Origin of the sequence: Sulfitobacter sabulilitoris, assembly GCF_005887615.1 — a bacterium.
GTDB lineage: Bacteria > Pseudomonadota > Alphaproteobacteria > Rhodobacterales > Rhodobacteraceae > Sulfitobacter_E > Sulfitobacter_E sabulilitoris.
Genome location: NZ_VANS01000004.1, coordinates 113,914 through 338,508, shown reverse-complemented (window position 1 = coordinate 338,508; position 224,595 = coordinate 113,914). Strand labels below are relative to the sequence as shown.

Here is a 224,595-nt window from a genome sequence, read left to right as displayed (position 1 = left end):
AGCGGGGCCAGGGGCGTCGGGCACCACGCCGATCCCGTCGGCCCGCGCCCCGGGCACCCAGCCGACCGTCTGCCAGTGGCTGCGCAGCGTCAGCCCGGTGACACCGTTCAGCACGACCACCTCCGGCGCGGCGCCGCCGGGTTCTGCCGGGCTCAACACCGGCCAGATCTGGCGCGACAGGGTGCGCGCGACGGGATCGTGACGCCAGATTGCCCGGTGCAGACCCAGCCCACCCATCGGGGGCAACACCGGCTGCCCCGCGAGCGACAGGCCGATTTCGCGCCCCCGCGGCCCCAGGTCCAGCGCCCCCCGCGGCGGCCCGTCGGGCGGGTAGAACAGCATCGGCACCATGGCGCCCAGGTCGGCCCGCAACAAGCTCAGCGCCAGCCCCAGCTCGGCGCTCTCCGCGTCCAGCGCAACCAGCCTGTCACGGCTGCGCAGGCTGCCCGTGAGGGCCTGCACCCCCATGATAGCCACCAGCGCGAAAACCGCCATCGCCACCACAAGTTCGATCAGGGTCAGGCCCGCATCGCGCGGGCGGGAGCGCGGGGTCATCGGCCGCTCCCCTGCGGCGGCAGCACCGTGACGAGGGTCGCGCCCGGGCCCGTATCGGCGCGCACGACGATTTGCACTTCGACCAGGCCGGCGGCGGTATCGCGGCGCAGATGCGTCACCCGGTAGCTTTGCAGCCCCATGACGACCCGGTCCGGCAATCCGCCCGCCGCCGGCCCGAAAAGCCGCAACTCCTCGGCCCGGTTCTGCGCCACCAGCTGCGCCATCAGTCGCGGCGTCGCACCGCCCAGCACCAGCCGCGACTGATCCATCGCGCGCAGCGCGGCCAGCGTGCCGATGCTCAGCACCGCGATCGCCACAACCAGTTCCAGCAGTGTCAGCCCGGCGGTGCCGTCGCCCCGCACTATTCCGCGTCGCATCTGAGCCCCGTCCAGCCGTCGCTGCCACAGCGCAGGGAACGGCGCGACGGGTCACGCCCCCGCGCCGCGAACTGAATCGAAAAAGCCGAGGTCTGACCATTGGGCAGGAACACGATGTCGGGCATCAGCCGGTCGCCGGGCACAGGGACCGCGTGCCGGAACGCCACGCGGTCGCGCCAGCGCCGAAGGGTCGGCGCGCTCTGCCAGCCATCTGCACCGCGTACCGCGGTCCGGGTGCCGCCCTGCTCCACCCTCAGGCCACGCCAGTTCTGGCCCTGCACCGCAAGGCGCCGGTTGGCGTCGTACAAGGCCCGGAACGTCGCCGCGTCGCCGGAGGCCCCGCCGCCGACCCGACCGACCGCAAGCAATGCGCCGACCGAAAGCACCGACAGAATCGCGATGACGATCACCAGTTCGATCAGCGTGAACCCCGACTGGCCGCCCTGGGCCGTAGCCTGCCCCCGCACGGTTATTCCAGCATCCATGTCCCGATATCCGCGTCGGCCCCGGCCCCGCCCGGCACGGCGTCCGCGCCATAACTGAAGATATCGAAATCGCCATGCACGCCGGGTTGCAGGTAGTGATAGGGCTGGCCCCACGGATCGTTGGGCAGGCGGTCCATGTACCCTGTCCAGTTCGGCAGGGCGGCCCCTCCGGCAGGGGCGGTGACCAGCGCAGCCAGCCCCTGATCGGTCGTCGGATAGCGGAAGTTGTCCAGCCGGTAGAGGTTGACCGCGCTCGAGATCGCGGCGAGGTCGGTCTGCGCACGGGCCACGCGGGCCTGATCGGGCCGGTCGATCACCCGTGGCACGATGACCAACGCCAGGATCGACAGGATCACCACGACCACCATCAGCTCCAACAGCGAAAACCCGGCCTCGCGATGACGCTGCGGGCGGGCGACGCGCAGAGTGGGCGGGGCGCTGGGGGCGGTCGCATCGGTCCGGGCGGAGGCGGGTCTGGTCATGGCGGCAAAAGATCCTTGGAACTGCGACCACGATAGGCAGGGCACAGCGGAGTGACAATTGCCAATCGCGCGCCCCACCGTTCCGCCACGCCACCGCCCGCGTGACAATGGACAAGCCGGGGGCGGCTGCCTATCACTCGGATCCATGCCCAGTGAGATCGCCCTTGCCGTATTGCTGCTGCTCTGCGCCCCGGCGGTCGGGTCGTTTCTGGGCGTGGTGATCGACCGTGTGCCGCGCGGCGAAGACGTCGTGGCCCGGCGGTCCGCCTGTCGCGCCTGCGCCCGGCCCCTGGCCCCGCGCGACCTTGTACCGGTGCTGTCCTTTGTCGCCAGGCGCGGTCGCTGCGCAAGCTGTGGCGCGGCAATTCCGCCCTGGCTTCTTTATACCGAACTGGCGGCGACCGGGGCCGCCCTTGTGGCCCTCGCCGCGGGGGGTGGACCGCTGCAGGTGTTGCTGAACGCCGGGCTGTTGTGGCTGCTGCTGGCGCTGGCGGTCAGCGATCTGCAATGGTTGCGCCTGCCCGATGTGCTGGTGGCGTCGCTCGGGCTGCTGGTCGCGGCGCATGTCATCCTGTTTGCCGATCCCGGCGCGGCGGTCTTGGGCGCGGCACTCGGGGCCGGAAGCTTCTGGGGGCTGCGTGCGGGCTACCGCAGGCTGCGCGGTCGCGAGGGGCTGGGATTGGGAGACGTGAAACTCATGGCGCCGCTGGGCGCGCTGACGGGCCCGTGGGATCTGCCGCTGATGGTCCTGCTGGCCGCGCTTGTCGCGCTGGCCGCCGCGCTGATCCTGGGCGCGCGCGCCGGCCACACGCTCGACGCCGCGCAGCCGCTGCCCTTTGGCGCGCCGCTCTGCGCGGCGACGGCGCTGGTGCATCTCTTCTGGGTGGGCGCGATTTGATACTCGCCTCATGTGGCAAAGCCCGCTAGGCTTTGGCACAGGCCGCCACCGGCCTTTTTTGTCGTTCGTCCTGATTGGTCCTGAAAAGCTTGCACCGTATGATGTTTCCACCGCGCCTGCCGATCCTCGCCCCGACCCGCGCCGCGCTTGCGATCGTCATCGCCATGCTGCCGATCTGGACCCATGCACAAGACAGCGCCGGCCCGCTGCCCGACATGACGTCGATCGAACAAGCCTGGGAGCGCGGCGATTATGTCACCGTACGCGATGGCCTGCGCCAGCTGGCCCAGGATACCGGAACCCCACTGGCGCAGTACCGCTATGGGCAGGTGCTGCTGGAAGGGCGTGGCGGCCCGCGCGATCTGGCGGGCGCGATCACATGGCTGCAACGCGCGGTGGACCAGACCCATCCGCAGGCGGCCACGATGCTGGCGCGGATCTACCTGACGGGCTACGAAGAGGCGCCGCGCGATCCGGCGCGGGCCGCGTCGCTGCTGGCGCGCGCCGCCACACGCGGCGATGCGCAGGCGCAATATTACCTGGGCTTGCTGACCCTGAACGGCGATGGCGTCGCGCGCGACCCGCAAGCCGCCTTCAACTGGTTCCTCGCCGCCGCCGAGCAGGAGCATACCCAGGCCCAGTTCGAACTGGCCCGTGCCTACCGCACCGGGACCGGCGTCACGGCGGACCCGGCGGCGATGCAGCGCTGGCTGACCGCCGCGGCCGAGGCCGGCCACACCGAAGCGCAATATACACTTGCCCGCGCCCTTGACACCGGCACTGATGCGGCGCCGGACCGGGCACGGGCCCTGCGCTGGTATCGCCGCGCCGCCGAAGGCGGATTGCCGATCGCGCAGCGCCTGTTGGGCATGGCCTACCTGACCGGCGATGGCGTCGTGCAAGACAGCGCGGAGGCGCTGCGCTGGCTGCTGCAGGCGGCGGAGGCCGGCGATCCCGGCGCGCTGAACAATCTCGGCCACGCCTTTGCAACCGGTCAAGGCGTGGACCGCGACGATGCCCGCGCCGCGCTTTGGTACGAGCGCGCCGCTGGCGCAGGGGTGGCCCGCGCCATGACGGTGATGGGCCGTTTCCATGAGACCGGGCGCGGCGTCGCCAGGGACATGGACCGCGCCGTCGCGTTCTACAGGCAGGCCGCGGAGCAGGGCGACCCACGCGCCAGCGAACGGCTGGGATCGCTGGCCGCCAGCCAGGCGCTGGAGGGGCGCGTCGCACCGCAGTTGACGGTGCCCTGGGTCCTGGCCGCGGCCCGTGCCGGAGACAGCGCCGCCCTGTCGCTGCTCGAAGCGCAGGCCGAGGATGGGCTGCGGGCCGCGCAGACCGGGTTGGGCGCGCTGCTGATCGAGGACGATACCCGCCATGCGCAGGGCATCGCGCTGCTGACCCGCGCGGCCACAGCCGGTGCCACCGACGCGCAGGCCGCGCTTGGGCAGGTATATGTCACCGGCGCCGCCGGGGTTGCGCAGGATTACGTCACCGCGCATGGCTGGCTGAACCTGGCCGCCGCGGGCGGAAGCCAAAGCGCGGCGGACACCCGCGACCTGATCGCGTCGCTGATGACGCCGGGGCAGATCGCCGATGCGCAGGCGATGGCCCGCGCGCTTTATGCGGCGCAAGCGGCACAGACACCGCGGACACCGCAGACCGTGACCGTCACCGAATGAGGGCCGCGATGCTGAATGCCGGGCTGGCACGCGCCCGTGCCTTGGCCCTGACCTTGCTGATCACCCTGCCCGCCCCGGCCGGCCTGGCGCAGGTGGTGGAGGCCGCGCCGCTGGACGACCTGATCGCCGCGGCCACGGCGGGCGGTCCGCTGGCGCAGCGCAAACTGGGGCAGCGCTACCATGACGGCGACGGCGTCTTGCAGAACTTTGCCACGGCGGCGCAGTGGTTCGGACGCGCCGCAGAGGCCGGCGATGCCGAAGCTCAGAACAGGTTGGGCCGCTATTATCACTCCGGTCTCGGATATGAACACGACCCCGATCGCGCGCGTCATTGGCTGGAGGCCGCCGCGGCACAGGGCGACCCGGACCATATCTTCGACCTCGCGGCAGTGCTGGAGCCGTCGGATCCCGAACAGGCCGCCGCGTTGTATGCGCAAGCCGCCGACGCCGGCCATATGGATGCCGCCGTCAGCCTGGGCGTGCTGTTCCAGAACGGCAACGGCGTGACACAGGACACCGCGCGCGCCCTTCAGCTCTACGAGGCTCCGGCTGCTGTCGGGCACCCGCGCGCGCAAAACAACCTCGGGCTGCTCTACGTCCGCGGCACCGGCGCGCCGCAGGATTACGACCGCGCGGCCAAGCTGTTTGCCGCCGCGGCGGATCAGGGGCTTGGCACGGCCATGACCAACCTTGGCGTGATGTATGAAAACGGATTTGGCGTGCCCCAGAGCGACGACGAAGCCGCGCGCCTTTATCGGATGGCGGGGGAACTGGAACGGACAGAGGCCGACGCGGCGCAGGCCTTTGTCTATGATGCCCGCTTGCAACCGCTGGATCCCGGCATGCTGTCCGGTGTGGCGCGGATGGCGCGGACAGGCGACCCGGTGGCCCAATTTCAACTTGGCTGGGCGCTGGTCAGTGCCGAGGCCCCGCAGCCGCCCCATTGGGCACAGGCCGCGCGTCTTTTCCAGGCGGCAGCCGATCGTGGCCATGCACCGTCGATGACCAACCTCGGGCTGCTCTACGTGCGCGGGCTGGGCGTTCCGCAGGACTATGTTCTGGGTCAGATGTGGCTGGTTCTGGCGGCCACGGCCGGCCTGCCGGACGCGACCCTGAGCAGCAGCGCCCTGCGCCGCAAAATGACCCCGGAGCAGATCAACGAGGCCCAGTCACGCGCCACTCAGGCCTGGCAAAAGGCGCAAGAGGACGCGATTGTTTTCGATATTCGTTAATAATCTGCTTAGCGATTTTCGAAAAATGTAGTAATAGCGGAAGTGCATTGGCAATTTTTTGACGCAATCTTGCGCGTCCGTTCGGGTACGCCCATGCCGTTATCAGCAAGCAGGGGGTTCCATGCCGTTTCAATTCAAACCGTTGGCTGTGACCTTGTTGTTGTCCGTGGTAACCGCATCCGGCGCTCTGGCCGCCGACCCCGTGCAACAACACAATTCCAACGCCATCTGGTTCGAAAACTGGATCGGGCTGAGCAATGCGACCCTGGTCGTGGCCGCGCCCAACGGCAAGATCACCGACATTCACGCGCCCACGGGCACACCTGTGTTCGAACTCGACCGCGCCGATGCGCTGGACGGCATTTATCGCTATGAGTTGCGCGCGGCGACCGAAGAGCAAAGCAAGATCGTCAACCAGATCGACAACGGCCGCGGCGACGACGCGCGCGATACCGCAGCGGTGCCTTTCTATGCATCGGGGTATTTCGAAGTGTCGCGCGGAGCGATCATCACGCCGGACGACATCAAAGAAGACAACGGCTGAACCCCGGCCAACGGGGTCATATTTCAAAGGGAGAGTGCGACATGGCACATTATTTTAGACTTTCATCCGCAGCAAAGGTGCTTGGCACCACGGCCCTTGGCCTGATGGGTACATTGGCGCAGGCCGATCAGCAAATTCTCGACGACCTGATCGTCGATGGCAGCGCTTGTATCGGACAGGATTGCGTGAACGGCGAAAGCTTTGGCTTCGACACCCTGAGGCTCAAGGAAAACAACTTGCGCATCAAGGCGCAGGATACATCCAGTACCGGCAGCTTTCCGACCAATGACTGGCAGTTGACCTTCAACGACAGCTCGAACGGCGGGCAAAACAAGTTCTCGATCGACGATATTGATGGCGGCAGGACGCCCTTCACCATCGAAGCGAGCGCACCCAGCAATTCGCTCTATGTCGAAGACTCGGGGCAAATTGGCCTTGGCACCAGCAATCCGGTGGTCGAAGCGCATATCGTCGACGGCGACAGTCCGACCATCCGTCTTGAGCAGGATGGCTCCTCCGGCTTTACGCCGCAGACCTGGGACATCGCCGGCAATGAAACCAACTTTTTTGTCCGCGATGTAACCAACGGATCCAGGTTGCCGTTCAAGATCAAGCCAAGCGCGCCGACCAACAGCCTTTTCGTGAATACGAACGGTGACATCGGGTTCGGAACACAAAGCCCGCAGGCCTCTGTCCACCTGGCTTCGACCGATGGCACGGCACAGATGAGGCTTTCTGAAAACAGCGCGACACAGCAAAAACGTGTGATGCTGAAAATGGAGAATAAGGGCGATCCGGCGATCGAGATGGGGAACTCGGCCTTTCCTACGATCCTATGGGAAATGCGCGCTGGCCAGCGTTTCATCATCGACGACAGCCTGAATTCGAGCACGTCCAATTTTCCGTTCGACCTGTCGGCAAATGGCGATCTGATCCTGTCGGGGTCCTTGACCACGGGCGGCAGCGGCGCCTGTTCCAGCACGCCATGCGACGCGGTGTTCGATCCGGAGGTCTATACCGTACCGTCCATTGCCGAACACGCCAAAGAGATGTGGCAGAACAAGCATCTGCCCGCCGTTGGACCGACCCTGGTCGGCGATCCGATCAACATGACCGAAAAGATGCTGCGCATGCTCAACGAACTGGAACATGCACATATCTATATCGAGCAGTTGCACGGGCGAGTGGAAACTCTGGAAACCGCGCTCAATCTGGAGTGACCGAAACCTGATCGACGCGCCAGAGCGGATCTGCGACCAAATGAAATGCCCTTGATCCCGCTTGTGTTTTCTGGCGGGATACAAGGTGTACTTGTCACTTCAGGGATCGCGTCCAATGCTCGCAACCGGATCTGTTCGGCGTTCAAGTGATCATCGGCTGGATGCGCCGGTGATTTTCGTCGGCCGCGGCGGGAGCGGGACTCGACTGGTCAGCAAGATCGCGATGGATGCCGGGGTCTTTCTGGGCACCGATATCAACCCGACCAACGATTCAATGGAGTGGCGCGACCCGATATACGAGATCGCGTTGGAAAAAATGGCGACGGGCGCGCCGATCGACACGCGGCAGGCCGAAGACGTAGAAAGCACACTGCGGGACTGCGCCCGCGCCATCCTGGACCGGGCCGGCGGACAGGTTGGCGCGCATTGGGGCTGGAAGCTGCCCGAGACGATGTTCATCCTGCCGGAGGTGCTGCACGCCTTTCCAAACGCGCGGGTCGTTCATCTCCTGCGGCATCCGGTCACCTGTTGTCTGCGCAACCGGCACGTGACCTCGGACCCACGCCATCGCGTCGGGGCGATGGTGCTCAAGGCCGCCTACCACGCGCTGAACATCGCGCCCGGGGACTACGACTGCGACGAAGCCACGCTCGACAATGCCGTGTCGTGGGCCTACCAGGTCGGGGCGGTTGCCCGCCTGACGCGCGATCCCGACATCGCCGGTCGTGTGCTTTCCGTCTGCTACGAGGATATTTTCGATGATTGGTCAGGGTTTGCGTTCAGGCTGTCGGGCTTCATCGGCGTTGGACAAGAGCAGTTGATCCGGCCCATCCTGGACCCCGCGCGCCGCCGGGCCTTCGACGATGACGACCCCCGCATCGCGCCGGTCTGGTCATTGTGCAAGGACATCGCCCAAGGCTTCGGCTACGCCCTGGAAACCGGCGCAAAGGCTCCATCGCACCGAAGCCTTTTCAATGCATGACGTACCACTGCTTCAGAAGTTTTGAGCCCCCATGCACCTGAATGTCCAGTCGACACGTCTGTTTCCAAAGAACCTCGGTGCCGACGCCTACGTCCTGACCGGCATCGCCGCGCGCTGCGACTGGGTGTTTCTAAGCGATACGGCGCAACCGCAAACGCATCTTGTGCGCCGGGTCGAAACGCGGGCACCCAGGCATGTCTACTTGTCCCTGAGATCGCCGGCGGTCGCGCTCAAGGGGTTCGTCGAACAGGTACTTCCACTGCTCGAGGACAGCTTCGTTCTGGTCAGCGGTTCGGAAGACGTCACGCTGCCCAACCAGATCGACGCACGCTGGAACAGCTTTGCGGACACCTGTCCGGGCGCCGTTGACGCCATTCTAGCGGCACCGGGCCTGACGCACTGGTTCGTCGAAAATCTCGACGATGCCACGAATTCGAAGATGTCTCCCTTGCCGCTGGGGATGGTCTTTCCTGATCCCGAAGCCACCGACTGGATCGCGATTCCGCCTCATATACCGTTCAGCGAACGGCCCATCAGGGTTCTGTGCGGGCATCGGGTTCGAAGCGGGGCGCAGTGGGACGCCCGAAAGCGGATCACGCAAACCGCGCGAGAGCACTGGGCGGATTGGTGCACTGTCTTGGAAGAAGAAGTCACCGAGGCCGATTTCCTCGCCCTGATGCAAGACCACGCCTTTGTCATCTGTGCCGAAGGCGGTGGGCTCGATCCCTCTCCGAAAGCGTGGCAAACACTTCTGCATGGATCAGCGCCGATCATAAGGTCGAGCCCGACCGCAAGTGCCTACGCGGACCTGCCCGTTGCCTTTGTGCCCGACTGGAGGCCGGAAGACCTCACCCGGCGGAAGCTCGCGGACTGGCACTCGGCGCTCGCATCGCGTTTCGACGCGCCCGAGGCCAGGACGCAAATTCATGCTCGGCTCGGCATCGAATACTGGTGGGCCAAGATCCAGGAAAGGGCGCGCCCTTGACCAAGTTCATCATCCCCCCCTTTCAGAAACGCTTTTTCCTCGCACTGCTGCTCATCGTCGTTCTGGCCTACCTGTTCTGGACCGGGTCGCGCTATCCCAGCCTCGATGAAAAAGCGGTCATGTCCGGCGCGATCCAGCTTGAGGATTCGCTGAGCTTCGAGGCGAAATTCGCGGTCGATGCCGGCATGGGTCTGGCCGAGCGGATCTTCTGGACCACGCTCAACTGGATCGACACCAACCTCAAGGGCATGACCTTTGGCGTGCTGTTTGCCGCCGCATTCCTGACCGCGCTGTCCTATCTGCGCACCAAAAGCTTTCGCGGGGGGTTTTCCAACGCGCTGCTGGGGATGGTGATCGGCACGCCGCTGGGTGTCTGCGTCAACTGCGCCGCACCGATCGCGCGCGGCATGTACACTGGCGGATTGCGCGCCGAAACCACGCTGGCGGCGATGATCGCCTCGCCTACGCTCAATGTCGTCGTCCTGACGATGCTGTTTTCGCTGCTGCCGGTCTACATGGCGCTGACCAAGATCGCGTTCAGCCTTGTGGTGATCCTGCTGGCGGTGCCGCTGATCTGCCGGACTCTGCCGCGGCGCGAAATCGCACCCGGCCCCGCGATCACCTTGCCGACGCAGGACTGGACCCTAGGCGCGGCGCTGACCCAAAGCGCGCCGGCGGCCGATGACGCGCGCCCCGAACACGTGGTCAAAGCCGCACGGGCGGTGATCGGCAGCTACCTGCGAAACCTGTGGTACATTCTGCGCATGACGGTGCCGCTGATGCTGCTTGCGGGGCTCCTTGGCGCGACGGCCGCCACGCTGCTGCCGCAGGGCCTGATCCTCGGGCTGGAATTCTCGCTGCTGGCGCTGCTGGCCATCGCCGTGGTCGGGCTGTTCCTGCCGGTGCCCATCGCCTTTGACGTGGTCGTGACCGGCGCATTGCTCACGGCGGGCCTTGAACAGGGCTATGTGATGGCGCTGCTGTTCACCCTCGGCAGCTTCAGCGTCTACTCGTTCTTCATCGTTGCACAGGCCATGGGCGGGCGCGCGGCCTGGATGATGGCCGGCGCGGTGCTGGCGCTCGGTGTTGTCGCGGGACTGGGCGCGCAGGGCTATCACACCTGGCAGAGCGACCGGGCGCTGAGGATGCTCTTGGGCGATGCACGGCCCTCCGCCCACATGCCCTGGGCGGCGCAGGCCGCCACCACGACCGCCGATCCCGAACCGCAGATCACCGTCACCGCCACCCCCTTTGCCGCACGATCGCCTGCCGATGCCACCCCCTTCACCCGGATCGAAGCGCTTCAGGTTGGCATCGACAAACCTTTGGAGTTTTCCTTTGCCGACATGTGGCCGCCGTTCTGGGAAGGCCGCAGCCTCGCTTCGGGCGACATCGACCGTGACGGCGACCTCGACCTCGTCGTCGCCTCGACCGAAGCGGGTCTGTATCTTTACGAAAACGACGGCACGGGCCAATTTTCCCGCGTCGCGCTTGATCTTGGCCCCTTGACCCGACTGCCGGTGTTCAACGCGGTGCTGGCCGATGTCGACAATGACGGCTGGCGCGATCTGATCCTTGCCACGTACCGCGAAGGCAATTTCGTCTGGCGCAACCGCTTGGGCCAATTCGCGGGCGCGCCGACCCGCATTGCCATGCCGGACGATCATGTGCTCAGCCTCGCGCTCAGTCTCGCGGATGCGGACCGCGACGGCGATCTGGATCTCGCCTTGGGAAACTGGGCCGCTGGCTGGTATCGCCGTGTCCCCGGCGAGGAAAGCCGCAACGCGATCCTGTGGAACGACGCCGCCAGCGGGGGCGGCACATTCGGCACGCGCACCACCGCCCTGCCCGGCATCCCCGGCGAGACCCTGTCGATCCTGTTTTCGGACATCGATGGCAACGGCACCGCCGATCTGCTGGTCGGCAACGATTTCGAGGTCCCGGACTATGTCTACTTGGGCGATGGTGCGGGCGGGTTCACCGCCATCACCCATGCCGACGCGCGCCTGCCCCACACCACGACGACCACCATGTCGATCAAGACCGCGGACCTGCTGAACGACGGCACGCCCGACCTGTACTTCGCGCAGATTGCCGGGCGATCTTCGGGCGTGTCCGATACGCTCAAGATGCAACCGCTGTCGCACTATTGCGACGCGATCGCCGACGCGCAGGCCAAGGCCACCTGCGCCGCCAACATGGACATCAAGCGCTGGTACAAATCCGGCAACCAGTTCGACCCGACCTACGCCGGCAAGTGTCAGACCCTGGCGGGCCGGGCGCAGGCCGAATGCAAGGCGATGCTGGTCAAGGATCTGGCGATCCAGCGCAACGATGCGGCGATTTGCAAGCTGATCCCCCTGGGCGAGCCGCGTGCCCGCAGCTATTGCGACCTGCACTTCCTGCCCGCGCGCCCGATCACCGCCGCCGAGAGCGACGCCGCCGTACCGCAGATCCTGCGGTCCAACGTGCTGTTGGAGCGGGAGGGCGACGGCGACAGCTACACCGACACGGCCGAGGCCCGCGGGCTTGAGGTCGGCGGCTGGAGCTGGGACACCAAGATCGCGGATTTCGACAATGACGGCTGGCAGGACGTCTATATCGTCAACGGCACCTGGGTCCCGAACGAGGTTTCGCCCTCGAACCTGTTTTTTCATAACAATGGCGATGGCACCTTCACCGAGGCCTCCGGCCCCTTCGGGCTTGAGGATTACCTGATGACGGCCGCCGCCACCGCCTTTGACATCGACAACGACGGCGATCTGGACATGGTCACCCATCCGGTCAACGGGCCGCTTGTGCTGTTTCGGAACGCGGGCCAGACAGGTGGGGCCATCGCCTTTGAATTGCGCGACCACGTCGGCAACCGCGACGGGATCGGCGCACACCTGCGGCTTGCCGACGACAGTCCGCGCATCCAGTCCCGCGAAATCGTGCTTGGCGGCGGGTTCATGTCGTTTGACGCGCCGCGCGTGCATTTCGGGCTGGGGGATCAAGACGCCGCAACCCGGGCCGAGATCACCTGGCCCGACGGCCAGACCACGGTGATCGAGGGTCCGTTGCAGGCAGGGGCGCTTTACACGGTCACGCGGCGCTGACCCGCGACTGCCGGGCGTCGATGGCTGTGGTGCATCGCGCGGCTGCGCGCATGGCTGCGGTCGGATGCGATCCTATGGTGAGCGGAATGGGCCGGCGACGGCAGGTCGTCGTCGGCCCTGTTGCCGGGGCTGCGTCACTCGGCAATGCGCCGCAGCAGGCTTTCGCGCGACACCTGGCCCACGGGTGCGCCGTTCTCCTCGACCAGCAGCGCGTCGTTTGACTGTATCTGCTGCAGGATGTCGCGGACCGGGGTTTCCACGTCGATGGCGGGGCCGGCACAGTTGCCCTGCTCCATGACATCGCGCGCCGTCAGCACGCCCAGAGGGTTCATATGCGCCACGAATTCCGCGACATATTCATTCGCGGGATGTGTGAAGATGTCGCGCGGGGTGCCGCATTGAACGATCCGCCCGCCTTCCATGATGGCGATGCGGTTGCCGATCTTGAAAGCCTCGTCGAGATCGTGACTGACAAAGATGATCGTGCGGTTGCGCTTGGCCTGCAGATCAAGAAGCTCGTCCTGCAAGCGGCTGCGGATCAGCGGGTCCAGCGCCGAAAACGGCTCGTCCATCAAAAGGATCGGCGCGTCGGTGGCAAAGGCGCGCGCAAGGCCGACACGCTGCTGCATCCCGCCCGACAACTCGCCCACAAGCGCATCGGCGCGATCGGCCAGCCCGACAAGCGCGAGTTCCTCATCCACACGGGCGATGCGGTGCCGGGCCGGCATGCCGCCCAGTTCAAGCCCCAGCCCCACGTTGTCGCGCACCGTGCGCCACGGCAGCAACCCGAATTGCTGAAACACCATCGCCACGTGGCTGAGCCGGATGGCGCGCAGGGTCTTGGCGTTGGCCTGCGTGACCGAGACCATCCCGTCGGGGCCCTTGATCCGCACATCGCCCCGAACCACCGGGTTCAGCCCGTTGACCGCGCGCAGCAGCGTCGACTTGCCCGATCCCGACAGCCCCATGAGAACAAGGATCTCACCCTCTTCCACCGTCAGCGAGCAGTTGTGCACGCCCAGCACCTGCCCTGTCGCCTCGTTGATCTCGGGACGGTTCTGGCCCGCGTCCATCAGCGGCAGCGCCGCTTGCGGCTTTTGGCCGAAGACGATGGATACGTTATCGAAAACGACCGCGCTCATGTCCGGTTCACCCGCAACATCCGGTCAAGGATGATGGCCACCACCACGATCACCAGCCCGCTTTCAAAACCCAGCCCCTTGTCCACGCGGTTCAGCGCGTTGACCACCGGCTTGCCAAGACCGTTGGCGCCCACAAGCGCCGAAATCACGACCATCGACAGCGACAGCATGATCGTCTGGTTCAGACCCGCCATGATCTGCGGAAAGGCAGAAGGCAGTTCGACTTTCCAAAGCAATTGCCGCTTTGTGGCGCCAAAGGCCTCGGCCGCCTCGACCAGCGCGGTGGGTGTGTTCGACACGCCCAGATGCGTCAGGCGAATGGGCGCGGGCAGCACGAAGATGACGGTCGCGACCAGCCCCGGCACCTCGCCAAGACCGAAAAACACGATGGCGGGGATCAGATAGACGAAGGTCGGCAGCGTCTGCATGATGTCGAGGATCGGGAGGACCCAGGCATAAAGCCGGGGCCGGTGCGCCATCGCGATACCGATGGGCACGCCCGCAGCCATGCACACCATGCAGGCCGACAGGACCAGCGTCAGCGTCTCGATCGTTTCTTCCCAGTAATCCTGATTGAGGATGAACAGGAACCCGAGCGCGACCAGAAGACAGATCTTCCAGTTTTTCTGCAGCATCCACGTCACGCCGACGAAACCGAGGATCAGCAGGAGGGCCGGGATCGTCTCGAAGGTCCAGAGGATTCCGTCGGTCATCGCCTCGAGCAGATAGGCCAGCCCGTCAAAGAACCAAACCATGTTCCGTTCCAGCCAGTCAAAGACCAGTTCGGCCCCGTCGTCGATCGGAAATTTATAGTCCTTGAGCCATTCGAGGCGCAAAAAAGGCTCCATGTTGCCCGGCCTTCCGTTCAAGCCCGCAATCGGCCATCCGCCATGCGCGCTGTGTCAATTCAAACGCAGGCCCCGCCCGGTCGGCGGGACCTGCATGCAGGCGGGGTCAAAGACCCAAGGAGGCTTTCACCGCGGCGGGCGCGTCGCCGCCGTCCTTTGTGGTCACACCGTCGAGCCAGCCCATGATCGCATCGGGATTGGCCGAAAGCCACGCGGTTGCCGCGTCGCGCGGGTCGGCGCCGTCGTTCAGGATGGCGCCCATGATCTCGTTTTCCATCGACAGCGAAAATTCGAGGTTCTGAAGCAGTTTGCCCACGTTGGGGCATTCCTCGACGTAGCCGGCCGTGACATTGGTCGCCACTTCCGCGCCGCCCAGGTTCGGACCGAACCAGTCGTCGCCCCCCTCGAGGTAGGTCATGTCGAACTTGGCGTTCATCGGGTGCGGCTCCCAGCCAAGGAACACGATGGGCTGGTCGCGCTTGCTCAGGCGATCCACCTGCGCCAGCATCCCCTGTTCGGAGCTTTCGACCAGCTCGAAGCCCGACAGGCCGAAGGCGTCGGCGTCGATCATGTCCTGGATCAGGCGGTTGCCGTCGTTGCCCGCTTCTATGCCGAAGATCTGACCGTCAAGCGCCTCCGCGTTCGCGGCGATCGCCTCGAAGCTGTCGAGGCCAAGCGCCGCTCCGGCCGCGTTGGTGGCCAGCGTGTACTTGGCGCCCGTCAGGTTGGTGCGCACGGTCTCGACGGTGCCGGCCTCGCGGTAGGGGGCGATGTCGGCCTCCATCGTCGGCATCCAGTTGCCGAGGAAGACATCGACGTTGCCCTCGGCCAGCGAAATGTAGGTGACGGGAACAGACAGCACTTCCACTTCCGTCTCATAGCCCAGCGCCTCGAGGACAACGGTCGTCGCCGCCGTCGTCGCGGTGATGTCGGTCCAGCCCACGTCGGAGAAGGTGACCTTGTCACAATCGGCAAAGGCGGCGCCCGCCGACAGCATGGCCAGCACGGACAGGGTATTTCGAAGGTACATTGGTGTTCTCCCGTTTTCGTTGCACGTTTTTTCAAGTGTTTCCGATAGCGGCCGTCGTGATCGACCTCTCTTGGGTCAGTATCACAACAGTTGCGGGGCAATGCCACCAAGAAACCTTGCCACGAGTGTATACGATGCGCGGCCCGCGTAAATCCACGTTTCAAACGGCGCGTGGCCCTGTGCACGGTTTTCACATCCGCGACGGCGGTCCGGCCACGCCGCCGACCCGCCAGCCCCTGCCCCGCGGTCGGCCCGCCTGCCGGAACACTGCGCCAGACTGTCGCGATCTCGGGATCGTGAGGTGCAGGTTGCGGTCCGCTGACTACCTCACCCCCAGACGAAATCAAATAACGGAGAAATCACAATGCGTAAGATTTTGCTGGCATCCACCCTGCTGATCGGGTCCTCCTTCGCGGCGCTGGCCGACACGATCGAGATCGAGATGCTCAACAAGAACGAAGCGGGCGACCGGATGGTGTTCGGTCAGGAACTGATCCGCGCCGAAGTCGGCGATGTCATCCGGTTCGTGCCCACGGACAAGTCGCACAATGCGCAGTCCGTCAAAGGCGCGCTGCCCGACGGGCAGGAGGCGTTCAAGGGCAAGATGAACGCCGCCGTGGAATACACGGTCACCGAACCCGGACTGACCGCCGTGGTGTGCCTGCCGCACCAGGCGCTCGGGATGGTCGCGCTGGTGGTTGTCGGTGATGACCTCGGCAACGCGGACGCGATCCTCGATGCCCGTGTTCCGGGCAAGGGCAAGGACAAGCTCGAAGCCCTGATCGAAGAGGCACGGACCACCGCGCCCGCCGCCGAGCAGCCCGCAGACCAGAGCAGCTAAGACCTGCCCGTGACCAAGGGGCGAGCCGCCGTCGCCAGACGCCCCGCACGGGCGCCGCTGCATGGCGACGGCGTTGCAAGAATTCGCCGCCCTCAACACTTCCAATCGGACAAACGCCTGCCCTGTCGCAAGCGCCGATTGTCCGCAAGCGCGCAGTCCCCGTCTACCCGGTGTCTGGTTGTTTCGACCCTGATCGGATGATCGGGGGTCGATTGTGCGCGCCGCAGTTCCGATATAGCGTTCATCAGGCTAACAGGATCCTCCATGACAGTGACGGCCCTTACCCATTCTGCGCTGCGTGACGTGCAGCGTGCCGCAGGCGCGGCGCGTATCATCAAGGGTGCGGACGATGTGGCGCGCATGGCTCAGGCGGCCGGGGCTACGGTGCGGTGCGTGACCTGCACGCGGGCCTCGTCATGACCGGCGCGACGCAAGGCGACCAATGGGTAGATCGGTTTCCCGGCCTCGCCCGGCTGGAGACCGCCACCAAGCAACTGCTTTTCGACCGCAGCACTATCGTGAACGTGCCCAGCGGCGTGACGATCTTCGGTCCGGGCAAGTCGCCTGAAAACATGCTCTTTCTGCTGGACGGCACGGTCCGGGTGCAGCAGGTGTCCAACTCCGGGCGGGAAATCGTGCTCTACCGCATCCACGCCGGTCAAAGCTGCGTGCTGACCACCGCCTGCCTTCTGGCCTATGAGGACTACGCCGCCGAAGGCATTGCCGAGACAGACGTGCGCGCCGCCGCCGTGCCGCGCACCGTATTCGACGATCTGGTGGCGCAGTCGAAATCCTTTCGCGACTTTGTCTTTGCAGCGTTCTCAAAACGGATCACCGACCTGTTCCTGATGATCGACGAAGTCGCGTTTCAACGGATCGACGTGCGTCTGGCCGACAAGCTGATCAAGCTGTCGGACGATCGCAACACGGTCGCCACCACGCATCAGAAGCTGTCGCTCGAACTGGGCACCGCGCGCGAGGTGATCTCGCGCCAATTGCAGGAATTCCAGCGGCGCGGCTGGATCGAACAGGCGCGCGGGTGCATCCATCTGCTCGACCCTGCAAAGCTGGAAATCCTTGCCGCGAACGGATCGTGACAGGCGCCCCCGTCGGGAATACGTGACAGGGCCCTGACACCTGGCCTGCGCGCGCCCTCCGCGGGCGGGGGCGGACAGAGCCGTCTCAACCGCCGCTGTCTTGGCCCGCGTACGCCGCGAAGGTCAGACACACGCACAGTCCGGGTGCGGCATCGGTCAGCGACAGGTCCGCGTCATGCAGCCGCGCGACCACCGATACGAAGCTCAGCCCAAGACCATTGCCGGGGGTTCGGCGGCTGCGATCCAGACGGTAGAGACGTTGCAGCACCTTGTTGCGGTCGGCCGCGGGAATGCCGGGGCCTGTGTCGCGCACGCAAAGCACCACAGAACCGGATGCCGCCGTCAGCGACAGGTGAATGTTAGTTCCCGGCGGCGTGTGGCGCAACGCGTTTTCGATCAGGTTGGCCAACAGTTGCATCAGCAGATCGCGGTCCCCCGTGACGGTCGCTGGCACGGCCCCGGCGGGCCCCAGATCGATGTGCAGGCCGTGACCGCTGTCGCTGGCGGTCGGCTCGTACAGTTCGGCACATCTTGACGCCACGTCGCGCAGGTCGAGCGGGGCAAAGCGCGCCGCCGGCGATCCGGTTTCGATCTGCGCGATCTGCAACAGCGACCGAAATACCGACGCCACGCCCTCCAGCTCCGTGCGGGCCTTGTCGATGCGGCTGCCGACCGCGGGCGCGAGGGTCTTGCTGCGCGACAGGTCGTCCAGATGCACGGCGACGCGCTGGATCGGGGTCTTGAGGTCGTGCGCGATGTCCGACGAGACCTGCTTGATCGCCGCGACCGACCGTTCCTGCGCCTGCGCCATCTGGTCGATCTTGCCGCCGATCTGCGCCAGGTCGTCGGACCATCCCACGACCGGTCCGACCCGCGCGGCCAGGTCGCCGGTGGTCAGCCGGTCCAGCGCGCGGCTGACCACGCGAACATGCGTCGCGCCGCGCCGCGCAAGGTAGAGCCCGCCCGACAAAGCGATCAGCACCGTCGGCAAAAGGCTAAGGGCGAGGATATTCAGGAACACGCCGCGCAGGGCGTCGATCTCGGCCCGGCTGCGCGCGATGGTCAGTTGCCCGCCGAATTCGGACGAGGTGAGCGCAAGATAGGCCCCCCCTGTCCGCGCTTCCGTCTGGTCGGGCGTCACGATGCGGTAGCCGTCGCTGTCGCGGGCGATGACCGCGTTGCCGTAATGCCGCCGGTTGGGCGCGAAATAGCTCAGCACCATGCGGTCGGGGTCGGTTTCGCGCGCCTCGGCCTTGACCAGCGCCGCAAGGGCGGCGGCATTCGGCGCCGCACGAAAGCCTGCCATGTCCTGTTTCAGATCATCGCGCAACGCCTGATCGAAAGACGCCTGCGTGACGACATACGTGGCCGCAAGGCTGATCAGGCTGACGGTCGTGAACAAGGCGACCAGTCCCAGCGTCAGACGCAGCGGCATGGACCGCAGGACGCCGCCGCCCCGCCTCATGCGTCGATCCTGTAGCCCGCGCCACGCACCGTCTTGATCAGATCGCCGTCAAAGGGTTTGTCGACCTTGGCGCGCAGCCGGCTGATATGCGTCTCGACCACGTTGGTCATTGGATCGAAGCTGATGCCCCAGACGTCCTCCAGCAGCATGGTCCGGGTCTGGACCCGCCCCTTGCGGCGCAACAGATGTTCGAGGATCGCGAACTCGCGCGGCAAAAGGTCGATGTCTCGGCCCTCGCGGGTGACGCGGCGCGCCAGCAGATCCATTTCGAGCGCGCCCGCCCGCAGCACCGTCTCCTGCTCGGCGGGGGGCTGACGGCGACCCAGCGCGGCAACCCGCGCCGACAACTCGCCAAAGGCGAAAGGTTTGACAAGGTAGTCGTCGCCCCCCGCGTTCAGCCCGCCGATCCGGTCCTCGACCGACCCCAGCGAAGTCAGAAACAGCACCGGCGTCTGGTTGCCCGCGCCGCGCAGCGCCTTGACCAGGCTCAGACCATCCAGACCCGGCATCATCCGGTCCACGATCAGCACGTCGTACTGTCCCGAGGTCGCCTGGATCAGACCGTCCTTGCCGTCGGCCACAAGATCGACGGCATTGCCTTCCTCACGCAGGCCGCGCGCGATGTAATCGCCTGTGGTGGGGTCGTCTTCGACTACGAGCAGTTTCATCGGTGCGGTCCTGATCGGGCGGTTCGGCGCGGTTGGGTCATAGGTGTGCCCGCACACGCTCTTGCGCAAGGGCATCACGGTCCGGCGCATTGCCTATCGCCGCCGTATGGGCCACCGTCCAGCCCCGCCTGCGAACCTTACATAATTGTATAGCCGCCGTGACGCCCCTGTGAGGGCCGTGCCCCATATACCTGCCATCGCAATCCACAAACCCGCATGGAGCATGCAACATGACACACAGTCTTTCCAAAACCTCCCGCGCCGCGGCGCTGGCGCTGGCCGCGGCCCTCGGCACCACCGGCCTGACCGCGATGGCCCCCACCGCGGCACTGGCCGTTCCGGCGGGCGGCTATGCCGATCTGGTCGAGCAGGTTTCGCCCAGCGTCGTGTTCATCGAGGTCACGGCCAAGGCATCGCCCGCCGATTTCGAACGCCGGTTACCCAAGGGCATGCCCGACGCGCTGAAGCGCCAGTTTCGCGACATGATGCCCGACGGCCAGCAGGGCGCGCCGCGTCAGGGCCTGGGATCCGGCTTCATCGTGTCGCCCGACGGGCGGATCGTGACCAATTCCCACGTCGTGGACGGCGCGCAGACCGTCACGGTCAAGCTGGCCGACGGGCGCAGCTTTGACGCCTCGGTCGTGGGCAGTGACCCGATGACCGATATCGCCCTGCTCAAGATCGACGCGGATGTCGATCTGCCTGCCGTGCGCTTCGGCTCCTCCGCCGGCCTTCGCGTCGGCGACGAGGTCGTGGCCGTGGGCAACCCCTTCGGCCTGGGCGGCACGGTGACATCGGGCATCGTGTCGGCCATGTCGCGCAACATCAACGCGGGTCCCTACGACGACTTCATCCAGACAGATGCCGCGATCAACCGGGGCAACTCCGGCGGGCCGCTCTTCAACAACGCGGGCGAGGTGATCGGCGTGAACACCGCGATCATTTCTCCCGGCGGGGGATCGGTCGGAATCGGCTTTGCCGTGCCATCCGATCTGGTGCAGACCATCGTCGCGGATCTTGGCGACGACGGCACCATCACCCGTGGCTGGCTGGGCGTGCAGATCAAGCCGATGTCGCAGGACATCGCCGACGTGCTAGGCTATGACGCTCCCAAGGGGGCCATGATCGAGGCAGTGACACAAGACAGCCCCGCCGACCGGGCCGGCCTTCAAACCGGCGACATCGTGCTGAAATTCGGCAAGACCGAAATCACCGAGCTGCGCGACCTGACGCTGGCCGTGGCCGGAACCGCACCCGATGAAACCGCATCCGTCGAGGTTCTGCGCAAGGGCGAGACCGTCACGATCGACGTGACCGTGGGTGCCCTGGCCGCGCAGGACGCCTGAGCCTGCACACCGCCAAAGGCCGCCGCACCGTGGCGGCGGCCGCCCCGCCACGGGCCCATGCGGCGCGCCGGGGCAGGGCGTTTTGCGGCGCGGTCGCGCCCCGATTGCTGGCCCGCCGCCATTCCGCTTGCCATCTGGCGCGCGGACCATACGATAGCGCGCACACCGTGACAGGACCGAATGCGCCCCATGATCGAGCTATCGCCCCCCATGCCCGACGATCCCCCGCAGCAGACCGTGGTCGAGATGATCCGCGCCGCCGCAGGACGCACACCCGACCGGGACGCGATCGTTTGCGGCGATCAAAGGCTGAGCTGGGCCCGGTTCGACGCGCGCCTCAACCGGGTGGCCAATGCGCTGCTGGGTCTGGGCGTGACACGCGGCGACCGGGTCGCGGTGCTCTCGCCCAACAGCATCGCCTACGCCGAGGTGTTTCTTGGCACGTTGCGCGCAGGTGCATGCATCACGCCGCTCTCGACGATGGCCTCGCCCGAGGCGCTGCACAAGATGCTGCTGGACTGCGGCGCCAAGGCGCTGTTCCTGGCGCAGGATCATGCGCATCTCGCCGCCCCCTTCCTGGACCGGCTTGATCTGCACAGGGTCGCGTTCGATTTCACGCAGCCCGGATTTGCCGATTACGCGACACTGACCGACACCGCCGATGACACCGACCCGATGATCGGCATAGACATGGCGGACGCCGCGAACCTGATCTATTCCTCGGGCACCACGGGCACGCCCAAGGGAATCGTCCACGCCCATGCGATGCGCGCCGCGCAGATGGACCGGGTGGCGGCCAACGGCTATGACGGCGACGCGCGCACGTTGTTGTCCACGCCGCTGTATTCCAACACCACGATCGTCGCCTTCCTGCCGACGCTGGTGGGCGGATCGACCGTGCACCTGATGCCAAGGTTCGACGCCCGCCGGTATCTTGAAATCGCGCAGGCCGAGCGGATCACCCACACGATGCTGGTGCCGGTGCAGTACAAGCGCATCATGGAGGTGCCCGATTTCGACGGCTTCGATCTGTCCGCGATGCGGATGAAATTCTCCACCTCCGCGCCGCTCAGGGCGGATGTCAAGGCGGACGTGCTGGCACGGTTTCCCGGCAAGCTGGTGGAATACTACGGCCTGACCGAAGGCGGCGGCGTCACCGTTCTGGTGGCCGACGACCACCCCGACAAGCTGCATACCGTGGGCACGCCCGCACCGGGCTGCACGATCAAGCTGATCGACGGCAACGGTGCGGAAGTCGCACAGGGCGAGGTCGGCGAGATTTGCGGCCGCAGCCCGACGATGATGGCGGGGTATTTCGGGCGCGACGACCTGACCGCCGATTCCATCTGGCGCGACGCGGGCGGGCTGGCCTATTTCCGGTCGGGCGACATGGGCCGCTTCGACGACGACGGATTCCTGATCCTGTCGGACCGCAAGAAGGACATGATCATTTCCGGCGGGCTCAACATCTATGCCAACGATCTTGAACTGGCGTTGCTGGAGGATGCGGACGTGACCGACGCCGCCGTGATCGGTATCCCGTCCGACGATTGGGGCGAGACGCCGCTGGGCCTCGTGGTGCTGCGCGCGGGCGCGACCCGCGATGGCGCCGCGATCCGCGACGCCGCCAACGCGCGGTTGGGCAAGAGCCAGCGGCTTGCAGGGGTCGAGGTGCGCGATGTGCTGCCGCGCAGTTCCATCGGCAAGATCCTCAAGCGAGAGCTGCGCGCGCCCTATTGGGACAAGGCCGAGGCATGAGCGATCTACCTGTGATCGGGATCGTCGGCGGCGGGCTTATCGGGATGAGCTGGGCCGCGCTGGCGCTGGCCTGCGGGGCCGAGGTGATCGTGGTGGACCCACGACCCGAGGCCGAGGCCGAGACCCGCGATTTCATCGCCGCCGCATGGCAGCACCTGCGCGCACTGGACATCGCCACCGGCGGCACCCCGCCCCGGGCCCGTGTGACCGCCGACATGTCGGCACTGGCGGACGCGGGCTTCGTGCAGGAATGCGGCCCCGACCGGATCGGGGTCAAGCATGACATCGTCGCCCGGATCGAGGCCGCGGTGGGCGCGCAGGTCGTCATCGCGTCCAGCACCTCATCGCTGATGGCCAGCGACATACAGGCCCGGGCGCGTCATCCCGACCGGATCCTCGTGGGCCATCCGATGAACCCTCCGCATCTGGTGCCGATGGTCGAACTGGTCGCCGGGCGCGCCACGTCGCAGGCGGCGATGGATACGGCGGAACAGATGTATCTGGCGCTGCACCGCGTGCCCATCCGGGTGAAAAAGGAACTGCCGGGCCATCTGGCCAACCGCCTGACCGCGGCCCTCTACCGCGAGGCGGTGCACATCGCCGCGGAGGGTATTGCCGATGTCGCGGACATCGACCGCGCCATCGCCTATGGCCCCGGAATGCGGTGGGCCTTGATGGGGCCGCATCTGATCTATCACCTGGGTGGCGGCGCGGGCGGCTATCGCCACTACCTCGATCACCTCGGCCCCACGCAAGAGGCGCGCTGGAAGGCGCTCGGCACCCCGAGCCTGAGCCCGCAGGTGCGCGAAACACTGGTTGCGGGGGTCGAGGCGGAACTGGCACAGACCGACAAGACGACGCTGACCGCCCGGCGCGACGACGCGCTGGTGGCCCTGGCGAAACTGAAACAGACCTACGGCTTCTGAGCCGCCTCAATCACAAGGGAACCACGATGGCAGAAGATCACGCAGCACCGGCCGGCACGGACGAGATGAACGGCGCGGAAAGCCTCGTGCGCACGCTGCTGGGCAGCGGGGTGGACACCTGCTTTACCAATCCCGGCACCTCCGAGATGCATTTCGTCGCGGCACTGGACCATGTGCCGGGCATGCGGTCGATCCTGACGCTGTTCGAAGGCGTGGCAACGGGGGCGGCGGATGGCTATTACCGGATGGCGGGGCGGCCGGCCTCGACGCTGCTGCACCTTGGCCCGGGGCTGGCAAACGGGCTGGCCAACCTGCACAACGCCAAAAAGGGCGGCTCTGGCGTGGTCAACATCGTCGGCGAACACGCACCCAGCCATATCGCGCTCGATGCCCCGCTGACCTCGGACATCGAAGGGATCGCGGGCCCGGTCTCGCATTGGGTCAAGACCTCGCACGCGGCCCGGACCGTGGGCGCGGATGCGGCGCAGGCCGTGCAGGCCGCGCGCACCGCACCGGGGCAGATCGCCACGCTGATCCTGCCCAGCGAAACGGCCTGGACACAGGGCGGCGCGGTCGCCTTTGCCGAAGCGCCGCCTGCCCCGGCCATGCCCGACGCTGACGCCCTGGCCAAGGCGGCAGAGGCGCTCGACGGTCCCGGCAGCCTGCTGTTGCTGGGCGGCGGTGCGCTGACGGCGGAAAACCTCGAGACCGCCGGGCGCATCGCGGCGCGGACCGGCTGCGCGATTCTGTCGGAATGGTCCAATGCGCGGATGGAGCGGGGCGCGGGCCGGGTCTTCGTGGGGCGCGTGCCCTATCCGATCGACATCGCGATCAAGGTACTGGAGGCATTCGACCGCATCGTGCTGGTCGGCGCGCGGGCGCCCATCGGGTTCTTCGCCTATCCCGGCAAACCCGCAGTGCTGACCCGCGACGATGCGCGGATCGTGCCGCTGGCCGGTGCGGGCGACGACCTGACGGCGACGCTCGATACGCTGTGCGGACGGCTGGGCGCGACCGATACGCCGCCGGCCCACGTCGCCGAACGCAATGCGCCCGCAACCCCCACCGGCCCGGCCGATGCCGATACGATCGCCGCCGTTCTGGGCCAGATGATCCCCGAAAACGCCATCGTGGTCGATGAAAGCATCACCACCGGGCGCGCCTTTGGCCCGGCGACGGCAGGGGCCGCGCCGCACACCTGGCTCAACAATTGCGGCGGCTCCATCGGGTACAGCCTGCCCGCCGCGGTGGGGGCCGCCGTGGCCTGCCCCGACCGCCCGGTGCTGGCGCTGACCGGCGATGGCAGCGCGATGTACACGGTGCAGGCGATCTGGACGATGGCCCGCGAGGCGCTGAATATCACGATGGTGATCTTCGCCAACCGCAGCTACCAGATCCTGCGCGGTGAATTGACCAACGTGGGCGTCGGCAACGCGGGCCCGCGCGCCATCGACATGCTGTCGCTCGACCGTCCGGCGATCAACTGGGTCGACATGGCCCGGTCGATGGGCGCCGAGGCCAGCGCGGTCAGCACCGCCGAGGCGCTGAGCGAGGCGCTGGCCGCCGGTTTCGCCACGCCGGGGCCGGTCCTGATCGAAGTGGAGATGTAGGCAGGCAATGGACATCGACCACCTGAAGACGTGGGTCGGCAAAGCCCGGACGGTGCGGGAACGCATCGCCCCCTTCCCCGCCAATGCGCTGGCCGCGACGCTGGATCGCGACGATCCGGCCTATGCCGACGGCTCGGTGCTGCCGCCGCTTTGGCACTGGCTGCATTTCCTGCCCGTCTTCAAGCTTGCGGACGCGGGATACGACGGCCACGCCGCGCTGGGGGGCTTCCTGCCGCCTGTGCCGCTGCCCCGGCGGATGTGGGCGGGCAGCCGGCTGACATGGTCGGCGCCGATGCGGATCGGGCGGGACCTGCGCAAGACATCCACGGTCATGTCGGTGGATCACAAGGACGGGCGCAGCGGCGCACTGGTCTTCGTCACCGTGCGGCACGAGGTCTTTGACGGCGACGTGAAGGGCATCGAGGAGGAGCACGACATCGTGTACCGCGCGCTGCCCGCAGCGGACGCGCCCGCGCCGACGCCACCCCGCGCGCCCGACCATGCCGCCTTTTCGCGCAGCGTCACCCCTGACCCGGTGCTGCTGTTTCGCTACTCGGCGCTAACGTTCAATGGCCACCGCATCCACTACGACCAGCCCTTCTGCACCGGCACCGAGGGCTACGAGGGGCTGGTCGTGCATGGCCCGCTTCTGGCGACGCTCATGCTGGACCTACTGCGCCGCGAGCATCCGGGCGCGGGGATCGAAGGGTTCGACTTCCGCGCGGTCGCCCCGGTCTTTGACACGCATGAGTTCTCGGTGCAGGGCGCGCCGCGCGGCGATGGCAGGACATTCGATCTCTGGGTGCGCCGGCACGACGGCGCGCTGGCGATGCAGGCCACCGCCACGACCGACGGTCGCGGCGCATGACCGCCCCGCGCCCCCTGGACGGGATCACGGTGATCGCGCTGGAACATGCCATCGCGGCCCCCTTCGCCACCCGTCAACTGGCCGATCTGGGCGCGCGGGTGATCAAGGTCGAACGCCCCGGCACCGGCGATTTCGCGCGCGGCTATGACGACCGGGTGCAGGGCCTCGCATCGCATTTCGTCTGGACCAACCGCAGCAAGGAAAGCCTGACGCTCGACCTCAAGCACGCGGACGGACGTGCCGTTCTGCAAAAGCTGTTGGACCGGGCGGATGTGCTTGTGCAGAACCTCGCGCCGGGGGCCGCCGCGCGCATGGGCCTCGGGCACGAGGCGCTGGCGCCCGATCACCCCCGGCTGATCGTGTGCAACATCTCAGGCTACGGCACCGGCGGGCCGGATCAGGATCGAAAGGCCTATGACCTGCTGATCCAGTCCGAGGCGGGGTTCCTGTCGGTCACCGGCAGCCCCGATGCGCCCGCCAAGGCCGGGATTTCCGTCGCCGACATCGCCGCCGGGATGTACGCCTATTCCAATATCCTCGCCGCCCTGATCCAGCGCGGCCAGACCGGACGCGGCACGAACATCGACGTCTCGATGCTCGAGGCGATGGCCGAATGGATGGGTTACCCGATGTATTACGCCTATGATGGCGCGCCGCCGCCCGCGCGCGCGGCCGCGGCCCATGCCACGATCTGCCCCTATGGCCCCTACCGGGCGGGCGACGGGCAGGACGTGATGCTGGGCTTGCAGAACGATCGCGAATGGGTGGCCTTCTGCGCCACGGTCCTGCGGCAGCCGCAGCTTTCGAACGATCCGCGCTTCGATACGAATGCCCGGCGCGCGGCCAACGCGGCGGCGCTGCGGACACAGATCGAAGGCGCATTCGCCTCGCTGAGTGCCGCCGAGGTGATCGCGAGGCTGGATGCGGCGGGCATCGCCAACGCGCGGATGAACGACATGGCCGGTCTTTGGGCGCATCCGCAATTGCGGGCCCGCGACCGCTGGCGCGAGGTTCAAAGCGCCGCCGGATCGTTTCAGGCGCTGCTGCCGCCCGGCGGACTGGGCGACACCGAGCCGCGCATGGACGCGGTGCCGTCGCTGGGACAGCACACGCAGGCGATCCTGTCCGAACTGGGATACGCGCCCGACGCGATAGCGGCGCTGCAACAGGCGGGCGCGGTCTGATGTCGCTCAGATCAGGCGAACAAGCGTGTAGCCGGCAGCCACGATGTGCAGCAGCGTCACCCCCACCGACAGCCCGTGCAACCGCCTGAAGCGGCCGGTCTCGCCGCGATCGGTCGCGGCATTGATCGCGGGCATCAGGCCCTGCCGTGCCCAGACCGTCGTTCCCGCGATGGCCGCGAGCAGCAGCGCGCCCGACAGATCGTGCCAGAGCAACAGCAGCGCACCCAAGGCCGACGCGCCGATGACGAACAGATAGAAATGCGGAAAGGACGCCCGGATCACCTTGCGGGCCTCCGCGACAGGCAGCGTTTTGAACAGTGCCGCGGCAAAGCCGAACGCGAACAGGGTCATGCCGCCGAACAGCAGGGCGGTGACCAGCAGGCCGAGGGTCAGCGTCATGCGGCGGGCCCTTTCACGGCGGTGCCCATGTAGAGCACGGTCTGCAACGGCAACTGCCCAAAGGTCAGGTCCAGACGCCGGTCGATGCCGCGCGGCCCCAGACCGGTAAAGCGGCCCGGCACCAATCCGGCGGTGCGCATGGCGGCGCGCAGTTCCGCCGGCTTGATGAACATCGCCGGATCATGCGTGCCCTTGGGCAATAGCCGCAGAAAATCCTCGGCCACGGTGATGGTCGCGAGGCGGGCGATGGGGTTGCGGTTGATCGTGTCGAACAGCAACGTGCCGTCCGGGCGCAGGACGCGCGCGATCTCGGCCATCACGCGATCCAGATCCTGCACGTGTTCCAGCACATCGACACAGACCACCGCGTCGAACGCGCCGTCGTCATAGGGCAGTTCCTCGCCCCTACCGACGTCATAGCGAATGCTCAGGTCATTGTGTGTCGCGTGCCGGCGGGCGGCGTCGATCGCCTGCCGCGCGGGATCTATGCCGGTCACCTGCGCGCCGCGCCTCGCCAGCGCTTCGGCCATGAAACCGCCCGCACAGCCCAGATCGAGAACCCCGCACCCCGCCCAGTCGATATGCCGGTCGAACCACGACAGCCGCCCCGGCACGAGGTTTTTCAACGTTCGCACCCATCGCAGATCGTCCGACCACCACTGCGCGGCGACGTCGTCGTAGATATCCAGGTTGTTGCGGCTTGGCTGGGCCATCGGGGTGTGCTCCGCTGTTGGGTTGGAGTGGCACTTAGGCCGCGGCGGGCGGCGGACCAGCGATCAATCGGTGACCGGCCTGTCGGCGTTGTAGCGCTTGAGGTTCCGCTGCAACGTTCGGCGGTGCATGTTGAGCAACCGCGCGGCCTGCGACACATTCTCGCCCACCTCCTGAAAGACGTGCTCGATGTGCTGGCGGCGCGCGTCATCGGGCAGGATGGGATCCTCGGGTGGCGCCGGGCGCTGGCCATCCGGTGCCTCGAGCGCCGCGATGATTTCATCCGCCGCCGCCGGTTTGGCAAGGTAATCGACCGCACCCAGCTTGACGGCGGCCACCGCGGTAGGCGTATCGCCGTACCCGGTCAGGATCAGGGCCCGCGCGTCGGGCCTGCGCAGGCGCAGCGCCTCGACGATATCAAGGCCGCTGCCATCGCCCAGCCGCAGATCGATCACGGCATAATCCGGCGCATCGCCCGCGATCGCCCGCTCCGCATCGGCCACCGATGCGACGGCGCGCACGTCAAAGCCACGCTTGGTCATCGCCCTGTCCAATCGGTCGCGGAACGTGTCGTCGTCCTCTGCGATCAGGACGGTGGGTTGCGTGTCGAAATCGGTCATTCGTGTACTCCTTTGTCCTTTAAACGCACCAGCCGCCGCTTTGGACCCATCGCGCGTCAATCGGTCGCTGGTGCGGCGGGGCATGGCAACCGCGCGGGCACGGCCTAGATCAGGCCTAAGCATCCGAAGGCCAGACCCATGACCAAACCCCCGTTCGAACAACGCGGCCTGCCCGTGCCACGCGGTCGCCTGTCGCGGCTGGCGCGCTTTGGCGGCCTGACGGGGCGTGTGCTGGGGACGATGGCGGTCAGCGGCGGGCGGCAGATCGCCAGCGGCCAGCGCCCCGATCTGGGCCGCCTGCTGCTGACGCCGGGCAACGCGGCGCGGATCACGAACGAACTGGCCCAGATGCGCGGCGCGGCGATGAAAGTGGGCCAGTTGATTTCGATGGAGGCGGGCGATCTGGTGCCGCCTGACGTCGCGGAGATGCTGGCGCACCTGCGGTCGGATGCGCATTTCATGCCGCCAAAGCAACTCAAGACGACCCTGGTGCACGCCTGGGGCCCGGATTTCATGCAACGGTTCGAACGGTTCGATGTCCGCCCGATCGCCGCCGCGTCCATCGGGCAGGTGCACCGCGCCACCACGGCAGAGGGTCAGGACCTCGCGATCAAGGTGCAGTATCCCGGAGTGCGGCGCAGCATCGACAGCGATCTGCGCAACGTGGGCGCGCTGCTGCGCATGTCGGGCATGGTGCCGCGCGGGCTGGATATCGGCCCCCTGCTGGACGAAGCGCGCCGACAATTGCACGAGGAGGCGGATTACGACCGCGAGGGGCAGGCGCTGGCCCGTTTTGGCGGCTTGCTGTCGGACGCGCCCGATTACCACGTGCCTCGCCTGCACGCCGGTCTGACCACGCGCGACGTGCTGGCGATGTCCTTCGCCAGGGGAACGCCGATCGAAGAGTTGCACACCGCCCCCCAGCAGGTGCGCGACCGCGCCGTGCGGCTGCTGATCGACCTGGTGTTGCGCGAACTCTTCGAATTTCACCTGATGCAGACGGACCCGAATTTCGCCAACTACCGCTATGACGCGCAGACCGGCAAGGTCGTGCTGCTGGATTTCGGGGCGACCCGCGCGTTCGGCCCGCAGATGGCCGCGCAGTACCGCACCCTGATGCGGGCGGGCGTCGCAGGCGATCGCCAGGCGGTGCGCGCGGCGGCCCTCGACATCGGCTTTATCACCACCGACACCCGTCGCGACCATGCCGAGACGATGCTGGACATGTTCGACATGGCGATGGAGCCGCTGCGCAAGCCGACCGCCTTTGATTTCGGCGCAAGCAATCTGGCGGCCCGGCTGCGCGATCGCGGCCTTGCCTTTGGGATGGAGCGGGAGTTCGACACCGTGCCGCCGATGAATACGCTTTTCCTGCAGCGCAAGATCGCGGGGATGTACCTGCTGGCAAGCCGGTTGCGCGCCCGTGTGGCCATCGCCCCGCTGATCGCCCCTTGGATGTAGCCGCCGGCGCGCGGCCTACACGGGGTTCATCACGTTCATCAAGGCGGCCTGCGTGCGGTCACCGTCTATCGTCATGACCGGACCCACCGGCACCGCGCTGAGCATGCCCAGCCGTGTCATCCAGCGGCTGAAAACCGCGGGCACGATGCCGATGACATGGGTCGCACCCAACTCGCGTCCCGCCGCGGCCATCTGCTGCAACAGGATCGTCTGGATCCGCATCCGGCGATTGGACGCGACCACCGGCGTCAGGAACAGCCGCGTCGCCTCCCAGATTTCCTTTTTCACTGGTGCCTCGAAAAACAGCACGTCGCGGGGGATGTCGGGCAACATGCCAAGCTGCGCGTCGCGGATCATGTAGCTGTGCATGCCGATCTGCGCCGTCGTCGGGGTCAGGCGCACACCGGCCAGAATTTCGCCGAATTCGTGAATGATGATCCAGCGCGCAAGCGGCGTGTCGTATTGATCGAATTCCATACCGTCCGCAGAGGGCAGATCCCAGCCCTTGTTGACAACGAACGTCTCGTGGCGGGCGCGCAGGAAACTGACAAGCAGTTCCCCGAAAAGATGCATGTTGGTGAAAGAAACGGTCGTCGCGCGCACATGGGCATCAAGGTGCGCGGTATCTTTTTTCGGTTGCACGGCAGGCGCAATTGTGCGGAATTGTTCGGCAGGGCCATCGGCGGCTGAACCGAGATTTTCTTGCGGCACGAGTTCAGGAAACACGCTTTCCTTTCCGCTCAACCGCTCTGAACCCTCATGTAAACCCATACTCAATTCCGTCTTTTTCTTTTTCTTTAACTTTTACCGAACCACAAGTTGCATCGTTTGGCCATAGTTCTGCCGTGTTAACCTGCGATTAAGTTGCCTGAACGTGTCTCATAGGACGTTTTCCGGCGCACGAGCCGGCAGGGCGTAATCCAGGGCACACATGGGATTGATAAGACCCTGGCAACCAAATGGGCCTTAAAACGAACGACCGAAGGTCACAGAAAGCTGTTCCATCATTCTATGGAACCCGGAGAACACGGCATATGCTAGACAGCACATTCAAAGGGATGTTTTCGCCCCCAACGCAAAACACCTTCATGCTGATTCGCAAGATGCGCGATTATTCGCGCGTCGGAATGCGGCTTTTCTGGCAGCGCCAGATCAGCTTTGCCGCGTCGATCATCCTGGCGGGGTTCTACTTTGAACTCTGGATTTCCCTGACCACGGCAGCACTTATCATCCTGTCGGAAACCTACGACTACATGCTGTTCACGCAGATCCGACGTTGGGTCGGGCGCGATGCACGTCAGGCCAAGCGCTTTCTCTACCGGATCTACATCGGCACCGTACTCAGTGCTGCGGTGATCAGTTTCTTTACGCTCAGCATTGCGCTGGAGCAGGGACCGAGCACGCATTTCATGCCGTTGTTCTTCCTGTTTTCCGCCGCGCTATTCGCCGCGATGAACAACCATCACCTGCTGTCGGTGCTCACCCTGCGCCTGTCGATTTACGGTGTGACGTTCCTGTTCATTCCGATCTACGACATCGTCAGCACCGGCGCCCCGATGTCATCCCCGCTTTGGGTGCAGTTTTTCACCAGCCTTTTCGTGCTGTATTTCATCATCGACTGCTCGCGGGTCTTCATGAACATGTACCAAAGCAACCTGCGTCATATCGATACGATCAAGGCAGAGCACGAAAAGACCAAGGCCGCCTACAAGGTCAAGAGCGAATTCTTGTCGACCGTCAGCCACGAATTGCGCACGCCGCTGACATCCATCAAGGGCTCGCTCGATCTTGCCAATTCGGGGGCTCTTGGCGATGTGCCGCCAAAGGTAAAGGCCGTCTTGACCATCGCACAACGCAACAGCACGCGTCTGACCCAACTGATCAATGAAATTCTCGATCTGCAAAAAGCGGAGTCGGGCAAGATGGAATTCAAGTTCAAGCCCGTCGAAATCGGTTCGATGGTGGAACAGGCCATCGAAATGAACCGCCCGTTCGCCGACCGCTGCAACGTGACCATCGAAAGCGAAATTCCGGCCGGCCGCGTGTTCGTCAACGGCGATCAGAGCAGGTTGGAACAGGTGATGACCAATCTGCTGTCCAATGCCGCCAAGTTTTCCAACGACGGCGGGCGCGTGATCGTGCGGGTGGATGCACAGGAGACCAAGGTGCGCATTCACGTCATCGACGAGGGCATCGGCCTGTCCGAAGCGTCCCGTGTCAAGGTCTTCGATCAGTTCAGCCAACTGGATTCCACCGATCAGCGCATCAAGGGCGGCACCGGCCTGGGCATGAACATCTCCAAGAGCATCATAGAGGCCCACGGCGCGACGATCGACTACACCAAGAACAAGGGGGCCGGCACCACGTTCTTTGTCGAACTGGACAGGATTTCCGTACCCGGAAAGCTGGCCGGCGGGCTGGCGAACCTGGCCGGTTTCGCCGGACAGCCCGCGACCGAAGCGTCGGAGGACGACGACGCCGACGACGACGCAAGCGTGGAGACACGCCGCGCATCGTGACGCGATGCGCGGGGCGCGCCCATGTGGCCCATGCTCGGCGGCGGTTCAGCCGATCTCAAGAAGGTGAAGCAGGCGGCGTTCGCTGGCGCGTAGTCCGCGCTGATCGGGCGCATCCACGTGCAGGGGGTCCTGCCCCGCCAGATCGATGATGCGCGGATGAATGTAGCTGTTGCGCGCCACGGTCGCTGTGTTGTGCAACCGCGCCGCGGCGGCTTCGGCCATCGCCTTGATCGTCGCGTCTCCGGCCTCGGCGACCTCGAATGCGGCCAGCGTTCCGGCCCATGTGCGAAAGGTCTTGGCGCTGATGTCCTCAAGGCCCGCCGCCTCGGACAGATAAGCATTCAGCGCGGTTGAATTCAGCGCGTGGCTGTCCCCGTTTGCATCGACCCAGGCCAGCAGCTCCGCCCCCGGCAGGTCGTTGATCCGGCCCAGTGCCTGCGCCAGCTTCTTGTCGGTCAGGTGCTTGCGCACGCGCTTGCCGCCCTTGGCGGTATAGGAGAGACGGATCTTGTTGTCGTCCAGCGCCAGATGCTTGCGGCGCAGGGTCAGCGCGCCGTAGCTGCCGTTCTCGCGGGTATAATCGGCGCTGCCGACACGCACGGACAGGCGGTCGATCATGGCGACCGCACTGGCCAGCGCAAAGGCCTTGTCGCCCGGCTCCTCGTTCAGATCACGGGTCACGCGGCGGCGGATACGGGGCAGACAGTGTCCGAAGGGGACCAGCCCCTCGAACTTGGTCCGTGCCTGCGCCTCCGCCCAGTCGGCATGATACCGGTACTGTTTGCGCCGGCGCGCGTCGCGCCCGGTCGCCTGCAGGTGCCCGTTGGGCAGCGGGCACATCCACACGTCGTCATAGGCGGGCGGCACCGCCAGCGCCTCGAGCCGCCGCCGTTCGGCCCCGCGTGCGATCGTCGTGCCGTCGGGGGCGACATAGGTAAAGCCGCGCCCGCGCCGATGGCGTTGAATGCCCGGCTTGTCATCCGCGTAATAGACCAGATCGGCGACCGCGGTGGACATATCAGGCGCGTGTCACTTCCGAAGCCAGCTTGAGCACCTCGTCGCCGTCCTCCTGCTCGATCAGCAGCGCGGGATCATCGTCAGACCCGTCGCGCGTGACCTCGGTGCCCTTGATCGTGCGGGTGACATTGCGGGAATAGATTTTCCGCACGGTCCCTGTGCCGGTGCCCTCGCCCCAGTTCCATTTCACGGTGTCGCCTGTGTCATAGCTGGCCATCTGTCTGCGCTGTCCCCGGTGAGATGTTTGTCGCGGAAGGAACCGCGCACATCCGCATCCGGTTCCCCCTTTTCTTCCCCGGCCCCCCGCGACATTATCGCGCGGGTCAGCGCACCGTCGAAAGCCCTCCGTCATGAACATCCTTTTCATCATGTACGACCAATTGCGGTTCGATTATCTCGGCTGCGCGGGGCATCCGCATCTGGACACGCCCAATTTTGACCGGGTGGCGGCGATGGGGGTGCGGTTCACCAACGCCTATGCGCAATCCACGATCTGCGGCGCCAGCCGGATGAGCTTTTACACCGGGCGCTACGTGCACAGCCACGGCGCGGCGTGGAACGGTTTTCCGCTGCGGGTGGGCGAGATGACGATGGGTGACCACCTGCGCGCCAGCGGCATGGACTGCTGGTTGATCGGCAAGACCCACATGAAGGCCGATACCGAAGGCATGGCGCGGCTGGGCCTCGCACCCGACAGCGTGATCGGCGCGCGGCAGGCGGAATGCGGCTTTGACATCTGGGCGCGCGATGACGGGCTCTGGGCCTATGGCCCGGATGGGTATTACGACCAGCACCGCTCGCCCTACAACGCCTACCTGGCATCGCGCGGCTACGACGGCGAAAACCCCTGGGCCGATTATGCCAATGCCGCCGAGGGCGAAGACGGCCAGATCGCGTCGGGCTGGATGTTCGACAACGCCGACAAGCCCGCCAACATCCGCGAAGAGGACAGCGAAACCCCCTGGCTCACCTCCGAGGCGCTGCGGTTTCTGCAACAGGCCAAGGGCCCCTGGTGCGCGCACGTCAGCTATATCAAGCCGCACTGGCCCTATATCGTGCCGGCGCCCTATCATGCGATGTACGGGCCGCTGCACGTGTTGCCGCCGATGCGCGACGCCGTCGAACAGGACGCCCCCCACCCCGTTTTCGGCGCCTATATGCGCGGCAAGATCGCCGCCGCCTTTCAACGCGACGACGTGCGCGCCAAGGTCATTCCGGCCTACATGGGCCTGATCCGGCAATGCGACGACCAGCTTGGGCGCATCCTCGACCATCTGGAGGCGACGGGCGAGATCAAGGACACGATGATCGTGCTGACCTCGGACCACGGCGATTACCTTGGCGATCACTGGATGGGCGAGAAAGAGCTGTTTCACGAGCCCTCGGTGAAGATCCCGATGATCGTGCATGACCCGCGCCCGGCGGCGGATGCGACCCGCGGCAGCACCTGCGACGCGCTGGTGGAGGCGATCGACCTGGTGCCCACCTTCGTCGAAGCCGCCGGCGGCACGGTTGCGGATCATATCCTCGAGGGGCGGTCGCTGGCGCCCTGGCTGCGCGGCGAGACGCCGGATTGGCGCGCTGTCGCGATTTCCGAGTATGACTATTCGGGCACGCCGCATTGCGCCGCCCTGGGGCTGACGCCGCGCGATGCCCGGTTGTTCATGGTCTGTGACGGGCGGTTCAAACTGATGCATGCCGAAGGCGGCTTTCGCCCGATGCTGTTCGATCTGGCGAACGACCGCCACGAATTTCACGATCTGGCCAAGGGCGACGCGCATGACGCCGAGATTGCGCGGCTCTACGATCACCTTGCGGTCTGGGGGCGGCGCATGTCGCAAAGGGTGACGAAATCGGATGCGCAGATCGTCGCGGCGCGCGGGTCGTCGCTGCGCCGGGGGATCCTACCGTTTCTGGTGGATGGCTCCGAGGTGCCGGAGGCGTTGACCGAACGCTACCGCGGCCCGGTCCGCCAGCATCACGCCAAGGGCGACGAGTGAGCGGCTAGACCCGCCAGTCCAGCACGCGCCGTTCGACCCAGCCGATCACCGTGCTGACCAGCACGCCCAGCACCGACAAAATCACGACCCCGGCGAACAGCCTCTCCAGGTCATAGAGCGAACCGGCCTCGAGGATATAAGCGCCGACACCGTATTGCGCGCCCAGCATCTCGGCGGCCACCAGCAGGATGATCGCAATCGCCAGCGAGATGCGCAGCCCCGACAGGATGCCGGGCATCGCGCCGGGAAGAACGATCTTGCGCACGATGCTGAACCACGAAAGGCCAAAGCTTTGGCCCATGCGGATCAGCGTGCGGTCCACGTTGTCCACCGCCGCAAAGGTCGCCACGACCGTGGGGGTGAAGGTGCCGAACGCGATCAGCGCGTATTTGCTGGCCTCGTCGATGCCGAACCAGATTACGAACAACGGCAGCAACGCGATCTTGGGGATCGGAAAGATCGCGGCAACCAGCGGCACCAGACCGGCGCGGACATAGGAAAACAGCCCGATCAGCACGCCGACGCTGATCCCCACCGTGGCGCCGATGGCCGCCCCCACCAACAGCCGTGTCAGCGACGGGATCAGATGTTTGAACAGCGCCCCCGAGACGTAGAGTTCCTGAAACGTCAGCAGCACATCCGACGGGCGCGGCAGCGTCAGGGGCGAAATGAAGCCGGTGCGTGTGCCCCATTCGGCCAGCAGCAGCAAAAGCACAAACACCACGGCCCCCATCCATCGGTGCGAGACGGGCGCGAAACCGCCGCCGCGAAACCCGACCGGGCGGATCCGGGCGGTGTCGTGCTGCGCCGGCGTCGTGGTCAGGGGGACATCAGACATTCAAAAGCTCCGCATCGGCAGCTTCCGCCTCGGCCCGCATCAGGCCCCACAGGTGCTGTTGATGCGCGTCCAGATCGGCATCGCCATGACGGCGGTCGGCCAGCGGCTTGTCGAGGTGCACGACCTCGCTTATCCGGCCGGGGCGGCGTGACAGCACGACGATGCGGTGGCCAAGCCGCACCGCTTCGGCAAGGTTGTGAGTGACATAGACGGCGGTGAAGGGCGTGCGCGTCCACAGCGAAATCAGATCGTCCATCAACAGCTCGCGCGTCTGGCTGTCCAATGCGCTCAGCGGTTCGTCCATCAGCATCACGGCGGGGTTGACCGCCAGGGCACGCGCGATGGCCACCCGCTGCTTCATCCCTCCCGACAATTGTTTCGGCAGGGCACGCGCGAAATCGCGCAGCTTGGTTCGTGCCAGCACGTCGTCGATGATCGCACGCGCATCGCGCCCCTTGATGCCGTGATCCTCCAGCACCAGCGATACGTTGCCTTCGACCGTGCGCCACGGCAACAACGCGAAATCCTGAAAGATATAGGTCAGCGGATTGAGGCACCCGGCTGGCGGCTCGCCCATTTGCAGCACCTCGCCCAGCGCCGGGCGTTCCAGCCCACCCATGAAACGCAACAGCGTGGACTTCCCGCAACCGGAGGGGCCGACGATACAAACGATCTTTCCTGAGGGAATATGAAGGTCGATTCCCTGCAAAACCTCAGTCTTGCCGTAGGAATGACTTACGCCCACCAGTTGAATATCCATCTGTGCGCCCTTCCCGTCAGATCAGGGCCGGTCCGCGGCATCGCGCACCGGCCCTGCGCATGTCAGCTGCCGATGGTGTCGACGTAGGACGCATCGACCAGCGTGTCCATCGTGATGGACGCATCGACCAGCCCTTCGGACTGGAACCACTCGAGCTGATCGCGCACCGACGCGACATTCAACGCGGCCCCTTCGTTGAGCCGCATGGTGCCATTGATGATCGAGGGGGCCGCCTTGTCGCGCGGACGGTCTGTATAGACGTACTTGTGGATCAGATCGACCATCTCGTCGACGCCCGCATCGCCGCCCGCCTTGTCGATCATCGCGGCGTTGTAATCGGCCACGCCCTTGGAATACGCGGCCAGGTAGGCGGCGGTCATGTTCCGCTCGTCCGCGGCGTTGCTGGCCGAGGTAAAGACGGTGGTGACCTGATAGTCGGGCAAATAGGTGGATACATCGCCGATGATATGCACCGCCCCCGACCCCGCCAACGGCTTGGCGATATGCGGCACGATCGACCATGCGTCGATCTGGCCCGACTTCAGCGCGCCGATGATCGCGCCCACTTTTTGCAGCGGCTTGAAAGTCAGGCCGATGCCTTCGGCCTGCGCCATCTTGGAGCCCATGTAGTGGAACGACGATCCGGCCGTCGTCATGCCATAGCTCTTGCCGTCCAGCATCGCGGGCGCGGTGATGCCCGCCTGGAACGCCGCGTCGGACACGAGGAACTTCTGACCGTCGATTCCCGGCTCCTCGCTCAACGCGCCGCCGATCACCTTGATCGCGCCCTTGTCCGCAAGCGACACGAGCCCGCCCGAAATGGCCGTCACGGCATAGTCCACGTCGCCACTGGCAATCGCGACCGCCATCGGCTGCGCCGCGTCGAAGAACCGGATTTCCACATCCAGCCCGGCATCGGCGAAGTAGTTGCGTTCGAAGGCGATGAAGGTGCCGGAGTGGCTGGTGAAGCGCAGCGCCCCCAGCACGAGTTTGCGGCCTTGCGCGATCGCGGGTGCGGCCAGACCTACGGCGGTCGCGGCCCCCATGGTGGCAAGCGCCTGACGTCGGTTGAAATGTGTCATCTGATCCTCCCTGAATTCTGTCGAAAGAGTGGGCCTCGGCCCCCGGCAAAGTCAAGCGCCGCCGAGCGGCCGCTTTCCGGGCGACGCGCCGCCCGTGCCCGGGATCGGCCACGCACCGACGCCGGTTGCGCCATGCCGGCGGCGGCGGCGGCGGCGCTGGCGTTTTGCAATCCACTATGGCAACGCTAGCCGGATGAAGTTTTTCTCCGCCAGATCGCGCCCCGTTCACTTTGGCCCCTACCCGCTGGAGCGGTTGCGGCGATGCGACGGCGCCCCGTCCGAGCGTCTTTGCGACCCGGTGGTATCGTTCGATCACGGCGACAGGCCGCAGAGCATCGTCAACGCCATGCGCCCTTTTCAGGCGATGATGGACGCGCTGCGCGACGGGCAGGCAAACCCGGTACACGCCGATATTCCCGCCGATCCGCAGAACCGCAGCGCGCATCTGAAGGCCTTTGGATATTTCAACGACGCGTCGATGGTGGGTGTGTGCGGCCTGCCCGACAGCGCGCGGCGCGAGCGGGCGCGCGACAACCCCGACACGCGGTCTCTGGTGCACGATCTGCAACGGCGCCAGACCAGCACGCTGGCCGCCGGGGTGGACGTGATCATGGACAACCTGCGCCGTGGCACCGCCGCGCCGCTGGCGGAGTTCGGCGGCCACAGCCATGCCATCGTGATCCTTGTGGCCTATCCCCGCGACCCGCGCGTGGATGAACCGGGCAGCCCCTGGATCATGGATGCGCAGGCCCAGCGCGCCGCGCTGCGCAGCAGCGAAACCGCCACCGTTCTGGCCGATTACATCCGCCTGCTGGGCTATGGCGCGCGGGCCCACTCAGCCACCGCCAGCGACGTGCACCTGGCAGAACTGGCGGTGGCGGCCGGGCTTGCATGGGCGCAGGACGGCGCGGCGGTTGCGCCCTGGATCGGGCCGCGCTTTGGCCTCTCGGTCGTGACGACGGATCTGGCGCTGGCCCCCGACCGCCCGCTGGCTCCGCGCGCGGATCAACCCGCCGGGGCGCTGCATGGCCCCGTCTGGGCGCTTGGCCTGCACGGCGGGCTGTCAGCCCGGACGCATGACCCCTATGCCCGGCGCGATTTCGCCGCGGGGGCGCATCCGTTCGAGCGGCTGACCCGACGCGACACCCCCACCACCCACATCGACGAGCCGAACATCCCCCGCATTCCCAAACGCACGGACATGTTCGCCCGCGGACAGTTCGGCGACATGGGCCCAAGGGTGCAAAAGGCGATGACCGGCGGGCACCATATCGCCAAATCGGCGCCCGCCGCCGCGCAAAGACGCCTGTTGGGCGCATTGATCCTGCTGCAGGACGGTCCGGTGGCCGACAGACCCTCGGGCGGCGAGGATCCGGCCCTGAACGCCGCCGCGCTCAAGGCCGCGAGCTATTTCCTCGGGGCTGACGCCGCCGGCCTGTCGCGCTGCCCCGACTGGGCGTGGTACAGCCATGACGCCACCGGCACCCCCATTGATCCGCCGCATGACCAGGCGCTCAGCATGATCATCGACCAGGGTTTTGACACGATGGAAGGCGCATCGGGCGACGACTGGATCAGCGTCGCGCAATCGATGCGCGCCTACCTGCGGTTTTCCATCCTGGGCGGGGTGATCGCCGCACATCTGCGCCACCTCGGTCATCCGGCCAAGGCGCATACGGTGATGGATGGCGATGTGTTGCAGCCGCCGCTGCTGCTGCTCACCGGACTGGGCGAGGTCAGCCGCATCGGCGAGGTGATCCTCAATCCCTATCTGGGGCCTCGCCTGAAATCCGGCGTCGTCACCACCACGATGCCCGTGGCGCACGACCGGCCCATCGACTTTGGCCTGCAACGGTTCTGCGAATCCTGCAACAAATGCGCACGCGAATGCCCGTCGGGCGCGATCACGGCAGGGCCCAAGCGCATGTTCAACGGCTACGAGATCTGGAAATCCGACAGCCAGAAATGCGCCACCTACCGGATCACCAACCAGGGCGGGTCGATGTGCGGGCGCTGCATGAAGACCTGCCCCTGGAACCTCGAGGGGCTCTTTGCCGAAGCCCCCTTCCGCTGGGCCGCCATGACGGTGCCACGCGCGGCGCCCCTGCTGGCGCGGCTTGACGACGCGGCGGGGCGCGGGGCGCTCAACCCGGTCAAGAAATGGTGGTGGGACCTCGAACTGGCGCTCGATGGCGGCTACGGGGCCCCGGCAGCGCCGCCCAACCTGCGCAACCTGCAACCTGACCTCGCCCTGCGCGCGGAGGATCAGACGCTCGCCGTCTATCCCGCGCCGCTGGCCCCGCACCCCTGGCCCTTTCCCGATCCGATGAACCGCGAGGCAGGGATCGTCGCCCATGCCGCATTGGTCTCGGCCGAGGATCACAAGGCGCGGCTGGCGCGGGGCGAGGTCGCGCATCTGCATCTCTATGATCCGGCCGGGGACTCTCCGGTCCTCGACATGGTGGTCGATACTGCGTCCGATCTGGGGGGCGGGGTGATGATGTACGACCTTTGCGCGCGAACGGGCGGCGATCTGCCGGCATGGTCGGCGGGGGCGCATCTGGACCTGGTGGTCGCGCCCGAATACCTGCGTCCCTATTCGCTGATGGGTGACCCGGCGGACCGCAGCCGCTACCGTATCGCCGTCCTGCGCGAGGACGCCGGCCGCGGCGGATCGGCGCTCGTGCACCGCATCTTCGCGCCCGGTCGACGGGTATTCGTGTCGCAGCCCGAAAATCATTTTCCGCTCGCCGAAGACGCGCCCCACAGCCTGCTGATGGGCGGCGGGATCGGCGTCACGCCGATGATCGCCTTCGCGCACCGCCTGCACGGGCTGGGCCGGCCCTTCGACCTGCATTACTCCTGCTCCACGACGGCGCGGGTCGCGTTTGCCGACCTTCTGGCCGATCTGCCATGGTCCGACCGCGTGCACCTGCATATCTCCGACGGCGGCACCCGTGCCGATCTGCCCCGGATCATGGCACGCGCGCCATTGGGCAGCCATGTCTACACCTGCGGGCCCGATGGCTACATGACGGCCGTCGCCGACGCCGCCCGCGCCGCCCAGATCCCCCGGGATGCGCTGCACCTTGAATATTTCTCGGTCCCCGACACGCCCACGCGGGTCAATCACCCGTTCACGCTGCGCCTTGCATCGGGTCGCGATATTCCGGTGCGCGCTGACCAGTCCGCCAGCGACGCGCTTGTCGATGCCGGCATCTCGGTCGACATCAAATGCAACGATGGCCTGTGCGGCGTCTGCCGGTGCGGCTTGCGCGCCGGCACGGTGGAGCATCGCGATTTCGTGCTCTCCTGCGCGCAACGCGACACGCAGATCATCCTCTGCCAGTCACGCGCGGCTGACCCCGAGGGCGTGATCGAGATCGATCTATAGTGGCGCCATATGGCTTCTTCTGGCCGCAAATACCTCCGCCGGAGGCTCCCGCCCCTTGCCACCGGCGCACCGGCCCCGATATAGCGCTTGGCATCCCGCCACCTGCCCCGAAAGGCCCCTGACCCATGTCCTTTGACCGCACCCTAAAGATCGCGCCCTCCATCCTGTCCGCCGATTTCGCCAATTTCGGCGCGGAATGCGAGGCGATCGAGGCGCAGGGCGCGGATTGGGTCCATGTCGATGTGATGGACGGGCAGTTCGTGCCCAACATCACCTTCGGCCCCGCGACCTGCGCGGCGATCCGTCCGCATATCAGGGGGATCATGGACGTGCACCTGATGATCACCCCGGTCGATCCCTTCGTCGACGCCTTCGCCCAGGCCGGGGCCGACGTGATCACCGCCCACGTCGAGGCCGGTCCGCACATTCACCGCACGCTGCAGGCCATTCGCGGCGCGGGCGCCAAGGCGGGCGTGGCGCTCAATCCCGGCACACCCGCCTCGGCGGTCGAATACCTGCTGGACATGGTCGATCTGGTCTGCGTGATGACGGTCAACCCCGGCTTCGGCGGACAGAAGTTCATCCACAGCCAGATCGACAAGGTTCGCCAGTTGCGCGCCATGATCGGCGACAGGCCGGTGCATATTGAAATCGACGGCGGGGTGGACCCGGTCACCGCGCCGCTGGTGGCGCAGGCGGGGGCGGATGTTCTGGTTGCGGGGTCCGCCGTGTTCCGCGGCGGGTCGGTCGGCCAGCCGCAGGTCTATGGCGACAACATCAAGGCCATCCGCGCGGCGGCAACCGGCACCTACGTCTAGGGCGCCGACGCCTGGGCGCCCGTCGATCAGTCGAGCTGATCGGCGAACGCCTCGAGCAGGCGGTGCTTGAGGATCTTGCCGGTGGGCGCCGCGGGCAGGCTGGTGCCCAGGTAGATCCGGCTGGGCCGCTTGTAGCCCGCCAGCCGTTCGCCCACGAAAGCCTTGAGGTCGGCGGGATCGACCGTGTCGCCCTCGGCCACCTGAACAAAGGCCAGCACCTGTTCGTCGCCATCCTTCATGCGGCCGATCACGGCCGACTGGATCACCTGCGGGTGATCGTTCAGCGCCGCCTCGACTTCGGGCGGATAGACGTTGAAGCCGCCGTGAATGATCAATTCCTTGGACCGGCCAAGGATATGCAGATGGCCCTGCGCGTCGATCTTGCCCAGATCGCCGGTGCGCATCCAGCCCTCGGCGTCCAGCACCTTGGCGGTTTCCTCCGGGTTGCGGTAATAGCCCTTCATCACATGCGCGCCGCGTGTCATCACCTCGCCCGAGCCGTCGCCGCCGCCCTCGACGGTGTCGTCGATCTTGATTTCGACGCCGGGCAGGACCGGGCCCACGGAAATGTCGGCGCTTCCCATCGGGTTGCGTGTGGCGCAGACGCCGGCGGTGCTTTCGGTCATGCCGTAGCCGTTTTGCAGCGCGACGCCGTAAAAGGCTTCCGCCTTGCGCTTCCACGCCGGATCAAGCGGGGCAGCCCCCGACGACACGTAGCGCAGCTTGTCCGAGCCAAGCTGGGTGTGGCCCTGTTCCTTGGTGTATTGCATCAGCAGCGCGTGCATTTGCGGCACGGCCGACAACAGCGTCACACCGCCCTGAAGCGCTTCGTAAAGCTTGGCCGCGGAAAACCGCGCCTCAAGCTGCACGGCGGCACCCGCATAGGTCGCCGCCGTCACCACAGAGGCAAGGCCGAACACATGCGTGATCGGCAGCACGCCATACACCAGATCGTCGGGCGTCATGTCGCGCAGCGTGGCCGAGGCCATGCCGCCAAAGCGCACGTTGTCATGGGTCAGCATCACGCCCTTGGGGTCGCCGGTCGTTCCGGTGGTATACAGCAGCACGGCCACGTCGCCCAGATCGGGGTCGGGGTTGCTGTCGAAGGGCCGGGCCAGATGCAAGCGGCCAAAGCTCCCGGCGATCTCCGTCGCGCCCATCCGCTCGGCGTGGGTGGCGGCATCCCGTGACGCCTCGCAGGTCATGAGCGCGGCGGCGGGCCTTGCGTGATCGAGGATGCGTTTGACTTCCGCCTCGGTCTGGCGGGCGTTCACCGGTATGATCGTGGCCCCCAGCTTCCACGCCGCAAACAGCGCGGCCACGGCGGGCGCGCAGTTTTCCGACAGCATGAGCACCCGGTCGCCGGGCACGACGCCCGCGTCCTTCAGCCGGGCGGCGAGGTCGGTGCTTGCGCGGTCGGCCTCGGCAAAGCTCCAGCGGGTGCCGATGCTGTCGGTCAGCGCCAGCGCATCGGGGCGCGACCCCACCTGATGCGCCAGAAAATCCTGAATATGTGCCATGTGATGGCTCCTCCCATATGCCCGCGATGCCGCTCTCCCGATGCGGTGGCGCGGGGGTATTTCGAATTACGTGCCGAAGCTCGGCTTGCGTTTCTCAAGGAACGCCGCGATGCCCTCGGCGGCCTCGTCCGCGCCTGCGGCGTGGGCCATCGCGTCGCGTTCCGCATCCAATTGCGCGGCGTCCGTGGTTTCATAGGCGTCCGCGACAAGCCGGCGGATCACGCCCTGCGCGTTGCGCGGCCCGGCAGCCAGCGCATCGGCCAGCGCCATCGCGCCGGCCATCGCCCCGCCTTGGGCCGTGACCTCGTTGATGGCGCCCAGTTCGGCCATGCGGTCGGCGGTGACCGGACGCGCCAGAAGACACATCTCCATCGCGAGGGGGCGCGGCAGCATCCGCGCAAGCGACGCGGTCAGCCCGCCGTCGGGCACCAGCCCGGCCTTGACGTAGGCGGCCGTGAATTTCGCCCCCGCCGCCGCGACGATCAGGTCGCAGGCCAGCGCCAGCGACGCGCCCGCACCCGCCGCGCCACCCTCGACGGCAGCGATCAGCGGCACCGGGCAGGCGCGCATGGCGCGCAGCAGGTCGTGCAGGCCATCGACCCTGTCGCGGCGCTCGGGCTCGGGCAGGCTGCGCCGTTCGATCAGCACGTTCAGATCACCGCCCGCACAGAAAAAGTCGCCCTCCGACGTCAGGATCACGGCACGGATGCGCGGATCGCGGGCCTGCTCCATCGCTTGCGCGATGCACGCGTAAAGCTCTGGCGTCAGCGCGCCGCGCCGCGCAGCATTGCCGTTCCAGACGATCAGCCGGTCGCCCCGGTCCTCGATGCGTGCCTTGGTCATGTCAATCGCTCCTGCGGAACCCGTTTGAAAACGCCGGTGGAGGACGCGATCAGCCGCCCGTCCTCGTCCACCAGATCGGCGCTGATATACAGAATGCTGCGCCCGCCGCCGGTGACGCGCCCGGTGGCCGTCACGCGTGTGCCCTGTTTGACCGGGGCGATGAACTGCGTGGTCAGCGAGATGGTCAGGAACGGCGCGCGCCCCGTCGCATCGACGGTCAGCGACCCGGTGGTGCCGCTGGCATTGTCCAGAATGGCGCTGGCGATGCCGCCATGCAATACGCCATGCCGGTTGGTATGCTGCGGCCCGATATCGAGCCAGCAGCGGCCCGATCCGTCCGGGTCGCTGACATCGACGACATAGCCGATCAATGTCTGCGTTCCGGTTTCGTCGCGGATCAGGCCGCTGTCGTCGTCATCACGCTGCGGAGAGGGCAATGAAACGCTCCAGATGGTGATCGGTATCGCCCAGACGGTGGTCGGCCATGACGATGCGCTTGGCGATATGGGCAAGTTCGTATTCCTGCGTCATCGCGATGCCGCCGTGCATCTGGATGCTGTCCTCGGCCACCAGTCGGCCGGTGCGGCCCATCAGGTTCTTGGCCGCCGACACATTGCTTTCGCGGCTCTTGCGGTCGTCGGCCAGATGGCCCGCCGCGAGGATCACCGACGACCGGGCCTGCTCCATCTCGATCAGCAGGTCGGACATGCGGTGCGCCAGCGCCTGGAAGCTGCCGATGGGGCGGCCGAACTGCTTGCGGGTGCCCAGATATTCGCGTGTCAGATGCGTCGCGGTTTCCATCGCGCCAAGCGTTTCGGCACAGATCGCCACGTTGGCCGCGGCGACGCGTTCCTCGATCGCATCGAATGCCTTGCCCGCGTCGCCCAAACGGGCGCTGGCCGGCACGGTCACATCGTCCAGCGTCACTTCGGCGGCGCGGCCACCGGCCAGCAATGCGTAGCCCTGCATGCTGACGCCCTTGGCGTCGGCCGGCACGAGGAACAGCGAAATGCCATCGGTGTCGTATGCGTCGCCGCTTTCGCGCGCGGACACCACCAGCATCCCGGCGGCCTCGGCGTTGACCACCACGGCCTTGCGCCCATTGAGGACGATGCTGTCGCCATCGGCCTTGGCCGTCGTCTCGACCCGGTTGAGGTCATAGCGGCTGGCGGGTTCGCCATGCGCGAAGGCAAGGTGCAGCGCACCGCCGATGACCTCTTCGACATGCGCCTGCTGGTCGTCGTTGCCCAGCGCCGCGATCAGGCCACCGCCCAAAACGGCGGTATCGAGGAAAGGCTCGACCACACCGGCGCGGCCCAGTTCCTCGAACACCACGGCGATGTCGAAACCGGCGCCGCCAAAGCCGCCCTGCTCTTCGGTGAACAGCGCGCCGATGACGCCCAGTTCAGCCAGTTCCTCCCAGATCTTCGCGGACATGCCGCTGTCGCTCTCGAGGATTTCGTTGCGCACCGGCGTCGTGTAGCGGTCGCGCAGAAAGCGCCGCAGGCTGTCCTGCAGCATCTGGCGTTCTTCGGTCAGGTCGAAATTCATTGGGCACCTCCCAGCATCGTCTTGGCAATGATCTGGCGCTGAATCTCGTTCGAGCCGCCAAAGATCGAAAGCTTGCGGTTGTTGAAATATTGCGCGGCCACGGGGCCTGCGGCATGGGGATCGGGCAGCGCCACGTTGGCGCCCTCCACCGCTTCGGAGGCGAAGGGCATCGCATAGACCCCCGCCGCGCGCCGCGCCAGATCGTTGATTTCCTGCCGGATGATCGTGCCCTTGACCTTGAGCATCGAGGATTCGACGCCCGGCGCCTGCCCCGATGCCGCCTTGGAAACAATGCGCAGGTTGGTGGTCGACATCGCCATCAGGTCGATCTCGACCTGGGCCACGCGGGCGGCGAAATGCGGGTTTTCGATCAGCGGCTTGCCACCGGCCATCTCGGCCTTGGCGATACGCTTGACCGCCGCCAGACCGGCTTGGGAAAAGCCGACGCCGGCGATGTTGGTGCGCTCATGCGTCAGCAGGTACTTGGCATAGGTCCAGCCCTTGTTTTCCTCGCCCACGAGGTTTTCGACCGGCACCTTGACGTCCGAAAACCAGACCTCGTTCACCTCGACGCCGCCATCGAGCAACACGATCGGGCGCACTTCGATGCCGGGCGTGTCCATGTCGATCAGCAGGAACGAAATGCCCTCCTGCTGCTTGGCCTTCTTGTCGGTGCGCACCAGGCAGAAAATCATGTTGGCGTGCTGGCCCAGCGTCGTCCAGGTCTTCTGACCGTTGACGATATAATGGTCGCCATCGCGCACGGCCTCGGTCTTGAGCGAGGCAAGATCAGATCCGGCACCCGGCTCGGAATAGCCCTGGCACCACCAGTCTTCGCCCGACAGGATACGCGGCAGCCAATAGTCCTTTTGCTCCTTGGAACCGAATTTCTGCAACACCGGCCCCAGCATCGACAATCCGAAGGGCACGATGCGCGGGGCATTGTAGGCCGCCATTTCCTCTTCGAAGATGTGGCGCTGCACGGCGTCCCATTCGGCGCCGCCATATTCGCGGGGCCAGTTCGGCGCGAGCCAACCCTGCTCGTTGAGGATGGCATGCCACTGCTCGTGGTCGTCCTTGGTCAGCTCTTCGCCGCGGCGCATCTTGTCGGCCAGCGCCTCGGGCAGCTTTTCATCGAGAAAGGCGCGGACTTCTTCGCGAAAGGCGCGTTCTTCGTCACTATAGCTCAGGTCCATATCGGTGTCTCCCGGTTCAGTAGATTTCAAAAAGGCCGGCGGCACCCATGCCCCCGCCAATACACATTGTCACCACGCCCAGCTTGGCGCCGCGGCGCTTGCCTTCACGCAGAAGGTGGCCCGTCATGCGGGCGCCGGTCATGCCAAAGGGGTGGCCGATGGCAATGGATCCGCCATTGACGTTAAACTTGTCGTGGTCGATGCCAAGACGGTCGCGACAATATAGCGCCTGGCTGGCAAAGGCCTCGTTCAACTCCCACAGGTCGATGTCGTCGACGCTCAGACCGTGGCGTTCCAGAAGGCGCGGCACCGCGAACACGGGCCCGATGCCCATTTCGTCAGGCTCGCATCCGGCAACCGCAAAACCCTTGAACGCGCCCATCGGTTCCAGACCGCGACGCTCTGCCTCGGTGGCGTCCATCAGCACCACGGCGGCGGCGCCATCGCTCAGCTGGCTGGCGTTGCCGGCGGTGACATGGCCGCCTTCGCGCACCGGGGTCAGCCCCCCCAGCCCCTCGAGCGTGGTCTGCGGTCGGTTGCATTCGTCGCGGTCCACCGTGACCTCGTGCATCGACACGACCGTGGTTTCGCGGTCCTGCACGGCCATGGTGGCCTGCATCGGAACGATTTCATCGTCAAAGACACCGTTCTTCTGGGCCGCCGCAATCAACTGCTGGCTGCGCAGGCTGTATTCGTCTTGTTCCTCGCGGGTCACGCCATAGCGTTCGGCGACGATGTCCGCCGTCTCGATCATGGTCATGTAGACCGCGGGCTTGTTTTCGGCGATCCAGGCTTCGGGCGTGGGTTTGGTGGTGGGCTGCACCATGCTGATGCTTTCCACCCCGCCCGCGACCATCGGCCCGGTGCCTTCGGCGACGATGGCATTGGCGGCCATCGCGATGGTCTGCAACCCGCTCGAGCAATAGCGATTGACGGTCACACCCGACGCGGTGATCGGCAGGCCCGCGCGCAGGGCGATCTGGCGCGCGATGTTCTGGCCTGTGGCGGCTTCGGGAAAGCCGCAGCCGATCATGCAATCCTCGATCGCTTTGCCCTCGATGCCCGCGCGGGCGATCGCGTGTTGCACCGCGTGCCCGCCCATCGTGGCACCGTGGGTCTGGTTGAACGACCCGCGAAAGGACTTGGCCAGCCCGGTGCGGGCGGCCGATACGATGACCGCCTGTCTCATTTGCCGGCCTCCTTGTTCAGATCGTCAAAGCTGCGCCCCTCGGCCACGAGCTGCTTGAGGAGCGGCGCGGGCGCCCAGAAATAATCGTCTTCCTCGGCGTAGCGCTCGATGTCCTTGAGCAGTTCGGGCAAGCCCGTCAGATCGGCCCATTTGAGCGGTCCACCGCGATAGCGCGGGAAGCCATAGCCAAAGAGCAGCGTCATATCCACGTCGAGCGGACGGCGCGCGATGCCCTCGCCCACGACCTTGGCAGCCTCGTTGACCATGGCGGCCATGTAACGGCGCACGATCTGCTCGTCGGTGAATTCCTTGGGCGTGATGCCCTTCTCGGCGCGCTCGGCCTCGATCAGGTCCATCACCTCGGGGTTGGGCGTGCCGCCGCGCTGGCCCGTTTCGTAGATGTAGAATCCCTTGCCGGTCTTCTGGCCGAAATGCCCCGCCTCGCACAGGCGATCGGGGTATTCGCCGACCCGTTCGCGCGGATCACGCGTCGGCGCCAGACGTTTGCGCATGGCCCAGCCGATATCGAGCCCGGCAAGGTCGGCCACGGCATAGGGCCCCATCGCAAAACCGAAGTCGGTCAGCGCCTTGTCGATCTGGAAGGGCGACGCGCCGTCGAGGATCATGTGATCCGCCGCCGTGCGGTAGGTGGACAGGATGCGGTTGCCGATGAACCCGTCGCAGACGCCCGCGCGCACCGCGACCTTGCCCAGCATCTTGCCCAGCGCAAAGCCGGTGGCCGTGACATCCTTGGCGGTCTTGTCGGCGACGACGACCTCGAGCAGTTTCATCACATGCGCGGGCGAAAAGAAGTGCAGGCCGATCACGTCCTCGGGGCGATTGGTGATCGCCGCGATTTCGTTGACGTCCAGATACGAGGTGTTGGTCGCCAGAACCGCGCCGGGTTTGCATACGGCGTCAAGCTGGGTAAAGACCTTCTTCTTGACCTCCATCTCCTCGAACACCGCCTCGATCACAAGGTCGGCGTCCTTCAGCGCGTCGTAATCCGTGGCCACGACCAGCGCATCGTTCAGCATCGCGTCGTGCTTGTCCTGGCTGATCTTGCCCCGCTTCAGCGCGCCCGAGAGGTTGCCCGCGATGCGGCCCCGGGCGGCTTCTGCCGCGTCGTCCGTCATTTCCAGCAGTGTGACCCTGAGCCCCGAAAGCAGCGCCGCCGTGGCGATGCCCGCGCCCATCGTGCCGCCGCCGATCACGCCGATGGCCTTCAGATCGCGCGGCTCCACGCCCTTCAACTCGGGCAGGTTGCTGACCGCACGCTCCGAAAAGAAGGCGTGGATCATGCCTTCGCGCTGGTCGGTCTTCATCAGGTCGGAAAACATCTTGCGCTCGGCCTTCAGACCCTCGTCGAAGGGCATCTCGACGCTGGCCTGCACGGCGCGCACCGCTTGCGCGGGCGACAATTGGCCCCGGCCCTTTTTCAGCACCGCCGCATAGGCCGCATCCCAGTCGATCGGCGCGGGCGCGGGCAGTTCGCTGACCGGACGACGCGCGGCGCCAGCGGCCAGCAGCCCTTCGGCATAGGCGATGCCCACGGCTTGCGGGTCGCCCTCCTCGACCTTGTCGAGCAGGCCCATCGCAGCGGCTTCGGCGGCCTTGATGTGGCGACCGGTCGTGATGATGTCGATGGCGTTTTCCACGCCCGCAACGCGCGGCAGGCGCTGGGTTCCGCCGGCACCGGGGATCAGGCCCAGGTGCACCTCGGGCAACCCGACGCGCGACGACGGTTGCGCGATGCGGTAGTGCGCCGACAGCGCAACCTCGAGCCCGCCACCGAGCGACACACCATGCATCGATGCCACCACAAGCAGCGGCGATGCCTCGATCCGGTTGCACAGGTCCGGCAGATGCGGCTCCAGCGGGGTCTTGCCGAATTCGGTGATGTCGGCACCGGCGATGAACGCCCGGCCGTCACCCACGATGACGACCGCGCGCACGCCCTCGTCGGCCTCGGCGCGATCCATGTTGGCGGCAAGCCCTTCGCGCACGGCATGGCCCAGCGCGTTGACGGGCGGGTTCTGGATGCGCAGCACGGCCACGTCGCCGTGGCGGCTATATGCAATCTTGTCGGTCATATCGTATCTCTCCCATTCGTATTTCGGTGCACATCAGCCGCGCCGCGCAAGAGCGGGCACATGGCCGGTGCGGTTTTCAAGGTCGCGGACCAGGTCGCGCAGCGCCGGGCCCACTTCGTCCAGCATCCGCGCATCGGGCAGCGTGTCGGGCAGCGCCCCGCAGGAAAACGCCACCGCCTCGCCGAATTCGCTGGCGAAATAGGGCACGCTGACCGCGTTGACGGTACGGGCGTACCGCGTCGGCTGCGGCGCGATGGTAAATCCCTGCGCCAGCAGTTGCGCATAGCCGTCCTGCCGGAACGCGCGCAGGTCGTGGTCGGGTGCGAGTTGCTCGAACCGGTCGTCGGACAGGGCCGCCAGCATCGCCTGTCCGGAACTGGATCCGAAAACCGGAATGCGGTGCCCCGGCTCCAGCCAGATCGACGGCTGGCTGTCGGGCCGCCATGTCTTGACCAGCATCATCCGGTCGCCATCGCGCACCGCGATCAGCGCCAGTGTCCCGGTCGCATCGGCCAGATCCTGCATCGCGTCCGACGCGAGGTCCACGAAAGACACCGACACGGCCGCCACCGAGCCCATCGCGATGGCCGACGGCCCGAGGCGGAAGCGGTCGTTGCGGCTGCCGTGGCTGAGGTATCCCAATTCGCACAGCGTGTAGGTCAGGCGCGACACCGTGGGTTTCGGCAGCCCGGTACGCTCTGCGATCTGGGCATGGCTCAGGCCGCCGTCGCTGGCGCGGAACACGCTCAGCACATTGAGCCCCCGCGCGAGAGTGTTGGCGAACTTCCGGTCTGAGCTTTGCTGGTTCATCGCGCCCCCATCGGAATGAGCAGCGATAGCATCGGGAAAGACATGATCAGGATCAGCACGATGATATCGACGCTGAGGAACCGCGTGATGCCGGCAAAGATCTTGTCGATGGGCGCCTCTTTGCCCACCACGTTGGCGATGACAAAGACATTGAGGCCAACGGGCGGCGTGATCAGGCCGATCTCGAGCAGCTTGATCACCACGACGCCGAACCAGATCAGGTTGAGGTCATAGCTTTCCACCAGCGGGATCATCAGTGGCAGCGTCAGCACCATGATCCCGATGGGATCGAGGAACATGCCCAGCAGCAGATAGATGATCGCGATGGCGATCATCAGCACGATCAGCGACAGGTTGGCATCGGTCACCATCTGCACGATGTCGCCCGCCACGCCGGTCAGCGCGATGAAGGCCACGAAAATCTTGGCGCCAGCCGCGATGAAGAAGATCGCGGCAGTCTGGACGCAGGTTTCAAGGACGGAGTCCCAAAGCCCCCTGAGCGTCAGGGTGCGTTGCACGAAACCGATCAGAACGGCGGCAGAGACGCAGACCGCGGCGGCTTCGGTCGCGGTAAAGATGCCGCCGTAGATGCCGCCGATGATGACAACGAACAGCAGCACCGCCGGCCAGGCGGCAATCGCCGCCTGCATCCGCTCGGCCGAGGAATACCGCTTGTCCGTGTTCGGCGCGACAGCGGGGTCCTTCCAGACCCAGACCGCGATCACCAGGATGAATCCCGCCAGGGTCAGCAGACCCGGCAGGATGCCCGCCAGAAACAGCGATGAAATGGAGGTCTCGGTAAAGATGCCGTAGATGATGAACAGAACCGACGGCGGAATGAGCGACCCCAGCGTGCCACCGGCGGCGACAGAGGCGGTGGCAAGGCGCGGGTCATACCCCATGCGCAGCATTTCCGGGGTACAGATGCGGCCCATCGTCGAGGCACAGGCGATGGAGCTGCCGGTGATCGCCGAAAAGCCGCCACAGCCCATGACAGACGCCATCGCGACACCGCCCGGCAGGCGCGTCAGCCAGACCTTGGCCGCGTCATAGATCCGGGTGGTGATGTTGGCCCGGTAGGCGATGTGCCCCAGCGCCACGAACAGCGGGATCATCGACAGGTCGTAGGAGTGGATGAGGTCGAAGGAATTCGAGAACACCATCGAGGTCGTGGCGCGGATCGCACGTTCGGGCATGAAGGTGCCGGTGCGGAACGCGAAAATGAAGAAGGTGGCTATGGTCGCCACGGCGGCCAGGGCAAAGGCGATGGGCACCCGCATGGCCAGCAGAAAAAGAACCGCCCCGAAGGCGATGAATCCAATCGTTGATGCGTCCATTAGTCAAATCCACCTGCAGTCATTTCATGGTCCTGCTCGTCCGACACTTCGCCGCCGCGCAGGATGGTGCGGGTGTCGCGGACCACCAGTTCGGCCAACCGCAGCCAGCAGGCCACGATGCCGATGACGAACAAGAGCCGTCCGGGCCATTTCGGCAGGTTCAGATCGCCGTAGAAAAAGCTGCCCGATTCAACGACGTCGATGAATTCGCGCCAACCAGCGTAGATCAGAGGAGCAAGCGCAATGAGGCCCATGAAGGACCCCAGAACGATCAGCCCGGACCGCAGGCGCGGTCCGAACCTGTCAGAGATGAAGGCGACACAGACATGTGCCCTTGCGGCGGTGGCGGCGGCCAATGGCAGCAGGATCGCCGCCACCATCAGTTCGCGCACCATCGTCACGCTGTCCGGTACGGCAGTCCCGAAGACTGCGCGCGCCGTGACGTTGGCGGTGATGACGATCCCCAGAAGGATGACCGCGATCGCGCCCAACCCCAACAGGATTCGTTCCAGTTTCACCTGCATGTCCGTGCCTCCCTCAAAGCTCTGAACGGTCTTGTGTCGTGACAGTCGCGCTTAGTTCGTCGTGCGCTCCCAGGGGTAGCCCTTGGTGTCACGCTCTTCGGTGTATTTCGCGATCAGCGCCTGGTACTGCTCCAGCAGCTCAGGCCCGGGCAGACCGACGGTCTGTGCCGTCTCGGCCCATTGACCGACGAACTTCTGACCCTTCTCGACCAGCTTGGCACGCTCTTCCGCAGGCAGTTCGATCACTTCGACACCGGCCTCCTTCATCGACGCGATCGCCTTATCGTTGGCCGCGTTGATCATCCGACCGAATTCGTCCGCCATATCGGCACCGGTCTGGTTCACGATTGCTTTTTGCTCATCGCTCAGGCTGTCGTAGGTGAACTCGTTCATGAAGATGCCAAGCCCGCCGACCTGACCCCAGTTGAGGATCGTGTAGCTGTCCATGACTTCCGCCTGCTTGAGCGCCGCGACGGCATAGCTGTAGCCCTGGCTGCAATCGATCAGGCCGGTATCGAGGCCCTGGTAGGCATCATAGATCGACATGTTGACCATGTTCGCGTCCATCTCGCCAAAGACCTTGCCGTAAGCGCCCACGCCGCGCACCTTGAGGCCCGCGATGTCGTCGGCCGTGCGGATCGCCGCGCCCTTGCAGCCGATGTTCACCTGGCTGGTGGTCCAGGTGCCGATATAGACCAGACCCTGTTCCTTGAGCTGTGCCTGGATCTCCGGGCTGGAGCGCATCAGATCGTCCGTGGCGCGCATTCCCACCCATGCATCAGGGTTGTTCAGCGGCAGGTCGGCGATGCCGTAGCCCACCATTTCCTGCGGATAGTACACCGCGATCACGGAGCCCATGTCGGCCACGCCGTCGCCGATGGATTGCACGGCCGCGTTCGCCTTGAAGAGCGCGCCGCCCCACTGGATGTCGACCTTGATGTCGCCATCCGACCGTTCGGTCAACTGGTCGGCAAACCACTGCAACGCATCGGCGCGGGCGCCACGGTTGGGGCCTGCTTCGCCGTGAATCAGAACTGTCTCTGCCGCGGCAACGGTGCCCGACATGGCCACGGCCAAGGCAAGCGAAATCTGTTTGAATAGTGTCATGCTATCCCTCCCAAGATAAGTTGTTTCATCATGTGAAACTCTGTTCCACAAATTACCAGCGGACCGTAGGGGTTTCCATGACGCCACGCAAGCCATTCCTACCCAATCCTACGCAGATCGGGCTTAAACCGGCGACGCCAAAGGATTTTTCACCGCCGATAAATAAAGCACCTGTCGGGAATCGCCCCATCCGGCAAGGCCAGCTCGGTCAACGAGTCGAAATACATCCGGTCGCTGGCCACCATGATGCCACCCGGCGCCAGCAGCGGTTCGACCAGCGGGGAAATGGCGCGTGCGAAGGCATCGTTCTTTTTCGGATCGTGCCCGCCCAGATCGGCATGGACCAGGGCCGCGGTGGGGCCGAAACGACCCAGCGCCGCGGGCAGAGTATCGAACACGTCGCCCAGCAGAAGACGGTCGTCGGGCGGGGTGCTGGAGGGGTGCGAGGCCACGGCGCGTTCGAACACGTAGATGTCACGCTCCGGCATGATCTCGCGCATGTGATCATAGGTCCGGCCATTGCCCAGGCCCAGTTCGAACACCGGGCCGGGCACGTCCGCGATCAGCGCGGCGGCATGGTCGAGACAGGCCCGTTGTGACACCATGCGGGCAATAAAATGGTCCAGTCGGCTCATCGGTCGGTCTCCTGTGTGCGGCAGCGTTGGGCATAGTGATGCCACTTGCCGGGCCAAATGAACAGCGCGTTCACAACTGGCGGATGCCGCTGGACGCGGGGGGCGAAATGGCGTTGACTGTCCGGGTCGGGCACCGACCGCGCTGGCATCCGCAACTTTGGCACAAAGGCGTTTCATGACCCCCCTGCTTGATATTCAGGACCTAAGCATCGGCTTTGGCACGCAGGGCCCGGTCGTCGATGGCGTCAGCTTTCAGGTCATGCCGGGGCAAACCTGTGCGCTGGTCGGCGAAAGTGGATCGGGCAAGACACTGACCTGTCGGTCGGTGCTGCGCATCCTGCCGGACACGGCACAGGTGCGTTCGGGCAGCATACGGTTCGGTCCGGGCGACACGGGCCAGGATCTGCTCATGCTCAGTGCGCGATCGATGCGCGCCGTGCGGGGCGACCGGATCTCGATGATCTTCCAGGAGCCGATGCGGTCCCTCTCGCCGCTGCACCGGCTTGGCGACCAGGTGGCCGAGGTGCTGCGCCTGCACCGCCGGATGCGGCCGCCCGCCGCGCGCCAGGCCGTTCTCGAAACCTTCGAACGGGTCGGTTTTGCCGATCCGATGCGCGCGTTTCGCGCCTATCCGTTCGAGATGTCCGGCGGGATGCGCCAGCGCGCTATGATCGCGATGGCGATGGTGGCCAAGCCCGATCTGCTGATCGCGGACGAACCGACGACCGCGCTGGATGTCACCACGCAGGCGCAGGTGCTGGGCCTGATCAAGGACCTGCAGCAAGAGACCGGCATGGCCGTGATCCTGGTGACGCATGATCTGGGCGTGGTGGCCAACATGGCCGAAACCGTGGTGGTGATGAACAAGGGCCGCGTGATGGAGCAAGGGCCCGCCGCCGCCGTGCTGGGCGCGCCCGCGCATGGCTACACCGCCAAGCTCTTTGCCGCGGCGCCGATGATCCCCCAGGTGGCGGCGCCGGCACGCGCGCCGACGCATTCCGATCTCATCCTCGACCTGCGGGGCGTGTCCAAGACCTACTCGGTGCGGGCGGGCGGCTGGAAGAAACCCTTGCAGGTCACGGCCTGTCGCGACGTCGATCTGGCCTTGCCGCGGGGCAAGACGCTGGCGGTCGTGGGCGAAAGCGGTTCGGGCAAGACCACCTGCGCGCGCATCGCCCTGGGCGCCGAGATGCCCGATCCCGGCGGCACGGTGCACTTCTGCCCGGGACAGGGCATGGAGCAGATCCACGTGCACGACATGACCCGCGCACAGCGCACCGCGTTTCAGCGGCAGGCGCAGATGGTGTTCCAGGATCCCTATTCGTCGCTGTCGCCGCGGATGCGCGTGCAAGAGGCACTGACCGAGCCGATGGAGATTCACGGCATCGGCACGCGCGCCCAACGTCGCGACAAGGCCGCTGAAGTGCTGCGCTGGGTCGGCCTGTCGCCCGATATGCTGGGGCGGTTTCCGCACGCGTTTTCCGGCGGGCAGCGGCAGCGCCTGTCGATAGCCCGCGCGCTGACGCTCGATCCGGTGCTTTTGGTCTGTGACGAACCGACTTCGGCGCTGGACGTGTCGGTGCAGGACCAGATCCTGACCCTTCTTGAGGATATCCGCGACCGCGCTGGCCTGTCGTACCTCTTCATCAGTCACGACCTGGCCGTGGTGGCGCGGATCGCGGACGAGGTCGCGGTGATGCGGCAGGGCGTGGTGGTCGAGCAGGCCCCGCCGGACACGCTGTTCTACAACCCCCGCCACCCCTACACCAAGGCGCTGATCGCGGCGCAGCCCGAACCGGACGTGACACGGCCCATCGACCTGGGGCTCGTGGCGCGTGGCGCGGGCACCCCCGACACCTGGCCCGAACCCTACCGCTTCGAAGGGTCGGTCGCGCCCGACCTGATGGAACTTGACCCCGGCCACCTGGTGCGGTGCCATGCGTAGGCTGGTCGCCCTCGCCCTCTGTGCGCTGCTGGCGCTGCCCGCGTCGGCGCAACCGATGGCCCCGGCGATCTCCGAGACCAGCTTTTGGGCGATGGAGGTGCTGAACGGCGATCTGCCGTCGATCGAACGGCGCATCCCGATGGATCCGTTGATCGTCGACCTGCCCGCCAAGGGCCGCAGCTATGGCACACAGGGCGGCACGCTGCGCACAATGGTCTCGCGCTCCAAGGACGTGCGGCAGATGGTTGTCTATGGTTATGCGCGGCTGGTGGGCTACGATCACAACTATGACCTGGTTCCCGACATCCTGCGCGCCGTGGACGAGGTCGAGGGCCGCAAGTTCACCCTGCACCTGCGCCGCGGGCATCGCTGGTCCGATGGCGCGCCGTTCACCTCGGCGGATTTCGAATACTGGTGGCGCCATGTCGCCCTGAACGAGGAGCTGAGCCCGACCGGTCCGCCGGAATTCATGCGCGTCGACGGGACGCTGGCCGACATCCGCTTTCCGGATCCCTACAGGGTCGTGATCGAATGGCCGGCGCCGAACCCGCAGTTCCTGCAGGTACTGGCGCAGGCCAGCCCGCCCTTCATCTATCGCCCCTCGCATTACCTCAAACAGTATCACGTCGAATTCGCCGACCCTGACGAACTGGCCGCGCACATCCGCGCCGCGCGCGTGCGCGGGTGGGCCGCGCTGCACAACAAGGTCGACAACATGTACAAGTTCGACAATCCCGCGCTGCCGACCCTGCAACCGTGGATCAAGGCGACGCCGGGCGACGGATCGCGCCAGTTGTTCGTGCGCAACCCCTATTATCACCGCATCGACGGCCGTGGCGTTCAACTGCCTTATATCGACGTGGTGGAAATGACGGTCGTGGGCGCCGGGCTGATCGCGGCCAAGGCCAACGCGGGCGAGGCGGACCTGCAGGCGCGCGGCATCGACTTTCGCGACATCTCGATCCTCAAGAAGGGCGAAACCGACGGCGGCAACTATCATACGCTGCTCTGGGCCAATGGGGCCGCCAGCCAGATCGCGATCTATCCCAACCTCAACTTCGCCGATCCGGTCTGGCGCGACGTGATCCGCGACGTGCGCTTTCGCCGCGCGCTCAGCCTGGGCATTGACCGGCGGATGATCAACCGCGCGCTTTATTTCGGGCTGGCCACCGAAGGCGGGATGACCGCGCTGCCGCAAAGCCCGCTGTATGACCTCACGCAGCTTTATTCCTGGGCGATCTATTATCCGGCCAAGGCGAATGCGCTGCTTGACGAAATGGGCCTGACCGCGCGCACACCCGCCGGCATCCGCAAGCTGCCCGACGGGCGGCCGATGGAATTCGTGGTCGAAACCGCCGGCGAGCGGCAGGAGGTGGAGAACGCGCTGGCCATCATCACCGACACATGGCGCGACATCGGCATCAAGCTGGTGATGCGCCCGCTTGACCGCGACATCCTGCGCAACCGGGTTTATGCCGGCGTGACGATGGCCGCGACGTGGTATGGCTGGGATAACGGGTTGCCCGGGCCCCAGACCCCGCCCGACTACCTTGCGCCCACCCAGCAGGAGTTCTTCGCCTGGCCCATGTGGGGGCAGTATTATCAGACCGGCGGTGCCGCGGGGCAGCCGCCGAACATGCCCGAACCTCAGCGGCTGATGGAGCTTTTGAACGCCTGGAACCATTCGGCCACCGATGCCGAGCGCAGGGCGATCTGGCACGAAATGCTGGAAATCCACGCCGATCAGCAATACGGCATCGGCATCTTGGCGGAAGCGCCGCAGCCGGTGGTCGTCAACAACGCCCTGCGCAACGTGCCCGAGCAGGCGAAATGGGCCTGGGACCCCGGCGCGCATTTCGGAGTGCACCGCATCGACGAATTCTATTTCCAAGACCCGCTTCAGCAGGTGACGCAATGATGTTCCTGCGCTACGCGGTCTACCGATTTGTGACCATGCTGCTGACGCTTGTGGTCGTGTCCGTCATGGTCTTTGTGATCATCAACCTGCCGCCGGGCGATTACCTGTCCAACCAGATCGCCGAACTGCGCGCCACCGGACAGGCCGAGGGCGTGGCCAAGGCCGAATTTCTGCGCACCGAATACGCGCTCGACCGGCCCTTGTGGGAACAATACCTGATCTGGGCCGGGTTCGCGCCGGGCCCGCAGGGGTTTTCGGGGCTGATCCAGGGCAATTTCGGTTGGTCCTTCGAATTCGACCGGCCGGTCGGTGAAATCGTCGGCGATGCGCTATGGCTGACGGTTCTGGTCAATCTGGCCGCGGTGCTGTTCGTCTATGTCGTGGCGCTTCCCCTCGGGGTCGTGGCCGCCGCCCGGTCAGAAACCTGGGTGGATTATTCCGCCGCCTTCGTCGGGTATCTCGGCCTTGCCACGCCGAACTTCCTGCTTGCGCTGATCCTGTTCTACTATGGGCACAAGTATTTCGATCTGCCCATCGGCGGCCTGATGGACCCGATCTACGAGGGCGAGCCGATGTCATGGCCCAAGGTGAAATCCATCCTCATCCACATGATCGTGCCGACCTTCGTGATCGGCACGTCGGGTGCCGCCGCGATGATGCAGCGGCTGCGCGCCAACATGCTCGACGAGCTTAGCAAACCCTATGTCGAAACCGCCCGCGCCAAGGGCCTCGCACCCGCGAAACTGCTGGCGAAATATCCGTTGCGCATGGCCTTCAACCCCTTTGTGGCCGATATCGGCAACCTGCTGCCCGCGATGGTGTCGGGGTCGGTGCTGGTGTCGGTGGTTCTGGGCCTGCAGACGATCGGGCCGTTCCTGCTGGCCGCGCTCAAGTCGCAGGATCAGTTTCTGGCGGGCTTCGTGCTGATGTTCGTGGCGCTGCTGACGCTGATCGGCACGATGATTTCCGACATGCTGCTGGTGCTTTTGGATCCGCGCATCAGGTACGGGGCGCGCGGCCAATGACGTGGTTACCCGATGGTCGTTATGTCGACGACGCCCCCTACATCGACACCACCGACCTGAGCGCGCCCGAACGGCAGGAATTCGACGCGCCAAGCTGGGTTTTGATCTGGCGGCGGTTCAAGCGGCACCGGCTGGGGCTGATCGCGGGGCTGTTCTTGCTGATCTGTTACCTCATTCTGCCGATCGCGGGCTTCATTGCGCCCTACACCCCGAACGAGCGCAGTGCGGAATACCTCTATTCGCCGCCGCAGGAGATCAACCTGTGGCACGAGGGGCGCTTTGTCGGGCCCTTCGTCTATCCGACGACGGCGACCGCCGATCTGGTCAACTACCGCTGGACCTACGAAACCGACACGACGCGCCCGATGCCGCTGGAATTCTTTTGCGAGGGCGGCACCTACAACCTGTTCGGGTTCATCCCGTCCGACACGCACCTTGTCTGCGCGCCACCGGGGGCCACGATCTTTCTGTGGGGCTCCGACCGGCTTGGCCGCGACGTGTTCAGCCGCATCCTCTATGGCGCGCAACTGTCGCTGACCGTGGGCCTGATCGGGATCACCGTCAGCTTCGTCCTGGGCATCTTCTTCGGCTCCATCGCCGGGTATTTCGGCGGCAAGACCGACTGGGCAATCAACCGCGTGATCGAAATTCTGCGCAGCCTGCCCGAGCTGCCGCTGTGGCTGGCGCTATCGGCCGCGGTGCCGTCGAACTGGGGGCCGGTTTCGGTGTTCTTCATCATCTCGATCATCCTCGGCATTCTCGACTGGCCGGGGCTGGCACGCGCGGTCCGGTCGAAATTCCTGTCCCTGCGCGAAGAGGAATACGTGCGCGCCGCCGAGATGATGGGCGCACGGCCCGCGCGCGTGATCCGGCGGCACCTGCTGCCCAATTTCATGTCGCACCTGATCGCCAGCGCCACCCTGTCGATCCCGGCGATGATCCTGGGCGAAACCGCGTTGTCGTTCCTGGGGCTTGGCCTGCGGGCACCCGCCGTCAGCTGGGGCGTCATGCTCAACGACGCGCAGAACCTCGCCTCCATCGAAATCTACCCCTGGACGGCGATCCCGATGCTGCCGATCATCATCGTCGTGCTGGCGTTCAACTTTCTGGGCGACGGGCTGCGCGCCTCGCTCGATCCTTACAAGAGCTGACCTTGCAAAAGCCCAAGCATGGGCCGTCAAAGCGGCCCTGAACCGCCTTTTTGTCGCCAGAATGTGCTGCTAGCCCGGTTGAAAAGGGTTGTGAGGCACCATCATGCAAGACGCATTGCATTTCCTGCGCGAGTTCGCGGATTTCCTGTTCAACTGGAATTCCCGGCTGGCGCTGCTGTATCTTGGCGGCACGGTCGTGCTGGCGTTTTTCATCTGGCAGGCGCGGGGCCGGCCACAAAGGTTCCTGACGTGGCTGCTGCCGCGCGAGGTTTACCTGCACAAGTCCAACCTGGTGGATGCCAAGATCTTCGCCCTGAACACGCTGCTGACGATGGGCGGCGCGTTCACCGCCATCGCGGCCACGCCCGCCGTGACGCATGCGGTTCTGACCGCGCTGTCAGGCGATGCCACCCCGCCTGCGGCCGGTGACGTGACATGGGCCACGGCCGCGCTCGCCACGCTGATCATCATCCTGACGCTGGACTTCTGCGTGTACTGGACCCACCGGCTGCACCACGAGACGAGCATCCTGTGGCCCTTTCATTCGGTGCACCATTCCGCCGAGGTGATGACCCCGCTGACCGTACAGCGCAAACACCCGATGTATATCGTGATCGGGATCGTGATCCGCGGCGTGATCCTGGGGTCGGTGCAGGGCGTGATGCTGTATCTGTTTGTCGGCCAGGTCGATATCCTGACCATCGGCAGCGTGAATGCCGGCTATTTCGCCTTCAACATGCTTGGGTCGAACCTGCGTCACAGCCACATCTGGCTGAGCTACGGGCGGGTGGCCGAACATATCCTGATTTCGCCCGCGCAGCACCATATCCACCATTCCAAGGACAGGCAGCACCACAACAAGAACTACGGCGAGGTCTTCGCGATCTGGGACCTGATGTTCGGCACGCTCTATGTCCCGCGCAACCATGAGGACATCACATTCGGCCTGGCCGACGAGACCGGCGCGCTGATCGAGCAGCCGCACCCGACGCTGCGCGCGGCGCTGCTGCATCCCTTCGTCGAAAGCTGGCAGGCGCTGTGGGCCGGCACCTCGCGCGATCCGGCGCGCCAGACAAAGGCACAGGCCACGGACGGGCCGGTCGCCCAATGAACCGCGGACTGTCGTTGTGGCTGGACGTGCTGCGCGTGGGCGCGACGCTGGTCGTTGTGCTGTCGCATTTCGCATACCCCCGCTTTACGCGCGGCGACTATTTGGTGATCCGCGATCTGAACCTGGGCAGCGACGCGGTTGTCCTCTTCTTTGTCGTTTCGGGCTTTGTCATTGCCTATGCGGCGCAGCGCGATGGCGCGCCGGGGACCTACGGTTTCAATCGGCTGACGCGGCTTTGGTCGGTGCTGATTCCCGCGATCGTGCTGACCTTCGCATTCGACCGGATCGGCGCATCGATCGACCCGTCGACGTATTATGCCCCCTTCTATCAGCCGATGGGCCTGTGGGACATGATCCTGCGCGGGGTCAGTTTCAGCAACGAATGGACAAGCGCCGGACGCGTGCGCCTTGGCACCAACGGCCCACTGTGGTCGCTCAGCTACGAAGCGGCGTATTACATGCTCTTCGGGGTCGCGGTGTTCCTGCGGGGGCCGCGCAAATGGGCCTTACTGATTGCGGGCGCGCTGCTGGTGGGGCCACGGGTGCTGCTGTTGATGCCTGCATGGCTGATGGGCGCGTGGCTGTGGCGACACCTGTCGCGCCCCGAGGGCGATGTCGCGCACCAGGGCGGCTGGCGCCTCGCGCTGGGGGGGCCTGCTCTCTATCTGGCGTGCCTTGCGGCCGGGCTGCCCGACCTGCTGCGCGTGTTGACCGCGCAGGGTATGGCGGCGGCGCACATCGACGGCATGCTGGGCTTTTCCGACGAATTCCTGTGGAACGCACTGATCGGCGTGTTCGCGGTGGTGCATCTTCTGGGCATGTCGCGCCTGCTGGGAAACCTGCGCGGCGACCTGCCCGCGCTGCGCTGGCTCGCCGGGGCCAGCTTTTCGGTCTATGTCACCCATTATCCCGCGCTGCACCTCTTGGACGCGATCCTGCCGGAGACGGCGTTGGCCCGCGATGCGCAGCTATTGCTGGGGTCGCTTGCCATCGGCCTGATCTTTGCGCAAATCTTCGAACGCCGGATCGGGCCGCTCCGCGCGGGCTTGCGGCGGATATGGCCCGCGCGGGCAAACCCCACTGCGATGACCGCGCGGTAGCCGCTTAGCGGTCGTCGCCGCCGGCGTTTTCCGGCCCTTCGAGCATCTCTTCCTCGATCGACGCCTGTGCCGCGGCGGTGACGGCATTGCGCTCTTCCTCGCTCAGGTCCTCTACCTTGCCGTCGGCCAGCCGCACCGTGACCTCGCGATGCGCGAACCGGATGCCTTCGCGCTCGAACAGGGCGCGGATTTCCTCGTAGACCTTCTTGCGCACCAGCCATTGATCGCCGGGCTTGGTCATGAATTTCACCCGGATGATCATCGCGCTGTCCTGCATTTCGATCACGCCCTGCGATTTCAGCGGCTGGATGAAATTGTCACCGATCACCGGATCGTCCAACAGCGCGATGCCCAGCTTCTTGATCAGCTTGCGCACCTTTTCCACGTCGGTGTCATAGGTCACGCGCAGGGGCAGCTTCATGATCACCCAATCGCGCGAATAGTTGGTCATCACCTGGATCTCGCCAAAGGGGATGGTGTGCAGCGCGCCCAGGTGGTGACGCAACTGGAACGACCGGACGCTGATCTTTTCAACCGTGCCTTTGACACCGCCCACATCCAGGTATTCGCCCTTGCGAAACGCATCGTCGAACAAAAAGAAACCGCCCGAAAAGATGTCGCGCACCAGCGCCTGACTGCCGAAGCCCACGGCGACCCCGATCACGCCCGCACCGGCGAACAAGGGGCCCACGTTGATACCGACCTCGAGCAGGATGATCAGCACGATCGTGACCAGCACAAGGATCAGGATGAAGTTGCGAAACAGCGGCAGCAGGGTCGCCAGCCGGCTGGCGCTGGAGGCGGCGCTGCCCTCGTCCCCCAGTTCGGCCTCGTCCTCCTCGTCACCCTGTTCCTCCGCGATCTTGCCGTCGATCCAGATGCGAAAGGCGTGATAGACGATATAGCCGATGAAGATGATGACCATCACGTCCAGCAACCGGTCGGCAAAGGATTCCACCATGCGCGCGCTGTTGTTGTCCCAGATGAAAAAGAAGGCATAGGTGCCCGCGACAAAGGCAAGGATCGCCGCGACCCGGCGCGCCAGCGCCTCGAAGGTGGTCAGGCTTTGACGCGGCTTCATCGCGGCGCGGGCCTCTGCTTCGGCCGCGGTCAGATCGGCGTCGGCATCGGCCTCGGCGGCGGCAGGGGCGTCGTCGCCGCCATCCGAGCTTTCATCGGCGTTCATCTGCCGCATCAGGCGCGCACGTTCGAAACTGCGTTCGATGACGTAGTTGATGATGCCGTAGACAACGATGATCGACATGGTGATGCCGTAGGCGCCCGCGATCAGGGGGATCGAACTGGGGTTGCCCAGCACCAGATCGTAGGTCAGCTCGAACCACGCGAAGATCACGTAGAGGATCACGACCGGGGCCCATATGTTGGACAGGACACGCGCGATCCAGCTGACCTCGGTCACGGGTTTGCCGCCGCGGATGGCGTTGGTGATGGCGCGCCGGTTGACCAGCACCATCAGGATATTCACCAGCACGATCAGGGCCGACAAGAGCGAGGACAGGAACGCGTAGACATCGTAGTTCAGGCCCAGTTCCCCGATCCAGATGCCGAACAGGATCGCGCAGATGTCGAAGGTGGCCAGGATCCACAGCCAGTTGTGCAGGCGTTTCGCATCGCGGTTGCTGAGGACCGGAATGCGGTATTGCTCCATGTAGGGGCTGAGCACCATGCGCCACACGCCCGCCGTAATGCGGCTGAAGAAGTAGGCGGCATTGACGATGGCGACCGTGAATTGCATCGCCGTGTCCTCGAGCGGGCCGAAGATCAGAGTGCCCAGAACATAGGCCACGACCATCGACACCAGGATGCCGATCACGCCCATGAAGAACCGGAACACCAGCCACGGCATCTTTTCCCGATACCCTTGGGGGTTCGACATCGTGCGCGCCACGACGAACCTTTTGGCCATGCGCTTGCCGTAGATCTGCGCCTCAACGACCATGCCGACGCCAAACAGCGCCAGCGAGATCAGCATCGCCTTGACGAAGGCAAAGATCGTGCCGTCGGGGCTTGCCGCCCGCAGGATATAGATCACCTCGTTGAAGGCATTGGGCAGTTGCAGGATCCGCTCGATCAAAGCGGCGCGGAATTGCAGCAGCTTGTCCTGACGCGCCATCAGGTGACTGCTTTCGGGGCCATCGGAATCCACGAAGGCCCCGGTCTGCGCCTGCGTGCCGGCACCCGACAGCATGTTGCCCTGCGTGTCGATCACGACCACGCCGACACCGTTTTCCCGCGCCTGGCGCATGATCTCTTCGACGCGGGCCGCCTCCGCGTCCGCTTCGGTCGCGGTGGCGGATGCACCGGGGGCAAACAGCGACCCAAGCGATTGCGCGCCGGCCCGGTCGGGGGCCGCGATGATCGCCACAAGACATGCCACAAGGCCAAGGGTCAAAAGGATCAAACGCATCTTGGCAAAGGCTCCGCGGCTGGGGATGTCCGACCGGAACGCTACGACAGCCCGGTGTGCATTGCAATTGCACAGAAATTTGGGCAAAGGCAGCAGGGTACGGCCTTTTGCAAGCCGATACATTTTGTGCCATAGCGTTTACAGTGTACGAATTGGGCCCGCGCCTGCCATCACGACCCCGAGGACCAGCCCATGCCAATGCCCCCGTCGCGCGACAGGATTATCGTTTTCAGGATGGCATTTGTCAGTTCGCCCACGGCATTCCGCTTTATACTCGCCCCCACAGCCGGAGCATTTCACGCAACGGATACCGCGGTGGCGCGACGAGTTGCCAGGCCGCGGTCTTTGGGCGTATCGGGCAGCGATCTGAGGCTCTGACATGCGACAACAAACGGATATCACGCGCCGCGACATGCCAGCCGCGACCCGCGCCGACACAGCGGGCCGCAGCCTGTCCGCGCCGGAACGGTCACGCCGGATCGTGCTTTACAGCCATGACACCTTCGGGTTGGGGCACCTGCGGCGCAGCCGCGCGCTGGCCTCTGCGCTGACCGCCTCGGACCCGACGGCATCGGCCATCATCCTGACCGGATCGCCGGTCGCGGGGCGATTCACCTTTCCCGAACGGGTGGACCACATGCGCCTGCCGGGCGTGACCAAGCTGCCGGACGGCACCTATGTCAGCCAGACGCTGGGCCTTGATATCGACGAGACCACGGCGATGCGCGCAGGGCTGATCCGGTCGGCGGTCGAGCAATACGACCCCGACCTTCTGATCGTGGACAAGGAACCCACCGGGTTTCGCGGCGAATTGCTGCCGACGCTGGATGCGCTGCGCACCCGCGGCAGGACGCGTTGCGTTCTGGGGCTTCGGGATGTGCTCGACCAACCGGAGGTTCTGGCCGCCGAATGGGCGCGCAAGGGCGCGATCGAGGCGACGGAGCAATTCTACGATGAAATCTGGGTTTACGGGTTGAAACGCTTTTACGACCCCACGCGCGGTCTGCTCTTGTCGGATGCCACGCGCGCGCGGATGCACTGGACGGGGTATCTGCGGCGCGAAGTGACCGATGCCGCCCCGGCGCCCACCACGCCCTATGTCCTGATCACGCCCGGTGGGGGCGGCGACGGCCAGGCGATGGTGAACCTGGTGCTGTCCGCCTATGAACAGGCGGCGACCGATCTGCCGGACGCGGTGCTGGTCTATGGTCCGTTCCTGTCGGGCGAGGTGCGCGCCAGGTTCGACGCGCGGGTCGCCCGGCTTGGCGGGCGGGTCACGGCCACGGGGTTCGACAGCCGGATCGAGGCGCTGTTCGCCGGCGCATTGGGCGTCGTGTCGATGGGCGGTTACAACACGTTCTGCGAGGTCTTGTCGTTCGACAAGCCCGCCGTGATCGTACCGCGCACCGTGCCCCGGCTGGAGCAATGGATCCGGGCCGCCCGCGCCGAGGAGATGGGCCTTGTGAGGATGCTCGAGGAGACCCGCGACGGCATGACGCCGCAAGCGATGATCGACGCGATCCGCGCCCTGCCGCAGCAGCCCAAACCGTCGCAGGCGGGCTCTGACGGGTTGTTGGACGGGTTGGATTACGTGGTCGCGCGGGCGGGCCTTTTGATGGCACGTCAGGAGGCGGAATGACCGCAACCGACCCGACGCTGGCGGTGGTGGTCAAGGGTTGGCCGCGCCTGTCGGAAACCTTTATCGCGCAAGAGCTGGTCGCGCTGGAAGAGGCCGGCCTGCGGTTCGACATATGGTCGCTGCGCCACCCCACCGACACCAAGACGCATCCGCTGCACGACCGCCTGCGCGCCAACCTGCGCTATCTGCCCGAATACCTGCGCGACGAGCCCCGCCGCGTGGCGCGGGCAATGGGGGCTGCCGCCGACCTGCCGGGGTTCGACGCCGCCGCCGCCATCTATGCCGCCGATCTGGCGCGCGACGACACGCCCAACCGGCGCCGGCGCTGGGGGCAGGCCTGCGTCATGGCACAGGAATTGCCGCCGGGCACGCGAGGGATCTATGCGCATTTCCTGCACACGCCCGCGTCCGTCGCGCGGTATGCCGCGATCCTGCGCGGGCTGCCGTGGTCCTATTCGGCCCATGCCAAGGATATCTGGACCTCGCCGGAGTGGGAACTGCGCGAAAAGCTGTCGGCCGACACGCATGGCGCGACCTTCGGCGCGACCTGCACCGGGTTCGGGGCGGCGCATCTGCGCAAGCTGGCGGGCGACGGCGACCGGGTCGACCTGATCTATCACGGGCTTGACCTTGACCGGTTTCCGCCGCCGCCCGACCGCGCGGCGCGCGCGCCCGGTGCGCCCCTGCGCCTGATGTCGGTGGGGCGACTCGTGGAAAAGAAGGGGTTTGACCGGCTGATCGCCGCGCTGGCCCTGCTGCCGGCTGATCTGGACTGGCATTTCACCCACATCGGCGGTGGCGCGCTGGATGCGCAGATGCGCGGCCTCGCGGCGGAGCATGGCGTCGCGGACCGGATCGCATGGCAGGGGGCCTGCGATCAGCCACAGGTCATCGCCGCGATGCGCGCCGCCGACCTGTTCGTGCTGCCCAGCCGGGTGGCCCGCGACGGTGACCGCGACGGCCTGCCCAACGTGCTGATGGAAGCGGCGAGCCAGAAGCTTCCGATCCTTTCGACGCCGGTATCCGCCATTCCCGAATTCATCGACAGCGGCGTGCATGGCCTGCTCAGCGACGACGCGCCGGAGGCGCTGGCCGCCGCCATCCGCCGGTTTGCCGCCGATCCCGCGATCGGCCCCGCGATGGCGGAGGCGGCCTATGACCGGCTGCGCGCCGACTTCATGATGGCGCCGGGCATTGCCCGCCTGCACCGCCGGCTGCGCGACCTGCTGGAGCGCGCGCCATGACCCGACTGGCGTTCTATGCCCCGATGAAACCGCCCTGCCACCCGACCCCGTCAGGCGACCGCGCAATGGCGCGCGCCTTGATGCAGGCGCTCAAGCTGGGGGGCGCGCGGGTCGACCTGGCCTCTGACGTGCGGATCTATGACGGGCACGGCGACACGGCGATACAGGACCGGCTGGCCGCCGCCGCGCGCCAGGAGGTCGCCCGGCTGAGCGCCGAGGGTCGGGTGGCGGGCTGGCAGGCCTGGATCAGCTATCACAACTACTACAAGGCCCCCGACCTGATCGGTCCGCCGGTCGCCCGGGCGCTGAACATCCCCTATCTGCTGGTCGAGGCGACCCGCGCCGGCAAACGGCTGAGCGGCCCCTGGGACCGCTTTGCGCGCGCGGCCGAGGATGCCTGCGATGCCGCCAGGGCGATCTGCTATGTCACGCAACACGACGCCGTGGCCCTGCGGGATCGCGCGCCCGACGGGCAAGAGCTGGTCCATCTGCGGCCTTTCCTGCCCCGTGCGGACCTGCCTGCGGCCTCTGACGGGTCCGGCCCTATGCTGAGCGTCGGCATGATGCGTTCCGCGGACAAGCTGGCGTCGTATCGCCTGATCGCCGACACGCTGGCACTGCTGGACAACCGCGACTGGCGGCTGGATATCGCGGGCGGCGGCCAGCACCGCGCGGCGGTGGAGGACATGATGGCGCCATTCGGGGCGCGGGTGCGCCTGCTGGGGGTGCTTGACGCCGACGCCCTGCAGGCGCGCTACCGGCACGCGCGCCTGCTGCTCTGGCCCGGCGTGAACGAAGCCTTCGGCCTGAGCTATCTCGAGGCGCAGGCGCATGGGCTGCCGGTCGTGGCACAGGACCGCCCCGGTGTGCGCGACGTTCTGGCCCCGGCGGCGCATCCCACCCCGGCGGCCGGCGCGCCGGCGCTGGCCGCACGCATCGCGGCGCTGCTTGACCGTCCCGCGGATCGGGCCGCGGAGGCGGACGCCGCGCGCGACCATGTCGCCAAGCACCACCTGATGCCCGCGGCCAGCTGGACGTTGCACCAATGTCTGCGCCGGGTGCTGGCATGATCCGGCTGGCACTGCTGCGCCACGGTCCGACCGCGTGGAACCGCGCGGGCCGGATTCAGGGCCGCACCGACATGCCGTTGGACCCGGAGGCCGCGGCGGACCTGCAGGCGCTGCGCCTGCCTGCGGAGTGGCATGATGCCGACCTGTGGGCCAGCCCCATGCAACGCGCGGCCCAGACCGCCGCCCACCTGACCGGTCGCGCCGCGCGCTGCGAACCGGCACTGATGGAAATGAACTGGGGCGACTGGGAAGGGTTGCACGGCGCCGACCTGCGCGCCGACCCGCTCAGCGGCTACCGCGACATCGAACACTGGGGCTGGGGCTATAGCCCGCCGGGCGGTGAAAGCCCCGCCGATCTGCGGGCGCGGCTGGTGCCCTGGGCCTGCGGATTGACACGCGACAGCGTTGCGATCTGCCACATCGGCGTGATGCGGGTCTTGTTGGCGCATGCGACAGGCTGGGGCTTTGACGGCCCCGCGCCGTTCCGGATCAAGCGCAACAGGCTATATGTCATCACCCTGTCGGACCGGGGGTGGACCGCCCTGCCCGAGCCGATCCGGCTGGAGGCCCGTCCGCCATGCGCGTGATGATCGTGGTCACGCATCTGTTGGGCACCGGGCATCTGTCGCGGGCGCTGACCCTTGGCCGCGCCTTTGCGGCGGCGGGCGATGCGGTGACGGTGGTGTCGGGTGGGGGGCCCGTGCCGCATCTGGATGCAACCGGCATCCGGCTGGTTCAGCTTGCGCCGCTGCGCTCGGACGGGGTCGATTTCGCGCGTCTGCTGGATGCGGCGGGCGACCCGGCGGATGCGGGTACGATGGCCGCGCGGCGCGAACAGCTGCTCGGGGCGTTCAAGGCGACCGCGCCCGATCTGCTGATCACGGAGCTTTTTCCCTTTGGCCGCCGCATCTTGCGGGATGAATTCACCGACCTGCTTGAGGTCGCCAGCGCGCAGCGCCCCCGCCCGGCCATCTGTGCGTCGGTACGCGACATCCTGGCTCCGCCGTCAAAGCCCGCCAAGGCGCGACTGGCCGACGATCTTGTGGCCCGGTTCTACGATGCCGTTCTGGTGCATTCCGATCCCGCCATTACCCCGCTTGAGGCAAGCTGGCCGGTGTCGCCGGCGCTGGCGGGCAAGCTGCGCTATACCGGGTTCGTCGCACCACCCGCCGCCGCGCGCGACGATCGGTGCCTTGGCGCCGGCGAAGTTCTGGTTACCGCGGGTGGCGGCGATGTGGGGGCCCATATCTTTGACGCCGCGTTGCAGGCCGCCGTTCAACGGCCCGACATCCGCTGGCGCCTGCTGATCGGCGGGGCCGACGCCGCCAAGACGGCCGCCCGCCGCCGGACTTCGGCACCGGCCAACGCATTGATCGAACCCGCGCGGCCGGAGTTTCGCCAGATGCTGCACCACGCCGCGGTTTCGGTGTCGATGTGCGGCTACAACACGGCGCTGGATGTGTTGCAGGCGGGCACACCCGCGCTTTTCATTCCCTTTGACGCGGGCGACGAGGTCGAACAGGGGCTGCGCGCCGATGCGATGTCGCGCCTGCCCGGCATCCTGCACCTGCCTGCCGCCGAGCTGACCGCCTTCAGCCTTTTGCATGGCGTGGAACGGCTGCTGCTCAGCCCCCGGCAAAGCCCGCCTGCCAAGGGCTTTGACGGCGCCGCGCAGACGGTGCGGATTGCGCGCGATCTGCTGGCGGCCCTGCGATGACGCCCGACTGGCCCCTCCTGCGCGCGGAGCTTGCGCTTTGGCGGGCCGACGGGCGCGCGCTGCCGCTATGGTGGCGCGACGATGACGCCGTGTCGCACACGCCCGCGCTGGATCGCTTGGCGCGGGTATCGCGGGACCTGGCGCTGCCCGTCCATATCGCCGTGATCCCCGAACCGGCCAGTGCAGGGTTGGCGGACGCGGTTGCGGCAGAGCCCGGTCTGATCCCGCTTGTGCACGGCTGGGCGCATCGCAACCACGCGGACAAGGGCGACAAGAAAGCGGAATTCGGGGCACCCAGACCGGGTGCTGCAAAGGCGTTGGGGCGGGGGCGTGTTCGGTTGCAGAGCCTTTTCGGCGCGCGGCTGGTGCCGGTGTTCGTGCCGCCCTGGAACCGGATCGACGCGCGGTATCTGCCGGCACTGGTGGCCGCAGGATACGGTGGGGTGTCGACCTTTGCACCGCGCGGCGCGGAATGGCCCGTGCCGGGGCTTGCGCAGATCAACACCCATCTGGACCCGATCGATTGGCGCGGCACGCGCGGGCTGGTCGAGGCCGATGTTCTGATCGCTCGGCTGGTGGCGATTCTCGCCGATCGTCGGACAGGAAAAACCGATGCAAAAGAACCGCTTGGCTACCTGACTCACCATCTTGTTCATGACGCGGCGCTTTGGGAGTTCTCTCGCGCGCTGCTGTCCGAGCTTTTGAGTGGCGGCGCTTTGCCGGTGCAATTGCCGGAGGTTCTGGAATTACCCGCGCCGCCCGTGCTATGACGCCCCTGACCCACTTCCCCGAGGACCCTTCCGCCATGCTCCGACTTGCCCTGATGATCGCCGCCCTTGTCACCGTGTCCGCCTGTGAAACCGCCAAGGGCGTCGGGCGCGACGTTGAAAAGGCCGGTCGCGGGATCCAGCGCGCGTTCTGAGACCGCGCCGCTTGGTCGCAGGGCGGAACCCGGAGCCCGGTCCGCGCGTTGATACCCCAACTTGAAAAGGGGTAAAATCCAATGTTTACAATACGCAACATCGTTGCTGCCGTGATTGCTGGCGTCGTTGGCACGATCGCCAATTCGCTGGTGGTGTCCGGCCTGACGGGCGCGCCGCTCTGGGGTCTGATCCTGAGCTTTGGGCGCGAGGCGGTAGCCATAGCGGTGGCGCTGCTGCTCATTCCGATCTTCCTGCGGATGCGCCGCTGGCAGCCTTGGGTCGTCGGCATCGCGGTGCTGACGGTGGTGCCTTCGCTGCTGGCCAAGACGGTGTTCGGCGTGGCCGCGCCCTGGGGCGTCGTGCTGGGCGTGAATGCCGTTTACGCGGTGGCCGCGACGGTGGTGTTCGCGCTGATCGTGCGGGGCAAGATGGTGGTCGAAAGCGCCTGAGAGAACAGGGCGCGCGCCGGGTTAACCATGCCTTTGGCGCGCGGCCCCAAGGTGGGATCGGGACAGATCGCACCGGAGATGTGTACAGATACGACGCGCCCCGTCGGGGACGCCGACGCGCATCTGTACAAACCGCCGCGACATCTGTGCCGTTGGAGCCCGAGCGCGGAGATGCGACGATATGTTACCCCAAATTCATGCGATATCTTTTTCCCACTTCCGCGCCCACGCGGCGGCGGAACTGCGTTTCGTGACCCACACCGGCGGCAACCTGTGGCTGACCCGGCACCGCAAACCGGTCTGCGCCGTCATCTCGATGAAGGATGCGCATGTGCTGGCGGCGGTCCAGGGACGCGACCTGCACGAGCTTTTGCACCGTCTGCAGGTGGATGCTGACCGCCTGCGCGCGGCGAAGGACGTGGAGGCGCAATACGAGCGGGTCGAGATCGCGGGAAAGGCGTGGGAGTACCCGTCGTCGCGGTGAGGGGTGACGGGCAGCTTGCAATCCGCGATGCACGCCGCGCATCGCGCCTGAACCGAAGGCAGCGCGACACGCGCCCGCGTCACGCCGCAGGCGGGGCTTCGGCACGACTTGGGCGGTTCGGGCGCGGCGCAATCCTGACGGGAATGTGCATGCCATGTTGACCGGGGTGGGAAGGCGCAATGCGCTGCCGCCCGACGTTTTCCACATCAGCCCGAATTTTTAATATCAGTTCGAAATGAACAGCCTCAGTTGTCCATCTTCAGTGCGGAAATGAAGGCTTCCTGCGGGATATCCACCTTCCCGAACTGGCGCATCTTCTTTTTGCCCGCCTTCTGCTTGTCCAGCAGCTTGCGTTTGCGCGTGGCGTCGCCGCCGTAGCATTTGGCGGTCACGTCCTTGCGCATGGCGCTGAGCGTTTCACGGGCGATGACCTTGCCGCCGATGGCCGCCTGGATCGGGATCTTGAACATATGGCGCGGGATCAGGTCTTTCAGCTTTTCGACCATGGCGCGGCCGCGCGCTTCGGCCCGGTCGCGGTGAACCATCGTCGAAAGGGCATCGACCGGTTCGTCGTTGACCAGCACCTGCATCTTGACCAGCGCGTCGGTGCGATAGCCGAGCATCTGGTAATCGAAGGACGCGTAGCCCTTTGTCACCGATTTCAGGCGGTCGTAGAAATCGAACACGACCTCGTTGAGCGGCAGGTCATAGACCACCATCGCCCGCGCGCCGGCATAGGTCAGGTCGAGCTGGATGCCGCGCCGGTCCTGGCAGAGCTTGAGCACGTCGCCCAGGAAGTCGTCGGGCACGAGGATGGTGGCCTTGATCCGCGGCTCCTCCACGTGGTCCACCAGCGTCAGATCGGGCATGTCGGCGGGGTTGTGCAGGTCCTGCATCGTGCCGTCGCGCATGTGGATATGATAGATCACGCTCGGCGCGGTGGTGATCAGGTCGATGTCGTACTCGCGCTCGATCCGGTCGCGGATCACTTCGAGGTGCAAGAGCCCCAGGAAGCCGCAGCGAAAGCCGAAGCCCAAGGCGGCGCTGGTTTCCATCTCGAAGGAGAAGGAGGCATCGTTGAGGGCGAGTTTCTCGATGCTGTCGCGCAGGTCCTCGAATTCGGCCGCATCGACGGGGAACAGGCCGCAGAAGACGACCGGCTGCGCAGGCTTGAAGCCCGGAAGCGCCTTGTCGCAGCCTTTCTTTTCGTGGGTGATCGTGTCGCCGACGCGGGTGTCCCGGACCTGCTTGATCGACGCGGTGAGAAAGCCGATTTCGCCCGGGCCGAGTTCGTCGATTTCGGTCATTGCGGGGCGGAACACGCCGATGCGGTCGACGTGGTGGACCGACCCGTTCTGCATCATGCGGATGCGGTCGCCCTTTTTCAGCTTGCCGTTCATGATGCGGACAAGGACGATCACGCCGAGATAGCTGTCGTACCACGAATCCACCAGCATCGCCTTGAGCGGCGCGTCGATGTCGCCCTTGGGCGCGGGCAGGTGCTGGACGATGGCTTCGAGGGTCTCATGGATGCCGACGCCGGTCTTGGCGCTGACGCGGATGGCGCCGGAGGCGTCGATGCCGATCACGTCCTCGATCTGTTCGGCGACGCGGTCGCAATCGGCGGCGGGCAGGTCGATCTTGTTGAGCACCGGCACGATCTCGTGGTCGGCCTCGATCGCGTGATAGACGTTGGCGAGCGTCTGCGCCTCGACGCCCTGGGTGCTGTCCACGACCAGCAGCGACCCTTCGACCGCGCGCATGGAGCGTGACACCTCGTAGGCGAAATCGACGTGGCCGGGGGTGTCGATGAGGTTGAGAACGTAGTCCTCGCCGTTGTCGGCGGTATAGTTGATGCGCACGGTCTGCGCCTTGATGGTGATGCCGCGTTCGCGTTCGATATCCATGCTGTCGAGCATCTGCTCTTTCATATCGCGATCCGCCACGGTGTTCGTGGACTGGATCAGGCGATCTGCCAGCGTGGATTTACCGTGGTCGATATGCGCCACGATGGAGAAATTGCGGATGTGTGAAAGCGGTGTCATATTGCGCATATGCTGCGCTTTGGGCGTGTGGTCAAGGTGGGGAATGCTGTGCGGGACGCGACATATCGCGTGCGCGGCGCCACGATCACAGCGGCGGCGTGGTCTGCGTGCAAGGGCGCGGATGGCACCGCCCGCAACGGTGGCCGCCCGCGATGCCGCCGCGGCCGGGCGGCATCGCGCAAACCCTTTGATTTACTGAGGGTTGATCGAAAAAATGGTGCTGAAATGCGTGATTTCGCGCGTTGGTGGCCTAGGTCGAGGCGCAGGTCGGCTGCTTGCGGCCGGCGAAATGAACTCGAACCGAAAGGTTTATGAATATGACTACTCCCCTTTTCGCCCGCCTGGTCGGGTCCGCCGTCGGCACCGCGCTGCTGGCTCTGCCCGGCGCGGCGCTGGCCCAGAGCGGCGGCACACCGGACGTCACCGCTTACGGGCATCTGAATTTCGGCGTCTTCAGTGTCGATGACGGAACCAACGACGACACCTACCTGACCGACAACGACGCCTCCAACAGCCGCGTGGGATTGATCTACGAGACCGGGCTGAGCAACGGCGGGCGCTTCAAGTTTCATTTCGAGACCGGCCTTGGGATCAACGGATCGGCGGCGGTCACACCGCTGGACAACGATCTTGACCTTGAATGGCGGCGGACCGAATTGCGCAAGTTCGAGGTGGTTTACACCACCCCCCGCATCGGTACGTTTTCCTTTGGTCAGGGCAGCAGCGCCACGGACGGCGTGAACGAGGCGGATTTGTCGGGCACGTTCCTGACCAACTATTCCAGCATCGGCGACGTCGCCTTTGGCGTGGAATTCCGCGATGCGGCGGGGATCGGATCGGGGCAAAGCGTGGGCGACACGTTCAATTCGTTCGACGGGTCGCGGCGGTTCCGGGTGCGCTATGATTCGCCCACGTACAACGGCTTTGGGCTGTCGGCTTCGGCGGGCGAGGAAATTCTGCGCCGTGGCGACGACCGCGCGTTCTATGACATCGCGCTGAACTACGACATGGATTACGGCGCGGTGACGGTGGCCAGCCGCATCGGCTATCAATGGATCGACAGCGACGAGGAGCTGCTGACCGGGTCGGTGGCCCTGCTGCACGAACCGACCGGCCTGAACGCGACCTTCGCCACCGGGCGGCAGCAGGTGGGCGAGGCCGATTACGCCTACCTCAAGCTGGGGATGACGCGCGACCTGATCGCGGCGGGCAAGACGTCCATCGCGGTCGATCTCTACGAGGGCGACGACATTGGCTTTGCCGGGTCGTCCTCAACGGCGGTCGGTTTCGGCGTGGTGCAAAAGCTCGACGCGTATGACACCGAAGTGTACGCGGGCTATCGTACCTACGATCTGGACGGTACGGCAACGCCGGTCGAGGATATCGACGTGGCCTTTGTCGGGGCGCGCTGGAAATTCTGATCGCGGCCAAGGATTTTTGCGGCCCCTGCCCCGCCGTTCGGGGTGGGGGCCGATTGCATTTCGTGATTTGCCCCGCCGGACATTCTGCGGCATAAATGGCCTCACGGCAGCAACGACGCGGATCAAAAGGGGGTCTACCCCGCCCCGCGCGCATGAAAATGAGGCTTATCGGGATGACACGTTTGATTTTGGCCCTCGGGGCCTGCGGTGTTCTGGCCGCCTGCGGCGGCGGAACACGCTATTCCAGCTACAATGCACAAGGCACGGTCGTTCCGGTTCTGTTTGCCACGGGACCGATTGCGACGGCCTGCATGGCCGACAACCGCAAGGCGGCCAGCCGAGCGCGCTGCGGCTGCGTTCAGGCGGTGGCGGATCGGGCGCTGTCAGGCCCGGACCAGCGGCGCGGCGCGCGGTATTTCGAGGATCCGGGCAAGTTGCAGGAGGTCCGCCAATCCAGCAATGCCGCGAACGAGCGGTTCTGGCTGGCGTGGAAGGCCTTTGGCAACCAGGCCGCCAACCTGTGTCGCGCCACCTGACGGTGAAATGGCCCCGCCGACGCGGACCGGGGCCCGCAACATCCGGCCAAACGAGGTTGAACGCGGTTTGACCGCCGCCGCCGCGGTGCGGGTCGCCCCTGCCCCCAAACGGAAAGACATCGCCGCGGCTACTGCACCTTGGTGGGTTGGCCAAAGCGGTCCTGCAACCGCTCGACGATCTGGTCGCGCGCCTTGCGGTAGCCGGCCAGCTTGACCTCGCGGGTGTCGCCAAGGCCGGTGGGATCGATGATGGGCCAGTATTCGACGTCCAGGTGGTAGAATTTCGTCAGCTCCAGCGCGCGATCGCGGCTGGCGGGGCTGAGCGCGATGACAAGATCGAACGAGCTGAGGTCGTCGCCCCAGTTTTCCATCTCGTCGAAGCTGCGACTGCGGTGACGCGACAGTTCCACGTCCATTTCCTGGCACACGGCGATGGAGAAGCCGTCGATCTCGAGATCGTTCATCACGCCCACCGATTGCACATAGGTGTCGGTGCCGTAGAATTTCTTCATGATGCCCTCGGCCATGGGCGACCGAACCGCATTGTGGTCGCAACAGAACAAGACCGATTGTGGCAGCTTACCGGTCATTTATCCGCCATAGTGCAGCACGCAGATCAGGGTAAAGAGCCGGCGGGCGGTATCCACATCCACTTCGGCCTTGCCCGACAGGCGTTCCTGAAGCACCCGGCTGCCTTCGTTGTGGATGCCGCGGCGGGCCATGTCGATCGTCTCGATCTGCGAGGGGGGAAGCGTCTTGACCGCGTCGAAATAGCTTTCGCAGATCTGGAAGTAATCCTTGACCACTTGCCGGAAGGGCCCCAGCGACAGGTGAAATTCCGCTGCCTTTTCATCGGCTTCGGTGTTCACGTCAAAGACCAGGCGCTTGTCGCGGATGGACAGGCCGACGTGATAGGGGCCTTCGGGCACGGCGCGGTCGTCGCGCGGCGGCAGCACGAATGTGTTGTCTTCCAGCAGGTCGAACATGGCGACCTTGCGTTCCTGTTCGATTTCGGGCGTGGGGGCCGGAAGGCCCGCGTCATCGAGGGCGATATAAGTGATGCGGGACATGGGACAGGCTACTCGCGGCGCGGACAAGGGATGCGCCTGCTTAGCCCAGCGCACGCGCTTGGGCAACCGCGGACGCGGCGGCCCCCTGCCCCTGCGCGCGCGCCGGGCGTCATCCGTTCAGCTTGCGCAGCCGCGCCGTGACCGACAGGCCGTGCGCTTGCAGGCTTTCCGAGGCGGCAAGCCGTTCGGCGGAGGGGCCGACGGCGCGCAGGGCCTCGGGCGTCATGCGCGCCAGCGTCGTGCGTTTCACGAAGTCCATCACCGACAGGCCCGACGAGAACCGCGCCGACCGCGCGGTGGGCAAGACGTGGTTCGGGCCGCCGATGTAGTCGCCGATCGCCTCGGGCGTCCATTGGCCAAGGAAAATCGCGCCGGCGTGGGTGATTTGCGCGCTCAGGGCATCGGCGTCTGCGACGCACAGTTCGAGGTGTTCGGGGGCGATGCGATTGGACAGGGCGGCGGCGGTGTCGAGGTCCGGGACGGTGATGATCGCCCCGAAGTCACGCCAGCTGGCCCCCGCGATGGCGCGGCGTTCCAGGGTTTGCAGGTGGCGGTCCACCGCGTCGCTGACCGCCTGGCCAAAGGCGGGATCCGTGGTGATCAAGATCGATTGCGCGCTTTCGTCATGCTCGGCCTGGCTGAGCAGGTCCAGCGCGATGAAATCGGGATCGTTGTCGCCATCCGCGATCACCAGGATTTCCGACGGCCCCGCGATCATGTCGATGCCGACGCGCCCGAACACCCGCCGTTTGGCCGCCGCGACGAAGGCATTGCCGGGGCCGGTGATCTTGTCGACGGGGGCGATGGTGTCGGTGCCGTAGGCCAGCGCCGCGATCGCCTGCGCGCCGCCGATGCGGTAGACCTCGTCCACGCCGGCGATCCGGGCCGCGGCCAGCACCAGCGGGTTGAGCACGCCGTCGGGCGTGGGCACGGTGATCGCCAGCCGCGCAACGCCCGCGACCTTGGCCGGGATGGCGTTCATCAGCACCGAGGAGGGATAGCTGGCCAGCCCGCCCGGCACGTAGAGCCCGGCCGCCGACACCGGCGTCCAGCGCCAGCCGAGCGTCGCGCCCGCGTCGTCGGTCCAGCTTGCATCCTGCGGCATCTGGCGTTCGTGGTAGGCGCGGATGCGCGCGGCGGCCAGTTCGAGGGCGGCGCGGTCCTCGGGCGAGACCTGCGTGACGGCCTGCGCGATTTCGGCGTCGGTGATCCGCAGCGTGCCGGGCGTCAGCGTGATGCGGTCGAAGCGGGCCGTCAGGTCGATCACAGCCGCGTCGCCACGGCTGCGGACATCGGCGATGATGTCGCCGACGATCTGGTCCACGTCCGGGCTGTCCTCGCGCTTGGCGGTCAGCAGGGCGGCAAAGGCGGCTTCGAAATCGGCGGCGGTGGCATCGAGGAAAACAGGCATAAGGGTCCGGTCCGGCAGGGCGCGCCGGAGGAGGGATCATGCCTCCGGCGGGAATTGGTCTGGTGGGAGAAAGATCAGTCGGGATGGCCCGGCGTCTTGCCCGAAGGAGCCAGATAGGGCTTGGTCACGTCTTTCAAGGTGGCCTCTATCGCCTCGACTTCGAGGCGGATCGCGCCGTCGCCCGCAAGGGTCAGCAGGATATGGCCGGCGGGGGCGTCGGTTTCCTGAAAGGTGACCGACAGAAGCGACAGCACGGTATCGGCGTCGCGGCGGTCGATGCCGCTGGTGGCGACGCGCTGCACGGTGTCGAAGGCCAGCACCGACTGCACCCGCTCGGGGCTGGCGCGGCGCGCCGGGCCATCCTCCCAACGGAAGCGGTTGAGCAAGAGGGCGAAGCGGCCCCGCCCCGCGTCCCATTTCATTTCGGTGGCCGGAAACACCGCGTCCTGCGTCAGCGAGGACATCACCGCCAGATCCTCGGCATCGAGCGCGCCAAGGTGCAGCGGCGCTTCGCGGGCGTCTTCGAAGCGGGCGTCTTGGGTCATTCGGTCACCCGTTCGATCTGGGCGCCGACGCCGCGCAGCTTGGCCACGACGTGTTCGTAGCCGCGGTCGAGGTGATAGACACGGCTGACGCGCGTTTCGCCCATCGCGGCCAGCCCGGCAAGGATCAGCGAGACGGAGGCGCGCAGATCGGTCGCCATCACCGGCGCCCCCTTGAGCCTGTCCACGCCGGTGACCTTGGCATGCCCGCCGTGCACCTCGATTCTGGCGCCCATGCGGATCAGTTCGGGCGCATGCATGAAGCGGTTCTCGAAAATCTTTTCCTCCAGCACCGAAGTGCCCTCGGCGGTGCACAGCAGCGCCATCATCTGCGCCTGCAGGTCGGTGGGAAAGCCGGGGAAGGGTTCGGTCACCACATCGACGGCCTTGATGTGGTCGCCACGGCGCCTAACCTTGAGACCGGTGTCGGTCTGGGTCACGTCCACGCCCGCGGCGTCTAGCTTCTCGCAGAAGGCGGCGACCAGATCCAGCCGGCCGCCCAGCAGCTCCACCTCGCCGCCGCAGATCGCGGGGGCCAGCATATAAGTGCCCAGCTCGATCCTGTCGGTGACCACCGGATGCGTCGCGCCATTCAGGCGGTCGACCCCCTGGATCGTGATGGTCGAGGTGCCGTCGCCGTCGATCTGGGCGCCCATCGCGCGCAGACATTTCGCAAGGTCCACGATTTCCGGTTCGCGCGCGGCGTTGTTCAGCACGGTCGTGCCCTTGGCCAGCGTCGCCGCCATCAGCGCGTTTTCCGTGGCCCCGACGGAGGCAAATTCGAAATCCACCGTGCCGCCCCTGAGCCCCTTTTTCGCGGTGGCGTGGACGTAGCCGTCACGCAGGTCCAGTTCCGCGCCCATCGCCTCGAGCGCCTTGAGGTGCAGATCGACGGGCCGCGCGCCGATGGCACAGCCGCCCGGAAGCGACACCACGGCATGCCCGTCGCGCGCCAGCATCGGACCCAGCACGAGAATGGACGCGCGCATCTTGCGGACGATGTCGTAATCGGCGGTGTGGTTGTTGATGTCATGGCTCGACATCGCGATCACCTTGCCGCCCGCGAGGCTGGTGACTTCGGCGCCCAGCGACTGCAACAACTCGGTCATGGTGCGGATATCGCTGAGACGCGGCGCATTGGTCAGCGTCAGCGGTTCCTCGCTGAGCAGGGTGGCGGGCATCAGCGTGAGGCAGGCGTTCTTGGCGCCAGCGATCGGAATTTGCCCGGAGAGAGGGCCATTCCCCCGCACGATAATCGAATCCATCAGTCGTGTTCCTTGTCCTGCCCCTGATCGGGAGCGGTGCCTGTGGGTTGCCCGTCCTTCGGCGCGCGATTCCTGCTTTGGGCCTTGCGCCGTGCCAGATTGGCCTTGAGCGCGGCCTTGAGCCGGTCATCGCGAGAAGCGCCCGGTTTCGCGGGCGGCGTGGATGCGGATTTGTCTGCCATGCCGACGGTCTAACGCAAGGCGAAAGAGGCGTCCAGATTGGGCTTGCACCATAATGCGATTGCGTCTAATCAGCCGCGCACGGACGCTGCTGTAGCTCAGAGGTAGAGCACTCCCTTGGTAAGGGAGAGGTCGAGAGTTCAATTCTCTCCAGCAGCACCAGCCGGACCACATCCTCAAACGGTGACGGCGCCAACCGGTTCGGTGGCCACGGGTAACGCCGCGAGCGGGGTGCCGGGGCGGTGATCACGGCTCTTTTTATTGCTTTTGCTCCGGCATTTTCGTATTCAGGTTCTGGCGGATCCATGCCGGTGACGGGGGGTTAGACCTTCGTCTCATAGACATCCGGTCCGCCGGGCGGAATACTCTGCCCTATGAATTCACCTGGTCAGGGAGGACCGAATTAATGGCTTGGACGAAACCAGTGATCCGCGAAATCGAGTGCGGCATGGAAATCAACATGTATGGGCCGGAAGGCGAAGAAGACGCCGGCGGCGTATTGTTCTGAAGACAGTGTGCGTGCGGGATCTGACTTGAGTTTCCGCGCGCATATCCTTGGGGCGGCTGCCGGTGGCGGACTGCCCCAGTGGAATTGCGGTTGCGAAAACTGCAAACTTGCGCGGGCGGGAGCCATTCCGCCACAGACGCAATCGTCGGTCGCGTTCAGCGCGAACGGCTCGGATTGGGCGATCCTGAACGCCTCCCCCGACATTCGCACGCAGATGGCGCAAGCGGTCGCGTTGCACCCAACCGACCTGCGACGTTCGCCGGTGCGGTCAGTTTTGTTGACCAATGGCGACATAGATCATGTGGCGGGCCTGCTGACGCTGCGAGAACAGCAGCCTTTCACGGTGTTTGCCACCGCCGAGATCCACGGCATTCTTGCGGCCAACCCGATCTTCAACGCGCTGGACCCCAAATTCGTGCAGCGCGCGACCATCGCCCTCAATCAGCCGGTCGAGATCGCGCCGGGCCTGACGGCGACGCTGTTCACCGTGCCGGGCAAGGTGCCGCTGTATCTGGAAGGGGACGAGGTGCAGACGGATCTGGAGGGGGAACAGACCGTCGGCGTCGCACTGGAGGCGGGCGGCAAGCGGGCGTTCTACATTCCCGGATGCGCAGCTTTCCGCGACGATCTGCGCGCGCGGCTTGACGGGGCGGACCTGGTGTTTTTCGACGGCACGTTGTGGCAGGATGACGAGATGGTACTGGCGGGGCTGAGCCAGAAGACCGGGCGGCGCATGGGGCATATGTCGATGTCCGGCGCGGATGGGTCGATGGCGGCCTTCGACGGAATGGATATTGCGCGCAAGGTCTATGTGCATATGAACAACACCAACCCCGTGCTGCGCCCCGGATCGCGCCAGCGCGCGGAGGCGGAAGCCGCGGGCTGGATCATCGCGCAAGACGGAATGGAGATCGAATCATGACCGCGACGCCTGCGGAGTTCGAGGCCCGTCTGCGCCAGATCGGCGCCGAGCGGTATCACGACAAGCACCCGTTTCATCATCTGCTGCACTCCGGCGGGTGCACACCCGACCAGGTGCGGGCCTGGGTCATCAACCGGTTTTATTACCAGGCCAGCATCCCGATGAAGGACGCCGCCTTTATGAGCCGGGTCGAGGATCCAGCGCTGCGCCGCGCGTGGCGCTCGCGGATCGAGGACCACGACGGGACCGACGCGAATGAAGGCGGCATCGCCCGCTGGCTTCGGCTTGCCGATGCGGTCGGGCTTGACCGCGACTATGTCGCGAGCAAGCGCGGAGTGCTGCCCGCGACGCGCTTTGCGGTGGATGCCTATGTGCGGTTCGTGCGCGACAAGACCCTGCTGGAGGCCGTGGCCGCATCCCTGACGGAGCTGTTCGCGCCCAAGATCCATGCGGCCCGCATCGAAGGGCTGCTGGCGAACTACGATTTCGCCGACGACAGCAGCTTGTCCTATTTCCGCAACCGCCTGAACGAGGCGCCCAAGGATGTGGCCTTTGGGCTGGCCTGGGTGCTGGACCATGCGGATACGGCCGAAAAGCAGGATGCCGCCGCGGCGGCGCTGGTGTTCAAGACCGATGTGCTCTGGTCACAGCTGGACGCGCTGCATGCCGCCTATGTCACGCCCGCGCGCATTCCGCCCGGCGCCTGGCAGCCCGACACCCACCTGATCGCCGCCCGGTCACGGGCATCGTGATGGCGCAGGTTGGCATCGCACCCTCCGACGTCCCCGTGATCCCGCGGGGTGTGCGGCTGCATTTCGATAAGGTGCGCGATCTGTGGGTCCTGCTGGCGCCGGAGCGGACGATCAACCTCGATCCCGTCGGGCTGGCCATCCTGCGCGAGATCGACGGCACCGCGACGCTGGACGCGATCACGGAGGTGCTGGCGGCGAAATACGACGCCCCTGCCCCGCAGATCACGGCGGATGTGCGTGACTTTCTGGCCGGGCTGATGGAGCGCCGTATTCTGGAGGTGCGCACATGACCGTGCCTGCGCCCATCGCGATGCTGGCGGAACTGACGCACCGCTGCCCGTTGTCGTGCCCCTATTGTTCAAACCCGATCGAACTGGCGCAGAAGGACCGCGAGTTGCCGACCGAAACGTGGGCGGACGTGTTCCGGCAGGCCGCCGATCTGGGCGTGCTGCAATTGCATCTGTCGGGCGGCGAGCCGGCGGCGCGGCGCGATCTGGCCGACCTGGTGCGCGCGGCTCGCGAAGCGGGGCTTTATACCAACCTCATCACATCGGCCATCGGGTTGACGGAACGGCGGCTGAAGGAGCTTGACGAGGCCGGGCTGGATCACGTGCAATTGTCGCTGCAGGGCACCGACGCCGCGATGGCGGACCGGATCGGCGGCTACAAGGGCGGCTTTGCGCGCAAGATGCAGGCCGCCGGCTGGATCGTCGATGTCGGCTTTCCGCTGACGCTGAATGCGGTCGTACACCGTCAGAACCTGCATCAGCTGCCCCGCGCGATCGAAATGGCGGTCGAGATGAAGGCGCGGCGGATCGAGGTCGCGATCGTGCAGTTCCACGGCTGGGCGCTCAAGAACCGCGCGGCGATGATGCCCACCCGCGAGCAGGCCGAGGAGGCCAGCCGGATCGTGGCGCAGGCGCGTGCGGATTTGAAAGGCAAGCTGGTGATCGACTATGTGCCCGCCGATTATCACAGCGATTACCCCAAGAGGTGCATGGGCGGATGGGGCACCACCGGGCTCAATGTCACGCCGGATGGGTCGGTCCTGCCGTGTCATGCCGCCGAGACGATCACGGGGCTGTCGTTCGACAACGTGCGCGACAGGCCGCTGGTCGATATCTGGTACAAGGGCGCGGCGTTCAATGCCTATCGCGGCGAGGACTGGATGCAGGAGCCGTGCCGGTCGTGCGATCGCCGCAAGCTGGATTTCGGCGGATGCCGCTGCCAGGCGATGGCCATCGCGAACGACCCGAACGCCACCGACCCGGTGTGCATCAAATCCCCCCTGCACGACCGGATGCGCGCCCTGGCCGATGGGTTTTCGCATGACGACGACGCCGAATTGACCTATCGCGCGGGGCCTTGATCGGGCGGGCCGGCCGGCCCGTCAGCGCCCGACATCGGCAAGGAACCGGTGCAGCTTTTCGCGGTCTATCGGTTTGGTCAGCAGCGTGATGCCCGCGTCGTTGCAGGCCTGACGCAGGTCCGCCCCGCGGTCGGCCGAAATCAGGCGCACGGGGACATTCCCCAGATCGCCCCGGATACGGTGCAACAGCTCGATCCCCGAAAGCCCCTGGCCCAACTGGTAGTCCAGCACCAGTGCATCGGGTGTCAGTTGAATGTCCGACAACAGTTGCAGCGCGTCTTCGCCGTTGGCGGCGTGGATCACGTGGGCCTCCCAGCTTTCGATCATCATGATGAGCGCATTGGCAAGCTGGGGATCGTTTTCCACAAGCAGGACCACCAGCCCCTTCTTGATGGCGGTCCCGTCGGCCGCGGCGCGGCCTGCCGCCTTTGATGCGACCTCGTGGGCCTGCCGGATTGGCACGTCGAAGGAAAAACAGCTTCCCTTGCCCGGTTCCGACCGCAGGCGCAGCGGGTGGTCCAGGCTTTTGCAGGCCCGCTCGACGATCGCCAGCCCAAGACCCAGCCCGGCCTGCGACGTCGTTTTGCCGAGCCGTTTGAATTCCTGGAACACGATTTCCTGATCCGCGGCGGCGATCCCGCAGCCGGTGTCCCAGACCTCGACCCGCGCCCGGTCACCGATGCGGCGCACACCGACCAGCACGCCCCCGCTGTCGGTGTAGCGGATCGCGTTGGTGACGAGGTTCTGGACGATCCGCCGCAGAAATCCCGGATCGCTGTGCACCGTCAGCGGGCAATCGCGGATCCGCAAATCCAGCCCCTTGGACAGGGCGACCGGCGTCAGTTCGTCGCGCAGGGGGCGCAGGATCGCCGACATGCGCACCGGCTTGACGTCAAAGACCGCGTGGTTGGCGTCCAGCTTGGAGATGTCCAACAGCGCCTCGATGATGTCCTCGACACTGGACAGGGCGGATTCCGCCTTGTCGACGATCTGCCGCAGATCGGGGCCGTCGAGCTGTTCGGCCAGCGACGAGACAAAGAGCTTGGCCGCCGACAGCGGTTGCAGCAGGTCGTGGCTTGCGGCGGCGACAAACCGCGATTTGCTGGCATTGGCGCGCCGTGCCTCGGACAGCGCGATGCCAAGCTCCTGGGTGCGGTACTGCACCCGGCGTTCGAGCCTTTCGTTCATGTCTGCCAGCGCGCGGGCGGATTCGCGTTCGGCGGTGACATCGGTAAAGCTTATGACGAAGCCGCGATCCGGCATTTCCTGACCGAACACGCTCAGGAAGCGGTTGCCCGAGCGGGTCACCTCGAAGTTTATCGGCGACCGGCCCGCGCCCTGGTTGGCCCACCGCCTGAGCATTTCGGCGTCGAACCCGACCGAGAAATCAAGCTCGCTTTCCAGTCCGTCCAGAAGCGCCAGAAAGCTGAGGCCCTTGGCCGAATGCTGCGGCGGCAGTTCCAGCAGCCGGTCCATCCGCTTGTTCCAGCCCACGAGGTTTCTTTCGTGATTGAAGATGCACACCCCCTGGTCGAGGTGATCGAGCGTCGCCTGCAGGATCTGTGCCTGCTGGTCGCGCATCCGGTCGCGTTCCTGACGTTCCAGGCGGATGATTTCGGTCACATCGGTTTGCAGGATGACGGTGCCGCCGTTCGCGGTGCGGTGCTCGCTGACTTGCAGCCAGCGATCCTGCGACAGGCTGACGTTGAAGACGACGTAATCCTCGCGGTGGCGGTCATATCGGATGTCGGACCACGATTTCGGGGTCACGCCATGCGGCAGCGCCAGGTAGCGGCTTTGCGAGACCGCGGTCACGTAATCCTCGAACGGCATACCTTCGTGCAGCTTGTCGGGCACGTCGCGCAGATACCGGCAGAACCGCGAGTTGGTCAGAACCAGCCGGTCGTCCTTGTCAAACAGCGCAAAGCCTTCGTTGATCGTCTCGATGGCCTCGCTCAGGTTGTCCTGAGCGGTCGCGGTTTCGCGGTTCGCCGCTTCGAGCTGGGCATTGGATTCCTGTAGCAGATCGAGAGTGCGTTCCAGGTCGATGGTGCGCTCGCGGACCTGAACCTCCAGCAAGGCGGCGCGTTCGAACTGCGCATAGGAGATACCGGATTGATCGTTTTTCTGTTCGACCTTGCGCATCAGCGCCTGCGCGATCTGCAACAGCTTCGCGTTTTGCCGTTCGATCGTGTCGGATGGGTTGATCAGGGACACTGGGTCTAATCCTCGGGTTCGTCCGCGTAGATGGCCACGCCGGTCATGGTATGATTGACGTGCAGCGTGCCGATCTGTTCGCCGTAGGTGGAAAACCCGGTCACGCGGTGGTCACGCAGAATCTGTGAAATCCGGTGCGTCAACTGGGTCTGCTCGGCCTCGATGCGCCGCAGGATGCAATCGCAGCCCAGAATATCAGCCGGCCGGCCGCCGCGCCCCAGGTCCTGAAGCTTGCGTTCGAGATGGGCGGCCATGTTGTCGGGGCGCGCCACGGTCAGGACCATCCCCTCGTCGATGGCGGAGAAAAAGACCAGTTCGCCATTGTCGTTGACCTGCTGGATCGCGCGCACGTGGTGGGTGCCGCCGAACCGCACGACCACCGGATGAGAGGCAAAAGTGAACTGGTCAAGCTGCTCGGGGTCCTTGCCGACGATCCGGGCATATTCGCGGGCGGCGGGTTCCGCGTTGATCGACTTCACGATCCGGCGCGCCGGGTCGGCTTCGGTCACGACCATCTGCGCGTCGGTCGGCACCAGGTGATCGATGCTGAAGACGCGTGTGCGGTAATCGGTCAGCACGAGGGTCAGCACGGCCGCGTCGTTGCGCACGCGACCATTGAGCGACACCAGCGTGCGTTCGAACGTCGTGCCGTCGCCGGCGGAGCCGCCGAACAACGGCAGATCCCGCAGCGCCGGTGCGATGGCCGCCGTCAGGGTATCCTCGCGCAGCGACAGGCCGTCCACGACCAGAAACGCAAAGCCCTGCTGCATCCGGGGGTTCGCGTCGCGCATCGCCACCTGGCTGAGCGCGATCCGGTCCACCAGGACCTGCGAGCTTTCGTTCTTGAGATCCTCGATCAGAATCGACGTGCTGACGAAATGCGCGGCGGGAAACCCGATGCCCACGATCAGGCCGTTCTCGTAGCCCGACATCCCGATTTCACCGGCGGTGGTGCAGGCCACCACATCCGTGCCGGCAAACTGCTCTTGCGCCTCTGCGATGGTCTTGTCGAAATCCGCCTCCGCCGACACGAAAAGCGCCACCAGAGCGAGGGGCTCGGTCGCGATCTGGGCTTTCAGGTCTTCAATCGGGTTTTCCGCGGTATGGGCGACCTGGCCCCGGCGCAAGGCCGACACCGGAGTGCCGACAGCACCCGCTCCGAGTGGCATGCGTACTTGTGCCAAAGTTCAAACTCCCCTGGCAGACAAGATACGTAACTTAGTCTTCGCTTGGCAATACGCTCGAGAACTTCGCGTCATGCGCAACCAGCACCGCCTGTGTTCGGCTTTGGACACCCAGCTTGCGCATGATCGCCGTCACATGCGCCTTGACCGTGGTCTCGGCGATCGACAGGTCGAAGGCGATCTGCTTGTTCAGCTTGCCTTCGCAGATCAGTTGCAGGATCCGCGCTTGCTGATTGGTCAGCGACGACAGGCGCGTCAGCGTATCGTCGGCCTCGTCATCGTCGTCGCCGTCCTCGACAAACCCCGTGGGCTTGAAGATGCCGCCGGCCTTGATCTGGCACAGCGCATCCTTGAAGACCGAGCGGCGGCTGTGTTTGGGGACGAACCCGGAGGCCCCCGCGACGATGGCCCTGTTGATGATGGCGTTATCGGTCATCGACGATACGATCATCACATGCGATCCCGCCGCTTGCCGTTTGAGACGGATCAACCCGTCAAGGCCGCTGACGTCCGGCAGATTGAGATCCAGCAGGATCAGTTCGGGCGGCGGCGCGCCCTCGAGCACGGTAAAGGCGCTTTCGAGGCAATCAGCGGTTTCGACCCTGGCGAAATCGCCGACCGACCGCAGCGTGAGTTCGAGGGCGTCGCAAAAGAGCGGATGGTCATCGACGATCAGCGCCCAGTTTCCTGATCGTGCGGCGGATAGCGTTTCCGAAGGAAGTGGTTCATGCGGCATCATAATTCGATACTACCCCGCGCGGGCCTTTCTGTCTCTTGCCGAAAAGTCCTATAGCCCAAAAAAAAAATGCGCCCCCCGCGAGGAGAGCGCATTCCGATGTCATGATCCGTGGCGTATCAGTTGGACGCAAGCTGCTGCGGCAGGCGGAAGGTCCAGAGCATGCCACCCTGGTTGAGGTAGCTCACCTTCTTGGCCACTTCGCCGCCCCAGAGCGGAACCGCGCCGCCCCAGCCGGAGATCACCGTCACGTACTGCTCGCCGTCCTGTTCCCAGGTGATCGGCTGGCCGACGATGCCGGAGCCGGTCTGGAACGACCACAGTTCTTCGCCGGTTTCGTCATCAAAGGCGATGAACTTGCCCTCGGGCGTTCCGGTGAACACAAGGCCGCCGGCGGTGGTCATCACGCCACCCCAAAGCGGGCTGTCGTTCTTGAATTCCCACTTGATGTCACCGGTGTCGGGGTCGATCGCCTTGAGGCTGCCGATGTGGTCTTCGTAGTTCGGCTTGATGGTAAAGCCGGACCCGAGGTAGGCCGCGCCCTTCTTGTAGGTGATCGGCTCGTTCCAGATATCCATGCCCCATTCGTTGGAGGGCACGTAGAACAGGCCGGTCTTGGGCGAATGCGCCATCGGCATCCAGTTCTTGCCGCCGAGGAAGGACGGCGACGAGAAGACGACCTCGCCCTTGTTGCCGTCGGCCGCCGCGGCGGGGTCGCCGGGGCGGTTGTCCTCGTTGAAGATCGGGCGGCCGTTCTCGTCGATACCGCTGGCCCAGGTGATGTCCTTGACGAAGGGTGTCGCGCTGACGAACTTGCCGTCCTCGCGGTTCAGGACGTAGAAAAAGCCGTTCCGGTCCGCGGTGGCGAAGCGCTTGTTGCCCGCGCGGTCCTCGTAGGCCACGACCTCGTTCACACCGTCATAGTCCCAGCCTTCGCGCGGCGTGGTCTGGAAGTGCCATTTGATCTCGCCCGTGGCGGGATCGATGCCCAGGCGCGAGGCGGCATAGAGGTTGTCGCCCTTGTTGCCTTCGGTCGGCGTGCCTGCGTCGCGCAGGTGGCTGTTCCACGGGGCCGGGTTGCCGGTGCCGAAGACCAGCGTATCGGTGTCTGCGTCATACGAGCCGCCGAGCCATGTGGCCCCGCCGCCGGTCTTCCACATATCGCCCGGCCATGTCGCGTTCAGCGTGCCGGTCATGGTCGATTCGTTGCCGTTGAGCGTGCCCATGTGGCCTTCGATCACGGGACGGGTCCAGACCATCTCGCCGGTTTCGGCGTCGCGTGCCTGCACTTCGCCGACGATGCCGAATTCACCACCCGAATTGCCGGTGATGATCAGCCCGTTCACGATCAGCGGCGCGGCGGTATAGCTGTAGCCGGCCTTGTAGTCGGCGATCTTCTTGTTCCAGACCACGTCGCCCGTCTTGGCGTTCAGCGCGACCATGCGCGCATCGAGCGTGCCGAAATAGATGTTGTCGCCATAGATCGCGGCGCCGCGGTTGACCACGTCACAGCAGGGCAGGATGCCTTCGGGCAGGCGCGCGTCGTACTGCCAAAGCTCTGCGCCGGTCTTTACGTCGATTGCGTAGATCCGCGAATAGGACCCGGTGATGTACATGACGCCGTCATGCACGATCGGCTGGGTCTCCTGGCCGCGCTGCTTCTCGCCTCCCAACGAGAACGCCCATGCGGGCAGCAGGTTGTCCACGTTCTCCTTGTTGAGAAGCTCCAGCGGCGAATACCGCTGCAGGTGGCGGCCCATGCCGTTGGTCAGCACGTCTTTGGTCGATGCGGTGTCATTGGCGAGATCCGCCTCGGTGACCTGCGCATATGCAAGACTTGCAGTCATCATGGATGCTGTCAAAGCCAAGATGAATTTGTTCATTCTGTGTCCTCCCTGGTTATGTCGATGAAGGTCGCGCAACGACGACGGCGCCAACCAACTCGACGGCAGTATTCGCGCAATCCCGGCAAGCGGCTATTGAACATTGGTCGTATGCCGTGAGGGAGACACGATCGGCACGACCAAAGTCGCGATGCCCCGCGTCCGGCAAACCGCTAGGCTGGCGCGGAGGGAGGCGCGCATGAACGTGAAATTCAGTCAGCTTGCGGTTCTTGCGGCTCTGGCCGGGCCGCTTTCGGCGGCCGAACGGCGGCATGCCTACCTGGAAGACGGCAGCGGCGCGCGGATCGAAATCGCCACCATCGACATCGCCTCCGACGGCGCCTATGCCGTCACGATGACCGAGCGGGCGTTCAGCGATCATTTCCTGTCGATGCGACCGTTCAAATGCGTCGAAGGGCCGGAAAAGACGTGGTGCCACGTGCCCTACCCCTACACGATCCGGCGCGATATCTCGACCGATCTGACCGATCTGGAGTATGATTTCCTGTTCGTCTGGAAGGGCAAGGGAGATTACGGGATCAATATGTGGAACGGCGTCTATTACCGGATGGCGCGGTCGGGCGACGCGCTGCGCGGGGTCCTGCACGAACTGGACATGGATCTGCTGGCATCGCCCCCCGCCGCGGACGACCTGCGCCCGCTTGGCCCGCAGGACATCGTCGAAAGCGATCCCGACAGCCATTGGCTGCCACGGCTGATCATCGAATAGGCCGGATCGGTCGAGCCAACCGGCAGGGTCGCCGCGCGCGGGCGGTGGCACAGGCCTGTCACCTGCGGGCGGACGGGCCGCTGCGGATCGCGGGCGGCGCAGATCAGAACAGCGGGGCGTATTTCCAGTTGTCGGCGTCCGGCGTGACCGCGTCCAGATCGTAGTCCGCGCCCTGCAGTTGCCGGGCGATTTCCAGCCCCGCGCTGGCCGCGTCATCGACATAGCGGCGGCCAAGCGCCTTGTCCTGCGCGACGCCGTGGCCGCGCATCAGGTCCATGCCGTAGTTGAACTTGCCGACCGGATCGCCCGCCTCGGCCGCGCGCCGGTCCCATTCCGCCGCGGCGTCGGGGTTGTATTCGCCGCCCAGTCCGTTGTTGTCGAGCTGGCTCATCCAGGTCATCGCGCCGGTATAGCCGTCGCGCGCGCAGGCTTCGAAGATGGCGCGGGCCGTGGCGTGATCGCCGGATTTCGTCATCATGTAGCCGCTGGCGCAGAGCGTCATGTCCGTCTCGCCGCGGCGGATCTTGTCGATCTGCGATTGCCAGGTCAGTTCGTCGGGGTTGAGCGTGCCCAAGGCGCCGGTGTCTTCGGCGGCGGTGGCGGCGGGCAGGACAAGAAGGGTGAGGGCATATGCAATATGTTTCATGCACCAGACGCTAGCACATCGCGCCGCGCTGTGCAGTCCTTCCATGGTCGTAGAAAATGTCAGCGTCTACGACCTATCTGGCCACGTGCCGGATCGTACCCCCAGATCGCGCAGGCCGAAAAGATCGCCGCCGCCAGCAGCGTCCAGCCCAGCGCCGGCAGGTTGACCTCGCCATAGAGCGCGAAGCGGATCAGTTCGACCGCATGGGTGAACGGATTGACCGCGCAGATCGTGTAAAGCAGCTCGGAGCTTTCGGCCATCTTCCACAAGGGATAGAGCGCCGAGGACAGGAAAAACATCGGGAAGATGACGAAGTTCATCACCCCTGCGAAATTCTCCAACTGCTTGATGAAGCTGGACAGCAACAGCCCCAGCGCACCCAGCATCACGCCTGCCAGCGTCAGGGCGGGCAGCACCGCCAGATACCCCCAAGGCGGGGCCACAACACCGAAACCGGCCGCGATCGCCAGAAAGGCGTAGGCTTGCAGGATCGAGATCGCCGTGGAGCCCAAAAGCTTGCACAGCAGCAGCCACCAGCGCGGCAGCGGGCTGGTCAGCAAAAGCTTCATCGACCCCATTTCGCGGTCATAGACGAGGCTGAGCGAGGATTGCATGCCGTTGAACAGCAAGATCATGCCGCACAGGCCGGGCACGATATAGGTCTCGTAGGTGATATAGGTCTGGTAGGGCGGGATGATGCTGATCCCGAGGGCCGCGCGAAAGCCCGCCGCGAACACCAGCAGCCAGACCAGCGGGCGCACCAGCGCCGCGATGAAACGCTCGCGCTGGTGCACAAAGCGCAGCGCCTCGCGCAGAACGATGGCGCGCAACGATGTGAGATAGGGCGTCACGCGGCCTCGTGCCCGGTCATCGACAGGAACCGATCGGCCAGCGGCAGATCGCCCGCGATCGCGGCCGCGGTGCCCTGCGCCAGCACGCGCGCCCGGTGCAGCACCACCAGTTGATCGTCGGCGCGGACCTCGTCGGTGAGATGGGTCGCCCACAGCACGCTGATCCCCTCTTGGGCCAGATCATGCACATGCGCGGTGATGGCCTGCCGCGCGGCGGCATCCAGCCCGACCGTCGGTTCGTCCAGCAGCAGCACCGACGGCGCGTGCAGCAGGGCGCGGGCGATTTCCGCCCGGCGGCGGTGACCGCCATTGAGCGTGCGCGCCTTCTCGCCCGCGCGTTCCAGCATGTCGAGCCGGTCCAGCGCGGTGTCGATCCGTGTCGCCGCCAGCTTGCCCGACAGGCCGTGCAGAGCGGCGAAATAGGCCAGGTTCTGGCGAACCGTCAGATCCAGATCCAGCGTGGTCTGCTGAAAGACGATGCCAAGATGCGCCAGCGCCTGCCGCGGCTGGCCGGCAAGGTCGAAGCCCGCGATCTCGATCCGGCCCCGGGGCGCCACGAAGAGCCGCGTCAGCAGGTTGAACAGCGTCGATTTCCCCGCCCCGTTCGGCCCCAGAAGCGCGCAGAACCGGCCCGGCGCCACCGCAAGGCTCACATCTTCAAGCGCTGTCTTGGCGCCGTAGCTATAGCTGAGGTTCGCGATGGCAAGGCCGCTCATTCGATGCTGATTTCGATCCGCTGCGTTTCCCCGGTGGAGCCCGGAATATGCATGTCATAGCGCCCCGGCTTGATCGCGACAAAGCCTATTTCCATCGTGCCCGCCTCGTCGAATTCCACGCTGTCGAGGCCAAGCGGTCGGATTTCCAGCCCTTCGATCACGATCTCGTCGATCCAGATCGCGCGGAAGAATTCCGGCCCGACGAGGGCCAGTTCCTGGCTGCCGTCGGCGGTGATCTCGACCTCGTAATAGGTGCCGGATTTCAGGGTCCAGGGGCCGTCGCTGATGGGGGCGCCGGCGGACAGGGTGATGGGGGGCAGATCCTGCTTGTTCTTGCCGGACAGCAGGCCGGCCATGCCAAAGCCCTGTGCAAGGGCCGGCCCGACGGCCAGCGGAAACACGGAAAGGACGAGGGCAGTCGAGAGGGCCTTGCGTATCACGGGACTATATTCCTTTTGTGGTGTCGGCCTGGGGCTCAGGGGCGATACGCCGCGCCCCAGGGAAAGCGCCCGACCTTGATGGATTTGATCGCCCGGCGCTTGGCCACGTCGATCACGGTCACGTCGCCCGACACGCCGTTGGTGGTGAACAGGCGCGAATGGTCGCCGTTGAATGCCATGTGCCAGACCCGCCTGCCGACCAGGATGTACTCCTCGACCTGATAGGTGTCGGCATTGACGACGGCAACGTGGTTGGAAGGGCCGAGCGCGACGAAAACGGTCCGTCCGTCGGGCGTGAATTCGAAGCCGACGGGCTGCACGCGGTCGGGGTGCACGCCCTTGACCTCGAACACGATCTTGGCGATTTCGGCCTGCGTCGCGGTATCGAACACGGTGACGGTTCCGCCGATTTCCGAGCTGACCCACAATTCCTTGTCCGCCTTGGTGAATTCGGCGTGGCGCGGGCGGCTGTCCACCAGCGTGTTGGCAAACAGCGCATTGGTCGCGGTGTCGATCCAATGCGCCATGTTGGTCGTCTCGGAGGTGGTGATGACGATCTTTCCGTCGGCGGAGACCGCCATGCCCTCCGGCTCCACGCCGACGTCGATCTGGGCCACGACCTTGCGCGTCTCGACATCCACCACGGTGGTGATCGCGTCATCCTCGTTGGCGATATAGAGGTGCCGGTCGTCGGGGTGCAGGACGAATTGTTCGGGGTCCTCGCCCGACGGCAGGTTATAAAGGATCTCGCCGGTCGCGGGGTCCATCACCTGCACCGCGTCGCTGTCGGAGGCGCAGATGTAGACCCGCGAATAGTCGTGCGAGAACGTGATGCCGCGGGGCCGTTCGCCGGTGGGATACGTGCGCACGACCTCAAGCGTGTCGGTGTCGATCACGCTCAGGGTGTCGTCCTTTTCATTGGTCACCCAGATCTCTCCGGCCTGGGCGGCAGGGGCCAGCATCACGAGAGCCAGTATCGCATTCAGTCGCATCACTCGAAGTCCTTGCAGCGGCTTTCCGGGCGATCGAGGCCCAGTGTGTCCAGTTCATTGGTCTGGTGCAGAAACCCCTCAAGCGGGGCTTGCGCCACGAGCGCACGGGGATGCGCGAGGGAGATGGGCTGGCGCAGCTGGCCATTCCACGCGCGATAGGTCAGCGGCCGCCCCTTGAAGCCCGCCAGTTCGAAGGCCTCCGACAGGATATAGCCGCGCAGGGAGGGCGCATCGACGGCATTTGTGCGCGTCACCGCCTCGCCCAGCGTGCGCACGGCCGCCCATGCCGCATAGTCGCGCGACTGCATGGCGCGTCCGTGCCGGTCGGTGAAGCGGCCTTGCAACTGCGCGGCGCCCCATTGCTCGATCACCGGCGACCAGGTCAGCGCGGCCAGCCCTTCGGACCCGACGACAGGGCGCGCCGCCCAGGTGTTGTACAACAGGTAGCGCCCGAAATCGCCCAGTTCGTCCGCGACGATCAGCGCGTCGTAATCGCCGAAGCCCTGCGTGAACAGCGGCACTTCCTGCGATGCGTTCCGGCGCATGTCGGCGTCGAAGACCCACGGCTTTTCCGCCGACAGCGTCAGGCCGAATTTCGTCAGCGAGCGGCGCATCGCGGCGGCATAGGCCAGATCCTGCGGATGCGTGCCCGTCACCATCACCAGATCGGTCCAGCGCTTTTGCACCAGGACCTGCGCCAGCGCGTCGGTGCGCATCGCGTCCGATGGCAGCGCATGTAGCAGGTTGGCGCGGCAGTCGCCGTCGCGCAACGCGGTGTCGCCCGCAGCGACGTTGAACACGACCGCGCCCTGCGCCTGCGGCAGGTCGGCGATCGCCAACATGACATCGGCGGCGGCATCGACGATCAGGAACGGCGTCTGCGCCAGCAGTCGGGACGCGCCCGCAAGCGGGTCCTCGCTCGGCGCGACGGTCGCCTCGGTCAGAGTGTATCCATGCCCCAGGAACCGCCCCGTGGTGATATTGTCGTCAAGCCCCGTCCGTGCCCCGGCCAGCCCGATGTCATCCGGCACGGCATCGAGGTTCGACAGGGTCGGCGGGCGCGGCTGCTCGACCCGCAGGTACGCTATGGTCAGCGCGACATCGGCCCAGGCGTACTGAAAGCAGGCCATCTGCATGACAACGCAGGTCGCCAGAAACTTCGCCATGTGATGCACCTGCCGGATCTCCTTTCGCTCACCCTAGCGTCGGCCCCAACCCAGCCGAATAGGACTTTGGTCGCTATCGCCGGGCACCCGCAACCAAGGTCTTATATCGCCGGACCGGGGCCGGGTGTTACCTAGCAGAAAATCATGACGATCAGGGAGCAAGACATGACACGCGATACGACCAGACGGGCCTTGGGCAAACTCACGCTCAGCGGAGCGATTTTTGCAGGGACAGTCGGCGCCGCGCTGGCCGCCGGGCTGCCACTGGGCATTTCGACGGTCGATACCGGCAATCTGCCGCCCACCGGCGACGAATGGCTGACCGAAAACCCCTACCGCGCGGAGGCCGCCGGAGAGGCGGTTTGGCTCGAGGCTTTGGCCGTCGGCGAATCCGGTTACATCCAGAACTGTGCGCGCTGTCATGGGCTTGAGGCGATTTCGGGCGGCCTTGCCCCCGACCTGCGGTTCCTCGAGGCGGAGGAATATGGCGACGAATGGTATGTCGAGCGGTTCCGCTCCGGCTATACCCAGAACGGCACGACCAAGATGCCGGCCTTTGGCGAGCTTCTGGGACAGGACGCGGCCTGGGCGATCCGGACCTATATCGAAACCCGGCCCGACGAGCAGGCGATGGAAGAGGTTTCGGACGAGCTGAAGGCGCTGCGCGACGAGATCGAAGGCTATGCGAGCGATTCGGCGGGCGCCGACCCGGATGCGCTGAAGACGCGCATGTCCGAGATCGCCAACGGAATCGAAACGCTGTCCGGTGCGCCGGTCGCGGATTCGATTGCCTATCGCGCCGCCTACATGATCGACGGCACCCCCGAGGGTTACCGGCTTGCCGCCGACACGCTGACCATCGGTCTGTCGGCCGCGAATTAACCATGCGCCTCGCGTCGTTCGCCCTCGCCGCCATCCTGTCGGGCCTGACCTTGGCGGGTCCGGCGTGGGCGGCCGACCCCTGCGCCGATTACGTACCGCAACCACGCCCGCAGAACGTCGGTCGCGACGTGGTGGGCCAAGAGCTCGACACCATCGTCGAGCAGGGGCACATGCTGTTCGCGGTCTACGAGGATTACGCGCCCTATAGCTGGCAGGAGGCGGGGCAGCCGCGCGGCGTGGACATCGACATCGCGCGGCTGATCGCCGAGGATCTTGGCGTGGAGGCGCGGTTCAAATTCGTGGCCGCGGGCGAGAACCTCGAGGCGGATCTGCTGACGAATGTCTGGAAGGGCGGCGTGATCGGCGGGCGCGTCTCCAACGTCATGATGCGCATCCCGTATGATTCCACCTTTGCGTGCCGGGTCGAACAGGTTGTCTTTACCGGGCAATATGCCGCCGAATCCATCGCCATCGCCTATACCAGCGCGGCCTATCCCGATGACAAGCCGGTCCCGGCCTATTTCCGCTTTGACACCGTGGCCGTCGAAAACGATTCCATTTCCGATTTCTACCTGTCGTCCTTCGCCGGGGGGCAGTTGCGCCAGAAGGTACAGCGCTTTGCCACCATGGCGCAGGCCATGCAGGCGATGGCCGAGGGTAAGACCAATGCCGCGATGGGCCCGCTTGGGCAGCTTGAATTCGGCCTGACGAAGGATGGCGGTATCCACCAGCCCCCGCTGGCGGGCTTCGCGGTCAGCACCTGGACCTTGGGTGTCGCGGTGAATTTCCGCTATCGCCCCCTGTCCTATGCCGTGGACGACGCCGTCAACGCCGCCCTGTCGGACGGACGGATCGCGCAAATCTACCAATCCTACGGCCTTAGCTTCCAGCCCCCGGAAAGATGACCCATGCGCCTTTGGTCGAATAACCAGGCCTGCGCCCTTTGACTATGCTGACCTCATAAACGGAGCTGACATCGCCATGAATCTCACCGACTCGAAAACCATAAACGCCGACCGGGCCACGGTCTGGGCCGCGCTGCTGAATCCGGAAGTGCTCAAGGCCTGCGTGCCGGGATGCCAAGAGATGACCGGATCGCCCGAAGACGGCTTCGAGGCCGTGGTCGTCCAGAAGGTCGGTCCCGTCAAGGCGACATTCAAGGGCGCCGTGGCCCTGACCGACATGGCCGAACCCGAAAGCCTGACCATCTCGGGCGAGGGCAAGGGCGGCGCCGCCGGCTTTGCCAAGGGTGGCGCCGATGTACGGCTCGAGGCGGATGGCGACCGGACCATCCTGCACTACGAGGTGGAGGCCAAGGTCGGCGGCAAGCTGGCGCAACTGGGCAGCCGCATCATCGACGGCTTCGCCAAGAAGATGGCCGATCAGTTCTTTCAGAATTTCCAGGATGCAGTGGGCACGCCCGAGCAGACCGAGGATGACGAGACGATCGTCACCGAAACCGGTGAAGAAAAGAAAAAGGGCTGGTTCAAGCGGCTTGTGAAAAGCTGACCAACGGCCCGACAAAAACTCAAGGGAGGACGCCATGACAAAAGTAACAATGACCATCAACGGGAAATCCGTGTCCCGCGACGTGGAGGGGCAGACACTGCTTGTGTCGCTGCTGCGCGAGGACTTGCACCTGACCGGCACGCATGTCGGCTGCGACACGTCGCAATGCGGGGCCTGCACGGTGCATGTGAACGGGAAATCCGTGAAATCCTGCACCATGTTCGCGGCAGAGGCGGATGGCGCCGAGGTCAAGACCATCGAGGGCATGGCCAATGCGGACGGGTCGCTCAACGTGATCCAGCAGGCGTTCCAGGATCACCACGGGTTGCAGTGCGGATTTTGCACGCCGGGCATGGTGATGGCGGCCACGTCGCTGCTCAAGGAAAACCCCAAGCCCACAGAGCAGGAGGTGCGTGTCTATCTCGAAGGCAACATCTGCCGCTGCACGGGCTATCACAACATCGTCAAGGCGATCATGGCCGCCAGCGGCCAGGACGTCAGCGCGATCGCCGCAGAATAAAACCGGCGGCGCGCGGGACTGTTCCGCGCCCGGCCCGCATATCATTTCAGGGAGATTTCTCATGCCTAAAGACACCGGAATAGGTGCCCCCACGCGCCGCCGCGAGGACGTTCGCTTTCTCAAGGGCGCCGGCGAATACACCGATGACATCAAGACCTACGGCCAGACGGTTGCGGTCTTTGCGCGCTCGACCGTGGCCAACGGGATCATCAAGTCCATCGACACCTCCGCCGCCGAGGCGATGCCCGGCGTTCTGGCGGTCTTTACCGGCGCCGATTTCGCCGAGGTTGGCGGCAACCCCGCCGGCTGGCTGATCAACAGCCGCGATGGCGAGCCGATGAAAGAGCCCAAGCGCCCGGTTCTGGCGCATGGCAAGGTGCGCCACGTTGGCGACGCCTATGCCGCGGTGATTGCCGAAACCGACCGCGAGGCGCGCGACGCGGCAGAGGCGATCGAGATCGAGATCGAGGAACTGCCCGCGATCATCGACGTCAAAGAGGCGCTGACCGGCGACAATTTCGTCCATGACGAGATCGGCACCAACCAGTGTTTCGACTGGGGCTGGATCGAGGACAACCGCGCGGCCACCGACGAGGCGATCAAGAACGCGGCGCATGTCACCACGCTTGAGCTGGTCAACAACCGTCTGGTGCCCAACGCGATGGAGCCGCGGTGTTCGATGGCGACCTACAAGGCCAGCGACGACGAATACATCCTGCACACCACCTCGCAGAACCCCCACCTGACGCGACTGCTGATCTCGGCTTTCGTGATGGGCATTCCCGAAAACAAGCTGACCGTGATCGCGCCCGACGTGGGCGGCGGGTTCGGCTCCAAGATCTATCACTACGGCGAAGAGGCGCTGGTGCTGGCCGCGGCCAAGCGCATCGGCCGTCCGGTGAAATGGACCGCCGACCGCACCGAGGCATTCCTGACGGACGCGCATGGCCGCGACCACGTGACCAAGATCGAACTGGCGACCGACGCCGAGGGCAATTTCCAGGCCTTCCGCACCGAAACCTATGCCAACGTCGGCGCCTATCTGTCGAACTTCGCGACGGCGACGCCGACGTTCCTGCACGGCACGTTGATGGCCGGCAACTATACGGTGCCGAATGTCTATGTGAACGTCAAAGCGGTGTTCACCAACACCGCGCCCGTCGATGCCTACCGCGGCGCGGGCCGCCCCGAGGCGACCTATTCGCTGGAGCGGGTGATCGACAAATGCGCGCGCGAATTGGGCATGGACCCGATCGAGCTGCGCCGCAAGAACTTCATCAAGCCCGACCAGTACCCCTATGCCTCGGCCGCGGGGCTGGAATATGACGCGGGCAACTACGACGCGCTGATGGACAAGATGGAAGAGGTCGCGGACATCAAGGGCTTTGCCGCCCGTCGGGCCGAAAGCGAAGCCAAGGGCCTGCTGCGCGGCTTTGGGGTCAACGCCTATATCGAGGCCTGCGGCATCGCGCCCAGCAACCTTGTCGGTGTGCTGGGCAGCCGCGTCGGTCTTTACGATGCGGCGACGGTGCGGGTGAACGCGACCGGCAACCTCAGCGTCATGGTCGGCGCGCACAGCCATGGGCAGGGCCACGAGACCGTGTTCCCGCAGGTGGTGGCGGAAATGCTTGGCATCGACGCCTCAAGCATCGACATCGTGCATGGCGACACCTCCAAGATCCCGTTCGGAATGGGCACCTATGGGTCGCGCAGCCTTGCGGTCTGCGGCTCTGCCGTGGTGCGTGCGACCGAGAAGATCATCAACAAGGCCAAGAAGATCGCGGCCCACATGCTCGAGGCGTCGGAGACGGACATCGAGCTGAAGGACGGGTCGTTCACCATCGCGGGCACCGACAAGTCGGTGTCCTTCGGCGAGGTCGCGCTCAAGGCCTATATCCCGCATGATTTCCCGCTCGAGGATATCGAACCGGGGCTGGAGGAGACCGCGTTCTACGATCCGGCGAACTTTACCTATCCGTCGGGCGCCTATTGCTGCGAGGTCGAAGTGGACCCCGACACCGGCAAGGTGCGGGTGGACCGTTTCGCCGCCGTGGACGATTTCGGCAACGTCATCAACCCGATGGTCGTGACCGGACAGGTGCACGGGGGCCTGGGCCAGGGTATCGGTCAGGCCCTGCTGGAGGCCGCGCGCTACAACAGCGACGGTCAGCTCGAAAGCGCGAGCTACATGGATTACACGATGCCGCGCGCCGACGATCTGCCGTTCTACACGGTGGACCATTCGCAGGGCACGCCCTGCACGCACAATCCGCTGGGCGTGAAAGGCTGCGGCGAGGCGGGGGCGATCGGATCGCCGCCGACAATCGTCAACGCGGTGATCGACGCCCTGCAATCGGGCGGCAAGAACGTCACCCATATCGACATGCCGCTGACCCCGCACCGCGTGTGGTCGGCCATGAACAGCGCGTGAGGGAGAACAACCATGTACGCATTTGACATCGAGACCCCAACCACCATCGCCGACGCGGTCGCGGCCCTCAAGGCGGACGAGGCGCAGCCGCTGGGCGGCGGACAGACGTTGATCCCCACGCTCAAGGCGCGGCTTGCGGCCCCGTCCAAGCTGATCTCGCTGGCCAGGGTGGCGGACATGCAGGGCGTGTCCGTCGCGGGTGACACCCTGCGCATCGGTGGCGCGACCACCCACGCCACGGTCGCGTCCGACGCCGCGCAAAGCTATCCCGGTCTTGCCGCGCTTGCCGGGCATATCGGCGATCCGGCGGTGCGCAATCGCGGCACCATCGGCGGGTCGATCGCGAACAACGATCCGGCGGCCTGCTATCCGGCGGCGGCGCTGGCATCGGGCGCCACCATCGTGACCGACACGCGCGAGATCGCGGCCGACGATTTCTTTGTCGGCATGTTCGAGACCGCGCTGGCGGAGGGCGAGATCGTGACCGCCGTCAGCTTTCCGATCCCGCAGGCGGCGAACTATCAGAAGTTCGTGCAGCCCGCGTCGCGGTTTTCGCTGGTCGGTGTGTTCGTTGCGAAATACGCCGACGGCGTGCGCGTCGCCGTGACAGGCGCGTCCGAGGGCGGCGTGTTCCGCTGGACCGAGGCCGAGCAGGCGCTGTCGTCCGATTTCTCGGCAGATGCGCTCAAGGATCTCAGCGTCAGCGCGGACGGCATGATCAGCGATCTGCACGGCACCGGCGACTACCGCGCGCATCTGGTCAAGGTCATGACGGGCCGCGCCGTCAAAGCCGCCGGCTAGACCGGTTTCACCCCCTGAAATGGCCAAAGGCCCCGGCACGCGCCGGGGCCTTTTTCATGTCGACGGCGGGCAGGCTACAGGGTGATCAGATCGCCGGTGGTGTTCACCAGCGTGACGCGCCGAATGCCATGGCGACCGGGCAGCGCACGGATCATATCCAGCGGTGCCAGCGCCAGTGCGGTGGAAAAGCCGTCGGCCGTCGTGGCATCCGCCGCCTCGACCGACACGGTCGACCATTGCGGTGCGGCACTGGCGTGCAGGATGTGCCCTCGCCCCTGCAACGGCACGGAGTGCGGGCTTGAGGTCGCGATCGCGCCCTGGGTCAAAGTGCGCGTTCCCAGGTGGCCGAACTGCGGATCGCTCAGGCCCAGCGTCCACGGTCCGCCGCTCCCCCGGAATTCACCGATATTGACCAGCGTATCGCCAAACCCCGCGGCCGCCAGCAGGTCCGCCACGCGGTCGGTGGCGAAGCCTTGCGCGATTCCGTTGAAGGTCAGCGCCTGACCTGTTCCCAGCACCACGGCCTGTGTGCCATGCGTGACCCGCGACCATCCGATCAGGCGGCGCGCGGCAACAAGATCGCCGCCATCGGCCAGCGCGCGCCACAGCGGCTGCACCGTGGGATCGAACAGCCCGCCTGTCGCGCGGTGAACCCGGTCGGCGGCCCGCATCAGGGTGCGGAACATCGGGTCCGGCGTGTCCAGCCGCCCCGCCGCATTGAGCCGCGACAGCTGCGAGCCGGGATCGAAAAGATTGAACTGCGCCTCGATCCGGCGCAGCAGATCGCGGGCCGCGCGCACCGCGGGCCCGGCGATATCGCGCGGCCCCCGGATCGTGATGTCGATCTCGGCGCCGAAGGCCCGGCCCTGCCAGCGTTCGGCGCGCGCGGGCCCCGCCAGAAGGCAGGCGGCAGAGATCGACAGGAACCGGCGGCGCGACAGGGTCATTCGGCGGCCACCTTTTGCAGGGCGCGCCCGCGCCGCGCGGCAAGACGCAGTGGCACGCATTGCGTCGGGTCATCGTGGATCGTCACGCAGTCAAGGCACTGGAAACATTCGGAATACTGAATTTCGCCGGTTTTCTTGATCGCTCCGTAGGCGCATTTCACGCGGCACAGCTGGCAGGGCGACCCGCATTCCGGCCGCCGGTCGATCCATTTGCGGGTGCGCAGCAGGCCGCCGATCGCCATGACCGCGCCCAGGGGACACACGTAGCGGCAAAAGCCCTTGAACACGACCATCGACAGCAAAAGCAACCCCGCCGCATAGGCGACATAATACCATTCGCGGAGAAAGAAGGTGGTGATCGCGGTCTTGAACGGCTCCACCTCTATCGCCTTGTCCAGCCGCGCAGGCACCGTGAACAAAATGGCGACCAATGCGAACAGAACGATATATTTCAGCCACTTGAGCTGATTATCAAGGCGCCGTGGGACTTCGAACTGAGGAATGCGCAGGGCGCGCGCGATGTGATGGGCGAATTCCTGCATCGCGCCGAACGGGCACAGCCAGCCGCAAAACAGCCCCCGGCCCCACAGCACGAACCCCAAGAGCGACACCGCCCAGATCACCAGCGAAAACGGATCGTAGAGCAGGAACGCAAAAGAGCCGCCCTCGGTCAAAGTGCGCAGCGCCCCCAGCGGCGTGGCGATCGACAATTGCCCCTGGCCCCACCAGCCGATGAACCCGGTGACGAAGGCGAGGATGCCCAGACGGATCGGCGTAAAATGTCGATGCCCGGCCAGACGGTTCAGATTCGCACCCAAAAGCGCCAGAAGCCCGGCCAGAAACACGCACAGCACGATCAGGTCGGTGGAGCGGTTGTAGACCGCGCTCAGCCAGGGCGGCACCGGCTTGACGGCTTCGGGCCGTTTGAAGAACCGCGCATCGGTCACGTGCTCGGCGGCAAATGTCACCGACCCGATTTCGGGCTTGAACACGCCGTGTTCGCGCAGCGCCTTGACCTGCAGCGTCCAGGGGCTGGTCGGGTCGAAGCCAAGCCGCCGGTCGGTCCGCAGGATCAGCGCCGTGCCGTCGTGCAGCGCGGCCGGCACGTCGTCCTTCAACTCGATATAGATATCCGCGTCGCGCAGCGCGATCGGGAACCCGCCCTGCGCCGCGCTGATCAGATCGGGCGCGGTGTTGCGTATGAATTCGTCGGTGGTGAGCCCGTGGCGCGCGGTTTCCACCACGAGAATCGGCTCATCGCTGGTCGAGATTTCCATGAAGCCCTGAAGTTCCTTCAGGCTCCCGCTGGATAAGACGGCGCGGGCGATGGCGGGCGGCCCGATGTCGATGACCCACAGATCGAGATAGACGCCATCCGGGTCCGCCGTCGCCTCGGGATCGTCGCGTTCCCAGATCGTGCCGGCAAACGCGGCATCCATCTCCGAATTCAGCACCTGTTTGCGCGTCACCAGCCCCTCGTCCACCAGCCTGGCCCATGTCAGGTCTTCGTCATGGCTCATGTCGGGATAGGCGGGCGGCCCGGTTGCGACGCCGCTCATCTTCTCGCGGGCGACCTTGAGGGCCGCGGCCAGCAGGCTTTCATGCGCGATCCGCACAGATGCCGTGGCCTTGGTCACACCATCGAGATAGATCAGCGCGCTGCCGTCCGACCCGCTGCCATAGGGGGTGCCGACGACAAGGCTGTCGGAAATGGAATGGCCGCGATACTGCTCGAAGAACTTGTGGAACGCCGCCTCGCCCAGCCCCGAGACGAAAATCGGCTCGTTGTGCGAGATCAGCTTTACGTCCAGAAACCGGCCATCGAGGTCGAGCATGACGAGCATGTTGATCGGCGCGCCGGAAAATCCGGGTAGCGGCGCCATGGGTTCGGTTTCGAACACGTAGCCCGCTTCGGCGCCGCCGGAATTGAGAAGGTGCCAGACGCCCTCGTCGTTGATCCGCTGGCCCAGCGACATCGGCGGGGCGACAAACGGCTCGAGCACGTCACGCTCCAACGGCGCCGCCGCGAGCGAAGCCGTCATGAAGGCCCAAAAGGCAAGGGCGCGCAAAAGCATCCGCTGAACCGGGTGGCGTGTCATGGGGCCATGATTACCGCCAGCACCCGCCCGGCCCTATGCGACCAAGGTCGGACGTGGGCGGCAGGTGCCACTGCGTCCGGCGGTGTCAGGGCGCGCCGCGGGGCCGCCCGACACAGCGGGTTTACGCCGGGCAGACCGAAAAAGACTTCGGCGCGGGGTGTCCGCAACAGGTCAACAGTTGATGCGAAAGCGATACAACCCTAAGCTAGTCCTGTCGATCGGTGACCGCGCCCGGCACAGCCGCGCGTTCGGAATCACCATTTCGATGAACATAGCGATATAGGGAGGAGTTAAATGTTTTATTCAGGACAAGGCGGGCAACCGCGGTGGATTGCACCGCTTGCCATTGCTGCACTTATCGGTGCGACATCGTCGATGGCGATGGCACAGGCCGGTATGAACACGACCAGTCTTCAGCATGAAATCGTGCTGGATGACCTCGAAAACCCATGGGACATGGCATTTCTGGACGACGGCACCATGTTCTTTACCGAAAAGTGCCAGGGCCTGTCGGTGCGCATGGCGTCCGGCGAGGTGAACGCGCTGCTGGGCATGGGCGGGGCCGAAGGCTATCCCGCCACCGCCGACGACCTGTTCTGCGAAGGCCAGGCCGGCATGATGGGTGTCGCCGTCGACCCGAACTTTGGCGAGAATCGCCGGATCTACGTTTACTCCACTTCGAACATGTCGGACCCGCACACCAACCGGCTGATGCGGCTGGTGGTGAACGAGGACTTTACCGGCGTGTCCGAGCGGACCGACATCGTTGACGACGTACCCTACAAGATGGCGGCCAGCGACCATCCGTTCGGCGGGCCGGGCGCCCATAACGGCGGCCGGGTGCGGTTCGGGCCGGATGGCGCATTGTGGCTGACCACCGGCGACAACCACAACGAAGAGATCCCGCAAAGCCCGACGCTGATGGGCTCCAAGGTGCTGCGCATGGATACCGACGGCAACGCGCATCCCGACAACGCACCGCCAGAGGGCTTCGATCCGCGGACCTACACCTATGGTCACCGCAACGTGCAGGGCATCGCCTTTCACCCGGGGACCGGGACGGCCATCGTCGCCGAGCACGGGCCCTGGCATTCGGACGAGATCACGGTTCTGCAGAATGGTGGCAACGGCGGGTGGGATCCGCGCGACAACATGGCCGGACGTGGCGATTGCCCGGACAATTACTGCGGGTACATGCCCAACCAGATGGACGGCATGAACCGGTATGAGCGCGCGGCCTTCATGCCGATGACCGACTTCAAGACCTATCCCGACGCAATGCCCCCGATCTGGACCAACAACGGCTGGTCGCAAGGCACCTCGTCGGCTGCCTTCCTCGAGGGTGAGCAATGGGGAAGCTGGGACGGCGCCCTTGTCGTCGGACTGATGGGCATCGGCTTTGGCGGCACGCCGATCGGCCAGCGCATCGACGTGATCGAACTGGCCGACGACCTGTCGGTGGTCGACGTCACCGAGATGACGCTGCCGATGGAATCGGCGCGCTTCCGGTCGCTGGTCCTCGGGCCGGACGGCAGCCTTTATACGGCCGTGGACGAAGGCGTGATCCACAAGCTGACGCCGACAAACTGACGCTCGCCTGAGCACGATCGCGCCGGCCCGCTGCCGGCGCGATCAACCGCCCGCGAAGCGGGGTCGCCCGGCTGTCACGGGGCCGCGACGGGGATCATTGCGGGATGGCATCGCCAAAGATAAGGTGATGGGGAATTTCAAAGCGCTGGTCGTCAACGCGAATGATGTGAAGCGGGCCGCTTTTGCGCCAATCCACATCGGTGCCGACGCCCGACATTGTCGCATTCGCCGATATGAACGTGCCGTTGACGAAGTAGAGCGTCCGGCTGAACCCGTTGGAAAAGGTCGCCACCGCTGTCGCGTCGCCCCCGGCACCGCGTGCGATTTCGATGTGGCAGGTCTGCATCTTCTGCCCGCGCACCTGCGCGCAGGGGATCGTGCCGCGGGCATCGAAATCGCGGGACTTCGCCCGCTGCGCGCTGTCGTCGCGCCCGGTGGGCACCGTCCCGTCCGGGCTTTGCGCCGGGCGCAGGGCCTCTGCCGCGCCATGACCGCGCGGACCGTCGCCAAGCGGCCGGACCAGGCACCAGACGCGGCCCGCGTTTCGGGTGCAGCCCATGTTGTTGAGGATGGTCCCGGCGGGCAGCACCGCAATCGGCTCCGCCGTGTCGGAGGGCGTGCCGTGCAGCGCGAGGCCGTCTTGCGCCACCACTTCCCATCGTCGCGGACCGCCGTCCTGCGGTGCGGCCGGCACGTCCGCGGCGATCCCGTCCCGGGCCTGCGCGGGCACTGCCCAGATCGCGATCAGGCAGACCGCGGCGCCGAATACATGGGGCCAGCGGCGGAGGGCCGCGCGCGCAGGCACCCGCATCCCGCGATCGTCAGCCCGCCGTTCGGACAGGCCCGGCATGGATCACTCCAGCTCGGTGGTGATGTAGGTCACGATGCTGGCGATGTCCTCGTCGCTCAAATCCTCGGCCAGCGGCATCATCAGGGCGGAATTCGGCCCGATCTTTTCGCCCGCGCGGTAGGCCTCGAGACGTTGAGTGAGGTACTCCTCGCCCTTTCCCACCAGCTTGGGAAAGCTGGCCATGCCCTTGCCAGTGGGGCCATGGCAGTTCTTGCAGACGCTTTGATAGATCTCTTTCCCGTCGTCGCCGTCTTGCGCCATCGCCGGGCCCGCGCCCGACGCGGCAAACACTATTACGGTCAGTAGCTTCGTGATATTCATGATCCATCCAGATTCAGCTTGGTTAGCGAAGTTCGGCACGGCGGTCGCGCCCTGCCGACGGCACGGTCCCTCATTCCGAGGCGGCAGTCAAGTTCGCCCGCCGATATCGGATCGGCCCCGCCTGAGCGATCCGGACGCCGCGCCGCGCCGTTCAGAGCAGCAGCCCGTAGATCACCACCCACACCGACAGAACGCAGGCGCAGATCAGCGTGTAGGCGCCGTTCCAGACAAGCCCGACGCGCAGTGCGCTGATCCCCCCGAAAGAACCGATCAGCAGCGTCGTCGCGGTATAGGGCGAGCTTGCGCCGCTCAAGGTCCAGCCGGCGGTAATCGCAACCACCAGCGCGGTGGGCGACACGCCCAGGCTGGCGGCATCGGGAATGAGCGGCGCGATCAGCGTGACGGCAAGGATCGGGTTCATGCCCACCTGTCCCGCCAACGGGATGATCCAGACGAAGGATACCAGAATGACCCAAGTGGGCAGCGCCCCCAGATCGAGGCCCGCCCGCGCCATCACCGGCGCCAGCAGCTGCGCGCCCACGGTGCCGATGTAGCCCGCCATCATCAAGAGCGTCAGTTCGCCGCGATAGCCGGGCAATTCGGCAAAGAGGTAATCGCGCACCCGCGTGGCGACGTGATACGCCGGGCGCGTCCGCCAGTGCTGGATCACCATCCAAACCAGCGCCATCACCGGCACGATCACCGCCACGATCCCCACGATGCGGACGCTGGTCAGCGCGTAGAGCGTGGACACCCCGATCACCAGCAGCGACAAGAGCACGACCAGCGGGGTCATCGCCCACCAATTGCCCGTGGGGTCGGTGCGCGGGGCAGGCGCGGTCGTCAGGCGTGGTTTGAACGCGGTATCGAGGATCCAGCCGATGCCCGACACGATCAGCGCGGTGATCAGCCCCGGCACCACCGCCTGTGCCCAGGACGTTCCCGGCACCATGGTGGTCGAAATCGCCATCGCGAAAGACAGCGGTGACCACGGCAGGCTGGAGATGAAGCCGCGCTGGATCGCCAGCAACATGCGGCGGGTCCGGATCATGCGAATTTCCGCGTTGGGTTCGGACTTGGCGCTGGACATCGCGAGCGCGCCCAAAAGCTGGATCGCACCGTAGTTGAGAAGCAGCGCGAACATCTGTCCGCCGACCGACAGCGCCGCATAACGGCGCCCCGGCTTTTGCGCCGACAGGAACCGCCCCGCCTGCTGGATCGCGGGCGAGGTCTGGGCGACGTTGCGCAGGGTGGCCAGCGCCGAGAAGAACGCCGCGATGAAGGCGGCGGCGCCCAGCGCGCGCAGGGTGATGGCGACCCAGTCGGGATCGGTCAGCGCCAGCGCGCCGGTCAGCCCGACGGCCACGGCGATGAAGACCTTGCGCGATCTGCCGACCTGCGTGGCAAAGACCGCCATGACGCCAAGCACCAGCACCGGCACCACGGGTGCCGTCCACCCCGCCACACCCCATTCGCGGAAAATCACAAGCACCGTGATCGCGGCAATCGCGCTGCCCACGATCCGGTCCCAAGCCGCCTGTCGTCTCATAGCTCCGCCCCGATGACCTGCTGCCGCTTGTGCCCAATGGACGACAGGGGCGCAAGCGGCAAGCGCCGGGCGCAGGCACGCAGATCACCGCCGCTTGATGCGGCGCAGGTCCTTCATCACGTCGACAAGGAAAGCGGTGAACAGGCCAAAGACAAGCAAGCCATTGGTCGCCGTCATTCCCGCCAGAAGCCGCCATTCGGCGTCGAGCACCAGATCGCCGTAGCCGACGGTCGTGAACGATACGATGGCGAAATAAAGCGCCGGTTCCAGCGTGTCGAACAGGCCAAGCGCGTAATAGACGAGCGCCCAGATCCAGACCGAGAGCGTGACCACCACCAGAATCCAGAACAGTGCCGCCAGCAGGGCCGACAGCGCGATCAGGCGTCGTCTGGACGCAGCGTAGCGCCCGATGCGCGCCTCCAGCGCTTCGGAAGCGATTTCGAAGAACACCGTGGACAGGACCATGGTCGTCGCGATCACGCACGAGCCGATGGACAAGACAGCGATCATGCCGCGCAGCGCCCGGCGATGGGAAAGCCGGCATCGGCGGGCACGGGCGGCGGCATAGGCGCTAGTGCAGCCTCATGGGCCGGCCCAGCCCCGGCGACATCGTCTCAAGCGCGCCGATGAGCGCCACGATCCGCCGCGTACAGGCCCCGAGGACGAACCGGCGCATCTCGGGCGAGTTGCGCATCAGCTGCTCGAACGCCTGGCGCGGCATCGCGATCACGTCGATGTCGGTCTCTGCGACGGCTCTACCGGGGTATCCCGCGCAGGCCATCAGGGAGGCTGTTGTCATATGGCGGCCCTCGCCCGCTTGGACGCGATCGGTGATCAGCGGGTGCCCGGTGGCGGTCGGGCGTTCGATGCGAAGCGTACCCGACGTCAGCACAAGAAGGATATAGGGAATATTCTGCGGCTCGAAGACCTTGCTTCCGGCGGCGATGCGCAGGTGCTGGGCCTGCGCCATCACGGTTTGCGGAACCGGGACCGGGGGGGCGTCAACGGGGTCGGCCCGAGGGCCAGTCGGGGGATGTAGTGGCATTTTCGCGCGCTCCTTTGCTGCAGTGCCGATCATACGGCGGGTCACGGTGTGCGGATTTGACATTGCTCAAGGGCGCGGCACCGTGCGGGCGGCAAGCTGGGCACAGCGTTTCGCGATCTTGCCCACAGCCTTTGGATGGACCCATGCTACAGACAGTGAAAACCACGGCGGTGGTGTATTATTCCCGCACCGGCCACAGCAAGGACGCTGCGACCGAGATCGCCGACACGCTTGGCGCGCAACGGTTTCGCCTGACCGTGGACCGATACCACGGCCCGCGCCTTGGCTATCTGACCGCGGGGTTCGACAGCCTGCGCCAGCGCCTGCCGCAACTGACCTCGCCGCAGCCCGCGCTGCGCGGGTTTCAGGCGATCGTGTTCTGCGCCCCGGTCTGGACCAGCTATCCCGCCACGCCGATGCGCCGGTTCCTGCGCGATCATCCGGTGCTGCCGGGCGTCGTGGGCCTGTTCCTGACCTGCGGCGACGACAGCGAACCGGCCAAGGCGTTCGAGATGGCGCAGGCCGATCTGGGCCGTTCCTTTCAGGCGCGCGGATACCTGCCCGATGCGCTGGCGCGGACCCCGGGCGGCCAACAGCGCGTCACCGAGTTCTGCGCGGCACTTCAGGCGCTGGTGAAAACAGCCGTTTGACGCAGGTCAACGTAAGTCGTGGCGCGCGCTGGCATAGAGGATGCGAAAGGAGAGCCGCGTGCCGGAGATCGTATTTCGCACCCAGGGTGTGACCAAGGTCTATGACACCGGCGCGGTCAAGGTCTATGCCCTTGCGGGCGTCGATCTGGAGCTTTACGCGGGCGAGTTGGCGGTGTTGCTGGGCCCGTCGGGCAGCGGGAAATCGACGCTGCTCAATATCCTGGGCGGGCTGGATCGGGCCACGGACGGGCAGGTGTGGTTCCGCGACCGCGAGCTGACCCATCTGAACGATCGCGAGATGACGCGGTTCCGGCGCGATCACGTCGGCTTCGTGTTTCAGTTCTACAACCTGGTGCCCAGCCTGACGGCACGCGAAAACGTCGGGCTGGTGACCGATGTCGCAATCGACCCGATGCCCCCCGAAGAGGCGCTGAGGCTGGTGGGCCTGGGGGCGCGGATGGACCATTTTCCCGCCGAACTGTCGGGCGGCGAGCAGCAGCGCGTCGCCATCGCCCGCGCCATCGCCAAACGTCCCGAGATCTTGCTGTGCGACGAGCCGACGGGCGCGCTCGACAGTGCGACGGGCGTGCAGGTGCTCGAGGTCTTGCGCGACATCAACGACCGGTTCGGCACCACCACCGTCGTGATCACCCACAACGCCGAAATCCGCCGCATGGCGCATCGCGTGATCCAGTTTCAGGACGGCCGGATCAGCGATGTCCAGGTGAACGAGACGCGCCTTGCGCCGTCGGAAATCGCGTGGTGAGCGGCCATGCAGGTGCTTGACATAAAGCTGTTTCGCGATTTCCGGCGCCTGTGGGTTCAGGTTCTGGCAATCGCGATGGTGCTGGCCTGCGGGGTGGCGATCGTGCTGACCTCCTTTGGCATGTACCGTGCGTTGGGCGAGACCCGTCAGGCCTATTACGAGCGCAACCGCTTTGCCGATGTGTTCGTCGCGGCCAAGCGCGCGCCGCAAAGCCTGCTGCCGGATCTGCGCCGTGTTGCCGGCGTGCAGGCGGTGGAGGCGCGGATCACCGGGTATTCCATTCTCGACGTGCCCGGCCATGCCGAGACCGTGGTGGGGCACATCCTGTCGCTGCCCGAGACCGGTGAGCACGTGTTGAACGTGCCGGTGCTGCGGCGCGGTGCTGCGCCGCTGCCGGGCGCGCGGTATGACGTGATGGTCAACGATGCCTTTGCGCTGGCGCACGGGCTGGCGCCGGGCGACAGTTTCGATGCGAACCTCAATGGCACGCTCAGGCGGCTGACGATCACCGGCACCGTCCTGTCGCCGGAATTCATCTATTCGATCGGGCCGGGCCAGTTGATGCCCGACAATGCGGCCTACGGTATAGTATGGCTGCCCGAACGTACGGCCGAAGCCGCCTTTGACATGACGGGCGCGTTCAATCACCTGTCGGTCAAACTCGTGCCGGGCGCGCGGGCCGAAGCGGTGATCGACGCGATGGACGACCTGCTGGACGACTACGGCGGTCTGGGTGCCTATGGCCGCGACCTGCATCCCTCCGACAGTTTCGTGAGCGCGGAGCTGAACCAGTTGCGTGGCATGGCACTGGTGCTGCCGCCGATCTTTTTCGGCATCTCGGCGTTCCTGGTCAGCATGGTCATGGGCCGCATCGTCACGCTGGAGCGCAGCGAGATCGGCCTGCTCAAGGCGATCGGGTATTCCGACACCGAAGTGATGCTGCATTACCAGCTGCTGGCGGGACTGGTGGCCTTGGTGGGGATCGCCGTGGGCTGGATCTTTGGCGCATGGCTGGCGCATGGTCTGGCGGTTCAATATGCGCAGTTCTTCGATTTTCCGTTCCTGATCTACAGCGTTTCGCCGGGGGCCTATGCGGGGGCGGGGCTGCTGGCGCTTTCGACAACGGCGCTGGGGGCGGCGCGGTCGGCGTGGCGCGCCGCACGGCTGGCGCCCGCCGTCGCGATGCAGCCCCCCGCCCCGCCGCAGTTTCGCCGGTCGCTGCTGGACCGGATGCTGGAACACGTCAGGGTGCGGCAATCGACCACCATGATCCTGCGCAGCCTCGCGCGATGGCCGCTCAGGTCGGCCTTGACGATCCTGGGGCTGTCGCTTGCGGTGTCGGCGGTGGTTGCCGCGTTCTTCATCAACGATGCGCTGGACGAAATCATCGACCGCGCGTTCTTCCAGTCGAACCGGCAGGACGCCGTGCTGCTGTTTTCCGACGATCTGCCGGACACCGCTCTGGCGGATGTGGCGCGGCTGCCCGGTGTGCTGGCCGCCGAGGGGCAGCAGGCCCATCCCGCCATCCTGCGCCACGGCGCGCGGTGGAAGCGCGTGGCCATCGAGGCGCGGGCGCCGGGCGCCGACCTGGCCCGCATCGTGGGGCGCGACGGCAGGGCGGTCGACGCGCCGCCGGGCGGAATCGTGCTGTCGCAGCGACTGGCGCAGCATCTGAACGCCGGCCCCGGCACCGCGATCGAGGCGGAATTCCTGACCGGGCGGCGCGAGACCCACACGATCACCGTCACCGACACGGTCGAGCAGTACTTCGGCCTCGGGGCCTATGTGGACCTTGGGTATCTCAACACGCTTTTCCGGCAAAGACCGCAGATCGGCAGCGCGAATGTGCTGGTCGATCCGGCGGCGCTCGGGGCGTTGCATGCCCGGGTGCGCGAACTGCCCGTCCTGATGGGGCTGGCGATGCTGACCGACACGCGGCAAAGCTTTCAGGACACGATCCGCCAGAACATCGTCATCATGAACACGGTCTACATCACCATCGCCGTGCTGATCACCGTCGGCGTGGCCTATAACGGCGCGCGGATCCAATTGTCGGAGCGCGCCCGCGAGCTCGCCAGCCTGCGCATCCTCGGCTTCACCCGGACCGAGGTGTCCTACATCCTCGTGGGCGAGACGATGCTGCTGGCGCTGCTGGCACAGCCCCTGGGATGGCTGATCGGCACATGGATCGCCACCGCGATGACGAATGCGTTTTCCAGCGATCTTTATACCATCCCGCTGGTGCTCAGGCCGCATACCTTCAGCCTGGCGAGCCTGGTGGTGCTGGGGGCGGCGGCGGTGTCGGTGCTGATCGTGCGGCGCAGGCTGGACCGACTGGACCTGGTGACCGTGATGAAGACGAGGGAGTAGGAACGCGCGCGATGGCAGTGTCGAAACGCACATTGGGGCTGATGGGGCTGGGTGCCGGGATCGTGGCGGTGCTGCTTTATGTCACCGTGCGGCCGGAGCCGGTTGCCGTCGATCTGCATGACGTGCGCGTGGGGCCGATGACGGTGACCATCGACGCGGACGGCAAGACCCGGATCCGCGACCTCTACGAGGTGTCGGCGCCGATTTCGGGCACGGCGCGCCGGTCGCCGGTGGAGGTGGGCGACCGGGTGATCGCGGGCGAAACCGTGGTCGCAATCGTGGAGCCCGTGGCCCCCAGCCTGCTGGACGCCCGCAGCCGAATCCAGGCCGAAGCCGCCGTGCGCGAAGCCGAGGCATCGCTGCATGTGGCGCAGACCGAACTGCTGCGCGCGCAGGAGGATCAGCGCCTTGCCCGGAGCCAGTTCGACCGCACCCAGACCCTGATGGACCGGGGCGTGGCGTCGGTGACGCAACTGGAGGACGCGGCCCAGCGGCTGGCCGTGACCACCGCCGCGGTGGAAGCCGCCCAGGCGCGCATCGACATGGCGCGCGGATCGCTGGAGCGCAGCCGCGCCGCCCTGATCGAGCCCACGACGGCGCAAAATCCCTCCGGAGGCTGCTGCGTCCGGATATTTGCGCCGTCGGACGGGGTTGTCCTGTCGGTCGTGACGATCAGCGAACGGCCGGTTCTGGCGGGTGCGCCGCTGTTGTCCATCGGCGATCCCACCGACCTTGAACTGGTGGTCGATCTTTTGTCGAACGACGCCGTGCGGCTGGCCCCGGGCGTGCCCGCCAAGGTGACCCGCTGGGGTGGCGACACGCCGCTGGATGCGGTGCTGAACCGGGTCGAGCCCGCCGCGCGCACCAAGGTATCGGCGCTCGGGATCGAGGAACAGCGCGTCGATGCCATCTTTGACCTGGTCACACCGCTGAAAGACCGCCCCGGGCTGGGCGACGGGTTTTCGGTCTTTGTGCATATCATCGAATGGCAGGCCGAGGAGGTGATGCAGGTTCCGGTCAGCGCGCTGTTCCGGCGTGGCGACGGCTGGGCGGTGTTCCGGGCGATCGAGGGGGTCGCGCAGGAAATGCCGGTGCAGATCGGGCAGCGCAACACCCGCATGGCGCAGGTGCTCGACGGGTTGTCGCCGGGCGATCGGGTGATCGTGCACCCCAGTGACGCCATCAGCGCGGGCAGCCTGATCCGCGAGCGCGACACGCTTTGACACAAGGATGAAAGGAGCAACCAGATGACCCATAACGACACGAGGACACCCGATGCATTGCTGCACTCGGCCATCGGGCGGGTGACCGGAGGGCTGTCGCCCACCGCGCTGGCCACGGCCTACCTGGATTGGGCGATGCACCTTGCCGGATCGCCCACCAAGCAGGGCGACCTGCTGGCAAAGGCACAGACCGAGGCGCTGCGCCTGATGACCGGCGGGAAACGGAGCGAGGAGCGCAACGGGCGCGACAGCCGCTTTTCCGATCCACGCTGGAACACCCTGCCCTTCGCGGCCTATCGCGATACGTTTCTCGCGCAGCAACGCTGGTGGAATGCCGCGACCACGCACCTGGCGGGCGTGGACCCGAAACACGAGCGGATCGTCAACTTCATCGCGCGCCAGATGCTCGACATGGCGGCGCCCAGCAACTTTGCCATCACCAATCCGACCGTGCTGAGCCGGACCTGGGACGAGCATGGAGAAAACCTCTTGCGTGGGGCGCAGAACTGGATCCAGGATTTCAACCAGTTGATCGGACAGCGCAGACGCCCCCATTGCGAGGATTTCTGCGTCGGGCGCGACATCGCGGTGACCCCCGGCGAGGTGGTGTTCCGCAATCGCCTGATCGAGCTTATCCGCTACACCCCGCGCAGCGACACGGTCCGCCCCGAGCCGATCCTGATCGTGCCGGCGTGGATCATGAAATACTACGTGCTGGACCTGTCGCCGGAAAATTCGCTGGTGCGCTATCTGTGCGAACAGGGGTTCGAGGTCTTCATCATCTCGTGGAAGAACCCGGACGCCGACGACGCCGACCTGACGATGCAGGACTATGTCGATCTTGGCGTGCGCGCCGCGATCAAGAAGATCACCAGGGGCGACAAGGACGCAAGGCTGCATGCGGTCGGCTATTGCCTTGGCGGGACCTTGCTGTCGATCGCGGCTGCCGCGATGGCGCGCGACGGGGACGACCGGTTTGCCACGCTCAGCCTGCTGGCCTCGCAGGTGGATTTTTCCGAACCGGGCGAGATCGGGCTGTTCATCAATGAAAGCCAGGTCGCGTTCCTGGAGGACATAATGGCGACCCAGGGGTATCTGGATGCCGACCAGATGGCCGGCGCGTTCCGGCTGTTGCGCTCCAACGACCTGATCTGGAGCAGGGTGATCCGGCACTACCTGCTGGGCGAACGCACCCAGATGAACGATCTGATGGCATGGAACGCCGACAGCACGCGGATGCCCGCCAAGATGCATTCCGAATACCTGCGCCACCTCTTTCTGCACAACGATCTGGCCAAGGGGATGTTTCAGGTCGATGACGCGCCGGTGGCGCTGTCCGACATCCGCGCGCCGATCTTTTGCGTGGCCACGACCAAGGACCACATCGCGCCCTGGCGGTCGGTGTACCGCCTGATGTTGCTGACCGATACCGACGTGACCTTCGTGCTGACCAACGGCGGGCACAATGGCGGCATCCTGTCGGAACCGGGCCACGAGGGCCGGCATTATTTCCGCATCCACAAGACCGAGGGAGATGCCTACAGATCGGCCGGCGCATGGATCGAAACCGCAAAGGCCCACGACGGGTCATGGTGGCCGGTCTGGACAAGATGGCTGGCAGAAAAAAGCGGAGCGCCAGTGGCACCCCGCAGGACGAACGTGCCGCATATCGCGGCCGCTCCGGGTCATTACGTCTTTGGCTAGATCGGCGTCGCGTGCCGCTTTCCGGCGGGCGGCTCCTTCGATGCCTCCTTGAGCTTTTCCATCATCGTGCTGCTCATCTCGACCATCTTTCCGGTCTCGTCGCGGTATTGCTCCACCGCGGTCTGGATGAACTGCGCCTGCACCTTCTGCACCTCCTCGATGTTGCGGCAATGCAGGATCTGGTGCTGGGTCTTGACGTCCTCCTTGATCCGGTCGGCCACAAAGCTCAGCCATTCCGATCCCATCTCGCTCATCTGTTCGAGCCAGGCTGTCCCCATCCATGCAATCGATCCGAACCCCACCTTCTGAAGCTCGGCAACCGCCTGCATGGCGGAGGTCGCGGAGATATTCTCTTCGCCGGTCGTCTTGTTTTTTTCGGCCATCTGACAGTCCTTTCTGATCTGGTTGGTAGCGCGACCCTAGCCGCGCGTGCGCCGCGTTTTATTGATCTGGCTCAACGCGCGCGGGGCAATCGGCGGCATAGGCGCCAGATGACACAAATCATGCCCCGTGACGGCGGATTGGCGCCGCCCGCACCTGCGACAGGCGCAAATGCCGGCCCCGGCGCGCGCTTGATCTGGCTCAACGCGCGGGCCGGAGACGGCGCGTTAGCATTCCCCAGATCGCACGGGGAGAGCCGCAGATGGCATTGGAGCACGGGCACAGCGCCACAGATATCGCCGAGCGGCTGGCGAGCACGCGCGTCGGGCATCTGCGCGATATTGTCTATGGCGCGATCGACGGGGCGATCACGACCTTTGCCATCGTGGCGGGCGTCGAGGGGGCGGGCCTGCCGACGACCGTTATCATCGCGCTCGGGCTGGCCAACATGCTGGCGGACGGGTTTTCGATGGCGGCCAGCAATTATTCCGGCACCAAGGCCGAACTGGACGACCGCCACCGCATCCGCGCGGTTGAGGAAAAGCACATCGCGACCGTTCCCGACGGCGAACGCGAGGAATTGCGCCAGATCCTGCGTCTCAAGGGGCTGCGGGGGCCGGTTCTTGAGCAGGCGACGGCGCAGATCGCATCGGACAACGACACGTGGATCGGCGTGATGATGACCGACGAATACGGGCTGTCACCGGCCCATCCGCGCCCGCTGTCGGCGGCCGGCGCCACGTTTCTTGCCTTCGTCGTCGCGGGCAGCGTGCCGCTGATCCCCTTCCTGCTGGGTATCGGCTCGGCCTTTGCCTGGGCGACGGCGATGACGGCGGCGGTGTTCTTTGCCATCGGCACCGCGAAATCCCGATGGTCGCTGGCGCCGTGGTGGCGGTCGGGGCTCGAGACGCTGCTGATCGGGGCCGTGGCGGCGGCGATCGCTTTTGGCGTGGGCCGCCTGTTTCATGTCTGATCGGGGGGTGTCGTCCCGCGCCTGATTTGTCGGCGCGACCGGAAATCATGCACCACCGCGAATGCAGCGGTATTGAGACAGATCAAGGACAGTCCGGCGCGACGGCCTAGGCTGCACGTCACTTCCAATCCGAGGCGGTCATGTTCTCAAACTCCATCAAGGTGTTCACGCTCCTGGGCTTCGATATCAAAATCGATCCCAGTTGGGTGCTGATCGCGGCGTTGATCGTCTGGAGCCTTTCGACCGGCTATTTCCCGCAGATCGTCGAGGGTGAGACGCGCGAGACCTACCTGACGATGGCCTTGCTGGGGATGCTTGCCTTTTTTGCCTCGCTCATTCTGCACGAGCTTGCGCACAGTCTTGTCGCGCGCCGGTTTGGCGTCGATATCAAGGGGATCACCCTGTTCATCTTCGGGGGGGTGGCCGAACTGGAAAGCGAGCCCAAGTCCGCCGGATCGGAATTCTGGATCGCCATCGTGGGCCCGGCCACCAGCTTTGCGCTGGCGTTGGTGTTCTGGGCGCTGAGCGTGATCGGGGAGGCCGCCCGCGCCGGAGACGCGGCGGTGGCGGTTCTGGATTACCTTGCGATCATCAACCTAGTGCTGGCCGTGTTCAACCTGCTGCCCGCCTTTCCGCTGGATGGGGGGCGTGTCTACCGCGCGGTGCTGTGGAACCGGTCCGGCGACATTCTCGACGCCACGCGCCGGGCCAGCACATTGGGCAGCTACATCGCCTATGCGCTGATCGGTGTGGGCATCCTCGGGTTGTTTTCGGGCTCCCAGGTCGGCGGTCTGTGGCAGATCTTCATCGGGCTGTTCCTGCTGATCGCGGCCAAGAGCACCTATCAGCAGACGCTGGTCAACGCCGCCCTGAAGAACAAGACGGTCGCTTCGATGATGACGCCCGATCCCCATACCGCGTCGCCCGACCAAAGCCTGGCGGAACTGGTCAACCTGGTCATGCTGCGCCACCGCACCAGCTATGTGCCGGTGGTCGAGGATGGTGTCGTTCTGGGGTATGTGGATGGCAGCGTGCTGGGGAATATCGACCGCGACAACTGGTCCAGCACACAGGTCGGCGATGTGTTCGTCGCCGTGGGGCCGGGAAATTCCGTGCCGCCCAACCTGCCTGCGAGCGCGGTTCTGGAGCGGATGTCACGCGCGGGCCAGCGCAAATTCATGGTGATCGACGGCCAGAGGCTGCTGGGCGTGATCACGCTTGCCGATCTTCTCGAATACCTGCGTGTGCTTCAGGATCTTGGCGTCAACGCCGGCCCGCCACGCCAAAGCCGCGCGCGCCGGTCCCATGAGTAGCGGAGCAAGGCCCGAGGAACGCCGGGCCTTTTGCGCGCAGCCCTCCGCGCCATCCGAGCGACGCGCGAAGGGCCGCGCGGCCCAGCAGGACGACCGCCCCCCCGAACAGGCCCCCCCGCAAGGCGCAGCCAGCGATGCGACCGTGTTGACGGCGGTCTTCGATGCGGCGGCGGATGCGATCCTGGTGTCGGACGCGCAGGGCAACACCACGCGCGCCAACGCGGCAGCCCTTGCCATGTTCGGCTATACCGAGGACGAACTGATCGGGCGCAACGTGTCGATGTTGATGCCACGGGCGCTGGCCGATCTGCACGACGCCTTCATGCACCACCACTTGACCACCGGTGAACGCCGCATCATCGGCAGCGGCCGCGAAGTCGAGGGCTGGCGCAAGAACGGCACGGCCTTTCCGCTGCACCTGTCCGTCGGGCGGGCCACGGTGGACGATCAGCCGGTGTTCGTCGCGATCCTGCATGACCTCAGCCGGCGCGCCGCCGCCGAAGAGGCGCTGTCGCGGTCGCAACGGCTTGATGCGATCGGGCAGATGACGGGCGGCGTGGCACATGATTTCAACAACCTCCTGACGGTGATCATCGGCAGCCTGGAGCTTTTGCGGATGCGCCTGAAAGACGAAGGCGCCCGCGATCTGGCGCGCGACGCCCTTGAGGCCGCGGAGCTTGGCGCGGACCTGACGTCGCGGCTGCTGGTCTTTGCCAGCAACAGCGAACTGCGGCCCAGGCAGGTCGATCTGAACCGGATCTGCGCGGCATCGCTGTCGATTCTGACCCGGGCACTAGGCTCGATGATCAGGATCGAGACGCGGTTCGACGACACGATCGCGCTGGTCTCGGTCGATCCGATGCAGCTTCAGACCTCGATCATGAATATCGTTCTGAATGCCCGCGATGCGATGCCGTCGGGGGGGGTACTGCGTTTCGAGACCCAGGTCATCGACATCGACGACGATTATATCAGCCAGGAAACCAACGTTGCGATGGGCCGTTATGTTCGGCTGACCATCGGCGATACGGGCCATGGCATGCCGCTCGAGGCGCGCCGCCGTGCGTTCGAGCCGTTTTTCACCACCAAGGCGGTGGGCAAGGGCACCGGGCTGGGCCTGTCCATGGTCTACGGTTTCGTGAAACAGTCAGGCGGCTATATCACGCTTTACAGCGAACCGGATCAGGGCACGAGTTTTGGCTTGTATTTCCCGGCCTTGTCGGGGTCGGTCGGGCACAGAACGGGCGCGGCCGCCGCCCTGGCCGCAGACCTGCCGCGCGGCGCAGGCGAACGGGTGCTGGTGGTCGAGGACAACGCGCAACTGCGCCGTCTGACCCGCCAGCGACTGCTGGATCTGGGCTATGTCCCGCAGCAGGCCGAAACGGCGGATGCGGCGCTCGTGGCGCTCAGGACCCAAGGCGGACAGTTCGATCTGCTGTTTTCGGATCTTGTCATGCCGGGGTCGATGAACGGCTATGAGCTGGCGCTGCGGGTGCGCGCGCACTATCCGCATATCAAGATCCTGCTGACCTCGGGATATTCCGAGGACATCATGCGCCAGCACGCTTCTGGGCGGGACGTGCCCCTGTCGCACTTCGACGTCATCCGCAAGCCCTACAGCCAGTCCGATCTGGCCCACAAGCTTCAGGCGCTTTTCTCGCCGGAATAGCAATTGAGCGGTTCGATATCGCAGGCCAGCATGTAGCCCGTGCCGCGCACCGTCTTGATGATCCTGGGATCGGCGGGGTCGCGTTCGATCTTCTTGCGCAGGCGCGCGACCTGATTGTCGATCGTGCGGTCCAGCGGCGTCCAGTCGGGGCCATTGATCAGATCCATCAGCCGCTCGCGCGACAAGACCCGCTTGGGGTTGTCCAGAAACACGTTGAGCAGCCGAAAGTCACCGCTGGTCAGGTCGCACAGCCGCCCGTCCCTGCCCCAAAGCTCCAACCGGTCACGCACCGCCACCAGCCCTTCGAATCGCACCGTCGCACACTCCGGGTGCAGGTCGGGCAGATCTGCATCCGACATCGGAACACTGCGCCGGTTGCTGCGTTCGCTGCGGCGCAACACGGTGCGCACGCGCGCCAGCACCTCGCGGATGTGGAACGGCTTGGTGATATAGTCATCCGCGCCGATTTCCAGCCCGACGATCCGGTCGATCACATCGTCCTTGCCGGTCAACATGATGATCGGCACCTGCGTGGTTTTCCAGATCGTGCGCGCCAGTTCCAACCCGTCGTCGGCGCCAAGCTGAAGATCCAGCGTAATCAGGTCGATGGCTGTCTCGGACAGGACCTGCAGGGCGCTGGCGCGGGTGTCGGCGGTGTGCACGGCATAGCCCTCGCCCTCGAAACAGCGCAAAAGCAGTTTTCTGATCTTTGGGTCGTCGTCGACAACCAAAACATGAGTCGTGTTCATCCAGCCCCCCGATTCAGAGATACGCTTGAGCAAACGATACTTGCGCTGGGAGACTGAAAAATATGCCTCGAGAGGAAACAAACCTCCGCGCCGTTACAAATTGATACATAACAGTACCACAATAGCGGGAGTACTGCGACAGCAGAATGGCAGATTGGCCTCCTACGCATCAGGAGACCATCATGTACGTGACCATGCCGAACGATCAGTCTTCCCTCTCGCAGTTCTCCGCAACCAGACGCAAGGCTGACCGAAAGCTGGCGCGCGATCTCAAGCCCGGCGGATACCTGTTTCGCGAGGGCGACGAGGCACGGTATATCTTTCGGGTGCTGAGTGGCGTTCTGCGCCTAACGCGCGTGATGGAAAATGGCCGCAGGCAGGTGATTGCCTTTGGCTATCCCGGCGATGTCATTGGGTTTCCCAACGGGGCCGAACATCACACCGACTGCGATGTGCTGACGCCCGCGCGTGTCGTCGCCTACCGGCGGGAATTGCTGGAAAGCGGCGCGGGCGATGCCGAGTTGCATGACGAACTGCTTACGGCGGCCCTGCGCGAGATCAGCAGCATGCAAGACCATTTCATGATGCTTGGCCGCAAATCGGCCAGCGAAAAGCTGGCGTCTTTCCTGTGTGTTCTGGCGGATCGCGTGGGCACGCCGCTGGGGCCCTACACCCAGATCGCCCTGCCGATGAGCCGGTGCGACATTGCGGATTTCCTGGGCCTGACCACGGAGACGATCAGCCGGACGATCACGCAGTTGCGCCGCTCGGGGGTCATCGCGCTGGAATCGGTGCACCAGGTGATCATTCTGAAACCCGACGATTTGCTGACGTTGGCCGGGGGCGAGGAAGACTGACCCCCTGACCGCGGCGCGCCCGCAGGCACTGACGCAGCCATACGGCCCTGCCCCCTGATCGGGCGCGGGGCCTTTTGCCCGTTGCGTCGCCGGTCGCGCCGCCGCCCGCGATCAGGTCTTGGGCAATGGCCGGTTTGAGCCCGATTGTGGTGTGCCGCAAATTCGTAAGATGTCCGCTGTTCGTCCGAGGGCCGTTGGTCTGTCCATGCTCTCGGTAAGTGGTCATCTGAAATTTAGACCTATATGATTAAAAGCACACGAGACGCAGAATTGAAATTCTGCATATGAAACAAGGAATAACTCATGACTTCTTTAGATCTTTCGCGCCGTGGATTGATTCTGGGCGCCGCGGGTGGGGCCGCCCTTCTTGCCGCCGGACGCCCACACCCCCTGCAAGCCGCGGCCCATGCAACGGCACCACTTCCAACCTTCTATGATCGTATGGTCGGCAATCTGCGCGTGACGACATTGCTGGACGGGTATTTCAAGCTCGATCAGAATCTTGTGACGAACCTCGGGGACGAGAAAATCGCGGAAGGGATGAAGGCGGCCTATCTTGACCCCGCGAATCCGATTCCGCTGGCAATCAGTACTCACATCATTCGCCAAGGAGATCAGGTCAGCTTGGTTGATGCTGGTGCAGGCGGCGCCTTTGGACCAACAGCAGGCAGGCTGCGCACATCGCTGGAATCACTTGGAATTGCACCTGAAGACGTGACGCGCATTGTGTTGACTCACATGCACCCGGATCACATCGGGGGATTGATCGGAGATAATGGCCCGGTCTTCCCGAATGCATCGTTGCATGTCAGCGAAGCCGATCATGCCTTCTGGACGGACGAGACGATCGCATCGGGTGCGCCGGAGTCTTCGCAAGGTTTCTTTGCCCTGGCACGTGCTGTCAGCGAGGCCTACACTCAGCGGACTGAAATGTTTGGCGACAATACCGATCTTGGTGGCGGCCTCACCACTTTGGCAATGCCGGGGCATACCCCAGGACACAGTGGGGTCCGTGTGTCGGATGGCTCTGATCAGTTGATCATATGGGGAGACAGCACAGCTTTGGCGTCGCTGCAGTTTAGCCACCCTGATGCCGGTATCGCCTTTGACGCAGATGGCGTGCAGGCCGCCGAGACGCGCCGCCGCGTCTTGGATATGGTGGTTGCCGACAAGATCGCCGTTGCGGGCACCCATTTGCCATTCCCTGGTATCGGTCATGTCGAAGAAAAAGACGGGGCCTACGCTTGGGTTCCAGAAGAATGGCAGTACATATAAAGCAGTCGTCCCGCCAAGCTGAGAGCTGGTCGCGGATTTTCGGACCGGTTGTTACACTTAGGTAGCCACCAAAGCACCTAGACGAAGATGACGAACCGGACACGCTACGCCTGCTGAATGGCGCTGTCGGACCAATTCCAATTTGTCCGACAGCGCCACCAGGGCGACATCATGCTGACAACCCGCGCGATTGGTCCCGAAGGGTTCGGGCACGAGAAAATGCCCTGTCAAAGATGTCAGATTTTTCAAATTCACGAAAACAAGGCAGCACATTGCGCCGCCCCTCTTTGATCCAGCCTGGATTTTCGTCATCCCGTCGGATCTCAATGAGGTGTAGAGGGCCGTGCCTGGGATCTTGACATCGCCATGATCTTTTCTTTTTGAGCCGGTTGCAATTTGGCGAGGAAATCATTGGCATTGTCATTGCCGAAGCGGACAATCGAATTGGTGACGCGAACCGCAGCTTCGTCCGTTTAGCTGTCACTGGAGGTGACTGCGCCCTCGCAGAAATCTTCAAGGGCGTCTGGACTTCGAGGGGCCGGGCGCACAGCGCCGTCAGCTTGTCTGCGCAGCACATCCGGCAAGGGGTTTGGATTGGGTGCGGGGCGTTTTGCCCGTGCCTGCGGCCCGCCGCGCGGTCAGTAGCGCCCGTCCTGAAGGACATGCTCGTGGCCCAGCGCTTCCAGGCCTGAGGCCAGTTGATCCGCGACGCGCGGATGCGACAGCAGGTAGGCCGAGGTCGGGCCCTCGTCGCGGTCCTGCGCCAGCTCCAGCGCCTGATCCCATTCGGAGACGTCGAAATCGCCACGCCCGGTCCAGACGAGCGCGACAAGCTCGTGGCGCTGATCCTCGTCGAGCGCGTCGATCTCCTCGCGCAGCTCTTCGCGCAGCAGATCCTCCGGGATTTCCTGCAGCGTGGCGGGCCGCGCGTCGTCGCCGGCGTTGCCGCCCAGATCCGGCATCACCTCGTCCTCGCGCCCCATCACCGCGCGCAGCCGTTCGATCAGGCGGCGCATGTAGTCAGAGCTGATCGACAATTCGGGCATGACGTCGGTGTCGGTGTCCGTCTCGTCGGTCTGCGGGTCCGTGTCTCGGTCAGTCGGTGTCATGGGGGGCCTCCTTGGGGTCGATCACGGTTCGGGCCAAAGCGCGCGAATATCATGCGGCAGGTTGGACCGGATATCCATGACTTCGCCGCGCGAGATCTTGTTGTTGATCACGCGGAACACGGCTTCGATATCCTCGGGACCGCGATAATCCAGCACGTCGCCCACCGAGGCTTCGATTGTGGCAATGAAATCCTTTGCCTTGCGGCTGTGGATCGGCGTCGATTTCGGCATCCACCCTTCGTAGTACATGCCGCGGATGAGCAGCGGAAGCTGCGCCGCCAGATGGGCGGATTCGCCGGTATCCAGATGGTCGCGGATTGCGTGCAGCGTGGTGCGCAGCATCCGCAACGCATCGCGGGCGCTGGTCCAGTCCAGCCTGTCCTTGAGTTCGTTGATCCACTCGTGGGTCAGTTGAACCGTGTGGTCGATGACTTCCAATCCTTGCGCGGACATTGTGGGATCCTTTCCATTGGTGTCGGTGACGGCGGAGCACGCTTGCGGGCGGGCGGCGGGCTCAGCGGTCCACGGGTTGCATATCGACGTCGAGCGCAGGACCGGTGTTGCCCAGCATCCATTCAAACAGCATGTTGGTCACCGCCCCTATTCCGAGCAGAACCAGCGTGTAATTTGCGATCCAGCCGACAAAGGGGATGAAGTTCAGCGCGGCGACCACCACCACGGCCAGGGTCAGCGCCAGGAGCCGCCCCGCCAGCGACGGCGTTTCGCTTGCTCCGAACGCCTGCCAGACCCGCAAGCCGACCGCGTAGGCCCCGAGAACATAGCCCAATGTCCAGGCCACGATGGCGGCCAGCACCACGATCGGCACGAACGGCAGCCCGATGATGGTCATCCCGGTGATCGGGATCAGCCCCAGCAGCGTGGCCAGCCCGATCACACCGCCAAGCAGCATCATCCCCGGACGGTCGCTGATCGAGCGGCGCAACCGTTCGACGGGTTTGGGCAGAAAGGCCAGAAACAGCGCCCCCACCACCACGAAGAACGCCACCGTCACGATAAAGGCGGCCAACAGGGTCATGAAGGTGGGCAGCATCGGGTATTCCATGTCCTCCCACGGGGCGCCGCGGGCGCCGCGCATCGCCTCGGATGGGGTGATCCGTTCGAAGGTGACGCGGCTGGCGTCGATCACGCGCTCGGGCGGCGGCGCTTCGGCGCGCATGGCATAGCGCAGGGTGCCGTCGATACGTGCATCGGGACCGTAGGTGATGTTTTCCGCGATGATCCAGGCGTCACCGGTAATCCGGGAATTCAGGATGACGTCATACCCCATCGCTGTCAGCGCGCCGGTGACGGGGCCGTCGATGGTCACGCTGCGCCCCATCAGGCGGGCATTTCCGCCGGTGGTCGCGGCCTCGGCGGTGCGCACGGACATGCCCATCGCGGTCAGATCCTGACCCACGGGCGCGCGCATCGTCACGGTGGCCCCGGCCGCATAGAGATCGGCGCCGGTCTGTGCCTCTATGTCGACGTCGAACCCCGCTGCGTGGACATCGCCCTGCCCCGCCCCCTTGAGCGTGACCGCGGAGCCCGCGATGAAGACATCATTGGGCGCATCGATGGTTTCCGACAGGCTGGATCCTGCGATGAAGGTGTCGCCGCCGTTGGACTGGCGCACGGTGTCCGCCGCCCCCGGCAGGGCCAGCGCACAGGCGGTCGCCGCGGCAAGGCATAGGGATCGCAACATGACGGTCATCCTTTCAGGCAATGTCTTTTTTGGAACTCGGATTTGGGCAACACAAAGAAAAGGACGGGCAGGAAATGCCACGTCCAGCCGCCGAAATCCGGGGCCGCTTTCTGTCTAAGGTACTTTGATCATTTGGATCTTGACGCGGATCAATTTCGTGCGAGGCGGGCAATGCTAGAACGCTGAAACCGATGACATTCCCATTCACAGCTCATTGAGGAGACTGAAAATGAACCGTCAACTGCTGCCTTCCAGCTTTGCCAGCAAAGCGTTCCAGCACCCGTTTTTCCGGTCACTGCACGACGAGATCGACCGCGCCTTCGATCGGTTCACCGAAGGGTCGATGCTGGACACTCCGCTGATCAAGGCCGATGTCACGCCGGCACTCGATGTGTCGGAAACCGATGACGCGATCGAGATCACAGCCGAAATTCCCGGGGTCAAGGAAAGCGATCTGGACGTGTCCGTGACGGGCAATACGCTGGTTCTCAAGGGTGAGAAATCAACCGAATCCGAACGCTCCGAAAAGAACTATCACCTGATCGAGCGGCAATACGGAAGTTTCCGCCGGCAGGTGCCGCTGGGCTTTGCGCCCGACGACAAGGACATCAAGGCGACCTTTGCCGACGGGGTTCTGACGCTGAACATCAAGAAGCCCGCCGAAATCGCCGCGACCACGAAGAAGATCAAGATCGCTCACGCCTGAGGCCGCGATCCTCGCACATGAATGGAAGGGCAGACGATGCACTTGAAAACACTTCTTGTCTGCCTGACCACCCCTGACAACGCACAGACGCTGATGCGCGCCGCCGTGCCCTTGGCGCGCGCCTGCGGGGCGCATCTGATCGGGTTGCACACCATCGAAGCGCTGCTGGTCTATCCCGGCATCGCCATGCATATCCCCGGCCCCGCCTTTGCGGAATTCAACAAGAGCCAGCACAACCAGGCGCAGGAAATCAAGGACGTGTTCGACCGCCACACCCGTGCGGAGGATTTCGTGTCGGAATGGCGGTTGGTCCGAACCGAAAGCGCCAGTGCCGCGGACCGCATGATCGAAAGCGCGCGGGCGGCGGATCTGGTGCTGCTGTCGCAGGCCGACAAGCAACACGACCGTGTCGACCAGAGCCATATCCAGCAGCGGCTGATCCGCGAAAGCGGGCGCCCGGTGATCATGATCCCGCTGGGCTACGACGGCCCCGAGATCGGCAACACGGTTCTGATGGGCTGGAGCGGCACCCGCGAGGCCACGCGCGCGGCGCATGACGTGATGCTGGTGGCGCGCGACAAGGCCGAGATCGGCGTGTTGCACGTGGGCGATATGGAGACCGACGAACTGACCGATCATCCCACGATCGAGTTGGCCGAGATGTATGCCCGCCACGGCTATGCCGCGCGGGTCATTCACCGCGAACGGGCCGGCAAGAGCGTGATGGACTCGCTGCACCACGATGCATTCGAAATCGGCGCGGACCTGATCGCGACGGGCGCGTTCGGGCACTCCTGGGTCTATGATTTCGTCATCGGCGCCGCCACCCGCGATCTGCTGGCCAAGGCCCGCCTGCCGATCCTGTTTTCCAAATGACCGCCCCGTTGCGGGCGCCCCCAAACCGGAGGCCCAAGATGCAGACCGAGAAATTCAAGCAGATCATTGAACAGCGCATGACCGAACTGTCCAGGCGGCTGGCGACGATCGAGGACGCACTGGACGAACCCGCTGACCGCGATCTGGAGGATCAGGCGATCGAGCTGGAGGACGACGAGGTGCTGGAGGGCGTCGGACGGGCCGGCCAGCGCGAGATGCGCCTGCTGCAACTGGCGCTGAAGCGGATCGAGGACGGCAGCTATGGCATCTGCCAGATCTGCGGCAACGAGATCGCGGAGGAGCGGCTGATCGCCGTGCCCTTTGCGCCGCTGTGCCGGGACTGCGCAAGGCGCAGCTAAGCCAGGGAACACGCATCCGGGGATGGGGGCCCCACCGCATGAACAAACGCCAGAGCACGATCGAGATCCCGGCCGGCCTGCCGACACAGGCGCTGCGCAACGAATGCGACGCGCAGGCGATGGGGTTCGACAGCACCTCTGAGCTTGTCAGCGACAGCGCGCTCATCGGGCAGGAGCGGGCGATCGACGCGATCACCCTGTCGGCGCGGATCGGACACAAGGATTTCAATCTGTACGTGCTGGGCCGCGAGGGCATGGGCCGCCATCGGGCGGTCGCATCGCTGTTGAAGGCGGCGGCGAAACATCGGCCCACGCCCAGCGATTGGGTCTATGTCAACAACTTCGATGCAGGCCACAAGCCCCATGCGATACCGCAGCCGCCCGGTGTGGCCACGCGACTACGCACCGCGATGCAGGAATTGGTCAACGATCTGGCGGTCGACATTCCGGCCTTGTTCGAGAGCGAGGATTACCAGACCCAGCGCCGCGCGATCGAGCAGGAATTCGGCGAACGCCACGAAGTTCCGCTGGCCGAGTTCGCCGATCAGGCCAAGGCGCAGGACGTCACGTTGCTGCGCACGCCCACGGGGTTCATGCTGGCCGCGGTGGTCGACGGCAAACCGATCACGCCGGACCAATACGAGGCGATGGACGCCGACACCCGTCAGCAGATCGACCGTAAGATCGAAACCCTGCAAGAGCAGTTGGCCGGCATACTGCGGCAGGGCCCGCAGTTGGAAAAGGAGCATCGTCAGCGGCTTGAGGAGTTGCATGCGTCGATGGCCGAGCGTGTGGTGTCGTTGCGGGTGGGCGACGTGGCCAGATCGTTCGACGGGTTGCCCGCCATCGCCGCCTACCTCGAGGAGGTCCGGCGCGACATGATCTCGAACGCGGAACTGTTCCTAGAGAACCGCAACGATCACAAGACCGGGCCCTTTCCCGAGGCCATCCGCAAATACCACCGCGAACGGCGGTTTGACCGCTATGCCGTGAACGTCATGGTGTCGCACGACGGCGTGCGCGCACCACACGCCCCGATCGTGCGCGAGGATCTGCCGTCGCTCAACAATCTGACCGGCCGGATCGAATATTTCGCCGAGATGGGCACGCTGGCCACGAATTTCACCCTGATCAAGCCGGGCGCGCTGCACCGGGCCAATGGCGGATACCTGGTGCTCGATGCGCGCCGGGTGCTGACCGAACCCTTTGCGTGGGACACGCTCAAGCGGTGCCTGCAGGCCGGCGAGATCACGATCACGTCGCTGGCCGAACGGCTCAACATCACCTCGACCATTTCGCTGGAACCGGATCCCATTCCGTTGAACCTGCGGGTGGTGCTGATCGGGGACCGCAGGCTTCACATGCTGCTGACGATGCTGGACCCGGAGTTCTGCGAGCTGTTCAAGCTGCAGGCGGATTTCGAGGACGCGTTGCCACGGTCGGCCAAGACCACCCGGCAATTCGCCCAGATGATCGGCAAGCAGGCCCTGCGCGACGATCTGCTGCCGATGGGCGCCGACGCGGTGGCGGCGCTTTTGGACCACGCGGTCCGGCTGGCCGATGACGCGAAGAAGTTCACGCTGGAGCTTGGGTCGCTGGCCGATGTGATGCGCGAGGCGGATCACTACGCGCGACACGACGGGCAGAAGCGGATTGCGCGGGTGGATATCGAACGCGCCGTGGCCGAGGCCGACCGCCGCGCCGCGCGCATCAAGGACCGGATGCAGGAGGCCGTTACCCGCAAGACGCTGCTGATCGACACCGCGGGTCATGCCGTGGGGCAGGTCAACGGCCTGTCGGTCATCGGCGTGGGCACGCAACGCTTTGGCAGGCCGTCGCGCATCACGGCGCGGGCACGGATGGGCACCGGCAAGCTGGTGGATATCGAACGCGAGGTCGAACTTGGCGGGCCGCTGCATTCCAAGGGGGTGCTGATCCTTGGCGGGTATCTGGCGACGACCTATGCGCTGGATGTGCCGATGTCGCTGCATGCCAGCATCGTGTTCGAACAATCCTATTCCGGCGTCGAGGGCGACAGCGCGTCTTCGGCCGAGCTTTATGCGCTGCTGTCGGCCCTGTCGGGCCTGCCCATCCGGCAGGGTCTGGCGGTCACGGGGTCGGTCAACCAGATGGGCGAGGTCCAGGCCATCGGCGGGGTCAACGAAAAGATCGAAGGGTTTTTCGACACCTGCAAGGCACGGCGACTGACGGGGCAACAGGGCGTGCTGATCCCGGCCTCCAACGTCGATCACCTGATGCTGCGGGCCGATGTGGTCGCCGCCAGCCGCGGTCAGGAGTTTCGCGTGATCCCGATCAGGACCATCGACGAGGGCATCGAGATATTGACCGGCCGGCCCGCCGGGCGGCGCGGGCGCAACGGACGCTTTCCCAAGGACAGCGTCAATGCATTGGTCGAGGCGCGCCTGCGTGCGTTCGCCCAGACCCGGCGCGCCTTTGCCGACACCGAGCACCACGGCGACGAGGACCGGGAGACATGACCGATCCAGCGCCCACCGTCACGCGGATCCTTGTCGGCGCGACCTCTTATGCCGATGCGGCCAGCGCGCTGCATATCGCCCGGCGGCTGGTGCAGGCCCGCAACGTGGCCATGGGCGGAACCGGAAACCTTGGCGGGCTTCTGGTGCAGCAAAACGAGGTGATCGCCATTTGCGGGCTACCCAACCGCTTTGTCGTGTCGGCCAGCGGCGCGGTCGCGATGGCGCCGACGCTGGGCCAGGTGCGGCGTCTGCTGGCGGCGGACGCCCGCGCCTTTCGCGAACGCCTGGCCGAGATCGCCGGATCGCCCGGCGCCGGGTGGTCGTTCGAACAGCAGATCGGCGACCTGGTGGACCGCGCGGTCGAAGCGGCGCGGACGTGGGATGTTCTGATCTTTGGCTACCGGCGGGTGCATGCGGTGCCGGGTCAGGTTCTGGTCCTGCGGCCCGACCGCCCCGACGGCGCCGCCGCGATGCGTCTGGGGGCGACGCTGGCGCATGATCTGCGCACCGATCTGGTTGCGATCGACGTCGGCGGCGCGCCGCGCGGTCAGGCCGAGGTCGGCCACCAGACGACGTTGCGCGTGCGCGACTTCGAAACCGCGCTGGCCCGCATCACCCGCACCAACGTGCAGGCGGTGGTGGTCGATCTGGCGCATGGGCCGCTGCGCACCCACGACGACCTGCGCCAGTTGATCGAAGCCGCGCGATGCCCTGTGGTCGTGCTCGGTGCCGCGTCCGAACGCCCCGCGCTGCCCTTTGACACGCTGTTTCCGCCGGTCACGCCCAGGGGTGCGGTTCGGTGAAATCCATCCTCATGGCCACCGACCTGTCAAAGCGATCCGACGCGGGGGTGGCCCGGGCCGCGCGGTTGGCGGGCGAGCTGGGCGCGGCGCTGCACCTGATCTATGTCATCGACGACGGGCTGCCGCCGAGGATCGCACAGGCCTGTGACCAGAACGCGCGCGAGACGTTGCAGGAGCAGATCGACGCCGCGCAGCGCCTGCGCGAGGCCAAACCGCAGATCCTGATCGAAATTGGGCGGCCCTGGGATGTCATTCTGGACGCCGCGGATCAGTGTGACGCCGATCTGATCGTCGCCGGTCTGCACCGCGATCGCGGGCTCGCCGGGTTGTTCGGCGGGTCCACCCTGCACCGGATCGCCTGTACCGGTACGCGCCCTGTCCTGATGGTGAGCGAACCGCCGAGCGGCCCTTACACGCGGGCCATCGTGGGCGTCGATTTCTCTGACTGCGCCCGCCGGGCGGCGAATGCCGCGGCGGCCCTCGTGCGGGATCATCCGCTGACGCTGGTGCACGGCTATCGCATTCCGTTCGGCGCATTGGCCCGCCGCAGGCAGGCCCGGCGCGTCACGCCCGCACAGGACAAGAAGCTGATCGAGACCGAGATACACACCCGGATGTGGGAATTCGTGGCGACGCTGGACGCCCCGCACCGGGGCACCGGCGTGACGGCGCGCGAAGGCGACCCCGCCAAGGTGCTGACCGACGAGGCGCACAGGCTGCATTCCGAACTGGTGGCGGTCGGCGCGCACAGCCGCGCGTGGATCGCCGAAGCGATCATCGGCAGTACCGCGGAAAAACTTCTGTCGTTTCCGCCCTGCGACGTTCTGGTGGCGCCGCTGCGCTAGAACGCGGCCTGCGCGACATCGACCCAGACCGGCAGATGGTCCGAGGCGCGGCGCGCGTCGCGGGTCTGCAACACGCCGCCGGTTTCCAGCCGCAGGCCCGGCGACAACGCGATCCGGTCCAGCGCCGCGATCGGCCGTGCCGCGTGAAACGACCGGCCCGGCGCGTGAACGTCGAACTGCCCGGCCAGCGGCTCGAGCCCGCGCCGGTCGGACCATTCGTTGAAATCGCCCAGGATGATGGTGGGGACATCGGTATGCACGCGGTGCAGGATGGTGCGCAACTGGCGGCGGCGGTGATAGCGCGTCAGGCCCAGATGCGTGGCGATGACGCGCAGCGCATACGGATGGATCAGATCAACGCTGACCGCACCGCGCGGCTCCAGCCCCGGCAGGTCCACATGGCCGATCTCGCCCAGTTGCATCGCCTTGCGCACCAGAACGGCATTGCCATGCCACCCCAGGCTGACCGCGTTGCGCGCAAAGGGCACCACCTTGAAATCCGTCTCCGCTTCGATCAGGGCGCATTGCAGCGCTGCCGGACGGTCCCCCAGCCGGTGATCGACCTCTTGCAGGGCCACGATGTCGGCATCGAGCGCGTTGATCACCGACACGGTGCGCGCCGGGTCGAACCGGCGGTCAAGACCCTTGGTCTTGCGGATGTTGTAGCTGGCAAATCGCAACGCGTCGGGGGTTTTTTCCGGAGTCATGGCTTATATGTAGGAAGACAGACCCGCCATTCCACCACGCAAGGAGCGCATTTCGTGTTGTCGCTGACCGATCAGAACCCGATGATAAAGGCAATATGGCTATTGTTGGTGCTGGCCGTTCTGGTGGCGCTTGGCGTGGGCCGCTGGACGATGGCCTTCGTCTCTCTGGCCACGCTGGTGTTGTCGCTCATTCCCGTGGTTCTGGCTTCGAGGTTCCAGATCAGGCTGCCGCTGCCGTTTCTGGCGGCGATCACCGGCTTCGTCTTCGCCACCATCTTCATGGGCGAGGCGTTCGATTTCTACGAACGCTTCTGGTGGTGGGACCTGGCGCTGCACGGGTCGTCCGCCGTGGGCTTCGGGATCATCGGTTTCCTGTTCGTGTTCATGTTGTTCGAAGGCGACAGGCTGGCGGCGCCGCCCGTCGCGCTGGCGCTGATCACCTTTTGCTTTGCGATGACCGTGGGCGCGATCTGGGAAATCTTCGAATTCGGCATGGACGTCGGCTTTGGTCTCAACATGCAGAAATCCGGGCTGGTCGATACGATGGGCGATCTGATGATCAACGCTGTCGGCGCGCTTTTGGCCGCGGTATCGGGATATTTCTACCTCAAGGGGCAGGTCAGCGGCATCTTGGGCCATACCATTCGCCAATTCGTCGAGATGAACCGCAAGCTGTATCGGAAATCCAAGGAACGGCTGCGCAAGTGATGCCCGCCGGGGCGCCGTCAGCGGCGCATGCCGGCTTCGTAGCGGTGCAGGCGTCGTGCCAGACGGTCGCGGTCGTCAAGAAGATCGAGGATCAGCGCCACACCCCGGAGGTTCACGCCCAGATCCCGGCTGAGCCGCAACGCGGCGGTGGCGCGCGTCAGGCTGACGGCGTGGAACCGCCAGTCCGCGCCACTGCGCGGCGCGCCCTCGGCCGGTTCCAGGATCCCGTGCTCGACCAGGTCCAGAATGCGGTCCGCCGGCACGGCGCAGCTTCGGCTGAGCTGCGTCAAGGTGACGGTCTCGACGACCTCGGCCTCGATCGCGCTGGGGCAGATCTTTTTCATCGCGTCAGCCTTTCACTTTGCCAGCCATGTCGCGCATCAGTTTCGCGCGTGGGTCAAAAGCCAGTTCCTGCGCCATCCGGCGATAGAGCGCACGCGCCTCTTCGGTCTTGACGGGGGGGTTGACGATGGTCAGCACCACGATCAAGTGACCCGCCTTGCCGCCGCCCGGACCGGGAATGCCCCGCCCCTTGAGCCGCAGTTTCTGGCCCGAACGTGCATTGGCGGGGATCGTGATATCGACGGTGCCGCCCGGTGTGGGCATCTTGACCTTGCCGCCCAGCGCCGCCTCCCACGGGGTGACGGGCAGATCGAGATAGATGTCGCGCCCCTCGACCCGGAAATGCGGATGCGGGGCAAAGGCCACTTCGAGGTAGAGATCGCCCGCGGGACCGCCGCCCAGACCGGGCTGGCCCTGCCCCTTGAGGCGGATGAGCTGACCCTCGGTGACGCCCTTGGGGATACGCACCGCGATCGTGCGGTCGCGGGTGCGCACGCGGCCTGCGCGGTCCACCTCCTGCATACCCAGCGTCAGGGTGCGCGATGCGCCCTGGATCGCGTCCTCCAGGTCGATGGTCACGCGGGCCTGCTGATCCTGACCGGTCGACCGAAACGGTCCAGCGCCCGCACCCTGACGCGCCCAATCGGCCCCGGTCCTGCGCGCGGCACCGCCGCCCGCACGCGCGCCGCGCCCGAACAGGCTTTCGAAGAAATCCGAAAACACCGACGAATCCGCATCCGAGAACCCGCCGCCGGAAAACGAGAAGTCGCGGTCCCATTCGGGCGGTGCGCGGAATTGCTCTCCCTGCTGCCAGTTCTGGCCCAGCTGGTCGTAGGCGGCGCGCTTTTCGGGATCCTTGAGCACCTCGTAGGCTTCGCCCACGTCCTTGAACCTGGCTTCGGCCTCCGGCTCCTTGTTGATGTCGGGGTGGTATTTGCGGGTCAGTTTGCGGTGCGCGCGCTTGATGTCGTCCTGCGACGCGTCGCGGGCGACTCCCAGTATCTTGTAATAATCCTTGTAGTCCATTGCAGCCATCCCCGGCCCTGTTGCGGTGAACCCTACGCGGACGCAGCGCGACGCGATTTGATCCATCTCAAGGTGGCCCTTTATCCAATGGGTTACGCCTTGAGGCAGCCCAATCCAGAGGATGCGACAATGGACAATCAAAGCGTTTTGGCACTGATCGGCCCGGACTGCACCGCAGAGCAGCTTGGCCCCCTGATGGAGCGCGCGCGCGAGGTGTCCGCGCATTTGGCGATGATGCTCGTGGGTGCGTCCCCGCCGTTTCCGGCCGCCTCCTACGGATCGCCGCATTACGGCGTCATCGCCGTGTCGGACGTCTGGCAGGAGCAATATGCCGAAGGCGGCGAGGCCCTCAAGCAGAAGGGCGAGGAGATCGAAGCCTTGCTGGAGACACATGGCGCATCCGGCGATGTCAGCACGGTCTATTGCGAACCGCCGGCCATGGATGACGCCGTGGGGCGGCGCGCCAAGATCTGCGATCTTGCGTATGTCGGGCCCGATCTGCGCGCGGCACCGGCGGTGTTCGACCACGCGTTGCGCGGCGTGTTGTTCGCGTCGCCCATCGGCGCCGTGATCAATGGCATGGCGCCGAATGGTTCGTTCCTCCCGCGCAACGTCTTTCTTGCGTGGAACACCAGCCTTCCGTCAGCCCGCGCGGTGCACGCCGCCTTGCCGACGCTGCTGGCGGCGGAACAGGTCACGGTGGCTTGCTTCGATCCTGTCATGACCGAACTTCGGGACGGCGAAAACCCCGGGTCGGACCTTGCCAAATGGCTGTCGCACCACGGCTGTACGGTGACCGTCCAGCAATACCCCAGCGGCGGCAAGGAGATCGGCGCCTGCATTCAGGACCGCGCGCAGGAAACCGGGGCCGATCTGATCGTGATGGGCGCCTACGGTCACGCCCGCATGCGCGAGGCGGTGTTCGGCGGCACCACCCGGTCGATGATACAGCAAACCGGACTGCCCGTGCTGATGGCGCATTAGCGCCGTGCGATCAGCGCCCAGATCACGACGATCACATAGGCGAAACCCAGCGCCAGAAGCGTGATCCACGCATAGGTCAACACAGCAGTGCCGACCAGTGCAAAGGCCACGAGAAAGTATTTCACGTTCTCGCGCGATATGCGCGTGGTCTTGAAGGACCAGGTGGGTATGCGGCTGATCAGCAGCAGGCCCACGCCAGCCATGTAGAAGCACAAGACCACGGGCGGCACGATCACCGCGCCCTGAAAGGCGAAGGCGGCGAACATCGGCATCAGCACCAGCAACGCCCCGGCGGGCGACGGCACTCCGGTAAAGAATTCACCGGTGGTGACGGGGTCGTCGGACTTGGCGCTGACGTTGAACCGCGCCAGGCGGACGACGCAGCAGACGGCAAACACCAGCACCGCCATCCAGCCCAGCCGGTGAACATCCTGCAACGCCCAGAAATAGAGCACCAGCGGCGGCGCGACCCCGAAATTCAGAAAGTCGGCAAGCGAATCAAGTTCGGCGCCCATGCTGGAATCGCTGGCCAGCGCCCGTGCCAGCCGACCGTCCAGACCATCCAGCACGCAGGCCGCCAGGATCAGCTGTACCGCCAGCACGTAGTTGCCCGCCACGCCGTAGCGGATCGCCGTCAGACCCGCGCAGATGGCGGTGACGGTCAGCATGTTGGGCAACAGCTGAATGATCGAGATCTCGCTCTTGGGCTTGCTCATTTACGGTGCAGCCTGCGCGGGCGCGGAGACGGTCAGATCGGCAAGCACCGTTTCGCCCGCGATCATGGTCTGGCCGATCTCGACCATCGGCTCCACGCCCTCGGGCAGATACACATCCAACCGGGAGCCGAACCGGATGAGGCCGAACCGCTCTGCGGTCTGCAACTGCGCGCCGGCGCGGGTAAAGCAGACGATCCGCCGCGCCACCAGCCCGGCGATCTGCGTCACGATCAGCGACCGGCCGTCATCCATCCGGATGCACAGGCTGTTGCGTTCGTTGTCCGCGCTGGCCTTGTCGAGCGAGGCATTGAAGAACTTGCCGGGGCGATAGGCGACCGCAGTCACCTCGCCGCCGACGGGCGCGCGGTTGATGTGGCAGTTGAAGACGCTCATGAACACGCTCACGCGGGTCAGCGGCTTGTCCTCGACCCCAAGCTCGATCGGCGGAACGGCACGTTCGATCAACGACACGATGCCGTCCGCCGGGCTGACGATCAGCCCTTCGCGTTTCGGCGTGACCCGTTGGGGATCGCGAAAGAAGTAGTAGCACCAGATCGTCAGTCCGACACCGATCCACCCCAGGACATCGGCGATCAGGAACAACACCAGCGTGATCGCGGCGAAGATGGCCACGAATTTACGGCCTTCCGGGTGCATGGGTTTCAGAAACGTGTCGCGCATACGCATGGCTGCTGGTGTCCCTTTGAAAACTGGTCCCTGCCCTCTAGTGGTTTTGCGGTGCGATGGAAAGCGCCGCGAGGGCCCGCAGGACCTGCCATAGCAGGGAATGACGCAACGACGGAACTTCTTTCCGCCGCGCGCAGCCGCCAAAGGACACGCTTTGCGACAGGGGCAAATCCGTGCAACGCTGCGACGATCCAGCCACCAGCCGTCGGGACCCTTTGATCCATGAAGACCTTTTTCAGCGAAGATCACCGCCTGCATTTCCCGCAGGCGGAATTGTCGGGCGGCGAATTCGTCACCCCGTTCGAGCGCCCGAGCCGCGTCGAATACATCCGCAACCGGCTGATCAGCCGCGGCCTTGGCGCTATAGAGGATCCGGGACCGGTGGACATGGACCCGGTTCAGACCCTGCTGGATCCGGGCTACCTGCGGTTTCTGGAAACCGCGTGGGCCGACTGGAAAGCCGCCGGCATGGCGGGCGAGATCATAGCGGCCAACGTGCCGGCACGCGGCATGCACATGGACCGTGTGCCGGATTTCATCGATGGCAAGGTCGGCTACTACTGCCACGCCTCTGAAACCGCGATGACGGCGGGCACATGGGCCGCCGCGCAATCGTCCATGGCCAGCGCGCAGGCCGCCGTGCGGCAGGTGATAGGCGGGGCACGCAGCGCCTTCGCGCTGTGCCGCCCGCCGGGGCACCACGCCACCCGCGATCAATACGGCGGGTACTGCTTTCTCAACAACGCCGCCGTGGCGGCCCAGATGCTGCGGGACGGCGGCGCGGCACGGGTGGCCATCCTCGATATCGATTTCCATCACGGCAATGGTACGCAAGATATCTTTTACGACCGGGGGGACGTGCCGTTCGCGTCGCTGCATGGCGCACCGCAAGACACCTATCCCTATTACATCGGCTATGCGGACGAAACCGGGCGCGGCGCGGGCGAAGGCGCCAACCTGAACCTGCCGATGCCCCCGGGCACCCCCTATTCGACCTGGTCCGAGGCACTGGACAGCGCCATCGCCCGGATCGCCGGCTGGGGGGCGGAGGCATTGGTCGTGTCCCTGGGCGTGGACGCCTACAGGGACGACCCGATCAGCTTTTTCAAACTCGACAGCGACGATTTCACCGATGCCGGGGCGCGGATCGGGCGCATGGACCTGCCCACGGTGCATGTGATGGAGGGCGGTTACGCGATCGAAGCGGTGGGCATCAACACGGTCAATGTCCTCGAAGGGTTTCTCGGCAGGTGACACTTGGGGCTTTGCCCCAAACCCCAGGATATTTCAGAACAAGAGAAGGGCTAGATCACCCTGCTTCTCTTGTTCCGAAATATCCCCGCCGGAGGCAAACTTCCCGCGCATTCACCTATGAATGCGCGGGGCATGTCGTGCGGCGCAGCCGCGCCTTCTGGTAGTGGCCGATTACTTGCGCAGTTCCGTCCAGATCGCGGTATAAAGCTCGGTCGCCTTTTGCGGACAGGTGGGCAGGAACCTGCCCGCCGCCGCGAATTCCGCGGGAATCACGATTTCCGGCGCGGTCTTCATCTCTTCGGGCATGAACGCGTCCGACCCGGCGATGCCGTTGGCGTAGCGTGCAAAGGTCGAGATCAGCGCGGCATTCTCGGGGATCATGATGAAGTCGAGGAACTTGTAGGCTTCGTCGACGTTTTGCGCATCGGCCAGCAGGCCGACGCTGTCCATCCACAGCGGGTAGCCTTCCTTTGGATAGCCATAGGCCACGTCCGCGTTATTGAGCCGCGCGCGCATCGTGGATCCATTCCAGTTCACCGTCGCCACAAGGTCATTCGAGCTGAGCTTGTCGGTGGTGCCGTAATCCATCGAGATCCAGCTGTCCTTTGCCGCCATCAGCTTGTCGCGCACCTTTCTGAGCACCTCCAGGTCCTCGGTACAGGCGTCGCCGCCGACGTTGAAGATCGTGAGCGCGATCACGTCGTTCATTTCCGGCACCACGTTGACCTTGCCCACCAGTTCCGCCGGCGGATTGAGGAAGATCTCGGAGGTGTTGATATCGCCGTCATAGACGGAGGTGTTCACCGCCACGCCGGTCGTGCCCCACTGCCAGGGGATCGTGTAATCGCGGTTGGGGTCCCAGGCGACGTCCTTCCAGTCGGCGGCGATGTTGTCGAAGTTGGACAGCCTGGACTTGTCCAGCGGCGCCAGCAGGCCCTTTTCCACGAAGACCGGCACATAATTGGCCGAGGGCACCACCAGGTCAAAGCCCGATCCGCCGGCTTCGACCTTGGCCAGGGCGGTCGTATTGCTGTCGTAGTCGGTGATCGTCACCTCGATCCCGGTTTCGGCGGTGAATTTCTCGATCAGTTCGGGCGAGGTGTAGTTGCCCCAGTTGTACAGGTTCAGTTGCCCATCGGCGGCAGCGCCAAACGCGCCCGCCAGCAGGGCGGTTGTCGCAAGCAATACGGTCTTCATCGGTCTCTCCTTGGTTTGAAAAATCGCGGGTCAATCCCGCTTTCTGGTCATCAGGAAAAAGGCGGTCAGGATCACGATGGTCACCGCCAGAAGTACGGTCGAAATCGCGTTGACCTCGGGAGTGAGCGCGCGGCGCAACTGGCCCAGCATATAGGTGGGCAACGTATCCTGCCCCGCGGATTTCACGAATTCCGTGATGATAACATCATCCAGCGAAATGACGAAGGCCAGCATCGCACCCGCCAGTACCCCCGGCATCAACAGGGGCAGCGTGATGTGGCGAAAGGTCTGTACCGGGCTGGCATAAAGGTCGGCTGCGGCGGTTTCCATCGCGCTGTCCATCCCTTCGAGCCGCGCACGGATCGGCAGATAGGCGAAGGGCACGCAAAACGCGGAATGGGCCAGGATCAGGTAGCCCAGCCCGGTATAGCCGGTGGCGATCTTGATCGAGGCGAAAAAGATCAGCAGCGCCACGGCGGTGACGATTTCGGGCACCATCAGGGGTTGGTTGATCATCACGTAGATGATGGTCTGGCCGGGAAACTTGCCGCGCCGCGTGGTGCCCAGCGCCGCCAGCGTGGCCACGGTCGTGGCGATCATCGACGCGCTGGCGGCGATCACGAACGACCGCACCGCGGCACTCTGCACCGCCTCGTTCTCGAACGCGATGCGATACCATTGCAGCGAAAACCCGCCCCAGAGGTTGACCGAGCTTGATCCGTTGAAGGAATATATCACCAGCGTCACGATCGGCGCGTAAAGCAGCACGAAGGCCAGGATCGCGATTGCGGTGAAGCCCGGCAGGCGGGTCACGTCGAAGGATCGCCGCCTAGCCATTCGGATCATCCCGCGACGACACCCGCGTATAGATCAGCAGTGCGGCCAACACCACGATCAGCAACACCATCGACAGGGCCGAGCCCAGCGGCCAGTTCTGGCCCTGCCCGAACTGCAATTCGATGAAGTTGCCGATCATCATGTTCTTGCCCCCGCCCAGAACGCGCGGCGTCACGTAGGCGCCAAGGCTGGGCACGAACACCAGGATGCAGCCCGCCACGATGCCCGGCCGGATGATCGGCAGCACAACGCGCCGCAACACCCCCATGCGAGAGGCGTAGAGATCGTAGCCCGCCTCGATCAGCTTGAAATCGAAGCGGTCGATGGCGGCAAAGAGTGGCAACACCATCAGCGGAAGATAGACATAGGCCATCCCGATCAGCACCGCGGTATCGGTATAGAGCACCTGAATGGGTGTCTCGATCAGGCCGAGGTTGATCAGCGCGGTGTTCATCAGACCCTGATTGCGAATGACCTCCATGATGGCGAAGGTGCGGATCAGCAGGTTGGTCCAGAAGGGGATGGTGATCAGGAACAGCCAGACGGCGCGCGCGGCAGGGGTGCGCGTGGCGATGAACCACGCCGTCGGAAGGCCAAGCACAAAGGCGATCAGCGTGGTGGCCAGCGACAGTTTCACCGACCGCCAGAAGATTGACAGGTTGGCGTCGGCAAGGCTGACCGTGCCGTCAAAGATGTCGCGCTGGAACAGGATGCGGAACCACGCATCGGTCGAAAACGTCCAGCGCACCCCGGAATAATCGCCCGGCTCCAGAAAGGAATAGATCACCACGATCAGCAGCGGGCCACTGGCCGCGATCAGCAGCAGCACCAACGCCGGCAGCGACAGCAGCCAGCCGTTCAGCCCCTTGCTGCGCCGGTGTGTCTTTGCGCGCATCACTCCCCCAGAACCTGCAGGGTGCCGGCGTCGATCTGTACGCCCACGGCGTCGCCCTGTGCATGGGCATCATCGCCGCCGGCCCGCGATTGCAGCCGCGCGACCAGTGCGCTGCCGTCGCCCAGTTGCAGGTGATAATGCGTATCGGTCCCGAAATAGGTCGTCTGCGTCACGCGCGCGGGGATCGTGCCGCCCGTGCCATCGGCCGCGATGCGGATCTGTTCGGGGCGCACGGTCAGCGTCACCTCGCCCGAATGGCCGTTCAGCGGCACGGCCAGCGTGTCGCCGGTGGCCAGGCGCACACCGCCCGGCACCACCGTGCCCACCAGGAAATTCGTTTCGCCGATAAAATCCGCGACAAAACGGTTCCGCGGCCGATCGTAGATCTCGCGCGGGGTGCCCACCTGCAAAAGCCTGCCCGCCGACATCACACCGATGCGGTTGGACATGGTCAGCGCCTCTTCCTGATCGTGGGTGACAAAGACAAAGGTGATCCCGGTCTCGGTCTGCAGGCGCTTCAGTTCGCTTTGCATTTCCTTGCGCAGTTTCAGATCCAGCGCCGACAGCGGCTCGTCCAGCAGCAGAACCTGCGGCGCGGGCGCCAGCGCGCGCGCCAGGGCCACGCGCTGCTGCTGGCCGCCAGACAACTGCTGCGGCAGGCGGTCGGCGAAACTCTCCAGCCGGACCAGCGCCAGAACACGCTCGACGGTCTGCGCGACCTCGGCCCTGGATTTGCCCAGCATCTGCAGGCCGAAGGCGATGTTGGCGGCCACCGTCAGATGCGGAAACAGCGCGTAGGACTGGAACACCGTGTTGACGGGCCGCGCGTTGGGCGGGGTCGCGGTGATGTCGCGCCCCGACAGCAGGATCGCGCCGGAGGTCGGCGTCTCGAACCCCGCGATGCAGCGCAGCAGCGTTGTCTTGCCGCAGCCCGAGGGCCCCAGAAGGGTAAAGAATTCGCCCTTTGCGATGGTGATGGACACATCGTCCAGCGCGTTGACGGCTGAGGCGCCGACGCCATAGGTCTTGACGGTGTTGCGGGCCTCGACGGCGGGCGTGTCGGTCACCTGGGATCCCCTTTTCAATGTCTTACGATGGGCGCGTCATCCCGGTTTGGCAAGCAGATCGGCAATCATGGGCGGGCGGCGGTTGAACCACGGCTGCGCCTGCTCAAGTTCCGCGCAGAGCGCGATCAGGACCTCGTCATGGCCGAAGGGCGCGGCCAGGTGAACGCCCACGGGCAGACCGCCGTCGGTCCAGTGCATCGGCAACGACGCGGCGGGCTGGCCGCTGGCGTTGAAGGTGGCGCAGAAGGGCGAATAGGCGAACACGCCCTCGGGGCCGACGCGGTAGGCTTCGTAATCCTCGCTGCTGTGGTCGAACCTGCCGATGCGGGCGGGCGGCTCGGCCAGGGTCGATGACAGCAGGATGTCGTAATCGGCAAAGGCCGCGGCCATTTCGCGCCCGTAGGCGTGGACCTTGCCCACCGCCGCCAGATAGTCCGCGCCCGAAATGCCGCTGGCAAAGGCCATGGCACCGCGCGACACGCCTTCGATATCGCCCTGGCGCAGGTCGCGGCCCTTGGCCTTGAGCGTCGCGGTGATGCTGAGCGCGGTGCCGCAGGCGACGATCCTGGTCCAGGCGCGCATCATGCCATGGTGGTCGGCCTGCGGACGCGCGGGCGCGACGTGGTGGCCAAGTCCTTCGAGCAGGGCGGCGGTGTTGCGCACGCCCTGCGCGCAGTCCGGGTGTATCGCCTCTCCGGTAAAGCGCGTGTCGCAGACCCCGATGCGCAGGCGCGCGGGCGTCTGCGTGATCGCGGCGGCATATCCCGCGCCAAGGGGCGGCGCGACATAGGGCGCGCCCAGGTCCGGCCCCGCGCAGGCATCCATCATCGTCGCGCTGTCGCGGACGGTGCGCGACAGGAACCCGTCGATCGCCATGCCGGCCCAGCCTTCGCCGGCGGCGGGTCCGTCGGGAAAGCGTGCGCGCGTCGCCTTGAACCCGAAGAGCCCCGAGCTTGACGCGGGGATCCGCACCGATCCGCCGCCGTCCGATCCATGCGCCATCGGCACGATGCCGGCCGCCACCGCCGCCCCCGCCCCGCCCGACGACCCGCCGGGGGTGTGGTCGGTATTCCACGGGTTGCGCACCGGCGCGCCATAGACCGTGCTTTCGGTGACAGGGCCGATGCCGCCCTCGGGCGAGGGGGTTCGGCCAAATGTCACCATGCCGGTGGCGCGCATCCGCGCAAAGATTTCGCTGTCGTAGGAATACCGTGTGTCGCGCGTCAGGTTCGATCCGTTGTGTGACGGGAAATCCCTTGCTTCCGCGCCCAGATCCTTGATCAGAAACGGCACGCCGCGAAAGGGTCCGTCGGGCAGCCCGGCGGCGATGGCGGCGCGGGCGCGGTCCTCTTGCATCAGCACCACGGCGTTCAACGCGGGGTTCACCGCCGCCACGCGGGCAAGCGCGGCATCCAGCAGGGCGTCGGGGGTGACCTCGCCCGATCTCACGGCCTCGGCCCAGCCTGTCGCGTCGCGGTCATCAAGGGTCAGCATCGTCATCCTTTTCCCCGCACGGTCGGCCTTTGGGCGCCGGGCGGTTGTCATGCGGTGTGCGATCGCGTCGGGCGGGCCCGATGTCCGTTCGCGAAAAACGGCCCGGTCCGGCCAAGGCGATCAATGCGGCCACAATATCCGCCGCGTTCGGACTGTCGAGGACGTTATGGCCCGAGAACCGCCGATCCCCGAAGCAACGACAACGGGTCAGCGCCGCTCCGGGCGCGTGACGCGCGCGCACGGCGGTCGTCGGGGCCGCCCTCCGGCCCTCGCAAAGCTGTGATGGTCTTGCGTTTGACCTTCCCCCTGCTGGAAAGTGTAACGATACCGCGAAACGACCGGAAAACGAGGGAATCATGAAGGCATCGGGAATTGCAGGCGTCGTCGTCGTGGCCATCGGGCTGGCCTATGCCCTGTGGCCGACGCCCGCCCCCGTCCTGAACGGGGCGGAGGGGGACGCGGTGCAAGGCGGCCCCCTTGCGGATGTGACGCTGCCCGATACCCTGTCGGAAGAGGCCGTCCTCGGGCAGCGGGCGTTCGAGGCCAAATGCGCCGCCTGTCACGGGAACAATGCCGCCGGACAGGACGGGATCGCCCCGCCGCTGGTGCATGTCATCTATGAACCCGGCCACCACGGCGACGAAAGCTTTCAGATGGCGGCGGCGCAGGGTGTGCGGGCCCATCACTGGCCGTTCGGCAACATGCCGCCGGTCGAGGGCGTGACGCGCGCGGACGTCGCCACCATCATCACCTATATTCGCGAACTGCAACGCGCCAACGGAATCAACTGAAAACATGACGGGACTTACACGATGAAACACCATTTTCTCGCGGCTGCATTAAGCCTTTTGGCTACCGGAGTGCTTGCGCATTCCCCGCTCAAGGCGACAACGCCCGCCGACGGGGCCGTCGCGGGCGCCGTGCCGACCGAGGTGACGATGACCTTCATGCGCGACATCCGACTGACGCGGGTGCAGGCGACCCATGCCGATCACGATCCTGTCGATCTGGACCTGGGCGATCAGACAAGTTTCGCCACCGGTTTCGCGCTGCCGCTGGAGGGCATGGGCCCGGGCACCTACGTGATCGAGTGGCGCGGCCTTGGCGACGATGGTCACCCGCTGACCGGGCGTTTCGGCTTTACGGTCGAATAGCCGATGCCGGATCTTTGGGACGTGGCGACCGTCGCGACGCAGTTCGCGCTGTATCTCGGCGTTCTGGCCGCGGCGGGCGTGATGCTTTGCGCGGCGCTGTTCCGGCTCGATCGGTATCGCGGTCTGGCGGTGGGCTTTGCACTGACGGGTCTGGTGGCGGCGGGTCTGTCGTTCGCACTCAAAGGCGCCGCGCTGACCGGCGATGCCTCCGGAATGACCGACCCCGAGATGCTGGGCCTCTTGTGGGACACCTCGCCGGGCGTGGCGCTTGGCTACCGGATTGCCGGGCTCGGGCTGATCGTGCTGGGCGCATGTCTCGGGCAGGTCGGGATTTGGGTCGCCGTGGTCGGGGCCGGGCTTGCGGTGTGGTCGTTCAATCACGTGGGCCATATCGCGGCCCGCGATGACCTTGCCTTGGACGCGGTGCTGATATTTCACCTCGCGGCCGTCGCCTTCTGGATCGGAATCCTTGCACCGCTCAGGCGGCTGGTGACGACGCGCATGGATCTGCCCCGGGCCGCCGACGTCAGCCACCTGTTCGGTCGGATCGCCAGCCTCGTGGTGCCCGCGCTGATCGTTGCCGGGGGGACATTGTCCTATTATCTGGTCGGATCGGTGGATGCGCTTGTCGGGACGGGCTATGGGCAGTCGCTGCTTGCCAAAGTCGGGCTCGTCGCCCTGCTGCTGGGACTTGCGGCGGCCAACAAGCTGCGGTTCGCGCCTGCCCTGATGCGCGGCGACGAACGGGCGGCGGCGCATCTGGCGACGTCGATCACCCTGGAATGGGCCGTCGTCTGCGCGATTCTTCTGGCCACGGCCGTATTGACGACTTCGCTTAGCCTGCCAACCTGAGAGGCACCATGCACAGACGAGATTTCATCGCGGCCATGCTGGCCACCACCCTGATCCCGCGGGCGAGCTTTGGTGCGGGGGCGGCACAGACGCGGCTGATCGCGCAACCGGTGCAGCAGGTTCTTTTGCCGCCGGGCAACGGCCCGACCCAACTGCTTGGGTTCAACGGGTCCGTGCCCGGCCCCGAAGTGCGCGTCGGCCAGGGTGAACGGCTGAGCGTGGCCTTCGAGAACCGCCTGCAGCAGGGATCGGCGGTACACTGGCACGGCATCAGGCTGCCCAACCCGATGGACGGCGTGCCCGGCCTGACGCAGGATCCGGTCGCGCCGGGAGAGGCGTTCGACTATGGCTTTGTCGCCCCCGACGCGGGCACCTATTGGTATCATTCGCACCACTTGTCGCACGAGCAGGTGGCGCGCGGGATGATGGGGCCGCTGATCGTCGAGGACAGCACCCCGCCCGACGTGGACCACGACATCGTGGCCCTTCTGGCCGACTGGCGGCTGGACGAAGACGGCACCCTGCTGGACGATTTCGGAAACATGCATGACATGGCCCACGGCGGGCGCATGGGTAATTATGCCAAGGCCTTTCTGTCGCAGACGCGTGTCGCCACAGGGCAGCGCATCCGCCTGCGGATCATCAACGGCGCGACCGACCGCATCTTTCCGCTTGTCCTGGGCGGGCTGGACGGGCGGGTCGTCGCGCTGGACGGGATGCCCGTGCCCGCGCCGCGCGCGATGGCCGACATCGTGCTGGCCCCGGCGCAGCGGGTCGATATCATTGCCGATGTGACCGGCCCTGTCAGACTCGACATGGCGACGCGCCAGGGCGACTACCGGTTGGGTGATCTGGACCTGTCGGGCGAGGTGACGCCACGGGGCACGACCATCGCCGCGCTGGCCCCGAACCGGGTGGCGACGCCGTCCACGCCCGCGCAAAGGCTGACGCTGACCATGTCGGGCGGTGCGATGGGGGGCCGTCACGGGGGTGACGACATATGGTCGTTCAACGGCCTGTCCGGCATGCGGCCCGAACCTTTCGCGTCATTTTCCCAAGGCGAAACCGCCCGGATCAGCCTGGTCAACGACACCCGCTTTCCGCATGGCATCCACCTGCACGGCCACCATTTTCACGAACTGACCCCCGAAGGCGATCCAGGCGATCTGCGCGATACCTCCCTCGTTGCGGCGGGCGAGACGCGCGATATCCTCTGCGTGTTCGACAATCCGGGGCGGTGGATGCTGCATTGTCACATGCTCAGCCATCAGGCCGCGGGCATGAAGACATGGGTCGAAGTGACATGAGGCTGCTGTTGGGCGCCCTTCTGGCCAGCGCCACCGCGGTATCGGCGGAGCATGAGCTTGCAGGCCGGGACATCGCGCTCGGTCAGACGCTTTATGACCGGAACTGTGCATCCTGTCACGGCGCGGATCTGGAAGGTCAGCCGGACTGGCGGTCGCCGGACGAAAACGGCGTCCTGCCCGCACCGCCGCATGACGAGACGGGCCACACCTGGCACCACGACAACCAACTGTTGTTCGACTACACCGCGCTTGGCGGGCGCAAGGCGTTGGCGCAGCGCGGCATCGACGGGTTCAACAGCGGCATGCCCGGCTTTGAAGGACAGCTTGCCGAGGACGAGATCTGGACCATCCTTGCCTATATCCGGTCCACCTGGCCCGAGCACATACAAAAGGCACAGGCCGACCGGACCCCGCCCCACTGACCCCCGGCGCAGGATCGGCAACCGCGCGCCTGACCGCGCAGGGGCCTATGGCTTTGGCCCGTAGCGGCCGCGTGCCGTCTTGACCAGTCGCCCCTCGTCCACCAGACGCCGTAGGGCGCGGTAGCAGGCCTCGTGCGTCAATCCGATGCGGGCCGAAAATTCCACCACCGATCCGCTCAAAAGCCCCGAATGCACAGCCGACAACACCCGGTCCCTTGCCGACTGGATCGACATCAATTCAAGGATCTGGCGGTATTGCTGCACCTGCACGGCCAGCAGGCGGGCAAAGCTTTCCGCGAAATCCGGGTCCGCGCGTAGCGCTTGCGCGACAGCGGCCTTGTCGATCCGCGCGACATCGCCGTCCTGGGTGCAGACGGCGTCGCAATGATACTCCGCCGAAAACACCGAGGCTTCGGCAAAAAGCTGACCGGTGGTGGCGCGATGCAGGACCACGGGCGCGCCGGTTGCGGTCGCGCGCCGCAAAACGACGGAGCCCCGGATCACCCTGAAAAGGCCGGTGGCGCGATCGCCCTGACGAAAGATCACGGCACCCTGCCCGACCGGCAGCACCGTAACGGCATCGGCTGGAAGCCTGTGAAAGGGATCGTGTTGCATATGATCGGGACCATACGGCAGACGGCCCGCCCAGTGAAAGGACTATGACGTCCGACGCGCAAGCCGACGACCGGCCGCGAAACCGCGCCGCCGATCAGATACGTATTCCCGGCGGCGCGAACACATCGCGCACCCTGGAAACGAGCGCCCCCGAGCGTCGATAGATCGACAAAAGACCGTGATAAATCAATGGGGATTCTTAAATGTGGCGCTCCCTGAAGGACTCGAACCCTCAACCTGTCGATTAGAAGTCGACTGCTCTATCCAGTTGAGCTAAGGGAGCATCCCCACGCGACCTGTAAACGGTCGGTTCCTTTTGGGCAAGACACGTCATGCCGGGGTTTTCCGGGCTGACGGCGGCCTGCGGAAAGATCGTTCGCGCCGTGCAGGCATGGCCACCAAGCGCTGCGCATCGGCGCACTCGATACGCCGCGGTCATGTCCGATGGGGCCTTGAACACGCGGCGCGGCAACACGTCCTGCGAGCGTGCGGCCCCCCCGCCGGACGAAGCCTTGCCCTAGTGCGTCCATGCCCCGCGGCGGCCGGTGGCGAAATTCTCGCCGTAGCCGCCGGGGCGGATGTTGGGCTTGCGCTTTTTCGGCTCCTGCACCTGCGCGTCGATGCCATGCTCGCGGGCGTAGTCCACCGCCGCCTGCTTGGTGTCAAAGCGCAGCCTGACCTGGGCCTGCGTATCATCCGACGACGTCCAGCCCATCAGCGGATCGACCTCGCGCGGTGACTCCGGCGAGAATTCCAGAACCCAATGGTGGGTCTTGGCCGTGCCCGATGACATTGCGGTCCGGGCGGGCTGATAGATGCGTGCACGCATGGGCGGGCTCCTGTCTGTCCGATGCCTCGTGTATCGGATGTTTGGCGCTGCGGGGCAAGATGCGTTTTGTCGCTGTGGAGCACGCCACGTGCCTGCGGTAAGATGCGGCTCGGGTCTTGATCCTCGCGCCGGATGCATCACCTAAAGCACACCACGAAGGAGCCCCCAATGGCCTACGCCCATTCCGACAGCCTGCCCGAACGCAAGCCAGAGACGCAGGCGGTGCTTGCCAACCCCGCGCCCGACGTGCGCAGCCGCCCCAAGCTCGAGGGCGGCAAGACCTTTGTGATGAACACCGAATACGCGCCCGCGGGCGACCAGCCCACGGCGATCAGGGAATTGTCGGAAGGCGTGCGGTCGGGCGAGCGCGATCAGGTGCTTTTGGGCGCCACCGGCACCGGCAAGACCTTCACCATGGCCAAGGTGATCGAGGAAACCCAGCGCCCGGCCATCATCCTTGCGCCCAACAAGACGCTTGCGGCGCAGCTATATGGCGAATTCAAGGGGTTCTTTCCCGAAAACGCGGTGGAATACTTCGTCAGCTATTACGATTATTACCAGCCCGAGGCCTATGTCGCGCGCTCGGACACCTTCATCGAGAAGGAAAGCCAGATCAACGAACAGATCGACCGGATGCGCCACTCCGCCACCCGCGCGCTTTTGGAGCGGGACGATGTGATCATCGTGGCGTCGGTGTCGTGCATCTACGGCATCGGGTCGGTGGAAACCTATGGAGCAATGACGCAGGATCTGAAGGTCGGCAGCACCTATGACCAGCGGCAGGTGATGGCGGACCTGATCGCGCAGGCCTACAAGCGCAACGACGCGGCATTCCAGCGCGGCAGTTTCCGGGTGCGCGGCGACAGCCTCGAAATCTTTCCCGCCCACCTTGAGGACCGCGCGTGGCGGTTGTCGTTCTTTGGCGAGGACTTGGAGAGCATCACGGAGTTCGACCCCCTGACGGGCGAGAAGACCGGCAGCTTCGACCAGATCCGCGTCTATGCCAACAGCCACTACGTGACCCCCAAGCCGACGATGAACCAGGCCATCATCGGCATCAAGAAAGAGCTGCGGATGCGGCTGGATCAACTGGTGGCGGAGGGCAAGCTGCTGGAGGCGCAGCGGCTCGAGCAGCGCTGCAACTTCGACATCGAGATGCTGGAGGCGACGGGCGTCTGCAACGGGATCGAGAATTACTCGCGCTACCTGACGGGCCGCGCACCGGGCGAGCCGCCCCCCACCCTGTTCGAATTCATCCCCGACAACGCCATCGTGTTCGCCGACGAAAGCCACGTCAGCGTGCCGCAGATCGGCGGCATGTACAAAGGCGACTACCGGCGCAAATTCACCTTGGCCGAACACGGGTTCCGCCTGCCGTCGTGCATGGACAACCGCCCGCTGAAATTCGAGGAATGGGACGCGATGCGCCCGCAGTCGGTGTTTGTCAGCGCCACGCCGGCGGCCTGGGAGATCGAGCAGACAGGCGGCGTGTTCACCGAACAGGTGATCCGCCCCACCGGCCTGCTGGACCCGCAGGTCGAAATCCGCCCGGTCGAAATGCAGGTCGACGATCTGCTCGACGAGGTGCGCAAGGTGGCCGATCAGGGGATGCGCACGCTGTGCACCACCCTGACCAAGCGGATGGCCGAGGACCTGACCGAATACATGCACGAACAGGGCATTCGCGTGCGCTACATGCACTCCGACATCGACACGATCGAACGGATCGAGATCCTGCGCGACCTGCGGCTGGGCGCGTTCGACGTGCTGATCGGGATCAACCTGCTGCGCGAGGGGCTGGATATTCCCGAATGTGGGCTGGTGGCCATTCTGGACGCCGACAAGGAAGGCTTCCTGCGGTCAGAGACATCGCTGATCCAGACCATCGGGCGCGCGGCGCGCAACGCCGAAGGGCGGGTCATCATGTACGCCGACCGGATCACCGGGTCGATGGAGCGCGCGCTGGCCGAAACCGACCGCCGCCGCGCCAAGCAGATCGCCTATAACGAGGAACACGGTATCACGCCGACGACAATCAAGAAAAACGTCGATGACGTGATGAAGGGGCTCTACAAGGGCGACGTGGACATGAACCGCGTCACCGCCAAGATCGACAATCCACTTGCGGGCGGCAACCTTCAGACGGTGCTGGAAGGCTTGCGCACCGACATGCGCAAGGCCGCCGAGAACCTTGAATTCGAAGAGGCCGCGCGCCTGCGCGACGAGGTGAAACGGCTCGAAGCGGTCGATCTGGCCATTGCCGACGACCCGATGGCGCGGCAATATGCGGTGGACAAGGCCGTGGACGACGCGCAAAAGGCCGGCGGCCGCAGCACGATGGGCCGCGGCGGCATGCGCGGCGGGGTCAAGCGGCGCGGCAAGAGATAGGGCGTGCGGGCGGCCTAGTCCGGTCGCCAGCCGAACTTGACGGCCAACAGCACTGAAATGACCAGCGTCAACGCCCAGATGATCCGGCCCGTCGCATCCAGCGCCCGGTTGCGCAGCGTGATGGTGCGGTGCGACCGGACATAGGTTTCCCACCCCGCGATACGCGGATCCGCCAGGATGGCCTGCATCCGTTGCAGGTAGTCGGCAAGCGTCCTGATGCGCAGAATGTGGTCTTCGGTCTTTTTGAAGGCGATTGCGATGATCACGGCGGGCAGCCACCACGCCAGGTCGATCAGGACCGCGCGATGATCGTCAAGTGCCTGGCTGATCAGCCAAACATAGACCACCGACACCGCCAGCAGGGCCAGACGCTCGGTCTGGGCGATGTCGCGCAGGGTCTGCATGATTTCATCGCGCACGCATCTGTATTCCTCAAGATGGTAGGCAAGTGCGGCGTCCGTCGGGGGGGGCGGGCGGTGTCATGTGTGACGGCTCTCCTGTTGCGGCAAATGCGGCGCCAGTAAACACCAGGGCGGCAGGCCCGCCAAGACGGCATCGCGGCTTCATCGGCGGTCCCGCCGACTGCACGCGGCGGACATTGCCGGGGGGGGGGGACAGCGCATGATGGCCCGTTGCGGCGATCAGGCGGTTCCAGCAGCGATGTGCGTCCTGCGAAAGCGGACAGATCAGCAGCGTTTCGATATCGCGCCACCTGTCGGAGCCGGGCAATTGCGGGTTGTATTACGGCGAACCTGCTCAGACGCAGCGGCGGATCGCCCCGCGCCGCATCGGTCGTGCGACCGGGACGCGAAGAATGGACCGAGGTGCGGGGTTATCCGGCACGCCGCGCGCTGGACATTCCCAAGCCGCGCGGCGACGGCAAAGACGCCAAGCGAATTCGGATTGGCCCGTTGGACCATAGCCTTCAGTGGCAATAGTTTGTCTAATGCCTGCTGCCGTATTGACGCGTGGCCAATGCGTCAGGGGTTTGCGATCAAGGGCGCGCCGCGTCGCATGCGTTCTGCGCCCGACCTGCGCCAAAAAAGGAAGGGCATGTCATGGCCATCACCACAAGACCCGCAGACATATCCGACCTCGGGGCGATTGCTGACCTCTTGCTGACCGATGCCAAGGCGCGGTGCGCACTTGATCCCGGTCTATGGTCGTTGGTCCGCGATCCGGCCACGGCGATCGCGTCAGCGGTCAGGGCGTCGATGGACGCCGAAGCGCCGCCCTTTCGGCAGCAATGGCTGGTGGCCCAAGCGGGCCAAGCCATCGTCGGCGTCACGCATTCCATTCTTCTGCCCGTTCCGCCGATCTATGCCGGGGCCTTCGGTCCGCCCGGCCTGATCATGGAGGATTGCCACGTCGCGACGGGCGCGCCGCCGGAGACAAGGCGCAGGCTGCTAAAGGCCGCCGAGGACGATCTGGTCAAAGCCGGGGCCCGCGTTCTGCTCGCCTCCAGCGTGGAAGGGGGAGAGTGGGCACCCGAATATGCCCGGCAGGGGTTTGCGCCGCTGACGATGTATTTCGCAAAGGCTGGCCTGTGTCAGGCCCGCCCCCGCGCCGATGTGCGGCCCGCCACGCCAGACGATGTGCCCGGACTCGTTGCGTCGAGCGCCATCAACCGAGAGATCCTGGAACGCCTGGCCCCCCGGTTCTGGCAGCCGCACGACGCGGCGGACGACCGCTTTGCCGTCTGGATGCGGCGCAGCCTGACCTTGACTGACCGCGATATGTTCGTCTCGGACGTCGGCGGAAAAATTCAAGGCTACGCGATTTCGCAGCCGGCGACTCGGTTCCATTTTCCGGCCGCGCATGACATTTCGGACGTCGGCGTGATCGATGATTTCTTTCATGATCAAATGCGGAACCCGCAAAGTCTTGAGGCCGAGGGATCCGGGGCCGCAGCCCTGTTCAACGCGGCGGAGGCCGCGCGCGACAGCCGCGGAGACAATGCGATACTGGTGGTGTGCCCGGCGGCATGGACGTCTAAAAGGACGCTGCTGGCGCAATCTGGGTACAGCAATGCGATCACGTGGTTTATCAAGATGGCTGGATAAATGCCTCGACCCGCGTCCGGCGTCACAGGGCAGGTCAAACGCCGCCCGCGCGACCCAGGCCATCATCGCGGGCAGGACGGTGTCGGACAAAACGTTGTGCGGGCACCGGCACGAAATAACCCCGGACCTTGCGATCCGGGGTGCCGATGATGAAATCATTTCGATCTGGAAAAATCCGTATCTATTCCGCTTGCACGCTTTCGAGGAAATAGGCGATCGACAGGATCTTGCCGCGGGCATAAATTTCCTGCCCGTACCGTTCGGCCTCCTCCGCTTCGGAATAGAACACCGCGCCATAGACCGGCATTGCCCCCCCGTGCGCACGCACGCCGGTACGACCGTTGATGATGTGGATCACGTCCAGCATCGGGAACACGCCGTCGTTGCGGGCCGCAAGCTGTGTCAGGTCGGGCACAGGGACCGTCAATATATCCGTCATCGGCCCGCCACCCGTGGCATCGGTGCCATGACAGGTCGCACAATACTGGGCGTAAAGCTCCTGTCCTTCGTCATCCGCCCATGCGGCGCCGGTAGACAGACCCAGGGCCGTAATTGCCGCTATCGTGCGTGCATTCATCAAAATCACCCCCTCGAATCCGATCAGAGCTCCACTGTCTCACGACGGTTTGGCGGGGGATTGATCTTGCTCAATCTGGCGCGGCGGGGACGGGATAACCGTCCTGAACGCGCCCCCCGCGATCACCGACCGTCGAGGGGGTATAAATATTTTTTCCAAGGGCCATCGCGGGCATTGCAAAGGCCTGCGGTGCTCCCATTTCCCTCTTACCTTTAACCTGGAGGCCATAATGCGCCGCTTCGTAATTCCTGCCCTGATGCTTGCTGCCACCCCCGTTTTTGCCGACGAGGTGTCGGGCACGATCCTTGCCTTCGACCGTGTCGACCACATCCTCGTGATGGAAGACAAAACCGTTCTCACCGTTCCCAACCCGGAGGTCATTCCCGAGGGATTGATGGCCGGCGACACCATCAAGGTCGAGTTCCAGAGCGACGGCGACAACGGGGTTGTCAAAGTCAACAGCATCGAAAAGCAATAGCGCCCACCGCTTGCGCTGCCCCAAGTCCGTTTCAAGGCCCCCCGGCGTTCGCCAGGGGGCCTTTTTTGGTGCGCCATCCGATCGCGCGTCGATGCCGCCGGCGCTTTTGGTTCAAGATTTGTGGGAACACGGCAGCACACATGATCGTTACTCGTTCAAGACACTCGCAAGCAAAGGAAGTTTGACATGGAATATGGCATTATCGGATTGATCATCCTGATCGCTGACATCTACGCGATCTATCAGGTATTCACATCTGGCGCCTCCACCGGGGCCAAGGTCGTCTGGACCGTCGTGATCCTCGTCCTGCCGGTGCTGGGCCTCATCGCCTGGTTGATCGCCGGTCCGCGCGGCAAGTCCGTCAACATCTGACCGACGCGCCTACACGGCAACACGAGGGCGGGGGCAACCCCGCCTTTTTTCGTTTGTTTTCAAATCGGTACCTTGGATCCACGCGTGGACCCCGCGCGTGTGTCAGCCCCGAAACCCGGTGTGCAGAACGACAGGAACGACGATCTCTTCCTCGTCGGTCAGATGACGTTCCAGCAGGCCGGAAAACCGCTGCAACCGCTCCAGAAACGGGCCGGCCGCAGCACCGTTGGCGCCCCCCTCAAGCACCATGTTCGCGCCCTCGGCCATTTCGTGCAGCAGGCCATCCATCGCACCATGATCGGCTTCCAACAGGTCAAAACCCTTTTCCAACCGCGCATCCAGTTGGATAAGTCTTGGAAAATAGTGGTGGTCCTCGATATGATGGTGGCCATGCAATTCATTGAGCAGCGTCGCGCCATAGTGCGACAGGCGCGGCGCGTAGTCGTCGAACGCAGTCTCACCGTCGAGGTATCTTTCGACATCCTTTCGCAGGATCTCCGACAACTGTCGAAACATCATGTGGCGGTCCACCCAAAAGCGGATCATCTCGTTGAAATTCTCGTGCCCGCGCCATGTCTGCCGGGGATAAGCCTCTGACAGAACGCGCAGCGCGTCCGGCAATCCGTCGCGGCGCGTCAAGTCAAGATCGGGGGGCGTCGCCTGGGCCGCCATCACCAGTGACGCGTGCCGGCGGCACCCTTGATCGGGCCGCGCAGGTTCGGCGTGGTCCAGCCACCATAGAAATCGCCCGGTTGCTGTATTGCTGCAATGTCGCCCACACGGCATTCCTCCATCAATCCGGCATAAAAGGCGACCAGCCCGGCCAGTGCCTCAAATCCCTGCTCGGGCGCGTCATAGGACCACGCGGCGCGCCCGGCTGTCCGACCGCCCGCCGTCACATCCCAATAGCGCGCCGTGCCTTTCCATTCACAGAACGACGTCCCGTCTGCCGGGGTCAGCATGGCGGCGATATCATCGGGCGGAATGTAGTAGGTCGGCGCGTGGTGCGTCTCCAGCACGCGAAACCCTGCCATGCTGTCGGCGACGACTTCCCCCGCCAGCCAGATGCGCAATCTGTGCGGCACGTGCTCCATCGCCGGAGGCCGCGGATATTCCTGAACGGTCTCGATCGGTAATTCCATAGGCCGAAGATAAGCCAAATCACAGCCGCGTCCATCCCGGTAAGAAATTGTTAACTTTCATTAACCATGATCCGCACCGGAAGGTGTTGATGATCAAACGATGTACGATTGCAGTTTTCTGCGCCCTGATGTCTGCGCAGGCCGCTCAGGCAGGTGCGTGGCTGCGCGATCCGGGGCGCAGTTTCGTCTCCTCCTCGATCACCGCCACGCAAGCCGGCGATGGTTCGAGCAGCACCTATCTGGAATACGGGCTGAACGATCGGCTGACGCTGGGCGCCGATGTCTTTTTTGCGTTCGACCGATTTGGCAATCAGGGCGGTTATGGCACCTTGTTTCTGCGGCTGCCGCTTGGGTCCACCGATCGCCCGAACAAATGGGCCATCGACGTCGGTGGCGGTGCGGCCTGGCTGGGCGGCGAGGTCTTGCCCCATCTCAAGACAGGGCTTTCGTGGGGCCGCGGCTACAGGCTGCGCCAGCGCGCCGGCTGGATCGCGGTGGATGCGTCGGTGTTCTGGGATCTGACCTATTCGCGACACGTCGCAAAGCTGGACACCACGGTCGGGCTGGCCTTGGGCGATCACGTCAAAGCGATGATGCAGGTCTTCTACGCCAGTGTCGATGGGGTGGGCACCACGACCTACGCGCCATCGCTGCTGATTGAACCGGGGCGCGGGACCTACTCGCTCCAGGTCGGGGTCGAAATGCCTGCCGGCGACTATGGTGACCCCTCTCTGAAACTGGGAGTCTGGCGGCGGTTCTAAAGCGGGCGTCGCCGGCCCGGAGCGAAGCACCGGACCGACGGGGGCGTATCAGGCGTCCATGCGCACGGCGATCTGGACCCTGCCCCTCATCGGGCTGCTCCATACCAATTGAACCTGATCCTGGTTGGTCCCCTGTGCGGCATTGACGTAGGGCATTTCGAACTGCGTCACCCCAGCCGCATTCCGGATCTGCTGGGTGGCCACGATACTGTCCACCGACCGCGCATGCGCACCGAAGGGCAAGCCCTGCGCCGTATCGATCACCCATGTCGTCGCGGTGCTGGCCTGATCGTGCTCCAGGCTCAGCGGGCTATTGGCGGGCGTCGTGACGGAGTGGAACGAATTGTCGGAAAACGTCACGTTCTTCATCCTGCCGTAATTCAGATCCGCAAAACTGGTGTCGATCCGCTCCACCCGGTCGATCGGACCATTGAGCGTGCGGAAATGGTTGCCGGTAACGCTGACCCCGCTCAGGAAATGACCCGCGCCATGCGGCTTGACCACGATATAGCTGAACCACGGCGCCACCTCTCCGGACAGGAAGATGTTGTTGTGAATTCCCAGCGCACTGAACGAAAACTCGCTGTTGAACTCCGGCGCCGAATCCTGCTCGTTCGACCACTCTATGAAACAATTGTCGACATAATTGCCCATCACCGTCGAACTGTTGTGCGTCTTGGTCAGGATAAGCCCCGCCGACCGGATGCCATTTTGCACCGCGTCGCCTTGGAAAAAGTGATTGCCGCTGATCAGGCTGTTGGCCCCGCCGATCAGGGCAAAGTGCTTGAACTTCGTCGCCCGGCAATCCCGCAGCTTGATATCATTTCCGTTGGTATTGATCGCGATGCTGACCCGGTCCGGCACATCCAGCGCATCTTCCGCCGACAGGAATTGACTGCGATCGATCAGCATGCCCTGACACCCGTTGCCGATCGACGTGATCGCCCGGTCCCGGGGCCGCGTGAAAAAGCAATCCTGCACCTGAAAGATCAGGCCCTCGGGCGCCAGGTTGATCGCGCTCGCGACGTTGTTGCACTGAAATTCGATGTTCGACACGATGAATTTGCTCAGCGTGTTGAAACCGCTGAAATCCAGCATGTAGCGAAACCGCCGAAACGTGAAATTCTGCGTCCCCTGCGCATCAAAAAGCTGCGCGCTCAGCGTGACTTCCTGTCGCCCCACGTTCTTGTCGCGCACATAGACCTCGCGACCCACGCCCGCGCCCTCCACCAGGGACCCGACCTCGATATTGGCGACGTTGATAACACCGGTCAGCTTGCGGCTGTCGCTGGCCGAATAGGTTGCCTGCGACGTGACCACGCCTGCAGCCCAGGCCGCCTCGCCCTTCGCCTCCAACTGACCGTTGCGGATCACCCGGCGGGTCGCATAGCTCGACTTGCCGGGTGCTGCGACCTGCATGTCAATCGGTCCAAAGATGTCGATCTTTCGCCCGCCAAGGTCAAAGGCCTCGTGATCGGCATTGTTCAACAGCGCCTGAAAGCCCTTCCTGAATGCCTCTTCCTCGTCATCGAAGGCCTCCGCATAGGCGGCAAAATCGAAATTCTTGCGCAGCAGCAATATCGCGTCCGCGGGCATGGTGACCGTGCCTTCGAACTGTGTCGGCGCATCGATTGTCACATCACCGTTCAGCCGATAGGTGCCCTCGGGCACCAGAAACGTCCGCCCCCCTGCCGCCGCGTTGGCGGCCTCGAACGCGGCCGTGTCATCGGTCGTGCCGTCACCCACCGCGCCATAGTCCCGCACATCCACCGTCGATACGATATCGCGCAAGAAGACCGAGGTAATATCCTCGATCACGATGTCGTCGATGCGCACAACCCCGCCGTTCTGGCCGGTCAGATCCAGCCCGAAATGGCCGTAAACCGCCTGTGCCCCCCACACCATATCCACCCCGCCGCGCGCGCCCGCACCCACGATCGCGCTGACTTCGACCACTTCGCCATAGCTGCTCAACGCGACGCTGGGTCCGGTGGTCACAACCCCCGGAACCGCGGCCCCGGTGCCCAGCGCGGCGTAGCCCGCGATGCGCACCGATGGCAGGTTGCCGCTCACCGCCTTGATCCGGACGGTGATCCGCAGGTAACACCCCGGCAGCAAGGGCGTCTGCCCGGTATAGCGCAGCTTTTGCGTCCCTTGCGTCTTGAACAATTCCAGACAGCCGCCGAAATCCTGATCCGCCGGCACAAAGGCCGCATTCGCGTCGGCATCATAGGTATCAGACCCCGGTGTGCCATCGCCGCTGGAATAGACATCCAACCCATTCGCAAATGCAGGCGGCATCAGCAGCACGCCATCGGTAATTGCCTTGTTCATCGATCTTCCCTTTCCCGCCGCCGCAGGTCCCGCATCGGGGCCGACCGCCGCATTGCTATCCATCGCGTTCCGGGGCGGATCGCCCGGCGCAGGACAGGGAAATATCAATGTCGGGTTACCGCAGGCTCAAGGCACCGCACGGTGGCCACCGCGCAACGCCCCTCTCCGGGTTTCCTTTGGCGGTAAATACCTCCGCCTGAGGCAAGCACAGGAGATTTTCAGGATGAAAATATCCTGGAAATGGAATGCGGCGCAGCCGCTCGATCAGGCCACGCTCAGACGTTGGCGCCGGCCGTGTCCAGCAGCTGTACGCCGCCGATGCGCCACCCGGCGTCCGTCTCGATCATGCGGTAATCGAGGATATGCACCTTGCCCGCCTGATCGGTGATCATCACCTTCTGCCACCAGTCGCCCGCGATGTCCCGCAGCTCGAGATACCGCACCGATCCCGGACGCCACACCATCGGATACCCTTCTGTCACCATCCGGCGGAAATTGTCGGGCGTGCGGAACATCTTTTGCAAATTCGGGCTGGCAAAGCCGAACGCCGTTTCGAAATCATCGGCTTCGAACGCCTCGATCTGGCTGCTGATCGTTCCCTTGATGCCGGCCTCCTGGGCCTGCGCCCCAAAAGCCATCATCACCGACATCACGACTGCCCAAAATCCGGTCCGCATTGCAACTCTCCCCTGGTCTCTGTCTCTCAAGGGTAAGTCACGTTGCTCAAACGGCAAGAGTTTCAGCCCGCCGCCAATTCCCCCGCCAGGGCCCGCTCGATCAGCGTCACGGTCTCCTCGACACCGTAGAGTGCGATGAACCCGCCGAAACGCGGCCCCTGGCTTGCGCCAAGCAGCACTTCGTAAAGCGCGGTGAACCAGTCGCGCAGCGGGTCGAACCGCTCGCGGCCGCAGCCATAGACGATGCTCTGCAACGCCTCGTCGTCGCGCGGCCCCTCGTAGGCCTTCAACTGATCGCGCAAATCCTCCAGCGCCGCGCGCTCCAGGTCGCTGGGCAGACGGTAGGTTTTCGTCGGCTTCACGAAATCATTGAAATACCGCAGCGCATGGCCCACGGCGGCGTCCATGTCAGGGTTGCTTTCGGGGCTGGTGTCCGGCGCATACCGCTGGATGAAGCCCCACAACTGCGATGGCTCCTCGGCCGAGGACACGCTCGCAAGGTTCAGAAGCATCGAGAAGGGCACAACCATGTTCGATTGCGGCACGTCGCCCCCGTGAATATGCCACACCGGGTTGTTCAGCCGCGCCTTGAGGTCCTGACCCTCGTAGGCGCGCAACTGCTGGTGATATTCGTCCACCGCCTTGGGGATCACGTCGAAATACATCCGCTTGGCGGTCTTGGGCTTGAGGTACATGAAATACGACAGGCTTTCGGTGCTGGCATAGGTCAGCCATTCGTCGATACTGACCCCGTTGCCGCTGGACTTGGAGATTTTCTGACCGTTTTCATCCAGAAACAACTCATAGGTGAAATGTTCTGGCGGCTTCTCCCCCAGTATCCGGCAAATTCCATCATAAATCGGTGTATTGGTGGAATGATCCTTGCCATACATCTCGAAATCGACACCCAGGGCCGCCCAGCGCGCCCCGAAATCGGGCTTCCACTGCAGCTTCACGTTGCCGCCGGTCACCGGCAACGTCATCTCGGTCCCGTCCTCGTCGTCAAAGGTGATCGTGCCGTTCTTGGCATTGACCTGCTTGATAGGCACATACAACACCCGGCCGGTTTCGGGATGGATCGGCAGAAAAATCGAATAGGTCTGGCGACGCTCTTCGCGCAGCGACTTCAACATCACGGCCATGATCTCGTCGTATCGCTCGGCGGCGCGCAGCAGCACCTCGTCGAACTGGCCCGAGCGATAGAACTCGGTGGCACTGATGAACTCGTACTCGAACCCGAAGGTATCGAGAAACCTTCGCAGCATGGCGTTGTTGTGATGCCCGAAACTCTCATGCGTTCCGAACGGATCGGGCACGCTCGTCAGCGGTCTTTGCAGATGCTCGGCCAGCGCTTCGGGGTTGGGCACGTTGCCCGGCACCTTGCGCATGCCGTCCAGATCGTCGGAAAAACAGATCAGCCGTGTTGGAATGTCGCTGATCGCCTCGAACGCCCGGCGGATCATCGTCGTGCGCGCCACCTCGCCAAAGGTGCCGATATGCGGCAAACCGCTGGGTCCGTAACCGGTCTCGAACAGCACGTACCCCTTTTCCGGCGGTGCCTTGGCATAGCGTTTGAGCACGCGGCGCGCCTCCTCGAAAGGCCATGCTTTACTTGCCATCGCGGCGTCGCGCATCTCAGACATATGTCACCCGAACTCTGGCCGCGGCGCCCTGTGCGCGCGGTGTCCACAGTCCCTATTGCGTCGCAGCATTGGCGTCAATAATCTGGCCCCACCCCGACGGATCACAAAGGATGCCCCGTGCAAGACACCGACGCCCACGCGATGACCGCACAAGACAGCCTTGTGGCCCTGATGATCGCCGTCTCCGCCTCAGACGAGGATATCCGCACGACCGAACTGGTCAAAATCCAGTCCGCCGTGCACCAACTGCCGATCTTTGCCGGATACGACGAGGACCGCCTGACCACGATCGGCCAGACCGTGTTCGACCTTTTCGAACAGGAAGACGGGCTCGACGCGCTCTTTGGCCTGATCCGCGACGCCCTGCCCGAACGGCTGTACGAAACCGCCTATGCGCTGGCCTGCGATGTGGCCGCCGCCGACGGCACCCTTGACGAGGCCGAACTGCGCCTGCTCGAGGAAATCCGCTACGAGCTGAACCTCGACCGCCTGCACGCCGCCGCAATCGAGCGTGGAGCACGGGCGCGCCATCTGAAATAATCACGTTCAGGTGCCGTAGAGCGCGCCCCAGCGTTCTATCAGATCCTGCTGCAAGGTCTTGGCCCGCCGGTTCCAGCCGCGCGCGCCGGGCGGGCGTTCGCGCTGGGCCCGCGGGATCGTGGCGCGGGTCGCCTCGTCTGCCGCGAATATGGCAAAGGCCAGGACGGTGCCGTCGCCCGCGGTCATGTATCCTGCAAGTCCCGACACGAAATTCAGCGTGCCGGTCTTGGCCGCGACGCGGATGGGATGCTTATTGTCGGGACGCCCCCGGCCGTCGCGCATCACGACATCCTTGAGGATCGGCCGTAGCACCGCGTCGTCATACGCCATCACCAATGCGCGCACCATGTCGGTTGCGCTGATCCGCGACGCGTCGCCCAGCCCGGAATGGTCCACCATCGACGGGGCCTCCAGCCCGAGGGTTTCGCGCGCCCATCGGTTCATCGCGTCCGCCGAGGCGACAATCGACCCGACCCCGCCCAACCGTCTGGCCGAAGCGGTCAGCCCGACCATCTCGGCCGTGATGTTCGTGGAATACCGCAGCATGTCCTTCAGGATCGTTCGCAGATCGTCGCTTTGATGGCGCACGACGATGTCCCCCTCGGGCAGTTCCGAGATAACCTCGATCCCGCGCAGGCCGATACCATGCGACCGCGCAAGCGTGGCGAACACTTCGCCGGCATAAAGCGCCGGCTTGCGCACCGGCAACCACCTGGCCCCGGTCTTGCCCAGTGCGCCCTTGGCCACGGTCCAATCGTCCCGCACGCCTGCATCCGCATAAGTATAGACCGGTGTGCTGCGGTCCTCGACCCGCATCCGGGCCATGGCGACATCGGGGCGAAACCTGTCCGACCGGGCGTCCATCGTCACGCTGTAGCCCTTTGCCTCGCGCTGCCATTGGAAATGCACCCGGTTGTAGTTCAGCGCGATCCCCGACAGCGCCGGGTTGTAACCGACGTGATCGGGCTGATCCGCGTCGATGACCCGCTCGAACGGCAACGCGCCGTCATACACCCTGAATCGTCCGCGCACCTCGCGCACGCCCGCCGACTTGAGGTCTTTGGCCATCTGCGCCAACGCGGTGGTGTCCAGTGTCGGATCGCCGCCGCCGACCAGGACCAAATCGCCCAGAACAATGCCGTCGCGCATCCCCCCGGTGATCAGAACCTGCGTTTCGAACCGATGCGCGGGGCCCAGAACGTCCAGCGCGTACAAGGCGGTAAGCGCCTTGGCGACACTTGCGGGCGGTATGCCCGCCTGGGCGTTTCGGCCCTCAAGCAACAGGCCGCTGCCCGCATCCGCCACCATGTAGCTGACACGCCCCGGCTCAAGCCGGGCCTTGGCCACGATCTCTTCGGGGCCGGGAATGACCGCAGGTTCGCCGCCGCGCAGCGCGGGGCGCAGACTGGCTTTGGGCGGATTGCTCAGGGCGGGCGTGGCAGCGGTGGCCAGCAGCCCCGCAAGGACCGCGCGTCTTGAAATCAGGTCTCTCATGACGGCGGAGTTAACCCGACACCCGCACAGGGCACAACTGCAAGTTCAATCACATTTGCATGGCGCGCGGGATCAAGCCCACCGACCGCGGCCGGCGGCAACTGGCTCTAATCCGGCTCGTGCCACATGCCCGCCGCGCGGATCGCGGTGGAGGACGCATCGACCAACGGAACATTGACGAAGCACCATGCCGGTGCCTCTGCCCGCGCCAGCAAATGCGAGGCCCGGCCGGAGATTCGCGCGTTTTGGTAAATCCGTGCCGCCGGACTCATCCGCGCCGATATACGGTCACCGGGCCGGGCCAGCACCCCAACCGGCACCGAGCGCATGATCACGCGCCAATCCTGCCAGCGATGCAACTGGGCAAGGTTGTCCGCCCCCATCAACCAGACGAACCGCACGCCGCGATACCGCGCGCGCAACCGCGCCAGTGTCTGCGCGGTATAGCGGGTGCCAAGCTGTGCCTCTATATCGGTGATCGTGACGCGCGGGTGCTGCATGACGGCCCGGGCCCGCGCCATCCGCTGCGCCAGCGGCGCGGGGCCATTCACCTTGAGCGGGTTTCCCGGACTGACCAGCCACCAGACCCGGTCCAGCCCGAACCGCTTGATCGCCTCGCGGGTGATATGCGCGTGGCCCGGGTGCGCCGGGTCGAACGACCCGCCCAGCAGGCCGACCACCTGACCGGGGCGCGCGTATGGAAAACTTTCAGCCACGAAAAAACGGCCCCCGATGGATACACCGGGGGCCGTTGAAGGACGCCGCGCGCCGGTTGTCAATGTCGCAGCGCCCCGCCTAGCCCGCGAACTTGATGATTTCGCCGGTCTTGAGACGGGCGAAATAGCTGTTCATCTCGCGCTTCACGATCGGCATCAGGAAGTACAGCGCGGTGATGTTCACCACGGCCATCGCAAAGATCATCGCGTCGGAAAAGTCGATCACAGCGCCCAGATTGGCGGCCGCACCGACGATGATGAAGAAGCAGAAGATGATCTTGAACACGTTCTCCTTGGCCTTGCCCTCGCCCACCAGATAGGTCCAGGCCTTCAGGCCATAGTAGGACCAGCTGATCATCGTGGAAAAGGCGAACAGGATCACCGCGATCGCCAGCACGTAGGGGAACCAGCTGAATCCCGTGGCAAAGGCTGCCGACGTCAGTTGCACGCCGCTGGATCCGTCCACCGTCTGGATCATCGTCCCCGCCTCGTTCAGGACAAACCGGCCGGTTGCTGGATCCATGACCAGAACGCCGGAAATGGTGATGACAAGCGCCGTCATCGTGCAGATCACGACCGTATCGATGAAGGGCTCCAGCAGCGATACCACGCCTTCGGTCACAGGCTCCTTTGTCCGCACCGCAGAGTGCGCGATCGCCGCCGATCCGACGCCGGCCTCGTTCGAGAACGCCGCCCGCTTGAACCCCTGGATCAGCGCACCGACAAGGCCACCCGCAACCCCCAGACCGGTGAACGCGCCCTCGAATATCTGGCCGAACGCCCAGCCGATCTGATCGAAGTTCACGGCCAGGATCACGAGGGCCGCCGCGACGTACATGATACCCATGAACGGCACCACTTTTTCAGTCACGCGCGCAATCGACTTGATCCCGCCGACGATCACCATGAAAACCACCGCGGCGAACACCAGCCCGGTGATCCAGCCCGGAAAATCGCCAAAGATACCTGCGATCTGGGCATGGGCTTGGTTGGCCTGGAACATGTTGCCACCGCCCAGCGCGCCGCCGATGGTAAAGATCGCAAAGACCACCGCCAGCACCTTGCCGCCGGGCAGCCCGCGTTCGGCAAAGCCCTTGGTCATGTAGTACATCGGACCGCCAGATACGGTGCCATCGGGGTATTCGTTGCGGTATTTCACGCCAAGCGTACATTCGGTGAACTTGGAGGCCATCCCCAGAAGACCCGCAAGGATCATCCAGAACGTGGCCCCCGGCCCGCCGATGCCCACGGCCACCGCGACACCCGCGATGTTGCCCAGGCCAACGGTGCCCGACAGCGCCGTCGTCAGGGCCTGAAAGTGGCTGACCTCGCCCGCGTCGTTGGGATCGGAGTAGTCGCCCTTCACGAGGCTGATCGCATGGCCGAATGCCTTGACCTGAATAAATCCGAAATAAAGCGTGAACACGCTGGCCGCGACCACCAGCCACAACACGATCCATGGAAAGGCCGTGCCCGGCAAGGGCGCGAAAATCAGGTTCACGAACCAGCCGGTCGAACCGGCAAAGATGTCGTTGACCTTCTGGTCAAAGCTAACGGCGTCTTGGGCCGCCGCAGCAGTGGGCACGAACAGCGCGGCCGTTGCCGCCGCCGCCGCTGCCTGAACAAATCGAGTATTCATCAGTGTCTCCTCGGATGGGGGGGGGTCAGGGAATGATCGTCACGGGAACGGTCGCGGTGGCCACCAGCCTGCCGCTGACGCCACCGAACAGCCGTTCGCGCAGTCCACGCGCGCCGATCCGTCCGATGACGATCTGCGCCGCGTCATGTTCGACCGCGACGCGTTCCAGAATGTCTGCAACGTCGCCGTGCTGGACGATGCCGGTTACATCGAAACCTTCAGCCTTGGCCGCCTTGACCGCCGGATCGACGATGCGCTCGTGCGCCAGCGCCAATTCCTCTTCGCGGCGCTTGTGGCGCTGATCGTTTTCTTCGGGGGTCTGAAAGGTGAAGGGCGACCATTCGATCACGTAACATAGCGCAATCTTGCAATTCTCGATCCGACCGGCCTGTGTCTTGGCAAAGGACAGCGCGCGCGCGCCCGCCTCCGACCCATCAAGACCGACCACGATTGTTGTGTGTGCCATTATTGTGTCCCTGTGTCCGATGTTATTATCCGACGCGACCCGAAATGATGCGTCGGCGGCTTGGTACTCGGGGCCGGGAAGGGATGATTTGAAATCAGGATCTCCCGCCGGACCTTGCATGATGATACGTCATTCACAAAAGTCATGTCGCCCTAAGATTGCCCCCAGGTCAGTCGAATGAACCGGAAACCCGACATATCGTGATGCGTTTGGAACGCATAACGCGCAATCATGATTTCCTTTTGACGCTGCGGTATCGCATCAATCCGGGTGCACGGCGGCACCCAACGCGATCTCGCCCGGCGTTATGACCCGCGCGCACCATCCTCCATGCCCGCGCACCGCCGAATACCCGCCCGCACCCAACGCCTCCTCCATGCGGCTGCACGGCGCGCAGATCGTCGTAATCTCGAGCACCGCACCGCCGATGACGATGCGCCGGCCCTTCAGCGCGGCCAGGTTCACCCCCGCCACCACGATGTTGCGCCGCATGACCTGCGGTGCAACGGGATCACGGCCCAACATCGCCCCAATCACGGAAAGGTGCTCGTGCTGGATCAGGGTCACGGCGCGCTTGCCGGGGCGCGCGTGATCGCCCTGCACCCCGTCCGGCGTCACACAGGCCGCCGCGACACTGTCCATTTCCGCGCGCCGCACCGACCGCAGGCCGATCCATGTCACGCGCCCTGGCTGCGCGGTCCGCGCGATCAGATCCTTCAGCCTCTCCACACCGCCATCCTTCTTCGCCCCGCTCTTGCATCCACGCCACCGTGCCCCCAATTGCAAAGTGCCTTGCCGGGCATCAAGCCGTTTGATCTTGGCCTTGCGGGGCGATACTGCAGGTTTCAACCGTTTTTTCGCAACCAAGGAGCCCCCAATGGCCGCCTATCAATACGTCTATCACATGCAGGGTGTCTCCAAGGCCTATCCCGGTGGCAAGAAATGCTTCGAGAACATCCACCTCAACTTCCTGCCCGGCGTCAAGATCGGCGTCGTCGGCGTCAACGGCGCGGGTAAATCCACCCTGATGAAGATCATGGCCGGCCTTGACACCGATTTCACCGGCGAGGCCTGGGTCGCGGAGGGCGCAAAGGTCGGCTACCTCCCGCAGGAGCCCAAGCTGGACGAGTCGTTGACCGTGCGCGAAAACGTCATGCTGGGCGTCAAGTCAAAAAAAGACATCCTCGACCGCTACAACGAGCTGGCGATGAACTACTCGGACGAGACCGCCGACGAGATGGCCGCGCTGCAGGACCGGATCGACGCCGAAAACCTCTGGGATCTCGACAGTCAGATCGACGTCAGCATGGAGGCCCTGCGCTGCCCGGCCGACGACGCGCGCATTCAGGATCTGTCGGGCGGCGAGGCGCGCCGTGTCGCGCTGTGCAAGCTGCTGCTCGAAGCGCCCGAAATGCTGCTCTTGGACGAACCGACAAACCACCTCGACGCTGAAACCATCGCATGGCTGCAACAGCACCTGATCGACTACAAGGGCACGATCCTGATCGTCACACACGACCGTTATTTCCTGGACGACATCACCAGCTGGATCCTCGAACTGGACCGTGGCAAGGGCATCCCCTACGAGGGCAACTATTCCGCATGGCTGGAACAGAAATCCAAGCGCCTGATGCAGGAATCGCGCGAAGACAAGTCCAAGCAGAAGACGCTGGAACGCGAATTGGAATGGATGCGTCAGGGCGCCAAGGCCCGGCAGGCCAAGTCCAAGGCGCGGATCAAATCCTACAACGACATGCTTGAGACGTCGGAACGCGAAAAGCTCAGCCGCGCGCAGATCGTCATTCCCAACGGTCCGCGCCTCGGCAACAAGGTGATCGAGGTCAACGGCCTGAAAAAGCACATGGGCGACAAGCAGTTGATCGACGGTCTGGATTTCTCGCTGCCGCCCGGGGGCATCGTCGGCGTGATCGGCCCCAACGGCGCGGGTAAATCCACGCTGTTCAAGATGATGACCGGGCAGGAAGCCCCCGATCAGGGCACGATCGAATACGGCGATACGGTCGATCTGTCTTATGTCGACCAGTCCCGCGACGACCTGAACCCCGACGACAACGTCTGGCAGGCGATCTCGGGCGGGGCCGAACTCATTCAGCTTGGCGACGCCGAAGTGAACTCCCGAGCCTATTGCTCCTCGTTCAACTTCAAGGGCTCCGACCAGCAGAAGAAAGTCGGCCTGTTGTCAGGCGGTGAGCGCAACCGCGTGCACATGGCGCGCCTGCTCAAGGAAGGCGGCAACGTGCTGTTGCTCGACGAGCCGACCAACGACCTTGACGTGGAAACCCTGCGTGCGCTCGAAGACGCACTGGTCGATTTCGCCGGATGCGCGGTTGTCATCAGCCACGACCGTTTCTTCCTCGACCGCATCTGCACGCATATGCTGGCGTTCGAGGGCGAAGCGCATGTCGAGTGGTTCGAAGGCGGCTTCACCGACTACGAGGAAGACAAGAAGCGCCGCCTGGGCGCGGACGCCCTGGAGCCGAAGCGGCTGAAGCACAAGAAATTCGTGAGATGACTTGCCAGGCGATGCTAGGAATCCCGCAAGCCCGCGCCCCCGAATGGGGGCGCAGCCGCACGCGCTGACCTGACGGCAGCGGCACTTGGCCCAAAGGGTCGAAATCAGGGTGTCTCACCGATCATCGGTCCGCTCGGGATCGGAAAAGATCGGCACCACGGTTGACGTGACAGGCACCGGCGCATGTACGCACCATGACTGCCCCCTCACACCTCCGCGACGACCTCGCCCTTCATCTCTCCGGTGATGCGCGAGTAATCCTCGCGGTGGACCTTGGCGCGGACCTCCTCGATCGCGCCTTCGGCTGCGTCGCGGGTGGCACGGTCGGGCCATTCGGTGATCGCGGCGCTGGTGCGGTCGCTGGTGCGCACAACCGTGACGCGGGTCGCGCCCAGTTCTTTCAGCGCGGGCAGACGCTTTTTGCGTATGCCTTCCATCACAAGGTCGTAATCGTTGCCGTCCGCCGTTTCCCACGTGGTGATCGTGACATACCGCATCGCTCTTTCCCCCCCATTTGATCGCATGAGCCAGTGTACTCCGATCCGGCGAAAAAGTCAGCAATTCCCGCGCGGGCAAGCCCGTTTGACGCACATCCAGAACCAAGCGCGGCGGACCTGCGAAATCCCGGGGCAACACCGCCGACAGGAGCCCCGGCATGTCCCACACCCCACACGAACTGGCCGAGGAATTCCCCGACCAGATCGCTCGTGTGCGCGCGCTGCGGATCAGCAATTCGCATTTTCGAAAACTGGCCGACGACCACCACGCCATCAACCGCGCCGTGCATCTGGCCAAGACACAAATAGAGCCCACGACCGATGAGCACGAGGACGTGCCTTCGCAGGACGCGCCTGCGCCTCAAGGACCAGATCGCGGCGATGTTGCGGATGGAATGAGTAGGAGCCCGGCCCGCATTCGGATACCCCACGTTCCCGGTCGCATTCTGGTCAGGCCGTGGATGTCCCACAGACGAGGGGCGCAAACCGCAAGGGCGCGGGCGTCGGCCTGCGCGCGCGGCACCACATCGCCCTGCGGCATCCGGGCGTCAGGCGCGACGGGCCAGCTTACGCTCCAGCGCCGCAAACAGCGCCTCTTCGTCCTGCGGATCGGCGGCTGTGTTCAGGTCCATGCGCGCCAGAAACGACTGCAACGCATCGCAAGCCGAAGCCGCGGCCCAGACCCGCTGGGTCGAAATCGCGCGCACTGTCAGATCGGGTGCCGCATCGGAGCCAAGGCTCCGGCTGTCCCACCCTTGATCGAGCGAGGCCTGCGCGTCGTCTTGCATCTTTTGCAAGTCCATACGCCCACGCCCGTGTGCCACGCCCACGAACACACCGCGCCCGGCATAGGCGATCCGGGTGGCCCCTGGGTCCAGTTGACCGGCCACGGCGCGGGCCGCGGCCTCCATGCGGGCACGAAACGTCGGTGCCGACGCGGTGCGGAAGATCGCCTTTGCACCCTCCACTTCGACCGCGAACAGGGTCATCGCATAGCAGCCGGACGAAAACCGCAGCAGATGGTTTTCGAGCATCAGATAATCGCTTAGTCCGGGCACATCGGCCATGACAAAGCGTTCCTCAAAGCTGATCCGGGTCAGGCGGGTCAGTTCGGCCAACGTGTGCCGGCTCTCGCGTTCGCGCATCATGCTGTCGTTCAGCATGGACGCGATGTTGACCCGCGTCCCCAGTTCAAGCCCATCCAGAGGCTTGGTCACGAAATCCGTGGCCCCGGCGGCAAAGGCACGCTCCATCATGTCGGGCTGTCGGCTTGCCGTGATCATGATGATCGGCGTCATCTTGTAGGCGTCCATCGCGCGAATGTCCGCGCACAGCGCGATACCGTCCGTTTCGGGCAACACGATGTCCAGCAAGAAACAGTCGAACGGCTCCGTCGCCTGTTCCATGGCCGTGTGCGCCTCTTCGGCGCTGGCGGTGCACGTCAGGTCGCAATAGCCATTCACGGTCAGGCTTTCGCGCAGAAGGTCAAGAATAAGCGGGTCATCGTCAACAGCCAGAATTCGCATGGTACTTCATTCTCCTCGGTCAGGCACGAATCAAAGGGAAGACACCCCACTGGCCCGATTCGAGAAAACGTCGCATCAAATCTCGGCACGAGTGCGGCCATGCGGCGGCTCCGTTTGGCCGAAAATGCCGCGCTTGGGCACGTTTTGGCCCTATTCAACCACCAGGCGCACAGTCTTGACGCAAAGCCCGCGCGCCGCGTTTCCCACAGTCATGCGCCCTGGCCGGCCAGCGATGCGAATTCACTTGCTGTTGGCGAATGCATATGTCATACAGCGCTCTGCAAACGTTATTCTTTTTCGACCCACTGTCTCCTTCCACGGCGCTCAGTCTTCGATCCAGACCGACCACGCCGGGCTATCGCACCAACGCGGATAGCATAAAATCAAGGAGAACACGGATATGGCTACTGGCACCGTGAAATGGTTCAACACAACAAAAGGCTTCGGCTTTATCGCACCCGATGGCGGCAGCAAGGACGTTTTCGTTCACATTTCTGCTGTTGAGCGCGCAGGCCTGACCGGTCTGGCCGACAACCAGAAGGTCACCTTCGACATCGAAGCAGGCCGCGACGGTCGCGAAAGCGCGACAAACATCGCACTGGCATAAGCCACTGACAGGGTTCCGACCCTGACGAATCGAACCGGGCGCCATTGAGGTTGCCCGGTTTTTTTGCGTCTGCGGACTTGCCAAAAACGGCTTGGACGGCGACCATATGAGCAACCCAGTATCAATCCCGGAGCATTTCCCATGCGCAGACGTGATTTCCTAGCAGCCACCTGTGCCGCAACGGCCTTGCCAGGCATTGCAACGTCACAGACCTTGCCGAACACGCCAAGCGTGGCCTTCGACCCCTCGCCGCAGGTCGTCAAGATCAAGCCAAGCTACCAGACCGGCCAGCTTCTGATCTTGCCGCGCAGCTTTTACTTGTATTACGTCACGGCCCCGGGCGAGGCGATGCGATACGGCGTCGGCGTCGGCAAGGCGGGGCTGGAGTTCACCGGAACGGCGACGATTTCGGTCAAGAAGGAATGGCCGACGTGGCGCCCGACGGACGAGATGATCGAACGCGAGCCCGAGACTTACAAACGCTTCATCGGCAATACCGAGGCGCAACCCGGCGGCCCCGAGAACCCGTTGGGCGCGCGGGCGCTCTACCTGTTTCAAAATGGCGTCGATACATATTTCAGGATCCATGGCACCACTCAGCCGGGCAGCATCGGGCGTTCTGTCTCGAACGGCTGCATCCGGATGATCAACCAGCATGTCATCGACCTGTACCAACGCGTGCCGGTGGGCACCAAGGTGACCGTGCTGTGATCTGATCGGGCGGCGGGGCAACGCCGCTGTTGCCCGGCCGCCATGAACACGCGACGCGCCAATCGGCAATCAGGCGCGTCGAACCCGGTGGCACGGCTTACGTGTCGTGTAGGCAGTCTGTCGAAACACCGCAATTGCGCGGGCGCAAGACACCATCTGCGCCCATGGCGGCGTACACGAAAACCACAATCGCCTTAATCGAGCAGAACCTGCCAGACCAGCAAACTGGGCACCAAAAGGGCAAAGCCGATGCAAAACAGCTTGGCGCCATGACTGATCTTGGCCATCAGTCCAGAGCCATTGACCCCTTCGCCAAAGCCCAGCGCGCCGGACATCACCGCATACCCACGGGCCGAACGCCGAACCCGCTGTGCGTGGATGGAGGCAAGCGCGCGCGCATTGACCTGTTCCTGACGGTCTGTTTCGCTTTGGGCGACATCGGAATTGCTCATCTGTGACTTCGTCTTTCTTTGCGTTGGGCAAACTGTGCCACGACATGGGGCACCATCACGCATTGTCCAGACCGGCGGACCATGAAAAAAGGGCCAGCCTCGCGGCTCGCCCTTTCCCGGTTTCACGTGTGGCGCTGCGGCCTTAGTTCAGCGCCTTGTCGGTGATCGCATGGGTCCACGCACCCTCGGGCGCCTTGGAGATCACCGGATCGGATCCGCCCGAAAGCAACGATGCGACGGTGCGCTCGTAATCCTCGACCACCAGCGCGCCATTGCTACCGGCGGTCAACTTGGCCACTTCGCCCATCATGCGCTTCTGGTGCTCTTCCGTCTGGGCTCCGCTGGCGTCGTTTTCCAGCACGATCTCGGCCGCTTCGTCCGGGTTTTCCTCAGCGTATTTCCAGCCCTTCATCGACGCGCGCACAAAGCGCACCATCTTGTCCTCGAACGCCGGATCGTCAAGGTTCTCCTCAAGCACATACAATCCGTCCTCAAGCGTTGCGACGCCCTGATCCTCGTATTTGAACACCTGAAGGTCCTCGGGCGTGAGCCCGGCGTCGATCACCTGCCAGTATTCGTTGTAGGTCATCGTGGACACGCAAGCCGCTTGCCCCTGAAGCAGCGGATCGACGTTGAAGCCCTGCTTGAGAACCGTGACGCCGTCGTCGCTGCCATCGGTGGGAATGTCGAGCTTGCTCATCCAGCTCAGGAACGGGAATTCATTGCCAAAGAACCACACGCCCAGCGTCTTGCCCGCGAAATCGTCCGTGGTCTCGATGCCCGCATCCTTGCGGCAGGTCAGCATCATGCCGCTCGACTTGAAGGGCTGCGCGATATTGACCATGTTCAGGCCCTTTTCACGCGCGGCCAGCGCGGCGGGCATCCATTCGACGGTCACATCCGCACCGCCCCCGGCCAGCACCTGCGTGGGTGCGATATCGGGTCCACCGGGCTTGATCGTGACGTTCAGCCCCTCTTCCTCGTAAAAGCCCTTGTCCTGCGCGACATAGTAGCCGGCGAACTGCGCCTGCGTGACCCATTTCAGTTGCAGGGTGACGTCATCGGCGGCCTGCGCCAGCGTCCCCCAAAGCCCCGCGGCAAAGGTCGCCGCCACTTTTGTCATTGTCTTCATCGATACTCTCCTTTGTTGGTTGTCCGTTTCTTGTCGTTGGTCTGTTGGTCTATCTTCGTTGGGATGGATGCCAGAATGTCACCGCCCGCTCGATCAGCGCAACCCCGCCGTAAAAGGCCGATCCGACGATCGCCGCCACGACAATCTCGGCCCAGACCAGATCAAGCGCAAGCTGCCCCACAGACGTGGAGATGCGAAACCCCATACCGCGGATCGGAGAGCCGAAAAATTCAGCGACAATGGCTCCGATCAAGGCCAGCGTGCTGGCGATCTTGAGCCCGTTGAAGATGAACGGCATCGCTGCCGGCAGCCGCAGCTTGAAGAGGGTGGACCAATAGCCCGCGGCATAGGTCCGCATCAGGTCACGCTGCATCACGTCCGTGGCCTGCAATCCCTGCACCGTGTTCACAAGCATCGGAAAGAACACCATCACCACGACCACGGCCGCCTTGGATTGCCAGTCAAAGCCGAACCACATCACCAGGATCGGCGCCATTCCGATGACCGGCAGCGCCGCCACGAAATTACCCACCGGCAAAAGCCCGCGTCGCAGGAAGGGAAAACGGTCGATCATCACCGCGATCAAGAACGCCGATCCACAACCCATCGCATACCCCGACAGGGCGCCCTTGACGACGGTCTGCACGAAATCCTCCCAGAGGATTCCCGTCGAGGCCGCAAACCGTGTGGCGATGATCGATGGCGCGGGCAGCAGCACCGGACTGATCTCAAGCCCCCACACCAGCGCCTCCCACACCGCGACCAGCGTCACGCCGAATATCAACGGCACCGCCAGCGACGTCAGCCGCGTGGCCGGGCGCCGTGCCAGCCAGCCATTGATCGTCCAGCCCGCAGCCCAGATCACCAGCGCAAGGATCAGCCAACTCATTGCGCCATCCCCATGCGTTTCAGGGTAACGCGCTGCAGGATGCCGATGATCCCGACCAGGGCCGCCGCCAGCGCGGCCGCCATGATCAGCGCGCTCCAGATCTGGATCGTCTGACCGTAATAACTGCCGGCGAGCAACCGCGCCCCAAGACCGGCAATGGCACCTGTCGGCAATTCGCCCACGATGGCGCCCACCAGCGACGCCGCCATACCGATCTTGAGCGACGTGAAGAGATACGGCATCGACGACGGCAGCCGCAGCCGCCAGAACGTCTGCGACGCGGACGCGTTCCACGTGCGCATCTGGTCAAGCTGCATCGCATCGGGGCTGCGCAGCCCCTTGACCATGCCCACGACCACCGGAAAGAACGACAGGTACATCGAGATCATCGCCTTGGGCAGCAGCCCCGAAATGCCAACTGCGTTCAGCACGACGATGATCATTGGCGCAATCGCCAGAATCGGGATCGTCTGGCTCGCAATCACCCAGGGCATGACGCTCATGTCCATCGTCCGGTTGAACACGATCCCCACCGCCAGCAACGTGCCAAGACCCGTCCCCAGGACGAACCCCAGAATGGTCGCACTCAGCGTCACCCAGGAATGATAGACCAGCGACCGTTTCGAGGTGATCTTCTTCTCGACCGTGGTCTCCCACAACTCGATCGCCACCTGGTGCGGCGCGGGCAGCTTCGGCTTGTCCTGCGCCCAGGTATCCGCGACCAGGGCACTCACGCTCAGCACCTCGCCCGACCGCTTGGCCTTGTCATGGGCCCACGGCGCATTCAGCCAAACAGCCGCCGCATACCACACGACGAACAGCGCCCCGACCACGGTCAGGACCGGCACAACGCTCTGTCTCATGCGCCGTCCCCCTGCTTCTTTGGGTCAAAAATACTCCCTTGCGGGGCGACACCTCGGATCGGGGCGCAAAGCTCAGTCATCGCCGTGCCCCGCACGCAACCCTTCCCGCACCCGGTGCGCCACCTCCAGAAATTCGGGCGTGTCGCGAATATCCAGCGGCCGATCGCGCGGCAGCGGGCTGTCGATCACATCGGTGATCCGTCCGGGTCGCGGGCTCATCACGACGATCTTCGTGCTCAGGTATACCGCCTCCGGAATCGAATGCGTCACGAATGCGATCGTCTTGCCCGTGCGGTCCCAAAGCTTGAGCAACTGCTCATTGAGGTGATCGCGCACGATTTCGTCCAGCGCCCCGAACGGCTCGTCCATCAGCAGAATATCGGCATCGAAGGCCAGCGCGCGCGCGATGCTCGCACGCTGCTGCATGCCGCCCGACAACTGCCATGGGTATTTCTTTTCGAACCCGTCAAGCTCCACAAGCTCCAGCACCCGCGCGACCCGCGCATCCTGATCGGCCCGCGAATACCCCATGATCTCAAGCGGCAGGCGAATGTTGCCGCCGATGGTACGCCACGGATAAAGGCCCGCGGCCTGAAAGACATACCCATAGGCCCGCGCGCGCCGCGCCTCCTCCGGGCTCACCCCGTTGACAGTGACCGTCCCACCCGTCGGCTGCTCCAGATCGGCCATGACGCGCAGAAACGTGGTCTTGCCGCAGCCCGACGGGCCGATGAAACTGACAAAGTCGCCGGCGCCAATGTCCAGGCTGACATCCTTCAACGCATGAACCGGCCCGTCATTGGTCTGGAACGTCAGGTCCAGGTTCTGCGCACGGATCACGCTCGTCGCGGGCGACGGGGCTTGCGTCTGGCGCAGCTTGTTCAGCTCGTTGGCCATCAAATCCCCGCCGGAATGTTCAGCGGATCGCGCTTGATCATCTTGGGGCTGTTCAACTCTTTCCACTTCGACAACGCCACATTCGCCGATGGGAACGCAGGTCGCGGGATGAACTTGCCGCGGCCCGGATTGGGTTGGCTGTTCTGTCCCCAAGCCCAGATCACCTCCCCGCGCGACAGCGTATAACGGCTCTGCGCCTTGACCTCGAACCCCTCGAACACGTTGTAATCCAGCACCGAGTGATGGTTCGCCGGGCTGATCGTCTTGGTGATCTTGGGGTCCCACACGACGATATCGGCGTCCGCGCCCTCGACGATGGCGCCCTTGCGCGGATAGATATTTAGGATCTTGGCCACATTTGTGCTGGTGGCCGCGACAAATTCGTTCGGCGTCAGCCGCCCGGTCTCCACCCCTTCGGTCCAAAGCACGGCCAGTCGCTCCTCCAGCCCGTTGGACCCATTGGGGATGATCCGGAAATCGTTGCGCCCCGCGCGTTTCTGTTCGGTGCTGAACGCGGCATGGTCCGTGGCCACCACCTGCAACGACCCGGCCTGAAGCCCGGCCCACAGGCTGTCCTGGTGATCCTTGCTGCGAAACGGCGGGCTCATCACGCGGCGCGCGGCGTGGTCCCAATCCTTGTTGAAATACTCGCTCTCATCCAGCGTCAGGAACTGGATCAACGGCTCGCCATAGACCCGCATGCCCTTCTGCCGCGCCCGCCGGATGGCTTCATGCGTCTGCTCACAGGACACATGCACGATATAAAGCGGCACCCCCGCGGTATCGGCAATCGTGATCGCCCGGTTTGCGGCCTCGCCCTCCAGTTCGGGCGGACGGGAATACGCGTGGCCCTCCGGCCCGGTGATGCCCTGATCGAAATACTTCTGCTGCAACTCCGCCACCAGGTCGCCGTTCTCGGCATGCACCATCGGCAAGGCGCCCAACTCGGCACAGCGCTTGAAAGACGCGAACATCTCGTCATCCTCGATCATCAGCGCGCCCTTGTAGGCCATGAAATGCTTGAACGAATTCACACCCATGTCGACGGCGTCCTTCATCTCGTCGAACACGTTCTCGTTCCAGCCGGTGATCGCCATGTGATAGCCGACGTCCGAACAGATCTGCGGCGCCGACTTGCGGTGCCATTCATTGATCGCGTTCCTGATGCTGCCATCGGCCCCCGGCAGACAAAAATCCACGATCATCGTCGTGCCCCCCACCGCGGCCGCCCAGGTGCCGCTCTCGAACGTCTCCGCCGCCGTGGTGCCCATGAAAGGCATCTCAAGATGGGTATGCGGATCGATGCCGCCGGGGATGACATAGGCGCCTTCGGCATCGATATACTCGTCGCCCGCCAGGTCCTCGCCGATCCGGACGATCTTCTCGCCCTCGATCAGAACATCCGCCTTCCAGGTCCGGTCCGCCGTGCAGACCATGCCGCCCTTGATCACCTTGCTCATCTTATCTCTCCCATGTCACAGCAGTGTCCTGCTTCTCTTGTTCCCAAATATCCCGGGGGTGCGGGGGCCGGCCCCCGCCTCACACCGATCCGAAGCACCCCAGCGCCGGTCCATGCACCCCGATATCCAAAGGCCCGAAATCGCTCTCCACACAGAGCGAGAAATACCCCGCCGTGGGCAGGTATATCACCCGGTAGTCACCGTCGCCGCGGGTCACGCTCCAGCAGGTCTGCGTGATCCCGCCCGAGAAATTCACCGTCACCGCGCGCGGACGCCGCTGGACCCGGCGAAAGGCCTGCGCCGTCCTGCACAGGATCGGATCGTCGCCCAGTTCGGCGGCCGCCAGTTCGGCCTCGATCAGCGCGGCGATCCGCTCGGGCACGGTGAGGTCGGGATCAATCATCGCGACCCAGACGGAATTTTTCGAAGAGTCCGATCCGCTGTCCTGTCAAGAAAACGCTCACGCCACAATCTCCGCCGTCTCGACCACGGCATGCATCAACACGTCCGCCCCCGCCATTGCCCAGTCCTTGCTGATCTCTTCCGCCTCGTTGTGGCTCAGCCCGTCGACACAGGGGCACATCACCATCGCGGTGGGCGCCACCCGGTTGATCCAGCAGGCATCGTGCCCTGCGCCCGAAATCAGGTTCATATGGCTGTAGCCAAGCCGCTCGGCCGCGTTGCGCACGGCCGTGACACACCCCTCGTCAAAGGCCACCGGATCAAAGCCGCCGACCTTTTCAAACTCGATCCCAAGCCCCATGTCATCAGCGATCTTCTGGCCCTCTGTGCGCAACTGCGCCTCCATGTCCTCGATGACGCTCAGTTCGGGAGACCGGAAATCGACGGTAAAGACGACCTTGCCCGGAATCACGTTGCGCGAATTGGGATAGACGTCGATATGGCCGGCCGCCCCCACGGCATGAGGCGCATGGCTCCATGCGATCTCATCCACCTTCTCCAGCACCCGCGCCATCCCGAGCCCCGCGTTCTTGCGCATCGGCATCGGTGTCGATCCGGTGTGGCTATCCTTGCCCGTAATTGTCACCTGCGTCCAGCTTAGCCCCTGACCGTGCGTGACGACGCCGATCTGCTTGCCTTCCGCCTCCAGTATCGGCCCTTGTTCGATGTGCAGTTCGAAAAAGGCGTGCATCCTTCGCGCGCCCACCTCCTCCTCGCCACGCCAGCCGATCCGCTTCAACTCCTCGCCGAATGTCGCGCCCTTGGCGTCGGTCTTGGCATAGGCCCAGTCCTGGGTGTGGATCCCCGCGAACACGCCCGAGGACAGCATTGCGGGCGCAAAGCGCGTGCCCTCCTCGTTGGTGAAATTCGTGACCACGATGGGGTGTTTTGTCTTGATCCCGAGGTCGTTGAGCGTGCGGATGATCTCGAGCCCGCCCAGAACGCCCAGGACGCCATCGTATTTCCCGCCCGTCGGCTGCGTGTCCAGGTGGCTGCCCACATAGACCGGCAGCGCATCGGGGTCGGTGCCCTCGCGGCGGGCAAACATGTTGCCCATCTGATCGAGCCCCATCGTGCAGCCCGCCGCCTCGCACCAGCCTTGAAACAGCGCACGGCCCTCGGCGTCCTCGTCCGTCAGGGTCTGGCGGTTGTTGCCGCCCGCGACACCCGGACCGATCTTTGCCATCTGCATCAGGCTGTCCCACAGGCGGTCGGGGTTGATCTTCAGGTTCTGTCCCGGTGCGGTCATGGCGGCTCTCCTCGTGTCGTGTCCCGTGCTATGCGGCCCCGTTTGGTCGCGCCGGTCACACGGCTAATTTTTACCATTTGGTAAAGCCACGATTGCGGCTAGGGTGGGTCCTGTCAAGAACTGCTTTGGGCCGCGTGTCCACCGCCGCTTGGCGCCCGTTGACCGCTGCCCGTTTTTGCGGCACCTCAAGACCGGAGAACGCCCGTGCCCGATGGCAGTGACAAAAAACCCAGCCGAATCCAGCGACGCAATCGCCGTCTCATCCTCGATGCGGCGCTCGAGGTGTTCTCGTTGCATGGCTACCGCGGCGCCACGCTGGACCAGATCGCGGCACAGGCCGGGCTGAGCAAGCCCAACATCCTCTACTATTTCGACGGCAAGGAAGAAATCCACGTCACCTTGCTCAACCAATTGATGAAGACTTGGCTGGACCCGCTCGTGGCGTTGGATCCCGATGGCGACCCGATGTCGGAATTGCTGGATTACGTCGGGCGCAAACTGGCCATGGCGCGCGAATTGCCGCGTGAAAGCCGCCTGTTCGCAGGCGAGATATTGCAGGGCGCGCCGCGCATGGGCCCGCACCTCAGATCCAGCCTGAAGCCGCTCTTCGATGAAAAATGTGCAGTGATCCAAGGCTGGATGGACGACGGACACCTTGCCGCCGTCGATCCGCGGCACCTGATATTCTCGATCTGGGCCACCACGCAGCACTATGCCGATTTCGCGGCACAGGTCGAAGTCCTGCTGGAACCAGCCCCCGCCGACGATCCCGCCGGGGCGGAGACCTATCTGACAACGCTGTTCACCAAGCTGCTGACGCCCTGACCCGGTCGTCGCCATTAACCACAGCCCGTTGTTTTTGGAACGCGTTAACGGTCGGTTATTGTTCCCGGTCTTAGCTGATCTTCGGGTGGCGGGCTCCTTCCTGGTATGGACATCTGGAGCAGACAGAATGAGCATTATTTCCGGTATCACTCCCTTCGTCCCGTCGAACACGGGCTCAACGGACGGCGGCAATAACACGGCACCGACCGAAGAAACGCCGCCGCCCTCGGACACATCTTCCAGCGGCGACAGCGGCACATCGACCGACCAATCCGGCACCGGAACCTACAGCGGCGGCGGAACCGGCGGCGACGGCGACACATCCGGCAGCCTGTCGGCGCCGCCGTCACAGACGACTTCCCCTCCGGCCAACGCGGCGCCGAAATCGGTGATCGCGGCACAGGCGCAATCAGATCCCGCGTCCGTCAGCCGCAGCGAATACACGGCGCGCCGCGCCGCGATCGCGGCTGTCGAAACGGCGCGGATTGAACGACTGGTCGAGGGACTGCGCACGCCGGTGCAGGCCCCCTTCCTCACCGGCGACCTGCCGGACGTGGAACCGCCCGACCCGCTGCCGACGGCAGATGTGCTGATCCGGTCGAAGTCGTCAACGTGACGCCCAAGGGCACGACCGGACCTGCGGCTTCTACTCGGCGGCCTTGGCCGCCGGGTTGTTGGGGTGGGTTGTCCAGTTGGCATACTCCGGCGCGACGGTCTGGCCCGTGCGCGGATCGACCGAGCCAGGGGCCATCGTCTCCATCGTGATGCAATCCTCGACCGGGCAGACGTTGACGCACAGGTTGCAAGCCACGCATTCCTCGTCGATCACGCTAAATGTGCGGTCTTCGGACATTGCGATCGCCTGGTGGCTCGTGTCCTCGCAGGCGGCAAAGCAGCGGCCGCAGGAAATGCACAGATCCTGATCGATCTTGGCCTTCGTCACGTAGTTGAGGTTGAGCTGGTTCCAGTCCGTCACATTCGGCACCGCGCGGCGCACGATCTGATCGACCGAGGTAAAGCCCTTGTCGTCCATGTATTCGCTCAGGCCCGAGATCATCTCCTGCACGATCTTGAAGCCGTAGGTCATCGCCGCCGTGCAGACCTGCACGTTCCCTGCGCCCAGCGCCATGAATTCCGCCGCATCGCGCCATGTGGTCACGCCGCCGATGCCGCTGATCGGCAGGCCGGCCGTCTCGGGATTGCGCGCGATCTCGGCCACCATGTTGAGCGCGATGGGTTTCACCGCCGGGCCGCAATAGCCACCATGCGTGCCCTTGCCGTCGATCATCGGCTCGGGAGCAAACAGATCCAGATCGACGGATGTGATCGAATTGATCGTGTTGATCAGGCTGACCGCATCCGCCCCGCCCCGCTTGGCCGCTTCGGCGGGGTACAGCACGTTGGTGATGTTCGGCGTCAGCTTCACGATGACCGGCATCCGCGTGTACATCTTGCACCAGCGGGTCACCATTTCGATGTATTCCGGCACCTGTCCCACGGCACTGCCCATGCCGCGTTCGGCCATGCCGTGCGGACAGCCGAAGTTCAGCTCGATCCCGTCGGCGCCGGTGTCCTCCACATGCGGCAGGATCGCCTTCCAGGCCTCTTCCTCGCAGGGGACCATGATCGACGCGATCAGCGCGCGGTCGGGATAGTCGCGTTTGACCGCCTTCATCTCGCGCAGGTTCACTTCCAGCGGACGGTCGGTGATCAATTCGATGTTGTTCAGCCCCAGCAGCCGGCGATCCGCCCCATAGATCGCGCCATAGCGCGGTCCGTTGACGTTGACGACCGGCGGCCCCTCCATCCCCAGGGTCTTCCAGACCACGCCGCCCCAGCCGGCCTCGAACGCGCGGCGGACGTTGTATTCCTTGTCCGTGGGCGGCGCAGAGGCCAGCCAAAAGGGGTTGGGGCTCTTGATGCCGATGAAGTCGCTTTGCAGATTTGCCATAGTGTTGTCCTCCAAGGCGCGGCGCTTAGCCCGCCGTCCCCATCAATGTTGCGTGAATATCCATCGCCGCATCGCGCCCTTCGGCCACGGCGGTGACCGTAAGGTCGTCGCCGCCCGATGCGCAGTCGCCCCCGGCCCAGACACCGTCGAGCGAGGTTCTGCCGCCCTGCGACACCGCGATCTTGCCGCCGTCCAATTGCGGCAGCCCATCGCCCTCCAGCGTCTGTCCGATGGCCTTGAACACCTGGTCAGCCTGCAACCGCAGCATCTGACCGGTGCCTTTCATCGCGTCATCGACATATTCGAATTCGACATCGCGGACCGCGCCGTTGCCATGCACCGCCACGGGCACCGCATGGGTGACGATCCGCACGCCCTTGGAGGCGGCCAGATCCTGCTCGAACGGGCTCGCATTCATCCGGTCACGGCCCCGGCGATAGACCAAAGTCACGTTCAGCGCGCCCAGCAGCTTGGCCTGAACCGCGGCATCCACAGCCGTCATGCCGCCGCCGATGACCACCACGTCGCGGCCCACCGGCACCGCGGCCATGTCCGACGCCTGCCGCAGTTCCGCGATGAAATCGACCGCGTTCAACACTCCGGCCTTGTCCTCGCCCGTCGTGCCCAGCGCGTTGACCCCGCCCAGCCCCATGGCAAGGAATACGCCGTCGTAATCCTCCTGCAACTCGCCCAAGGTGATATCGCGGCCCATGGCCTTGTTATGGTGAAGCGTGATGCCGCCGATCTTCAGCAGCCAGTCCACCTCGGCCTGGGCAAAGCCATCTGGCGTCTTGTAGGTGGCGATCCCGTATTCGTTCAGCCCACCAGGCTTGGGCCGCGCATCGTAGACATCGACGCGGTGCCCCAGCATCGCCAGCCGGTGCCCACAGGCAAGCCCCGCCGGCCCTGCGCCGACAATCGCCACGGCCTTGCCGGTGGCCTCGGCCCGCGTGAACGGATGCTCGCCCCTGGCCTGCAAGTTATCCGTCGCATAGCGTTGCAACTGGCCGATCAGCACCGGCTTGCCCTCTGCCGCCTCGCGCACGCAGGCCTGTTCACACAGCTGTTCGGTCGGGCAGACGCGGGCGCACATGCCGCCCATGATGTTCTGGCTCAGGATCGTCTTGGCCGCCGCGTCGGGGGTGCCAGTGGCGATCTGGCGGATGAACAGCGGAATGTCGATATCCGTCGGACAGGCCGTGATGCAGGGCGCGTCATGGCAGAAATAGCAGCGATCCGCCGCCACCAGCGCCTCGTGCGCGCCCAGCGGCGGGTGCAGATCGGAAAACTGCGCCTCGTATGTGTCCTGGTCAAGCCGACCCGCGACCACTCCGGGGGTGAATGTATCCTGTACCATGCCGATGTCCCTGTTCATGCATCTGTCAGGAAAAAGGCTGCAACGGAATCATTTTTTTATCAACTGGTAAAATTTGAAAATCGTCACGGCGCGGTGTCCCTGCCCGATCCCTGTGCAGATCGCCCGACGCGCGGGAATTTGCCGACCGAAGCAGACCCCGCGAAACCCGGCCAAATTTTCTTGATTTTTATACGACTCGCTTCAATATCGGCCTGCGACGCGACAAATTATCGACCACTGCTGCTATTTCGGCCCTGACGCCTCCGGTACAGTCCCTCGATCTGATTTCGACCGAGCCACGCTGCCGCATAACGTGGGCAGACACACCAGAGGAGAGATGACGATGGCAACTGGCACCGTCAAATGGTTCAACACCACCAAAGGATACGGCTTTATCGCGCCTGATGGCGGCGGAAAGGACATTTTTGTCCACATCTCCGCAGTCGAGCGGGCGGGCCTGACAGGTCTCGCGGACAACCAAAAGGTGACCTTCGACATCGAAGCCGGCCGCGACGGCCGTGAAAGCGCCGCGAACATAGCGCTTGCCTAGGCTTTGACACCATGAACATTGCGATCTGAGCGGGCGCGACGGGCGCCCGTTTTCATGTCTTCCACCGCCCGCGCGTGGCGGCTTTTTCAATAACGCGGGCCGAAAAACCCGAATTTTCCATTGCCTCGCCCATCCGTCACGACGACTGCGCGGCCGCGATCAACTCAAGAACGCTTTGCCCCAGCGTCTCGACGATCAGGGCCACGCCTTCGGCATTGGGGTGAATGCCGTCGGGCTGCATATAGGCGCGGACCGAGGCCGGATCGTCGCCCTCCATCTGAAGCCCCTCGAAAAAGCTCGGCGCATAAAGCGTGCCATAGCTGTCCGCCAACTCGGGATAAATCGAGTCGAACGCCTGCTTGTATTCGGGGCCATAGTTGCCCGGCGCGTCCATACCCACCAGCAGCACCTCCACATCGGCCTGCTCGGCAGCCTGCAGGATACCGTCGAGGTTCGCCCGGCTGACGCCCGGATCCAGCCCGCGCAACAGGTCGTTGCCCCCCAGCGCCACGATCATCGCGTCCACATCCGGCGTCAGGGTCCACGCAACACGCGCGAGCCCGCCGGCGGTGGTATCGCCGGACACGCCCGCATTTATCACCTGCGCATCGACACCCCGCGCATCCAGCCAGGCCTGCAACTGCGGCACGAATCCCTCGTCCTGCACCAGGCCGTAACCTTGCGTCAGGCTATCGCCCAGCGCGGCGATCACCATGCCCTCGGCCCAGGCGGCACGGGCAGCCGTTGCCGATAAAATCAAGACTGTTCCGACGATTACCTTGCGCATTTGCATCCAACCTCCATATCACGACGTACCTCTCTATAAAGGCGCTCGTACATGTCCGATCCAGTTTTCTCACTTCAAGATGCGGCGTTATCGCTCGATGGCAATGCCGGACGGGTCGATATCCTGCATGGCATCACGATGGAGGTGTCGCGCGGCGAGACCGTCGGCCTTGTCGGGCCGTCAGGGTCAGGCAAGTCATCGCTCTTGATGATCATGGGCGGGCTGGAGCGCGCAACGGGCGGGACGGTGCGTGCATTGGGTCAGGATCTTACCCAGATGAACGAGGACGCGCTCGCGCGCTTCCGGCGCAATCATATGGGCGTGGTCTTTCAATCCTTTCACCTCATTCCGACGATGACGGCGCTGGAAAACGTCGCCACCCCGCTCGAGCTTGCCGGGGACAGGGACGCGTTCGACCGCGCCGCAGAGGAACTGAAGGTCGTGGGCCTTGCGCATCGCAGTGGCCACTATCCCAGCCAGATGTCGGGCGGCGAACAGCAGCGCGTGGCCCTGGCGCGTGCCTCCGCTCCGCGCCCCGACATCCTGCTGGCAGATGAACCGACCGGCAATCTGGACGGGGCGAACGGGTCCGCCATCATGGACCTGCTGTTTGGGCTGCGCGACCAACACGGCGCGACGCTGGTGCTTGTCACCCATGCCCGCGATCTGGCCGATCGCTGCGACCGCGTGATCCGGCTCGCCGATGGACGGCTTGCGCAACTGGACCGGGCCGCGGAATGAGCATCGCACTGGCCGCCACCTTTGCCCGCCGTGAATTGCGCGGGGGGCTCAAGGGGTTTCGCATCTTCCTGTCCTGCCTTGCGCTTGGTGTCGCGGCCATCGCCGCCGTGGGATCGGTACGCGCCGCGATCGAAGCAGGACTGTCGCGCGAAGGTGCGGCGCTTTTGGGCGGCGATGCCGAACTTGAATTCACCTACCGCTTCGCCACCCAGGCCGAGCGCGACTGGATGACGGACACCGCGCTGACCTTGTCCGAAGTCGTCGATTTCCGGTCGATGGCCGTCACAGGCACCGGCGATACCGCCGAACGCGGGCTGACGCAGATCAAAGCCGTCGACGAAGCCTATCCTCTGATCGGCACCGTCGGGCTTGAGCCCCAGATGACGCTGGACGCGGCGCTGGCCGGTCAGGATGGCCTGCCCGGCGCCGTGATGGAGCGGGTCCTGGTGGATCGGCTTGGCCTCGCGGTTGGCGACACGTTCAAACTTGGGACACAAGGTTTTTACCTGAGCGCCATCCTGACCCGCGAACCCGACGGCGCCGCGGGCGGGTTCGCGCTTGGACCCAGGACCATCGTGACGACCGACAGTCTCGAAAACTCCTCGCTGCTGGCTCCCGGAACGCTCTATTCCACGAAATACCGCCTCGACCTGCCGCAGGATGCCGATTTGGCGGCCCTCGAGGCCGAAGCGCGGGCCACATTCACCGACAGCGGACTGCGCTGGACCGACGCGCGCAATGGCGCGCCGGGTGTTGCGGAATTCGTGAACCGTCTGGGCGCGTTCCTGGTGCTGGTGGGGCTGTCGGGCCTGGCCGTGGGCGGGGTCGGCGTCTCGGCGGCGGTGCGCGCCTATCTCGCGGGCAAGACCAGCGTGATCGCGACCCTGCGCACGCTGGGGGCCGAACGCGGGCTGATTTTCCAGACCTATTTTCTGCAAATCGGCGCCTTGTCGCTCCTGGGCATTGCGATCGGGCTGCTGTTGGGTGGCGTGGCGCCCCTGCTGCTGGCCCCCCTGATCGAAGCGCGCCTGCCCATTCCCGCGGCCTTCGCGCTCTATCCCGCGCCTCTGGCCGAAGCGGCGATCTACGGCCTTCTGACTGCCTTCGTCTTTACGCTCTGGCCGCTGGCCCGCGCCGAAGAGGTCCGGGCCGCCACCTTGTTTCGCGACGCTCTGTCAGGCGGCAAGGCATTGCCGGCGCCGCGCTACCTGGCGATGATCGCCGCGGGACTGGTTGCGCTGGTCGGACTGGCGGGCCTGTTTTCCGGCGCATGGCGGCTCACGCTCTGGACGGCGGGCGGCATCGCCGGGGCATTGTTGCTTCTGGCTGCATCCTCGCTGCTGATTCGCTTCGCATCGCGGCGCGGCGGAGTGTTCAGCCGCGGCCGCCCACGTCTGCGGTGGGCATTGGCCGCCATATCCGGCCCGCGCGAAGGGGCGGCATCGGTGGTGCTGTCGCTGGGGCTTGGCCTGTCCGTACTGGCCGCCGTGGGACAGATCGACGGCAACCTGCGGCAGGCGATTTCCGGCAACCTGCCAGATGTCGCGCCAAGTTACTTCTTCGTCGATATCCAGCAATCCCAGATGGCGGGCTATACTGAACGGCTCGAAAACGACCCTGCCGTGCGGCGCATCGATTCCGCGCCGATGCTGCGCGGGGTCGTGACCCAGATCAACGGCCGGCCCGCACGCGAGGTCGGTGGCGATCATTGGGTGCTGCAGGGCGACCGCGGCGTGACCTACGCCGAGGCGTTGCCAGACGATACCCGCCTGACCGCCGGCGACTGGTGGCCCGCGAATTACGACGGCCCGCCGCTCATCAGCTTTGCCGCCGAAGAAGCCGGTGAAATGGGGCTCGACCTTGGCGATACGATCACCATCAACGTGCTGGGTCGCGACATTACCGGAACCATCGCAAGCTTCCGCGATGTTGATTTTTCGACAGCCGGCATCGGCTTCATCCTGACGATGAACCCGGCCGCGTTGCAAGGCGCGCCGCACAGCTTCATCTCGACCGTCTATGCGGAGGAAGACGCCGAGGCCCAGATTCTGCGGGATCTGGCTGGCCAGTATCCCAATATCACCGCCATTCGGGTGCGCGACGCCATCGACCGCGTGGCCGAGGTGCTCAACGGTCTGGCGGCGGCCACGTCCTATGGCGCGGCGGCCACGTTGCTCACCGGCTTCCTGGTGCTGATCGGGGCCGCTTCCGCCGGTACCAGCGCCCGAACCTACGAGGCCGCAGTGCTGAAAACGCTGGGGGCAACGCGCCGGTCAATCCTGATCAGCTTCACGCTGCGCGCCGCGCTGCTGGGCCTCTGTGCGGGGCTGGTGGCGCTGGGGGCGGGGATTCTGGGTGGCTGGGCGGTCAGCCACTACGTGATGGAAACCGATTTCGCCGTGATCTGGCCGTCGGCGCTCAGCATCGTGGCAGGAGGCGTAGTCGCCACGCTGCTGGCGGGGCTCGCCTTTGCCTGGGGTCCCATCAACGCGCGCCCGGCACAAGTTCTGCGGGCGCGGGAATAAGAGATTTTTGCCTCCGGCGGCGGTATTTTCATCCATTTGGAATACGCAGTCTTTCGCTTCCAAATGGGTCAAATACCGCCGCCGGAGGCATCAAGATCTATTCTGCCGCCTCGGCGTAGTCTTCCATCGGCGGGCAGGTACAAATCAGGTGGCGGTCGCCATAGACGTTGTCCACGCGGTTGACCGGCGGCCAGTATTTGTCCACCCGGAAGGCCCCGGGCGGAAAGCATCCCTGCTCCCGGCTATAGGGACGGTCCCAGTCACCGACCAGATCCTCGACCGTGTGCGGCGCATTCTTGAGCGCGTTGTTCTCGCGGTCCATCTCGCCGTCCTCGATCGCGCGGATCTCCTCGCGGATCGCCAGCATCGCGTCACAAAAGCGGTCCAGCTCGGCCTTGGTCTCGCTCTCGGTGGGCTCCACCATCAGTGTGCCCGCCACCGGAAAGCTCATCGTCGGCGCATGAAAGCCGGCGTCGATCAGGCGCTTGGCGATGTCGTCGACCGTGACGCCGGCGCTGTCGTCAAAGGGACGCACGTCGAAAATGCACTCGTGCGCGACGCGCCCTGTCGGCCCCTTGTAGAGCACGTCATACGCCCCTTCGAGCCGCTTGGCGATGTAGTTGGCGTTCAGAATCGCGACCCGCGTCGCCTGTGTCAGCCCATCGCCCCCCATCATCAGGCAATAGGCCCAGCTGATCGGCAGCAAGGAGGGCGAGCCGTAGGGGGCCGCCGACACCGGGCCGTGATCGCCGCCCGCCAGCGGGTGCCCCGGCAAATGCGGCACCAGATGGGATTTCACCCCGATGGGTCCCATTCCGGGACCGCCGCCGCCATGAGGAATGCAGAAAGTCTTGTGCAGGTTGAGGTGGCTCACGTCGCCGCCGATGTCGCCGGGCCGCGAGAGGCCCACCATCGCGTTCATGTTGGCCCCGTCGATATAGACCTGGCCACCGTGGTCGTGCGTGATCTTCGTCACCTCGGTCACGGTTTCCTCGAACACGCCGTGGGTCGAGGGATACGTGATCATGCAGCCCGCCAGGCTGTCGCCCGCGGCCTCTGCCTTGGCGCGGAAATCCTCGAGGTCGATGTCGCCGTTGGCGGCGGATTTGACCACCACGACCTTCCACCCGACCATCTGCGCCGATGCCGGATTGGTGCCATGCGCGCTCATCGGGATCAGGCAGATGTTGCGGTGCGCCTGCCCCTGTTCTCGGTGATAGGCCGCGATGGTCAAAAGCCCCGCGTATTCGCCCTGGGCACCCGAGTTGGGCTGCATCGAGATCGCATCATAGCCGGTGATCTGGCACAGCTTTGCGCTCAGATCCTCGATGAGGTCGGCATAGCCCTGGGCCTGGTCCGCGGGGGCATAGGGGTGCAGCAGCGAAAACTCCCGCCAGCTCACCGGCATCATCTCGGCGGCGGAGTTGAGCTTCATCGTGCACGACCCCAGCGGGATCATCGCCCGGTCAAGCGCCAGATCGCGGTCCGAAAGCCGGCGCATGTAGCGCATCATCTCGGTCTCGGCGCGGTTCATATGGAAAATCGGATGGGTCAGGTACGCGCTGGTGCGCAGCATGTCCTCGGGTACGCGGTAGTCGGGTTTGAAATCGCGGTCCTCGCGCACGATGCCAAAGGCGCGCCACACCGCTTCCAGCGTCTGCGGCCGGGTACGTTCATCGAGCGAAATGCCGACGCGCTGTTCGCCCACGCGGCGCAGGTTGATGCCCTCGTCCACAGCCGACTTCATCACCGCCGCCTGCAAGGGCCCGACATCGACCGTGATGGTGTCGAAATAGGCCTGCGGGTCCACCTTGAACCCCGCCTCCTCGAGCCCCTTGGCCAGGCGCACGGTCTTGCGATGGATCCGCTGGGCGATCGCCTTGAGGCCCTCCGGCCCATGAAACACCGCGTACATCGATGCCATGACGGCCAGCAGCGCCTGCGCGGTGCACACGTTGCTGGTGGCCTTCTCGCGACGGATATGCTGCTCGCGCGTCTGAAGCGACAGCCGGTAGGCGCGATTGCCGTGCGCGTCGATCGACACCCCGACAATCCGGCCCGGCATCGCGCGCTTGTAGGCATCGCGGCATGCCATGTAGGCCGCGTGTGGCCCGCCGTAGCCTTCGGGTACGCCAAAACGCTGGGTGCTGCCCACGGCGATATCCGCGCCCATGGCGCCCGGCTCTTTCAGCAGCGTCAGCGCCAGCGGGTCGGCGCTGACGATGCCCACCGCCTTGGCCTCGTGCAGGGCGGTCATGTGGTCGGTGAAATCGCGGACATGGCCATAGGTGCCGGGATACTGGAAAATCGCGCCAAAGACGGCGCTCGCATCCATCTTGGCCGGATCGCCCACGATCACCTCGATGCCCAGCGGGGCGGCGCGGGTCTTGATCACCGCGATATTCTGCGGATGGCAATCGCGGTCCACGAAAAACGCCGTCGCTTTGGATTTCGCCACGCGCTGCGCCATCGTCATCGCCTCCGCGCAGGCCGTCGCCTCGTCCAGCAACGACGCATTGGCGACTTCTAACCCCGTCAGATCGCTGACCATGGTCTGAAAGTTCAACAGCGCCTCCAACCGGCCCTGGCTGATTTCCGGCTGGTAGGGGGTATAGGCGGTGTACCACGCCGGGTTTTCAAGAATGTTGCGCTGGATCGCGGGCGGCGTGACCGTGCCGTGATAGCCCTGCCCGATCAGCGAGGTCAGCACCTTGTTCCGTGACGCGGTAATGCGCATGTGCTCCAGAACTTCGCGTTCCGACATCGCCTTGCCAAAAGCGAGCGGCTCTTTCTGGCGGATCGCCTTCGGCACGGTATCGTCGATCAGCGCATCCAGGCTGGCCACGCCGACGGTGTTCAGCATCTCCGACATTTCCACCGGTGACGGTCCGATGTGCCGCCGGTTGGCGAAATCGTATGGCAAATATTCGGTTGGCTTGAACGCCATGACGGAGTCCCCCTGCTTCTTTAGGTCAAAAATACTCCCGCCGGAGGCTCCGGCGGCAGCAACCGGGCGCTACCCGATGAACTTCTGATAGGCCGCTTCATCCATGAATTCGTCCATCTGGGACGGGTCGCTGACCTTCATCTTGAAAAACCACGCCTCGCCCTGTGGATCGTCATTGACCATGGCCGGGTTGTCGGTGAGCGTGCTGTTCACTTCGGTGATCTCGCCATCCACAGGCGCCAGAATATCAGAGGCGGCCTTGACGCTTTCGATCACCACGACCTCGTCGTCCTTGCTGACCGTGGTGCCCTCGTCGGGCAACTCCACGAACACCACGTCCCCCAACTGTTCGGCAGCGTGGATCGTGATGCCCACCACGACCTCATCGCCCTCGACGCGCAACCATTCGTGCTCTTCCGTGAATTTCATGTCCTGTGTGTCCCTTTTTGATCAACGTTTGAAATTGGCCGGTACGAACGGCAGCTTGACCACCGTCACCGGAAGTCGCTTGCCGCGCAAGGCACCCCAAAGCTGCGTGCCTTCATTGGCGCAGGCATCCGGCACATAGCCCATCGCGACAGGTCCGCCCACCGTCGGCCCGAACCCGCCCGAGGTGATCGTCCCGACCGGCAGCTCGGCGGTTTCGCTGGCATAAAGCGCCACGCCGTCGCGCATCGGCGCGCGGCCTTCGGGGCGCAGACCGACACGCTTGCGCGCCGGGCCGTCGTGCAGGCTGTGAAGAACCGCTTCGGCACCCGGAAAGCCGCCTGCGCGCGCGCCGCCCTCGCGGCGCACCTTCTGGATGGCCCAGACCAGCCCGGCCTCGACCGGATCGGTGCCTGCGTCGATGTCGTTGCCGTAAAGGCACAGACCGGCCTCCAGCCGCAGCGAATCACGCGCGCCCAACCCGATGGGGGCCACCGCGTCATGCGCCAGCAGAACCCGCGCCAATGCCTCGGCCTGATCCGCCGGTACGGAAATCTCGTAACCGTCCTCGCCGGTGTACCCCGACCGCGAGGCCCAGACCGCGATACCGTCCAGCGTCAGATCCGCCACATCCATGAACCGCATGGCGGCGGCGGCCGGGTCAAGCCCTGCCATCACCGCTTCGGCCTGCGGTCCCTGCAACGCCAGCAGAGCACGGTCCTCCAGCGGCCCGACCGAAATCGTGTCCGGCAGTCCGGCGCGCATCCGCGCGATGTCGGCGTCCTTGCAGGCGGCGTTGACCACCACGAAAAGCGCGTCGCCCCGGCGCGCGAACATCAGGTCGTCCTCGATGCCGCCCTGTGCGTTGGTGAACAGCCCATAGCGCTGCCGCCCGTCGCCAAGCCCCAGCACATCCATCGGCACCAGCGTCTCGAAGGCCAGCGCAACGCTGTCCCAATCGGCCCCCGACAGGATCACCTGGCCCATATGGCTGACATCGAACAGGCCGGCCTGCGTGCGGGTGTGCTGATGCTCCTGCATCACGCCCATCGGATATTGCACCGGCATGGCATAGCCGGCAAACGGCACCATCTTGGCACCCAATTCCTCGTGCAGTGCAAAAAGCGGCGTATGCTGCAAATCCGTCATCTGGCATCTCCCCGTTCTGGCCGGACTTGCGTCTTGCGCGTCAACGCCGGCACCCCAAGCGCGGACCAATCCCGCGCTCCGATGCCCCCTCTGTCTCTTCGCCTGAGATCGTTATCCCTTCGGCGGACGCGGACGGGCCGCATCTCTCTCCAGAGTGTTCGCATACCACCGCGGTCCTTTGGCCTGAGAGTTTCCGGGGCGGTTGCTCCTTCGGCACCGGCGTGTTGCGCCGGTTCTCCCGTGGTGGAATGGGCGCAAGCTAATCCGGGTGGGCCGCGGCGGTCAAGCACCCTTGTCGCGCCCGCGCCGGAATGATTGGATGGCCGCAGCAAGGACAAGAGGCCCGCATGATCACAGACCCCTATTTCTTTGGCTACGGCAGCCTCGTGAACCGCGCCACCCACGCCTATCCCGATGCGCGCCGCGCCACCTTGTCGGGATGGCGCCGCGCCTGGGTCCGCTCGCCGGGGCGCGAGACCGTGTTTCTGACCGGTGTTCCCGCACCGGGACACCGGATTTCGGGACTGATCGCGCGGGTGCCGGGCGCGGACTGGACCACGCTCGACCTGCGCGAAACCGGCTATGCGCGCGTTCCCGCACAGGGCGCCGTGGCGCATGATCTGCACCCCGACACCGACATCGCGGTCTACGCGGTGCAACCCGCCGACATGCTGACCAGCGGCGATCACGTCATCCTGCTCAGCTATCTCGATGTCGTGGTGCAGGGTTTCCTGCGCGAGTTCGGCGCCGATGGCGTGGCCGATTTCTTTGCCACCACCGACAATTGGGACACGCCCATTCATGACGACCGCGCGGCCCCGCTCTATCCCCGCCACCAGGTGCTGCACCCCGATGAACGCGCGCTGGTGGACCGGCACCTGTCCAACCTGCCGACGCGGATCGTCAACGTCCCGGCCTGAGGTCACGCGCGGCGCGGTGCCACGTCACCTTGCCGGGCAAGGGCATGGTCGCCAAAAGGCGTGGCCACCCGCCACAAGCCCCCCCCGAGCGTCGGTCAGGCGCGGGCCTTGACCACTTGCAGCAAGGGCATCAACGCCGCCATTTCGGGGCCGTTCTTCTGCCCCGTCAGCGCCAGCCGCAGCGGCATGAACAACGCCTTGCCCTTGCGGCCCGTCGCCTCCTTGACCGCCGATGTCCAGCTGGACCAGGTGGTCTCGTCGAACGGCCCCTCGGGCAGCAACGCCATCGCCTGCGCGACAAATTCCCGGTCCTCATCGGCGACGACCGGATCCGCGCCGTGCTGCATCATCTCCCACCAGGGGCCAAGATCGTGCAGCGTCGTGATGTTCTCGTGCGTGACCGCCCAGAACTGCGCCGCCTTCTCCGCCGGCACGCCCAGATCGGCGATCCGGTCCCGCACCGCCTCGAGCGGCAGCACCGACAGGTAGCGCCCGGTCAGCGGAAACAGGTCCTCGACGTCGAATTTCGTCGGGGCCGACCCAAAGCGCGACAGATCGAAACCGTCGATCAGCTCCGCCATGTCGGTGCGCAACTCGACCGGATCGCTCGACCCCAGCCGCGCCATCAGACTCAGCAGCGCCATCGGCTCCACCCCTCGCTCGCGCAGATCGCGCAGAGCCAGCGTGCCAAGCCGCTTGCTCAGCGCCTCGCCCTGCGGGCCGGTCAGCAGGCTGTGGTGGGCAAAGTTCGGCACCGTGCCGCCCAAGGCCTCGATGATCTGGATCTGCGTCGCAGTGTTGGTGACGTGGTCCGACCCGCGCACGATGTCGGTCACGCCCATTTCGATGTCATCGACCACGCTGGCCAGCGTATAAAGCACCTGGCCGTCACCGCGGATCAACACCGGGTCGCTGACGCTGGCCGCGTCGATCGAGATGTCGCCCAGGATGCCGTCGTGCCAGACGATCCTGTCCTGGATAAGCTTGAAGCGCCAGACACCGTCGCCCCGTTCCGCGCGCAGCGCATCCTTCTGCGCCTCGGTCAGGCTCAGCGCGGCGCGGTCATAGACTGGCGGCTTGTGCATGTTGAGCTGCTTCTTGCGCTTGAGGTCCAGCTCGGTCGGCGTCTCGAACGCCTCGTAGAAGCGCCCGTTTTCACGCAGCGTCTCGGCGGCGTCCCGGTATTTCTCCAGCCGCTCGGATTGCCGCTCGGTGTGGTCCCAGTGCAGACCCAGCCACTCCAGATCCTGCTTGATCCCATCGACGTATTCCTGCTTGGAGCGTACCGGGTCGGTGTCGTCGATGCGCAGGATGAACTTGCCGCCCGCCTTGCGCGCGATCATGTAGTTCATCAGCGCCGTGCGCAGGTTTCCGACATGGATATAGCCGGTGGGCGAAGGGGCGAAACGGGTGATGGTCATGGGATGTCTCCTGTTGGCGGATGGCTTGTCACAGGGCCGTGGATTTGTCCAGTGAACGCCGCATCAGGTGGGCCGCACCGGCCAGCGCCGGGACAGATCGGCAAGCCCGGCGCGGATCAATTCCGTCAGCACATCGGGATCGGCATCCTGCAAGGCATTGAGGTAGAGACAGGATTTACCCAGCCGGTGTTTGCCCAGCCGGTTCAGGATCGGTCCGAAATCGGCGTAGCCCGGCAAGATGTAGATCGACAGCCTGGCCCGGCGCGGGGCGAACCCCGTGGCGAAGTACGTGCCCGACCGGCCCGACGCATAGGTATAGTCATAGGTGCCGTAGCCCAGTATCCCGCCACGCCAGAGCCGGGGCTGCCAGCCCGTCACCTCGCGAAACAGGGCATCGAGGCGACGCGCCTCGTCGTGGCGGCGCGGTGGGGCCACCGCGGCCAGAAAAGCGGCGGCGTCAGGTGGGTTGGCCTGGGTCATCTGCGGCTCCTTGCTGCGGGCAAGCCTACCACATTCCCGTGTCGTGCGCGCACCCCGTCGCCGGGCCAGCGCCGGGCACGAAGCAGGATCTAAAGCTGGCCTGCCGCCCTGAACCTGCCCCACGCGAAACGCACGAATTCGCTGCGAAACGAATGTCCGCCCGCAAACAGGCAGAATTCCAGCACGTCGCCGGGTGCGTTGTTGCGGATGTCGCATCGCAGATCGCCCGATGTCGTGGCCCGCGCCGCGCCAAAGTCGCCGAACCCCCGGTACATCGCCAGCGATTGCGCCACGTCGCCCTGTCGCGTCGGCCCAATGGGCCGCCCGGCCAACGGCACCACCGGGTCATCGTCGCCGTGGATATGCACGATGCTCGCGGCGGGTGCCGCGCAGTCGGCGGGCGGCGCGCGCCAATAGGTGCCCGAAATCGGCGCAAAACCCGCGAAAAGCCCGGGCCGCGCGCAGGCAAGCGCCCAGGCCATCATGCCGCCCGCGCTGAACCCGGTCATCATCATGCGGTCGCCGTCAATCGCAAAGCGGGAGGTGGCGTCGCGCACGAGCGCCGTGAAATAATCGAATTCGACCGCGCCGGTCGCCTCGGGGTGGCGCGGCGCATGGGGCAGGATCCAGCCGTCGCCGTCCGCATCCGCCGCGATCAGCGCCAGCCCCATATCCGAGGCCACCCGGCGCAGCGAGATGTTGCGCATCACCCCGGCGGCGGACCCCCTGTAGCCGTGGGCAAAGACGATGGCGCCGACGGGATGCTGCGGGTCGTAGCCTTCAGGCAGCGCGATACGGTAGCTGCGCGTGCCCAGCATGCAATCGCTTTGCGCAGAGCACGCCAGCGCGGGCGCGCCCCATCCGACCGCAATGACAATCAGCGACAATATCAGGCGCACAGCATCCTCCGCATCCGTGTCACCGCACCGTGCCGCGACGGGCGCGACCGCTCAAGTCACAAGCGCGTTGGGTGCCGCCGCCGTCAGCTTGGGTCGCGCCACCGGTTCACGATGGGATAGCGCCGGTCGAGCCAGAATGCCCCGCGCGTCAGCCGCGCGCCGGGGGCGGCCTGAAACCGCTTGTATTCGCTGATATAGATCAGCTTTTCGACCTTCTGCGCCACGGCACGGTCGATGCCCGCATCGACGCAGTCGGCGATGGATCCGTCGCGGTCCACCAGGATCTCGAGGATGAGATCGAGCTCGGGATAGTCCGGCAGGCTGTCGCTGTCCTTTTGATCGGCGCGCAACTCCGCGCTGGGCGGCTTGTCGATCACACGGGGGGGAATCACCTCGCCCTCCGGGCCCATCATCCAGTCACGGTGATTGGCGTTGCGCCAGCGGCAGGTCTCGAACACGCGCGTCTTGTACAGATCCTTGATCGGATTGTACCCGCCCGCCATGTCGCCATAGATCGTCGCATAGCCCACGGCCACTTCGGACTTGTTGCCGGTGGTCAGCAGCATTTCACCGAACTTGTTGCTCATCGCCATCAGCAGCAGCCCCCGCAGGCGGCTTTGGATGTTTTCCTCGGTCAGATCCTCGTCCAGCCCCGCGAACAGCGGCGCAAGCGTTTCGGTGATCGCGGCGCGGCCCGCGTCGATGGGCACATAGTCGTAACGGCAGCCCAGCGCCTTGGCCACGGCCTCCGCGTCCTCCAGCGATCCGGAGGACGTGTATTCGGATGGCAGCATCACGCAGCGCACGTTTTCCGCGCCAAGCGCATCCACGGCGATGGCCGCGACGATCGCGCTGTCCACGCCGCCCGACAGGCCCAGCAGCACCTTTGCGAACCCGGTCTTGCGCATGTAATCGCGCAGGGCCAGGACCATCACCTGGTAATCCTGTTCCCATGCGTCGGGCTGGTGCGCCTTGACGCCCTCGACGATACGCCAGCCCGCGTCGCCGCGTTCCAGATCGACGTGGGCAACGGTTTCGGCAAAGGGTGGCAGTTGCACCGCCAGACGCCCGCCCGGGTTGAGCGCGAATGACGCGCCATCGAACACCTGGTCGTCCTGCCCGCCCACCATGTTGAGGTAGATCAGCGGCAGGCCGGTTTCCACCACGCGGGCCACCATGTGGTTGAGCCGGATGTCGGACTTGTCGCGATGGTACGGCGATCCGTTGGGCACCAGCAGGAATTCGGCGCCCGTCTCGGCCAGCGTCTCTGCCACGTCCTCGTACCAGGCGTCCTCGCAGATGGGGCTGCCGATGCGGGTGCCGCCCACGGAATAGGGCCCGCCCAGCGGACCCGCGTCAAAGATCCGCACCTCGTCGAACACCGCCTCGTTGGGCAGATGGTGCTTGAGCACCTGGCTGGCGATCTTGCCGTTCCGGAGGATGACATAGGCGTTGTAGAGGTCGGTGCCTTCGATCCACAGGCTTCCGATGGCCAGCGGCGGACCGTCGGCACAGACCTCGGCCAGCGCCTCCAGATGCGCGATGGCCGCGACCTGAAAGGCCGGCTTCATCACCAGATCCTGCGCGTTGTAGCCGGTGAGGAACATCTCGGGCAGGGCCACGAGGTCGGCGCCCGCGTCGCGGCCTTCCTCCCAGGCGCGATGCGCCAGCGCGGCATTGCCCGCCAGATCCCCCACCGTCGGGTTCAACTGTCCCAGTGTGATGCGAAACCGCTCTGCCATGATTGCGGCCTTTCTGCCTTGTTTAGGCAAGTCATGTAGCAGATCGTGGCGGCGTGAAAAGCCTATGGCGGCACAGGGCCGCACATCTGTTCGCCGACACGCGGGAATTCCCGCAAAAGACATTGCCCCGCGCCGTCGCTTTGCCTAGGTTTGAGACACGACCGTGCGGGGGTGCGGCGAAAGAGCGACACGACGGGATGCCCTGACGGGTGCCGGCCGGGTGCCCCGCAGTGATTTGTCCGATCCAAGGGTGCGCCATGACACGATCCAGCCTAATCCGGGGCCTTACCGCCAGCCTGCTGCTTGCTCCTGTTTCGGTGGCAGCGCAGGACGGACAGGTCCTGACCAAGCAATATGACGATGGCGGCGTCTACGAAGGCACGTTCCGCGGCGGGCTTCAGCATGGGCAGGGATCGTACAGGCTGCCCAACGGCTATGAATACATCGGCGAATGGGTGGACGGTGAAATTCGCGGCAAGGGCGTCGCGCGCTTTCCCAACGGATCGGTCTACGAGGGCAGTTTCGCCAAGGGCAAGCCCGATGGCTTTGGCAAGATCACCTTTGCCGATGGCGGCACCTACGAGGGAGAATGGCTGGCCGGGGCCATCATGGGCCGTGGCGTCGCGGTCTATGCCAACGGGGTGCGCTATGAAGGCGGGTTCCGCAATGCCAAGCACCACGGCAAGGGCACCATGCAAAGCCCGGGCGGATACCAGTACCAGGGCGACTGGGTCGATGGCGTCAAGGACGGCAGCGGGATCATCACCTATCCCGATGGCGCGGTCTATGACGGAGAAGTGCGCGGCGGCAAGCGCGAGGGCACCGGCACGCTGACCATGCCCGACGGCTTGATCTACGTGGGCCGGTGGAAAGACGGCCAGATCGACGGCACCGGAAGGCTGACGCAGGCCAATGGCGACGTCTACGAAGGCGAGCTGGTGGGCGGTCAGCGCGAAGGCGTGGGCAAGGTCACCTATGCCAACGGCGACGTCTATGAAGGCGAATTCAAAAGCGACCTGCGCGAAGGCCAGGGCACGTTCACCGGCACCGATGGCTATGTCTACTCCGGCTCGTGGGTCGCGGGCGAGATCGAAGGCCAGGGCCGCGTCACCTATCCCGACGGATCGGTCTATGAGGGCAGTTTCCGCGACGACCTTGCCGACGGTCAGGGCAAGATCACCTATCCGGACGGCTCCACCTACGAGGGCTCGTGGTCCGCTGGCGTGATCGACGGCGAAGGACGTGCGGTCTATGCCAACGGAGTGGTCTATGAAGGCGGATTCAAGAACGCACGGAACCATGGCCAGGGCGTGATGACCTATGCCGATGGCTACAAATACGATGGCGCGTGGCGCGACGGGCAGCGCCACGGCATGGGCACCGCGACCTACCCCGACGGCACGGTCTATGTCGGCATGTTCCAGAACGGCCAGCGCCACGGTCAGGGCAAGATCACGATGGCCAACGGCTTTACCTACGAAGGCGACTGGCAGGACGGCGAAATCAACGGCACCGGTGTCGCCACCTATGCCAACGGCGACGTGTACGAAGGCACCTTCAAGAACGGCAAGCGGCAGGGCAGCGGCACCATGCGATATGCCACCGGAGAAGAGGCCACGGGCGATTGGGAGAACGGCGCGCTGAACTAACGCGTTCTCCCGGCGGCCACCTGCCCGCGGCCCGCAGCAACCCAAAGTAGCGGCGCACAAAATGCGCACACCCCAAGGTTTTAGGCCCGTCCTCGCTTGACCAAAGGGAACGGCCATGCATTGTCTCGTTCAGGTTGTGCTTTGTTGAAGGGGATTTTTCGATGGCGCTTTCTGATCACATATTGGACGTTTGCATTGTGGGCTCCGGCCCTGCCGGGCTTCAGGCTGGTTATTTCCTGGAAAAGAAGGGGCTGTCGTTCACCATTCTGGAACGCGGGCCCGCGGTCAGCGACTTTTTCCGCACCTTCCCACGGCATCGGCAATTCATTTCGGTGAACAAGGTCCACACCGGGCTCAGCAACCCCGAGACCCGCCTGCGCCATGACTGGAATTCGCTGCTCAATGACGACGGGCTGCTGTTTGCCGACTGGAGCCGCAAGTATTTCCCCGCCGCCGATGATTTCGTCGCCTATGCCGAAGCCTTTGCCGCGCCGATGGCCGATCACATCCGGTGCAACAGCGACGTGACGAACGTCGCTAAGACGGACGGCATATTCGAAGTGACCTGCGCCGATGGTAGCGTCACCCGCGCCCGCCAGGTGATCGTCGCCACCGGCGTGTCGCAACCCTGGGACCCCGGCATCGAGGGTTTCGACTTGGTGGACAACTATTTCGACTTCGACACCGCGCCCGAGATTTACGAGAACAAGCGCGTGCTGATCATGGGCAAGGGCAATTCAGCGTTCGAGACCGCCGATTCCCTGATCGAACACGCCGCGTCTATCCATGTCATGAGCCCGAACCCCGTGCGGTTCGCCTGGCAGACGCATTTCGTCGGACACCTGCGCGCGGTGAACAACAATTTCCTCGATACCTATCAGCTGAAGTCGCAGAACGCGGTGATCGACGCAAAGGTGGTGCGCATCGAAAAGGCGGATGGCGTGTATACCGTGACCGCCAGGATGAGCGCGGCGGCGGACCACGAGATCGTGCTGACCTATGACCACGTGATCGCCTGCACCGGGTTTCAGTTCGACAATGCGATCTTTGCCGACGACATCCGCCCCGCCCTGCGCCATTTTGACAAGTTCCCGGCAATGACCCCGCAATGGGAAAGCGAAACGACCCAAGGTCTGTTCTTTGCCGGCACGATCATGCAGTCGCGCGACTACCGCAAAACCATGTCGGGGTTCGTGCACGGGTTCCGCCACAACGTGAAATGCCTTGCCGAATTCGTCGCGATGCGCGCGCGCGGGTCCGATTATCCCAGTCGCATCACGCCGCTGGATCCGGCGGGCCTGACCACCGGCATCATCGACCGGATCAGCACGGCATCGGGGCTGTTCCTGCAACCGGGGTTCCTGGCCGACATCGTGCTTTTGGATGGCGATGCGCCGGGGCGGAGTTTTCACGATGTTCCCGTGGAATGGGCGCATGACGCGCCGGGTATTTCGGGGCGCACCTATTTGGCCGTGACGTTGGAATACGGCGATTTCGGGGGCGATTCGATGCATGTGAAGCGCCAGCACAACGTCTTTGGCGACGAACCTGACGCTTTCATCCACCCGGTGATCCGACAGTACCGCGATGGTGCGTTGGTGGCGCAGATGCATCTGGCCGACCACCTCGATGCCGACTGGCGCCCGCGCGAGGATCGCGGCGGCGATGCGGGCACCGTGCTGCGCATGACCTTCAAGGACGCGGGCGAAGCGCTGGCCCCGTCCGAGGTTGCGCGGCGCCAGATCACCCGTTTCCTGGACCAGATCGGCCTTGACGTGCCGGCGGCCACCGCTGCCGAGTAATTCTCCTCAGACCACCTCGCCCGCATCCAGCCGGGCGAGGACCGCATCCGCGTCCGCCAGCACGGTCTCGCGGCGCTCCTCGTCCATCCTGTCCCATGTGGCGTACATCTGGCCCATGCGCGGATTGTCCTTGAACCGGTCACGGTGCCGGATCAGGAAATGCCAGTACAGCGTGTTGAACGGGCAGGCCCCCTCGCCCGTCTTCTTGGTCACCGAATAATCGCATCCCTTGCAATAATCCGACATGCGATTGATGTAGCTGCCCGAGGACACGTAAGGCTTGGACGCGATGACGCCGCCGTCTGCGAACTGGCTCATGCCGATCACGTTGGGCGCCTCCACCCATTCGTAGGCATCGGCATAAACGGCCAGATACCATTCGTGCACCTGCGCCGGATCGACCCCCGCCAGCAGCGCGAAATTCCCCGTCACCATCAGCCGCTGGATGTGATGGGCATAGGCGTCGGTCTTCGTCTGCTCGACCGCATGCGCGACGCAGGCCATCCGAGTTTCGCCGCCCCAGTACATCGCGGGCAGGTCGCGGGATTGGCCCAGCGCGTTGCGGCCCGTATAGTCCGGGCCTTCGAGGAAATAAATCCCGCGCACGTATTCGCGCCAGCCGATGATCTGCCGGATGAACCCCTCGACCGCGTTGATCGGCGCGTCGCCGTCGCGCCAGGCCTGCGCCGCCGCCTCGCAGACTTCCAGCGGACCCAACAGACCCAGGTTGAGGTATGGCGATATGATCGCGTGATACAAAAACCGGTTGTCCGCCAGCATGGCGTCCTGAAAATCGCCGAACTTGGGCAATGCATGACGCACGAAATGCGTCAGCGCCTCCAGCGCCTGATCGCGCGTGGTGGCGAACCCGAAGGGCCGCAGATCGCCGAAATTTTCGCCGAACCGCGCCGCGACCAAATCCAGCACATCCTCGACCTCGTCGTCCGGCTCGAACCACAGCGGCCCGTCGTGAGTGACCTCGTCGGGGGCGGGTTTGCGGTTGTCGTGGTCATAGTTCCACTTGTCGCCGGCAGGCTCGTCGCCCTCCATCAACAACCCCGTCTTCCGGCGCATGTCGCGATAGAAATACTCCATCCGGAGGGATTTCCGCCCCTCCGCCCAGGATTCGAAATCGGCATGCGAGGCAAGGAACCGGTCGTCGGGCTGCACATTCACCGGGATGGGCGCGTATTTCAACGCGTTGATCAGCCGCCATTCACCCGGTTCGGTGGCGATCACCCCGTCTGCGCCGGTTTCCTCGGCCCGGCGCAGCAATTCACCGACGATCGACCCCGCGGTCGCATCGTCGTCGAACGCACCATACCGCACGTCCCAGCCCTGCTCGCGCAGACTTGCCGCGAATTTCCGCATCGCGGCAAAGACCAGCGCTATCTTCTTGGGGTGGTGGCGCACATAACCGGCCTCGTCCGCGACCTCGGCCATCACGACGATGTCGCGGCTCTTGTCGGCCTCGCGCAGGGCGCTCAGGTCCGGGCTCAATTGATCCCCGAGCACCAGGACAAGGCGGCTCACCACGCGACCCTCTTGCCGGCCCAGTCGAAAAACTGCCCGGTGTCCTGCGGCGTCAACCCGTCCATCACCGACAGCAGGTTCTGCGCGGCCTCGTCCGGCTGCACCGCGGGGTGGCGTCCAAGGTATTTCTCGGTAAAGGGCGTCGCCACCGTTCCGGGATGCAGCGCCACGCAGATGCTGCCCTTGTGCGTGCGCGACAGCTCGATCGATCCGGTGCGCACGATCTGGTTCACCGCCGCCTTGGCCGAGCGATAGCTGATCCACCCGCCGATGCCGTTGTCGCCGATGCTGCCCACCCGCGCCGACAGCACGGCAAAGATCGACCGCCCCTCGCGCGGCAACAGGTCCGGCGCATGCCGCAGCACCAGCGCGGGCCCCACCGCGTTCAGCGCGAACTGATCCATCATCGGCTTTTTCCCGATGGATTTGATCGTCTTTTCAGGCTCCGCGCCGTCGATCTCCAATGCTCCCGTGGCGACGAACACCGCATCGAATGTGCCCTCCAATCCGCCCAGGTGCGCCGCGACCGACGCCTCGTCGGTCACATCCAGACCGTCGCCCGATCGCGACAGACCCACAACCTCGTCCCCGCGCGTGGCATAGGCGGCGCTGACCGCCGATCCCACACCGCCCGAGGCGCCAATAATCAATATACGTCCCATCCCCAGCGACCTAGTCGCCCGATGCCCCCCTTCAATGCTTCTCTTGTTTAAAAAATACCCCCGCCGAAGGTCCGGGACTGCCCGCGTCAGCGAGAGGCAATAAAAGAGCCGTGGAAAAACCGCCTTCCCATTTCGTGCGAGGGGCGTATAAATAGCGCCATGTCACGCGCTTCACATATGTCGGCCCTGCCCCGCCTTTCGGGCGACCTCGGCCTGCGCGCCCTCCTGCTGCTGCTAATCCGCCTCTGAGCGTGCCATTCCCGGCGCGCCCGCTCAGAGGGTCACGCCGCGCGCCACGGATTTTCACAGCAGAACAAGAGAGACCCCGAAATGACCGATACAGCCCAACAAGACCGCGTGTTGATCTTCGACACGACCCTGCGCGACGGCGAACAATCGCCCGGCGCCACGATGACCCACGCCGAAAAACTCGAAATCGCCGGCCTTCTGGATGAGATGGGCGTCGATATCATCGAGGCCGGCTTTCCCATCGCCTCCGAAGGCGATTTCAAGGCGGTGTCCGAAATTGCCCGGCAATCAAAGACTTCCGTCATCTGCGGCCTTGCGCGCGCGCAACTGCCCGATATCGACCGCTGCTGGGAGGCGGTGAAACACGCGGCCCGGCCGCGCATTCACACCTTCATCGGCACCTCGCCGCTGCACCGTGCCATCCCGAACCTCACCATGGACGAAATGGCCGACCGCATCCACGATACCGTGACCCATGCGCGTAACCTGTGTGACAACGTGCAATGGTCGCCGATGGACGCGACCCGCACCGAGATTGATTACCTGTGCCGTGTGGTCGAGATCGCGATCAAGGCGGGCGCCACCACGATCAACATCCCCGATACCGTCGGCTACACCGCGCCGCGCGAGTCCGCGGCCCTGATCGCCATGCTGCTGGAGCGGGTGCCGGGCGCCGATCAGATCGTCTTTGCCACGCACTGCCACAACGACCTGGGCATGGCGACCGCCAATTCCCTCGCGGCGGTCGAGGCCGGCGCGCGCCAGATCGAATGCACGATCAACGGCCTGGGCGAACGTGCGGGCAACACCGCGCTGGAGGAAGTGGTGATGGCGCTCAAGGTGCGCAACGACATCATGCCGTTCCAGACAGCGATCGACACGACCAAGATCATGAACATCTCGCGCCGGGTGGCCACGGTGTCGGGCTTTCCGGTGCAGTTCAACAAGGCCATCGTGGGCAAGAACGCCTTTGCGCATGAATCCGGCATCCATCAGGACGGGATGCTGAAAAACGCCGAAACCTTCGAGATCATGCGCCCCGAGGACGTCGGCCTTGCCGCGACCAACCTGGTGATGGGCAAGCACTCGGGCCGCGCCGCCCTGCGCTCCAAACTCGAAGAGTTGGGCTTCGAGTTGGGCGACAACCAACTCAAGGACGTGTTCGTGCGGTTCAAGGATCTGGCCGACCGGAAAAAGGAGATCTACGAGGACGACCTGATCGCGCTGATGCGCACATCCACCGACCCCGAGGATCACCGCATTCAGTTGAAGTCGCTGCAGGTCGTCTGCGGCACCAAAGGCCCGCAGACAGCCGACATGGTTCTGACCGTGGACGGCGAGGAGCGCAGCACCACGCAAACCGGCGACGGCCCCGTCGATGCCGCGTTCAACGCCGTCAAGGCACTGGTCCCGCACGAAGCGCGGCTGCAGCTGTACCAGGTGCATGCCGTGACCGAAGGCACCGATGCGCAGGCCACCGTGTCGGTTCGCATGGAGGAAGACGGGCGCATCGTCACCGGCCAGTCGGCGGATACCGATACGGTCGTGGCCTCCGTGCTGGCTTATATCCATGCGCTCAACCGCTTGCTGGTGCGCCGCGAAAAGACCGCCCCCGGCGCGGACAAACGCGAGATCAGCTACAAGGTCGTCAGCTAGCCACGGCCATGGCCGCGAGGGTGCGGATCATCGCATCCCGCCCTCGCGTCTTTTTCTTTCACCTGTAGGGGTTGCGCGCCCCGCGATCGGCGGACAGCGATGCCTGGCCGCGTTCCACGATCAGCGCCACCGCCTCGGCCAGGTGCACTTCCTGGATGTGGCCATCGCCCGCGGCGACGCGGATCTTGTGCGCCTCCAACATCACCTCGGCATGGCTCGACCCGCGCGGCGGGATGAACTTGTAGCACGCCAATTCGATCAGCAGGCCAAGCGGGTCCTTGAAATAGATCGAATCCATGAACCCCCGGTCCTTGACGCCCGAATGGCCGACCCCGCGATCCTCCAGCCGTCCGGGGATCTGCGAGAACGTCGCGCGGTCCACCTCGAAGGCGACATGATGCACGCACCCCGGATCCGTCGGCGTGCGGTCCCGGTTGCCCTTGCGGTTCTCGTTGGTGAAGATCGTGATCAGCCGCCCGTCGCCGGGATCGAAATACAAGTGCCCCTCGTCCGGGTCGTCAAGGTTGGGCTGATCGAAGATGAAGGGCATTCCCAGCACGCCCTCCCAGAAATCGATGGAGGTCTGCCTGTCCGCCCCCGTCAGCGTGATGTGATGCACACCCAGTACCTGGATTTTCTTCATTGCGGTCGCTCCCTTGCATGAGTTCGCACTCTTGCGGACGACCATAAGGATCTGAGCGCGGCAGGTCACCCGGCATGATCGCACAGGTCTCGCGCGGGACATGGCGGAATGACGCGCACGACATCCGGAGATGCCCCTTTAACCCCAAGGCTGTCACGCCTATAACCGCCTGAACCCACACCCGGGAGGGAGTCGCCGGGACCATTCGGATATTTGCAAGGTTGCGCGCGCCATGTCACTTTTTGATAAATTTCGCGGTCTGTTTTCATCGGATATGGCGATCGATCTCGGGACCGCGAACACGCTGGTCTACGTCAAGGGACGTGGAATCATCCTGTCGGAACCGTCCGTGGTCGCCTATCACGTCAAGGACGGCGTGAAAAAGGTTCTGGCCGTGGGCGAGGACGCCAAGCTGATGCTGGGTCGCACCCCCGGCAGCATCGAGGCGATCCGCCCGATGCGCGAAGGCGTGATCGCCGATTTCGACACCGCCGAGGAAATGATCAAGCATTTCATCCGCAAGGTGCACAAGCGTTCGACCTTTTCCAAGCCCAAGATCATCGTCTGCGTGCCGCATGGCGCCACCCCGGTCGAAAAGCGCGCGATCCGCCAGTCGGTGCTGAGCGCGGGCGCACGCCGCGCCGGCCTGATCGCGGAGCCCATCGCGGCGGCCATCGGCGCGGGCATGCCGATCACCGACCCCACCGGCAACATGGTCGTGGACATCGGCGGCGGCACCACCGAGGTGGCCGTGCTCAGCCTGGGCGACATCGTCTATGCCCGGTCGATCCGGGTGGGCGGCGACCGCATGGACGAGGCGATCATCAGCTACCTGCGGCGCCAGCAGAACCTGCTGGTGGGCGAAACCACCGCCGAACGCATCAAGACCTCGATCGGGACCGCGCGCATGCCCGACGACGGGCGCGGCACTTCGATGCAGATCCGGGGCCGCGACCTGCTCAATGGCGTGCCCAAGGAAATCGAAGTCACCCAGGCCCAGATCGCCGAAGCGCTGGCCGAACCGGTGCAGCAGATCTGCGAAGCGGTCATGACCGCGCTCGAGACGACGCCGCCCGATCTGGCCGCCGACATCGTGGACCGCGGCGTGATGCTGACGGGTGGTGGCGCGCTTCTGGGCGATCTTGACCTGGCGTTGCGCGAACAGACGGGTCTCGCCGTGTCGATCGCCGACGAGAGCCTGAATTGCGTGGCCCTTGGCACCGGCAAGGCGCTGGAATTCGAAAAACAGCTGCGCCACGCCATCGACTACGACAGCTGAACAGGCCACACTAAGCCAAGCCCAGCCGCGGCAGGATTGCCCTGCCTGATGCCGGGCAGGAGCCGCGACACGCATGGCAAAGGACCGCTATACTTCCAGTGATTACACAGGCCCGCTGCGACGGTTGCTTCTGGGTGTGCTGGTTCTGATCCTGGCGGCGGTGTTCCTGATCTGGCGCATCGACAGCCCGCGGGTCGAACGGTTTCGCGCGCAGGTCACGGATGCCATCGTGCCCAACCTCGACTGGGCGATGGCGCCCGTCACCGGCACCGTGAACCTGCTGCGCGATTTCCAAAGCTACAGCCGCCTTGCCCAGCAAAACAGCGAATTGCGCAGCGAATTGCGCCAGATGCAGGCGTGGAAGGAAGCGGCCCTTCAGCTTGAGCAGGAAAACGCGCGCCTGCTGGACCTCAACAATGTGCGGCTGGATCCGCGGCTGACGTATATCACCGGTGTGGTGCTGGCGGATTCGGGCTCTCCCTTTCGGCAATCGGTGCTGCTGAACGTGGGGGCGCGCGACGGGCTGCAAGACGGATGGGCCACGATGGACGGCATCGGGTTGGTGGGGCGCATCTCGGGCGTGGCGGAAAACACGGCGCGGGTCATCCTGCTCACCGATGCGTCCAGCCGCATTCCGGCGGTGATCCAGCCTTCGGGCCAGCGCGCGATCGTGGCGGGCGATAATTCGGCGGCGCCGCCGATCGATTTCCTGGAAAACCCCGATCTGGTGCGGCCCGGCGACCGTGTGGTCAGTTCCGGCGATGGCGGCGTGTTTCCGGCCGGCCTGCTGATCGGGCAGGTGGCCGCCGATCCCGGCGGGCGTCTGCGGGTGCGGCTGGCCGCCGATCAGGAACGGCTGGAGTTTCTGCGGGTGCTGCGCCACTACGGCACACCGCCCGTATCGGACAGCGCGCAGATCATCGGCCCGGTGCGGCCCGAGGTCGCCTCCGACGCCCCCGCCGCGGAGGTCAGCCAATGACCGACCTGTCGCTCACACGGCTTTGGGGCATGCGCGCCGGCTTTGCGGTTCTGGTGCTGGTGATCGTGTTCTTTCACCTGCTGCCGCTCGACACCACGCCGCGCCACTGGGCCGGGCCGGATCTCATTCTCGGCTTTGCCTGCGCCTGGTGTCTGCGCCGGCCCGAATACGTTCCGGCATGGAGCCTTGCGGGGTTGTTCCTGCTGGCCGACCTGCTTTTGCAGCGCCCCCCCGGCCTATGGGCGCTGCTGGCGTTGCTGGGCTGCGAAAACCTCAAGACGCGGGTGCGCGGCCTGCGCGACGGCGGATTCGCGGCGGAATGGCTGACCGTCTGCGTCGTGATCGTGGCGATCACGCTGTCCAATTGGGCGGTGCTGACGATGACGCTGGTCGATTTGCCGCGCATCGGCTTGACCCTTTTCGAATTGTGCATGACGCTGCTATTCTATCCGGCAGTCGTGGCGATCACCCAATGGGGCATGGGCGTGCGCAAATCGGCCCCCGGCGATCTTGACGCCCTGGGGCAGCGCGCATGATGCCTGTCGCCCCCCTCGTCGCGCCCGCTTTGCCCCGGAGGCCCGCATGAGACGCACCCGCGCCGATACCGACGCAAGCCATCGCAAGATTTCGCGACGTGCGGCGCTGCTGGGCGGCGCGCAGTTGCTGTTTATCGGCGGGCTGGCGGCCCGGATGCGGTATCTGCAGGTCGACCAGGCCGATCAGTTCCGTCTGCTGGCCGAAGAAAACCGCATCAACATCCGCCTGATCCCGCCCGCACGTGGCGAGGTCTTCGACCGCAACGGCAAACGGCTCGCGCAGAATGTGCCCAGCTACCGCATCGTCCTGGTGCGCGAGGACGCAGGCAATATCGACGACGTTCTTGCCCGCCTCGGCCGCCTTGTCACCCTGGACGAGGATGACATCGAGCGCGCGCTGGCCGAGATGAAACGATCGGCTCCGTTCCTGCCTGTGACCGTGGCCGAGAACGTCGGCTGGAACGACCTGAGCCGCGTGTCGGTCAACGCCCCCGCCCTGCCCGGCATCACACCCGAAGTCGGCCTGACCCGCGTCTATCCGCAAGGCTCGGATTTCGCGCACGTGCTGGGCTATGTGGGCCCGGTCAGCGATTACGACCTGTCCAAGCTGGAAGACCCGGACCAGTTGCTGCGGATCCCGCGATTCCAGATCGGCAAGGTCGGCGTCGAGGCAAAGGAAGAAGCCCGGTTGCGCGGCAAGGCGGGCGCCAAACGCGTCGAGGTCAACGCCACGGGGCGGGTGATGCGCGAACTGGACCGGCAGGAAGGACACGCCGGGTCGGACCTGCAACTGACGATCGACGCCGATCTGCAGAACTATGTGCAGGCGCGTCTGGATGGCGAAAGCGCCAGCGCCGTGGTCATCGATTGCGAAACCGGCGATCTGGTCGCCTGCTCCTCTGCGCCGACGTTCGACCCCAACCTGTTCGTGCGCGGCATATCGGTGGCCGATTACCGTGCCCTGACGGACAACAAGTATCGCCCCCTGGCCAACAAATCGGTGCAGGGCACCTATCCGCCCGGATCGACCTTCAAGATGATGACGGCGATGGCCGCGCTTGAGGAAAGGTTGATGCGCCCCGACGACACCGTCTATTGCCCCGGCCATCTCGAGGTGTCGGGCCGTCGCTTTCATTGCTGGAAACGCGCGGGCCACGGCTGGGTCGATCTGCAACAATCGCTCAAGCAAAGCTGCGATGTCTATTACTACGATCTGGCGCTGAAGGTCGGCATCGAAAAGATCTCGGCGATGGCCGAACGCTTCGGACTGGGGATCCGCCATGATCTGCCGATGTCCGCGGTCGCGGGCGGGCTTGCGCCCACCAAGGACTGGAAGGCCGCGACCTACGGTGAGCCGTGGGTGATCGGTGATACCGTCAACTCCTCCATCGGGCAGGGCTTCACGCTGACCTCGCCGCTGCAACTGGCGGTGATGACGGCGCGTCTGGCCACGGGCCGCGCCGTCACGCCGCGGCTGATCAAATCCATCGACGGGGTGGAACAGCCGTCCGGCGCGGGCGAAAGCCTGGGCATGAACGAAAACAACCTGCGCAAGATGCGGCGCGGCATGTTTGACGTGGTCAACGACCGGCGCGGCACGGCCTATGGCTCGCGGATCATCTCGGAAACGCTGCGCATGGCGGGCAAGACCGGCACCAGCCAGGTGCGCAACATCACGGCGGCAGAGCGGCGGGCGGGCGTCATCCGCAATTCGGACCTGCCGTGGGAACGTCGCGATCATGCGCTTTTCGTCAACTTCGCCCCGTTCGATGCCCCGAAATACGCTGTGTCGGTGGTGGTCGAACATGGCGGCGGCGGGTCGTCCGCGGCGGCTCCGGTGGCGCGCGACATCACGCTGCAGGCGTTGTTTGGCGGCGCGCCCCCGCTAGAAGTCTATCCCCCCAAGGACCGCGACCGCGTCGCCGAACAACAAGACCGTCTGCGCAACACGCGCCCCCAGGCCGACGTGGACGGGAAAGATCAAGCATGAGCTATCTTGAATATACGGTCAAATCCGTCCCCTCGGGCCTGCGCAAGGTCCTGTTTCTGAACTGGCCCGTGGCCATTCTGCTGGCGTCGGTCGCGGGCGTCGGGTTCTTGATGCTCTATTCCGTCGCCGGAGGCACCTTTACCCCTTGGGCCGAACCGCAGATGAAGCGCTTCGCGCTTGGCTTCGGGCTGATGCTCATGGTCGGCCTCGTGCCGATCTGGTTCTGGCGCAGCCTCGCCGGGGCCGCCTATCTGGCCACGGTCGTTCTGCTGGTCGCGGTCGAGCTTTTTGGCACCGTCGGCATGGGGGCCCAGCGTTGGATCGACCTGGGCTTCATGCGGCTGCAACCGTCAGAGTTGATGAAGATCACGCTGGTGATGCTGCTGGCCGCCTATTACGACTGGCTTCCGGCCAAGCGGACATCGCGACCGTTCTGGGTGCTGCTGCCCCTCGCTTTCATCCTGTTGCCGGTGTTTCTGGTTCTGCGTCAACCGGATCTGGGAACGTCGATCCTGTTGCTTGCGGCGGGGGGCGGGCTGATGTTTCTGGCAGGGGTCCACTGGGCGTATTTCGCGGCCGTGCTGGCCAGCGGCATCGGGCTTATCGCTGCGGTGTTCCAGTCGCGCGGCACGCCGTGGCAGATGATCAAGGACTATCAATACCGCCGCATCGACACGTTTCTCGATCCATCGACCGATCCCCTGGGCGCAGGCTATCACATCACGCAGTCCAAGATCGCGCTCGGCTCGGGCGGCTGGACGGGCCGGGGTTTCATGCAGGGCACGCAAAGCCGGCTGAACTTCCTGCCCGAAAAACACACCGATTTCATCTTCACCACGCTGGCCGAGGAATTCGGCTTTGTCGGCGGCGTGTCGCTGCTGGCGCTATACGCGCTGATCATCGTGTTCTGCGTCTGGTCCGCGATGCTCAACAAGGACCGGTTTTCCTCGCTTCTGACGCTCGGAATCGCGCTTAACTTCTTCCTGTTCTTTGCCGTGAACATGTCGATGGTAATGGGCCTTGCCCCGGTCGTCGGCGTGCCTCTGCCCCTGGTCAGCTACGGCGGATCGGCCATGCTGGTGCTGATGCTGGCCTTTGGCCTGATGCAAAGCGCGCATGTCCACCGGCCCAGATAACCCCGAACCAAAGGTCTTCCCATGCCCCCCAACATCCTTTTCGCCGCACGCCCGGAGCGGTGGGACACCTACCGTGCCCCCCTGCGCACCGCCCTTGACGCGGCCGGGCTGAGGCAGGCACATCTGGCACAGGACATCGCGCCGGAGAAGGTTGATTACATCGTCTACGCGCCCAACTCCGATCTGCAGGATTTCACGCCCTACACCCGCGCCAAGGCGGTCCTGAATCTCTGGGCCGGGGTGGAAGCGATCACAGGCAACAAGACGCTGCGCATCCCTCTGGCACGCATGGTCGATCCCGGAATGACGGCCAGCATGACGGAATACGTCGTCGGCCACGTGATGCGCCACCACCTTGGGATGGACCGCGATATCATGGGGCAGGACGGTCGCTGGACACCCGACGCACCGCCCCTGGCCACGCAACGCCGGGTCAGCATCCTCGGCCTCGGCACGCTGGGCCTCGCCGCGGCGCGGGCGCTCACCGGTCTGGGCTTTCCGGTCACCGGCTGGAGCCGCGGCCCCAAATCGGTGGATGGCATCGCGACGCTTCACGGCTCCGACGGCCTGCGCGAGGCCTTGCGCAACGCCGATATAGCGGTGTTGCTTCTGCCCGATACGCCCGCCACCGAAAACACGCTCTCCGCCGAAACGCTGGCGCTGATGCCCAAAGGCGCGTTCATCGTGAACCCCGGCCGCGGAACGCTGATCGACGACGATGCGCTGCTGGCCGCGCTGGACGCTGGCCATATCGCGCATGCCACGCTGGATGTCTTTCGCACCGAACCCTTGCCACGCGACCACCCCTTCTGGGCGCATCCGGGCGTCACCGTCACCCCGCATGTCGCGGCGGAGACCCGGCCTCGCACCGCCAGCGAAATCATCGTCGAAAACATCCGGCGCGGCGAAGCGGGCGCGCCGTTCCTGCATCTGGTCGATCGCACGCAAGGCTACTGACGGCGCCCTGTGCGCCGACTGCCGGATTTGAGTATTTATGACCCAAAGAAGCGAGGGCGCCGCCTCAACTTCTTTGGGTTCCAAATACTCCCGCCGGAGGCATCGTTTCTTTTCAGGCGGCCAGCCCGCGCCCCTTAAGCAACGCCTCGACACCGGGCAGCCGACCCCGGAACGCCGTGTAAAGCTCCGCCGCGTCCCGGCTGCCGCCGGTGGACAGGATGTGCCGCTCCAGCGCCGCGGCGCGCTCCGGGTCGAAGGCGCCGCCGGCATCCTCGAAAGCCTGAAACGCATCCGCGTCCATCACTTCGGACCACATGTAACTGTAATAGCCGCTGGAGTAGCCATCCCCCGCAAAGACATGTGCGAAATGCGGGGTCGCATGGCGCATCCCGATCGCGCGCGGCATGCCAAGGCGCTCCAGTATCTCCGCTTGCCGCGCCAGCGGGTCGGCAGGAGCGGCGCCGTCGTGAAATTCGAGATCCACCAGCGCCGAGGCGACATACTCCACGGTCTGGAAGCCCATGTCGAAATTGGCGGCCCCGAGGACCTTGTCGAGCATGTCCCGAGGCATCGGGTCACCGGTTTCGGCATGCGTGGCAAATTCGGCCAGCACCTCGGGCACCTCAAGCCAATGTTCGAACAACTGGCTGGGCAACTCCACGAAATCGCGCGCGACGGAGGTGCCCGACACGCTTTCATAAGTCACGTCCGACAGCATCTGGTGCAGGGCGTGGCCGAATTCGTGAAACAACGTGCGCGCATCGTCGTAGGACAGGAGCGCCGGATCGCCCTTGGCGAAATTGCACACGTTGATGACCACCGGCGTCTGAGGGTCGGGGAACCTGGCCTGGCTGCGCATGGCGGAGCACCACGCACCCGAGCGTTTCGATCCGCGCGCGAAATAGTCGCCGATGAACACCGCCACGTGGCGTCCCTCGCGTGTCACCTCCCATGCGCGGCAGTCAGCGTGATAGAGCGGCACGCCGAGCGGCGCGAATTCAAGCCCGAAGAGCCGTTTCGCGCAGGAAAACGCAGCCTCTATCATGCGGTCGAGCTGGAAGTAGGGCTTCAGCGCGGCTTCGTCGAGGTCATGTTCCGCCGCGCGCCGCGCCTCGGCATAGTGGCGCCAGTCCCAGGGCTCCAGCGGGCCGTTGCCGCCCTCTGCCTGCAGCATCTGTTCCAAAACCTGCGCGTCCGAAGCGGCCTGCGCGCGCGCGGGCGTCCAGACATCCATCAGCAGGTCGCGCACGGCCTGCGGCGTCTTGGCCATCTCGGTTTCGAGCTTGTAGGCGGCGAAATTGTCATAGCCCAACAGCTTGGCGCGCTCCTCGCGCAGGGCCAGGATTTCGGCGGCAATGTCGCGGTTGTCCGTCGCGCCTCCGTTTGCGCCGCGCGCCACCCAGGCCTTGTAGGCCCGCTCACGCAGATCGCGCCGTGTCGAGAATTGCAGGAACGGCACGATCAGCGACCGCGACAGGGTGATGACCGGTCCATCGCTGCCTTTTTCCGCGCCCGCAGCACGCGCGCTTTTGATGACGAATTCGGGCAAGCCGGCCAGGTCGCCATCCTCCAACTCCATGAACCACGTACGTTCGTCCGCAAGCAGGTTTTGCGTGAACTGCGTTCCCAGCACCGCAAGCCGCGCCTTGATCTGCTTCATGCGCGTGTCCTGGGCACCGTCCAACGCGGCGCCTGCGCGCACGAAACCCCGGTGGGTCAGCATCAGGACGCGCGCCTGCTCGTCGTCGAGGTTCAGCGTCTCGCGCTGATCCCAGACGGCCGCAACCCGCCCGAACAGCGCCTTGTTGCTCGAGATGTCGGAGAAATGCGCCGCCAGTTTGGGCGAGAACTGCCGTTGCAGATCCTCGCGCGCGGGGTTGCTGTCGGCGCCCGCCACGGTGAAGAACACGCTCAGCACGCGGTCAAGCGCCTTGCCTGCGGCTTCCAGCGCTTCGACGGTGTTGGCGAATGTAGGTGCCTCGCCGCCGTCCGCGATGGCGGCGATTTCGGCGCGGTGAATTGCCAGGGCCTGGTCCAGCGCCGGTGCGAAATGCTCGTCCGCGATGGCGTTGAAGGGCGCGATCCCGAAAGGCGTCGCCCAGTCTTGCAGCAAGGGGTTTGTCATGCGTGTCTCCTTTGATCCCATAGCTAGGTCGCCGGGGGCGATTGCACAACCGGGGTTGCAATCCCGGCACCTTGTCCCCAACCCTGCGCAGGATGCAGCCAAAGGAGATTTCGATGACCAACCGCAACGCGTTTTCCGGCGACATGACCCGCGCCATCCACGCCGGTGAGGTGCCCGACCCCGCAACAGGTGCATCCGCGCCCGCCATCCATATGTCATCGACCTTTGTCAGCCGCGACGTGTCGGGGTTTTCCGCCCATGACCTGACCGAGGACAGCCCCTATCTCTATGCCCGCTGGGCCAACCCTTCGGTCACCCTGCTGGAGCGCAAGATCGCCGCGATGCAGGGCACCGAGGATTGCCTGTGCACGGCGTCGGGCATGGCGGCGGCGGCGGCGATCATGTTCACCTTCCTGTCGTCGGGCGATCACCTGCTGATCTCTGACGTGTCCTATGCCGGTGTGGCGGAGCTTGCTCGCGACACCCTGCCCCGCATGGGGATCGAGGTGACACCGGTCGACATGTCCGATCTGGACGCCGTGGCCGCCGCGGTGCGCCCCAACACAAGGCTTGTGCATGTGGAAAGCCCGGTAAACCCGATCATGCGTCTGACCGATCTGGCCGCCGTGTCGAAGATTGCCCAAGCCGCCGGCGCGCTGGTGTCATGCGATGCGACCTTCGCCTCGCCGCTGGGGATGGATACGCAGGCGCTCGGCGTCGATCTGGTGATGCATTCGATCACCAAGTTCATCGGCGGGCATGGCGACGCGGTGGGCGGCGCAGTGGCGGGTCGTGCGGACCTGATCAAGCAGTTGCGGCTCGAGGCGTCTATCCACCATGGCGGCATCCTGTCGCCCTTCAACGCCTGGCTGATTGCGCGCGGCGCATCCACCCTGCCGCTGCGGATGCGGGCGCATCAGGCCGGCGCGCAGGCGGTGGCCGAATGGCTGGAAACGCGCCCCGGCGTGACAGGCGTGATGTACCCGGGTCTGCCGTCGCATCCGCAACACGATCTGGCCAGGCGGCAGATGAAGAACTATTCCGGCATGTTGTCGTTTCAGGTGGGGTCCGTCGCCGATGGCGAACGCGTCGCCCAGGCGATGATCGAAAAGCTGAAAGTGGTGCATTATGCCGTATCGCTGGGCCATCACCGCTCGCTGATCTTCTGGATGGAAACCCAAGGGCTGATGGACACGTCGTTCCGCCTGACGGGGGCCGCCGCCGACAGTTACCGCGCCTACGCGGGCGACGGAATTTTCCGCATGTCCGTGGGGCTCGAGGACGCAGAGGATCTGATCGCCGATCTGGCGCAGGTCATCTGACGCATTTCGGAACGCGCCATCGACCTGCCGCGGTCATGCGGCAGGACAACCCATCGGAGCCCCCCATGCGTATTCTCTTTACCGGCGGCAGCGGCAAGGCCGGGCGCCACGTCATCGCCTACCTGCTGGATCAGGGCCACCAGGTTCTGAATGTCGATCTGCACCCGCTCGACATGGAGGGCGTGCACAACCGCATCGCCGACATCACCGATGCGGGCCAGATGTTCGACGTGATGCAGAATTACACGGGCCTTGAAGAGTTGGAGCCGGGCACTGGCGTGCCCCGATTTGATGCGGTGGTGCATTTCGCGGCGATCCCTCGGGTGATGATCCGGGCGGACAACGAATGCTTTCGCGTCAACACGATAGGCACCTACAACGTGCTCGACGCCGCGACCAAGGCCGGTGTGCCCAAGATCGTCTTCGCCTCGTCCGAGACAACCTATGGCATCTGTTTCGCCGATGGCACGCGCCGGCCCGAATATCTGCCCGTGGACGAGGATCACCCGACCGAGCCCGAGGACAGCTATGCCATGTCCAAAGTGGCGAACGAGGTAACCGCCCGCGGGTTCCAGCGCCGCACGGGCACCGACATCTACGGTTTGCGCATCAACAACGTCATCGAACCGCACGAATATGCGCGCGACTTTCCCACCTATATCGCCGATCCTTCCCTGCGGCGGCGCAATATCTTTGCCTATATCGACGCCCGCGATCTTGGGCAGATGGTCGCGCGGTGCCTGCAGACCGACGGGCTGGGATACGAGGTGTTCAACGTCGCGAACGACGACCATTCCGTGGCCCTGACCACGCCCGAGATCATCGCGCGGTTCTATCCCGACGTGCCACTGACCCGCGAGATCGGCGACACCCAGAGCTTTTATTCCAACGCCAAGGCAAAGCGGCTACTGGGGTTTGCACCACACTACGGCTGGCGCGGCCACATCACGCTCTAGCGCGCACCGCAGGTGGGGCAATCCTTGCGCCGCGCGATGCCGATGGTGCGGCTTTCGCCGTAAAGTGCGTCATAGATCACCATCTGCCCGCGCAGCGGCGTGCCCGCGCCCGTGATGACCTTGATCGCCTCCACAGCCATCATCGCGCCCAGCACACCGGGCAACGGGCCGATCACCCCCGCCTCGGCACAGCTTGGCGCAAGGTCGCGCGCGGGGGCTTGGGGAAACACGCATTGATAGCAAGGCGCGCCCCGGGCCGGGTCGAACACGCTCAGCTGCCCCTCCCACTGGCTCAATGCGCCGGAAATCAGCGGCTTGCCCGCGGCCACGGCCGCACGATTGACAAGGTAACGGGTCTCGAAATTATCGGTGCCGTCCAGCACCAGATCATAGTCCGCGATCAACTCGGCAGCCACGTCGGCCTCCAGACGGCGGTGATAGGGCCGCACGGTGACATAGGGGTTCTGCGCCTCCATCTCGGCCTGCGCGGAAAACACCTTGGGCAGTCCGATGCGCGCATCCTTGTGGATCACTTGCCGTTGCAGGTTGGCGTTTTCCACCACGTCATCATCGATCACACCGATGGTGCCCACACCCGCCGCCGCAAGATATTGCAACGCGGGCGCACCCAGCCCGCCCGCGCCCACGACCAGAACGCGGGCCTGTTTCAGCGCCTTTTGTCCGGGCCCGCCCACTTCGCGCAGCACGATATGGCGCGCATAGCGATTAAGCTCGGTCTCGGTGAACAGCTTTTTGGGGCCGCGCGCAGCTTCGGCGCTGGCCTCCGCGGTGCTGGCGCGGCTGCGCAAAACGCCCAATCCACGCCGGTAGCCATAGGCCAGTGCGCCGAACCCGCCGATCAGCAGCCAAAGCGCCGCACTCTCCCCGGTGCTTGCGCGCAGCGGATGCCCATCGGGTAACGCCAGATGCAGCATCAGCACTGCGACATACAAGACTGCGATCATCGTCAGCCGCGTCTTGCGCGGCGCGCCCATCATCGCGCCCACGCCCCACAGTATCGCGACAAGTCCCAGAACCAACAGCATCAGATCACACCGGTAGAGCCGAAACCGCCCGCGCCGCGGCCTGTGTCGTCCAGACCCCCGACCAGCCCGAACGTCGCCTGGACCACTGGCGCCACGATCAGTTGCGCGATCCGCATCCCATGCGCGATCACGACGGGCGCATCGCCCGCATTCAACACGATCACGCCCAGCGGGCCGCGGTAATCGCTGTCGATCGTGCCCGGCGCATTGACCAGCATCAGCCCCTGCTTCAGCGCCAGGCCCGAGCGCGGGCGCACCTGCAGTTCGAACCCGTCCGGCACAGCTACGCGCAGGCCCGTGGGGATCAGCGCCCGCGCCCCCGGCGCCAGCGTCACCGATACGCCCCCCGGCAGGTTCGCGCGCACGTCCGCCCCCGCAGCCCCCGCCGTCGCATACTCCGGTAGCGGCACGGACCGGTCTGCACCTTCGTCCCACATCAGCCTCACCTGAACCAAACCTTCATCCCTTCCAAATGGAGAAAAATACCGCCGCCGGAGGCAAGAAATCTCTTATTCCCCGATTGCCTGCGCGATGCGCGCCGCCAGCCGCCTGGCGACTTCGGCCTTGGGCAGACGCGGCCATTCCTCGGCACCGTCGGCGTCAATCACCACCACCGCGTTCTCGGACCCGCCCATGATACCGGTGGCCGCCGACACGTCGTTGGCCACGATCCAGTCACAGCCCTTGCGCGCGCGCTTGGCCGTGGCGTTGGCCACCAGGTCATGCGTCTCGGCGGCAAAGCCCACGACCAGTTTCGGCCGCCCCGCGCCCATCTGCGCGACACCCCTGAGAATATCGTTGTTTTCCGCGAATTCCAGCACCGGCAGACCGTCCTGCGATTTCTTGAGCTTGCGGTCGCTGGCACCGGACACGCGCCAATCGGCCACGGCGGCGGCAAAAACGCCCGCATCGACCGGCAGCGCGGCGGTGACGGCATCGTGCATCTGCGCGGCGGTCTCGACGCGTACCACGTCGACGCCTTCGGGCGGCGGCACATCCGCCGGTCCGGTGACAAAGACGACTTGCGCCCCCAGCGCCGCCAATTCACGGGCAATCGCCGTGCCCTGCGCACCGGAAGACCGGTTGGCGATATAACGCACCGGATCGATCGGTTCATGCGTCGGACCCGAGGTCACGAGGATGCGCTTGCCCTGCAACGGGCCCGCCGCGAACCGCGCCTCGACCGCCGCGACGATGTCGAGCGGCTCTGCCATGCGTCCGGGTCCGAATTCGCCGCAGGCCATGTCGCCGTCACCCGGCCCCACGACGCCGATCCCATCCGCCTTCAGCGTCGCGAGGTTGCGCTGCGTCGCCGCGTGGTGCCACATCCGCACGTTCATCGCGGGCGCGATCAGAACGGGCGTGTCCGTCGCCAGCAACAGGGTAGAGGCCAGATCGCCGGCCATGCCCTGCGCCATCTTTGCCATCAGGTCGGCGGTCGCGGGTGCTACGACGACCAGATCGGCGACCCGGCTCAACTGGATGTGGCCCATCTCGGCCTCGTCGGTCAGATCGAACAGATCGCGGTACACCTTGCGCCCCGCAAGCGCCGAAACCGACAGTGGCGTCACGAATTCCTCGCCCGCGCGGGTCAGGACCGGTGTGACCGTCGCCCCGCGTTCGCGCAGGCGGCGGATCAGGTCCAGCGATTTGAACGCGGCGATGCCACCGCCGATGATCAGGAGAATGTGTCGTCCGGCCAGCATTTCAGCCCTTTTCCGCGCAGGGAGTGATTGCCGTGACCTTATGCGCCCCAAGGCCGAACGAAAAGCCCCGGTTAGCGAAATGCGGCACAGGGATCGCCCCGCTCCACCGCGTCGGCATTCACCACAAGATCGAACCCGCCCTCGGGTGCGCGGCCGTCCTCGGCCTGGCCAAGCGCAAAGACCGTGATCTTGTCCTCCGCCTGCGCCAGCAGATGCGGCACCCCCCAGTCGCGGCGCGCGTGGCCGTTGCCGGCGATGACCGCGACCGGCCCGCCGGTCTGTGCGATGGCATCCAGCGCGGCGCGCGCCAGGGCCGCATCGCGGGCGCGTTGAACCTTGACCATGCCGGGCAGCATCGTCTCGGGCAGGGCACCGCAATGCGCCTCGGCCTGCAAATCCTCGCGTGCGGCCTGCTGATCCTTGGGCAGGGCGCTGTTCAATCCGAACCGCGCGGCGTCCGGCAACGCGTCGGCGCCATCCGTCATCACCGTCTGCATCGTGTCACGCGGCAGCCCCGCCCCAAGGACGACCGCATCGGGCGCCGCCGCGAAGATCGGATAATACATCGCGAAATCCGGCCAGCCGGACGCATCCCATTCCAGCGCATCGGCCAGCGCACCGGGGTCTGTGCGCACCGCGGGGGTGACCCGCACGGCCTGGTCCGGGGTCAGCATTTCAAACACCAGCGCCGCAGGCCGCAGGGCGGCAACCCACCGCGCCTGTGTCGCGTGATGCGCGGGATTGTCGTGCGCCTCGCCCAGCACGACGACATCCGCATCGCGGGCGGCCTGCGGAATTTCCTGCGCCCAGAGTGTACCGGCGCAAAGAAAAGGTGCGGCCAAAACGGCCACACCCCGAAATCCTGTCCTGACGGTCATCTGCATCCGGTTCACATCAGGAAATGATGCACCTCGCGCGATTGCGTCTCAAGCGCCTTGCGCATCTTGCCAAAGGCCGCGGCCTCAAGCTGGCGCACCCGCTCCTTGCTCAGGCTCAACTCCTGCCCCAAGCTTTCGAGCGTCCTCGGCGCGTCGCGCAATTTCCGCTCCCGCACGATGAACCGCTCCCGCTCGTTCAACCCAT

Annotated in this window: 215 protein-coding genes, 2 tRNA genes and 2 riboswitches (2 of these 219 cut by a window edge); of the genes, 103 read left to right on the top strand and 114 right to left on the bottom strand. The window is 65.1% G+C overall.

What is annotated here, in order from left to right; all coding sequences use genetic code 11:
- The 4 genes in view from FDT80_RS15760 to gspG are tightly spaced (each overlapping or abutting the next) and all read right to left on the bottom strand, a layout consistent with a single transcriptional unit that may run on beyond the window.
- Window positions 1-555, bottom strand: partial view of a prepilin-type N-terminal cleavage/methylation domain-containing protein gene (locus FDT80_RS15760; RefSeq protein ID WP_138663267.1) — the 5' portion only. The gene continues 123 nt to the left of window position 1, outside the view; only the first 555 of its 678 coding nucleotides appear in the window; the start codon lies at window positions 553-555; its stop codon lies beyond the left edge, outside the window.
- Window positions 552-932, bottom strand: coding sequence for a type IV pilus modification PilV family protein (locus tag FDT80_RS15755; protein WP_138663266.1), 381 nt, complete (start codon window positions 930-932; stop codon window positions 552-554). Before FDT80_RS15755 ends, FDT80_RS15760 begins: the two co-directional genes overlap by 4 nt.
- Window positions 917-1,417 (bottom strand): type II secretion system protein, encoded by a 501-nt coding sequence (locus FDT80_RS15750; protein ID WP_138663265.1) that lies wholly within the window; start codon window positions 1,415-1,417, stop codon window positions 917-919. The genes FDT80_RS15755 and FDT80_RS15750 overlap by 16 nt, the downstream gene beginning before the upstream one ends.
- Window positions 1,402-1,899, bottom strand: coding sequence for a type II secretion system major pseudopilin GspG (gene gspG / locus FDT80_RS15745; RefSeq protein WP_138663264.1), 498 nt, complete (start codon window positions 1,897-1,899; stop codon window positions 1,402-1,404). The genes FDT80_RS15750 and gspG overlap by 16 nt, the downstream gene beginning before the upstream one ends.
- Window positions 1,900-2,044: 145 nt before the next feature.
- On the opposite strand from gspG, the gene FDT80_RS15740 reads away from it, so the two are divergent.
- The 8 genes from FDT80_RS15740 (at window position 2,045) to FDT80_RS15705 (ending at window position 12,540) form a co-directional block, all read left to right on the top strand.
- Complete coding sequence (locus tag FDT80_RS15740; RefSeq protein WP_138663263.1) at window positions 2,045-2,797, top strand: prepilin peptidase; 753 nt, start codon at window positions 2,045-2,047, stop codon at window positions 2,795-2,797.
- A 98-nt stretch (window positions 2,798-2,895) separates the two neighbouring features.
- Window positions 2,896-4,479: an SEL1-like repeat protein gene (locus tag FDT80_RS15735; RefSeq protein WP_138663262.1), complete on the top strand. Its 1,584-nt coding sequence runs from the start codon at window positions 2,896-2,898 to the stop codon at window positions 4,477-4,479.
- A gap of 8 nt (window positions 4,480-4,487) precedes the next feature.
- The gene (locus tag FDT80_RS15730) at window positions 4,488-5,711 is read left to right on the top strand and encodes a tetratricopeptide repeat protein (protein ID WP_170311897.1); all 1,224 of its coding nucleotides are present in this window, start codon (window positions 4,488-4,490) and stop codon (window positions 5,709-5,711) included.
- 121 nt (window positions 5,712-5,832) lie between these two features.
- Complete coding sequence (locus FDT80_RS15725; RefSeq protein ID WP_170311896.1) at window positions 5,833-6,255, top strand: hypothetical protein; 423 nt, start codon at window positions 5,833-5,835, stop codon at window positions 6,253-6,255.
- Between the two features lie 41 nt (window positions 6,256-6,296).
- Complete coding sequence (locus tag FDT80_RS15720; RefSeq protein WP_138663259.1) at window positions 6,297-7,475, top strand: hypothetical protein; 1,179 nt, start codon at window positions 6,297-6,299, stop codon at window positions 7,473-7,475.
- A 169-nt stretch (window positions 7,476-7,644) separates the two neighbouring features.
- On the top strand, window positions 7,645-8,457 hold the full coding sequence (locus FDT80_RS15715) for a sulfotransferase (RefSeq protein WP_170311895.1): 813 nt from the start codon (window positions 7,645-7,647) through the stop codon (window positions 8,455-8,457).
- A 31-nt stretch (window positions 8,458-8,488) separates the two neighbouring features.
- Window positions 8,489-9,442 carry a hypothetical protein gene (locus FDT80_RS15710; protein ID WP_138663257.1) on the top strand — a complete coding sequence of 318 codons (954 nt, stop codon included), beginning with the start codon at window positions 8,489-8,491 and terminating at the stop codon, window positions 9,440-9,442.
- Entirely contained in the window at window positions 9,439-12,540 is a 3,102-nt protein-coding gene (locus FDT80_RS15705; RefSeq protein ID WP_138663256.1) for an FG-GAP-like repeat-containing protein, read from the top strand. The genes FDT80_RS15710 and FDT80_RS15705 overlap by 4 nt, the downstream gene beginning before the upstream one ends.
- Window positions 12,541-12,674: 134 nt before the next feature.
- On the opposite strand, the gene choV is transcribed toward FDT80_RS15705, so the two are convergent.
- From choV to choX, 3 genes are all read right to left on the bottom strand, one after another.
- Window positions 12,675-13,682, bottom strand: a complete 1,008-nt coding sequence (choV, locus tag FDT80_RS15700; RefSeq protein WP_138663255.1) for a choline ABC transporter ATP-binding protein — start codon at window positions 13,680-13,682, stop codon at window positions 12,675-12,677.
- Entirely contained in the window at window positions 13,679-14,530 is an 852-nt protein-coding gene (choW, locus tag FDT80_RS15695; RefSeq protein WP_138663254.1) for a choline ABC transporter permease subunit, read from the bottom strand. The genes choV and choW overlap by 4 nt, the downstream gene beginning before the upstream one ends.
- A 106-nt stretch (window positions 14,531-14,636) precedes the next feature.
- Complete coding sequence (choX, locus tag FDT80_RS15690) at window positions 14,637-15,560, bottom strand: choline ABC transporter substrate-binding protein (protein ID WP_138663253.1); 924 nt, start codon at window positions 15,558-15,560, stop codon at window positions 14,637-14,639.
- A 364-nt stretch (window positions 15,561-15,924) separates the two neighbouring features.
- Here choX and FDT80_RS15685 point away from each other — a divergent pair, with 364 nt between their 5' ends.
- From FDT80_RS15685 to FDT80_RS15680, 3 genes are all read left to right on the top strand, one after another.
- A complete protein-coding gene (locus tag FDT80_RS15685) occupies window positions 15,925-16,401 on the top strand; it encodes a pseudoazurin (RefSeq protein ID WP_138663252.1) in 477 nt (158 codons plus the stop codon).
- A 264-nt stretch (window positions 16,402-16,665) separates the two neighbouring features.
- Complete coding sequence (locus FDT80_RS18920) at window positions 16,666-16,821, top strand: hypothetical protein (RefSeq protein WP_170311894.1); 156 nt, start codon at window positions 16,666-16,668, stop codon at window positions 16,819-16,821.
- Window positions 16,818-17,498: a Crp/Fnr family transcriptional regulator gene (locus tag FDT80_RS15680; RefSeq protein WP_138663251.1), complete on the top strand. Its 681-nt coding sequence runs from the start codon at window positions 16,818-16,820 to the stop codon at window positions 17,496-17,498. The genes FDT80_RS18920 and FDT80_RS15680 overlap by 4 nt, the downstream gene beginning before the upstream one ends.
- A gap of 85 nt (window positions 17,499-17,583) precedes the next feature.
- Here the strand turns inward: FDT80_RS15680 and FDT80_RS15675 are convergent, their stop codons facing one another.
- Window positions 17,584-18,963 (bottom strand): sensor histidine kinase, encoded by a 1,380-nt coding sequence (locus FDT80_RS15675; protein ID WP_138663250.1) that lies wholly within the window; start codon window positions 18,961-18,963, stop codon window positions 17,584-17,586.
- Window positions 18,960-19,631: a winged helix-turn-helix domain-containing protein gene (locus FDT80_RS15670; protein WP_138663249.1), complete on the bottom strand. Its 672-nt coding sequence runs from the start codon at window positions 19,629-19,631 to the stop codon at window positions 18,960-18,962. The genes FDT80_RS15675 and FDT80_RS15670 overlap by 4 nt, the downstream gene beginning before the upstream one ends.
- Window positions 19,632-19,861: 230 nt before the next feature.
- On the opposite strand from FDT80_RS15670, the gene FDT80_RS15665 reads away from it, so the two are divergent.
- The 6 genes from FDT80_RS15665 (at window position 19,862) to FDT80_RS15640 (ending at window position 27,323) form a co-directional block, all read left to right on the top strand.
- Entirely contained in the window at window positions 19,862-20,977 is a 1,116-nt protein-coding gene (locus FDT80_RS15665) for a Do family serine endopeptidase (protein WP_138663248.1), read from the top strand.
- Window positions 20,978-21,166: 189 nt separating this feature from the next.
- The gene (locus FDT80_RS15660) at window positions 21,167-22,735 is read left to right on the top strand and encodes a class I adenylate-forming enzyme family protein (protein ID WP_138663247.1); all 1,569 of its coding nucleotides are present in this window, start codon (window positions 21,167-21,169) and stop codon (window positions 22,733-22,735) included.
- Window positions 22,732-23,661, top strand: a complete 930-nt coding sequence (locus tag FDT80_RS15655; RefSeq protein WP_138663246.1) for a 3-hydroxyacyl-CoA dehydrogenase NAD-binding domain-containing protein — start codon at window positions 22,732-22,734, stop codon at window positions 23,659-23,661. The genes FDT80_RS15660 and FDT80_RS15655 overlap by 4 nt, the downstream gene beginning before the upstream one ends.
- Before the next feature lie 26 nt (window positions 23,662-23,687).
- On the top strand, window positions 23,688-25,271 hold the full coding sequence (locus FDT80_RS15650) for an acetolactate synthase large subunit (RefSeq protein WP_246039980.1): 1,584 nt from the start codon (window positions 23,688-23,690) through the stop codon (window positions 25,269-25,271).
- 7 nt (window positions 25,272-25,278) lie between these two features.
- Window positions 25,279-26,139, top strand: coding sequence for an HTD2 family dehydratase (locus FDT80_RS15645; protein ID WP_138663245.1), 861 nt, complete (start codon window positions 25,279-25,281; stop codon window positions 26,137-26,139).
- Complete coding sequence (locus FDT80_RS15640) at window positions 26,136-27,323, top strand: CaiB/BaiF CoA transferase family protein (protein WP_138663244.1); 1,188 nt, start codon at window positions 26,136-26,138, stop codon at window positions 27,321-27,323. The genes FDT80_RS15645 and FDT80_RS15640 overlap by 4 nt, the downstream gene beginning before the upstream one ends.
- Window positions 27,324-27,329: 6 nt before the next feature.
- On the opposite strand, the gene FDT80_RS15635 is transcribed toward FDT80_RS15640, so the two are convergent.
- From FDT80_RS15635 to FDT80_RS15625, 3 genes are all read right to left on the bottom strand, one after another.
- The gene (locus FDT80_RS15635; protein WP_138663243.1) at window positions 27,330-27,722 is read right to left on the bottom strand and encodes a DUF4149 domain-containing protein; all 393 of its coding nucleotides are present in this window, start codon (window positions 27,720-27,722) and stop codon (window positions 27,330-27,332) included.
- Complete coding sequence (gene ubiG / locus FDT80_RS15630; RefSeq protein ID WP_138663242.1) at window positions 27,719-28,435, bottom strand: bifunctional 2-polyprenyl-6-hydroxyphenol methylase/3-demethylubiquinol 3-O-methyltransferase UbiG; 717 nt, start codon at window positions 28,433-28,435, stop codon at window positions 27,719-27,721. Before ubiG ends, FDT80_RS15635 begins: the two co-directional genes overlap by 4 nt.
- A gap of 63 nt (window positions 28,436-28,498) precedes the next feature.
- Complete coding sequence (locus tag FDT80_RS15625; RefSeq protein ID WP_138663241.1) at window positions 28,499-29,053, bottom strand: response regulator transcription factor; 555 nt, start codon at window positions 29,051-29,053, stop codon at window positions 28,499-28,501.
- A 138-nt stretch (window positions 29,054-29,191) separates the two neighbouring features.
- Between FDT80_RS15625 and FDT80_RS15620 the strand changes: the two genes are divergently transcribed.
- On the top strand, window positions 29,192-30,514 hold the full coding sequence (locus tag FDT80_RS15620) for an ABC1 kinase family protein (RefSeq protein WP_138663240.1): 1,323 nt from the start codon (window positions 29,192-29,194) through the stop codon (window positions 30,512-30,514).
- 15 nt (window positions 30,515-30,529) lie between these two features.
- Here the strand turns inward: FDT80_RS15620 and FDT80_RS15615 are convergent, their stop codons facing one another.
- Complete coding sequence (locus FDT80_RS15615) at window positions 30,530-31,156, bottom strand: acyl-homoserine-lactone synthase (RefSeq protein ID WP_246039979.1); 627 nt, start codon at window positions 31,154-31,156, stop codon at window positions 30,530-30,532.
- 446 nt (window positions 31,157-31,602) lie between these two features.
- Between FDT80_RS15615 and FDT80_RS15610 the strand changes: the two genes are divergently transcribed.
- Entirely contained in the window at window positions 31,603-33,033 is a 1,431-nt protein-coding gene (locus FDT80_RS15610) for a sensor histidine kinase (protein WP_246039978.1), read from the top strand.
- 45 nt (window positions 33,034-33,078) lie between these two features.
- Here FDT80_RS15610 and FDT80_RS15605 read toward each other — a convergent pair whose 3' ends face one another.
- Together FDT80_RS15605 and FDT80_RS15600 are read right to left on the bottom strand one after the other, a co-directional pair.
- The gene (locus tag FDT80_RS15605; RefSeq protein WP_138663237.1) at window positions 33,079-34,050 is read right to left on the bottom strand and encodes a DNA topoisomerase IB; all 972 of its coding nucleotides are present in this window, start codon (window positions 34,048-34,050) and stop codon (window positions 33,079-33,081) included.
- Window position 34,051: 1 nt separating this feature from the next.
- Window positions 34,052-34,267 carry a hypervirulence associated TUDOR domain-containing protein gene (locus FDT80_RS15600; protein ID WP_138663236.1) on the bottom strand — a complete coding sequence of 72 codons (216 nt, stop codon included), beginning with the start codon at window positions 34,265-34,267 and terminating at the stop codon, window positions 34,052-34,054.
- 133 nt (window positions 34,268-34,400) lie between these two features.
- Between FDT80_RS15600 and FDT80_RS15595 the strand changes: the two genes are divergently transcribed.
- Window positions 34,401-36,050 (top strand): sulfatase-like hydrolase/transferase, encoded by a 1,650-nt coding sequence (locus FDT80_RS15595; protein WP_138663235.1) that lies wholly within the window; start codon window positions 34,401-34,403, stop codon window positions 36,048-36,050.
- A 4-nt stretch (window positions 36,051-36,054) separates the two neighbouring features.
- Here FDT80_RS15595 and FDT80_RS15590 read toward each other — a convergent pair whose 3' ends face one another.
- From FDT80_RS15590 to FDT80_RS15580, 3 genes are all read right to left on the bottom strand, one after another.
- Window positions 36,055-36,888, bottom strand: coding sequence for an ABC transporter permease (locus FDT80_RS15590; protein ID WP_170311893.1), 834 nt, complete (start codon window positions 36,886-36,888; stop codon window positions 36,055-36,057).
- Window positions 36,881-37,648, bottom strand: coding sequence for an ABC transporter ATP-binding protein (locus tag FDT80_RS15585; RefSeq protein WP_138663234.1), 768 nt, complete (start codon window positions 37,646-37,648; stop codon window positions 36,881-36,883). The genes FDT80_RS15590 and FDT80_RS15585 overlap by 8 nt, the downstream gene beginning before the upstream one ends.
- Window positions 37,649-37,710: 62 nt before the next feature.
- A complete protein-coding gene (locus FDT80_RS15580) occupies window positions 37,711-38,730 on the bottom strand; it encodes an ABC transporter substrate-binding protein (RefSeq protein WP_138663233.1) in 1,020 nt (339 codons plus the stop codon).
- A gap of 193 nt (window positions 38,731-38,923) precedes the next feature.
- Here FDT80_RS15580 and FDT80_RS15575 point away from each other — a divergent pair, with 193 nt between their 5' ends.
- Together FDT80_RS15575 and rpe are read left to right on the top strand one after the other, a co-directional pair.
- The gene (locus tag FDT80_RS15575; protein ID WP_138663232.1) at window positions 38,924-42,124 is read left to right on the top strand and encodes a 4Fe-4S double cluster binding domain-containing protein; all 3,201 of its coding nucleotides are present in this window, start codon (window positions 38,924-38,926) and stop codon (window positions 42,122-42,124) included.
- Window positions 42,125-42,249: 125 nt separating this feature from the next.
- The gene (gene rpe / locus FDT80_RS15570) at window positions 42,250-42,942 is read left to right on the top strand and encodes a ribulose-phosphate 3-epimerase (protein WP_138663231.1); all 693 of its coding nucleotides are present in this window, start codon (window positions 42,250-42,252) and stop codon (window positions 42,940-42,942) included.
- A 26-nt stretch (window positions 42,943-42,968) separates the two neighbouring features.
- On the opposite strand, the gene FDT80_RS15565 is transcribed toward rpe, so the two are convergent.
- The 12 genes from FDT80_RS15565 to FDT80_RS15510 form a co-directional block, all read right to left on the bottom strand.
- A complete protein-coding gene (locus FDT80_RS15565) occupies window positions 42,969-44,462 on the bottom strand; it encodes a class I adenylate-forming enzyme family protein (RefSeq protein WP_138663230.1) in 1,494 nt (497 codons plus the stop codon).
- A gap of 66 nt (window positions 44,463-44,528) precedes the next feature.
- Window positions 44,529-45,305, bottom strand: coding sequence for an oxepin-CoA hydrolase, alternative type (locus tag FDT80_RS15560; protein WP_138663229.1), 777 nt, complete (start codon window positions 45,303-45,305; stop codon window positions 44,529-44,531).
- Window positions 45,302-45,742 carry a PaaI family thioesterase gene (locus tag FDT80_RS15555; protein ID WP_138663228.1) on the bottom strand — a complete coding sequence of 147 codons (441 nt, stop codon included), beginning with the start codon at window positions 45,740-45,742 and terminating at the stop codon, window positions 45,302-45,304. The genes FDT80_RS15560 and FDT80_RS15555 overlap by 4 nt, the downstream gene beginning before the upstream one ends.
- Window positions 45,723-46,856: an acyl-CoA dehydrogenase family protein gene (locus tag FDT80_RS15550; protein WP_138663227.1), complete on the bottom strand. Its 1,134-nt coding sequence runs from the start codon at window positions 46,854-46,856 to the stop codon at window positions 45,723-45,725. The genes FDT80_RS15555 and FDT80_RS15550 overlap by 20 nt, the downstream gene beginning before the upstream one ends.
- A complete protein-coding gene (locus tag FDT80_RS15545; RefSeq protein WP_138663226.1) occupies window positions 46,853-48,052 on the bottom strand; it encodes an acyl-CoA dehydrogenase family protein in 1,200 nt (399 codons plus the stop codon). Before FDT80_RS15545 ends, FDT80_RS15550 begins: the two co-directional genes overlap by 4 nt.
- Before the next feature lie 16 nt (window positions 48,053-48,068).
- Window positions 48,069-49,241 (bottom strand): acetyl-CoA C-acyltransferase, encoded by a 1,173-nt coding sequence (locus FDT80_RS15540; protein ID WP_138663225.1) that lies wholly within the window; start codon window positions 49,239-49,241, stop codon window positions 48,069-48,071.
- A complete protein-coding gene (locus FDT80_RS15535; protein ID WP_138663224.1) occupies window positions 49,238-51,334 on the bottom strand; it encodes an FAD-dependent oxidoreductase in 2,097 nt (698 codons plus the stop codon). Before FDT80_RS15535 ends, FDT80_RS15540 begins: the two co-directional genes overlap by 4 nt.
- 33 nt (window positions 51,335-51,367) lie before the next feature.
- A complete protein-coding gene (locus tag FDT80_RS15530; protein WP_138663223.1) occupies window positions 51,368-52,144 on the bottom strand; it encodes an IclR family transcriptional regulator in 777 nt (258 codons plus the stop codon).
- Window positions 52,141-53,481, bottom strand: a complete 1,341-nt coding sequence (locus FDT80_RS15525) for a TRAP transporter large permease (protein WP_138663222.1) — start codon at window positions 53,479-53,481, stop codon at window positions 52,141-52,143. Before FDT80_RS15525 ends, FDT80_RS15530 begins: the two co-directional genes overlap by 4 nt.
- Entirely contained in the window at window positions 53,481-54,005 is a 525-nt protein-coding gene (locus FDT80_RS15520) for a TRAP transporter small permease (RefSeq protein ID WP_138663221.1), read from the bottom strand. The genes FDT80_RS15525 and FDT80_RS15520 overlap by 1 nt, the downstream gene beginning before the upstream one ends.
- A 51-nt stretch (window positions 54,006-54,056) precedes the next feature.
- Complete coding sequence (locus FDT80_RS15515) at window positions 54,057-55,112, bottom strand: C4-dicarboxylate TRAP transporter substrate-binding protein (RefSeq protein ID WP_138663220.1); 1,056 nt, start codon at window positions 55,110-55,112, stop codon at window positions 54,057-54,059.
- Between the two features lie 149 nt (window positions 55,113-55,261).
- On the bottom strand, window positions 55,262-55,747 hold the full coding sequence (locus FDT80_RS15510) for a class I SAM-dependent methyltransferase (RefSeq protein WP_138663219.1): 486 nt from the start codon (window positions 55,745-55,747) through the stop codon (window positions 55,262-55,264).
- 175 nt (window positions 55,748-55,922) lie between these two features.
- Here FDT80_RS15510 and FDT80_RS15505 point away from each other — a divergent pair, with 175 nt between their 5' ends.
- The 6 genes from FDT80_RS15505 (at window position 55,923) to FDT80_RS15480 (ending at window position 63,997) form a co-directional block, all read left to right on the top strand.
- Complete coding sequence (locus FDT80_RS15505; protein WP_138663218.1) at window positions 55,923-57,692, top strand: ABC transporter ATP-binding protein; 1,770 nt, start codon at window positions 55,923-55,925, stop codon at window positions 57,690-57,692.
- The gene (locus FDT80_RS15500; protein ID WP_138663217.1) at window positions 57,685-59,610 is read left to right on the top strand and encodes an ABC transporter substrate-binding protein; all 1,926 of its coding nucleotides are present in this window, start codon (window positions 57,685-57,687) and stop codon (window positions 59,608-59,610) included. Before FDT80_RS15505 ends, FDT80_RS15500 begins: the two co-directional genes overlap by 8 nt.
- On the top strand, window positions 59,607-60,635 hold the full coding sequence (locus FDT80_RS15495) for an ABC transporter permease (RefSeq protein WP_138663216.1): 1,029 nt from the start codon (window positions 59,607-59,609) through the stop codon (window positions 60,633-60,635). Before FDT80_RS15500 ends, FDT80_RS15495 begins: the two co-directional genes overlap by 4 nt.
- Window positions 60,632-61,786: an ABC transporter permease gene (locus tag FDT80_RS15490; RefSeq protein WP_138663215.1), complete on the top strand. Its 1,155-nt coding sequence runs from the start codon at window positions 60,632-60,634 to the stop codon at window positions 61,784-61,786. The genes FDT80_RS15495 and FDT80_RS15490 overlap by 4 nt, the downstream gene beginning before the upstream one ends.
- A gap of 103 nt (window positions 61,787-61,889) precedes the next feature.
- Window positions 61,890-62,897 (top strand): sterol desaturase family protein, encoded by a 1,008-nt coding sequence (locus tag FDT80_RS15485; RefSeq protein WP_138663214.1) that lies wholly within the window; start codon window positions 61,890-61,892, stop codon window positions 62,895-62,897.
- Window positions 62,894-63,997 (top strand): acyltransferase family protein, encoded by a 1,104-nt coding sequence (locus FDT80_RS15480; protein ID WP_138663213.1) that lies wholly within the window; start codon window positions 62,894-62,896, stop codon window positions 63,995-63,997. Before FDT80_RS15485 ends, FDT80_RS15480 begins: the two co-directional genes overlap by 4 nt.
- A 4-nt stretch (window positions 63,998-64,001) precedes the next feature.
- On the opposite strand, the gene FDT80_RS15475 is transcribed toward FDT80_RS15480, so the two are convergent.
- Window positions 64,002-66,425, bottom strand: a complete 2,424-nt coding sequence (locus FDT80_RS15475; RefSeq protein ID WP_138663212.1) for a mechanosensitive ion channel family protein — start codon at window positions 66,423-66,425, stop codon at window positions 64,002-64,004.
- 412 nt (window positions 66,426-66,837) lie between these two features.
- Between FDT80_RS15475 and FDT80_RS15470 the strand changes: the two genes are divergently transcribed.
- From FDT80_RS15470 to FDT80_RS15430, 9 genes are all read left to right on the top strand, one after another.
- Window positions 66,838-68,064, top strand: coding sequence for a glycosyltransferase family protein (locus FDT80_RS15470; protein WP_138663300.1), 1,227 nt, complete (start codon window positions 66,838-66,840; stop codon window positions 68,062-68,064).
- Window positions 68,061-69,308, top strand: a complete 1,248-nt coding sequence (locus tag FDT80_RS15465) for a glycosyltransferase family 4 protein (protein ID WP_138663211.1) — start codon at window positions 68,061-68,063, stop codon at window positions 69,306-69,308. The genes FDT80_RS15470 and FDT80_RS15465 overlap by 4 nt, the downstream gene beginning before the upstream one ends.
- Entirely contained in the window at window positions 69,305-70,378 is a 1,074-nt protein-coding gene (locus FDT80_RS15460; RefSeq protein ID WP_246039977.1) for a glycosyltransferase family 4 protein, read from the top strand. The genes FDT80_RS15465 and FDT80_RS15460 overlap by 4 nt, the downstream gene beginning before the upstream one ends.
- A complete protein-coding gene (locus tag FDT80_RS15455) occupies window positions 70,375-70,965 on the top strand; it encodes a histidine phosphatase family protein (protein WP_138663210.1) in 591 nt (196 codons plus the stop codon). Before FDT80_RS15460 ends, FDT80_RS15455 begins: the two co-directional genes overlap by 4 nt.
- On the top strand, window positions 70,956-72,095 hold the full coding sequence (locus FDT80_RS15450; protein ID WP_138663209.1) for a glycosyltransferase family protein: 1,140 nt from the start codon (window positions 70,956-70,958) through the stop codon (window positions 72,093-72,095). The genes FDT80_RS15455 and FDT80_RS15450 overlap by 10 nt, the downstream gene beginning before the upstream one ends.
- Window positions 72,092-72,865, top strand: a complete 774-nt coding sequence (locus FDT80_RS15445; protein WP_138663208.1) for a polysaccharide deacetylase family protein — start codon at window positions 72,092-72,094, stop codon at window positions 72,863-72,865. The genes FDT80_RS15450 and FDT80_RS15445 overlap by 4 nt, the downstream gene beginning before the upstream one ends.
- A 35-nt stretch (window positions 72,866-72,900) precedes the next feature.
- Window positions 72,901-73,017 carry an entericidin A/B family lipoprotein gene (locus tag FDT80_RS15440; RefSeq protein WP_138663207.1) on the top strand — a complete coding sequence of 39 codons (117 nt, stop codon included), beginning with the start codon at window positions 72,901-72,903 and terminating at the stop codon, window positions 73,015-73,017.
- A gap of 81 nt (window positions 73,018-73,098) precedes the next feature.
- On the top strand, window positions 73,099-73,467 hold the full coding sequence (locus FDT80_RS15435) for a hypothetical protein (protein WP_138663206.1): 369 nt from the start codon (window positions 73,099-73,101) through the stop codon (window positions 73,465-73,467).
- A 181-nt stretch (window positions 73,468-73,648) separates the two neighbouring features.
- Entirely contained in the window at window positions 73,649-73,951 is a 303-nt protein-coding gene (locus FDT80_RS15430) for a hypothetical protein (RefSeq protein ID WP_138663205.1), read from the top strand.
- Window positions 73,952-74,196: 245 nt separating this feature from the next.
- On the opposite strand, the gene lepA is transcribed toward FDT80_RS15430, so the two are convergent.
- Window positions 74,197-75,996, bottom strand: a complete 1,800-nt coding sequence (lepA, locus tag FDT80_RS15425; protein WP_138663204.1) for a translation elongation factor 4 — start codon at window positions 75,994-75,996, stop codon at window positions 74,197-74,199.
- A gap of 317 nt (window positions 75,997-76,313) precedes the next feature.
- On the opposite strand from lepA, the gene FDT80_RS15420 reads away from it, so the two are divergent.
- Both FDT80_RS15420 and FDT80_RS15415 read left to right on the top strand, forming a co-directional pair.
- Window positions 76,314-77,417 (top strand): porin, encoded by a 1,104-nt coding sequence (locus FDT80_RS15420; protein WP_138663203.1) that lies wholly within the window; start codon window positions 76,314-76,316, stop codon window positions 77,415-77,417.
- A gap of 173 nt (window positions 77,418-77,590) precedes the next feature.
- Window positions 77,591-77,953, top strand: a complete 363-nt coding sequence (locus tag FDT80_RS15415) for a hypothetical protein (protein ID WP_138663202.1) — start codon at window positions 77,591-77,593, stop codon at window positions 77,951-77,953.
- Between the two features lie 128 nt (window positions 77,954-78,081).
- Here the strand turns inward: FDT80_RS15415 and FDT80_RS15410 are convergent, their stop codons facing one another.
- The 6 genes from FDT80_RS15410 to FDT80_RS15385 all read right to left on the bottom strand — a co-directional run bounded on the left by FDT80_RS15410 (window position 78,082) and on the right by FDT80_RS15385 (window position 82,423).
- On the bottom strand, window positions 78,082-78,543 hold the full coding sequence (locus tag FDT80_RS15410; RefSeq protein ID WP_138663201.1) for an arsenate-mycothiol transferase ArsC: 462 nt from the start codon (window positions 78,541-78,543) through the stop codon (window positions 78,082-78,084).
- A complete protein-coding gene (locus tag FDT80_RS15405; protein WP_138663200.1) occupies window positions 78,544-79,023 on the bottom strand; it encodes a UPF0262 family protein in 480 nt (159 codons plus the stop codon). It lies immediately after the preceding gene.
- A gap of 109 nt (window positions 79,024-79,132) precedes the next feature.
- Window positions 79,133-80,434: a histidinol dehydrogenase gene (gene hisD, locus FDT80_RS15400; protein ID WP_138663199.1), complete on the bottom strand. Its 1,302-nt coding sequence runs from the start codon at window positions 80,432-80,434 to the stop codon at window positions 79,133-79,135.
- Window positions 80,435-80,508: 74 nt separating this feature from the next.
- Window positions 80,509-80,979: a DUF2948 family protein gene (locus FDT80_RS15395; RefSeq protein ID WP_138663198.1), complete on the bottom strand. Its 471-nt coding sequence runs from the start codon at window positions 80,977-80,979 to the stop codon at window positions 80,509-80,511.
- Entirely contained in the window at window positions 80,976-82,241 is a 1,266-nt protein-coding gene (gene murA, locus FDT80_RS15390; protein ID WP_138663197.1) for a UDP-N-acetylglucosamine 1-carboxyvinyltransferase, read from the bottom strand. The genes FDT80_RS15395 and murA overlap by 4 nt, the downstream gene beginning before the upstream one ends.
- Window positions 82,241-82,423, bottom strand: coding sequence for a hypothetical protein (locus FDT80_RS15385; protein ID WP_138663196.1), 183 nt, complete (start codon window positions 82,421-82,423; stop codon window positions 82,241-82,243). The genes murA and FDT80_RS15385 overlap by 1 nt, the downstream gene beginning before the upstream one ends.
- 85 nt (window positions 82,424-82,508) lie before the next feature.
- Here FDT80_RS15385 and FDT80_RS15380 point away from each other — a divergent pair.
- From FDT80_RS15380 to pqqE, 6 genes are all read left to right on the top strand, one after another.
- Window positions 82,509-82,583: transfer RNA gene (locus FDT80_RS15380), tRNA-Thr, on the top strand.
- A gap of 244 nt (window positions 82,584-82,827) precedes the next feature.
- Window positions 82,828-82,929 carry a pyrroloquinoline quinone precursor peptide PqqA gene (pqqA, locus tag FDT80_RS15375; RefSeq protein WP_138663195.1) on the top strand — a complete coding sequence of 34 codons (102 nt, stop codon included), beginning with the start codon at window positions 82,828-82,830 and terminating at the stop codon, window positions 82,927-82,929.
- Between the two features lie 25 nt (window positions 82,930-82,954).
- Window positions 82,955-83,851 carry a pyrroloquinoline quinone biosynthesis protein PqqB gene (gene pqqB / locus FDT80_RS15370; RefSeq protein ID WP_138663194.1) on the top strand — a complete coding sequence of 299 codons (897 nt, stop codon included), beginning with the start codon at window positions 82,955-82,957 and terminating at the stop codon, window positions 83,849-83,851.
- On the top strand, window positions 83,848-84,603 hold the full coding sequence (pqqC, locus tag FDT80_RS15365; protein ID WP_138663193.1) for a pyrroloquinoline-quinone synthase PqqC: 756 nt from the start codon (window positions 83,848-83,850) through the stop codon (window positions 84,601-84,603). Before pqqB ends, pqqC begins: the two co-directional genes overlap by 4 nt.
- Window positions 84,603-84,893 (top strand): pyrroloquinoline quinone biosynthesis peptide chaperone PqqD, encoded by a 291-nt coding sequence (gene pqqD, locus FDT80_RS15360; protein WP_138663192.1) that lies wholly within the window; start codon window positions 84,603-84,605, stop codon window positions 84,891-84,893. The genes pqqC and pqqD overlap by 1 nt, the downstream gene beginning before the upstream one ends.
- Window positions 84,890-85,972, top strand: a complete 1,083-nt coding sequence (pqqE, locus tag FDT80_RS15355) for a pyrroloquinoline quinone biosynthesis protein PqqE (protein WP_138663191.1) — start codon at window positions 84,890-84,892, stop codon at window positions 85,970-85,972. The genes pqqD and pqqE overlap by 4 nt, the downstream gene beginning before the upstream one ends.
- 21 nt (window positions 85,973-85,993) lie before the next feature.
- Here pqqE and FDT80_RS15350 read toward each other — a convergent pair whose 3' ends face one another.
- The 4 genes from FDT80_RS15350 to FDT80_RS15335 all read right to left on the bottom strand — a co-directional run bounded on the left by FDT80_RS15350 (window position 85,994) and on the right by FDT80_RS15335 (window position 91,992).
- Window positions 85,994-88,189 (bottom strand): hybrid sensor histidine kinase/response regulator, encoded by a 2,196-nt coding sequence (locus tag FDT80_RS15350; RefSeq protein ID WP_138663190.1) that lies wholly within the window; start codon window positions 88,187-88,189, stop codon window positions 85,994-85,996.
- 5 nt (window positions 88,190-88,194) lie between these two features.
- Window positions 88,195-89,358 carry an FIST N-terminal domain-containing protein gene (locus FDT80_RS15345; RefSeq protein WP_138663189.1) on the bottom strand — a complete coding sequence of 388 codons (1,164 nt, stop codon included), beginning with the start codon at window positions 89,356-89,358 and terminating at the stop codon, window positions 88,195-88,197.
- Between the two features lie 49 nt (window positions 89,359-89,407).
- A complete protein-coding gene (locus FDT80_RS15340) occupies window positions 89,408-90,112 on the bottom strand; it encodes a LuxR C-terminal-related transcriptional regulator (RefSeq protein ID WP_138663188.1) in 705 nt (234 codons plus the stop codon).
- Between the two features lie 116 nt (window positions 90,113-90,228).
- The gene (locus FDT80_RS15335) at window positions 90,229-91,992 is read right to left on the bottom strand and encodes a PQQ-dependent methanol/ethanol family dehydrogenase (RefSeq protein ID WP_138663187.1); all 1,764 of its coding nucleotides are present in this window, start codon (window positions 91,990-91,992) and stop codon (window positions 90,229-90,231) included.
- A 199-nt stretch (window positions 91,993-92,191) separates the two neighbouring features.
- Here FDT80_RS15335 and FDT80_RS15330 point away from each other — a divergent pair, with 199 nt between their 5' ends.
- Window positions 92,192-92,722, top strand: a complete 531-nt coding sequence (locus FDT80_RS15330; RefSeq protein WP_138663186.1) for a hypothetical protein — start codon at window positions 92,192-92,194, stop codon at window positions 92,720-92,722.
- Between the two features lie 103 nt (window positions 92,723-92,825).
- Here the strand turns inward: FDT80_RS15330 and FDT80_RS15325 are convergent, their stop codons facing one another.
- Genes FDT80_RS15325 through FDT80_RS15300 form a run of 6 tightly spaced genes read right to left on the bottom strand, consistent with a single transcriptional unit; the run spans window position 92,826 to window position 97,533 of the window.
- Complete coding sequence (locus FDT80_RS15325; RefSeq protein ID WP_138663185.1) at window positions 92,826-93,368, bottom strand: tetratricopeptide repeat protein; 543 nt, start codon at window positions 93,366-93,368, stop codon at window positions 92,826-92,828.
- Between the two features lie 59 nt (window positions 93,369-93,427).
- The gene (locus FDT80_RS15320; protein ID WP_138663184.1) at window positions 93,428-94,219 is read right to left on the bottom strand and encodes an ABC transporter permease; all 792 of its coding nucleotides are present in this window, start codon (window positions 94,217-94,219) and stop codon (window positions 93,428-93,430) included.
- On the bottom strand, window positions 94,216-94,935 hold the full coding sequence (locus tag FDT80_RS15315) for an ABC transporter ATP-binding protein (protein ID WP_138663183.1): 720 nt from the start codon (window positions 94,933-94,935) through the stop codon (window positions 94,216-94,218). Before FDT80_RS15315 ends, FDT80_RS15320 begins: the two co-directional genes overlap by 4 nt.
- Entirely contained in the window at window positions 94,932-95,375 is a 444-nt protein-coding gene (locus FDT80_RS15310) for a cupredoxin domain-containing protein (RefSeq protein WP_138663182.1), read from the bottom strand. The genes FDT80_RS15315 and FDT80_RS15310 overlap by 4 nt, the downstream gene beginning before the upstream one ends.
- A 35-nt stretch (window positions 95,376-95,410) precedes the next feature.
- The gene (locus FDT80_RS15305; protein ID WP_138663181.1) at window positions 95,411-96,367 is read right to left on the bottom strand and encodes a YVTN family beta-propeller repeat protein; all 957 of its coding nucleotides are present in this window, start codon (window positions 96,365-96,367) and stop codon (window positions 95,411-95,413) included.
- On the bottom strand, window positions 96,367-97,533 hold the full coding sequence (locus FDT80_RS15300) for an ABC transporter substrate-binding protein (protein WP_170311892.1): 1,167 nt from the start codon (window positions 97,531-97,533) through the stop codon (window positions 96,367-96,369). The genes FDT80_RS15305 and FDT80_RS15300 overlap by 1 nt, the downstream gene beginning before the upstream one ends.
- 165 nt (window positions 97,534-97,698) lie before the next feature.
- Here FDT80_RS15300 and pedF point away from each other — a divergent pair, with 165 nt between their 5' ends.
- The 6 genes from pedF to FDT80_RS15270 all read left to right on the top strand — a co-directional run bounded on the left by pedF (window position 97,699) and on the right by FDT80_RS15270 (window position 103,676).
- Window positions 97,699-98,415 carry a cytochrome c-550 PedF gene (gene pedF / locus FDT80_RS15295; protein WP_138663180.1) on the top strand — a complete coding sequence of 239 codons (717 nt, stop codon included), beginning with the start codon at window positions 97,699-97,701 and terminating at the stop codon, window positions 98,413-98,415.
- A 2-nt stretch (window positions 98,416-98,417) separates the two neighbouring features.
- Window positions 98,418-99,320, top strand: a complete 903-nt coding sequence (locus FDT80_RS15290) for a substrate-binding periplasmic protein (protein ID WP_138663179.1) — start codon at window positions 98,418-98,420, stop codon at window positions 99,318-99,320.
- A gap of 76 nt (window positions 99,321-99,396) precedes the next feature.
- Entirely contained in the window at window positions 99,397-99,924 is a 528-nt protein-coding gene (locus tag FDT80_RS15285) for an SRPBCC family protein (protein ID WP_138663178.1), read from the top strand.
- A gap of 34 nt (window positions 99,925-99,958) precedes the next feature.
- On the top strand, window positions 99,959-100,444 hold the full coding sequence (locus tag FDT80_RS15280; RefSeq protein ID WP_138663177.1) for a (2Fe-2S)-binding protein: 486 nt from the start codon (window positions 99,959-99,961) through the stop codon (window positions 100,442-100,444).
- Window positions 100,445-100,505: 61 nt separating this feature from the next.
- Window positions 100,506-102,875, top strand: a complete 2,370-nt coding sequence (locus FDT80_RS15275) for a xanthine dehydrogenase family protein molybdopterin-binding subunit (RefSeq protein WP_138663176.1) — start codon at window positions 100,506-100,508, stop codon at window positions 102,873-102,875.
- Between the two features lie 12 nt (window positions 102,876-102,887).
- Window positions 102,888-103,676, top strand: coding sequence for an FAD binding domain-containing protein (locus tag FDT80_RS15270; protein ID WP_138663175.1), 789 nt, complete (start codon window positions 102,888-102,890; stop codon window positions 103,674-103,676).
- 74 nt (window positions 103,677-103,750) lie between these two features.
- Here FDT80_RS15270 and FDT80_RS15265 read toward each other — a convergent pair whose 3' ends face one another.
- Complete coding sequence (locus tag FDT80_RS15265; RefSeq protein WP_138663174.1) at window positions 103,751-104,623, bottom strand: FAD:protein FMN transferase; 873 nt, start codon at window positions 104,621-104,623, stop codon at window positions 103,751-103,753.
- Window positions 104,620-106,722 carry a 4Fe-4S binding protein gene (locus tag FDT80_RS15260; protein ID WP_425472022.1) on the bottom strand — a complete coding sequence of 701 codons (2,103 nt, stop codon included), beginning with the start codon at window positions 106,720-106,722 and terminating at the stop codon, window positions 104,620-104,622. Before FDT80_RS15260 ends, FDT80_RS15265 begins: the two co-directional genes overlap by 4 nt.
- Window positions 106,723-107,016: 294 nt before the next feature.
- Between FDT80_RS15260 and FDT80_RS15255 the strand changes: the two genes are divergently transcribed.
- On the top strand, window positions 107,017-108,312 hold the full coding sequence (locus tag FDT80_RS15255; RefSeq protein ID WP_246039976.1) for a PQQ-dependent sugar dehydrogenase: 1,296 nt from the start codon (window positions 107,017-107,019) through the stop codon (window positions 108,310-108,312).
- A gap of 94 nt (window positions 108,313-108,406) precedes the next feature.
- On the opposite strand, the gene FDT80_RS15250 is transcribed toward FDT80_RS15255, so the two are convergent.
- The 5 genes from FDT80_RS15250 to FDT80_RS15230 form a co-directional block, all read right to left on the bottom strand.
- Complete coding sequence (locus FDT80_RS15250; RefSeq protein ID WP_138663173.1) at window positions 108,407-109,162, bottom strand: SH3 domain-containing protein; 756 nt, start codon at window positions 109,160-109,162, stop codon at window positions 108,407-108,409.
- 3 nt (window positions 109,163-109,165) lie between these two features.
- Window positions 109,166-109,483 (bottom strand): c-type cytochrome, encoded by a 318-nt coding sequence (locus FDT80_RS15245; RefSeq protein ID WP_170311891.1) that lies wholly within the window; start codon window positions 109,481-109,483, stop codon window positions 109,166-109,168.
- 151 nt (window positions 109,484-109,634) lie between these two features.
- On the bottom strand, window positions 109,635-111,032 hold the full coding sequence (locus FDT80_RS15240) for a hypothetical protein (RefSeq protein ID WP_138663172.1): 1,398 nt from the start codon (window positions 111,030-111,032) through the stop codon (window positions 109,635-109,637).
- 84 nt (window positions 111,033-111,116) lie between these two features.
- Entirely contained in the window at window positions 111,117-111,542 is a 426-nt protein-coding gene (locus FDT80_RS15235) for a potassium channel family protein (RefSeq protein ID WP_138663171.1), read from the bottom strand.
- 61 nt (window positions 111,543-111,603) lie between these two features.
- Window positions 111,604-112,077 carry a Crp/Fnr family transcriptional regulator gene (locus FDT80_RS15230; protein ID WP_170311890.1) on the bottom strand — a complete coding sequence of 158 codons (474 nt, stop codon included), beginning with the start codon at window positions 112,075-112,077 and terminating at the stop codon, window positions 111,604-111,606.
- A 143-nt stretch (window positions 112,078-112,220) separates the two neighbouring features.
- Between FDT80_RS15230 and FDT80_RS15225 the strand changes: the two genes are divergently transcribed.
- From FDT80_RS15225 to FDT80_RS15205, 5 genes are read left to right on the top strand one after another with little or no spacing between them, the layout of a single operon-like run.
- Entirely contained in the window at window positions 112,221-112,727 is a 507-nt protein-coding gene (locus FDT80_RS15225) for a flavodoxin family protein (protein WP_138663169.1), read from the top strand.
- A 40-nt stretch (window positions 112,728-112,767) separates the two neighbouring features.
- Window positions 112,768-113,493, top strand: coding sequence for an ABC transporter ATP-binding protein (locus tag FDT80_RS15220; protein WP_138663168.1), 726 nt, complete (start codon window positions 112,768-112,770; stop codon window positions 113,491-113,493).
- A gap of 6 nt (window positions 113,494-113,499) precedes the next feature.
- Window positions 113,500-115,863: an ABC transporter permease gene (locus tag FDT80_RS15215; protein ID WP_138663167.1), complete on the top strand. Its 2,364-nt coding sequence runs from the start codon at window positions 113,500-113,502 to the stop codon at window positions 115,861-115,863.
- An 11-nt stretch (window positions 115,864-115,874) separates the two neighbouring features.
- On the top strand, window positions 115,875-117,086 hold the full coding sequence (locus FDT80_RS15210; RefSeq protein WP_138663166.1) for an efflux RND transporter periplasmic adaptor subunit: 1,212 nt from the start codon (window positions 115,875-115,877) through the stop codon (window positions 117,084-117,086).
- Between the two features lie 24 nt (window positions 117,087-117,110).
- Complete coding sequence (locus FDT80_RS15205) at window positions 117,111-118,790, top strand: PHA/PHB synthase family protein (protein WP_138663165.1); 1,680 nt, start codon at window positions 117,111-117,113, stop codon at window positions 118,788-118,790.
- On the opposite strand, the gene FDT80_RS15200 is transcribed toward FDT80_RS15205, so the two are convergent.
- The gene (locus tag FDT80_RS15200; protein WP_138663164.1) at window positions 118,787-119,173 is read right to left on the bottom strand and encodes a phasin family protein; all 387 of its coding nucleotides are present in this window, start codon (window positions 119,171-119,173) and stop codon (window positions 118,787-118,789) included. The two genes, FDT80_RS15205 and FDT80_RS15200, sit on opposite strands and share 4 nt — an antisense overlap.
- A 260-nt stretch (window positions 119,174-119,433) precedes the next feature.
- Here FDT80_RS15200 and FDT80_RS15195 point away from each other — a divergent pair, with 260 nt between their 5' ends.
- From FDT80_RS15195 to FDT80_RS15185, 3 genes are all read left to right on the top strand, one after another.
- On the top strand, window positions 119,434-120,144 hold the full coding sequence (locus FDT80_RS15195; RefSeq protein ID WP_138663163.1) for a VIT1/CCC1 transporter family protein: 711 nt from the start codon (window positions 119,434-119,436) through the stop codon (window positions 120,142-120,144).
- A 140-nt stretch (window positions 120,145-120,284) separates the two neighbouring features.
- On the top strand, window positions 120,285-121,457 hold the full coding sequence (locus FDT80_RS15190; RefSeq protein WP_138663162.1) for a site-2 protease family protein: 1,173 nt from the start codon (window positions 120,285-120,287) through the stop codon (window positions 121,455-121,457).
- Complete coding sequence (locus tag FDT80_RS15185; protein WP_138663161.1) at window positions 121,450-123,126, top strand: PAS domain S-box protein; 1,677 nt, start codon at window positions 121,450-121,452, stop codon at window positions 123,124-123,126. Before FDT80_RS15190 ends, FDT80_RS15185 begins: the two co-directional genes overlap by 8 nt.
- Here the strand turns inward: FDT80_RS15185 and FDT80_RS15180 are convergent.
- On the bottom strand, window positions 123,102-123,875 hold the full coding sequence (locus FDT80_RS15180; protein WP_138663160.1) for a response regulator: 774 nt from the start codon (window positions 123,873-123,875) through the stop codon (window positions 123,102-123,104). The genes FDT80_RS15185 and FDT80_RS15180 overlap by 25 nt on opposite strands.
- A 182-nt stretch (window positions 123,876-124,057) precedes the next feature.
- On the opposite strand from FDT80_RS15180, the gene FDT80_RS15175 reads away from it, so the two are divergent.
- Together FDT80_RS15175 and FDT80_RS15170 are read left to right on the top strand one after the other, a co-directional pair.
- Window positions 124,058-124,732, top strand: coding sequence for a helix-turn-helix domain-containing protein (locus tag FDT80_RS15175; RefSeq protein WP_138663159.1), 675 nt, complete (start codon window positions 124,058-124,060; stop codon window positions 124,730-124,732).
- A 303-nt stretch (window positions 124,733-125,035) separates the two neighbouring features.
- The gene (locus tag FDT80_RS15170) at window positions 125,036-126,007 is read left to right on the top strand and encodes an MBL fold metallo-hydrolase (RefSeq protein ID WP_138663158.1); all 972 of its coding nucleotides are present in this window, start codon (window positions 125,036-125,038) and stop codon (window positions 126,005-126,007) included.
- 638 nt (window positions 126,008-126,645) lie between these two features.
- On the opposite strand, the gene FDT80_RS15165 is transcribed toward FDT80_RS15170, so the two are convergent.
- From FDT80_RS15165 to FDT80_RS15155, 3 genes are all read right to left on the bottom strand, one after another.
- Window positions 126,646-127,116, bottom strand: coding sequence for a DUF3775 domain-containing protein (locus tag FDT80_RS15165; RefSeq protein ID WP_138663157.1), 471 nt, complete (start codon window positions 127,114-127,116; stop codon window positions 126,646-126,648).
- 21 nt (window positions 127,117-127,137) lie between these two features.
- Window positions 127,138-127,569 carry a DUF2267 domain-containing protein gene (locus FDT80_RS15160; RefSeq protein ID WP_138663156.1) on the bottom strand — a complete coding sequence of 144 codons (432 nt, stop codon included), beginning with the start codon at window positions 127,567-127,569 and terminating at the stop codon, window positions 127,138-127,140.
- A gap of 61 nt (window positions 127,570-127,630) precedes the next feature.
- Window positions 127,631-128,818, bottom strand: coding sequence for a DUF8173 domain-containing protein (locus tag FDT80_RS15155; protein ID WP_138663155.1), 1,188 nt, complete (start codon window positions 128,816-128,818; stop codon window positions 127,631-127,633).
- A 229-nt stretch (window positions 128,819-129,047) separates the two neighbouring features.
- Here FDT80_RS15155 and FDT80_RS15150 point away from each other — a divergent pair, with 229 nt between their 5' ends.
- From FDT80_RS15150 to FDT80_RS15125, 6 genes are read left to right on the top strand one after another with little or no spacing between them, the layout of a single operon-like run.
- Window positions 129,048-129,524 carry an Hsp20/alpha crystallin family protein gene (locus FDT80_RS15150; RefSeq protein WP_138663154.1) on the top strand — a complete coding sequence of 159 codons (477 nt, stop codon included), beginning with the start codon at window positions 129,048-129,050 and terminating at the stop codon, window positions 129,522-129,524.
- A gap of 36 nt (window positions 129,525-129,560) precedes the next feature.
- Entirely contained in the window at window positions 129,561-130,400 is an 840-nt protein-coding gene (locus tag FDT80_RS15145; RefSeq protein WP_170311889.1) for a universal stress protein, read from the top strand.
- A 38-nt stretch (window positions 130,401-130,438) separates the two neighbouring features.
- Entirely contained in the window at window positions 130,439-130,759 is a 321-nt protein-coding gene (locus FDT80_RS15140) for a TraR/DksA family transcriptional regulator (RefSeq protein WP_138663152.1), read from the top strand.
- A gap of 38 nt (window positions 130,760-130,797) precedes the next feature.
- Entirely contained in the window at window positions 130,798-133,257 is a 2,460-nt protein-coding gene (locus tag FDT80_RS15135; RefSeq protein ID WP_138663151.1) for a Lon protease family protein, read from the top strand.
- Window positions 133,254-134,060, top strand: a complete 807-nt coding sequence (locus FDT80_RS15130) for a hypothetical protein (RefSeq protein ID WP_138663150.1) — start codon at window positions 133,254-133,256, stop codon at window positions 134,058-134,060. Before FDT80_RS15135 ends, FDT80_RS15130 begins: the two co-directional genes overlap by 4 nt.
- Entirely contained in the window at window positions 134,057-134,905 is an 849-nt protein-coding gene (locus tag FDT80_RS15125) for a universal stress protein (protein WP_170311888.1), read from the top strand. Before FDT80_RS15130 ends, FDT80_RS15125 begins: the two co-directional genes overlap by 4 nt.
- On the opposite strand, the gene FDT80_RS15120 is transcribed toward FDT80_RS15125, so the two are convergent.
- Entirely contained in the window at window positions 134,902-135,612 is a 711-nt protein-coding gene (locus tag FDT80_RS15120) for an endonuclease/exonuclease/phosphatase family protein (RefSeq protein ID WP_138663148.1), read from the bottom strand. The two genes, FDT80_RS15125 and FDT80_RS15120, sit on opposite strands and share 4 nt — an antisense overlap.
- Before the next feature lie 54 nt (window positions 135,613-135,666).
- Here FDT80_RS15120 and FDT80_RS15115 point away from each other — a divergent pair, with 54 nt between their 5' ends.
- On the top strand, window positions 135,667-136,320 hold the full coding sequence (locus tag FDT80_RS15115; RefSeq protein ID WP_246039974.1) for a DUF2238 domain-containing protein: 654 nt from the start codon (window positions 135,667-135,669) through the stop codon (window positions 136,318-136,320).
- A gap of 17 nt (window positions 136,321-136,337) precedes the next feature.
- Here FDT80_RS15115 and FDT80_RS15110 read toward each other — a convergent pair whose 3' ends face one another.
- On the bottom strand, window positions 136,338-136,664 hold the full coding sequence (locus FDT80_RS15110; protein WP_138663147.1) for a chaperone modulator CbpM: 327 nt from the start codon (window positions 136,662-136,664) through the stop codon (window positions 136,338-136,340).
- A 4-nt stretch (window positions 136,665-136,668) separates the two neighbouring features.
- Window positions 136,669-137,688, bottom strand: coding sequence for a DnaJ C-terminal domain-containing protein (locus tag FDT80_RS15105; RefSeq protein ID WP_138663146.1), 1,020 nt, complete (start codon window positions 137,686-137,688; stop codon window positions 136,669-136,671).
- Between the two features lie 129 nt (window positions 137,689-137,817).
- Here FDT80_RS15105 and FDT80_RS15100 point away from each other — a divergent pair, with 129 nt between their 5' ends.
- Window positions 137,818-138,672 carry a universal stress protein gene (locus tag FDT80_RS15100; RefSeq protein WP_170311887.1) on the top strand — a complete coding sequence of 285 codons (855 nt, stop codon included), beginning with the start codon at window positions 137,818-137,820 and terminating at the stop codon, window positions 138,670-138,672.
- Here the strand turns inward: FDT80_RS15100 and pssA are convergent.
- Both pssA and FDT80_RS15090 read right to left on the bottom strand, forming a co-directional pair.
- Window positions 138,669-139,388 carry a CDP-diacylglycerol--serine O-phosphatidyltransferase gene (gene pssA / locus FDT80_RS15095; RefSeq protein WP_138663144.1) on the bottom strand — a complete coding sequence of 240 codons (720 nt, stop codon included), beginning with the start codon at window positions 139,386-139,388 and terminating at the stop codon, window positions 138,669-138,671. The two genes, FDT80_RS15100 and pssA, sit on opposite strands and share 4 nt — an antisense overlap.
- Window positions 139,389-140,075, bottom strand: coding sequence for a phosphatidylserine decarboxylase (locus FDT80_RS15090; protein ID WP_138663143.1), 687 nt, complete (start codon window positions 140,073-140,075; stop codon window positions 139,389-139,391). It lies immediately after the preceding gene.
- Between the two features lie 222 nt (window positions 140,076-140,297).
- On the opposite strand from FDT80_RS15090, the gene FDT80_RS15085 reads away from it, so the two are divergent.
- The gene (locus tag FDT80_RS15085; protein WP_138663142.1) at window positions 140,298-141,329 is read left to right on the top strand and encodes a histone deacetylase family protein; all 1,032 of its coding nucleotides are present in this window, start codon (window positions 140,298-140,300) and stop codon (window positions 141,327-141,329) included.
- A 171-nt stretch (window positions 141,330-141,500) separates the two neighbouring features.
- On the opposite strand, the gene FDT80_RS15080 is transcribed toward FDT80_RS15085, so the two are convergent.
- Genes FDT80_RS15080 through FDT80_RS15060 form a run of 5 tightly spaced genes read right to left on the bottom strand, consistent with a single transcriptional unit; the run spans window position 141,501 to window position 146,819 of the window.
- Window positions 141,501-142,526 (bottom strand): ABC transporter substrate-binding protein, encoded by a 1,026-nt coding sequence (locus FDT80_RS15080; RefSeq protein WP_138663141.1) that lies wholly within the window; start codon window positions 142,524-142,526, stop codon window positions 141,501-141,503.
- 30 nt (window positions 142,527-142,556) lie between these two features.
- Complete coding sequence (locus tag FDT80_RS15075; protein ID WP_212733865.1) at window positions 142,557-143,363, bottom strand: ABC transporter permease; 807 nt, start codon at window positions 143,361-143,363, stop codon at window positions 142,557-142,559.
- A complete protein-coding gene (locus FDT80_RS15070; RefSeq protein ID WP_138663139.1) occupies window positions 143,356-144,258 on the bottom strand; it encodes an ABC transporter permease in 903 nt (300 codons plus the stop codon). The genes FDT80_RS15075 and FDT80_RS15070 overlap by 8 nt, the downstream gene beginning before the upstream one ends.
- Complete coding sequence (locus tag FDT80_RS15065; RefSeq protein ID WP_138663138.1) at window positions 144,258-145,325, bottom strand: ABC transporter ATP-binding protein; 1,068 nt, start codon at window positions 145,323-145,325, stop codon at window positions 144,258-144,260. Before FDT80_RS15065 ends, FDT80_RS15070 begins: the two co-directional genes overlap by 1 nt.
- Window positions 145,326-145,361: 36 nt before the next feature.
- Window positions 145,362-146,819 (bottom strand): amidase, encoded by a 1,458-nt coding sequence (locus FDT80_RS15060; protein ID WP_212733864.1) that lies wholly within the window; start codon window positions 146,817-146,819, stop codon window positions 145,362-145,364.
- Between the two features lie 356 nt (window positions 146,820-147,175).
- Here FDT80_RS15060 and FDT80_RS15055 point away from each other — a divergent pair, with 356 nt between their 5' ends.
- From FDT80_RS15055 to FDT80_RS15035, 5 genes are read left to right on the top strand one after another with little or no spacing between them, the layout of a single operon-like run.
- A complete protein-coding gene (locus FDT80_RS15055) occupies window positions 147,176-147,610 on the top strand; it encodes a c-type cytochrome (protein WP_138663136.1) in 435 nt (144 codons plus the stop codon).
- 21 nt (window positions 147,611-147,631) lie between these two features.
- Window positions 147,632-147,973, top strand: coding sequence for a copper resistance CopC family protein (locus FDT80_RS15050; protein ID WP_138663135.1), 342 nt, complete (start codon window positions 147,632-147,634; stop codon window positions 147,971-147,973).
- Window positions 147,974-147,976: 3 nt separating this feature from the next.
- Window positions 147,977-148,825 carry a copper resistance D family protein gene (locus FDT80_RS15045; RefSeq protein ID WP_138663134.1) on the top strand — a complete coding sequence of 283 codons (849 nt, stop codon included), beginning with the start codon at window positions 147,977-147,979 and terminating at the stop codon, window positions 148,823-148,825.
- Between the two features lie 8 nt (window positions 148,826-148,833).
- Window positions 148,834-150,132, top strand: a complete 1,299-nt coding sequence (locus FDT80_RS15040) for a multicopper oxidase family protein (protein WP_138663133.1) — start codon at window positions 148,834-148,836, stop codon at window positions 150,130-150,132.
- Complete coding sequence (locus tag FDT80_RS15035) at window positions 150,129-150,554, top strand: c-type cytochrome (RefSeq protein WP_138663132.1); 426 nt, start codon at window positions 150,129-150,131, stop codon at window positions 150,552-150,554. The genes FDT80_RS15040 and FDT80_RS15035 overlap by 4 nt, the downstream gene beginning before the upstream one ends.
- A gap of 45 nt (window positions 150,555-150,599) precedes the next feature.
- Here FDT80_RS15035 and FDT80_RS15030 read toward each other — a convergent pair whose 3' ends face one another.
- The 3 genes from FDT80_RS15030 to FDT80_RS15020 all read right to left on the bottom strand — a co-directional run bounded on the left by FDT80_RS15030 (window position 150,600) and on the right by FDT80_RS15020 (window position 151,998).
- Window positions 150,600-151,169 (bottom strand): Crp/Fnr family transcriptional regulator, encoded by a 570-nt coding sequence (locus tag FDT80_RS15030; RefSeq protein ID WP_138663131.1) that lies wholly within the window; start codon window positions 151,167-151,169, stop codon window positions 150,600-150,602.
- Window positions 151,170-151,375: 206 nt separating this feature from the next.
- A tRNA-Arg gene (locus FDT80_RS15025) sits at window positions 151,376-151,452 on the bottom strand.
- Between the two features lie 234 nt (window positions 151,453-151,686).
- Window positions 151,687-151,998, bottom strand: coding sequence for an ETC complex I subunit (locus FDT80_RS15020; protein WP_138663130.1), 312 nt, complete (start codon window positions 151,996-151,998; stop codon window positions 151,687-151,689).
- Window positions 151,999-152,166: 168 nt separating this feature from the next.
- On the opposite strand from FDT80_RS15020, the gene uvrB reads away from it, so the two are divergent.
- Entirely contained in the window at window positions 152,167-154,386 is a 2,220-nt protein-coding gene (uvrB, locus tag FDT80_RS15015) for an excinuclease ABC subunit UvrB (RefSeq protein ID WP_138663129.1), read from the top strand.
- A gap of 14 nt (window positions 154,387-154,400) precedes the next feature.
- Here the strand turns inward: uvrB and FDT80_RS15010 are convergent, their stop codons facing one another.
- On the bottom strand, window positions 154,401-154,805 hold the full coding sequence (locus tag FDT80_RS15010) for a hypothetical protein (RefSeq protein ID WP_138663128.1): 405 nt from the start codon (window positions 154,803-154,805) through the stop codon (window positions 154,401-154,403).
- A gap of 639 nt (window positions 154,806-155,444) precedes the next feature.
- Here FDT80_RS15010 and FDT80_RS15005 point away from each other — a divergent pair.
- Entirely contained in the window at window positions 155,445-156,449 is a 1,005-nt protein-coding gene (locus tag FDT80_RS15005; protein WP_138663127.1) for a GNAT family N-acetyltransferase, read from the top strand.
- Between the two features lie 181 nt (window positions 156,450-156,630).
- On the opposite strand, the gene FDT80_RS15000 is transcribed toward FDT80_RS15005, so the two are convergent.
- Window positions 156,631-157,026, bottom strand: coding sequence for a c-type cytochrome (locus FDT80_RS15000; protein WP_138663126.1), 396 nt, complete (start codon window positions 157,024-157,026; stop codon window positions 156,631-156,633).
- Between the two features lie 229 nt (window positions 157,027-157,255).
- Here FDT80_RS15000 and FDT80_RS14995 point away from each other — a divergent pair, with 229 nt between their 5' ends.
- Window positions 157,256-157,504 (top strand): hypothetical protein, encoded by a 249-nt coding sequence (locus tag FDT80_RS14995; RefSeq protein ID WP_138663125.1) that lies wholly within the window; start codon window positions 157,256-157,258, stop codon window positions 157,502-157,504.
- A gap of 186 nt (window positions 157,505-157,690) precedes the next feature.
- Complete coding sequence (locus FDT80_RS14990) at window positions 157,691-157,876, top strand: PLD nuclease N-terminal domain-containing protein (RefSeq protein ID WP_138663124.1); 186 nt, start codon at window positions 157,691-157,693, stop codon at window positions 157,874-157,876.
- A 102-nt stretch (window positions 157,877-157,978) separates the two neighbouring features.
- Here the strand turns inward: FDT80_RS14990 and FDT80_RS14985 are convergent, their stop codons facing one another.
- Window positions 157,979-158,548 (bottom strand): hemerythrin domain-containing protein, encoded by a 570-nt coding sequence (locus FDT80_RS14985; protein WP_138663293.1) that lies wholly within the window; start codon window positions 158,546-158,548, stop codon window positions 157,979-157,981.
- Window positions 158,548-159,018 carry a DUF427 domain-containing protein gene (locus FDT80_RS14980; RefSeq protein ID WP_138663123.1) on the bottom strand — a complete coding sequence of 157 codons (471 nt, stop codon included), beginning with the start codon at window positions 159,016-159,018 and terminating at the stop codon, window positions 158,548-158,550. Before FDT80_RS14980 ends, FDT80_RS14985 begins: the two co-directional genes overlap by 1 nt.
- Before the next feature lie 89 nt (window positions 159,019-159,107).
- On the opposite strand from FDT80_RS14980, the gene FDT80_RS14975 reads away from it, so the two are divergent.
- Window positions 159,108-159,779 carry a hypothetical protein gene (locus tag FDT80_RS14975; protein ID WP_170311886.1) on the top strand — a complete coding sequence of 224 codons (672 nt, stop codon included), beginning with the start codon at window positions 159,108-159,110 and terminating at the stop codon, window positions 159,777-159,779.
- Between the two features lie 48 nt (window positions 159,780-159,827).
- On the opposite strand, the gene FDT80_RS14970 is transcribed toward FDT80_RS14975, so the two are convergent.
- The 3 genes from FDT80_RS14970 to FDT80_RS14960 form a co-directional block, all read right to left on the bottom strand.
- Entirely contained in the window at window positions 159,828-162,113 is a 2,286-nt protein-coding gene (locus FDT80_RS14970; RefSeq protein ID WP_138663121.1) for a glycosyl hydrolase family 28-related protein, read from the bottom strand.
- A 275-nt stretch (window positions 162,114-162,388) separates the two neighbouring features.
- On the bottom strand, window positions 162,389-162,790 hold the full coding sequence (locus FDT80_RS14965) for a DUF4864 domain-containing protein (protein ID WP_138663120.1): 402 nt from the start codon (window positions 162,788-162,790) through the stop codon (window positions 162,389-162,391).
- Between the two features lie 62 nt (window positions 162,791-162,852).
- Complete coding sequence (locus FDT80_RS14960) at window positions 162,853-164,433, bottom strand: lysine--tRNA ligase (RefSeq protein ID WP_138663119.1); 1,581 nt, start codon at window positions 164,431-164,433, stop codon at window positions 162,853-162,855.
- A 141-nt stretch (window positions 164,434-164,574) separates the two neighbouring features.
- On the opposite strand from FDT80_RS14960, the gene FDT80_RS14955 reads away from it, so the two are divergent.
- Window positions 164,575-164,973 (top strand): tellurite resistance TerB family protein, encoded by a 399-nt coding sequence (locus FDT80_RS14955; protein WP_138663292.1) that lies wholly within the window; start codon window positions 164,575-164,577, stop codon window positions 164,971-164,973.
- Window positions 164,974-164,979: 6 nt separating this feature from the next.
- Here FDT80_RS14955 and dacB read toward each other — a convergent pair whose 3' ends face one another.
- The 5 genes from dacB to FDT80_RS14930 form a co-directional block, all read right to left on the bottom strand.
- On the bottom strand, window positions 164,980-166,467 hold the full coding sequence (gene dacB, locus FDT80_RS14950) for a D-alanyl-D-alanine carboxypeptidase/D-alanyl-D-alanine endopeptidase (protein ID WP_138663118.1): 1,488 nt from the start codon (window positions 166,465-166,467) through the stop codon (window positions 164,980-164,982).
- Between the two features lie 107 nt (window positions 166,468-166,574).
- Window positions 166,575-167,183, bottom strand: a complete 609-nt coding sequence (locus tag FDT80_RS14945) for a nicotinate-nucleotide adenylyltransferase (protein WP_138663117.1) — start codon at window positions 167,181-167,183, stop codon at window positions 166,575-166,577.
- Between the two features lie 79 nt (window positions 167,184-167,262).
- On the bottom strand, window positions 167,263-168,822 hold the full coding sequence (locus FDT80_RS14940) for an alanine/glycine:cation symporter family protein (protein WP_138663116.1): 1,560 nt from the start codon (window positions 168,820-168,822) through the stop codon (window positions 167,263-167,265).
- 25 nt (window positions 168,823-168,847) lie between these two features.
- The gene (locus FDT80_RS14935; RefSeq protein WP_138663115.1) at window positions 168,848-169,288 is read right to left on the bottom strand and encodes a universal stress protein; all 441 of its coding nucleotides are present in this window, start codon (window positions 169,286-169,288) and stop codon (window positions 168,848-168,850) included.
- Window positions 169,289-169,549: 261 nt separating this feature from the next.
- Complete coding sequence (locus tag FDT80_RS14930; protein ID WP_246039973.1) at window positions 169,550-170,017, bottom strand: MOSC domain-containing protein; 468 nt, start codon at window positions 170,015-170,017, stop codon at window positions 169,550-169,552.
- Between the two features lie 148 nt (window positions 170,018-170,165).
- Between FDT80_RS14930 and ettA the strand changes: the two genes are divergently transcribed.
- The gene (ettA, locus tag FDT80_RS14925; RefSeq protein ID WP_138663114.1) at window positions 170,166-171,821 is read left to right on the top strand and encodes an energy-dependent translational throttle protein EttA; all 1,656 of its coding nucleotides are present in this window, start codon (window positions 170,166-170,168) and stop codon (window positions 171,819-171,821) included.
- Between the two features lie 206 nt (window positions 171,822-172,027).
- On the opposite strand, the gene FDT80_RS14920 is transcribed toward ettA, so the two are convergent.
- Window positions 172,028-172,318 (bottom strand): hypothetical protein, encoded by a 291-nt coding sequence (locus tag FDT80_RS14920; RefSeq protein WP_138663113.1) that lies wholly within the window; start codon window positions 172,316-172,318, stop codon window positions 172,028-172,030.
- A 548-nt stretch (window positions 172,319-172,866) separates the two neighbouring features.
- Window positions 172,867-173,844 carry a response regulator gene (locus FDT80_RS14910; RefSeq protein ID WP_138663112.1) on the bottom strand — a complete coding sequence of 326 codons (978 nt, stop codon included), beginning with the start codon at window positions 173,842-173,844 and terminating at the stop codon, window positions 172,867-172,869.
- Between the two features lie 400 nt (window positions 173,845-174,244).
- Between FDT80_RS14910 and FDT80_RS14905 the strand changes: the two genes are divergently transcribed.
- Together FDT80_RS14905 and FDT80_RS14900 are read left to right on the top strand one after the other, a co-directional pair.
- The gene (locus FDT80_RS14905; RefSeq protein ID WP_007117950.1) at window positions 174,245-174,451 is read left to right on the top strand and encodes a cold-shock protein; all 207 of its coding nucleotides are present in this window, start codon (window positions 174,245-174,247) and stop codon (window positions 174,449-174,451) included.
- A 141-nt stretch (window positions 174,452-174,592) separates the two neighbouring features.
- Window positions 174,593-175,162 carry a L,D-transpeptidase gene (locus tag FDT80_RS14900; RefSeq protein ID WP_138663111.1) on the top strand — a complete coding sequence of 190 codons (570 nt, stop codon included), beginning with the start codon at window positions 174,593-174,595 and terminating at the stop codon, window positions 175,160-175,162.
- 194 nt (window positions 175,163-175,356) lie between these two features.
- Here the strand turns inward: FDT80_RS14900 and FDT80_RS14895 are convergent, their stop codons facing one another.
- The 8 genes from FDT80_RS14895 to FDT80_RS14860 form a co-directional block, all read right to left on the bottom strand.
- Window positions 175,357-175,614 carry a hypothetical protein gene (locus FDT80_RS14895; RefSeq protein WP_138663110.1) on the bottom strand — a complete coding sequence of 86 codons (258 nt, stop codon included), beginning with the start codon at window positions 175,612-175,614 and terminating at the stop codon, window positions 175,357-175,359.
- 142 nt (window positions 175,615-175,756) lie between these two features.
- Window positions 175,757-176,737, bottom strand: a complete 981-nt coding sequence (locus FDT80_RS14890) for an ABC transporter substrate-binding protein (protein WP_170311899.1) — start codon at window positions 176,735-176,737, stop codon at window positions 175,757-175,759.
- 58 nt (window positions 176,738-176,795) lie between these two features.
- A complete protein-coding gene (locus tag FDT80_RS14885; RefSeq protein ID WP_138663108.1) occupies window positions 176,796-177,635 on the bottom strand; it encodes an ABC transporter permease in 840 nt (279 codons plus the stop codon).
- Window positions 177,632-178,498, bottom strand: a complete 867-nt coding sequence (locus tag FDT80_RS14880) for an ABC transporter permease (protein ID WP_138663107.1) — start codon at window positions 178,496-178,498, stop codon at window positions 177,632-177,634. The genes FDT80_RS14885 and FDT80_RS14880 overlap by 4 nt, the downstream gene beginning before the upstream one ends.
- 72 nt (window positions 178,499-178,570) lie before the next feature.
- Window positions 178,571-179,395 carry an ABC transporter ATP-binding protein gene (locus FDT80_RS14875; protein ID WP_138663106.1) on the bottom strand — a complete coding sequence of 275 codons (825 nt, stop codon included), beginning with the start codon at window positions 179,393-179,395 and terminating at the stop codon, window positions 178,571-178,573.
- Complete coding sequence (hydA, locus tag FDT80_RS14870) at window positions 179,395-180,855, bottom strand: dihydropyrimidinase (protein ID WP_138663105.1); 1,461 nt, start codon at window positions 180,853-180,855, stop codon at window positions 179,395-179,397. Before hydA ends, FDT80_RS14875 begins: the two co-directional genes overlap by 1 nt.
- Before the next feature lie 79 nt (window positions 180,856-180,934).
- Window positions 180,935-181,258, bottom strand: a complete 324-nt coding sequence (locus FDT80_RS14865; RefSeq protein ID WP_138663104.1) for a hypothetical protein — start codon at window positions 181,256-181,258, stop codon at window positions 180,935-180,937.
- A gap of 57 nt (window positions 181,259-181,315) precedes the next feature.
- Window positions 181,316-182,566 (bottom strand): Zn-dependent hydrolase, encoded by a 1,251-nt coding sequence (locus FDT80_RS14860; RefSeq protein WP_138663103.1) that lies wholly within the window; start codon window positions 182,564-182,566, stop codon window positions 181,316-181,318.
- Window positions 182,567-182,770: 204 nt separating this feature from the next.
- Here FDT80_RS14860 and FDT80_RS14855 point away from each other — a divergent pair, with 204 nt between their 5' ends.
- Both FDT80_RS14855 and FDT80_RS14850 read left to right on the top strand, forming a co-directional pair.
- On the top strand, window positions 182,771-183,391 hold the full coding sequence (locus tag FDT80_RS14855; RefSeq protein WP_138663102.1) for a TetR family transcriptional regulator C-terminal domain-containing protein: 621 nt from the start codon (window positions 182,771-182,773) through the stop codon (window positions 183,389-183,391).
- Window positions 183,392-183,518: 127 nt separating this feature from the next.
- A complete protein-coding gene (locus FDT80_RS14850) occupies window positions 183,519-184,007 on the top strand; it encodes a hypothetical protein (protein ID WP_138663101.1) in 489 nt (162 codons plus the stop codon).
- Between the two features lie 30 nt (window positions 184,008-184,037).
- Here the strand turns inward: FDT80_RS14850 and preA are convergent, their stop codons facing one another.
- Window positions 184,038-185,342: an NAD-dependent dihydropyrimidine dehydrogenase subunit PreA gene (gene preA / locus FDT80_RS14845; RefSeq protein ID WP_138663100.1), complete on the bottom strand. Its 1,305-nt coding sequence runs from the start codon at window positions 185,340-185,342 to the stop codon at window positions 184,038-184,040.
- Between the two features lie 25 nt (window positions 185,343-185,367).
- Entirely contained in the window at window positions 185,368-186,699 is a 1,332-nt protein-coding gene (locus FDT80_RS14840) for an NAD(P)-dependent oxidoreductase (protein ID WP_138663099.1), read from the bottom strand.
- 343 nt (window positions 186,700-187,042) lie between these two features.
- Here FDT80_RS14840 and FDT80_RS14835 point away from each other — a divergent pair, with 343 nt between their 5' ends.
- On the top strand, window positions 187,043-187,249 hold the full coding sequence (locus FDT80_RS14835; protein ID WP_138663098.1) for a cold-shock protein: 207 nt from the start codon (window positions 187,043-187,045) through the stop codon (window positions 187,247-187,249).
- A 136-nt stretch (window positions 187,250-187,385) separates the two neighbouring features.
- Here the strand turns inward: FDT80_RS14835 and FDT80_RS14830 are convergent, their stop codons facing one another.
- Entirely contained in the window at window positions 187,386-188,036 is a 651-nt protein-coding gene (locus tag FDT80_RS14830; protein WP_425472030.1) for an arylesterase, read from the bottom strand.
- A 51-nt stretch (window positions 188,037-188,087) separates the two neighbouring features.
- Between FDT80_RS14830 and FDT80_RS14825 the strand changes: the two genes are divergently transcribed.
- Together FDT80_RS14825 and FDT80_RS14820 are read left to right on the top strand one after the other, a co-directional pair.
- Complete coding sequence (locus FDT80_RS14825) at window positions 188,088-188,777, top strand: ABC transporter ATP-binding protein (RefSeq protein ID WP_138663096.1); 690 nt, start codon at window positions 188,088-188,090, stop codon at window positions 188,775-188,777.
- The gene (locus tag FDT80_RS14820) at window positions 188,774-191,302 is read left to right on the top strand and encodes an ABC transporter permease (protein ID WP_138663095.1); all 2,529 of its coding nucleotides are present in this window, start codon (window positions 188,774-188,776) and stop codon (window positions 191,300-191,302) included. Before FDT80_RS14825 ends, FDT80_RS14820 begins: the two co-directional genes overlap by 4 nt.
- A gap of 97 nt (window positions 191,303-191,399) precedes the next feature.
- On the opposite strand, the gene gcvP is transcribed toward FDT80_RS14820, so the two are convergent.
- The 3 genes from gcvP to gcvT form a co-directional block, all read right to left on the bottom strand.
- Window positions 191,400-194,249 (bottom strand): aminomethyl-transferring glycine dehydrogenase, encoded by a 2,850-nt coding sequence (gene gcvP, locus FDT80_RS14815; protein WP_138663094.1) that lies wholly within the window; start codon window positions 194,247-194,249, stop codon window positions 191,400-191,402.
- Window positions 194,250-194,318: 69 nt separating this feature from the next.
- Window positions 194,319-194,678, bottom strand: a complete 360-nt coding sequence (gene gcvH / locus FDT80_RS14810; protein WP_138663093.1) for a glycine cleavage system protein GcvH — start codon at window positions 194,676-194,678, stop codon at window positions 194,319-194,321.
- A 21-nt stretch (window positions 194,679-194,699) separates the two neighbouring features.
- Window positions 194,700-195,824, bottom strand: coding sequence for a glycine cleavage system aminomethyltransferase GcvT (gene gcvT / locus FDT80_RS14805; protein ID WP_138663092.1), 1,125 nt, complete (start codon window positions 195,822-195,824; stop codon window positions 194,700-194,702).
- Between the two features lie 80 nt (window positions 195,825-195,904).
- A riboswitch (glycine riboswitch) is annotated at window positions 195,905-195,985 on the bottom strand.
- A riboswitch (glycine riboswitch) is annotated at window positions 195,986-196,075 on the bottom strand.
- Between the two features lie 99 nt (window positions 196,076-196,174).
- On the opposite strand from gcvT, the gene FDT80_RS14800 reads away from it, so the two are divergent.
- Window positions 196,175-196,744 carry a gamma-glutamylcyclotransferase family protein gene (locus FDT80_RS14800; RefSeq protein WP_138663290.1) on the top strand — a complete coding sequence of 190 codons (570 nt, stop codon included), beginning with the start codon at window positions 196,175-196,177 and terminating at the stop codon, window positions 196,742-196,744.
- 95 nt (window positions 196,745-196,839) lie between these two features.
- Here FDT80_RS14800 and gltX read toward each other — a convergent pair whose 3' ends face one another.
- The 4 genes from gltX to FDT80_RS14780 form a co-directional block, all read right to left on the bottom strand.
- The gene (gene gltX / locus FDT80_RS14795) at window positions 196,840-198,165 is read right to left on the bottom strand and encodes a glutamate--tRNA ligase (protein WP_138663091.1); all 1,326 of its coding nucleotides are present in this window, start codon (window positions 198,163-198,165) and stop codon (window positions 196,840-196,842) included.
- A gap of 63 nt (window positions 198,166-198,228) precedes the next feature.
- Complete coding sequence (locus FDT80_RS14790) at window positions 198,229-198,645, bottom strand: DUF1801 domain-containing protein (RefSeq protein WP_138663090.1); 417 nt, start codon at window positions 198,643-198,645, stop codon at window positions 198,229-198,231.
- Window positions 198,646-198,734: 89 nt separating this feature from the next.
- Window positions 198,735-199,544, bottom strand: coding sequence for a CE1 family esterase (locus FDT80_RS14785; RefSeq protein WP_138663089.1), 810 nt, complete (start codon window positions 199,542-199,544; stop codon window positions 198,735-198,737).
- Window positions 199,545-199,627: 83 nt separating this feature from the next.
- Window positions 199,628-201,286, bottom strand: a complete 1,659-nt coding sequence (locus FDT80_RS14780; protein ID WP_138663088.1) for an NAD+ synthase — start codon at window positions 201,284-201,286, stop codon at window positions 199,628-199,630.
- A 257-nt stretch (window positions 201,287-201,543) separates the two neighbouring features.
- On the opposite strand from FDT80_RS14780, the gene FDT80_RS14775 reads away from it, so the two are divergent.
- The gene (locus FDT80_RS14775) at window positions 201,544-202,935 is read left to right on the top strand and encodes an MORN repeat-containing protein (protein ID WP_138663087.1); all 1,392 of its coding nucleotides are present in this window, start codon (window positions 201,544-201,546) and stop codon (window positions 202,933-202,935) included.
- A 161-nt stretch (window positions 202,936-203,096) separates the two neighbouring features.
- Window positions 203,097-204,737, top strand: coding sequence for an NAD(P)-binding domain-containing protein (locus tag FDT80_RS14770; RefSeq protein WP_138663086.1), 1,641 nt, complete (start codon window positions 203,097-203,099; stop codon window positions 204,735-204,737).
- Window positions 204,738-204,743: 6 nt separating this feature from the next.
- Here the strand turns inward: FDT80_RS14770 and FDT80_RS14765 are convergent, their stop codons facing one another.
- The gene (locus FDT80_RS14765; protein WP_170311885.1) at window positions 204,744-206,270 is read right to left on the bottom strand and encodes a cryptochrome/photolyase family protein; all 1,527 of its coding nucleotides are present in this window, start codon (window positions 206,268-206,270) and stop codon (window positions 204,744-204,746) included.
- Window positions 206,267-206,932 carry an SDR family NAD(P)-dependent oxidoreductase gene (locus FDT80_RS14760; RefSeq protein ID WP_138663084.1) on the bottom strand — a complete coding sequence of 222 codons (666 nt, stop codon included), beginning with the start codon at window positions 206,930-206,932 and terminating at the stop codon, window positions 206,267-206,269. Before FDT80_RS14760 ends, FDT80_RS14765 begins: the two co-directional genes overlap by 4 nt.
- Window positions 206,933-207,262: 330 nt before the next feature.
- Here FDT80_RS14760 and FDT80_RS14755 point away from each other — a divergent pair, with 330 nt between their 5' ends.
- Window positions 207,263-208,837, top strand: a complete 1,575-nt coding sequence (locus FDT80_RS14755) for a 2-isopropylmalate synthase (RefSeq protein WP_138663083.1) — start codon at window positions 207,263-207,265, stop codon at window positions 208,835-208,837.
- Between the two features lie 58 nt (window positions 208,838-208,895).
- Here FDT80_RS14755 and FDT80_RS14750 read toward each other — a convergent pair whose 3' ends face one another.
- Entirely contained in the window at window positions 208,896-209,480 is a 585-nt protein-coding gene (locus FDT80_RS14750) for a VOC family protein (protein WP_138663082.1), read from the bottom strand.
- Between the two features lie 232 nt (window positions 209,481-209,712).
- On the opposite strand from FDT80_RS14750, the gene FDT80_RS14745 reads away from it, so the two are divergent.
- The 6 genes from FDT80_RS14745 to FDT80_RS14720 all read left to right on the top strand — a co-directional run bounded on the left by FDT80_RS14745 (window position 209,713) and on the right by FDT80_RS14720 (window position 216,357).
- Complete coding sequence (locus FDT80_RS14745) at window positions 209,713-210,759, top strand: rod shape-determining protein (RefSeq protein ID WP_138663081.1); 1,047 nt, start codon at window positions 209,713-209,715, stop codon at window positions 210,757-210,759.
- 73 nt (window positions 210,760-210,832) lie between these two features.
- The gene (gene mreC, locus FDT80_RS14740) at window positions 210,833-211,738 is read left to right on the top strand and encodes a rod shape-determining protein MreC (RefSeq protein WP_138663080.1); all 906 of its coding nucleotides are present in this window, start codon (window positions 210,833-210,835) and stop codon (window positions 211,736-211,738) included.
- Entirely contained in the window at window positions 211,735-212,274 is a 540-nt protein-coding gene (locus FDT80_RS14735; protein WP_138663079.1) for a rod shape-determining protein MreD, read from the top strand. Before mreC ends, FDT80_RS14735 begins: the two co-directional genes overlap by 4 nt.
- A 46-nt stretch (window positions 212,275-212,320) precedes the next feature.
- A complete protein-coding gene (gene mrdA / locus FDT80_RS14730; RefSeq protein ID WP_138663078.1) occupies window positions 212,321-214,264 on the top strand; it encodes a penicillin-binding protein 2 in 1,944 nt (647 codons plus the stop codon).
- Window positions 214,261-215,400, top strand: coding sequence for a rod shape-determining protein RodA (rodA, locus tag FDT80_RS14725; protein WP_138663077.1), 1,140 nt, complete (start codon window positions 214,261-214,263; stop codon window positions 215,398-215,400). The genes mrdA and rodA overlap by 4 nt, the downstream gene beginning before the upstream one ends.
- Window positions 215,401-215,421: 21 nt before the next feature.
- The gene (locus tag FDT80_RS14720; RefSeq protein WP_138663076.1) at window positions 215,422-216,357 is read left to right on the top strand and encodes a 2-hydroxyacid dehydrogenase; all 936 of its coding nucleotides are present in this window, start codon (window positions 215,422-215,424) and stop codon (window positions 216,355-216,357) included.
- A 112-nt stretch (window positions 216,358-216,469) separates the two neighbouring features.
- Here FDT80_RS14720 and FDT80_RS14715 read toward each other — a convergent pair whose 3' ends face one another.
- Complete coding sequence (locus FDT80_RS14715; protein ID WP_138663075.1) at window positions 216,470-218,482, bottom strand: M3 family metallopeptidase; 2,013 nt, start codon at window positions 218,480-218,482, stop codon at window positions 216,470-216,472.
- A gap of 113 nt (window positions 218,483-218,595) precedes the next feature.
- Between FDT80_RS14715 and FDT80_RS14710 the strand changes: the two genes are divergently transcribed.
- Both FDT80_RS14710 and FDT80_RS14705 read left to right on the top strand, forming a co-directional pair.
- Window positions 218,596-219,804, top strand: a complete 1,209-nt coding sequence (locus FDT80_RS14710; RefSeq protein WP_138663074.1) for a trans-sulfuration enzyme family protein — start codon at window positions 218,596-218,598, stop codon at window positions 219,802-219,804.
- A 65-nt stretch (window positions 219,805-219,869) separates the two neighbouring features.
- Window positions 219,870-220,760, top strand: coding sequence for an NAD-dependent epimerase/dehydratase family protein (locus FDT80_RS14705; RefSeq protein WP_138663073.1), 891 nt, complete (start codon window positions 219,870-219,872; stop codon window positions 220,758-220,760).
- Here FDT80_RS14705 and FDT80_RS14700 read toward each other — a convergent pair.
- The 5 genes from FDT80_RS14700 to FDT80_RS14680 all read right to left on the bottom strand — a co-directional run.
- The gene (locus FDT80_RS14700; RefSeq protein ID WP_138663072.1) at window positions 220,757-221,806 is read right to left on the bottom strand and encodes a HesA/MoeB/ThiF family protein; all 1,050 of its coding nucleotides are present in this window, start codon (window positions 221,804-221,806) and stop codon (window positions 220,757-220,759) included. The two genes, FDT80_RS14705 and FDT80_RS14700, sit on opposite strands and share 4 nt — an antisense overlap.
- Window positions 221,806-222,243 carry a dUTP diphosphatase gene (gene dut / locus FDT80_RS14695; protein ID WP_425472029.1) on the bottom strand — a complete coding sequence of 146 codons (438 nt, stop codon included), beginning with the start codon at window positions 222,241-222,243 and terminating at the stop codon, window positions 221,806-221,808. Before dut ends, FDT80_RS14700 begins: the two co-directional genes overlap by 1 nt.
- Before the next feature lie 72 nt (window positions 222,244-222,315).
- Window positions 222,316-223,512, bottom strand: a complete 1,197-nt coding sequence (gene coaBC / locus FDT80_RS14690; RefSeq protein ID WP_138663070.1) for a bifunctional phosphopantothenoylcysteine decarboxylase/phosphopantothenate--cysteine ligase CoaBC — start codon at window positions 223,510-223,512, stop codon at window positions 222,316-222,318.
- Window positions 223,513-223,583: 71 nt separating this feature from the next.
- On the bottom strand, window positions 223,584-224,396 hold the full coding sequence (locus FDT80_RS14685; protein ID WP_425472018.1) for a ChaN family lipoprotein: 813 nt from the start codon (window positions 224,394-224,396) through the stop codon (window positions 223,584-223,586).
- 5 nt (window positions 224,397-224,401) lie between these two features.
- A protein-coding gene (locus tag FDT80_RS14680; protein WP_138663068.1) for an RNA polymerase factor sigma-32 crosses the window boundary here: on the bottom strand, window positions 224,402-224,595 show its final stretch. It continues 685 nt past the right edge of the window; 194 of the gene's 879 nt are visible here — the last part of the coding sequence; its start codon lies off the right edge, out of view — the gene reads right to left on this strand; its stop codon occupies window positions 224,402-224,404.

What these genes read in the sequence shown, in the direction of transcription:
- FDT80_RS15755 (WP_138663266.1), bottom strand. Translation starts at nt 932, where the DNA reads ATGCGACGCGGAATAGTGCGGGGCGACGGCACCGCCGGGCTGACACTG.
- FDT80_RS15750 (WP_138663265.1), bottom strand. Translation starts at nt 1,417, where the DNA reads ATGGATGCTGGAATAACCGTGCGGGGGCAGGCTACGGCCCAGGGCGGC.
- gspG (WP_138663264.1), bottom strand. Translation starts at nt 1,899, where the DNA reads ATGACCAGACCCGCCTCCGCCCGGACCGATGCGACCGCCCCCAGCGCC.
- FDT80_RS15740 (WP_138663263.1), top strand. Translation starts at nt 2,045, where the DNA reads ATGCCCAGTGAGATCGCCCTTGCCGTATTGCTGCTGCTCTGCGCCCCG.
- FDT80_RS15735 (WP_138663262.1), top strand. Translation starts at nt 2,896, where the DNA reads ATGATGTTTCCACCGCGCCTGCCGATCCTCGCCCCGACCCGCGCCGCG.
- FDT80_RS15730 (WP_170311897.1), top strand. Translation starts at nt 4,488, where the DNA reads ATGCTGAATGCCGGGCTGGCACGCGCCCGTGCCTTGGCCCTGACCTTG.
- FDT80_RS15725 (WP_170311896.1), top strand. Translation starts at nt 5,833, where the DNA reads ATGCCGTTTCAATTCAAACCGTTGGCTGTGACCTTGTTGTTGTCCGTG.
- FDT80_RS15720 (WP_138663259.1), top strand. Translation starts at nt 6,297, where the DNA reads ATGGCACATTATTTTAGACTTTCATCCGCAGCAAAGGTGCTTGGCACC.
- FDT80_RS15710 (WP_138663257.1), top strand. Translation starts at nt 8,489, where the DNA reads ATGCACCTGAATGTCCAGTCGACACGTCTGTTTCCAAAGAACCTCGGT.
- choV (WP_138663255.1), bottom strand. Translation starts at nt 13,682, where the DNA reads ATGAGCGCGGTCGTTTTCGATAACGTATCCATCGTCTTCGGCCAAAAG.
- choW (WP_138663254.1), bottom strand. Translation starts at nt 14,530, where the DNA reads ATGGAGCCTTTTTTGCGCCTCGAATGGCTCAAGGACTATAAATTTCCG.
- choX (WP_138663253.1), bottom strand. Translation starts at nt 15,560, where the DNA reads ATGTACCTTCGAAATACCCTGTCCGTGCTGGCCATGCTGTCGGCGGGC.
- FDT80_RS15685 (WP_138663252.1), top strand. Translation starts at nt 15,925, where the DNA reads ATGCGTAAGATTTTGCTGGCATCCACCCTGCTGATCGGGTCCTCCTTC.
- FDT80_RS18920 (WP_170311894.1), top strand. Translation starts at nt 16,666, where the DNA reads ATGACAGTGACGGCCCTTACCCATTCTGCGCTGCGTGACGTGCAGCGT.
- FDT80_RS15680 (WP_138663251.1), top strand. Translation starts at nt 16,818, where the DNA reads ATGACCGGCGCGACGCAAGGCGACCAATGGGTAGATCGGTTTCCCGGC.
- FDT80_RS15675 (WP_138663250.1), bottom strand. Translation starts at nt 18,963, where the DNA reads ATGAGGCGGGGCGGCGGCGTCCTGCGGTCCATGCCGCTGCGTCTGACG.
- FDT80_RS15670 (WP_138663249.1), bottom strand. Translation starts at nt 19,631, where the DNA reads ATGAAACTGCTCGTAGTCGAAGACGACCCCACCACAGGCGATTACATC.
- FDT80_RS15665 (WP_138663248.1), top strand. Translation starts at nt 19,862, where the DNA reads ATGACACACAGTCTTTCCAAAACCTCCCGCGCCGCGGCGCTGGCGCTG.
- FDT80_RS15660 (WP_138663247.1), top strand. Translation starts at nt 21,167, where the DNA reads ATGATCGAGCTATCGCCCCCCATGCCCGACGATCCCCCGCAGCAGACC.
- FDT80_RS15655 (WP_138663246.1), top strand. Translation starts at nt 22,732, where the DNA reads ATGAGCGATCTACCTGTGATCGGGATCGTCGGCGGCGGGCTTATCGGG.
- FDT80_RS15650 (WP_246039980.1), top strand. Translation starts at nt 23,688, where the DNA reads ATGGCAGAAGATCACGCAGCACCGGCCGGCACGGACGAGATGAACGGC.
- FDT80_RS15645 (WP_138663245.1), top strand. Translation starts at nt 25,279, where the DNA reads ATGGACATCGACCACCTGAAGACGTGGGTCGGCAAAGCCCGGACGGTG.
- FDT80_RS15640 (WP_138663244.1), top strand. Translation starts at nt 26,136, where the DNA reads ATGACCGCCCCGCGCCCCCTGGACGGGATCACGGTGATCGCGCTGGAA.
- FDT80_RS15635 (WP_138663243.1), bottom strand. Translation starts at nt 27,722, where the DNA reads ATGACGCTGACCCTCGGCCTGCTGGTCACCGCCCTGCTGTTCGGCGGC.
- ubiG (WP_138663242.1), bottom strand. Translation starts at nt 28,435, where the DNA reads ATGGCCCAGCCAAGCCGCAACAACCTGGATATCTACGACGACGTCGCC.
- FDT80_RS15625 (WP_138663241.1), bottom strand. Translation starts at nt 29,053, where the DNA reads ATGACCGATTTCGACACGCAACCCACCGTCCTGATCGCAGAGGACGAC.
- FDT80_RS15620 (WP_138663240.1), top strand. Translation starts at nt 29,192, where the DNA reads ATGACCAAACCCCCGTTCGAACAACGCGGCCTGCCCGTGCCACGCGGT.
- FDT80_RS15610 (WP_246039978.1), top strand. Translation starts at nt 31,603, where the DNA reads ATGCTGATTCGCAAGATGCGCGATTATTCGCGCGTCGGAATGCGGCTT.
- FDT80_RS15605 (WP_138663237.1), bottom strand. Translation starts at nt 34,050, where the DNA reads ATGTCCACCGCGGTCGCCGATCTGGTCTATTACGCGGATGACAAGCCG.
- FDT80_RS15600 (WP_138663236.1), bottom strand. Translation starts at nt 34,267, where the DNA reads ATGGCCAGCTATGACACAGGCGACACCGTGAAATGGAACTGGGGCGAG.
- FDT80_RS15595 (WP_138663235.1), top strand. Translation starts at nt 34,401, where the DNA reads ATGAACATCCTTTTCATCATGTACGACCAATTGCGGTTCGATTATCTC.
- FDT80_RS15590 (WP_170311893.1), bottom strand. Translation starts at nt 36,888, where the DNA reads ATGTCTGATGTCCCCCTGACCACGACGCCGGCGCAGCACGACACCGCC.
- FDT80_RS15585 (WP_138663234.1), bottom strand. Translation starts at nt 37,648, where the DNA reads ATGGATATTCAACTGGTGGGCGTAAGTCATTCCTACGGCAAGACTGAG.
- FDT80_RS15580 (WP_138663233.1), bottom strand. Translation starts at nt 38,730, where the DNA reads ATGACACATTTCAACCGACGTCAGGCGCTTGCCACCATGGGGGCCGCG.
- FDT80_RS15575 (WP_138663232.1), top strand. Translation starts at nt 38,924, where the DNA reads ATGAAGTTTTTCTCCGCCAGATCGCGCCCCGTTCACTTTGGCCCCTAC.
- rpe (WP_138663231.1), top strand. Translation starts at nt 42,250, where the DNA reads ATGTCCTTTGACCGCACCCTAAAGATCGCGCCCTCCATCCTGTCCGCC.
- FDT80_RS15565 (WP_138663230.1), bottom strand. Translation starts at nt 44,462, where the DNA reads ATGGCACATATTCAGGATTTTCTGGCGCATCAGGTGGGGTCGCGCCCC.
- FDT80_RS15560 (WP_138663229.1), bottom strand. Translation starts at nt 45,305, where the DNA reads ATGACCAAGGCACGCATCGAGGACCGGGGCGACCGGCTGATCGTCTGG.
- FDT80_RS15550 (WP_138663227.1), bottom strand. Translation starts at nt 46,856, where the DNA reads ATGAATTTCGACCTGACCGAAGAACGCCAGATGCTGCAGGACAGCCTG.
- FDT80_RS15545 (WP_138663226.1), bottom strand. Translation starts at nt 48,052, where the DNA reads ATGGACCTGAGCTATAGTGACGAAGAACGCGCCTTTCGCGAAGAAGTC.
- FDT80_RS15540 (WP_138663225.1), bottom strand. Translation starts at nt 49,241, where the DNA reads ATGAGACAGGCGGTCATCGTATCGGCCGCCCGCACCGGGCTGGCCAAG.
- FDT80_RS15535 (WP_138663224.1), bottom strand. Translation starts at nt 51,334, where the DNA reads ATGACCGACAAGATTGCATATAGCCGCCACGGCGACGTGGCCGTGCTG.
- FDT80_RS15530 (WP_138663223.1), bottom strand. Translation starts at nt 52,144, where the DNA reads ATGAACCAGCAAAGCTCAGACCGGAAGTTCGCCAACACTCTCGCGCGG.
- FDT80_RS15525 (WP_138663222.1), bottom strand. Translation starts at nt 53,481, where the DNA reads ATGGACGCATCAACGATTGGATTCATCGCCTTCGGGGCGGTTCTTTTT.
- FDT80_RS15520 (WP_138663221.1), bottom strand. Translation starts at nt 54,005, where the DNA reads ATGCAGGTGAAACTGGAACGAATCCTGTTGGGGTTGGGCGCGATCGCG.
- FDT80_RS15515 (WP_138663220.1), bottom strand. Translation starts at nt 55,112, where the DNA reads ATGACACTATTCAAACAGATTTCGCTTGCCTTGGCCGTGGCCATGTCG.
- FDT80_RS15510 (WP_138663219.1), bottom strand. Translation starts at nt 55,747, where the DNA reads ATGAGCCGACTGGACCATTTTATTGCCCGCATGGTGTCACAACGGGCC.
- FDT80_RS15505 (WP_138663218.1), top strand. Translation starts at nt 55,923, where the DNA reads ATGACCCCCCTGCTTGATATTCAGGACCTAAGCATCGGCTTTGGCACG.
- FDT80_RS15500 (WP_138663217.1), top strand. Translation starts at nt 57,685, where the DNA reads ATGCGTAGGCTGGTCGCCCTCGCCCTCTGTGCGCTGCTGGCGCTGCCC.
- FDT80_RS15495 (WP_138663216.1), top strand. Translation starts at nt 59,607, where the DNA reads ATGATGTTCCTGCGCTACGCGGTCTACCGATTTGTGACCATGCTGCTG.
- FDT80_RS15490 (WP_138663215.1), top strand. Translation starts at nt 60,632, where the DNA reads ATGACGTGGTTACCCGATGGTCGTTATGTCGACGACGCCCCCTACATC.
- FDT80_RS15485 (WP_138663214.1), top strand. Translation starts at nt 61,890, where the DNA reads ATGCAAGACGCATTGCATTTCCTGCGCGAGTTCGCGGATTTCCTGTTC.
- FDT80_RS15480 (WP_138663213.1), top strand. Translation starts at nt 62,894, where the DNA reads ATGAACCGCGGACTGTCGTTGTGGCTGGACGTGCTGCGCGTGGGCGCG.
- FDT80_RS15475 (WP_138663212.1), bottom strand. Translation starts at nt 66,425, where the DNA reads ATGCGTTTGATCCTTTTGACCCTTGGCCTTGTGGCATGTCTTGTGGCG.
- FDT80_RS15470 (WP_138663300.1), top strand. Translation starts at nt 66,838, where the DNA reads ATGCCAGCCGCGACCCGCGCCGACACAGCGGGCCGCAGCCTGTCCGCG.
- FDT80_RS15465 (WP_138663211.1), top strand. Translation starts at nt 68,061, where the DNA reads ATGACCGCAACCGACCCGACGCTGGCGGTGGTGGTCAAGGGTTGGCCG.
- FDT80_RS15460 (WP_246039977.1), top strand. Translation starts at nt 69,305, where the DNA reads ATGACCCGACTGGCGTTCTATGCCCCGATGAAACCGCCCTGCCACCCG.
- FDT80_RS15455 (WP_138663210.1), top strand. Translation starts at nt 70,375, where the DNA reads ATGATCCGGCTGGCACTGCTGCGCCACGGTCCGACCGCGTGGAACCGC.
- FDT80_RS15450 (WP_138663209.1), top strand. Translation starts at nt 70,956, where the DNA reads ATGCGCGTGATGATCGTGGTCACGCATCTGTTGGGCACCGGGCATCTG.
- FDT80_RS15445 (WP_138663208.1), top strand. Translation starts at nt 72,092, where the DNA reads ATGACGCCCGACTGGCCCCTCCTGCGCGCGGAGCTTGCGCTTTGGCGG.
- FDT80_RS15440 (WP_138663207.1), top strand. Translation starts at nt 72,901, where the DNA reads ATGCTCCGACTTGCCCTGATGATCGCCGCCCTTGTCACCGTGTCCGCC.
- FDT80_RS15435 (WP_138663206.1), top strand. Translation starts at nt 73,099, where the DNA reads ATGTTTACAATACGCAACATCGTTGCTGCCGTGATTGCTGGCGTCGTT.
- FDT80_RS15430 (WP_138663205.1), top strand. Translation starts at nt 73,649, where the DNA reads ATGTTACCCCAAATTCATGCGATATCTTTTTCCCACTTCCGCGCCCAC.
- lepA (WP_138663204.1), bottom strand. Translation starts at nt 75,996, where the DNA reads ATGACACCGCTTTCACACATCCGCAATTTCTCCATCGTGGCGCATATC.
- FDT80_RS15420 (WP_138663203.1), top strand. Translation starts at nt 76,314, where the DNA reads ATGACTACTCCCCTTTTCGCCCGCCTGGTCGGGTCCGCCGTCGGCACC.
- FDT80_RS15415 (WP_138663202.1), top strand. Translation starts at nt 77,591, where the DNA reads ATGACACGTTTGATTTTGGCCCTCGGGGCCTGCGGTGTTCTGGCCGCC.
- FDT80_RS15410 (WP_138663201.1), bottom strand. Translation starts at nt 78,543, where the DNA reads ATGACCGGTAAGCTGCCACAATCGGTCTTGTTCTGTTGCGACCACAAT.
- FDT80_RS15405 (WP_138663200.1), bottom strand. Translation starts at nt 79,023, where the DNA reads ATGTCCCGCATCACTTATATCGCCCTCGATGACGCGGGCCTTCCGGCC.
- hisD (WP_138663199.1), bottom strand. Translation starts at nt 80,434, where the DNA reads ATGCCTGTTTTCCTCGATGCCACCGCCGCCGATTTCGAAGCCGCCTTT.
- FDT80_RS15395 (WP_138663198.1), bottom strand. Translation starts at nt 80,979, where the DNA reads ATGACCCAAGACGCCCGCTTCGAAGACGCCCGCGAAGCGCCGCTGCAC.
- murA (WP_138663197.1), bottom strand. Translation starts at nt 82,241, where the DNA reads ATGGATTCGATTATCGTGCGGGGGAATGGCCCTCTCTCCGGGCAAATT.
- FDT80_RS15385 (WP_138663196.1), bottom strand. Translation starts at nt 82,423, where the DNA reads ATGGCAGACAAATCCGCATCCACGCCGCCCGCGAAACCGGGCGCTTCT.
- pqqA (WP_138663195.1), top strand. Translation starts at nt 82,828, where the DNA reads ATGGCTTGGACGAAACCAGTGATCCGCGAAATCGAGTGCGGCATGGAA.
- pqqC (WP_138663193.1), top strand. Translation starts at nt 83,848, where the DNA reads ATGACCGCGACGCCTGCGGAGTTCGAGGCCCGTCTGCGCCAGATCGGC.
- pqqD (WP_138663192.1), top strand. Translation starts at nt 84,603, where the DNA reads ATGGCGCAGGTTGGCATCGCACCCTCCGACGTCCCCGTGATCCCGCGG.
- pqqE (WP_138663191.1), top strand. Translation starts at nt 84,890, where the DNA reads ATGACCGTGCCTGCGCCCATCGCGATGCTGGCGGAACTGACGCACCGC.
- FDT80_RS15345 (WP_138663189.1), bottom strand. Translation starts at nt 89,358, where the DNA reads ATGCCACTCGGAGCGGGTGCTGTCGGCACTCCGGTGTCGGCCTTGCGC.
- FDT80_RS15340 (WP_138663188.1), bottom strand. Translation starts at nt 90,112, where the DNA reads ATGATGCCGCATGAACCACTTCCTTCGGAAACGCTATCCGCCGCACGA.
- FDT80_RS15335 (WP_138663187.1), bottom strand. Translation starts at nt 91,992, where the DNA reads ATGAACAAATTCATCTTGGCTTTGACAGCATCCATGATGACTGCAAGT.
- FDT80_RS15330 (WP_138663186.1), top strand. Translation starts at nt 92,192, where the DNA reads ATGAACGTGAAATTCAGTCAGCTTGCGGTTCTTGCGGCTCTGGCCGGG.
- FDT80_RS15325 (WP_138663185.1), bottom strand. Translation starts at nt 93,368, where the DNA reads ATGAAACATATTGCATATGCCCTCACCCTTCTTGTCCTGCCCGCCGCC.
- FDT80_RS15315 (WP_138663183.1), bottom strand. Translation starts at nt 94,935, where the DNA reads ATGAGCGGCCTTGCCATCGCGAACCTCAGCTATAGCTACGGCGCCAAG.
- FDT80_RS15305 (WP_138663181.1), bottom strand. Translation starts at nt 96,367, where the DNA reads ATGCGACTGAATGCGATACTGGCTCTCGTGATGCTGGCCCCTGCCGCC.
- FDT80_RS15300 (WP_170311892.1), bottom strand. Translation starts at nt 97,533, where the DNA reads ATGGCGAAGTTTCTGGCGACCTGCGTTGTCATGCAGATGGCCTGCTTT.
- pedF (WP_138663180.1), top strand. Translation starts at nt 97,699, where the DNA reads ATGACACGCGATACGACCAGACGGGCCTTGGGCAAACTCACGCTCAGC.
- FDT80_RS15290 (WP_138663179.1), top strand. Translation starts at nt 98,418, where the DNA reads ATGCGCCTCGCGTCGTTCGCCCTCGCCGCCATCCTGTCGGGCCTGACC.
- FDT80_RS15285 (WP_138663178.1), top strand. Translation starts at nt 99,397, where the DNA reads ATGAATCTCACCGACTCGAAAACCATAAACGCCGACCGGGCCACGGTC.
- FDT80_RS15280 (WP_138663177.1), top strand. Translation starts at nt 99,959, where the DNA reads ATGACAAAAGTAACAATGACCATCAACGGGAAATCCGTGTCCCGCGAC.
- FDT80_RS15275 (WP_138663176.1), top strand. Translation starts at nt 100,506, where the DNA reads ATGCCTAAAGACACCGGAATAGGTGCCCCCACGCGCCGCCGCGAGGAC.
- FDT80_RS15270 (WP_138663175.1), top strand. Translation starts at nt 102,888, where the DNA reads ATGTACGCATTTGACATCGAGACCCCAACCACCATCGCCGACGCGGTC.
- FDT80_RS15265 (WP_138663174.1), bottom strand. Translation starts at nt 104,623, where the DNA reads ATGACCCTGTCGCGCCGCCGGTTCCTGTCGATCTCTGCCGCCTGCCTT.
- FDT80_RS15260 (WP_425472022.1), bottom strand. Translation starts at nt 106,722, where the DNA reads ATGACACGCCACCCGGTTCAGCGGATGCTTTTGCGCGCCCTTGCCTTT.
- FDT80_RS15255 (WP_246039976.1), top strand. Translation starts at nt 107,017, where the DNA reads ATGTTTTATTCAGGACAAGGCGGGCAACCGCGGTGGATTGCACCGCTT.
- FDT80_RS15250 (WP_138663173.1), bottom strand. Translation starts at nt 109,162, where the DNA reads ATGCCGGGCCTGTCCGAACGGCGGGCTGACGATCGCGGGATGCGGGTG.
- FDT80_RS15245 (WP_170311891.1), bottom strand. Translation starts at nt 109,483, where the DNA reads ATGAATATCACGAAGCTACTGACCGTAATAGTGTTTGCCGCGTCGGGC.
- FDT80_RS15240 (WP_138663172.1), bottom strand. Translation starts at nt 111,032, where the DNA reads ATGAGACGACAGGCGGCTTGGGACCGGATCGTGGGCAGCGCGATTGCC.
- FDT80_RS15235 (WP_138663171.1), bottom strand. Translation starts at nt 111,542, where the DNA reads ATGATCGCTGTCTTGTCCATCGGCTCGTGCGTGATCGCGACGACCATG.
- FDT80_RS15230 (WP_170311890.1), bottom strand. Translation starts at nt 112,077, where the DNA reads ATGCCACTACATCCCCCGACTGGCCCTCGGGCCGACCCCGTTGACGCC.
- FDT80_RS15225 (WP_138663169.1), top strand. Translation starts at nt 112,221, where the DNA reads ATGCTACAGACAGTGAAAACCACGGCGGTGGTGTATTATTCCCGCACC.
- FDT80_RS15220 (WP_138663168.1), top strand. Translation starts at nt 112,768, where the DNA reads ATGCGAAAGGAGAGCCGCGTGCCGGAGATCGTATTTCGCACCCAGGGT.
- FDT80_RS15215 (WP_138663167.1), top strand. Translation starts at nt 113,500, where the DNA reads ATGCAGGTGCTTGACATAAAGCTGTTTCGCGATTTCCGGCGCCTGTGG.
- FDT80_RS15210 (WP_138663166.1), top strand. Translation starts at nt 115,875, where the DNA reads ATGGCAGTGTCGAAACGCACATTGGGGCTGATGGGGCTGGGTGCCGGG.
- FDT80_RS15205 (WP_138663165.1), top strand. Translation starts at nt 117,111, where the DNA reads ATGACCCATAACGACACGAGGACACCCGATGCATTGCTGCACTCGGCC.
- FDT80_RS15200 (WP_138663164.1), bottom strand. Translation starts at nt 119,173, where the DNA reads ATGGCCGAAAAAAACAAGACGACCGGCGAAGAGAATATCTCCGCGACC.
- FDT80_RS15195 (WP_138663163.1), top strand. Translation starts at nt 119,434, where the DNA reads ATGGCATTGGAGCACGGGCACAGCGCCACAGATATCGCCGAGCGGCTG.
- FDT80_RS15190 (WP_138663162.1), top strand. Translation starts at nt 120,285, where the DNA reads ATGTTCTCAAACTCCATCAAGGTGTTCACGCTCCTGGGCTTCGATATC.
- FDT80_RS15185 (WP_138663161.1), top strand. Translation starts at nt 121,450, where the DNA reads ATGAGTAGCGGAGCAAGGCCCGAGGAACGCCGGGCCTTTTGCGCGCAG.
- FDT80_RS15180 (WP_138663160.1), bottom strand. Translation starts at nt 123,875, where the DNA reads ATGAACACGACTCATGTTTTGGTTGTCGACGACGACCCAAAGATCAGA.
- FDT80_RS15175 (WP_138663159.1), top strand. Translation starts at nt 124,058, where the DNA reads ATGTACGTGACCATGCCGAACGATCAGTCTTCCCTCTCGCAGTTCTCC.
- FDT80_RS15170 (WP_138663158.1), top strand. Translation starts at nt 125,036, where the DNA reads ATGACTTCTTTAGATCTTTCGCGCCGTGGATTGATTCTGGGCGCCGCG.
- FDT80_RS15165 (WP_138663157.1), bottom strand. Translation starts at nt 127,116, where the DNA reads ATGACACCGACTGACCGAGACACGGACCCGCAGACCGACGAGACGGAC.
- FDT80_RS15160 (WP_138663156.1), bottom strand. Translation starts at nt 127,569, where the DNA reads ATGTCCGCGCAAGGATTGGAAGTCATCGACCACACGGTTCAACTGACC.
- FDT80_RS15155 (WP_138663155.1), bottom strand. Translation starts at nt 128,818, where the DNA reads ATGTTGCGATCCCTATGCCTTGCCGCGGCGACCGCCTGTGCGCTGGCC.
- FDT80_RS15150 (WP_138663154.1), top strand. Translation starts at nt 129,048, where the DNA reads ATGAACCGTCAACTGCTGCCTTCCAGCTTTGCCAGCAAAGCGTTCCAG.
- FDT80_RS15145 (WP_170311889.1), top strand. Translation starts at nt 129,561, where the DNA reads ATGCACTTGAAAACACTTCTTGTCTGCCTGACCACCCCTGACAACGCA.
- FDT80_RS15140 (WP_138663152.1), top strand. Translation starts at nt 130,439, where the DNA reads ATGCAGACCGAGAAATTCAAGCAGATCATTGAACAGCGCATGACCGAA.
- FDT80_RS15135 (WP_138663151.1), top strand. Translation starts at nt 130,798, where the DNA reads ATGAACAAACGCCAGAGCACGATCGAGATCCCGGCCGGCCTGCCGACA.
- FDT80_RS15130 (WP_138663150.1), top strand. Translation starts at nt 133,254, where the DNA reads ATGACCGATCCAGCGCCCACCGTCACGCGGATCCTTGTCGGCGCGACC.
- FDT80_RS15120 (WP_138663148.1), bottom strand. Translation starts at nt 135,612, where the DNA reads ATGACTCCGGAAAAAACCCCCGACGCGTTGCGATTTGCCAGCTACAAC.
- FDT80_RS15110 (WP_138663147.1), bottom strand. Translation starts at nt 136,664, where the DNA reads ATGAAAAAGATCTGCCCCAGCGCGATCGAGGCCGAGGTCGTCGAGACC.
- FDT80_RS15105 (WP_138663146.1), bottom strand. Translation starts at nt 137,688, where the DNA reads ATGGACTACAAGGATTATTACAAGATACTGGGAGTCGCCCGCGACGCG.
- FDT80_RS15100 (WP_170311887.1), top strand. Translation starts at nt 137,818, where the DNA reads ATGGACAATCAAAGCGTTTTGGCACTGATCGGCCCGGACTGCACCGCA.
- pssA (WP_138663144.1), bottom strand. Translation starts at nt 139,388, where the DNA reads ATGAGCAAGCCCAAGAGCGAGATCTCGATCATTCAGCTGTTGCCCAAC.
- FDT80_RS15090 (WP_138663143.1), bottom strand. Translation starts at nt 140,075, where the DNA reads ATGCGTATGCGCGACACGTTTCTGAAACCCATGCACCCGGAAGGCCGT.
- FDT80_RS15085 (WP_138663142.1), top strand. Translation starts at nt 140,298, where the DNA reads ATGAAGACCTTTTTCAGCGAAGATCACCGCCTGCATTTCCCGCAGGCG.
- FDT80_RS15080 (WP_138663141.1), bottom strand. Translation starts at nt 142,526, where the DNA reads ATGAAGACCGTATTGCTTGCGACAACCGCCCTGCTGGCGGGCGCGTTT.
- FDT80_RS15075 (WP_212733865.1), bottom strand. Translation starts at nt 143,363, where the DNA reads ATGGCTAGGCGGCGATCCTTCGACGTGACCCGCCTGCCGGGCTTCACC.
- FDT80_RS15070 (WP_138663139.1), bottom strand. Translation starts at nt 144,258, where the DNA reads ATGCGCGCAAAGACACACCGGCGCAGCAAGGGGCTGAACGGCTGGCTG.
- FDT80_RS15060 (WP_212733864.1), bottom strand. Translation starts at nt 146,819, where the DNA reads ATGCTGACCCTTGATGACCGCGACGCGACAGGCTGGGCCGAGGCCGTG.
- FDT80_RS15055 (WP_138663136.1), top strand. Translation starts at nt 147,176, where the DNA reads ATGAAGGCATCGGGAATTGCAGGCGTCGTCGTCGTGGCCATCGGGCTG.
- FDT80_RS15050 (WP_138663135.1), top strand. Translation starts at nt 147,632, where the DNA reads ATGAAACACCATTTTCTCGCGGCTGCATTAAGCCTTTTGGCTACCGGA.
- FDT80_RS15045 (WP_138663134.1), top strand. Translation starts at nt 147,977, where the DNA reads ATGCCGGATCTTTGGGACGTGGCGACCGTCGCGACGCAGTTCGCGCTG.
- FDT80_RS15040 (WP_138663133.1), top strand. Translation starts at nt 148,834, where the DNA reads ATGCACAGACGAGATTTCATCGCGGCCATGCTGGCCACCACCCTGATC.
- FDT80_RS15035 (WP_138663132.1), top strand. Translation starts at nt 150,129, where the DNA reads ATGAGGCTGCTGTTGGGCGCCCTTCTGGCCAGCGCCACCGCGGTATCG.
- FDT80_RS15030 (WP_138663131.1), bottom strand. Translation starts at nt 151,169, where the DNA reads ATGCAACACGATCCCTTTCACAGGCTTCCAGCCGATGCCGTTACGGTG.
- FDT80_RS15020 (WP_138663130.1), bottom strand. Translation starts at nt 151,998, where the DNA reads ATGCGTGCACGCATCTATCAGCCCGCCCGGACCGCAATGTCATCGGGC.
- uvrB (WP_138663129.1), top strand. Translation starts at nt 152,167, where the DNA reads ATGGCCTACGCCCATTCCGACAGCCTGCCCGAACGCAAGCCAGAGACG.
- FDT80_RS15005 (WP_138663127.1), top strand. Translation starts at nt 155,445, where the DNA reads ATGGCCATCACCACAAGACCCGCAGACATATCCGACCTCGGGGCGATT.
- FDT80_RS15000 (WP_138663126.1), bottom strand. Translation starts at nt 157,026, where the DNA reads ATGAATGCACGCACGATAGCGGCAATTACGGCCCTGGGTCTGTCTACC.
- FDT80_RS14995 (WP_138663125.1), top strand. Translation starts at nt 157,256, where the DNA reads ATGCGCCGCTTCGTAATTCCTGCCCTGATGCTTGCTGCCACCCCCGTT.
- FDT80_RS14990 (WP_138663124.1), top strand. Translation starts at nt 157,691, where the DNA reads ATGGAATATGGCATTATCGGATTGATCATCCTGATCGCTGACATCTAC.
- FDT80_RS14985 (WP_138663293.1), bottom strand. Translation starts at nt 158,548, where the DNA reads ATGGCGGCCCAGGCGACGCCCCCCGATCTTGACTTGACGCGCCGCGAC.
- FDT80_RS14980 (WP_138663123.1), bottom strand. Translation starts at nt 159,018, where the DNA reads ATGGAATTACCGATCGAGACCGTTCAGGAATATCCGCGGCCTCCGGCG.
- FDT80_RS14975 (WP_170311886.1), top strand. Translation starts at nt 159,108, where the DNA reads ATGATCAAACGATGTACGATTGCAGTTTTCTGCGCCCTGATGTCTGCG.
- FDT80_RS14970 (WP_138663121.1), bottom strand. Translation starts at nt 162,113, where the DNA reads ATGAACAAGGCAATTACCGATGGCGTGCTGCTGATGCCGCCTGCATTT.
- FDT80_RS14965 (WP_138663120.1), bottom strand. Translation starts at nt 162,790, where the DNA reads ATGCGGACCGGATTTTGGGCAGTCGTGATGTCGGTGATGATGGCTTTT.
- FDT80_RS14960 (WP_138663119.1), bottom strand. Translation starts at nt 164,433, where the DNA reads ATGTCTGAGATGCGCGACGCCGCGATGGCAAGTAAAGCATGGCCTTTC.
- FDT80_RS14955 (WP_138663292.1), top strand. Translation starts at nt 164,575, where the DNA reads ATGACCGCACAAGACAGCCTTGTGGCCCTGATGATCGCCGTCTCCGCC.
- dacB (WP_138663118.1), bottom strand. Translation starts at nt 166,467, where the DNA reads ATGAGAGACCTGATTTCAAGACGCGCGGTCCTTGCGGGGCTGCTGGCC.
- FDT80_RS14940 (WP_138663116.1), bottom strand. Translation starts at nt 168,822, where the DNA reads ATGAATACTCGATTTGTTCAGGCAGCGGCGGCGGCGGCAACGGCCGCG.
- FDT80_RS14935 (WP_138663115.1), bottom strand. Translation starts at nt 169,288, where the DNA reads ATGGCACACACAACAATCGTGGTCGGTCTTGATGGGTCGGAGGCGGGC.
- ettA (WP_138663114.1), top strand. Translation starts at nt 170,166, where the DNA reads ATGGCCGCCTATCAATACGTCTATCACATGCAGGGTGTCTCCAAGGCC.
- FDT80_RS14920 (WP_138663113.1), bottom strand. Translation starts at nt 172,318, where the DNA reads ATGCGGTATGTCACGATCACCACGTGGGAAACGGCGGACGGCAACGAT.
- FDT80_RS14910 (WP_138663112.1), bottom strand. Translation starts at nt 173,844, where the DNA reads ATGCGAATTCTGGCTGTTGACGATGACCCGCTTATTCTTGACCTTCTG.
- FDT80_RS14905 (WP_007117950.1), top strand. Translation starts at nt 174,245, where the DNA reads ATGGCTACTGGCACCGTGAAATGGTTCAACACAACAAAAGGCTTCGGC.
- FDT80_RS14900 (WP_138663111.1), top strand. Translation starts at nt 174,593, where the DNA reads ATGCGCAGACGTGATTTCCTAGCAGCCACCTGTGCCGCAACGGCCTTG.
- FDT80_RS14895 (WP_138663110.1), bottom strand. Translation starts at nt 175,614, where the DNA reads ATGAGCAATTCCGATGTCGCCCAAAGCGAAACAGACCGTCAGGAACAG.
- FDT80_RS14890 (WP_170311899.1), bottom strand. Translation starts at nt 176,737, where the DNA reads ATGACAAAAGTGGCGGCGACCTTTGCCGCGGGGCTTTGGGGGACGCTG.
- FDT80_RS14885 (WP_138663108.1), bottom strand. Translation starts at nt 177,635, where the DNA reads ATGAGTTGGCTGATCCTTGCGCTGGTGATCTGGGCTGCGGGCTGGACG.
- FDT80_RS14880 (WP_138663107.1), bottom strand. Translation starts at nt 178,498, where the DNA reads ATGAGACAGAGCGTTGTGCCGGTCCTGACCGTGGTCGGGGCGCTGTTC.
- FDT80_RS14875 (WP_138663106.1), bottom strand. Translation starts at nt 179,395, where the DNA reads ATGGCCAACGAGCTGAACAAGCTGCGCCAGACGCAAGCCCCGTCGCCC.
- hydA (WP_138663105.1), bottom strand. Translation starts at nt 180,855, where the DNA reads ATGAGCAAGGTGATCAAGGGCGGCATGGTCTGCACGGCGGACCGGACC.
- FDT80_RS14865 (WP_138663104.1), bottom strand. Translation starts at nt 181,258, where the DNA reads ATGATTGATCCCGACCTCACCGTGCCCGAGCGGATCGCCGCGCTGATC.
- FDT80_RS14860 (WP_138663103.1), bottom strand. Translation starts at nt 182,566, where the DNA reads ATGACCGCACCGGGACAGAACCTGAAGATCAACCCCGACCGCCTGTGG.
- FDT80_RS14850 (WP_138663101.1), top strand. Translation starts at nt 183,519, where the DNA reads ATGAGCATTATTTCCGGTATCACTCCCTTCGTCCCGTCGAACACGGGC.
- preA (WP_138663100.1), bottom strand. Translation starts at nt 185,342, where the DNA reads ATGGCAAATCTGCAAAGCGACTTCATCGGCATCAAGAGCCCCAACCCC.
- FDT80_RS14840 (WP_138663099.1), bottom strand. Translation starts at nt 186,699, where the DNA reads ATGGTACAGGATACATTCACCCCCGGAGTGGTCGCGGGTCGGCTTGAC.
- FDT80_RS14835 (WP_138663098.1), top strand. Translation starts at nt 187,043, where the DNA reads ATGGCAACTGGCACCGTCAAATGGTTCAACACCACCAAAGGATACGGC.
- FDT80_RS14830 (WP_425472030.1), bottom strand. Translation starts at nt 188,036, where the DNA reads ATGCGCAAGGTAATCGTCGGAACAGTCTTGATTTTATCGGCAACGGCT.
- FDT80_RS14825 (WP_138663096.1), top strand. Translation starts at nt 188,088, where the DNA reads ATGTCCGATCCAGTTTTCTCACTTCAAGATGCGGCGTTATCGCTCGAT.
- FDT80_RS14820 (WP_138663095.1), top strand. Translation starts at nt 188,774, where the DNA reads ATGAGCATCGCACTGGCCGCCACCTTTGCCCGCCGTGAATTGCGCGGG.
- gcvP (WP_138663094.1), bottom strand. Translation starts at nt 194,249, where the DNA reads ATGGCGTTCAAGCCAACCGAATATTTGCCATACGATTTCGCCAACCGG.
- gcvH (WP_138663093.1), bottom strand. Translation starts at nt 194,678, where the DNA reads ATGAAATTCACGGAAGAGCACGAATGGTTGCGCGTCGAGGGCGATGAG.
- gcvT (WP_138663092.1), bottom strand. Translation starts at nt 195,824, where the DNA reads ATGACGGATTTGCAGCATACGCCGCTTTTTGCACTGCACGAGGAATTG.
- gltX (WP_138663091.1), bottom strand. Translation starts at nt 198,165, where the DNA reads ATGACCATCACCCGTTTCGCCCCTTCGCCCACCGGCTATATCCATGTC.
- FDT80_RS14790 (WP_138663090.1), bottom strand. Translation starts at nt 198,645, where the DNA reads ATGACCCAGGCCAACCCACCTGACGCCGCCGCTTTTCTGGCCGCGGTG.
- FDT80_RS14780 (WP_138663088.1), bottom strand. Translation starts at nt 201,286, where the DNA reads ATGGCAGAGCGGTTTCGCATCACACTGGGACAGTTGAACCCGACGGTG.
- FDT80_RS14775 (WP_138663087.1), top strand. Translation starts at nt 201,544, where the DNA reads ATGACACGATCCAGCCTAATCCGGGGCCTTACCGCCAGCCTGCTGCTT.
- FDT80_RS14770 (WP_138663086.1), top strand. Translation starts at nt 203,097, where the DNA reads ATGGCGCTTTCTGATCACATATTGGACGTTTGCATTGTGGGCTCCGGC.
- FDT80_RS14760 (WP_138663084.1), bottom strand. Translation starts at nt 206,932, where the DNA reads ATGGGACGTATATTGATTATTGGCGCCTCGGGCGGTGTGGGATCGGCG.
- FDT80_RS14755 (WP_138663083.1), top strand. Translation starts at nt 207,263, where the DNA reads ATGACCGATACAGCCCAACAAGACCGCGTGTTGATCTTCGACACGACC.
- FDT80_RS14750 (WP_138663082.1), bottom strand. Translation starts at nt 209,480, where the DNA reads ATGAAGAAAATCCAGGTACTGGGTGTGCATCACATCACGCTGACGGGG.
- FDT80_RS14745 (WP_138663081.1), top strand. Translation starts at nt 209,713, where the DNA reads ATGTCACTTTTTGATAAATTTCGCGGTCTGTTTTCATCGGATATGGCG.
- mreC (WP_138663080.1), top strand. Translation starts at nt 210,833, where the DNA reads ATGGCAAAGGACCGCTATACTTCCAGTGATTACACAGGCCCGCTGCGA.
- FDT80_RS14735 (WP_138663079.1), top strand. Translation starts at nt 211,735, where the DNA reads ATGACCGACCTGTCGCTCACACGGCTTTGGGGCATGCGCGCCGGCTTT.
- mrdA (WP_138663078.1), top strand. Translation starts at nt 212,321, where the DNA reads ATGAGACGCACCCGCGCCGATACCGACGCAAGCCATCGCAAGATTTCG.
- rodA (WP_138663077.1), top strand. Translation starts at nt 214,261, where the DNA reads ATGAGCTATCTTGAATATACGGTCAAATCCGTCCCCTCGGGCCTGCGC.
- FDT80_RS14720 (WP_138663076.1), top strand. Translation starts at nt 215,422, where the DNA reads ATGCCCCCCAACATCCTTTTCGCCGCACGCCCGGAGCGGTGGGACACC.
- FDT80_RS14715 (WP_138663075.1), bottom strand. Translation starts at nt 218,482, where the DNA reads ATGACAAACCCCTTGCTGCAAGACTGGGCGACGCCTTTCGGGATCGCG.
- FDT80_RS14710 (WP_138663074.1), top strand. Translation starts at nt 218,596, where the DNA reads ATGACCAACCGCAACGCGTTTTCCGGCGACATGACCCGCGCCATCCAC.
- FDT80_RS14705 (WP_138663073.1), top strand. Translation starts at nt 219,870, where the DNA reads ATGCGTATTCTCTTTACCGGCGGCAGCGGCAAGGCCGGGCGCCACGTC.
- FDT80_RS14700 (WP_138663072.1), bottom strand. Translation starts at nt 221,806, where the DNA reads ATGCTGTTGGTTCTGGGACTTGTCGCGATACTGTGGGGCGTGGGCGCG.
- dut (WP_425472029.1), bottom strand. Translation starts at nt 222,243, where the DNA reads ATGTGGGACGAAGGTGCAGACCGGTCCGTGCCGCTACCGGAGTATGCG.
- coaBC (WP_138663070.1), bottom strand. Translation starts at nt 223,512, where the DNA reads ATGCTGGCCGGACGACACATTCTCCTGATCATCGGCGGTGGCATCGCC.
- FDT80_RS14685 (WP_425472018.1), bottom strand. Translation starts at nt 224,396, where the DNA reads ATGCAGATGACCGTCAGGACAGGATTTCGGGGTGTGGCCGTTTTGGCC.